General features: G+C 64.7%; 230 protein-coding genes, 1 tRNA gene, 1 other RNA gene, 1 pseudogene and 1 riboswitch. Of the genes and pseudogenes, 98 read left to right on the top strand and 135 right to left on the bottom strand.

Annotated elements, in window-relative coordinates; all coding sequences use genetic code 11:
- Nucleotides 1-119 precede the first annotated feature (119 nt).
- The 4 genes from IQ35_RS09150 (at nt 120) to IQ35_RS09135 (ending at nt 3,419) form a co-directional block, all read left to right on the top strand.
- Nucleotides 120-767, top strand: coding sequence for a PepSY-associated TM helix domain-containing protein (locus tag IQ35_RS09150; protein ID WP_021243245.1), 648 nt, complete (start codon nt 120-122; stop codon nt 765-767).
- 17 nt (nt 768-784) lie between these two features.
- A complete protein-coding gene (locus tag IQ35_RS09145) occupies nt 785-1,318 on the top strand; it encodes a DUF2271 domain-containing protein (protein ID WP_021243246.1) in 534 nt (177 codons plus the stop codon).
- 11 nt (nt 1,319-1,329) lie between these two features.
- A complete protein-coding gene (locus IQ35_RS09140; RefSeq protein WP_021243247.1) occupies nt 1,330-2,190 on the top strand; it encodes a DUF4198 domain-containing protein in 861 nt (286 codons plus the stop codon).
- 368 nt (nt 2,191-2,558) lie between these two features.
- On the top strand, nt 2,559-3,419 hold the full coding sequence (locus IQ35_RS09135) for an FAD:protein FMN transferase (RefSeq protein WP_145072855.1): 861 nt from the start codon (nt 2,559-2,561) through the stop codon (nt 3,417-3,419).
- A 57-nt stretch (nt 3,420-3,476) separates the two neighbouring features.
- Here IQ35_RS09135 and IQ35_RS09130 read toward each other — a convergent pair whose 3' ends face one another.
- From IQ35_RS09130 to IQ35_RS09120, 3 genes are all read right to left on the bottom strand, one after another.
- Complete coding sequence (locus tag IQ35_RS09130; RefSeq protein WP_145072799.1) at nt 3,477-3,860, bottom strand: VOC family protein; 384 nt, start codon at nt 3,858-3,860, stop codon at nt 3,477-3,479.
- A gap of 12 nt (nt 3,861-3,872) precedes the next feature.
- Nucleotides 3,873-4,982 (bottom strand): S-(hydroxymethyl)glutathione dehydrogenase/class III alcohol dehydrogenase, encoded by a 1,110-nt coding sequence (locus IQ35_RS09125; protein ID WP_145072796.1) that lies wholly within the window; start codon nt 4,980-4,982, stop codon nt 3,873-3,875.
- Nucleotides 4,983-5,116: 134 nt separating this feature from the next.
- On the bottom strand, nt 5,117-6,124 hold the full coding sequence (locus IQ35_RS09120; protein ID WP_145072793.1) for a bile acid:sodium symporter family protein: 1,008 nt from the start codon (nt 6,122-6,124) through the stop codon (nt 5,117-5,119).
- A gap of 92 nt (nt 6,125-6,216) precedes the next feature.
- On the opposite strand from IQ35_RS09120, the gene IQ35_RS09115 reads away from it, so the two are divergent.
- Nucleotides 6,217-6,978, top strand: coding sequence for an enoyl-CoA hydratase (locus tag IQ35_RS09115; RefSeq protein WP_145072790.1), 762 nt, complete (start codon nt 6,217-6,219; stop codon nt 6,976-6,978).
- Between the two features lie 37 nt (nt 6,979-7,015).
- On the opposite strand, the gene IQ35_RS09110 is transcribed toward IQ35_RS09115, so the two are convergent.
- A complete protein-coding gene (locus IQ35_RS09110; protein ID WP_021243253.1) occupies nt 7,016-7,327 on the bottom strand; it encodes a hypothetical protein in 312 nt (103 codons plus the stop codon).
- A 74-nt stretch (nt 7,328-7,401) separates the two neighbouring features.
- The gene (locus IQ35_RS09105) at nt 7,402-7,914 is read right to left on the bottom strand and encodes a MarR family winged helix-turn-helix transcriptional regulator (protein WP_145072787.1); all 513 of its coding nucleotides are present in this window, start codon (nt 7,912-7,914) and stop codon (nt 7,402-7,404) included.
- A 125-nt stretch (nt 7,915-8,039) separates the two neighbouring features.
- Here IQ35_RS09105 and IQ35_RS09100 point away from each other — a divergent pair.
- From IQ35_RS09100 to IQ35_RS09085, 5 genes are all read left to right on the top strand, one after another.
- Nucleotides 8,040-8,114 (top strand) — tRNA-Gln (locus IQ35_RS09100).
- Between the two features lie 23 nt (nt 8,115-8,137).
- Entirely contained in the window at nt 8,138-8,473 is a 336-nt protein-coding gene (locus IQ35_RS09095; protein ID WP_021243255.1) for a cupin domain-containing protein, read from the top strand.
- 69 nt (nt 8,474-8,542) lie between these two features.
- Nucleotides 8,543-9,484 (top strand): MFS transporter, encoded by a 942-nt coding sequence (locus IQ35_RS09090; RefSeq protein WP_242003311.1) that lies wholly within the window; start codon nt 8,543-8,545, stop codon nt 9,482-9,484.
- A complete protein-coding gene (locus tag IQ35_RS21455; RefSeq protein ID WP_236614700.1) occupies nt 9,481-9,774 on the top strand; it encodes an MFS transporter in 294 nt (97 codons plus the stop codon). Before IQ35_RS09090 ends, IQ35_RS21455 begins: the two co-directional genes overlap by 4 nt.
- Nucleotides 9,771-10,745 carry a sugar phosphate isomerase/epimerase family protein gene (locus tag IQ35_RS09085; protein WP_145072784.1) on the top strand — a complete coding sequence of 325 codons (975 nt, stop codon included), beginning with the start codon at nt 9,771-9,773 and terminating at the stop codon, nt 10,743-10,745. Before IQ35_RS21455 ends, IQ35_RS09085 begins: the two co-directional genes overlap by 4 nt.
- A gap of 68 nt (nt 10,746-10,813) precedes the next feature.
- Here IQ35_RS09085 and IQ35_RS09080 read toward each other — a convergent pair whose 3' ends face one another.
- Nucleotides 10,814-11,713, bottom strand: coding sequence for a LysR family transcriptional regulator (locus tag IQ35_RS09080; RefSeq protein ID WP_031290352.1), 900 nt, complete (start codon nt 11,711-11,713; stop codon nt 10,814-10,816).
- 154 nt (nt 11,714-11,867) lie between these two features.
- Here IQ35_RS09080 and IQ35_RS09075 point away from each other — a divergent pair, with 154 nt between their 5' ends.
- The 6 genes from IQ35_RS09075 (at nt 11,868) to IQ35_RS09050 (ending at nt 20,816) form a co-directional block, all read left to right on the top strand.
- The gene (locus IQ35_RS09075; protein WP_145072781.1) at nt 11,868-13,403 is read left to right on the top strand and encodes a class I adenylate-forming enzyme family protein; all 1,536 of its coding nucleotides are present in this window, start codon (nt 11,868-11,870) and stop codon (nt 13,401-13,403) included.
- Nucleotides 13,404-13,680: 277 nt separating this feature from the next.
- Nucleotides 13,681-15,780 carry a TonB-dependent receptor gene (locus IQ35_RS09070; RefSeq protein WP_158636631.1) on the top strand — a complete coding sequence of 700 codons (2,100 nt, stop codon included), beginning with the start codon at nt 13,681-13,683 and terminating at the stop codon, nt 15,778-15,780.
- Between the two features lie 72 nt (nt 15,781-15,852).
- On the top strand, nt 15,853-18,051 hold the full coding sequence (locus IQ35_RS09065) for an acyl-CoA dehydrogenase family protein (protein WP_158636629.1): 2,199 nt from the start codon (nt 15,853-15,855) through the stop codon (nt 18,049-18,051).
- A 35-nt stretch (nt 18,052-18,086) separates the two neighbouring features.
- A complete protein-coding gene (locus tag IQ35_RS09060; protein WP_021243263.1) occupies nt 18,087-18,878 on the top strand; it encodes an enoyl-CoA hydratase/isomerase family protein in 792 nt (263 codons plus the stop codon).
- Nucleotides 18,879-18,925: 47 nt separating this feature from the next.
- On the top strand, nt 18,926-20,224 hold the full coding sequence (locus IQ35_RS09055) for an MFS transporter (protein ID WP_158636627.1): 1,299 nt from the start codon (nt 18,926-18,928) through the stop codon (nt 20,222-20,224).
- Nucleotides 20,225-20,312: 88 nt separating this feature from the next.
- Nucleotides 20,313-20,816, top strand: coding sequence for a nuclear transport factor 2 family protein (locus IQ35_RS09050; RefSeq protein ID WP_059140306.1), 504 nt, complete (start codon nt 20,313-20,315; stop codon nt 20,814-20,816).
- 32 nt (nt 20,817-20,848) lie between these two features.
- Here the strand turns inward: IQ35_RS09050 and IQ35_RS09045 are convergent, their stop codons facing one another.
- Nucleotides 20,849-21,514: a TetR/AcrR family transcriptional regulator gene (locus IQ35_RS09045; protein ID WP_021243267.1), complete on the bottom strand. Its 666-nt coding sequence runs from the start codon at nt 21,512-21,514 to the stop codon at nt 20,849-20,851.
- 192 nt (nt 21,515-21,706) lie between these two features.
- Here IQ35_RS09045 and IQ35_RS09040 point away from each other — a divergent pair, with 192 nt between their 5' ends.
- The 6 genes from IQ35_RS09040 to IQ35_RS09015 all read left to right on the top strand — a co-directional run bounded on the left by IQ35_RS09040 (nt 21,707) and on the right by IQ35_RS09015 (nt 27,724).
- Complete coding sequence (locus tag IQ35_RS09040; protein ID WP_021243268.1) at nt 21,707-21,937, top strand: biotin/lipoyl-containing protein; 231 nt, start codon at nt 21,707-21,709, stop codon at nt 21,935-21,937.
- 142 nt (nt 21,938-22,079) lie between these two features.
- The gene (locus IQ35_RS09035; RefSeq protein WP_031290360.1) at nt 22,080-24,278 is read left to right on the top strand and encodes a TonB-dependent receptor; all 2,199 of its coding nucleotides are present in this window, start codon (nt 22,080-22,082) and stop codon (nt 24,276-24,278) included.
- Between the two features lie 36 nt (nt 24,279-24,314).
- Nucleotides 24,315-25,640, top strand: a complete 1,326-nt coding sequence (locus IQ35_RS09030; RefSeq protein WP_158636625.1) for an MFS transporter — start codon at nt 24,315-24,317, stop codon at nt 25,638-25,640.
- Nucleotides 25,637-25,963, top strand: coding sequence for a DUF4286 family protein (locus IQ35_RS09025; protein WP_021243271.1), 327 nt, complete (start codon nt 25,637-25,639; stop codon nt 25,961-25,963). Before IQ35_RS09030 ends, IQ35_RS09025 begins: the two co-directional genes overlap by 4 nt.
- Before the next feature lie 5 nt (nt 25,964-25,968).
- The gene (locus IQ35_RS09020; RefSeq protein ID WP_021243272.1) at nt 25,969-27,378 is read left to right on the top strand and encodes an aromatic ring-hydroxylating oxygenase subunit alpha; all 1,410 of its coding nucleotides are present in this window, start codon (nt 25,969-25,971) and stop codon (nt 27,376-27,378) included.
- Nucleotides 27,356-27,724 (top strand): 2Fe-2S iron-sulfur cluster-binding protein, encoded by a 369-nt coding sequence (locus tag IQ35_RS09015; RefSeq protein ID WP_311768306.1) that lies wholly within the window; start codon nt 27,356-27,358, stop codon nt 27,722-27,724. Before IQ35_RS09020 ends, IQ35_RS09015 begins: the two co-directional genes overlap by 23 nt.
- Before the next feature lie 56 nt (nt 27,725-27,780).
- Here the strand turns inward: IQ35_RS09015 and IQ35_RS09010 are convergent, their stop codons facing one another.
- Entirely contained in the window at nt 27,781-29,142 is a 1,362-nt protein-coding gene (locus tag IQ35_RS09010) for an aromatic ring-hydroxylating oxygenase subunit alpha (RefSeq protein ID WP_021243274.1), read from the bottom strand.
- Nucleotides 29,143-29,357: 215 nt separating this feature from the next.
- On the opposite strand from IQ35_RS09010, the gene IQ35_RS09005 reads away from it, so the two are divergent.
- Genes IQ35_RS09005 through IQ35_RS08990 form a run of 4 tightly spaced genes read left to right on the top strand, consistent with a single transcriptional unit; the run spans nt 29,358 to nt 33,339 of the window.
- Complete coding sequence (locus IQ35_RS09005; protein WP_221442011.1) at nt 29,358-31,058, top strand: FAD-binding protein; 1,701 nt, start codon at nt 29,358-29,360, stop codon at nt 31,056-31,058.
- A 10-nt stretch (nt 31,059-31,068) separates the two neighbouring features.
- Nucleotides 31,069-32,220, top strand: a complete 1,152-nt coding sequence (locus IQ35_RS09000) for an NADH:flavin oxidoreductase (protein ID WP_145072769.1) — start codon at nt 31,069-31,071, stop codon at nt 32,218-32,220.
- A 28-nt stretch (nt 32,221-32,248) separates the two neighbouring features.
- A complete protein-coding gene (locus IQ35_RS08995) occupies nt 32,249-32,707 on the top strand; it encodes a nuclear transport factor 2 family protein (RefSeq protein WP_145072766.1) in 459 nt (152 codons plus the stop codon).
- The gene (locus tag IQ35_RS08990) at nt 32,704-33,339 is read left to right on the top strand and encodes an NAD(P)-dependent oxidoreductase (RefSeq protein WP_145072763.1); all 636 of its coding nucleotides are present in this window, start codon (nt 32,704-32,706) and stop codon (nt 33,337-33,339) included. The genes IQ35_RS08995 and IQ35_RS08990 overlap by 4 nt, the downstream gene beginning before the upstream one ends.
- Before the next feature lie 76 nt (nt 33,340-33,415).
- On the opposite strand, the gene purB is transcribed toward IQ35_RS08990, so the two are convergent.
- Nucleotides 33,416-34,732, bottom strand: a complete 1,317-nt coding sequence (gene purB / locus IQ35_RS08985; RefSeq protein ID WP_145072761.1) for an adenylosuccinate lyase — start codon at nt 34,730-34,732, stop codon at nt 33,416-33,418.
- A 263-nt stretch (nt 34,733-34,995) separates the two neighbouring features.
- Between purB and IQ35_RS08980 the strand changes: the two genes are divergently transcribed.
- Entirely contained in the window at nt 34,996-35,418 is a 423-nt protein-coding gene (locus IQ35_RS08980) for an EF-hand domain-containing protein (RefSeq protein ID WP_021243280.1), read from the top strand.
- A 326-nt stretch (nt 35,419-35,744) separates the two neighbouring features.
- Here IQ35_RS08980 and IQ35_RS08975 read toward each other — a convergent pair whose 3' ends face one another.
- On the bottom strand, nt 35,745-35,942 hold the full coding sequence (locus IQ35_RS08975) for a hypothetical protein (RefSeq protein ID WP_021243281.1): 198 nt from the start codon (nt 35,940-35,942) through the stop codon (nt 35,745-35,747).
- Nucleotides 35,943-36,148: 206 nt separating this feature from the next.
- Here IQ35_RS08975 and IQ35_RS08970 point away from each other — a divergent pair, with 206 nt between their 5' ends.
- Entirely contained in the window at nt 36,149-36,505 is a 357-nt protein-coding gene (locus IQ35_RS08970) for a lipopolysaccharide assembly protein LapA domain-containing protein (protein ID WP_021243282.1), read from the top strand.
- Nucleotides 36,502-37,176: an orotidine-5'-phosphate decarboxylase gene (pyrF, locus tag IQ35_RS08965; protein ID WP_021243283.1), complete on the top strand. Its 675-nt coding sequence runs from the start codon at nt 36,502-36,504 to the stop codon at nt 37,174-37,176. Before IQ35_RS08970 ends, pyrF begins: the two co-directional genes overlap by 4 nt.
- 48 nt (nt 37,177-37,224) lie before the next feature.
- Here the strand turns inward: pyrF and IQ35_RS08960 are convergent, their stop codons facing one another.
- The 5 genes from IQ35_RS08960 to IQ35_RS08940 all read right to left on the bottom strand — a co-directional run bounded on the left by IQ35_RS08960 (nt 37,225) and on the right by IQ35_RS08940 (nt 45,119).
- Nucleotides 37,225-37,878 carry an outer membrane protein gene (locus IQ35_RS08960; RefSeq protein ID WP_021243284.1) on the bottom strand — a complete coding sequence of 218 codons (654 nt, stop codon included), beginning with the start codon at nt 37,876-37,878 and terminating at the stop codon, nt 37,225-37,227.
- 186 nt (nt 37,879-38,064) lie between these two features.
- Nucleotides 38,065-42,249: a translocation/assembly module TamB domain-containing protein gene (locus IQ35_RS08955; RefSeq protein WP_145072759.1), complete on the bottom strand. Its 4,185-nt coding sequence runs from the start codon at nt 42,247-42,249 to the stop codon at nt 38,065-38,067.
- On the bottom strand, nt 42,249-44,294 hold the full coding sequence (locus tag IQ35_RS08950; protein WP_145072757.1) for an autotransporter assembly complex protein TamA: 2,046 nt from the start codon (nt 44,292-44,294) through the stop codon (nt 42,249-42,251). The genes IQ35_RS08955 and IQ35_RS08950 overlap by 1 nt, the downstream gene beginning before the upstream one ends.
- 82 nt (nt 44,295-44,376) lie before the next feature.
- Entirely contained in the window at nt 44,377-44,856 is a 480-nt protein-coding gene (locus IQ35_RS08945) for a DUF1465 family protein (RefSeq protein WP_021243287.1), read from the bottom strand.
- 83 nt (nt 44,857-44,939) lie between these two features.
- Nucleotides 44,940-45,119, bottom strand: a complete 180-nt coding sequence (locus IQ35_RS08940) for a YdcH family protein (protein WP_031290372.1) — start codon at nt 45,117-45,119, stop codon at nt 44,940-44,942.
- 191 nt (nt 45,120-45,310) lie between these two features.
- On the opposite strand from IQ35_RS08940, the gene IQ35_RS08935 reads away from it, so the two are divergent.
- Nucleotides 45,311-45,469: a YdcH family protein gene (locus tag IQ35_RS08935; RefSeq protein WP_081659611.1), complete on the top strand. Its 159-nt coding sequence runs from the start codon at nt 45,311-45,313 to the stop codon at nt 45,467-45,469.
- A gap of 176 nt (nt 45,470-45,645) precedes the next feature.
- On the opposite strand, the gene IQ35_RS08930 is transcribed toward IQ35_RS08935, so the two are convergent.
- From IQ35_RS08930 to IQ35_RS08910, 5 genes are all read right to left on the bottom strand, one after another.
- Complete coding sequence (locus tag IQ35_RS08930; RefSeq protein ID WP_145072755.1) at nt 45,646-46,011, bottom strand: PilZ domain-containing protein; 366 nt, start codon at nt 46,009-46,011, stop codon at nt 45,646-45,648.
- Nucleotides 46,012-46,083: 72 nt separating this feature from the next.
- Nucleotides 46,084-46,548, bottom strand: a complete 465-nt coding sequence (dksA, locus tag IQ35_RS08925) for an RNA polymerase-binding protein DksA (RefSeq protein WP_031290373.1) — start codon at nt 46,546-46,548, stop codon at nt 46,084-46,086.
- A gap of 561 nt (nt 46,549-47,109) precedes the next feature.
- Nucleotides 47,110-47,547 carry a hypothetical protein gene (locus IQ35_RS08920; RefSeq protein WP_145072753.1) on the bottom strand — a complete coding sequence of 146 codons (438 nt, stop codon included), beginning with the start codon at nt 47,545-47,547 and terminating at the stop codon, nt 47,110-47,112.
- Between the two features lie 15 nt (nt 47,548-47,562).
- Entirely contained in the window at nt 47,563-47,889 is a 327-nt protein-coding gene (locus tag IQ35_RS21450; RefSeq protein WP_021243293.1) for a hypothetical protein, read from the bottom strand.
- Between the two features lie 142 nt (nt 47,890-48,031).
- Nucleotides 48,032-48,472 carry a host attachment family protein gene (locus tag IQ35_RS08910; RefSeq protein ID WP_145072751.1) on the bottom strand — a complete coding sequence of 147 codons (441 nt, stop codon included), beginning with the start codon at nt 48,470-48,472 and terminating at the stop codon, nt 48,032-48,034.
- Between the two features lie 87 nt (nt 48,473-48,559).
- On the opposite strand from IQ35_RS08910, the gene serS reads away from it, so the two are divergent.
- Genes serS through rimO form a run of 5 tightly spaced genes read left to right on the top strand, consistent with a single transcriptional unit; the run spans nt 48,560 to nt 54,173 of the window.
- Nucleotides 48,560-49,837 carry a serine--tRNA ligase gene (gene serS, locus IQ35_RS08905; protein ID WP_145072749.1) on the top strand — a complete coding sequence of 426 codons (1,278 nt, stop codon included), beginning with the start codon at nt 48,560-48,562 and terminating at the stop codon, nt 49,835-49,837.
- Between the two features lie 23 nt (nt 49,838-49,860).
- Complete coding sequence (gene surE, locus IQ35_RS08900; protein ID WP_145072748.1) at nt 49,861-50,625, top strand: 5'/3'-nucleotidase SurE; 765 nt, start codon at nt 49,861-49,863, stop codon at nt 50,623-50,625.
- 50 nt (nt 50,626-50,675) lie between these two features.
- A complete protein-coding gene (locus IQ35_RS08895) occupies nt 50,676-51,686 on the top strand; it encodes a M23 family metallopeptidase (RefSeq protein WP_145072746.1) in 1,011 nt (336 codons plus the stop codon).
- Nucleotides 51,683-52,747 (top strand): potassium channel family protein, encoded by a 1,065-nt coding sequence (locus IQ35_RS08890; protein WP_021243298.1) that lies wholly within the window; start codon nt 51,683-51,685, stop codon nt 52,745-52,747. Before IQ35_RS08895 ends, IQ35_RS08890 begins: the two co-directional genes overlap by 4 nt.
- A 31-nt stretch (nt 52,748-52,778) precedes the next feature.
- Complete coding sequence (rimO, locus tag IQ35_RS08885) at nt 52,779-54,173, top strand: 30S ribosomal protein S12 methylthiotransferase RimO (protein WP_184204873.1); 1,395 nt, start codon at nt 52,779-52,781, stop codon at nt 54,171-54,173.
- Nucleotides 54,174-54,199: 26 nt separating this feature from the next.
- Here rimO and IQ35_RS08880 read toward each other — a convergent pair whose 3' ends face one another.
- Together IQ35_RS08880 and IQ35_RS08875 are read right to left on the bottom strand one after the other, a co-directional pair.
- Nucleotides 54,200-55,042, bottom strand: coding sequence for a PdaC/SigV domain-containing protein (locus IQ35_RS08880; RefSeq protein ID WP_145072741.1), 843 nt, complete (start codon nt 55,040-55,042; stop codon nt 54,200-54,202).
- Nucleotides 55,042-55,245, bottom strand: a complete 204-nt coding sequence (locus IQ35_RS08875; protein WP_021243301.1) for a hypothetical protein — start codon at nt 55,243-55,245, stop codon at nt 55,042-55,044. Before IQ35_RS08875 ends, IQ35_RS08880 begins: the two co-directional genes overlap by 1 nt.
- A gap of 135 nt (nt 55,246-55,380) precedes the next feature.
- On the opposite strand from IQ35_RS08875, the gene IQ35_RS08870 reads away from it, so the two are divergent.
- Genes IQ35_RS08870 through argC form a run of 4 tightly spaced genes read left to right on the top strand, consistent with a single transcriptional unit; the run spans nt 55,381 to nt 59,054 of the window.
- Nucleotides 55,381-56,778 carry a leucyl aminopeptidase family protein gene (locus IQ35_RS08870; protein ID WP_021243302.1) on the top strand — a complete coding sequence of 466 codons (1,398 nt, stop codon included), beginning with the start codon at nt 55,381-55,383 and terminating at the stop codon, nt 56,776-56,778.
- Between the two features lie 59 nt (nt 56,779-56,837).
- Nucleotides 56,838-57,245, top strand: a complete 408-nt coding sequence (locus IQ35_RS08865; RefSeq protein WP_031290379.1) for a MarR family winged helix-turn-helix transcriptional regulator — start codon at nt 56,838-56,840, stop codon at nt 57,243-57,245.
- The gene (locus tag IQ35_RS08860; protein WP_021243304.1) at nt 57,205-58,113 is read left to right on the top strand and encodes a C40 family peptidase; all 909 of its coding nucleotides are present in this window, start codon (nt 57,205-57,207) and stop codon (nt 58,111-58,113) included. Before IQ35_RS08865 ends, IQ35_RS08860 begins: the two co-directional genes overlap by 41 nt.
- Nucleotides 58,110-59,054, top strand: coding sequence for an N-acetyl-gamma-glutamyl-phosphate reductase (gene argC / locus IQ35_RS08855; RefSeq protein WP_145072739.1), 945 nt, complete (start codon nt 58,110-58,112; stop codon nt 59,052-59,054). Before IQ35_RS08860 ends, argC begins: the two co-directional genes overlap by 4 nt.
- 16 nt (nt 59,055-59,070) lie before the next feature.
- Here the strand turns inward: argC and IQ35_RS08850 are convergent, their stop codons facing one another.
- The gene (locus IQ35_RS08850; RefSeq protein WP_021243306.1) at nt 59,071-59,280 is read right to left on the bottom strand and encodes a hypothetical protein; all 210 of its coding nucleotides are present in this window, start codon (nt 59,278-59,280) and stop codon (nt 59,071-59,073) included.
- A gap of 226 nt (nt 59,281-59,506) precedes the next feature.
- Here IQ35_RS08850 and IQ35_RS21205 point away from each other — a divergent pair, with 226 nt between their 5' ends.
- Both IQ35_RS21205 and IQ35_RS08845 read left to right on the top strand, forming a co-directional pair.
- Complete coding sequence (locus IQ35_RS21205; protein ID WP_169534383.1) at nt 59,507-59,680, top strand: hypothetical protein; 174 nt, start codon at nt 59,507-59,509, stop codon at nt 59,678-59,680.
- Nucleotides 59,681-59,740: 60 nt separating this feature from the next.
- The gene (locus IQ35_RS08845) at nt 59,741-61,069 is read left to right on the top strand and encodes a PQQ-dependent sugar dehydrogenase (RefSeq protein WP_145072737.1); all 1,329 of its coding nucleotides are present in this window, start codon (nt 59,741-59,743) and stop codon (nt 61,067-61,069) included.
- Between the two features lie 8 nt (nt 61,070-61,077).
- On the opposite strand, the gene IQ35_RS08840 is transcribed toward IQ35_RS08845, so the two are convergent.
- Complete coding sequence (locus IQ35_RS08840) at nt 61,078-61,893, bottom strand: ATP-binding protein (RefSeq protein WP_021243309.1); 816 nt, start codon at nt 61,891-61,893, stop codon at nt 61,078-61,080.
- Nucleotides 61,894-62,002: 109 nt separating this feature from the next.
- Here IQ35_RS08840 and IQ35_RS08835 point away from each other — a divergent pair, with 109 nt between their 5' ends.
- Nucleotides 62,003-62,959 carry an L-threonylcarbamoyladenylate synthase gene (locus tag IQ35_RS08835; protein ID WP_145072735.1) on the top strand — a complete coding sequence of 319 codons (957 nt, stop codon included), beginning with the start codon at nt 62,003-62,005 and terminating at the stop codon, nt 62,957-62,959.
- 3 nt (nt 62,960-62,962) lie between these two features.
- Here IQ35_RS08835 and IQ35_RS08830 read toward each other — a convergent pair whose 3' ends face one another.
- The 7 genes from IQ35_RS08830 to IQ35_RS08800 form a co-directional block, all read right to left on the bottom strand.
- Nucleotides 62,963-63,232 carry a hypothetical protein gene (locus tag IQ35_RS08830; protein WP_021243311.1) on the bottom strand — a complete coding sequence of 90 codons (270 nt, stop codon included), beginning with the start codon at nt 63,230-63,232 and terminating at the stop codon, nt 62,963-62,965.
- A gap of 88 nt (nt 63,233-63,320) precedes the next feature.
- The gene (gene msrA, locus IQ35_RS08825) at nt 63,321-63,854 is read right to left on the bottom strand and encodes a peptide-methionine (S)-S-oxide reductase MsrA (RefSeq protein WP_145072733.1); all 534 of its coding nucleotides are present in this window, start codon (nt 63,852-63,854) and stop codon (nt 63,321-63,323) included.
- A 45-nt stretch (nt 63,855-63,899) separates the two neighbouring features.
- Nucleotides 63,900-65,600, bottom strand: a complete 1,701-nt coding sequence (locus IQ35_RS08820; RefSeq protein ID WP_021243313.1) for a long-chain-fatty-acid--CoA ligase — start codon at nt 65,598-65,600, stop codon at nt 63,900-63,902.
- Nucleotides 65,601-65,736: 136 nt separating this feature from the next.
- Complete coding sequence (locus IQ35_RS08815) at nt 65,737-66,420, bottom strand: DUF1013 domain-containing protein (RefSeq protein WP_021243314.1); 684 nt, start codon at nt 66,418-66,420, stop codon at nt 65,737-65,739.
- Between the two features lie 114 nt (nt 66,421-66,534).
- Nucleotides 66,535-67,563 carry a glycosyltransferase family 4 protein gene (locus IQ35_RS08810; protein WP_145072731.1) on the bottom strand — a complete coding sequence of 343 codons (1,029 nt, stop codon included), beginning with the start codon at nt 67,561-67,563 and terminating at the stop codon, nt 66,535-66,537.
- A gap of 12 nt (nt 67,564-67,575) precedes the next feature.
- Nucleotides 67,576-68,442, bottom strand: coding sequence for a UDP-2,3-diacylglucosamine diphosphatase (locus tag IQ35_RS08805; RefSeq protein WP_021243316.1), 867 nt, complete (start codon nt 68,440-68,442; stop codon nt 67,576-67,578).
- A 103-nt stretch (nt 68,443-68,545) separates the two neighbouring features.
- The gene (locus IQ35_RS08800; RefSeq protein WP_145072729.1) at nt 68,546-69,550 is read right to left on the bottom strand and encodes an NAD(P)H-quinone oxidoreductase; all 1,005 of its coding nucleotides are present in this window, start codon (nt 69,548-69,550) and stop codon (nt 68,546-68,548) included.
- A 96-nt stretch (nt 69,551-69,646) separates the two neighbouring features.
- Here IQ35_RS08800 and IQ35_RS08795 point away from each other — a divergent pair, with 96 nt between their 5' ends.
- Both IQ35_RS08795 and clpA read left to right on the top strand, forming a co-directional pair.
- Nucleotides 69,647-69,844 carry a DUF1192 domain-containing protein gene (locus IQ35_RS08795; RefSeq protein ID WP_031290384.1) on the top strand — a complete coding sequence of 66 codons (198 nt, stop codon included), beginning with the start codon at nt 69,647-69,649 and terminating at the stop codon, nt 69,842-69,844.
- A 156-nt stretch (nt 69,845-70,000) separates the two neighbouring features.
- Nucleotides 70,001-72,319: an ATP-dependent Clp protease ATP-binding subunit ClpA gene (gene clpA, locus IQ35_RS08790; RefSeq protein ID WP_145072727.1), complete on the top strand. Its 2,319-nt coding sequence runs from the start codon at nt 70,001-70,003 to the stop codon at nt 72,317-72,319.
- A gap of 406 nt (nt 72,320-72,725) precedes the next feature.
- On the opposite strand, the gene IQ35_RS08785 is transcribed toward clpA, so the two are convergent.
- On the bottom strand, nt 72,726-73,466 hold the full coding sequence (locus tag IQ35_RS08785; protein ID WP_031290386.1) for a Bax inhibitor-1/YccA family protein: 741 nt from the start codon (nt 73,464-73,466) through the stop codon (nt 72,726-72,728).
- A gap of 110 nt (nt 73,467-73,576) precedes the next feature.
- On the opposite strand from IQ35_RS08785, the pseudogene IQ35_RS21795 reads away from it, so the two are divergent.
- Nucleotides 73,577-73,726 (top strand): annotated as a pseudogene (locus IQ35_RS21795) (RNA 2',3'-cyclic phosphodiesterase); the annotation flags it as partial.
- Nucleotides 73,727-73,770: 44 nt separating this feature from the next.
- Nucleotides 73,771-74,118 (top strand): RNA 2',3'-cyclic phosphodiesterase, encoded by a 348-nt coding sequence (gene thpR, locus IQ35_RS08780; RefSeq protein ID WP_311768307.1) that lies wholly within the window; start codon nt 73,771-73,773, stop codon nt 74,116-74,118.
- Nucleotides 74,119-74,183: 65 nt separating this feature from the next.
- Here thpR and IQ35_RS08775 read toward each other — a convergent pair whose 3' ends face one another.
- The 11 genes from IQ35_RS08775 to IQ35_RS08720 form a co-directional block, all read right to left on the bottom strand.
- Nucleotides 74,184-74,729: a superoxide dismutase family protein gene (locus IQ35_RS08775; RefSeq protein WP_021243322.1), complete on the bottom strand. Its 546-nt coding sequence runs from the start codon at nt 74,727-74,729 to the stop codon at nt 74,184-74,186.
- Between the two features lie 489 nt (nt 74,730-75,218).
- The gene (locus IQ35_RS08765) at nt 75,219-76,271 is read right to left on the bottom strand and encodes an OmpA family protein (RefSeq protein ID WP_021243324.1); all 1,053 of its coding nucleotides are present in this window, start codon (nt 76,269-76,271) and stop codon (nt 75,219-75,221) included.
- Nucleotides 76,272-76,449: 178 nt separating this feature from the next.
- Complete coding sequence (locus tag IQ35_RS08760) at nt 76,450-76,953, bottom strand: DUF2793 domain-containing protein (protein ID WP_031290391.1); 504 nt, start codon at nt 76,951-76,953, stop codon at nt 76,450-76,452.
- 28 nt (nt 76,954-76,981) lie between these two features.
- Nucleotides 76,982-79,189, bottom strand: coding sequence for a phage tail protein (locus IQ35_RS08755; protein ID WP_145072723.1), 2,208 nt, complete (start codon nt 79,187-79,189; stop codon nt 76,982-76,984).
- Nucleotides 79,177-79,590 carry a hypothetical protein gene (locus tag IQ35_RS08750; protein WP_021243327.1) on the bottom strand — a complete coding sequence of 138 codons (414 nt, stop codon included), beginning with the start codon at nt 79,588-79,590 and terminating at the stop codon, nt 79,177-79,179. The genes IQ35_RS08755 and IQ35_RS08750 overlap by 13 nt, the downstream gene beginning before the upstream one ends.
- Nucleotides 79,591-79,601: 11 nt before the next feature.
- A complete protein-coding gene (locus IQ35_RS08745; protein WP_145072721.1) occupies nt 79,602-80,417 on the bottom strand; it encodes a DUF2163 domain-containing protein in 816 nt (271 codons plus the stop codon).
- The gene (locus IQ35_RS08740; protein ID WP_145072719.1) at nt 80,414-82,744 is read right to left on the bottom strand and encodes a DUF2460 domain-containing protein; all 2,331 of its coding nucleotides are present in this window, start codon (nt 82,742-82,744) and stop codon (nt 80,414-80,416) included. The genes IQ35_RS08745 and IQ35_RS08740 overlap by 4 nt, the downstream gene beginning before the upstream one ends.
- Nucleotides 82,741-83,304: a tail tape measure protein gene (locus tag IQ35_RS08735; protein WP_145072717.1), complete on the bottom strand. Its 564-nt coding sequence runs from the start codon at nt 83,302-83,304 to the stop codon at nt 82,741-82,743. Before IQ35_RS08735 ends, IQ35_RS08740 begins: the two co-directional genes overlap by 4 nt.
- 23 nt (nt 83,305-83,327) lie before the next feature.
- Nucleotides 83,328-83,537, bottom strand: coding sequence for a phage tail assembly chaperone (locus IQ35_RS08730; protein ID WP_145072715.1), 210 nt, complete (start codon nt 83,535-83,537; stop codon nt 83,328-83,330).
- Nucleotides 83,534-83,848, bottom strand: a complete 315-nt coding sequence (locus IQ35_RS08725) for a gene transfer agent family protein (RefSeq protein WP_021243332.1) — start codon at nt 83,846-83,848, stop codon at nt 83,534-83,536. Before IQ35_RS08725 ends, IQ35_RS08730 begins: the two co-directional genes overlap by 4 nt.
- On the bottom strand, nt 83,845-84,249 hold the full coding sequence (locus IQ35_RS08720) for a phage tail tube protein (RefSeq protein WP_145072713.1): 405 nt from the start codon (nt 84,247-84,249) through the stop codon (nt 83,845-83,847). Before IQ35_RS08720 ends, IQ35_RS08725 begins: the two co-directional genes overlap by 4 nt.
- Nucleotides 84,250-84,304: 55 nt before the next feature.
- Here IQ35_RS08720 and IQ35_RS08715 point away from each other — a divergent pair, with 55 nt between their 5' ends.
- A complete protein-coding gene (locus IQ35_RS08715) occupies nt 84,305-84,628 on the top strand; it encodes a hypothetical protein (protein ID WP_021243334.1) in 324 nt (107 codons plus the stop codon).
- 111 nt (nt 84,629-84,739) lie between these two features.
- Here IQ35_RS08715 and IQ35_RS08710 read toward each other — a convergent pair whose 3' ends face one another.
- The 8 genes from IQ35_RS08710 to IQ35_RS08675 all read right to left on the bottom strand — a co-directional run bounded on the left by IQ35_RS08710 (nt 84,740) and on the right by IQ35_RS08675 (nt 90,026).
- On the bottom strand, nt 84,740-85,147 hold the full coding sequence (locus tag IQ35_RS08710) for a DUF3168 domain-containing protein (RefSeq protein ID WP_021243335.1): 408 nt from the start codon (nt 85,145-85,147) through the stop codon (nt 84,740-84,742).
- A complete protein-coding gene (locus IQ35_RS08705) occupies nt 85,144-85,326 on the bottom strand; it encodes a hypothetical protein (RefSeq protein WP_021243336.1) in 183 nt (60 codons plus the stop codon). The genes IQ35_RS08710 and IQ35_RS08705 overlap by 4 nt, the downstream gene beginning before the upstream one ends.
- Before the next feature lie 20 nt (nt 85,327-85,346).
- Entirely contained in the window at nt 85,347-85,883 is a 537-nt protein-coding gene (locus tag IQ35_RS08700) for a head-tail connector protein (protein WP_021243337.1), read from the bottom strand.
- The gene (locus IQ35_RS08695) at nt 85,883-86,161 is read right to left on the bottom strand and encodes a phage fiber-tail adaptor protein (RefSeq protein WP_021243338.1); all 279 of its coding nucleotides are present in this window, start codon (nt 86,159-86,161) and stop codon (nt 85,883-85,885) included. Before IQ35_RS08695 ends, IQ35_RS08700 begins: the two co-directional genes overlap by 1 nt.
- 159 nt (nt 86,162-86,320) lie before the next feature.
- Nucleotides 86,321-87,988 carry a tail fiber domain-containing protein gene (locus tag IQ35_RS08690; protein WP_145072709.1) on the bottom strand — a complete coding sequence of 556 codons (1,668 nt, stop codon included), beginning with the start codon at nt 87,986-87,988 and terminating at the stop codon, nt 86,321-86,323.
- A 66-nt stretch (nt 87,989-88,054) separates the two neighbouring features.
- Nucleotides 88,055-89,182: a phage major capsid protein gene (locus IQ35_RS08685; RefSeq protein ID WP_021243340.1), complete on the bottom strand. Its 1,128-nt coding sequence runs from the start codon at nt 89,180-89,182 to the stop codon at nt 88,055-88,057.
- Between the two features lie 101 nt (nt 89,183-89,283).
- A complete protein-coding gene (locus IQ35_RS08680; protein WP_145072707.1) occupies nt 89,284-89,709 on the bottom strand; it encodes an HK97 family phage prohead protease in 426 nt (141 codons plus the stop codon).
- A complete protein-coding gene (locus tag IQ35_RS08675) occupies nt 89,706-90,026 on the bottom strand; it encodes a DUF6127 family protein (protein WP_021243078.1) in 321 nt (106 codons plus the stop codon). The genes IQ35_RS08680 and IQ35_RS08675 overlap by 4 nt, the downstream gene beginning before the upstream one ends.
- Nucleotides 90,027-90,067: 41 nt before the next feature.
- On the opposite strand from IQ35_RS08675, the gene IQ35_RS21200 reads away from it, so the two are divergent.
- Nucleotides 90,068-90,235, top strand: coding sequence for a hypothetical protein (locus tag IQ35_RS21200; RefSeq protein ID WP_184204870.1), 168 nt, complete (start codon nt 90,068-90,070; stop codon nt 90,233-90,235).
- On the opposite strand, the gene IQ35_RS08670 is transcribed toward IQ35_RS21200, so the two are convergent.
- From IQ35_RS08670 to IQ35_RS08610, 13 genes are all read right to left on the bottom strand, one after another.
- On the bottom strand, nt 90,232-91,362 hold the full coding sequence (locus IQ35_RS08670; protein ID WP_021243080.1) for a phage portal protein: 1,131 nt from the start codon (nt 91,360-91,362) through the stop codon (nt 90,232-90,234). The genes IQ35_RS21200 and IQ35_RS08670 overlap by 4 nt on opposite strands.
- A gap of 107 nt (nt 91,363-91,469) precedes the next feature.
- A complete protein-coding gene (locus tag IQ35_RS08665) occupies nt 91,470-91,808 on the bottom strand; it encodes a hypothetical protein (protein WP_059140309.1) in 339 nt (112 codons plus the stop codon).
- Nucleotides 91,809-91,872: 64 nt separating this feature from the next.
- On the bottom strand, nt 91,873-93,207 hold the full coding sequence (locus IQ35_RS08660) for a DNA-packaging protein (protein WP_145072705.1): 1,335 nt from the start codon (nt 93,205-93,207) through the stop codon (nt 91,873-91,875).
- 148 nt (nt 93,208-93,355) lie between these two features.
- On the bottom strand, nt 93,356-93,931 hold the full coding sequence (locus tag IQ35_RS08655; RefSeq protein ID WP_021244335.1) for a hypothetical protein: 576 nt from the start codon (nt 93,929-93,931) through the stop codon (nt 93,356-93,358).
- 155 nt (nt 93,932-94,086) lie between these two features.
- Nucleotides 94,087-94,734 (bottom strand): glutathione S-transferase family protein, encoded by a 648-nt coding sequence (locus tag IQ35_RS08650; protein ID WP_031290804.1) that lies wholly within the window; start codon nt 94,732-94,734, stop codon nt 94,087-94,089.
- A gap of 532 nt (nt 94,735-95,266) precedes the next feature.
- Nucleotides 95,267-96,667, bottom strand: coding sequence for a dihydrolipoyl dehydrogenase (lpdA, locus tag IQ35_RS08645; RefSeq protein ID WP_145072703.1), 1,401 nt, complete (start codon nt 96,665-96,667; stop codon nt 95,267-95,269).
- A 26-nt stretch (nt 96,668-96,693) separates the two neighbouring features.
- On the bottom strand, nt 96,694-97,944 hold the full coding sequence (odhB, locus tag IQ35_RS08640) for a 2-oxoglutarate dehydrogenase complex dihydrolipoyllysine-residue succinyltransferase (RefSeq protein WP_145072701.1): 1,251 nt from the start codon (nt 97,942-97,944) through the stop codon (nt 96,694-96,696).
- Between the two features lie 8 nt (nt 97,945-97,952).
- Nucleotides 97,953-100,748: a 2-oxoglutarate dehydrogenase E1 component gene (locus IQ35_RS08635; protein ID WP_145072699.1), complete on the bottom strand. Its 2,796-nt coding sequence runs from the start codon at nt 100,746-100,748 to the stop codon at nt 97,953-97,955.
- A 79-nt stretch (nt 100,749-100,827) separates the two neighbouring features.
- Nucleotides 100,828-101,712 (bottom strand): succinate--CoA ligase subunit alpha, encoded by an 885-nt coding sequence (gene sucD / locus IQ35_RS08630; protein ID WP_021244330.1) that lies wholly within the window; start codon nt 101,710-101,712, stop codon nt 100,828-100,830.
- A 99-nt stretch (nt 101,713-101,811) separates the two neighbouring features.
- Nucleotides 101,812-102,774 carry a malate dehydrogenase gene (mdh, locus tag IQ35_RS08625; RefSeq protein ID WP_145072697.1) on the bottom strand — a complete coding sequence of 321 codons (963 nt, stop codon included), beginning with the start codon at nt 102,772-102,774 and terminating at the stop codon, nt 101,812-101,814.
- A 279-nt stretch (nt 102,775-103,053) separates the two neighbouring features.
- Nucleotides 103,054-104,166, bottom strand: coding sequence for a cell division protein ZapE (zapE, locus tag IQ35_RS08620; RefSeq protein WP_145072696.1), 1,113 nt, complete (start codon nt 104,164-104,166; stop codon nt 103,054-103,056).
- Entirely contained in the window at nt 104,166-104,354 is a 189-nt protein-coding gene (locus tag IQ35_RS08615; RefSeq protein WP_145072694.1) for a hotdog family protein, read from the bottom strand. Before IQ35_RS08615 ends, zapE begins: the two co-directional genes overlap by 1 nt.
- Before the next feature lie 30 nt (nt 104,355-104,384).
- Nucleotides 104,385-105,173 carry a succinate dehydrogenase iron-sulfur subunit gene (locus tag IQ35_RS08610; protein WP_021244326.1) on the bottom strand — a complete coding sequence of 263 codons (789 nt, stop codon included), beginning with the start codon at nt 105,171-105,173 and terminating at the stop codon, nt 104,385-104,387.
- Between the two features lie 169 nt (nt 105,174-105,342).
- On the opposite strand from IQ35_RS08610, the gene IQ35_RS08605 reads away from it, so the two are divergent.
- Genes IQ35_RS08605 through IQ35_RS08595 form a run of 3 tightly spaced genes read left to right on the top strand, consistent with a single transcriptional unit; the run spans nt 105,343 to nt 108,019 of the window.
- On the top strand, nt 105,343-106,485 hold the full coding sequence (locus tag IQ35_RS08605; protein ID WP_145072692.1) for a CDP-glycerol glycerophosphotransferase family protein: 1,143 nt from the start codon (nt 105,343-105,345) through the stop codon (nt 106,483-106,485).
- Nucleotides 106,482-107,588 carry a CDP-alcohol phosphatidyltransferase family protein gene (locus IQ35_RS08600; protein WP_145072690.1) on the top strand — a complete coding sequence of 369 codons (1,107 nt, stop codon included), beginning with the start codon at nt 106,482-106,484 and terminating at the stop codon, nt 107,586-107,588. Before IQ35_RS08605 ends, IQ35_RS08600 begins: the two co-directional genes overlap by 4 nt.
- Entirely contained in the window at nt 107,585-108,019 is a 435-nt protein-coding gene (locus IQ35_RS08595) for an HIT family protein (protein WP_145072688.1), read from the top strand. The genes IQ35_RS08600 and IQ35_RS08595 overlap by 4 nt, the downstream gene beginning before the upstream one ends.
- A gap of 10 nt (nt 108,020-108,029) precedes the next feature.
- On the opposite strand, the gene IQ35_RS08590 is transcribed toward IQ35_RS08595, so the two are convergent.
- Nucleotides 108,030-108,794: a phosphocholine cytidylyltransferase family protein gene (locus IQ35_RS08590; RefSeq protein WP_021244322.1), complete on the bottom strand. Its 765-nt coding sequence runs from the start codon at nt 108,792-108,794 to the stop codon at nt 108,030-108,032.
- A gap of 225 nt (nt 108,795-109,019) precedes the next feature.
- On the opposite strand from IQ35_RS08590, the gene IQ35_RS08585 reads away from it, so the two are divergent.
- Complete coding sequence (locus tag IQ35_RS08585) at nt 109,020-110,366, top strand: lipopolysaccharide biosynthesis protein (protein ID WP_242003310.1); 1,347 nt, start codon at nt 109,020-109,022, stop codon at nt 110,364-110,366.
- 3 nt (nt 110,367-110,369) lie between these two features.
- Here the strand turns inward: IQ35_RS08585 and IQ35_RS08580 are convergent, their stop codons facing one another.
- Together IQ35_RS08580 and IQ35_RS08575 are read right to left on the bottom strand one after the other, a co-directional pair.
- Nucleotides 110,370-111,167, bottom strand: a complete 798-nt coding sequence (locus tag IQ35_RS08580) for an NTP transferase domain-containing protein (RefSeq protein ID WP_145072685.1) — start codon at nt 111,165-111,167, stop codon at nt 110,370-110,372.
- Between the two features lie 41 nt (nt 111,168-111,208).
- Nucleotides 111,209-112,744: a M23 family metallopeptidase gene (locus tag IQ35_RS08575; RefSeq protein WP_145072683.1), complete on the bottom strand. Its 1,536-nt coding sequence runs from the start codon at nt 112,742-112,744 to the stop codon at nt 111,209-111,211.
- A gap of 237 nt (nt 112,745-112,981) precedes the next feature.
- Between IQ35_RS08575 and IQ35_RS08570 the strand changes: the two genes are divergently transcribed.
- The 4 genes from IQ35_RS08570 to IQ35_RS08555 all read left to right on the top strand — a co-directional run bounded on the left by IQ35_RS08570 (nt 112,982) and on the right by IQ35_RS08555 (nt 117,146).
- Nucleotides 112,982-115,669: a helicase-related protein gene (locus tag IQ35_RS08570; protein WP_145072681.1), complete on the top strand. Its 2,688-nt coding sequence runs from the start codon at nt 112,982-112,984 to the stop codon at nt 115,667-115,669.
- Nucleotides 115,662-115,958: an RNA-binding S4 domain-containing protein gene (locus IQ35_RS08565; protein ID WP_145072679.1), complete on the top strand. Its 297-nt coding sequence runs from the start codon at nt 115,662-115,664 to the stop codon at nt 115,956-115,958. Before IQ35_RS08570 ends, IQ35_RS08565 begins: the two co-directional genes overlap by 8 nt.
- Nucleotides 115,959-116,043: 85 nt before the next feature.
- Entirely contained in the window at nt 116,044-116,382 is a 339-nt protein-coding gene (gene fdxA, locus IQ35_RS08560) for a ferredoxin FdxA (RefSeq protein WP_021244316.1), read from the top strand.
- 236 nt (nt 116,383-116,618) lie between these two features.
- Nucleotides 116,619-117,146: a CarD family transcriptional regulator gene (locus IQ35_RS08555; protein WP_021244315.1), complete on the top strand. Its 528-nt coding sequence runs from the start codon at nt 116,619-116,621 to the stop codon at nt 117,144-117,146.
- Between the two features lie 308 nt (nt 117,147-117,454).
- Here IQ35_RS08555 and IQ35_RS08550 read toward each other — a convergent pair whose 3' ends face one another.
- Together IQ35_RS08550 and gltX are read right to left on the bottom strand one after the other, a co-directional pair.
- The gene (locus IQ35_RS08550) at nt 117,455-118,741 is read right to left on the bottom strand and encodes a citrate synthase (RefSeq protein WP_021244314.1); all 1,287 of its coding nucleotides are present in this window, start codon (nt 118,739-118,741) and stop codon (nt 117,455-117,457) included.
- An 18-nt stretch (nt 118,742-118,759) separates the two neighbouring features.
- Nucleotides 118,760-120,196 carry a glutamate--tRNA ligase gene (gene gltX / locus IQ35_RS08545; protein ID WP_145072846.1) on the bottom strand — a complete coding sequence of 479 codons (1,437 nt, stop codon included), beginning with the start codon at nt 120,194-120,196 and terminating at the stop codon, nt 118,760-118,762.
- 108 nt (nt 120,197-120,304) lie between these two features.
- Here gltX and IQ35_RS08540 point away from each other — a divergent pair, with 108 nt between their 5' ends.
- Nucleotides 120,305-122,455, top strand: coding sequence for a ComEC/Rec2 family competence protein (locus IQ35_RS08540; protein ID WP_242003309.1), 2,151 nt, complete (start codon nt 120,305-120,307; stop codon nt 122,453-122,455).
- A gap of 68 nt (nt 122,456-122,523) precedes the next feature.
- Here IQ35_RS08540 and lexA read toward each other — a convergent pair whose 3' ends face one another.
- On the bottom strand, nt 122,524-123,192 hold the full coding sequence (gene lexA / locus IQ35_RS08535; RefSeq protein WP_145072675.1) for a transcriptional repressor LexA: 669 nt from the start codon (nt 123,190-123,192) through the stop codon (nt 122,524-122,526).
- A gap of 150 nt (nt 123,193-123,342) precedes the next feature.
- Between lexA and IQ35_RS21195 the strand changes: the two genes are divergently transcribed.
- On the top strand, nt 123,343-123,486 hold the full coding sequence (locus IQ35_RS21195) for a hypothetical protein (RefSeq protein WP_169534385.1): 144 nt from the start codon (nt 123,343-123,345) through the stop codon (nt 123,484-123,486).
- 43 nt (nt 123,487-123,529) lie between these two features.
- On the opposite strand, the gene IQ35_RS08530 is transcribed toward IQ35_RS21195, so the two are convergent.
- The 5 genes from IQ35_RS08530 to IQ35_RS08510 form a co-directional block, all read right to left on the bottom strand.
- Nucleotides 123,530-124,714 (bottom strand): molybdopterin molybdotransferase MoeA, encoded by a 1,185-nt coding sequence (locus IQ35_RS08530; RefSeq protein WP_145072672.1) that lies wholly within the window; start codon nt 124,712-124,714, stop codon nt 123,530-123,532.
- The gene (gene moaC / locus IQ35_RS08525; RefSeq protein WP_145072670.1) at nt 124,711-125,184 is read right to left on the bottom strand and encodes a cyclic pyranopterin monophosphate synthase MoaC; all 474 of its coding nucleotides are present in this window, start codon (nt 125,182-125,184) and stop codon (nt 124,711-124,713) included. Before moaC ends, IQ35_RS08530 begins: the two co-directional genes overlap by 4 nt.
- Complete coding sequence (gene trpC / locus IQ35_RS08520; RefSeq protein WP_145072668.1) at nt 125,181-125,972, bottom strand: indole-3-glycerol phosphate synthase TrpC; 792 nt, start codon at nt 125,970-125,972, stop codon at nt 125,181-125,183. The genes moaC and trpC overlap by 4 nt, the downstream gene beginning before the upstream one ends.
- Nucleotides 125,969-126,961: an anthranilate phosphoribosyltransferase gene (gene trpD / locus IQ35_RS08515; protein ID WP_145072666.1), complete on the bottom strand. Its 993-nt coding sequence runs from the start codon at nt 126,959-126,961 to the stop codon at nt 125,969-125,971. Before trpD ends, trpC begins: the two co-directional genes overlap by 4 nt.
- Before the next feature lie 508 nt (nt 126,962-127,469).
- Nucleotides 127,470-128,870, bottom strand: coding sequence for an OprO/OprP family phosphate-selective porin (locus IQ35_RS08510; protein ID WP_242003308.1), 1,401 nt, complete (start codon nt 128,868-128,870; stop codon nt 127,470-127,472).
- A gap of 159 nt (nt 128,871-129,029) precedes the next feature.
- Between IQ35_RS08510 and IQ35_RS08505 the strand changes: the two genes are divergently transcribed.
- Together IQ35_RS08505 and IQ35_RS08500 are read left to right on the top strand one after the other, a co-directional pair.
- Nucleotides 129,030-130,526, top strand: a complete 1,497-nt coding sequence (locus IQ35_RS08505) for an ABC transporter substrate-binding protein (RefSeq protein ID WP_145072664.1) — start codon at nt 129,030-129,032, stop codon at nt 130,524-130,526.
- A 19-nt stretch (nt 130,527-130,545) separates the two neighbouring features.
- Complete coding sequence (locus IQ35_RS08500; RefSeq protein WP_145072662.1) at nt 130,546-130,968, top strand: DUF4112 domain-containing protein; 423 nt, start codon at nt 130,546-130,548, stop codon at nt 130,966-130,968.
- Between the two features lies 1 nt (nt 130,969).
- Here IQ35_RS08500 and IQ35_RS08495 read toward each other — a convergent pair whose 3' ends face one another.
- From IQ35_RS08495 to IQ35_RS08465, 7 genes are read right to left on the bottom strand one after another with little or no spacing between them, the layout of a single operon-like run.
- Complete coding sequence (locus tag IQ35_RS08495) at nt 130,970-131,779, bottom strand: ribonuclease T2 family protein (RefSeq protein WP_145072660.1); 810 nt, start codon at nt 131,777-131,779, stop codon at nt 130,970-130,972.
- A complete protein-coding gene (nadC, locus tag IQ35_RS08490; RefSeq protein WP_145072658.1) occupies nt 131,772-132,626 on the bottom strand; it encodes a carboxylating nicotinate-nucleotide diphosphorylase in 855 nt (284 codons plus the stop codon). The genes IQ35_RS08495 and nadC overlap by 8 nt, the downstream gene beginning before the upstream one ends.
- On the bottom strand, nt 132,623-134,737 hold the full coding sequence (locus IQ35_RS08485; RefSeq protein WP_145072656.1) for a prolyl oligopeptidase family serine peptidase: 2,115 nt from the start codon (nt 134,735-134,737) through the stop codon (nt 132,623-132,625). Before IQ35_RS08485 ends, nadC begins: the two co-directional genes overlap by 4 nt.
- A gap of 50 nt (nt 134,738-134,787) precedes the next feature.
- Complete coding sequence (locus tag IQ35_RS08480) at nt 134,788-136,203, bottom strand: phospholipase D-like domain-containing protein (protein WP_145072654.1); 1,416 nt, start codon at nt 136,201-136,203, stop codon at nt 134,788-134,790.
- 21 nt (nt 136,204-136,224) lie between these two features.
- On the bottom strand, nt 136,225-137,211 hold the full coding sequence (nadA, locus tag IQ35_RS08475) for a quinolinate synthase NadA (protein WP_021244298.1): 987 nt from the start codon (nt 137,209-137,211) through the stop codon (nt 136,225-136,227).
- Nucleotides 137,212-137,246: 35 nt separating this feature from the next.
- Nucleotides 137,247-137,966, bottom strand: coding sequence for a DUF4230 domain-containing protein (locus IQ35_RS08470; RefSeq protein ID WP_145072652.1), 720 nt, complete (start codon nt 137,964-137,966; stop codon nt 137,247-137,249).
- Complete coding sequence (locus IQ35_RS08465; RefSeq protein WP_031290798.1) at nt 137,951-138,829, bottom strand: MBL fold metallo-hydrolase; 879 nt, start codon at nt 138,827-138,829, stop codon at nt 137,951-137,953. The genes IQ35_RS08470 and IQ35_RS08465 overlap by 16 nt, the downstream gene beginning before the upstream one ends.
- An 86-nt stretch (nt 138,830-138,915) precedes the next feature.
- Here IQ35_RS08465 and IQ35_RS08460 point away from each other — a divergent pair, with 86 nt between their 5' ends.
- Nucleotides 138,916-139,812, top strand: coding sequence for a tyrosine recombinase XerC (locus IQ35_RS08460; RefSeq protein WP_145072650.1), 897 nt, complete (start codon nt 138,916-138,918; stop codon nt 139,810-139,812).
- Between the two features lie 13 nt (nt 139,813-139,825).
- Here IQ35_RS08460 and IQ35_RS08455 read toward each other — a convergent pair whose 3' ends face one another.
- Genes IQ35_RS08455 through rsmI form a run of 4 tightly spaced genes read right to left on the bottom strand, consistent with a single transcriptional unit; the run spans nt 139,826 to nt 142,640 of the window.
- A complete protein-coding gene (locus tag IQ35_RS08455; RefSeq protein ID WP_031290797.1) occupies nt 139,826-140,425 on the bottom strand; it encodes a DedA family protein in 600 nt (199 codons plus the stop codon).
- Nucleotides 140,426-140,444: 19 nt separating this feature from the next.
- Complete coding sequence (gene gshB, locus IQ35_RS08450) at nt 140,445-141,419, bottom strand: glutathione synthase (protein WP_062067900.1); 975 nt, start codon at nt 141,417-141,419, stop codon at nt 140,445-140,447.
- Between the two features lie 37 nt (nt 141,420-141,456).
- Nucleotides 141,457-141,810, bottom strand: coding sequence for a YraN family protein (locus tag IQ35_RS08445; RefSeq protein ID WP_021244292.1), 354 nt, complete (start codon nt 141,808-141,810; stop codon nt 141,457-141,459).
- A complete protein-coding gene (gene rsmI / locus IQ35_RS08440) occupies nt 141,807-142,640 on the bottom strand; it encodes a 16S rRNA (cytidine(1402)-2'-O)-methyltransferase (RefSeq protein ID WP_145072648.1) in 834 nt (277 codons plus the stop codon). Before rsmI ends, IQ35_RS08445 begins: the two co-directional genes overlap by 4 nt.
- A gap of 11 nt (nt 142,641-142,651) precedes the next feature.
- Between rsmI and IQ35_RS08435 the strand changes: the two genes are divergently transcribed.
- Nucleotides 142,652-143,851 (top strand): penicillin-binding protein activator, encoded by a 1,200-nt coding sequence (locus tag IQ35_RS08435; RefSeq protein ID WP_021244290.1) that lies wholly within the window; start codon nt 142,652-142,654, stop codon nt 143,849-143,851.
- Nucleotides 143,852-143,856: 5 nt separating this feature from the next.
- Here IQ35_RS08435 and IQ35_RS08430 read toward each other — a convergent pair whose 3' ends face one another.
- Together IQ35_RS08430 and IQ35_RS08425 are read right to left on the bottom strand one after the other, a co-directional pair.
- Nucleotides 143,857-144,630 carry an ABC transporter ATP-binding protein gene (locus tag IQ35_RS08430; protein WP_145072646.1) on the bottom strand — a complete coding sequence of 258 codons (774 nt, stop codon included), beginning with the start codon at nt 144,628-144,630 and terminating at the stop codon, nt 143,857-143,859.
- Entirely contained in the window at nt 144,624-145,622 is a 999-nt protein-coding gene (locus tag IQ35_RS08425; RefSeq protein ID WP_145072644.1) for a FecCD family ABC transporter permease, read from the bottom strand. The genes IQ35_RS08430 and IQ35_RS08425 overlap by 7 nt, the downstream gene beginning before the upstream one ends.
- Nucleotides 145,623-145,669: 47 nt before the next feature.
- Between IQ35_RS08425 and IQ35_RS08420 the strand changes: the two genes are divergently transcribed.
- Nucleotides 145,670-146,482 (top strand): ABC transporter substrate-binding protein, encoded by an 813-nt coding sequence (locus tag IQ35_RS08420; protein ID WP_376699476.1) that lies wholly within the window; start codon nt 145,670-145,672, stop codon nt 146,480-146,482.
- Nucleotides 146,483-146,518: 36 nt separating this feature from the next.
- Here IQ35_RS08420 and IQ35_RS08415 read toward each other — a convergent pair whose 3' ends face one another.
- The 15 genes from IQ35_RS08415 to IQ35_RS08345 form a co-directional block, all read right to left on the bottom strand.
- Nucleotides 146,519-148,375 (bottom strand): TonB-dependent receptor plug domain-containing protein, encoded by a 1,857-nt coding sequence (locus tag IQ35_RS08415; protein WP_145072640.1) that lies wholly within the window; start codon nt 148,373-148,375, stop codon nt 146,519-146,521.
- A 176-nt stretch (nt 148,376-148,551) separates the two neighbouring features.
- A riboswitch (cobalamin riboswitch) is annotated at nt 148,552-148,789 on the bottom strand.
- Between the two features lie 83 nt (nt 148,790-148,872).
- Complete coding sequence (locus tag IQ35_RS08410) at nt 148,873-149,391, bottom strand: tetratricopeptide repeat protein (RefSeq protein ID WP_145072638.1); 519 nt, start codon at nt 149,389-149,391, stop codon at nt 148,873-148,875.
- Nucleotides 149,392-149,468: 77 nt separating this feature from the next.
- Entirely contained in the window at nt 149,469-150,644 is a 1,176-nt protein-coding gene (locus IQ35_RS08405; protein WP_145072636.1) for an RsmB/NOP family class I SAM-dependent RNA methyltransferase, read from the bottom strand.
- Nucleotides 150,645-150,745: 101 nt separating this feature from the next.
- The gene (gene guaB, locus IQ35_RS08400) at nt 150,746-152,203 is read right to left on the bottom strand and encodes an IMP dehydrogenase (protein ID WP_021244283.1); all 1,458 of its coding nucleotides are present in this window, start codon (nt 152,201-152,203) and stop codon (nt 150,746-150,748) included.
- Nucleotides 152,204-152,602: 399 nt separating this feature from the next.
- A complete protein-coding gene (ftsH, locus tag IQ35_RS08395) occupies nt 152,603-154,552 on the bottom strand; it encodes an ATP-dependent zinc metalloprotease FtsH (RefSeq protein WP_021244282.1) in 1,950 nt (649 codons plus the stop codon).
- An 86-nt stretch (nt 154,553-154,638) separates the two neighbouring features.
- A complete protein-coding gene (locus tag IQ35_RS08390) occupies nt 154,639-154,830 on the bottom strand; it encodes a hypothetical protein (RefSeq protein WP_145072634.1) in 192 nt (63 codons plus the stop codon).
- Between the two features lie 125 nt (nt 154,831-154,955).
- Nucleotides 154,956-155,900, bottom strand: a complete 945-nt coding sequence (gene tilS / locus IQ35_RS08385) for a tRNA lysidine(34) synthetase TilS (protein WP_145072632.1) — start codon at nt 155,898-155,900, stop codon at nt 154,956-154,958.
- A 5-nt stretch (nt 155,901-155,905) separates the two neighbouring features.
- Nucleotides 155,906-156,814, bottom strand: coding sequence for a hypothetical protein (locus IQ35_RS08380; protein ID WP_021244279.1), 909 nt, complete (start codon nt 156,812-156,814; stop codon nt 155,906-155,908).
- Nucleotides 156,815-156,905: 91 nt separating this feature from the next.
- Nucleotides 156,906-157,826: a helix-turn-helix domain-containing protein gene (locus tag IQ35_RS08375; protein ID WP_145072630.1), complete on the bottom strand. Its 921-nt coding sequence runs from the start codon at nt 157,824-157,826 to the stop codon at nt 156,906-156,908.
- 75 nt (nt 157,827-157,901) lie between these two features.
- Nucleotides 157,902-160,175, bottom strand: a complete 2,274-nt coding sequence (gene ptsP, locus IQ35_RS08370; RefSeq protein WP_031290793.1) for a phosphoenolpyruvate--protein phosphotransferase — start codon at nt 160,173-160,175, stop codon at nt 157,902-157,904.
- A 91-nt stretch (nt 160,176-160,266) separates the two neighbouring features.
- Nucleotides 160,267-160,734, bottom strand: coding sequence for an SRPBCC domain-containing protein (locus tag IQ35_RS08365; RefSeq protein WP_145072628.1), 468 nt, complete (start codon nt 160,732-160,734; stop codon nt 160,267-160,269).
- A complete protein-coding gene (locus IQ35_RS08360) occupies nt 160,731-161,222 on the bottom strand; it encodes a VOC family protein (RefSeq protein ID WP_145072626.1) in 492 nt (163 codons plus the stop codon). Before IQ35_RS08360 ends, IQ35_RS08365 begins: the two co-directional genes overlap by 4 nt.
- A gap of 12 nt (nt 161,223-161,234) precedes the next feature.
- Entirely contained in the window at nt 161,235-162,026 is a 792-nt protein-coding gene (locus IQ35_RS08355; protein ID WP_145072623.1) for a VOC family protein, read from the bottom strand.
- A 26-nt stretch (nt 162,027-162,052) separates the two neighbouring features.
- Nucleotides 162,053-162,415 carry a DUF1428 domain-containing protein gene (locus IQ35_RS08350; protein ID WP_021244274.1) on the bottom strand — a complete coding sequence of 121 codons (363 nt, stop codon included), beginning with the start codon at nt 162,413-162,415 and terminating at the stop codon, nt 162,053-162,055.
- Nucleotides 162,416-162,446: 31 nt separating this feature from the next.
- A complete protein-coding gene (locus IQ35_RS08345; protein WP_021244273.1) occupies nt 162,447-162,893 on the bottom strand; it encodes a VOC family protein in 447 nt (148 codons plus the stop codon).
- A gap of 141 nt (nt 162,894-163,034) precedes the next feature.
- On the opposite strand from IQ35_RS08345, the gene IQ35_RS08340 reads away from it, so the two are divergent.
- The gene (locus tag IQ35_RS08340) at nt 163,035-163,715 is read left to right on the top strand and encodes a winged helix-turn-helix transcriptional regulator (RefSeq protein WP_021244272.1); all 681 of its coding nucleotides are present in this window, start codon (nt 163,035-163,037) and stop codon (nt 163,713-163,715) included.
- On the opposite strand, the gene sugE is transcribed toward IQ35_RS08340, so the two are convergent.
- The 4 genes from sugE to IQ35_RS08320 all read right to left on the bottom strand — a co-directional run bounded on the left by sugE (nt 163,690) and on the right by IQ35_RS08320 (nt 167,600).
- A complete protein-coding gene (sugE, locus tag IQ35_RS08335) occupies nt 163,690-164,010 on the bottom strand; it encodes a quaternary ammonium compound efflux SMR transporter SugE (protein WP_021244271.1) in 321 nt (106 codons plus the stop codon). The genes IQ35_RS08340 and sugE overlap by 26 nt on opposite strands.
- A gap of 115 nt (nt 164,011-164,125) precedes the next feature.
- On the bottom strand, nt 164,126-165,148 hold the full coding sequence (locus tag IQ35_RS08330) for a hypothetical protein (protein ID WP_242003307.1): 1,023 nt from the start codon (nt 165,146-165,148) through the stop codon (nt 164,126-164,128).
- 52 nt (nt 165,149-165,200) lie between these two features.
- Entirely contained in the window at nt 165,201-166,214 is a 1,014-nt protein-coding gene (locus IQ35_RS08325; protein WP_145072621.1) for an NAD(P)H-dependent flavin oxidoreductase, read from the bottom strand.
- 120 nt (nt 166,215-166,334) lie between these two features.
- Complete coding sequence (locus IQ35_RS08320) at nt 166,335-167,600, bottom strand: aspartate kinase (RefSeq protein ID WP_021244268.1); 1,266 nt, start codon at nt 167,598-167,600, stop codon at nt 166,335-166,337.
- An 84-nt stretch (nt 167,601-167,684) separates the two neighbouring features.
- Between IQ35_RS08320 and ubiG the strand changes: the two genes are divergently transcribed.
- Entirely contained in the window at nt 167,685-168,434 is a 750-nt protein-coding gene (gene ubiG / locus IQ35_RS08315; protein ID WP_021244267.1) for a bifunctional 2-polyprenyl-6-hydroxyphenol methylase/3-demethylubiquinol 3-O-methyltransferase UbiG, read from the top strand.
- Nucleotides 168,435-168,560: 126 nt separating this feature from the next.
- On the opposite strand, the gene IQ35_RS08310 is transcribed toward ubiG, so the two are convergent.
- Entirely contained in the window at nt 168,561-169,379 is an 819-nt protein-coding gene (locus IQ35_RS08310; protein WP_021244266.1) for an HpcH/HpaI aldolase/citrate lyase family protein, read from the bottom strand.
- 111 nt (nt 169,380-169,490) lie between these two features.
- On the opposite strand from IQ35_RS08310, the gene IQ35_RS08305 reads away from it, so the two are divergent.
- Nucleotides 169,491-170,456 carry an SPFH domain-containing protein gene (locus tag IQ35_RS08305; RefSeq protein ID WP_145072619.1) on the top strand — a complete coding sequence of 322 codons (966 nt, stop codon included), beginning with the start codon at nt 169,491-169,493 and terminating at the stop codon, nt 170,454-170,456.
- Nucleotides 170,457-170,471: 15 nt separating this feature from the next.
- Entirely contained in the window at nt 170,472-170,915 is a 444-nt protein-coding gene (locus tag IQ35_RS08300) for an NfeD family protein (protein WP_021244264.1), read from the top strand.
- Nucleotides 170,916-171,302: 387 nt separating this feature from the next.
- Here IQ35_RS08300 and IQ35_RS08295 read toward each other — a convergent pair whose 3' ends face one another.
- The 3 genes from IQ35_RS08295 to IQ35_RS08285 all read right to left on the bottom strand — a co-directional run bounded on the left by IQ35_RS08295 (nt 171,303) and on the right by IQ35_RS08285 (nt 174,318).
- The gene (locus IQ35_RS08295) at nt 171,303-172,118 is read right to left on the bottom strand and encodes a ferredoxin--NADP reductase (RefSeq protein ID WP_021244262.1); all 816 of its coding nucleotides are present in this window, start codon (nt 172,116-172,118) and stop codon (nt 171,303-171,305) included.
- A gap of 162 nt (nt 172,119-172,280) precedes the next feature.
- Entirely contained in the window at nt 172,281-172,598 is a 318-nt protein-coding gene (locus IQ35_RS08290) for a hypothetical protein (RefSeq protein WP_021244261.1), read from the bottom strand.
- Between the two features lie 121 nt (nt 172,599-172,719).
- The gene (locus IQ35_RS08285) at nt 172,720-174,318 is read right to left on the bottom strand and encodes a phosphoenolpyruvate carboxykinase (RefSeq protein WP_145072617.1); all 1,599 of its coding nucleotides are present in this window, start codon (nt 174,316-174,318) and stop codon (nt 172,720-172,722) included.
- A gap of 287 nt (nt 174,319-174,605) precedes the next feature.
- On the opposite strand from IQ35_RS08285, the gene IQ35_RS08280 reads away from it, so the two are divergent.
- The 8 genes from IQ35_RS08280 (at nt 174,606) to IQ35_RS08245 (ending at nt 181,306) form a co-directional block, all read left to right on the top strand.
- Nucleotides 174,606-175,310 (top strand): response regulator, encoded by a 705-nt coding sequence (locus IQ35_RS08280; RefSeq protein WP_021244259.1) that lies wholly within the window; start codon nt 174,606-174,608, stop codon nt 175,308-175,310.
- Nucleotides 175,279-176,871, top strand: a complete 1,593-nt coding sequence (locus IQ35_RS08275) for a sensor histidine kinase (RefSeq protein WP_021244258.1) — start codon at nt 175,279-175,281, stop codon at nt 176,869-176,871. The genes IQ35_RS08280 and IQ35_RS08275 overlap by 32 nt, the downstream gene beginning before the upstream one ends.
- 112 nt (nt 176,872-176,983) lie before the next feature.
- Nucleotides 176,984-177,418, top strand: coding sequence for an HPr kinase/phosphorylase (locus IQ35_RS08270; protein ID WP_021244257.1), 435 nt, complete (start codon nt 176,984-176,986; stop codon nt 177,416-177,418).
- On the top strand, nt 177,415-178,356 hold the full coding sequence (gene rapZ / locus IQ35_RS08265) for an RNase adapter RapZ (RefSeq protein WP_021244256.1): 942 nt from the start codon (nt 177,415-177,417) through the stop codon (nt 178,354-178,356). Before IQ35_RS08270 ends, rapZ begins: the two co-directional genes overlap by 4 nt.
- Nucleotides 178,357-178,378: 22 nt before the next feature.
- Complete coding sequence (locus IQ35_RS08260; protein WP_145072615.1) at nt 178,379-178,783, top strand: PTS sugar transporter subunit IIA; 405 nt, start codon at nt 178,379-178,381, stop codon at nt 178,781-178,783.
- Nucleotides 178,780-179,052, top strand: a complete 273-nt coding sequence (locus IQ35_RS08255) for an HPr family phosphocarrier protein (RefSeq protein ID WP_145072613.1) — start codon at nt 178,780-178,782, stop codon at nt 179,050-179,052. The genes IQ35_RS08260 and IQ35_RS08255 overlap by 4 nt, the downstream gene beginning before the upstream one ends.
- 164 nt (nt 179,053-179,216) lie before the next feature.
- Complete coding sequence (locus IQ35_RS08250) at nt 179,217-180,014, top strand: TrmH family RNA methyltransferase (RefSeq protein ID WP_021244253.1); 798 nt, start codon at nt 179,217-179,219, stop codon at nt 180,012-180,014.
- A gap of 14 nt (nt 180,015-180,028) precedes the next feature.
- Complete coding sequence (locus IQ35_RS08245) at nt 180,029-181,306, top strand: MFS transporter (RefSeq protein ID WP_145072611.1); 1,278 nt, start codon at nt 180,029-180,031, stop codon at nt 181,304-181,306.
- Between the two features lie 203 nt (nt 181,307-181,509).
- Here the strand turns inward: IQ35_RS08245 and dnaJ are convergent, their stop codons facing one another.
- The gene (gene dnaJ / locus IQ35_RS08240; RefSeq protein ID WP_145072609.1) at nt 181,510-182,649 is read right to left on the bottom strand and encodes a molecular chaperone DnaJ; all 1,140 of its coding nucleotides are present in this window, start codon (nt 182,647-182,649) and stop codon (nt 181,510-181,512) included.
- 104 nt (nt 182,650-182,753) lie between these two features.
- On the bottom strand, nt 182,754-184,655 hold the full coding sequence (gene dnaK / locus IQ35_RS08235; protein ID WP_145072607.1) for a molecular chaperone DnaK: 1,902 nt from the start codon (nt 184,653-184,655) through the stop codon (nt 182,754-182,756).
- Between the two features lie 176 nt (nt 184,656-184,831).
- Between dnaK and IQ35_RS08230 the strand changes: the two genes are divergently transcribed.
- The 3 genes from IQ35_RS08230 (at nt 184,832) to IQ35_RS08220 (ending at nt 186,202) form a co-directional block, all read left to right on the top strand.
- The gene (locus IQ35_RS08230) at nt 184,832-185,296 is read left to right on the top strand and encodes a copper chaperone PCu(A)C (RefSeq protein WP_145072605.1); all 465 of its coding nucleotides are present in this window, start codon (nt 184,832-184,834) and stop codon (nt 185,294-185,296) included.
- A complete protein-coding gene (locus IQ35_RS08225) occupies nt 185,293-185,757 on the top strand; it encodes a vgr related protein (protein WP_145072603.1) in 465 nt (154 codons plus the stop codon). Before IQ35_RS08230 ends, IQ35_RS08225 begins: the two co-directional genes overlap by 4 nt.
- Nucleotides 185,758-185,875: 118 nt before the next feature.
- Nucleotides 185,876-186,202: a hypothetical protein gene (locus tag IQ35_RS08220; RefSeq protein WP_184204867.1), complete on the top strand. Its 327-nt coding sequence runs from the start codon at nt 185,876-185,878 to the stop codon at nt 186,200-186,202.
- Nucleotides 186,203-186,345: 143 nt separating this feature from the next.
- On the opposite strand, the gene rplS is transcribed toward IQ35_RS08220, so the two are convergent.
- Genes rplS through ffh form a run of 6 tightly spaced genes read right to left on the bottom strand, consistent with a single transcriptional unit; the run spans nt 186,346 to nt 190,222 of the window.
- Entirely contained in the window at nt 186,346-186,714 is a 369-nt protein-coding gene (rplS, locus tag IQ35_RS08215; RefSeq protein ID WP_021244246.1) for a 50S ribosomal protein L19, read from the bottom strand.
- Between the two features lie 5 nt (nt 186,715-186,719).
- Nucleotides 186,720-187,457 carry a tRNA (guanosine(37)-N1)-methyltransferase TrmD gene (trmD, locus tag IQ35_RS08210; RefSeq protein WP_021244245.1) on the bottom strand — a complete coding sequence of 246 codons (738 nt, stop codon included), beginning with the start codon at nt 187,455-187,457 and terminating at the stop codon, nt 186,720-186,722.
- Complete coding sequence (locus tag IQ35_RS08205) at nt 187,454-187,723, bottom strand: hypothetical protein (RefSeq protein WP_021244244.1); 270 nt, start codon at nt 187,721-187,723, stop codon at nt 187,454-187,456. Before IQ35_RS08205 ends, trmD begins: the two co-directional genes overlap by 4 nt.
- Before the next feature lie 10 nt (nt 187,724-187,733).
- Nucleotides 187,734-188,228 (bottom strand): ribosome maturation factor RimM, encoded by a 495-nt coding sequence (gene rimM, locus IQ35_RS08200; protein ID WP_021244243.1) that lies wholly within the window; start codon nt 188,226-188,228, stop codon nt 187,734-187,736.
- Nucleotides 188,229-188,233: 5 nt separating this feature from the next.
- Nucleotides 188,234-188,707, bottom strand: a complete 474-nt coding sequence (gene rpsP, locus IQ35_RS08195; RefSeq protein WP_021244242.1) for a 30S ribosomal protein S16 — start codon at nt 188,705-188,707, stop codon at nt 188,234-188,236.
- 48 nt (nt 188,708-188,755) lie between these two features.
- Nucleotides 188,756-190,222 carry a signal recognition particle protein gene (ffh, locus tag IQ35_RS08190; protein WP_021244241.1) on the bottom strand — a complete coding sequence of 489 codons (1,467 nt, stop codon included), beginning with the start codon at nt 190,220-190,222 and terminating at the stop codon, nt 188,756-188,758.
- A gap of 265 nt (nt 190,223-190,487) precedes the next feature.
- Here ffh and dapF point away from each other — a divergent pair, with 265 nt between their 5' ends.
- The 5 genes from dapF to IQ35_RS08165 all read left to right on the top strand — a co-directional run bounded on the left by dapF (nt 190,488) and on the right by IQ35_RS08165 (nt 195,020).
- The gene (dapF, locus tag IQ35_RS08185) at nt 190,488-191,288 is read left to right on the top strand and encodes a diaminopimelate epimerase (protein ID WP_145072601.1); all 801 of its coding nucleotides are present in this window, start codon (nt 190,488-190,490) and stop codon (nt 191,286-191,288) included.
- On the top strand, nt 191,288-192,601 hold the full coding sequence (gene mtaB / locus IQ35_RS08180) for a tRNA (N(6)-L-threonylcarbamoyladenosine(37)-C(2))-methylthiotransferase MtaB (RefSeq protein ID WP_059140310.1): 1,314 nt from the start codon (nt 191,288-191,290) through the stop codon (nt 192,599-192,601). The genes dapF and mtaB overlap by 1 nt, the downstream gene beginning before the upstream one ends.
- Complete coding sequence (gene ftsY, locus IQ35_RS08175; protein ID WP_021244238.1) at nt 192,594-193,532, top strand: signal recognition particle-docking protein FtsY; 939 nt, start codon at nt 192,594-192,596, stop codon at nt 193,530-193,532. The genes mtaB and ftsY overlap by 8 nt, the downstream gene beginning before the upstream one ends.
- Before the next feature lie 34 nt (nt 193,533-193,566).
- Entirely contained in the window at nt 193,567-194,214 is a 648-nt protein-coding gene (gene ispZ / locus IQ35_RS08170) for a septation protein IspZ (RefSeq protein WP_021244237.1), read from the top strand.
- 191 nt (nt 194,215-194,405) lie between these two features.
- The gene (locus IQ35_RS08165) at nt 194,406-195,020 is read left to right on the top strand and encodes a superoxide dismutase (protein ID WP_145072599.1); all 615 of its coding nucleotides are present in this window, start codon (nt 194,406-194,408) and stop codon (nt 195,018-195,020) included.
- A gap of 155 nt (nt 195,021-195,175) precedes the next feature.
- Here IQ35_RS08165 and IQ35_RS08160 read toward each other — a convergent pair whose 3' ends face one another.
- From IQ35_RS08160 to mscL, 11 genes are all read right to left on the bottom strand, one after another.
- Complete coding sequence (locus IQ35_RS08160) at nt 195,176-195,523, bottom strand: hypothetical protein (RefSeq protein ID WP_031290779.1); 348 nt, start codon at nt 195,521-195,523, stop codon at nt 195,176-195,178.
- The gene (locus IQ35_RS08155) at nt 195,496-196,044 is read right to left on the bottom strand and encodes a J domain-containing protein (protein ID WP_145072596.1); all 549 of its coding nucleotides are present in this window, start codon (nt 196,042-196,044) and stop codon (nt 195,496-195,498) included. Before IQ35_RS08155 ends, IQ35_RS08160 begins: the two co-directional genes overlap by 28 nt.
- A gap of 51 nt (nt 196,045-196,095) precedes the next feature.
- An RNA gene (gene rnpB / locus IQ35_RS08150) (RNase P RNA component class A) lies at nt 196,096-196,494 on the bottom strand.
- 29 nt (nt 196,495-196,523) lie between these two features.
- Nucleotides 196,524-197,222 (bottom strand): N-acetylmuramoyl-L-alanine amidase, encoded by a 699-nt coding sequence (locus IQ35_RS08145; RefSeq protein WP_145072593.1) that lies wholly within the window; start codon nt 197,220-197,222, stop codon nt 196,524-196,526.
- A 304-nt stretch (nt 197,223-197,526) separates the two neighbouring features.
- Entirely contained in the window at nt 197,527-198,375 is an 849-nt protein-coding gene (locus IQ35_RS08140; protein WP_040602659.1) for a CheR family methyltransferase, read from the bottom strand.
- A 28-nt stretch (nt 198,376-198,403) separates the two neighbouring features.
- Nucleotides 198,404-199,492, bottom strand: a complete 1,089-nt coding sequence (locus IQ35_RS08135) for a chemotaxis protein CheB (protein ID WP_145072591.1) — start codon at nt 199,490-199,492, stop codon at nt 198,404-198,406.
- A gap of 59 nt (nt 199,493-199,551) precedes the next feature.
- Nucleotides 199,552-199,917: a response regulator gene (locus tag IQ35_RS08130; protein ID WP_021244230.1), complete on the bottom strand. Its 366-nt coding sequence runs from the start codon at nt 199,915-199,917 to the stop codon at nt 199,552-199,554.
- A gap of 82 nt (nt 199,918-199,999) precedes the next feature.
- Complete coding sequence (locus IQ35_RS08125; RefSeq protein WP_021244229.1) at nt 200,000-200,437, bottom strand: chemotaxis protein CheW; 438 nt, start codon at nt 200,435-200,437, stop codon at nt 200,000-200,002.
- Nucleotides 200,434-202,797, bottom strand: a complete 2,364-nt coding sequence (locus tag IQ35_RS08120) for a chemotaxis protein CheA (RefSeq protein WP_145072589.1) — start codon at nt 202,795-202,797, stop codon at nt 200,434-200,436. The genes IQ35_RS08125 and IQ35_RS08120 overlap by 4 nt, the downstream gene beginning before the upstream one ends.
- 125 nt (nt 202,798-202,922) lie before the next feature.
- Nucleotides 202,923-203,198 (bottom strand): hypothetical protein, encoded by a 276-nt coding sequence (locus tag IQ35_RS08115; protein WP_021244227.1) that lies wholly within the window; start codon nt 203,196-203,198, stop codon nt 202,923-202,925.
- A 143-nt stretch (nt 203,199-203,341) separates the two neighbouring features.
- A complete protein-coding gene (gene mscL, locus IQ35_RS08110; protein ID WP_021244226.1) occupies nt 203,342-203,770 on the bottom strand; it encodes a large conductance mechanosensitive channel protein MscL in 429 nt (142 codons plus the stop codon).
- Nucleotides 203,771-203,872: 102 nt separating this feature from the next.
- Here mscL and IQ35_RS08105 point away from each other — a divergent pair, with 102 nt between their 5' ends.
- The 4 genes from IQ35_RS08105 to IQ35_RS08090 are packed head-to-tail and all read left to right on the top strand — an operon-like array spanning nt 203,873 to nt 206,487.
- Nucleotides 203,873-204,475 carry a LemA family protein gene (locus IQ35_RS08105; protein ID WP_145072587.1) on the top strand — a complete coding sequence of 201 codons (603 nt, stop codon included), beginning with the start codon at nt 203,873-203,875 and terminating at the stop codon, nt 204,473-204,475.
- Nucleotides 204,476-204,482: 7 nt separating this feature from the next.
- Complete coding sequence (locus IQ35_RS08100) at nt 204,483-205,271, top strand: TPM domain-containing protein (RefSeq protein ID WP_145072585.1); 789 nt, start codon at nt 204,483-204,485, stop codon at nt 205,269-205,271.
- Entirely contained in the window at nt 205,271-205,948 is a 678-nt protein-coding gene (locus IQ35_RS08095) for a TPM domain-containing protein (protein ID WP_145072834.1), read from the top strand. Before IQ35_RS08100 ends, IQ35_RS08095 begins: the two co-directional genes overlap by 1 nt.
- Entirely contained in the window at nt 205,945-206,487 is a 543-nt protein-coding gene (locus tag IQ35_RS08090) for an NUDIX hydrolase (protein ID WP_145072583.1), read from the top strand. The genes IQ35_RS08095 and IQ35_RS08090 overlap by 4 nt, the downstream gene beginning before the upstream one ends.
- A 54-nt stretch (nt 206,488-206,541) precedes the next feature.
- On the opposite strand, the gene IQ35_RS08085 is transcribed toward IQ35_RS08090, so the two are convergent.
- On the bottom strand, nt 206,542-206,997 hold the full coding sequence (locus IQ35_RS08085) for a DUF6456 domain-containing protein (RefSeq protein ID WP_145072581.1): 456 nt from the start codon (nt 206,995-206,997) through the stop codon (nt 206,542-206,544).
- Nucleotides 206,998-207,092: 95 nt separating this feature from the next.
- Here IQ35_RS08085 and IQ35_RS08080 point away from each other — a divergent pair, with 95 nt between their 5' ends.
- Genes IQ35_RS08080 through modA form a run of 3 tightly spaced genes read left to right on the top strand, consistent with a single transcriptional unit; the run spans nt 207,093 to nt 209,669 of the window.
- Nucleotides 207,093-207,656: a helix-turn-helix domain-containing protein gene (locus tag IQ35_RS08080; protein WP_145072579.1), complete on the top strand. Its 564-nt coding sequence runs from the start codon at nt 207,093-207,095 to the stop codon at nt 207,654-207,656.
- Between the two features lie 59 nt (nt 207,657-207,715).
- On the top strand, nt 207,716-208,894 hold the full coding sequence (locus IQ35_RS08075; protein WP_145072577.1) for a glycosyltransferase: 1,179 nt from the start codon (nt 207,716-207,718) through the stop codon (nt 208,892-208,894).
- A gap of 1 nt (nt 208,895) precedes the next feature.
- A complete protein-coding gene (gene modA, locus IQ35_RS08070) occupies nt 208,896-209,669 on the top strand; it encodes a molybdate ABC transporter substrate-binding protein (RefSeq protein ID WP_145072575.1) in 774 nt (257 codons plus the stop codon).
- 9 nt (nt 209,670-209,678) lie between these two features.
- On the opposite strand, the gene IQ35_RS08065 is transcribed toward modA, so the two are convergent.
- Entirely contained in the window at nt 209,679-210,425 is a 747-nt protein-coding gene (locus IQ35_RS08065; protein WP_145072573.1) for an HAD-IIB family hydrolase, read from the bottom strand.
- 129 nt (nt 210,426-210,554) lie between these two features.
- Here IQ35_RS08065 and modB point away from each other — a divergent pair, with 129 nt between their 5' ends.
- From modB to IQ35_RS08025, 8 genes are all read left to right on the top strand, one after another.
- Entirely contained in the window at nt 210,555-211,262 is a 708-nt protein-coding gene (modB, locus tag IQ35_RS08060) for a molybdate ABC transporter permease subunit (protein WP_021244216.1), read from the top strand.
- The gene (locus IQ35_RS08055) at nt 211,252-211,863 is read left to right on the top strand and encodes an ATP-binding cassette domain-containing protein (protein WP_021244215.1); all 612 of its coding nucleotides are present in this window, start codon (nt 211,252-211,254) and stop codon (nt 211,861-211,863) included. Before modB ends, IQ35_RS08055 begins: the two co-directional genes overlap by 11 nt.
- Nucleotides 211,864-212,020: 157 nt before the next feature.
- A complete protein-coding gene (locus tag IQ35_RS08050; RefSeq protein ID WP_021244214.1) occupies nt 212,021-213,118 on the top strand; it encodes a KpsE/RkpR family capsule polysaccharide export protein in 1,098 nt (365 codons plus the stop codon).
- Nucleotides 213,118-213,927 carry an ABC transporter permease gene (locus IQ35_RS08045; protein ID WP_021244213.1) on the top strand — a complete coding sequence of 270 codons (810 nt, stop codon included), beginning with the start codon at nt 213,118-213,120 and terminating at the stop codon, nt 213,925-213,927. The genes IQ35_RS08050 and IQ35_RS08045 overlap by 1 nt, the downstream gene beginning before the upstream one ends.
- Nucleotides 213,927-214,583 carry an ABC transporter ATP-binding protein gene (locus IQ35_RS08040; protein ID WP_021244212.1) on the top strand — a complete coding sequence of 219 codons (657 nt, stop codon included), beginning with the start codon at nt 213,927-213,929 and terminating at the stop codon, nt 214,581-214,583. The genes IQ35_RS08045 and IQ35_RS08040 overlap by 1 nt, the downstream gene beginning before the upstream one ends.
- A 13-nt stretch (nt 214,584-214,596) precedes the next feature.
- Nucleotides 214,597-215,715, top strand: coding sequence for a UDP-galactopyranose mutase (gene glf, locus IQ35_RS08035; RefSeq protein WP_031290767.1), 1,119 nt, complete (start codon nt 214,597-214,599; stop codon nt 215,713-215,715).
- 24 nt (nt 215,716-215,739) lie between these two features.
- On the top strand, nt 215,740-217,641 hold the full coding sequence (locus IQ35_RS08030) for a glycosyltransferase (protein ID WP_145072571.1): 1,902 nt from the start codon (nt 215,740-215,742) through the stop codon (nt 217,639-217,641).
- Nucleotides 217,614-218,783 carry a polysaccharide biosynthesis/export family protein gene (locus tag IQ35_RS08025; RefSeq protein ID WP_021244209.1) on the top strand — a complete coding sequence of 390 codons (1,170 nt, stop codon included), beginning with the start codon at nt 217,614-217,616 and terminating at the stop codon, nt 218,781-218,783. Before IQ35_RS08030 ends, IQ35_RS08025 begins: the two co-directional genes overlap by 28 nt.
- Nucleotides 218,784-218,870: 87 nt before the next feature.
- On the opposite strand, the gene IQ35_RS08020 is transcribed toward IQ35_RS08025, so the two are convergent.
- From IQ35_RS08020 to IQ35_RS08005, 3 genes are all read right to left on the bottom strand, one after another.
- Nucleotides 218,871-220,370: an N-acetylneuraminate synthase family protein gene (locus tag IQ35_RS08020; RefSeq protein ID WP_158636622.1), complete on the bottom strand. Its 1,500-nt coding sequence runs from the start codon at nt 220,368-220,370 to the stop codon at nt 218,871-218,873.
- The gene (locus IQ35_RS08015; protein ID WP_021244207.1) at nt 220,309-221,013 is read right to left on the bottom strand and encodes an inositol monophosphatase family protein; all 705 of its coding nucleotides are present in this window, start codon (nt 221,011-221,013) and stop codon (nt 220,309-220,311) included. Before IQ35_RS08015 ends, IQ35_RS08020 begins: the two co-directional genes overlap by 62 nt.
- Nucleotides 221,014-221,324: 311 nt before the next feature.
- A partial coding sequence (locus IQ35_RS08005; RefSeq protein ID WP_199739929.1) for a transposase occupies nt 221,325-221,481 on the bottom strand: 157 nt, incomplete at its 5' end.

The raw sequence follows: 221,481 nt of genomic DNA, 5'->3' as shown, positions 1-221,481 counted from the left end.
GGGGACGAATAACCCTCTCATACATTTTGTTACAATTTCCCCGCCCCCGCAGGTTTGCAATTGCGAGTCGTTCGCGTTATTCGACCCGTCTCGCGCCACACAGGATTCGCCGCTTCCCAATGCACGCTCCCGCCAGCCTTCAACCCAAAAAGAAGAAGAAAGCGCCCAGGGCTTTCTGGCTGAAGCAGCTTCACACATGGCATTGGATCAGTTCGGCGGTCAGTCTCATCGGCCTGCTGCTGTTCGCCTTCACCGGCATCACGCTCAACCACGCCGCCGATGTGGAAGCCGCCCCGCAAACAGTCGAAAAGGCCGCGACCCTGCCGCGCGCCCTTCTGAAACAGGTCGCGCCCGACGACAAGCCCGATGCCAAGAAACCCCTTCCCGCCGACATCGCCCACTGGGTCGAAAAGGAAGTCGGTCAACGCGGAACGGGCGAAGCGGAATGGTCCGCCGATGAAGTTTATCTTGCCCTGCCCCGCCCCGGCGGCGACGGCTGGGTGTCGATCGACCGGCATAGCGGCGCAGTCACCAGCGAGGCGACCAGCCGGGGCTGGGTCAGCTACCTCAATGACCTGCACAAGGGCCGCAACACCGGCACGGTCTGGAAATGGTTCATCGACATTTTCGCCGTCGCCTGCTTCCTTTTCGCGCTGACCGGCCTGCTGCTACTGCAACTTCACGCGGCCAAGCGGCCCAGCACATGGCCGCTGGTCGCCATCGGCCTTGCCATCCCGGCGATCCTCGCCATCGTCTTCATCCACTGACAGGGAAAAGAACAATCATGCAGATCAGCCACAAACTGCTGCTGACCGGCGGGGCCGCGCTGGGCGCGACTGGCGCTCTCGCCGCGCCCGCGCAGGCGCAGACGCTGAACCTCACCGTCAATATCCCCCGCCTGTCGGTGGCCGAATATCACCGCCCCTATGTCGCCATCTGGGTGGAGAAGGAGGGCGCGGCCCCGCGCACCCTGTCGGTCTGGTACGATTACGACATGAAGAATGGCGAAGGCACCAAATGGCTGCGCGATGTACGCCAATGGTGGCGTGCTTCCGGCCGGACGATGCAGTTCCCGGCCGACGGCATCACCGGCGCCACCCGCGCGCCGGGCGATCAGAAGGTCGCCTTCACCGCCGGAAAGGGTCCGCTGGGCCAGCTTGGTCCCGGCAATTACACGCTGGTCGTGGAGGCCGCGCGCGAAGTCGGCGGTCGTGAAGTCGTCCGCCTGCCCTTCGCCTGGCCGCCTAAGCCGGGCGCGGTGGTGCGGGTCAAAGGTGCAAGTGAATTGGGGGCGGTCAGCCTCAGCTTCGGGAAATGAGGGGAAGTCCAATGAAGGCCAGATTACTGATTGCAGGCGCGCTCGCCGCGCTCACGATGTCGGGTACGGCGCAGGCCCACCGCCAATGGATGCTGCCATCCTCCACCGTGCTTTCGGGCACGGATAACTGGGTAACGGTGGACGCGGCCATATCCAACGACCTCTTCTATTTCGAACATCATCCCATGCGGACCGATTCCATCACAGTGACGCAGCCGGACGGTTCGGCGGGCAAGGTCGAAAATGCGGCAACGGGCAAATATCGCTCCACCTTCGACGTGCATCTGACGCAGCCGGGCACCTATCGCATTGCCAGCGTTTCGGCCGGCCTGATGGGCAGCTACATGCTGAACGGCAAGCGGGAGCGCCTGCCGCGCGGCACCACCAAGGAAACGCTCGCCAAGGCGATCCCCGCCGGGGCGACCGACGTGCAGACCGCTGAAGCCGCCAGCCGGAACGAGATTTTCGTGACGCTCGGCGCGCCGACCGCCAATCTCTTCAAGCCGACCGGCGTTGGCCTGGAAATGGTGCCCGTCACCCATCCCAACGACCTGGTTTCGGGCGAAAGCGCGACCTTCCAGTTCCTGCTGGACGGCAAGCCCGCATCGGGCCTCAAGGTGACGGTGATCCCCGGCGGCATCCGCTACCGGGATGCGCTGGGTCAGATGGACCTTACCACCGGCGCGGATGGCAAGCTCTCCATCACCTGGCCGCAACCGGGCATGTATTGGCTGAACGCCAGCACCGGCGGCGGCGAAGGCGGGCCAGGCGCGGCGCAGGGCGAAGGCGCTCCACAGGCTCCCCAAGAGCCCGCCGGCCCGCCCCAACGCCGCGCCTCCTACGTGTCCACGCTGGAAGTGCTGGCGCCCTGAGCGCCGAGAGGCGATAAACAAACGTCGCGTCCGCCCACCCCCTCCCGCAAGCGGGAGGGGAGCGACGCTTAGCCGCAGCGGGGTGAGCCAGAACAACGGCTGTCTTCCACCCAAATGCGGGCGCCCCTTTAGAAGGGAGATTCCAGCGTTGGCTGACGTCCTATGGATCGCTGGGATGACGGACATCGAATGGCGGGAAACGCCCGAAAACAACCATCCCAGGATCGGGGTTTGCAAGCTGCATAACCGCCTTTAGAAACCCCGAAATGCCGTCCCCCATCCGTATCGCCATTCCGCCCGGACTTACGCCCGACCAGTTCGACGGACGGAGCCGGGCGGGCAAGATCACCGACGTCGGCGGTCCGACCATGGGCACGAGCTGGTCGGCCCGCATCGTCGACGCGCCGCCCGAGTGCGAGGCCGCGATCCAGTCGGTTTTCGCCCGCGTCATCGCTCAGATGAGCAATTGGGAGGCGCACTCCGACATCAGTCGCTTCAACCGCCTGTCCCTTGGCGAATGGATGACGCTCCCCGCTGAGATGATGGCGGTCCTGCGCGCGGGGCTGGCCATGGCGCGCCTCTCGGATGGCGCTTTCGATCCGGCGGTCGGGAATTGGGTCAGCCGCTGGGGCTTCGGCCCCGGAATGGGGACGGCAGGCCCCTCCTCTCCCCCCTGGCAGACTATCGAGGTCGAAGGCCCCCGCGCCCGCCGCCTCGCCGACGTCGCCCTCGACTTCTCCGGCATCGCCAAGGGCTATGCCGTCGATGCCGCCGCGACGGCGCTCGACGCCCAAGGCGCCAAACATTATCTCTTGGAAATCGGCGGGGAACTGACCGGGCGCGGCGTAAAGCCGGACATGCAGCCATGGTGGACCGACACGGAATCTCCACCCGATCTCGCCGTCCCCACGCTCCGCATCGCGCTCTGCGGCCTCTCCGTCGCCACCTCCGGCGACTATCGGCGCTTCCGCATCGAAGACGGCCGCCGCCTCTCCCACAGCATCGACCCGGCGACCGGCGCGCCCATCGCCAATGACGTGGCCGCCGTCACTGTCCTCCACGAAAGCGCCATGCTCGCCGATGCCTGGGCAACGGCGATCACGGTCCTCGGCTCTGATCGCGGCATGACGCTCGCCGCCCGCCACGGCATCGCCGCCCGCCTCATCCTGCGGACAGCCAGCCGGACGCGCGAATATATGACCCCCGCCCTTGCCGCCATGCTGGATTGATGGCGATCCATCGGAACCATGACGGACCGGACGGCCTTGTTTCCCAGGCTGGCCGGCTCAAGCCGTCATGCGGTGCATGGCGCAGAGCTTGTTGCCATAAGGATCGCGCAGATAGGCGAGATACAGATTACCAAACGGGGCCTCGCGCATACCGGGAGGATTTTCGATAGACGTGCCCCCATTGGCGACACCCGCAGCGTGCCAGGCTTCGACCTTTTCAGGGGAATCGCAAGTGAAGCCGATGGTGCCGCCATTGGCATATGACGCTTCCTGACCGTCAATCGGACGGACGATAAGGAAAAGCCCCTTGTCGGAAGGATAGGCGTACCGATCCTCCTTCACCGCCACGCCCGGACCGTAGCCCAGCGAACCCAGAACCGCGTCATAGAATGTCCGGGATTTCTCCAGATCATCGGCGCCTACCGTTATATGGCTGAACATGCCATTCTCTCCTCAATAAACCACGACGGACCGGATGCTTTCCCCCGCGTGCATCAGGTCGAATCCCTTGTTGATCTCTTCCAGGCTGAGCACATGAGTGATCATCGGATCGATCTCGATCTTGCCGTTCATGTACCAATCCACGATTTTCGGCACGTCGGTCCGTCCCTTGGCCCCGCCAAAGGCGCTTCCTTTCCAGACGCGCCCGGTCACGAGCTGGAAGGGACGCGTGGAAATCTCCTTGCCCGCTTCGGCGACGCCGATGATGATGCTTTCGCCCCAGCCGCGATGGCAGGCTTCCAGCGCGGTGCGCATGACGCCGGTATTGCCCGTGCAGTCGAACGTATAGTCCGCGCCGCCGTCGGTCAGTTCGACCAGATGCTGCACGATGTCGCCTCCGACCTTGTTCGGGTTGACGAAATGGGTCATGCCGAAGCGGCGCCCCCATCCTTCCTTACCGTCATTGATGTCCACGCCGACGATCATGTCCGCGCCGACCAGTTTCGCGCCCTGGATGACGTTGAGGCCGATGCCCCCCAATCCAAAGACGATGACGTTGGAGCCGGGCGTCACCTTCGCCGTCTTGACCACCGCGCCCACGCCCGTCGTCACGCCGCAACCGATATAGCAGCTCTTGTCGAAGGGCGCATCCTCCCGGATTTTGGCAACGGCGATTTCCGGCAGCACCGTGAAATTGGAGAAGGTCGAACAGCCCATATAGTGGAAGATCGGCTGCCCCTTATAGGAAAAGCGGCTCGTGCCGTCGGGCATCAACCCCTTGCCCTGCGTGGCGCGGATGGCGGTGCACAGGTTAGTCTTTCCCGACAGGCAGCTTTTGCACTGGCGGCATTCGGGGGTGTAGAGCGGGATGACATGGTCGCCCGGCTTCACCGACGTGACGCCCGCACCGACATCCCGCACGATCCCTGCGCCTTCATGCCCCAGAATGGACGGGAAAATGCCCTCGCTATCGAGTCCGTCGAGCGTGTAGGCGTCCGTGTGGCAGATGCCGGTCGCCATGATTTCCACCAGAACTTCGCCCGCTTTGGGGCCTTCCAGATCGACCTCCACGATTTCGAGAGGCTTTTTCGCCTCGAATGCGACTGCGGCTCTGGTCTTCATGCGCGAACTCCCCGACCGTTATCCAAAGGTTCCATTTAGGGCAAAAGCAAAGGATGGGAACCCGGAACCGCGCATACGGCAATTTGCAAGCCGCAGGTTGCGAAACCTGCCTCCCGGCTCCTTTGGAACGCCGATCACGACGAGGCCTCCGCCGTTTCTGCCGCCCTTTTCCCCATGGCTTGCTCCGCCTCTTCCCCATAATGCCGCGCCAGCAAGGCGCAAGCGATGAGCTGGATCTGATGGAACAGCATCAGCGGCAGGATCAGCGGCCCGACAGCGCCCGCAGGGAACAGCACGCCCGCGATGGGCACGCCGGACGCCAGGCTCTTCTTCGAACCGCAGAATTGCAGCACAATGGCGTCCTGCCGCGAAAAGCCCAATATCCGGCCGAGTCCCCATGTGAAGATCAGCACCGCCAGCAATAGCGCGATGCAGGCGCCCGTCAGCAGCGCCAGTTCCGCGCGCGAAACCTTGTGCCACAATCCCTCGACCACCGCCGCGCTGAAGGCCGAATAGACGATCAGCAGGATCGACGTCCGGTCGATGCGGCCCAGCGCCTGCCGGTGCCGCTCGACGAAGCTTCCGATCCAGGGCCGCATCAAATGCCCAATGACAAACGGCAGCAGCAGTTGCAGCACGATCCCTTCGATCGACTGGAACGAGATCAAGCCCGCCGTTCCCCCGCTCCGCATCAGCAGCGCGACCAGCAGCGGCGTCAGGACTATGCCCAGCAGGTTGGAGAAGGACGCGCTCACCACCGCCGCCGCCACATTGCCGCGCGCAATGGCGGTGAAGGCGATGGACGATTGCACCGTCGAGGGCAGCAACGTCAGGAACAGCAGTCCCGCCCGCATCGTGTCCGGAAGCGCGCCGATCCGCTGCATCGCCAGCCCCAGCAGCGGAAAGGCGGCAAAGGTCGTCCCCAGCGTCGCCAGATGCAGTTTCCATGCCCGCGCGCCGTTCCAGATCGCCTCCCGCGACAGCTTCGCGCCATGAAGGAAAAACAGCAGCACGATGCCGATGTCGGCGGCGATGTTCACCGCCTGCGCGCCCCGGCCATGCGCGGGGAGCAGCGACGCCAGCACAACCATGCCGATCAGCAGCAGTAGGAAGGGGTCCAGGATCAATCTCAGCCGACTCATGCAGCCTATGTGCTGAAAAGACGCGGCAAAGGATAGACGCGGCGGTCATCATCGGCCAACTGTCCATCTTTATCGTCTCAAGGAGCAGGATCGTGAGCGAAGGCATAGTGCTGGTCGAAGATGAAGGCGTCGTCGAAATCCATATCGACCGTCCAGACAAGAAGAATGCGCTGACCGCCGCCATGTATCGCGCCATGACGAGTGCGCTGGCCGACGCCGCGGGCCGGGGCGATGTCGGCGCGGTCCTCATCGCCGGGCGCGGGGACGATTTCTGCGCCGGCAACGACCTCAAGGATTTCATGGAGGGTCCACAGGGCGGCGAGGCGGCTTTCGATTTCATCCGCGCCATCGCATCTTTCGACAAGCCGGTCGTCGCTGCGGTTCAGGGTCTGGCCGTGGGCGTCGGCACCACCATGCTGTTCCATTGCGACCTTGTCTATGCCGCGCCGGACGCCCGCTTCATCATGCCCTTCGTGAATCTGGGGATCGTGCCGGAAGCAGCCTCAAGCCTGCTGGCCCCAGCGACAATGGGATACGCCAAAGCCGCCGCCATGCTTCTGCTGGGCGAGCCCATGGACGTGCAGGCCGCCGATGGATCGGGGCTGGTCAGCGCCGTCGTGGCGAATGACGTCCTGCTCGATCATGCGCGGGAAAAGGCCGCGGCCTTGACGGCGAAACCGCCACTGGCGCTTGCGGCCACCCGCCGTCTGCTGAAAGGGAATCGGGACGACGTTCTCGCGCGGATCGAGGAAGAAGCCGGCCTTTTCACGGAAGCGATGCAATCCGCCGAATCGCGGGAAGCTTTCACAGCTTTTTTTGAAAAGAGGGCGCCGGTCTTCAGCCGTCCATCCTGATCAAGCGTGCCGTCGGCCGCTTGATCGGCGGCGGCCCTCAGTTCTTCAGGTCCGCGCCCGCATTTTCAAGGGATTCTCCGACGTCATGCTTGGCCTTGTCCGCTTCGCGGTCTGCATCGCGGGCGGCGTTCCCGGCGGCCGCGCCGACCTTGTCGGCACCTTTGTCGATAGCCTGTCCCGCCCTGTCGAGGCCGTTATCGATCCGATCGCCGGCGCTTTCCATGGAACCGCTGATGTCGTTGCCGACTGCGGAACCGGCATTTTCGACGCTATCCCGTGCTTTCTCGGAACAGGCCGACAGGCCGGCGGCGGAAAGAATCGCGGCGGTTGCCAGAAAGGATTTTCTCATGGTTGCTCCTCGTTTCAGCCAATAGGCCGGGAATAAGCGCGCCAAGGGGCATAAGGTTGCGTCATCCCAACGGTTCAGCGGCTTCGCAGACCCAGAACCATGGATTTATCCTGATCGGGGATAAGACCTTCCAGCACGCGCCAGAAGCCGGTGACCGACCCCTGCCCCGCCTGCGCATAGGCAGCCGCCATTTTTTCCCGCAGGGCGCGGAACAGTTCCGCTTCCAATGCCGCGCCCGCCGGGCTGAGGCGCAGCAGCTTTTGCCGCCGGTCGTGCGCGCCCTGGCGCGCTTCCACATAGCCATGTTCGATCAGGTCGTTGAGAACGCGTCCAAGGGACTGTTTGGTAATCGCCAGAAGCCGAAGCAGATCCTTGACGGTCAGGTCGGGCTGGCGGGAGATAAAATACAGCGCCCGATGATGCGCGTGCCCCAATCCCTGCGCTCCCAAGCCTTCATCGATGGACCGGGTCAGGGCGGAATAACCGAAATACAGCATTTCGATGCCGCGCCGTATTTCGTCCTCGCGCAGGAAAAGCGGAGATGCGGGGGAAATCTGCGATGCGGTCAAGCTACTGTTTGCGGGCATGGCCAGCGATTTCCCCAAGCTGGTTTGATCCAGCCATATTGCCTTGCAACGATCGCGATGACTAGGCTTTCCTTTCGCGGATCAGCCGCTATATGCGGTCCGCATCAGCCGGTCCGGCAATCTGATGGGGCGTAGCCAAGCGGTAAGGCAGCGGTTTTTGGTACCGCCATGCGCAGGTTCGAATCCTGCCGCCCCAGCCATCCAACGGAACGGCCCCGCATGAGTGCCGGCCGAGCATTTCACTTTCTCGACCATGGTGCTGCCCGCGGGCTGCGAAGGACCGCTTCACCTGCACGATGATGTCGAAGAGGTGTTCTTCATCCTCAAGGGCAACAAGGTGAAATTGATGTGCGAGAGCGAGGGCGAATATTACGAAACCCACATGAAGGAGCGCGATCTGGTGTCCGTGCCCGCCAGCATCTATCGCGGGCTGGTGAACGAGGGCATCGAGGAAGCGTTGATGATCGTGTGTCTGGGCACCAATGTGCCCGAGACGCCGACCTATCCGCCGTCGCATCCGCTCTCGCAGGTCAAGCGCCCCAAGCCCGGCGCGGAATGACCAAGTGACGCAGGCCCGCTATGTCGAACCGCCGTTGAGGCAGGCGCGCGTCGCGGGGCGCGCGCAGGCGTGGCGGGAGCTTGGGTGGGGTTGGTCGTCGCGCTGTTCTTCCTCTGGGGCGGCATCACCAGCCTCAACGATATCCTGATTCCCAAGCTCAAGGAGCTTTTCCAGCTCAGCTATGCGCAGGCGATGCTGACGCAGTTCGCCTTTTTCACGGCCTATGCAATCATTTCCCTGCCCGCCGGAGCGCTCGTCGCGCGGCTCGGTTATGGGCGCGGCATCGTGCTGGGGCTGGGGACGATGGCGACAGGATGCCTGCTCTTCATTCCCGCCGCCGCCAGCGCGACTTTCGGCATGTTCCTGGCCGCGCTCTTCGTATTGGCGGGCGGTGTCACTGTATTGCAGGTTGCCGCAAATCCGCTGATCGCCAATCTGGGATCGCCGCAAAGCGCGCATAGCCGCCTGACCTTCGCGCAGGCGATCAATTCGCTGGGAACGACGGCCGCCCCCCTGATCGGAGCGCATGTCATATTGGGATCGATCGCCGGCACCGATCCCGCGACCTTGTCAGGAGAAGCCTTGCGCCTGTTTCAGGCGCGCGAAGCCGCCGTCATCGGCCACAGCTATCTTGCCCTCGCCATCGTGCTGGCCGTCATCGCCATGATATTCTGGCTATGGCGCAACCGACTGGGCAAAGGGGCCGGCGCGACGCCGATATCGGCAGGTTTCGGGCTGCTTCGCCAGCGGCGATTGGGTCTGGGTGTGGCGGCGATCTTCCTCTATGTCGGGGCCGAGGTCACGATCGGCAGCCTGCTTGTCAATTATCTGATGCAATCCTCCACGCTGGGTCTCGATCAACAATCGGCCGGCGAGCATATCGCCTTCTATTGGGGCGGTGCGATGCTGGGGCGCTTTGTCGGCGGCTCGGTATTGCGGATCCTCGCACCCGGAAAGGCCCTCGCCGCGCGGCCGTCGGGGCACTGTTCCTGGTATCGTTGTCCGCCGTGACAACCGGACAGATCGCGGGCTGGGCGCTGATTGCCGTGGGATTGGCCAATGCCATCATGTTCCCGACCATCTTCAGTCTGGCGATCGAGGGTCTGGGCGGCGATACTCCGCGCGGTTCGGGCCTTTTGTGCATGGCGATCGTCGGCGGCGCAATCGTTCCCCTGTTGGCGGGGGCGACCGCGGATCGTAGTTCGCTCGCGACCGCTCTTGTCATCCCCGCGGCCTGTTATGCGTTCATCGCCCTGTTCGGCGCTTCGGCATCGCGCCCGGTAAAGGCGGATGCATCGTGACGCCGCGCTTGCACAGGTTGACGACCGCCGTGCTGCTGGGGCTTGGAACGCCGGTTGCCGCGTCTGCGGCTGCGCCGGGCGAGCGAGGCTGCACACCCATCCCGTCCGCCAGGATCGGCTTTCAGCTGGCGACGGTGATGAGTGGTTTCATGCCGCCTGGCGCGACGCCGCTCCCCTCCCCCGATCCGGCCCGGATGCGGGCGGGCACGGCCAATCCGCCGATGCCCCGCCTTGCGCCCGATCCGGCGATGTTCCGCCGTTACCTCAAGGATCTTCGCGCGGTCGGTTTCCGCAATATGGAGCGGTTCGGCGGCACGCTCCTGCTGCCGGACGTTCCCTATCGCGCGATCCTGAAAGACGCCGGCATCCGTTCGGTCAGCAGCCATGGATCGCTTGAAGAACCCGAATGGAGCGCGGAACTGGATCGCGCGCAGGCGCTGGGCCAGAATTATGTCGGATCATGGGGCTTTGGCCCGATCGGCCTCGACAGCTATGAGCATGTCCTGGCGACGGCGGCCAATCTCGAACGGCTGGGCCGCGCGGCCGCCGCGCGAGGATTGCGCCTCATGGTCATGGACCATGAGGCGGCGCTGCGCTTTCATTATCCCTATGATCGAAACGGCGATGGACGGACGGAAATGGTTTCCGCCTGGGAGATTGTCGCGGCGCGCACCGATCCGCGCTTCGTCCATTTCGAACTCGACATTCATTGGGCATTGAAGGCGCTGGGCAGCGAGGATGCGCTGGTGGCGTTCCTCAACCGCCATTGGGGCCGGATCGATCTGCTGCATGTAAAGGACATGGCGCCGGACGGGTCGGTGACCGATCTGGGCAAAGGCATCAATGACTGGCCGCGCATCTTCGCGGCCGCTGGCAATCAGGTGCGCTATTATATCTGGGAGTATGAAAGGCCGTCCGATCCGCTTCTTTCGGCCGCGACAGCCTATCGCTATCTTCGCTGCGAAAAGTGATTTCCCCGCCTGCGGGCGGGCGGACGATTCCCGAGTCGTCGGGTGATCCCACCCGACTTGAAAATGCGCTAGAGGGGAGCAATTCGATCTCGATTGGCGCTGATGATCTCATCCAGAAAACGCAGCACGGCAGATATACGAGGCAGGTTGCGCTGATCGGAATGCATGACCAGCCAGTAACTACGGTATACCGCGATCTGATCCTCCAGAATGGGCACAAGCTGCGCATCTGGAGAAACTGCGAAACCATGCAGCAAGCCAATCCCCATGCCGGCAGCGACAGCATTGTGCTGGGCGACCACGGAGCTTGAGCGGAAGACCACATTCGCGCCCGGCACAACCTGTTCAAGGGCACGCAACTGGGGTATTCCCACAAGCTCGTCAATGTAGCTGACAAAGGCATGGCCCGCCAGGTCGGACATCCGCTTTACATGCCCCGCCCTCTCCAGATAACCGGCCGAAGCATAGAGACCAAGCCGGTAGTCCGCGAGCTTCCGGGTATGCAGACGCCCCCGCGGCGGACGGGCGAGCATAACGCCGATATCCGCCTCTCTCCGGGAAAGGCTGACCGCGCGCCCTTCGGGCACCAGTTCAAGGCAAAGCCCGGGATAACGGGCGTGAAGCAGGTGGACGCCGGGCGCAACCAGGAATGACCCGAACGCCTCCGGCGTCGCCAGCCGCACTGTTCCCGTTGGTCCTTCATCCACGCCGCCCAGCTTCAGGTCGGCAGCCTTCGCCTCGGCCTCGATCCGTTCGGCATGGGCGAACAGTTCCATACCGGCCCCGGTCAAGCGAACGCCGGTAGGAAGCCGGTCCGCCAACCGCGCGCCCATCGCTTCCTCCAGACCCGCCAGCCGGCGGACCACGGTACTATGATCGACGCGAAGGCCACGCGCCGCCGCAGCAATCCCGCCCGCTCGTCCAACGGCGAGGAAAAGGCGCAGGTCATCCCAGTTCGTTATCGGCATATTTGCATAGCCCCAGTGCATAGAGGACTGTAGTATCAACACCCATACACATATACCCTGCCAAGGATAAAGGGCGCGGAGACGGCCTTAGCGGCGGGCGAACTCCATCGCAGAGTCAGATAGGACCGGACATGATCCGGCAGGAGGATGAAGCATGTCTGCTGCAAACAGGTTGAGCAGCGTACTTGCCGCGGCGCGGAATGCCGCGCCGGACGGCCCGGCCCTGATTTTTAATGGCGAACATTACAGCTGGCGCTGGATGGCCGATCGCGGCCGCGCCTTGACCGAGGCGTTGAGCGCTGCGGGTGTTCCCGATGATGCGCCCATCGGACTGATTCCTCGCAACCGCCCCCTGTTCGTCGCTACCTTGCTGGAACTGCTGATCACCGGCCGGTCGATCGTCATGATCTATGCCTTCCAGTCCGGTGAGGCGATTGCGCGCGATATCGAGGCGCTGCGCCTGTCTGCCGTGATTGCCGATCGGCAGGACTGGACAGAAGAAGCGCTTGCCGCCGCCCGTTCAGTTGGCACGGCCGCCATCCGCCTCGACCCCAGCGCGCCGGCGGATGCAGGGATCACACGGATAGCGGGTGCACAGCGATGCGGACCCGGTCCTCATCGCGGCCCCTTCCCCGTCGCGGGCATCGAAATGCTGACCAGCGGCACCACGGGCACGCCCAAGCGCCTCGCCATGGACTTCGACCTCATCTTCCGCGCGATGGTGGGGGAGAGCATCGTTCTGGAGAAGCCCGACCCTGGCCAGGCCGTGACGCCCGGCCTGATGATCTATCCGTTCGGCAATATTTCCGGCCTCTACACTTTCCTCCCGCTGGCCGCGGCTGGCCTACCGACTCTGCTGCTCGAAAAGTTCGATGTCGATGGCTGGCTCGCTTATGTGAAACAATATCGGCCCGCCCGCGCAGGTCTGCCGCCCGCCGGTATCCAGATGGTGCTGGACGCCGATATCCCGCCAGAAGATCTTTCCAGTATCGAAGCGCTGCATTCCGGCGCGGCCCGTCTTGACCCTCATGTCCAGGCGCAATTCGAGCAACGCTATGGCATCCCCGTGCTGCTGGCTTATGGCGCGACGGAATTCGGCGGTCCCGTGTCCAACATGACGCTGGAGGATGTCCGCGCTTTCGGCCCCGCGAAATTCGGAAGCGTGGGGCGCGCATGGGCCGGTGCGCGGCTGCGCGTTCTCGATCCTGAAACGCTGGAAGAATTGCCGCCTGGCGCCGAAGGATTGCTGGAGGTCAGCACGCCGAGGATGGGTGATCACTGGATTCGTACCACCGACCTGGCAATGATCGATGAGGACGGATTCCTATTCCATCGCGGCCGGGCCGATGGCGCCATCAGCCGAGGCGGATTCAAGATTCTCCCCGAAGTGGTCGCATCCGCGTTGCAGACGCATCCCAGCGTCGCGGCCGCGGCAGTCGTGGGCATGGCCGACCGTCGACTGGGCCAGGTGCCCGTCGCCGCGATCGAACTGCGTCCCGGTGCTCCGATCCCTTCCACCGCGGAGTTAAGCGCGCACGCACGCCGGACTCTCTACATCACCCATGTCCCCACCCGCTTCGTGATCGTCGACGCGCTTCCGCGTACCCCCTCCCTCAAGATCAGCATACCGGGCGTCGCCGCTCTATTTGAACAGCAGGAAGAGACGCCCGTCCGCGAAACCGGCCAATGAGCCGTCCTTGGCCAGCATCAGTATACAAGGAAAGCAAGGCAATCTTGCATCGATGATAGATGCACAAAAGCATACATATTAAATTCTTTATAATATTGATCAAATACCTCTTGATCAATTCATAATTAATATTTCAATACTCTATCACATAATATTTTTATAATAAATCCTCGAGAGGATATTTATGAATGATTCAAGTCATCCGAAATCCGTTCTGTTTGCCGGCGCGTTCCTTGGTTCCTTGATTCTTGCGGCGCCCACGGCAACAGCGCAGGATATGGCGGGCGCTGGCACGCCGCAGGCTGATGCCGGCGCCAGCCAGGACATCATCGTGACCGCGCAGCGGCGCTCGGAAAAACTCCAGGATGTGCCGATTTCCATCACCGCCATTTCCGGCGAGTCCCTGGCTTCGGCGAACATCGGCGGCATCCAGGGGCTTGAGAAGATCGCCGTGGGCACGCAGCTCAGCCGCACCGGCGTTTACCTGCAACCGACCATCCGCGGCATAACGACCTCCGTTGTCGGCATTGGGCAGGAAAACAACGTCGCCATCTATGTCGATGGCTTCTATCAGCCCAATCAGGTGGGCATCAACCTGGACTTTCTGGCGATCGATCAGGTGCAGGTGCTCAAAGGACCGCAGGGCACGCTGTTCGGCCGTAACGCGACCGGCGGCGCGATCCTGATCTCGACGCTGGAACCGTCCTTCACGCCGACCGGCAAAATTCAGGCCAGTTACGGCCGGTTCGACGACAAGCGCGCGCAATTCTACCTCTCGACCGGACTGTCCGACACGGTCGCCGTGGATGTCGCGGGGCTGTATCGCGACAGCAATGGCTGGATTCGCGATATCGACGGATCACACACCAACGAACAGGGTGCGCGCACCTTGCGCGGCAAGCTGCTGTTCAAGCCCAACAACGAGTTGAAGCTGATCGCGGCCCTTTCCTATGACCAGGTCTATGACCCGACGGGCCTGTCCATCACGCCGGTCGGGCGTGTTCTGGCGACATCGATCGATCCCGCCACGCCGCTTGCGCTCAACCGGACCAACCGGACCTCGCTCAATTTCCCGCCACAGACCAAATCGAACAGCTACACAGCTTCACTGCGCGGCGAATATGCTTTCGAGGGCGGACCGACATTGTCCTCCTACACCTACTATAATCGCGAGCGCGATCACATCGTCTACGATATCGATGCATCCAAGCTCTCCCTGTTCGAGCAGGATCTGATCCAGAAGCAACGGACCTTCTCCCAGGAATTCAATCTGGGCGGTTCGAACGGGGCGCTCGATTGGGTGATCGGCGCTTTCTACTATAATACAAAGCAATATCAGGCGCGCAGCGTCACGCTGACGGCACAGACACGCGGCGAACTGCGCACCCGCGCGATCGCCGCCTATGCCGATGCGACCTATCACCTGACGGACAGGCTGGCGCTGACCGGCGGTATCCGCTGGAGCAAGGAACGGCGGGTCTACGCTTTCGCGTCCGGCCCGGTTGCCGGACCGCTGACGACCAATGTGGACGATGTGCCCAAGAGCTGGAGCAGCGTGACGCCGCGCGCCGTCATCCTGTATGAGGTCGCCCCCAACAGCAATGTCTATGCTTCCTACAGCAAGGGTTTCAAAAGCGGCACGTTCAACACCAACGTCGCCTATGTGAACACCGTCGATCCCGAAAAGGTCGACGCCTATGAAATCGGCTTCAAGACGGCCAATCGCGGCGTCCGCTTCGACCTTGCGGGCTATTATTACGATTACAAGGATTTGCAGGTCGCCGCCCTCCAGATCGTGGACGGGCAGCAGCAGTCCCGCCTGGCGAATGCGGCCAAGGCGGAAATCTATGGCGCGGAAGCCCAGCTCGTGCTGCCGGTCAATGATCGTTTCGACCTGCATGGCGGCATTGCCTACACCCATGCCCGCTACAAGTCCTTCCCCGGCGCGCCGGCGCAGCAGCCCAGCCCGTCCACCGGCTTCAACGAGTCCGTATTCGAAAACTGGAGCGGCCGCCGCATCATCCGCGCGCCCGACTGGACCGCCAATCTCAGCGCCGACTATCGTGTCCCGATCGATTATGGCGCGCTGAAGATCGGCGCGAACATGTCCTATTCCAGCAAGTTCACGCCAACGACCGCCGCTTTCACGGTTCCGGGCGACCCCGATTCGGGATACAAGAACCAGCAGGGTTCCTATGCGACGGTCAATCTGTCGTTGGGCTGGACCGATCCGGACGATCATTGGAACATAACCATCTATGGCCGCAATATCACCGACACCCGCTACAAGATCGTCGACACAAGCAATGCCTTTGCCGACTATCGGGTCTTTGGCGAGCCGGCCACCTACGGCGTGACCATCGGCTACACCTTCTGACCCATGGGGGCGGATCGGCAAACGATGCCGGCCCGCTCCCTTTTCTGTCCTTGCCTGATTGACGGACCTGCCATGAAGATTGAAATCTCGGACGACCAACGACTGCTCAAGGAAAGCTTCGAGCGGTTGTTCAAAGCCGAATCGACGCCCGCGCGCATCCGGGCGGCCGAACCCAGGGGGTTCGATCCGGCGCTGTGGCGGGAGCTGGCCGATATGGGCACGCTGACCATGCGCGCGCCCCAAGCCCATGGCGGGGGCGGCTTCAGCCTGCTCGATGCGCAGATCGTCGTCGAGGAAGCAGGCAAGGCGCTGGTTTCCGCGCCGCTGACGGAAGCGATCGTGACCGGACGGCTGCTGGCATGTCTGGATACCGACGAAGCGCGCGCGCTGTTCGATCGGGTGGCGCGTGACGGGGCCATCGTCACGTTCGCGCTGTTCGACGCGGCCGACAAGCCGGAACAAATCGTCCCGGGCGGCGCGGTTGCCGATGTCGTCCTCGCGCTGCGGGGCGAAACGGTGCTGGCACTCGACAGCGGGCGGCAAGAGGCATTTCTCGAAAATCTGGCCGACCTGCCCATCGCCCGCTGGCAAATGGACGGTGGAGCAACGGTGGCGAGCGGCGCAGCGGCCCGGACGGAATTTCTCGCCGCACTGGAGGAATGGAAGCTGCTGACAGCGGCAGAGCTTAACGGCATGGCGCGGCGATCCGTGGAAATCGCAGCCGCCTATGCATGCGAGCGCATCCAGTTCGGAAAGCCGATCGGCGCCAACCAGGGCATTGCCCATCCGCTGGCCGACCTCATCATGGACATTGACGGTGCTCAACTGCTCAACTGGTGGGCCGCGGCCCGCGTGGCCGAGGGCGCGGCAGATGCGGCCGCAAGCGTTTCCATGAGTTTCTGGTGGGCGGCGAACACATCCGGCCGGGCCGTCGAGCGCGCGCTCCACACCCATGGCGGCTATGGCCTGTCGGTCGAATATGATGTGCAGCTTTACCACCGCCGCGCCAAGGCGCGCGCGCTGTTGCTGGGCGATCCGACCGACGAGCTGCTCAATGTCGGCCGCCGCCTGTGGCTGGGAGACGCGCCGCGCCTGCCCGATGCCGGCGAAATGACACTCGACTTCAGCTTCGGCGCCGAGGCCGAGGCGCTGGCGGCGGAAACCGACGCGTTCTTCCGCGCCAATTTGACGCCGGAACTGGCGGCGCAGGCGCATTTCTCGTTCGAGGGTCATGATTGGGACTTTCACGCCAGGCTGGGGGCCGAGCGCCTGCTGTTCCCGGCATGGCCGAAGGAATATGGCGGCCGGGCTGCCGATCCTTATGCGGCCTCGCGATCGGCGGCCATATGGGACGCTTATGACTGGGGCCGCGTCGGCACTGGCGTCACCGACATGGTCGGCCACATGATCATCTGGTTTGGCCACGCGGACACCAAGGCGGAGGTTCTCCCCCGCCTGGCGAGCGGAAAGGCGATGTGCAGCCTGGGCTATAGCGAGCCTGGCTCGGGCTCCGACGTTTTCGCGGCACGCACGCGCGCCGTGCGCGACGGCGACGAATGGGTCATCAACGGGCAGAAGATGTTCACCAGCGGCGCCGAACTCGCCAGCTATATCTTCCTGCTCTGCCGTACCGATCCCGATGCCCCCAAGCACCAGGGCATCACCATGTTCCTGGTCCCGACCGACATGCCGGGGATCGAGATCCGGCCGATCTTCACCTTTCAGGACGAACGCACCAACACAACCTTCTATACCGACGTGCGCATTCCCGACCGCTATCGCGTGGGTGAGGTCAATGGCGGAACGGCGGTGCTGGGGGCAGCGCTTCGGCTCGAACAGGGCGGCGGTTCCTATGTTCCGGTGCAGGACAAGATGCTGGGCCAGGCCGTCGACTGGGCACGCACGACGACGCGGGGCGATCGTCCCGCCATCGAGGATATGATCGTTCTCTCCCGCCTGTCACGCGTGGCGGTGCATAATGCGATAACCGACCTATTATACCGCCGAAGCCTGTGGACGCGGGCGGAAGGAAAACCCGACCTGGCCTATGGACCTATGTCGAAGGTGTTCGCCGTGGAGAGCTATAATCGGGATTCCACCGATCTACTGGATCTCACCGCCCCGGACTCCATCCTTCGGCGTCCTGGGCTGCCGGGCCTTATCGAACGCGATCATCGCCGTTCGACCGCGAGCACCATCTATGCCGGCGCCAGCGAAGTGCTGCGCAGCATGATCGGTGAAAAGGCCCTGGGACTGCCGCGTAATCGCTGACCGGCGGTCGCATGGGATTGAAGGAAAGGAAGATTATGGCTGAACCCGCGGTGTTGAGATCGGAACGCGAAGGCATTTTGGAACTGGTGCTGAACCGGCCCGAAAAGCTCAATGCCCTCAACCAGGAAACGCTCGACACCATCCGCGCGGCAGTCGAGGACTTGCGCCTGCGCGACGATCTGCGGGTGATGCTCATCCGGGCGACCGGCCGTTATTTCTCCGCCGGCGCCGACCTTACCGCCTTCAACGACAATCCGTCCGGCAAGAGCGGGCTGAAAACGCGTAGCTGGTTCCGCCGCGAAATGGGCGGGATGCAGACGCTCTGGCAGGAAATGGAACTGGTGGAAAAGCCGATCGTGGCCGCGCACCAGGCCATGTGCGTGGGCGGCGGGCTGGAAATGTCGCTATCCTGCGATTTCCGCCTTGCAGCCGCGAGCGCGGGCTACTGGTTTCCTGAAATGAAGATGGCGATGGTGCCTGCCTCCGGCGGCATCAGCCGCCTGACCCGCATTTGCGGCCTGCATTGGGCAAAATGGATGGTGCTGGCCAATCAGAAGGTGGACGCGCAGCGCGCGCTGACCATGGGCCTCGTCCATGAGGTCTATCCCGACGAGACGTTCGAGGAAGAGGTCTGGGCCTTCTGCCGCCTGCTTGCGAGCTACCCGCCGGAAGTGACGGCCATTGCGAAAATGTCGATCGAAATGGCGGCCGACCTCGATTCCGCCAATGCCCGCCAGCTCGAACGGCTCGTCTATTCGAACCTCATGAGCGGCGACGAGCAGGCTGCGATGCGCAAGCAGCACCATCAAAATATCCTCAAATCATAAGAAACGGACAGACGATGCACATGCAAGCGGGCGCAAAGCCCGGAATTATGCCGTCGACAGGCCGCGCCTGGCTCAGCGTCGCCATTCTGCTCCTGATCGCCATTTTCTCCTATCTTGACCGGCTGATCGTCTCGCTGCTGGTGGAACCGATCCGCCTCAGTCTTCATGCCACGGATTTCCAGATGGGCCTGCTTCAGGGCATTGCCTTCGGCCTGTTCTACGCCCTTTTCGGCATTCCCATCGGCTGGCTGGTCGACCGCTATTCGCGGCGGGGGATCATCTATGTGGGCATGACGCTCTGGTCCTTCGCCGCCGCCATGTGCGGCATGGCGCAAACCTACGGCCATCTGCTGATCGCCCGCTTTGGCGTGGGCGTGGGCGAAGCGTCGCTCTCGCCGGCGGCCTACTCCATCATTTCCGATCTCTTCCCGCCGCGCAGGCTGGCCCTGGCGCTCGGTGTTTTTGCCACCGGGGCGGCGCTGGGAGGCGCTCTTGCCTATATTGTGGGCGGCGCCGTGATCCAGTATTTCGAAAATATCGGGACCATCGCCTTCCCCGTCGTAGGGCAGTTGGAGCCTTGGCAGATGGTCTTCGTCGTCACCGGCCTCCCCGGCATCTTCGTGGCCATGCTGGTCTTTTTCGTGCCGGAACCGGTGCGGCGGCAGTCGCCCGTGCTGGCGCCCGGCGCGGACGCGGGTGTCATACCTTTCCTGCTCGCCAATCGCCGCTATTTCATATGTCATTTCCTTGCCTTCGGTCTGATCGCCGTGGTGGCCTACGGCACCGCCGCCTGGATGCCCGCGATGCTGATGCGCCGTTATGGCATGGGCCCCGCCGAAGTCGGCATACTCCTTGGCCTCGTCAATATAGGCGCCGGAATCCCCGGCTTCATATTGCCGGGCTGGATCGTCGATCGCTGGTTCGCCGCAGGCACGCGCGATGCCCATTTGCGCTACTTTGTCTTTGCGACGTTGCTGGCCGCCGCGCTGGCCGTCGTCGCCTTCCAGATCGCGGACTCGCTTTGGCTGCTGGTGCCGGCGTTGGCGGGCATCCATTTCCTGCATCCCTTTACCGGACCGTCCGTCGCGCATCTGCAACTGGCGACGCCGAACCGCTTCAGGGGCCGGGTGTCGGCCTTGTTCGTGCTGATCTTCAACCTCATGGGCATGTGCCTGGGGCCGCCATCGGTAGCGTTCCTCACGGACTTCGTCTTCCACGATCCGATGCGGGTGAACACGTCCATCATGATGGTGTCGGTCGTGGCGCTGTGCCTGTCGTCGGTCTTGCTGATGATTGGCCTCGCGCCTGCCCGGCGGATCGTTCAGGCTACGGAGATTGCGGCATGAACGGGGATTGGGCGGGCAGATTCCGGGACGTGCCCGGCGCCGTCACGGGCAAGGCCGGCGATCCGCAGCCGGAAAGAAGGAAATGAAGATGACTCCCATCGAACGCCGACTGCTTGACGAACTCCAAATCCAGAAGCTGGCGGCCTCCTACAGCCATGCGACGCTAAAGCTCGATGGCGCGGCGGCGGCGGCCGTCTATACCGAGGACGGCATTCTCTCAGCCTTCTACTATCCCGATATCGTCGGACGCGCCGCCATTGCCGAGGCATTGACCAAGACCCTCGCTCCACTGCAATTCCTTGTCCAGAATTGCGGCGCCGGCATGATCGACATCGAAGGCGACACGGCACGGGCCAGTTGGTCCGTAACCGAGTTGCTGCGATACAAGGACAGCGAGGCCGTGTCCTGCTGCTTTGGCACCTATGAAGATCAATTGGTCAGGACCGGCGAAGGCTGGCGCTTTGCCCGCCGCAGCTTCATCCCCTTCTATCGGGGCAGCATGGCATCGACCGGCAAACTGTATCGCGACCCTGAATTTGCAAACGCCTTTTCGCCCTGGCCCTTTCTGGGGCGTCCGCTCGATCCCGCCTGATTCCGTCCTCTCCTGTCGTCATGCGGGCGAGGTCATTTGATCGGCCCGGGATTACGCAGGACGAGGACCAGCATGTTCGCAAATTCGTCGAACAGCTTTTCCTTTGTCCGCTTGTCCCGCGTGCCCATCGTTACCTGCGTCGCGCGGTCCAGCAGCGGGATCAGCAGCGCGAGCCGCAACTCGATCGATTCCCGATCCAAAGGCGCGAACCGGTCCAAGAACCTGCCCAGTTCCGATACCGTGATCAGCGATGATGGGATGACGTCCGCGGCCAAGTCGCTATCGAGTTCGGTCGCCTCCCAATAGGCAACGCACAGCTTGTGCACACGCATCCACATGCGCGCGTAAACGTCCAGCCACGCGCGCATGGTTGGAAAATCCACCGTCTCGACGTCGTTGAGGCTGCCGACAGCTCCCCTTACCTCAAGCGTCAGCTGCTCCTGGAGCGGCTTAAGCAGTTCATTCTTGCTTGAAAAATGGCGATAAAATGTCGGGGCCGTCGTGCCCGCCATTTCCACGATGCGCTCCACGGTCGTGGCGCGAAAACCATCCGCGGCAAATGAATCCAGCGCTGCCGCGACCAATTTCTCCCGCGTGAATCGCTTGAGTTCGCCGCGCAGTCCGCCAGCGCTGCCTTTCCGGCTGGCAGGCCGTTTTGAATTCGCGTCCTTCCCAACAATTTCCGCGCTTGCCTTCATTCGATCACCTCTGTGATGTTAGTATCATTAACGCAAAGATACCGATTGACCCTATTGGGACATGAGGATTAATTTAGACGCCAAATCATCGCCCTGTCCATGGTCAGTTGGCAGGCAGACGGTGAAAGAACGACGGCAAACAAGAGGAAACCGCCCCTTTCGACGCGGCCGGATAGCACAAGGAGAAGATGAATGGCGACTGAGGTGCTTCTTCCAAAGCTTGGTTTCTCCATGGTGGAAGGGGAACTGGCCGAATGGCTGGTAGCCGACGGGGCGACGGTCGAAGCAGGCGCGCCGCTGTTCACGATGGAAAGCGACAAGTCCACCAACGAGATCGAAAGCCCGGCAAGCGGCACGCTGCGCATCCTGATCAACGCGGGCGAGACCCATCCGGTCGGCACCGTGCTGGGCGTTATCGGCTGACCGGCATGACGCCCTTCAAAGGCGTCCAAAGACAGAGCGGCATGAACCGTCTTCCGGCCATGACCGCGCATGAAAAGAAATAATAAGTCCGATTTCAACGAGAGCTTCCAAACGATGGAAGAAAAAAGGAGGGGTGAGAGATATGCGTGGAGGCAAAATGTTGCTGGCCGCTTCGGCCATGGTCAACGTCATGACGTTCGCCGGGGCCGCCTGGGCCCAGGATAGCACGGCATCGGCGAACGTCGGGCCGCAAGATGCTTCGGTCAATGCCGACATCGTCGTGACGGCGCAGCGCCGATCGGAACTGGCGCGGGATGTTCCCTTGTCGCTGACGGCCCTGAGCGGAGACGCGCTGCGTTCGGCGGGCGTCACGGACACCTATTCCCTTCAAAACCTGACCCCCGGCCTGAAGATGGACCGCGTCGGCAATTTCACATTGCCAGCCATTCGCGGCATCACGACGACGATCACCGGCCCGGCCGCCGATGCGAATGTCGCGATCTATCTCGACGGGGTCTATCAGCCCGCGACCGTCGCCAATACGTTCGACCTTCCCGACGTGGAGCGGGTGGAAGTGCTGAAAGGCCCGCAAGGCACGCTGTTCGGCCGCAACGCGACGGGCGGCGCGATCCAGGTCTTCACCAAGGAACCGTCCTATGAACTGACCGGCGCGGGGACGGTCAGCTACGGCAATTATGACGATTTCATCGCCAAGGGATTCATCAGCGCGCCGCTCGTGGCCGACAAGCTGGCGGTCAGCCTGTCCGGTTTCTATCACAGCAACGACAGCTATTATCACGATATCCGTCCCGATGGCCCGGGGTTGAGCGGCGCCAAAGCCTGGCTGGTCCGGGGCAAGCTGCGCATGGACCTTACCGAACGGCTGAAGGTCATATTGTCCGGCAGCTATTCCGACCGCAGGGAATCGGTCGCCATCTACGGATCGCCGCTCAACGGCAACACCGTCGCCAAGTTGCTCGACCCCAATGCGATCATTCCCACCCGTCCGCTGGACGTCGCCCTCAATGACGACAGCAGGCCGCAGCATGTGAAAGCCTATGAATTGTCGGGCAAGATACAGTGGGAAGGCGATGGCGGGACTCTTACGTCCATCACGGCCTACAACAAGTTCAAGCTGCGCAACGTTCTCGACGCTGACTATGCCTATACGCCCAATGGCGTGGGCGTGAACTATCATGTCAACAGCTATGACAGATATTTCTCCCAGGAACTCAACTACGCGTCGGATCTGGACGGCCCTTTCAACTTTGTCCTGGGCTTCTACTATACCGATGGCGAGGGCGCCTGGTATCCCCTCGGTGTCCAGACGCCTAGCTACGGCGTTTCGATCTATGGACGGCAGGAGGTGAAATCCTATGCCGGCTTCGGCGAACTCTACTACAACATCACCGACAAGCTCTCGGTCATTGGCGGTCTTCGCTATAGCTGGGAAAAGCGTTCGCAGTCCGGCGACCAGTTCCTGGGTTCGGTCAGCGCCCCGGTGCCGGCTCACTTGACCTTCATCGATTCGAAGAAATGGGACAGCTTCACGCCGCGCGCGTCCATCCGCTATGCAATCACGCCGCGCAGCAATGTCTATTTCACTTATAGCCAAGGCTTCAAGAGCGGCGTTTACAACACCAGCAACGTAGCCCAGGCGGATCTCGCCAACCCGGAGAAGGTCAAGGCTTTCGAGGTGGGCTATAAGGGACGCCTCAGCAGCGCGCTGACGATCGATGCGGCGGCGTTCTATTATAAATATGACGATCTTCAGGCGAATATCTTCACCAGCGTCAACGGCGTGCCGCTTTCCTTCGTCCGCAACGCCGCCAACGCCCGCATCTACGGCGCCGAAGTCGATGCGCAATATGTGTTCAGCCCCGCCTTCGACCTTCGCGCGGCCTTGTCCTATCTCGATCCCAAATATCAGGACTTCACCAATGCATCGGTGAACGTGCCCAATGCCCTCAATGCCGGCAACGACACGATCGCCTATGACGCAAGCGGTCAGCAGATGATCCGCGCGCCCAGCTTCACGGCATCGGTGACCGCGAACGGCCATGCCGACGTCGCGGGCGGCAAGCTGGATCTGATGGCGAGCCTTTATTACACCACAAAGGTCTATTTCACCTTCGACCATCGCATCCAACAACCGGGCTATGCCACGGTCGATGCGCGGGCGGCCTGGACGCCGGCGAATAGCGGCCTCACCGTTTCCGTCTACGGCAAGAACCTGACCGACAAGGTCACGCTCGGCGGTACGTTCGTTACCGAAGTGGCGGATGGTGTTTCCTACACCCAGCCGCGTACCTACGGCGTCCAACTCGACTACAGGTTCTAGAGGGAATTACCGATGGCGGCGGGGCGATCATCATCCATGGCGCGGCGAGCGCTGGCGGCAATGATGATCGCCTCCGTCATTTCCCTGCTCGACCGGCAGATCCTCAGCCTGTTGCTGATCCCGATCCGTGCGGATCTCGACATTTCCGACACGCAGGTCTCGCTGCTTCATGGCCTTGCCTTTGCAGCCGTCTATGCCATTGCGGGACTGCCCATCGGTTATGCGGCCGATCGGCTGAATCGCCGCAATATCATCATCATCGGCATCGTCATGTGGAGCCTGATGACGGCTCTTTGCGGCTTTGCCAACAGCTTCTGGGCGCTATTCCTGGCGCGCGTGGGCGTGGGCCTGGGCGAAGCCTGCCTCCACCCGGCCGCCTATTCGTTGATCAGCGACTATTTCCCGAAGGAACGGCGCGGCCGCGCCTATGGCATGTTCGGCGCCGCGGCGACGGTCGGCATCTCCGTATCGCTCTTTGCCGGAGCGGCAGTGATCGGCCTTCTGGGCCAGGACGGCGTGACATTGTGGCCATTGGGCCGTCTTCCCATGTGGAAGGCCGCCTTCCTGATCGCCAGCCTGCCCGGCTTCATCGTTGCCCTGATGCTGTTTTTCATTCGGGAGCCGGAACGGCGGGAAATCGCCGCAGCCCATCACGCCCCCACGGGGCTGGGAGCATTTCTACGGCAGCGGCGCGGCGTCATCGCCCTGGTTTTCGCCGCCTATGGACTGATCAATTTCGCAGGCTATGGCGTTCTGGCCTGGATGGCCACAGCCTATGTGCGTGTTTATGGACTTTCGCTGGCTTCTGCGGGGTTCATGGTCGGTGTCGTCATGCTGTTCGCGTCGATCATCGGCGCTTTCCTCGGCGGCACGCTCGCTGACCGGTGGAATGCGCGCGGCATTGCCGGCGGCCGTTTTCGAGTGGTGGTGCTCAGCGGCGTTGTCGGCGCGTTCGCCTTTGCTGCCTGGTGGGCGATCGACAGCTTCGCCCTTTCGTTCCTATTCGGTGTCATCGCCTTCACCATGCAAGTCGCGTCGACCTCAACCGCGCCCTCGGTGATCGCGGATCTTGCGCCCAACCAGTTCCGCGGACAGCTCTCCGCCCTGTATCTGCTCGTCACGGGCCTGGGCGGCATCGCGGCCGGACCGACAGCCATCGCATTTGTCAGCGACATGGCGTTCGGCTATGATGACGGCCTACGCTGGGCTATCATCATCGTGACCGTGCCCGCGCTGCTCCTCGCCGCCTTGCTGGCCTGGATTTTCCGCGGATATTATTCACGCGCGGTCGCACAGCCGCCGGCCGAAATCCTGAATACAGAACAGATTGGGCTATTTCCGGGAAAGAGGATGAACATATGAAGGACTATTGCTTCGTCGTATTCACGAAACCCGTGGCCGGTCAGGATGCGGAATATAACCGCTGGTACGATACACGCCATGTCCCGGATGTGCTGGCCGTGCCCGGCTTTGTCAGTGCGCGCCGCTATGCGGCGGATGTCGAGGGCGGGCGCCAATATCTCGCGCTGTACGGAATGAAGGCGGATGATCCCGAAGCCGTGCTCGCAGACCTGAGCGCGCGCGCGGGAACAGAGCGTATGCCGATGTCGCCCGCGCTCGACAATGAATCCATCAGCGCCGTCCTCTATGAAGCGCTGGAGCCCCTGGAAGCCGCGAGCGAGTAAATGACATGACCGACAATTTTTCCGGCGATACCAAAACCCATTTCGATCCGGCACAGCCGCCCGAACAGCACGACGCACCCGCGATCGTCCCGCGCATCGTGCTGCCCAAGGACGAAATCCCGCCGCCCCGTACCCTGGTCGACGATGCGTCTGACTGGGTTCCGGCCGTGAAGCCGATCGACATCAAACGCTATACCAGTCCCGAATTTCATCAGGCCGAAATCGAGAAGATGTGGAGCCGGACCTGGCAGTTCGGGGTCTGGAGCGGCGACATCCCCAATGCGGGCGACATTTACGTGTATCGCAATGTCGGCCAATCGGTGATCATCGTGCGCCAGCGTGACGGATCGGTAAAGGCATTCCGCAACAGCTGCCTGCATCGCGGGCGCGAGCTGTGCACCGAAAAGACTCATCAGGAACAGTTGCGCTGTCCCTATCACGCCTTCACCTGGAGCCTGGAGGGCGACCTCAAATGGATTCCGGCCCAGTGGGATTTCCCGCAGATCGACCGTGCCGGCTTCAGCCTGCCCGAAGTGCGCGTGGAAGAATGGAACGGCTTCTTCTTCATCAACATGGATAAGAATGCGCCCAGCCTGCACAGCTATCTGGGCAAGATGGTGGATCAATGGAAGGACTGGGACTGGTCGGACCGCTACCGCTCCGTCACGGTAGAGCGCAAGCTCAACTGCAACTGGAAGGCGGCGATGGACGCCTTCATCGAAACGCTGCACGTCTATTCGTCGCATCCGGAGGCGGCCTTGCTGACGCCGGACACCGCCACGCAATATGACATGTATCCCGACGAACCGCATTTCAGCCGCTTCCATTCCATCGTCGGCTGGGCTTCGGCTAATCTCTCGCCGGAACCCAGCCAGCAGGAGGTGCTGGATTCCTACACATCGGTCTATCTGCCCGAAATGTTCGGCACGCCCGAGGGCGACCTTTCCGAAGGCGAAAGCGCGCGCGAGGCGCTGCGCCGCATCGCCGTGCAGGTCTATCGCGACAGGATGGGCCTCGATGTCAGCCAGATGCCGAATTCCGAACTGCTCGACGGCACGGAATATCTCATCTTCCCGCATTTTCTGATCTGGCCTTCAACGTCGAACCCGCTGGTCTATCGCTTCCGGCCCGGCGAAACGCCCGATAGCTGCCTGTGGGAAACATCCCTCTACCTGAAATATGAAGGGGAGCAGCCCGCCCCCGGCCCGATCGTCAAGCTGGACGTTGGCGAGCCGATGCGGGACATTCCCGAACTGGGCTATGTCGGACCGATCCTGCAACAGGACTGCGACAATCTGGAATTCATCCAGAACGGCATGAAAGCCAGCGGCACCGGCGTCCTGGAAGTCGCGCGCTATCAGGAGGCGCGCATCCGACATTATCACGAGACGATTGATCGCTACCTTGCCAATTGAGGAGAGAGAGGAGGAAGGGTCTTGCGCGGCCATCGTCGTTCGGGTCGAACCCGCTGGAGTGGATATCCCGGTGCCAGCCGGGAAAGCACTGATGGCGTCCGCCCAGAGCGTCGGTATCCGCTGGCCCAATGTCTGCGGCGGTCAGGCGCAGTGCGGCGTGTGCGCGGTGGAGGTTCTGGAGTCGGACATGCCCCTGCCCGTCCCCAGCTTGCGCGAACAACAGATGCTGGATCGGCTGTCGGTCAAGCCCAGGCATGGCGGCACGATGCGCCTGGCCTGCCAGCTTGTCGTTCCGGCATCCGCGCGCGTCAGCAAACCCGGCGTGCGAAAACCGGCCGTCTCCTGAAGCGCGCGGCGTCGGATCTGACGCAATTTCCGGCGCCCGCTTTTGCGCGGGATGCTTTAGGCGCACGAGCCGCCGCCCTCCCCTTCCGACATGAACTCCCTCAACGCCCGGTGGAAGTTGCTGACCGCCTTTTCCTGAACGGGGTTGGTCAGCGCCCCCTTGAAGGCCCGCGACTTCATGCCGCGCTGCACTTCCTTGAGATTGGCGAAGTCCTGTTCGAGCACGCGCCCCCATTTCACCTCGCGATAGTCGGAATAATATTCCCGCTTGAGGCGCGGTTCCTTCCCCGGCGCATAGCGGACCAGCGACCAGACGTCGAAAATGCACTTGTCTGGATCGCGCCCATTGGGACGCGCCCGGTAACAGAGCACGCCATCGACCGAACTGTGGAGATAGACAAGGTTCGGAAAGACATGCCAGTCCTGGAACGAACGCATGATATATTCGGCGTCGATCTTCGGCCAGCCGGCGCCATCCTCCACCGCCGCCGCGATCTGAAATTCACGCAATTTCGCCAGGACCTCGCCCGAAGGCGCACCATCCGGCACTTCAGTCAGCAGCCGTTGCGCCGCTTCATAGGTGCGCGGCGTCACCATGGCGCCCAGTTCCTCATGCATCTCCTTCTGATAGGCGAGGACATATTTGCGCGTATCGGGATCGGCGGGCTTGCTCAGGCGCGAGGAAACCGTGAAGCGCGAGCGCCCGTCGGGCAGCGGCGGATACCAGAAGGCGCTGTGCGGCCCGAAGGCGCCGCTGTTCGAATAATCCTCCAGAAACTCCAGGAATTGGGGATGAGTCTGCTGGACGTGATAGGCTTCGGTAAAGCCCTCCAGCATCACCTTCCAGTTGGTGGGGAATTCCACGGAGCGATACCAGCGGAAACGCAAATTCTCGAACTCGAATCCATCACAGCGTTCGATCACCGGCGCGAGGAAGGTTTCCAGCGGTTCGCAATCGGCATCCATGTTGATGAATACAAAGCCGCCCCAGGTCGCCACCTTGACCGCCTGAAGGCCGATCTCCTCATCGCTGATGCACCCCTGCCAATCATGCCGGTCGACCACCTTGCTATTGCTGCCGTCGAGGTTCCAGCGCCAGCCATGATAGCCGCAGACAAATTCGCGCGCGGTGCCCGACCGGCCGACCAGGCGGCGTCCGCGATGGGGGCAGACATTATGGAAGGCGCGGATTTCACCGTCCTGTCCGCGCGTGACGATAATGCTGTCGTCCACGATGTCGTAGGCGATGTAATTGCCCGCGGCGGGGATTTCCTCTTCCCGGCATGCCACCTGCCATACGCGCGGCCAGAGATACGCCGCTTCGGCGTCGGCAAAGGCCTGGCCAAGATAATGCGCCTTATCGACCACCCCTTCGCGCCTATAGACTTTCGGGTCCAGATCGTCGGGTTCCCGGCTCATGACAATCCCTCTCATATTGGAATTCATTGCTTATGATAAATAGATACTAAAAATTATCCACTTTACAATTGACGCCATTATATATCGGATACATGCTTTGTATTATTATATACTTTGCATGATGATTTATTTCGTGCTTATTTTTAATTCCTACATATGAGATTATTTTCATTCAATTTGCAATATCGGATGCATTGTTCCGCCAAGGACTGCATTTGAAACTATCGAACAGGGCGGAAAGCGTCCGGATTCAGGAGAATGATGTGGCGGGCGACGAGGATTTCGATTTCATCATCATCGGCAGCGGTGCGGCGTCGATCACGGCGGCCCTGGTCGCGAAGGAAGCCGGCGCGCGGCCGCTGATCCTGGAAAAGACGGACAAGGTCGGCGGGTCGACGGCCATGTCGGGCGGCGTCGCCTGGATGCCGGCCAATCCTCTGCAACAGGCTGCCGGCATCGCCGACAGTTATGAGAAGGCGAGAGCCTATCTGGATGCGTGCGCCGGCGACGTCGGCCCCGCATCGTCGCCCGAACGCCGGCACGCCTTTCTCGTCGAGGCGCCCAGGGTCGTCCAGTTCCTCCAGGATCGCGGTATGCAATTCGTCCATGCGGAAGGCTATTCCGACTATCATGAAGGGCAGAAGCCCGGCGGCGTCGCGCGCAGCCGTTCGCTGGTAGGGCAAATCTATGACGCGAGACGCCTGGGCGCATGGCGCGACCGCCTGCGTCGCAACGCCGGCACGCCGCCCATCCTGATGCATGAAGCCGGCGCCCTTGGGCATAATGGCCGCACCTGGAAAAGCCGCCGGACGTTCGTGAAGGTCGGCCTGCGCCTGTTGCGCAACAAGCTGGGCGCCGATCTGGTGGGCAATGGCATGGCCATTCAGGGCCGTCTGCTGGAAATCGCGCTGAACGCCGGCATCCCGATTTGGCTCAACGCCGCGGTCAGGGGCTTCCTGATCGAAGACCGACGCGTCGTGGGAGTGGAGGCCCTAGTCGACGGCGCGCCGCGACGCCTGCGCGCTGAAAAGGGCGTACTGATCAATGCCGGCGGATTCTCGCACAATCTGGAGATGCGCAACGCATATCAGCAGCAACCCATCGGGACCGACTGGACCAACGCCAATCCCGGCGACACCGGGGAGGTGCAGCAGGCGGCGATCGATCTGGGCGCCGACGTCGCGCTGATGGAGCAAAGCTGGTGGGTGTCGGTTTCGATCGCGCCCGATGGCAGCAAGCTCATCCATCCCTTCGACATGTCGAAACCCTATTCGATGCTCGTCGACACGGGCGGCGAACGCTACGTCAACGAATCCACCTCCTATATGGAGGTCGGCATCCAGATGTATGCGCGCGACAAGGTCGTTCCGGCTGTTCCCAGTTGGCTGATCTCCGACAGCCGCCACCGCAACCGCTATATGTGGGCGGGGCGGCCCGCCGGCGAGCCGCCCAGGGAGTGGATCGACAGCGGCTATATGGTCCGCGCCGACACGATTGAGGAACTGGCCTCCAAATGCGGGATTCCGGCGGACAGGCTCAGGCAAACGGTCGATCGTTTCAACGGTTTTGCGGCAAGCGGCTTGGACGAGGATTTCCACCGGGGCGAAAGCGCCTACGACCGCTTTGCCGGCGATCCGACCGTCAAGCCCAATCCCAATCTTGGCCCGATCGAAAAGCCGCCCTTCTACGCGGTGCGGCTCTATCCCGGCGACGTGGGCACCTGCGGCGGCCTGATGACGGACGAGTTTGCGCGCGTCCTGCGCCCGGACGGGTCGGTGATCGAGGGATTATATGCGACCGGCAATTCGACCGCCTCGGTCATGGGCCGTTCCTATCCCGGCGCGGGCGCCAGCATCGGCGCCTCCATGACCTTCGGTTTCATCGCCGCGCGACATGCGACCGGCGCAAATGTCTAGGAGAGAAAAAATGACAACCCTTGCTCCTACGCCCACGGGCCTCGCGAAGCTGTTTTCGCCCATCCGCATCGGCACGCTCAATCTCGCCAACCGCGTGGTCATGGCGCCCATGACCCGCCACTTCGCGCCCGGCGGCGTGGTGACACCGGACGTGGCCGCTTATTATCGCCGCCGCGCGGAGGCTGATGTCGGCCTGATCGTGACCGAAGGCGCCTGGGTCGAGCATCCCGGCGCGTCCAACGACCCCAATATCCCGCGCTTTTATGGCGACGACGCGCTGGCGGGATGGAAGATGGTGCTGGACGAAGTCCATGCGACCGGGGGCAAAATCATCCCCCAGCTCTGGCATATCGGCCTGTACACGGCGGCCCCGGTAGCGGGCATCGAAAAACCGCTTGAGCCGCTGCGCGACGATCAGGTCGGGCCGTCAGGCTATTCGGGCACTATCGGCGTCATGCCGACGCTCCAGGGCAGGCCGATGACCCAGCGGGATGTCGACGACGTCATCGAAGCCTTTGCCAGGGGCGCCAAATCCGCCTTCGACATGGGGTTCGACGGCATCGCGATCCATGGCGCGCACGGTTATCTGATCGATCAGTTCTTCTGGGACGAGACGAACCGGCGCGAAGACAGTTATGGCGGCGACCTGGCCGCGCGCACAGCCTTCGCGACCGAGATGGTCTCGGAGATGCGGCGGCGGACCGCCCCGGACTTCCCTATCATGTTCCGCTTCTCTCAATGGAAGCTACAGAATTACGGGGCCAGGCTCGCCCAGACACCCGAAGCGCTGGAGGCCTTCCTCACGCCGCTTGCCGATGCCGGCATCGACATTTTCGACTGCTCGCAGCGCCGCTTCTGGGAACCGGAGTTCGAGGGCAGCGACCTCAACCTTGCCGGCTGGACAAAGAAGCTGACGGGCAAGCCCACTTCCACCGTCGGCTCGGTCGGTCTGGATCAGGACCTGATGGAAGCGCTGGCCGGCGCGAGCGGAAAACCCGCCAGCATCGAAAAGCTGTTCGACCGCCTGGATCGCGACGAATTCGATCTTGTCGGCGTCGGCCGGGCGCTGCTGGTCGATCCGCAGTGGGCGAGCAAGGCGAAGGCCGACCGGATCGATACCGCCCTGCCCTACACGCCCGGCGCGCTCGGCAAGCTGTATTGAACATAACCACATATATGGGAGACTGAAAATGGCTACTATCCTGGAAACGTCGGTTGAAGCCGACATCCGCGCCATCAGCCGGATCAAGGGCTTGTATTGCGACACCATCGACCGGATCATCCGCGACAAGCAACCGGGCGATGAGGATATCCTCCGCTCGCTGTTCACCGAGGATGCGGTGATCGACTTCACCCTGCTGGACGGCAACGTCCATTCGGGCCGCGATGCGATCATGACGCTGTTTTGCGAAACCATGCCGTCCGTCACGGGGTGGATGTGGCACACCGTCGGCGCCGAGGTGATCGATGTGGAGGGCGACACGGCCAAGGGGCGCTGGACGCTTTACGCCATGGCGCTGCGCCGGACCGACATGAGCAGCCCGCCCTTCATTACTTATGGCCGGTATATGGACGAATTTCGCCGCGAAAATGGCGTGTGGCGGCAAAGCCGGCTGTTCTTCCTGAACGAAACCAAGGCAGCGGCATGAGCGACAAGCGCAACATCCTGCTGATCGGCGCCAGCGGCATGATCGGGTCGCGGATCGCGGTCGAGGCCGCGGCGCGCGGACACGATGTCGTTGGCGTCGCCCGCAATCCGGATCGCGTCCCCGGCGCCGGCACGATCATCCCGGTAAAGGGCGATGTGTACGACGGCGCCGCCCTGGCCGCGCTGGCGAGGGACGCCGATGTGATCGTGAGCGCCGTCAGCCCTAGAGGAGAGGGCGATCCGATGGCACAGGCGCGCTCCACCGCCATGGCTCTGGTCGAAGCCGCCAGCGCATCGGGCAAACGCCTGATCATGGTCGGCGGCGCGGGCAGCCTGTCCCTGCCCGATGGATCTGCACTCATCGACCAACTGCCCGATACCCTGCTGGAGCCGCGCGCCATGCTGGCGGCGCTCGACATCCTGCGCCGCAGCGATGTGGACTGGACCTTCTTCAGCCCTGCGGCGACGATCGAACCGGGCGAGCGCACGACGCATTACCGTCTGGGAACGACCACGCTGATCAGCGATGCCGAAGGGCAAAGCCGGATAAGCGCGGAGGATTATGCTCACGCCTTGGTCGATGAAATCGAAGAGCCGCGCCACATCAGGGCGCAGATGACGATCGGCTACTGATTCGTTCGGGCGGCGGCAACGCTCGGTTCCGAAGGGAAGAGGGTGCCCGGTGCCACCCTCTTTTCGTTGAGGATTTTCAGGCTTCGCCGAACACCCGCTTGAAGATCGTGTCGACCCGGCGGAAGTGGTAGCCAAGGTCGAACTTCTCCTCGATCTGCTCCGCGGTCAGCGCCGCGGATACGTCCGGATCAGCCTTCAGCAATTCCATCAGAGAAAGCCGGCCGTCCGATTCCCACACCTTCATCGCATTGCGCTGGACGTAACGATAGCTGTCCTCGCGGCTCACCCCCGCCTGCGTCAGCGCCAGCAGCACCCGCTGCGAATGGACAAGCCCGCCCATCTTGTCGAGATTCTTCATCATCCGCTCAGGGTAGACGAGCAGTTTGTCGATCACCCCGGTCAGGCGGCCCAACGCGAAATCCAGCGTGATGGTCGCATCCGGCCCGATATAGCGTTCCACCGACGAATGGCTGATGTCCCGCTCGTGCCAGAGCGCCACATTCTCCATCGCGGGCATGGCGTAGCTGCGGACCATGCGGGCAAGGCCGGTCAGGTTCTCCGTCAGCACCGGGTTGCGCTTGTGCGGCATGGCGCTGCTGCCCTTCTGCCCCGGCGAGAAATATTCCTCCGCCTCCAGCACTTCGGTCCGCTGGAGGTGGCGCACTTCCACCGCCAGCCGCTCGATGGACGAAGCGATGACGCCCAGCGTCGCGAAGAACATCGCGTGACGGTCGCGCGGGATGACCTGCGTGGAGACCGGCTCGATAGCAAGGCCCAGCTTCGCCGCGACATGCTCTTCCACGCGCGGATCGATATTGGCGAAGGTGCCGACCGCGCCCGAAATGGCGCAGGTGGCGACTTCTTCCCGCGCCGCGATCAGCCGCGCCTTGCAGCGGGAGAACTCCGCATAGGCTTCCGCCATCTTGAGACCGAAAGTCACAGGCTCCGCATGGATGCCATGGCTGCGGCCGATGGTCGGGGTCAGCTTATGTTCGAAGGCGCGGCGCTTGACGACCTCCAGCAGCTTGTCGAGATCGTCGATCAAAATATCCGCCGCCCGCGAAAGCTGCACCGCAAGGCAGGTGTCCAGCACGTCGCTCGACGTCATTCCCTGGTGCATGAAGCGCGCTTCGTCGCCCACCTGCTCCGCGACCCAGGTGAGGAAGGCGATGACGTCATGCTTGGTGACGGCCTCGATCGCGTCGATCGCGGGCACGTCGATGGCGGGGTTGATCGCCCACCAGTCCCACAGCGCCTTGGCCGCCGATTTGGGCACCACGCCAAGGTCGCCCAGCGCTTCGGTAGCGTGCGCCTCGATCTCGAACCAGATGCGGAAGCGGGCTTCCGGTTCCCAGAGAGCGGTCATGTGCGGGCGGGCGTAGCGAGGGACCATGGCGAATCCTGCATGATGGATGAAGGGTTGCCGCGCCGCCTAGCAGCGTCCGTTTCCAAGAGCAAATCGGCAGACGGCGGATCGAAATCCGCATCCATTCACCGCAATTACGATAGAATTTACAGCCGAAATGACCAGCTTGCAAAGACAGATGGAAGATCATGAACGACCATTCAGGAACCTAGTCGAGTATTGGGATATTACTCGGTCAAACCCTCGATGAGAACGAATTCATCGAGAGAATGATAATTCAGGAGACCAATATGCTACGTACACTTCTTTTCTCGACCGCTCTCGCCATTACCGCCCCTGCGGTCGCGCAGGAAGCCACGGCGCCCCAGCAGGGCACGACGCCGGCCGCTCCCCAAGCGGCGACCCCCGCCCAGCCCGGCGCGGCCGCGCAACCGGAAGCCGCGCCTTCCGGCCAGGCGAACACGGTCGCATCCATCGTGGAAAGCGAATTTCCCGCCTATGACACCAACAAGGACGGGCAGCTCGACAAGGCGGAATTTTCCAAGTGGATGGTCGCGCTGAAGGATCAGGAAATGAAAGCGACCGGAAAGACGCTGGCGCCCGCGGAGGTGACGGCCTGGGCTGACGGCGCCTTCACCACCGCGGATACGGACAAGAGCGCATCGGTCAGCAAGCCGGAACTCGTCGCCTTCCTCAGCGGCAGCGCGGGCTGACCCGACCGACAGGCAGTCCTGTCACGAAGCAGGAACGAAATTCCCAAGGGTCGCATCGAGGCGGCGCGAGCGAAAGGCCGCGCCGCTTTTTTTTGCGATTATGGAGCTTGCAGACCTCGTTGTGCGATGGCGGCCAGGAGCGGACGTTCAATGCCCGGCATCCCAGCGAAAGCTGGGATCTCCCTTGAGCTGGGTCGTGCCTACGAAGAGAGACGCCAGCTTTCGCTGGCATGACGAGTGGGGAATGGCAGCAAACCACCCATTGCCGCCATCCGGCAAGGTTTGAAAATCACCCAATCGCCCTTTCCTACCGGAAGCCGGAAAGGTCAGGTCCGCTTCTTGTTCGCATAGAGCAGCGCCGCGACGATCGCGGCTGAGCCTATGCCTGCGGCGGTTCCCACCCAGACACCCTTGCCGCCACCCTTGCGCGGCGGCGCCTTTCCGGCGGGAGGATTGATTGACGCGCCTTTCTCCTCAACGGCTTGGGGCGCAGTTTCTGGCGAATTGTCCTGGGTCTTGCTCATGATGCCCCCATGCTAAGCAACAAAGGCATCGGGGGGAAGAGGTCAAAACGTCCGACATGGGGCGATGCCGCCGTAATTTGGCGGCATCCGCGCAAAAGCGCAACCATGCCTCCGGCGTAACGATGCCGCTTTACCGGACGAGACGCTTCCGCCTTCCGACAAAATCGCCTAAGCTGAGCCCCGGATCAGCAGCCAAAGGACCGCCGATGCAATTTCTACGCACCGCCTTCTGGGTCGTCGTCGCCGTCACCCTCGCCTTCTTCTGCATGGCGAATTATGTGCCGGTCACGGTCCGGCTGTGGGGTGATCTGGTGATGGAAACCAAATTGCCCGTATTGCTGATCGGCGCATTCCTGCTGGGGGCGGGGCCTTTCTGGATCATGGCGCGTGCGACCCGCTGGCGCATGAAGCGCAGGCTGGAAAGCACGGAACGCGCGCTCGCGGCCGTCACCGCCGCCGCCACACCGACATCTTCCCCGGCTTCTCCCCTGCCCGCGCCGCAGACCGATGAGGCGGCGCTGTCCGCAGCCCCTTCTCCCCTCCATACAACAGGAACAGCATGAGCAGCCCGATCTATGTCGCCATCGACACGCCCAACCTTGAAAAGGCGCAGGCATTAGCGGGGCAGGTGCGCCATCATGTCGGCGGATTGAAGCTGGGGCTGGAATTCTTCTGCGCCAACGGCCATCACGGCGTGCATGAGATGATGAAATTCGGCCTGCCGATCTTCCTCGACCTGAAATTGCACGACATTCCCAATACCGTGGCGAAGGCCGTCCAGGCGCTGCATATGCTGGAGCCGGCGATCCTCACGGTTCATGCGGCCGGCGGCCGGGCCATGCTGGAAGACGCCAAGGCAGCGGCCGGCGTCAACACCAGGGTCGTGGCCGTCACGGTCCTGACCAGCCTCGACGACGGCGACCTGCTCGACATCGGCGTGGGCGGCAAGACGGAGGATCAGGTGGCGCGCCTCGCCGATCTGGCGCGCAGCGCGGGCCTCGACGGCATCGTTTGTTCAGGCGCGGAAGTGGCCCTTGCCAAGCAGGCATGGCCCGAAGGCTTTTTCGTGGTGCCCGGCGTCAGGCCCGCCGGGGGAGCGATGGGCGATCAGAAGCGCGCCGTCACGCCCCGCGAAGCATTGGATCGCGGCGCATCGATCCTCGTCGTGGGCCGCCCGATCAGCCTTGCCGAAGATCCGGACATGGCCGCGCGGGAAATCGAAGCGACGCTGTAAGGAACCGCCGGTGGAGGGGACGGAAACCACCCGCCCCCTCCCCGTTCGTCAGAAGCGGTAGCCGACGCTGGCGACAACCTGATGACGATCTGTGTCGACATCGAAATTGCGACTGGTCGCGCCGTCATCGAAGCGAATCCGGCCCTTATTATAGTTGGAATAGCGATATTCCACCTTGGCGAAGGTGTTGGTGTTGATGGCGCGCTCCACGCCCGCGCCGATGCGCCAGCCGTCCAGCTTGAACGCGGTATTGGTGGTCTCGTCGGTGTCGCCCGCCAGCACCTTGAGCTTGCTGTTGGTATAACCGCCCTTCACATAAACCAGCGTCGCCGGGTCCGCCAGGATACCGGCGCGCGCACCGATATAAAGGTCGCGGCCCTGCTTGACTCGGCCGAAGCCGAAGTCATCGGTGAAGTCGTAGCGGCTGCTCTTGGCGGTGGAATTCGTGAATTCGCCTTCCACGCCGACCACGGCGCTGCCGAGGTTCACGTCATAACCCGCGCCCACACCGTAAAGCAGGCCGTCGATCGACTGGTCGTTGCGGCCATTGTCATTGTCGACGTCGCTGCCCGCGCCGACATGGTCATAGCCCAGGATCGCTTCGACGCGCGGGCCGGTGAAGGTCGGGCCGACGTCCTGCGCGAGAGCCGGGGAGGCGACTGCGCCGCCGGCGAGAAGGGTTGCGACGATTATCTTTCGCATAAAAATACTCCGTTTTCCTTATTCTTTCCGCCCGAAGGCGGTGAGAGTGTGAAAGCGGAGCAACGCCGTTGGTTGCATGAACCTAAGATAAACAACAACTTATGTGACCCATATGCCACAGTTGGGGACAGCCTGTCGTGGAACCGTTCCGTAATCGGGATCAGGCGAACCGGGCGGATGCGCCTGTCAATAATCCTTCGACACGCGCACATTCGCGCTTTCGCGGCCCAGCGTGGAGATCGCCCCCAGCAACGACAGCCACCGCGTCACCTGATATTCGATGCGTGTGGCGGAATAGCCCTGCCCATCGGTAATCAGTTCCACATAGGTCTTGCGCGTCAGATATTTGCCCGCCGCGATGGACGTCCCCTGTCCCTGCGTCGGATCGGCGGCCAAGATACGCAAGCGATCCAACCCCGCCGCCCTGCGCACCGCATTGATGGGGTCAAGCCCGCCCCCGCCCTGCAGCGACCCCACCGCCGAAGCGAGCTGCAACGCTTCGGGCGCGGACAGGTTGGTGATCGACGTGCCGAACAGGATGCGGGACAGCAGTTCATCCTGCGGCAGGGCGGGAACGCTGGTGAAGCCGATGTCCGGCGACAGGCCGGTCCCGCCGACATGGATCGTCGCGCTGAGGTCCGCCACATCCGCCTCCGCCGTGATGTCGAGCGTGGGATTGACAGGCGTGCGGCCGTCGAACTGGATCAGCCCTTCGCGAAGCTCGAACCGGCGGCCCGCAAATTCATAGCCGCCGCGCACCAGTTGCGCCGTCCCGGCGATGGCGGGATTCGTCACCGTGCCGCCCAGGTCCAGATTGGCCCGCCATTCGCTGTCGAGACCAAGGCCGGTCACCATCAGGCGATTGCGCGCCTGCGCCTTGACCGCCAGCGTCCAGGGCGCATCGTTGCGCGGACGCTCGATCTCCTCGCCCCGGCGGTTGATCTCCACCACCTTGAGTTGCGGAAGCTGCGCCACCGCAGCCGCCCGGCCCAGCGTGAAGCGGCTCTTGATCAGCTTGAGGTTGCCGCCAATCGTGCCGCCCGAACCGTCCGACCGCAGCGTGATCGGTCCCGTCACCGTCGCGCCCAGATCGTCGCGATCGAGCAGCGTGGCATTGTCCGCCTGCAAGTTGAGGTCCATGCCGACGCCCGCCGTGCCCTTGAAGGTGAAGCTGCCGGTCCCCACCACCGATCCGCCGTTGCGCGCCGCCGCGGCGAAGCTGGAGATGACGAGCCGGTCCCCCGAAAAGCGGCCCCGCGCCTTGACCCCGCTCAGCCGCATTCCCGTGACGGGACTGTTGATCGCGACATTGTCGGTGGACAGCGTCCCCGCGATCGCCGGCTGGCCCAGCGTGCCCCTGACGTCGGCGGCCACGCTCACCGGCCCCGCTATGTCGACGATCTCCACGCCCGTCAGCCGCCAGAGCGTATCGGCCGCGCCGGCATAGCGAAGCTGCGCGAACAGGGGCGCGCGGTTCAGCCGCTCGGCGAGGCTGCCCTCGCGTCCCAGCGGAGCCAGCAACGCCTGCGCCCGGCCGATGGTGCGCCCGTCCGACACGAAGATCATGCGCGTCGCCAGCCGATCCTGATCGAGCACGCCGTTGACGCCCACATCGACCGGACGGGAACTGAGCGACAGGCCGGAACGCGACAGCCCGCGGACGCGCAATTCGACCTTGCCCGTGGACATGCCGCCGCGCGGCTTGGCATAGCTGAGCGTGCCGGTCGCCACGCCGCCAAGGCCCAGATTGTCATAGGCGATGTCCAGCAAGGACAGCGGCAGCGTCTGCATCCGCGCCTCTATGGCGACCATCTCGCCGCCCAGGTCGCCGGCAAGCTGCAACGATCCCCCGGCATAACGGATGGTGGCGGGCGACAGATGCCAGCCCCCCTCCGCCCGCGTCAGCAGGGCCGCGCGGGCCAGCCGGATCGGCTTGCGGTCGATGGTCCCGCTGGCGGACAGGCCGATCCGGTCCGGTTCCACCTGCGCTTCGCCTTGCAGATCGAACAGGCGTCCGCGTTGCCCCGAAAGACTGCCGCGCACCGTGCCCCTGCCGTCCACCAGCTTCGCCGTGCCCGCCATGCGGCCCAGCAATATTCCGCCCATGCGCAAGCCCTGCGCCTGCACCGTCGCGTCGATGGACGTGCCGTCCGGGTCGAGCAATATGGCCGCATCCAGCTTGCCCCGCCCTACCGCGATAGCGGTCGGCCCGTCGAAGCTCGCGCGGTTGGCGGCAAGGTGCAGCAGCAACTGCTGGACTCCGTTCACGGGCCGGAAGCCGACCGTGCCCGTCACCGGCCCCGCCACCACAAGCTGTCCGTCCAGCCCGCCGGTTACGGGGCGGATATCGCCGCCGGCCGTCGCGCCCGAAACGGCGAGCCGGGCCACGCGCACGACCGCCTGCCCATTCGGAGGTAGCAGGATCGCGCCGTTGCCGGTGAACGGTCCCAGCGTCGATCCGCCTTCCGCCGTGAAGGCATAGCCCGTCTCGTCGGGATCGAAGCGCGCCTTCACCTCCCGCAGGCCCAGCGCATCCATGGGACGATGCAGCAGCAGGTCCACCGCCGGCCGGTCGATCTTGCCATCCAGCACGAGATCGAGCGGCCCATATTGGCCGTGCCGCCCGCCTCCTTCAAAATGGAACGTCCCGTTGCGGCGGCGATAGCCGTCGGCATTCAGCGTCAGCAGCGGCGATTCCAGGCGCAACGCGCTGAAACGCAACTGCCCGTCCGGTCCCAGCGCGAGCGCGCTCCGGACCGTCGGCAGGCCGCCGCCCAGCGTGCGAAGAAAGCTGTTGTCCAGCCGCCGCATCCGCGCCAGCGCATGACCGCCGAGGCTGAAGGCGCCCTTCGGTCCCGGCACGGCGCGCAGCTTCGACGTCAGGTCGATCAGCCCCAGCCCACGGATCAGCAGCCCGTTGATCTGCCCGTCCAGCCCGAAATCGTAACGCCCGCTCTTGAGGTCCGCCACCATCACCAGCCGCCCGCGCAGCCGGTCGGAGCGGATCTGCATGGGATTGCTGACGATCTGCTGCCCCTTCAATTGCAGCACGCCGTCCAGCGCGAAGTTGCGGAAGATGCCTTCGACCAGTTCCCCCTGCCCGTCCAGCCGCCGCGCCCGCAGGCGCACGGGGATCAGCGCCGGCCCCTTCGCCGCCTTGCGCCCCTTCCCATCGGCGCGCAGGTCGCTGATGACGGTCTTGTCAAACGCCAACTGCCGCGCCGTCAGCAGATATTCATAGCCGGGAGTGGCGAAGGGACCGTCCAGACGGATGCGCGCCGCCACGTCGCGTCCCCGCATGTTCCGCAGCAGCGCTTCGGGCCGCGCCAGCTTCATGTCCACCAGCATATTGTCGAGCGCGTTGTTCCGCAGATCGATGGCGCCGTCCGCATGGAGGTCGATGGCGGCGGAGCGCAACGACAGCGTGCCGTCGATCACCCGATCCTCCATGCTGCCGTCCGCCTTCACCGCAAGGCGCGGGGTGGCCAATCTTTCGAACAGGCCGTTGCCCGCCAGCGCAGGCCCCTGGATGGAGCCGGTCGCGCCATAGCGCCCCTTGCGCGCCGTCAAGGCAAGGTCGATCACCGGCTGGCCGTCCAGCGTTCCGGCAAGCTGCCCGTCCCAGCGCGTCCAGCTTCCCTTGCCGTGAACGCGCAGATTGGCGTCCTGCTTCAAGCCCGCCATCGCCGCCAGCACGCCGCCCCTGGGCGCGTTCATCGTGACTTCCAGGTCGAACCTGTCGTCGTCCGGGCGGCTGTCGAGCGCGACGTTGAGCGCATCGTCCCCGTTCAGCACGCGCGCGGACAGGTCGATGACCGCGCGCCCGCCGCGAATGTCCGCGTCGCCGTTCAGCGTCGCTTCCTGCGCCCGGCCCGTGATGGAGGGGTCTATCGCCAATCGGCCGACCGACAACTGCATCAGGCGGATGTCGAAGCCCGGCAATATCGGCCCCTCGCGCTTGCCGGGGTTGAGCCTGGGCAATTTGTGCAGCGTGGCACGCGGAATCGCCAGCCGGTCGATATCCAGCCGGTTTGAGAGCCAGGCGAAGGGCCACCAGTCCAACTCCACGCGGGGCGCATCGAAGAAGCGTCCCTTGGGGTCGGAAAGCTCCAACCCGTGCAGCACCGCCCGGCGATAGATGCTGCCGTCGATCCGCTCGACCCGGATGCGCAGGCCCGAAGGCGGGCTGATGGCGGCGATACGCGACACGAGGAAACGATGCCCCGAAGACGTGTCCAGCCACGCCAGCGCACCCACGACGATCAGCAGCAGCGCCGCGAGGATGGCGGTCGCCCAGCGCTGCCACCGTCCGTCCCACGCCCGGCGGGGCCGGGGCGGCGGGATTGCTTCCTCGGGCTGATCGTCGGCCATCAGAAGGCCTGCCCCAGCGACACATAGACCGCGATCTTCGGATCGCCGCTCTGCGGGTTGATCGGCGTGCCGACGTCGACGCGGATCGGCCCGAAGCTGCTGTAGTAGCGCACGCCCATGCCCGCCCCGATCCGCAGGTCGCGGAAGCGCGGCACGAAACTGGTCGAGATATTGCCCGCGTCGATAAAGGGGACGACCCCGAAATTGCCGAAGCGCACCCGCGCCTCCAACGAGAATTCAGCGAGGCTCTTGCCGCCCACCGGATCGTCGTCCGGGCCATAGCGCGGCCCGATCTTCTGATAGCCATAACCGCGCACCGACGCGCCCCCGCCCGCATAGAAACGCCGCGACGGCGCGATCCGGTCCACCGTCGATCCCAATATGGTGCCCAGCCGCGTCCGTGCCGCCAGCACCACCCGCTCGCCGACCGGCTGATAGGCGCTGCCGTCCAGCTGTACCCGCGCATAACCGAAGGTGCCGCTCTGGAAGGACAGTTCCGGGCTGAACCGGCCCCCCAGCCGGAAGCCCTTGGTCGGGTTCAGCAGGTCGTCGCTGCCGTCATAGGTGAGGCTCAATGGCACCGCCCCGATGAAGAAGGTGCGCCGGTCCCCGCCGCTGAAGAAATCCGCCTCATCCGACGCGATGATTTCCGCGCCGATGCGCCACACCCACTTCTTCTGGAACAGGATGTTCGTCTGCCGCTCCAGCCCGCCCGCCACGGTGATGGTGCGCGCATCATAGGCGTCGCGCTTGATGTTGCTGACCGACAGCAGCCCGGTGAGCACATTGTCCCGGCGATGGAAATTGTTGCGGCGATAGAGCACGCTCGCCGTCTGCTCCTGCGTGCCGACGACGCCCCGCAGCGTCACCGCGCCTTCGGGTGGAAACAGGTTGCGATGCTGCCAGCTCACCTCTGCGCGATAGCCTTCGCCCGTGCCGTAGCCCAGTTCGCCCGCAACGGTGCGGAGCGGTGCGGGACGCACCTGCACGTCCAGGTCGACATGCTCGCCATCGCCCGCTTCCTTTGGGGTCAGCGTCACGGTGGAGACAAGGCCCGTCGCCACGATGGCGCGGCGCAGATCCTCCACGTCCGACGCCATATAGATGTCGTCCCGGTCGAACCGCGCGATTTCATAGAGATGCGGGGCCTTGAACAGCGTGTTGTCGTTGAGGATGATATTGCCGAAGGTGCGATAGCCGCCCGGGGTCACGACGATGTCCAGTTCGCCCTTGCGCTCCTCATGGTCGATCCGCACTTCCGGCTCGTCGACCTTGGCGAAGGGGAAGCCGCTTTCGGCCAGCGCCGTGGACAGCGAATCACGCCCCGCCAATATCCGGTCCGCGTCCACCGGATCGCCCGCCTTCACCGGAAAAGCCTCCCGCAGCCTGGGTTCGCGCGGTCCCGTCTCCGCCAAACCGATGAGGTCGACGGAGGACAGCAGATATTGCGTCCCCGGCACGACATCGAACCGCACCTGAAGGCGGTCGGTTCCGGCGGGCGGCGGCGACACGGACCCGCGGATGTGCGCGGCATAATAGCCCTTGGCGCGCAGCAACTGGTCCAGAAGCTCGCCATCCTCCTTCACCCGCCGGTTGATCTGCGCCAGGTTGGCGCGACGGCGTTCGCCCTGCGACAGGGTGGACAATTCCTTGAAGCGCATGTCGAACTGCTCGTCGGCGATGCCGTCCAGGCCGCTCAGCGACACCTTGTAGCGCCGCTCCTCGCCCGCGTCGGTGAAGACGGGATTCTGCTCGGCGGCATCTTCCGCCTCCGGCGCTTCGACCATGGCGTCCCCTTCCGGAACGGCGGCGTCGGCGCGGGGATCGGCAGGCAGAGGCTCGACCGTATCGGGCTGTCCCATGTCGGGCCAGTCGATGCCGATATCAGGCATGGGATCAAGCGCGGGCGCCTCCTCCTGCACGGGCGGAGGCGCGCTTTGCGCGTGAACGGCGCAAGGCGCGACCAGCAGCAGCGGCGCGAGGGCAAGCCGTGCGGCGTGCGGGCAACCTGAATGGCGGCGACGGGTCCGCAAGCCGTTGGTCATGCGCCTGATCTAGACCAGATGCGGTGCACAATGCCAGCCAAGAAGCGCGCCGGAAACATCGTTCATCGCAGCCGCGCACCTTTCAGAAAGACGTGCTGAGCCGTTCCATCAGCGCGCGCGCGGGACTTTCCCGTTCCCCGCCGTCCAGACGCAGCATCAGGTCGATCCGTTCCTGAAGCCGCGCCACGCGGTCATAGAGTTCCTGGCTCGCATCGACCAGCGACCGCGCCGCGAACGGAAAGGCGGCGGACAGGTCCGCGTCGCTTTGCGCCGCCACGCCCAGACGATATTTCTCCTCCCCCAGCTCTCCATCGCCGATCTCGCCCCGCTGCCACGCCCGCTGGCTCAGCAGCCAGGCGATGATGTGCATCAGGCGCGTCGTCACCTTGAGCGACTCACAGGCGAAAGCCACGCGCTGCAACGGATCGTCCGTCAGGTCTTCAGGCAATGCGCTGGAATCGAAATAGGAACGCGCCTCATCCGCCATCACCATGGCTTCCAGATAGAGGCCGTCCACCAGACGCCGGTGCAATCCCCGATCAAGCGATGCTGCTTTTCCCATATCGCCTAGCTGGCATAGTCTTCGCGCTTTGTCAGGCCCGCGCGCGCGCCGTGGAACCGCTGTCCCATTCAGGGGCGGTCGGTTCAGGCGATGATATCCGGCACCAGCGCATCTTCCAGCAGCGTCATTTCATCGCGCAGCCGCAGCTTGCGCTTCTTCAGCCGGGCGACCTGCATCTGATCGCCCGCCCCCGAATCGACCAGTGCGGAAATCGCGCTGTCGAGATCGCGATGCTCGACGCGAAGGATTTCCAATCGACGCATGATGTCTTCCCGGCTCACCGCACCCGCTTTCCCGAACCCCTTCCGCAACAGCCGCCCGTTGATAGCCTGCCGCGCCCATGCGGGCCATCGCAAATTTTCGCGCGTCCCATCGCAAAGCCTCGATACCCCCGAGACAAGCGGGGCGATTCATGATCTACTTCGTCATCCATCACCCTCGTCAGGAGAATGTCATGGAAAACAGCCACGTTTCCGCTCTTTCAGCCAAGCATGCCGGTCTTGAAGCACGAATCAAGGCCGAGACGAGTCGCCCCATGCCGGACAGTTCGCTCGTCGCTTCGCTCAAGAAGCAGAAATTACGGTTGAAGGAGGAGATGGCGGCGCAACACTGAGCGCAGCCGTCGATCATGGCGGGCTTCATCGGATGGAGATGAAGCCCGGCCAGATAAAGCCCCGTTCGCACGGGGCTTTTTATTTGCATTATGCGGCTTGCGCACCTGCGCTGATGGGCAGGTAAGGGTGGAAAGCAGCCGCCGACAGACCGAAGGCCTTAAAAGCCAACCGCGTCTCAGCGGGCGCGCATGGGATAGCTGCGCAGATAATCGGGGATCACATGCCTTTCGCCATTGGACACCGGCCGCCGGACCAGATGGGGATCGATCGGCTTGTCGAAAGCGATGCCGATTCTTTCGCCATGGGACCAGGCGACCTGCCCGGCCACGCGGCCCAGGCCCCGCAATTCCAGGATCAGGCGGGTTTCCGCCGCAACCCGCCGTTCGCACTCGGCCATCAGCCCGGTGGCAGACAGGTTGCGGACCCGCGCCTGGCAAAGCGGCACGCCATCGTCCCTGACAAGATTCGTCAGCAGAAAAAGGCTGTCGCGCGGCGACGTCCTGGCCGGGCCGCGCTCCAAACCGTCCTGATCCCTGTCCATCGACCGATCCGCCACATATATCCGTTGAGGGGCCGGATCATTGCCAGCGGCACATGGACAAAGCGTTAATCGTCAGTCGTCGCGCGAAATCTTTTCCTGCCGCTCATGGCGTTCCTGCGCTTCCACCGTCATGGTCGCGATCGGTCGGGCCTCCAGACGGCCCAGCGAGATCGGCTCGCCGGTCACTTCGCAATAGCCATATTCGCCCTCGTCGATACGGCGCAGCGCGGCGTCGATCTTGGAAATGAGCTTGCGCTGGCGGTCGCGGGTGCGCAGTTCGATCGACCAGTCCGTCTCGCTCGACGCGCGGTCGTTGAGGTCCGGTTCGCGCAGCGGCTCATTCTGGAGAACGGCGAGCGTTCCTTCCGCCTCCGTGAGGATCTGCTTCTTCCAGTCCCACAGGCGCTGCCGGAAATATTCCAGTTGCAGCGGGTTCATGAAGTCCTCGTCCGGGGAAGGACGATAGTCGGGGGGGAGTGTTACAGCCGATTTCGGCGGCTTGTCGCCGTCTTTATCGGAATTCAAAACCGATGCCATCTGGCTCTCCGACTCGATTGGCCCCGGCGCTGAAAGGACCGGGCGGCCATTCCTTATGATTGGGCGCCCTAATAACCATCGGCGTCAGGCGACACAAGCGAACATTCTCCGTTCCTTACCGCCCTTCGCCTGTCCATTTCCCCGCGGGGAAAAAGGATGCGCCGAGTCTCGCGGAGACCAGGACGGGAACCCTGGATTAATTTCACGCCGTCGTCCTGTTCCATAGTGGGACGTTAACCATATCCGCCCATGCAAATGCGTAAATCTCCTCGACTCCAGGACGACAATCAGGGTTAACGGCGTTGCAGTTAACGCTTTATTTTGCGTTCCTGCCCATAGGGGAAACCCCGCCGCGCCCTTCACTGGGCCATGCCAGCGACGGGGGGACCAGGGGATAAAGGAAAAGAGCAAACCTATGTCGGTACGGATGGCATTGGCAAAATTATGCGCCTGCACTTGCGGCGGAGCGATCATTGGCGGGGGAGCCGTCCATGTCGCGGAAAGCGCGCGTCCAGCGGTGGTGCACAGCACCAAGAGCGTCAAAGCCGCGCCCAAGAAACGCTATGCGGTCCGCACGGTGAAGCGCAAGGTCGTGAAGACCGTGACCGCCTGTGCGCCCTCGACCGTCACGGTGACGACGCAGGCCGCGCCCATCCCCCTGCCCGCCCCCATGCCGCCGGCTGAAATGCCGATGATCTCGGGCGGTTCGGCCGTTCCGGTCGTCATGGGCGGCGGCTTCGGCGGATTTGGCGGCGGCGGTTTCATCGGCGGCTTCTTTGGCGGCGGCGGCAGCGGCGGCGGCGGTTCCGTCGTCATTTCCTCCACCACCAGCTCGACCGGCGGGCCGGTCACATCCACAAGCACATCAACGGGCGGCCCGATCACATCGACCAGCACCTCGACCGGCGGCCCGATTATCAGCACGTCATCATCGTCGTCGTCCTCTTCATCCTCTTCGTCGTCATCTTCCAGCTCATCGAGCAGTTCGAGCGGCGGCAAGGGATCGAGCGGAGGTCACCACCATGGTTCGAACGGCGGATCGTCCAGCTCCTCCAGTTCCTCCTCCAGTTCATCGAGCAGCAGCTCCTCATCGAGCTTCGGCACCAACAGCAGCGGCAGTTCAAGTTCCTCCAGTTCCTCGTCGAGCAGTTCGTCCTCCTCCTCCAGCAGTTCGGGCGGCAGCTCCGGCAGCACCGGAGGCACGGACGTTCCCGCGCCGCCGATGATCCTGCTGTTCGGCGCGGGCGCGGTGGCGCTGGTGGCGCGCCGCCGCTTCGCCGACCGGAAGGCGAAGGCCGCGGCCTGATCATGCAATGATCGCTTGCGGCCATTTTCCGCCATTCCATATCCGTCATCGGGGGGAATGACCGCAAACCGCCAATAACCACCGTTCGGCGCAGAGGTTTGCGACCTGCGCAATCGCCCAAAGAAAGGCCAGAGCCGGTCGACAGCCCGCCCTTTCCCTGTTTTGCGCGATAACGGATCAGCTTTCGGAGATGATCCTTTCGATCTCCGGCACGGGATGGTTGGACAGGTCTTTTGCGATCTCTCCGGCCAGGCGGCTCTGGACCTCCTTGTGATAATGTTTCCGCATTTCGCCCAAGGCGGTGGGCGGCGCGACCACGATCAGCTTCTGATATTCATTGGCCAGCGCACGGCGCTTGAGCATATCGGCCGCTTCCGCCGCGAAACGGCTTTCCTCCAGATCGTGAAAATCCGTCTGCTCCATGGCGCTGCGATGGCCGCCGACGGAATTGAAGGCCCGCCCCGGCGCGTCCGAAGCCTGATCGCGGTCGGCGGGATTGTCCTGTTCCTTCACCACCTCTGTTTCCAGATGGGGGAAATCGCCATCCCCCTTGTTACGAAACAACAATATCTTCCGCCCGTCCGCCACGAGCACCATCGCGTCATGATCGATCCGCATCGCCATCTCCTCTTACCGATTCCTGTCACCAACGGATGGCGGCGCCCAGGGTTGCGCGGCTGATCGCGGAACGGCATAGGCGGTCCCATGCACGACATCCGCTTCATCCGCGAAAACCCCGCCGCCTTCGACGCCGCGCTCGCCCGCCGGGGCCTCGATCCGCTCTCCGCCGGGATACTGGCGGTCGATGAGCGCAGCCGGGCGATCAAGACCGAATTGCAGCAGGGCCAGGCCCGCCGCAACGAAGCGAGCAAGGCCATCGGTCAGGCCATGGCCGCCAAGGACGTGGACAAGGCCGAAAGCCTGAAGGCCGAGGTTGCCGCGCTCAAGGACCGGATGCCCGCTCTGGAGGCGGAGGACCGGGAAACCGGCGAGGCGCTTCAGGCAATGCTGGCCGCCATCCCCAACCTTCCCGCCAACGACGTGCCGGATGGGGACGATGAAGCGTGCAATGTGGAAATCGGCCGCTGGGGCGAGCCGCGCCACTTCCCCTTCACCCCGCAGGACCATGCCGATTTCGGCCCAGCGCTGGGGCTGGATTTCGAGGGCGCGGCGGCATTGTCGGGCGCCCGTTTCGCCGCGCTGCGCGGCCAGATGGCGCGGCTGCACCGGGCGCTGGCGCAATTCATGCTCGACCGCCAGTCGGGCGAAAATGGCTATGAGGAAGTGAACCCGCCGCTGCTGGTCCGCGACGAAGCGCTGTTCGGCACGGGGCAGCTTCCCAAGTTCGCCGAAGACCTGTTCCGCACCACCGACGGCCGCTGGCTGATCCCCACGGCGGAGGTCAGCCTGACCAATCTCGTGCGCGAGCAGATCGTGGCGGCGGAAAGCCTGCCGATGCGCCTCACCGCGCTCACCCCCTGCTTCCGCTCCGAAGCGGGATCGGCGGGCCGCGACACGCGCGGCTTCATCCGCCAGCACCAGTTCGAGAAGGTGGAGTTGGTCGCGATCTGCAAGCCCGAAGACTCCGGCGCCGAACATGAACGCATGTGCGCGGCGGCGGAGGGCATATTGCAGGCGCTGAACCTGCCTTATCGCAAGATGCTGCTGTGCACCGGCGACATGGGCTTTTCCGCGCGCAAGACCTATGACCTTGAAGTCTGGCTGCCCAGCCAGCAGACCTATCGCGAGATCAGTTCCGTATCGAACTGCGGCGATTTCCAGGCGCGGCGCATGAACGCCCGCTTCAAGCCGGAGGGGGAGAAGCAGACTCGCTTCCTCCACACGCTGAACGGATCGGGGCTGGCGGTCGGCCGCACGCTGGTTGCCGTGCTGGAAAATTACCAGCAGGAGGACGGCAGCGTCATCGTGCCGGAAACGCTCGCGCCCTATATGGGCGGCATCACCCGGCTGCGGCCGAGATGAGGATTTGAAGCGGTAGATAGTCGATGCGTATCCTGCTCACCAACGACGATGGCGTTCATGCTCCGGGCCTCAAGGTGCTGGAGGAGATCGCGCGCACGCTGTCCGACGACATCTGGATCGTCGCCCCGCATGAGGAACAGTCGGGCGCGGGCCACAGCCTGACGCTCACCCGCCCCTTGCGCATCCGCAAGCATGGCGAGAGGCATTACAGCGTCACCGGCACGCCCACCGACGCCGTGATGCTGGCGGTCGGCCATCTGATGAAGGACTGCAAACCCGATCTGGTGCTGTCGGGCGTCAATCGCGGCGCCAACCTGGCCGAGGACGTGACCTATTCGGGCACCGTCTCCGCCGCGATGGAAGGGGCGATTTCCGGCATCCGCTCCATCGCGCTCAGTCAGGTCTATTCGCGCGAGGGCATGGGCGACGCGGTCCCCTTCGCCACCGCGCGCGCCTGGGGGGAAAAGGTGCTGCGGCCGCTGATCGCCCTGCCCGCCTCTCCCCGGATGCTGTTCAACGTCAACTTCCCCGCAATCGGGCCGGAAGAGGTCAAGGGCATCCGCGTGGTGCGGCAGGGCTTCCACGATGTAGACCGCACAGCCATCGTCGAAGGCGTCGATCCGCGCGGCTATCGCTATTACTGGTTCGGGCTTGGCACCAGCGACGCCGTGCCCGAAGGCACCGACCTTGCGGCCATCGCGGAGGGGTATGTGACGGTGACGCCGCTGCATTACGACCTGACGCAGGACAGCGCCATGGCCGCCGCCGCCGAAGCCTTTGCGGGCTGATCGTCCGGCGGGGATGACAAGGCGGCGGCGGCACGGCTAGAAAGAAAGCGATGCCGCGCACGCCGATGCTCCTTCCCTGTGGCTTTTTCCTGGCGGCGGGCCTTGCGGCCACGGCGGCCGCGCGCGAAACAGGCGAAGCGCCCGTCCGCCTGATCGAAAGCCAGCCCGTGTGGAAAGCGCAGCAGGTGCTGCCCGACGCCGTGACGGTCGCGCCGTCCACCTATGTCGTGAAAGCGGGGGAAACGCTGCGCGGAATCGGCCATCGCAGCGGCGCGGGATCGGAAAGCATCGCGCGCGCCAATGGCCTGCGCTATCCCTATGTCATCCGCGAGGGGCAGAGGCTCGCCATTCCGGGCGGGCGCTATCATCGGGTGTCGGAAGGGGAAACCGGCATCGCCATCGCCGCCGCCTATGGCGTGGCATGGGGCCGGATCGTGGAGATGAATGCGCTGGCGGAACCCTTTATGCTGCGGAACGGACAGCGCCTGCTGCTGCCCGACGATGGCCCGCACGAGCCGCGCACGATGGAGGAACGTGCCGCCGCCTTCCGCATCGACATCGACGATGTGCTGACCGGCGGCCAGCCCGCGAGCGGCAAGGACAAGCCGCCGCCTGCGTCAAGCCAGCCGCGCCCCCTGCCCTCCAACATGCCGATCGCGGAGCCGGCGCGCTTTTCCGGCGGCTTTGCGTGGCCGGTTCGGGGGACTTTGCTGTCGCGCTTCGGACCGGGTGCGGGCGGCGCGCGCAACAACGGGATCGATATCGCCATTCCCGCCGGCACGCCGATCCGGGCGGCCGCCGATGGCGTGGTCGCCTATGCGGGGGACAAGGTGGCGGTGTTCGGCGGCCTGATGCTCGTCAACCATGGCGGCGGCTGGGTCAGCGCCTATGGCCATGCCAGCCGGGTCGACGTGGTGCGCGGGCAGAAGGTGCGCAAAGGCCAGATCATCGGCCTGACCGGCGACAGCGGCTATGCCAGCCATCCGAAACTCCATTTCGAATTGCGTAAGGACAGGATACCGGTCAATCCCGTCGATCATCTGCCGGGACAAGAGCCATGAGGATCAAGCCCCTCCCCTCGCGGTCGCCCACGGCCGGATTCCTGCGGCGGCGCTCGTCCATGCCCGTCTGGGCGGATCTGGCGTGGCGGGTGGCGCTGGTATTCGGGCTGATCGGGCTGGTGCTGCTGATCCACTGGATCGGGCGCGACGGGCTGAGGGACAGTCTGGACAATAATATCAGTTTTGTGGACGTGCTCTATTTCACCACCGTCACGATGATGACGGTGGGCTATGGCGATATCGTTCCGGTCAGTCCGGAAGCCCGGCTGTTCGAAGCGATACTGGTCACGCCGCTCCGATTGTTCGTATGGCTGATCTTCCTGGGAACAGCCTATCATCTCTTTTTCCGCAACATCCTCTACAGGTGGCGCATGGCACGCATTCAGGCCGATCTACGCAACCATATCGTCGTCGCCGGATTTGGCACATCGGGCAGCGAAGCCGTGCGCGAGCTGTTGGCGCGGGGAACCGACGCGCGCGAGATCGTGGTGATCGATCCGTCCGAACGGGCGCTGGCCGAAGCGGAGGATATGGGCTGCAACGTGATGTGCGGCGATTCCACGCGGGACAGGACCCTGAAGGACGTCGCGATCCATCGCGCGCGCAGCATGATCGTTTCGGCGGGGCGGGACGATACGTCGATCCTCATCACGCTGACGGCCCGGCATCTGGCGCCGCGCCTGCCGATCAGCATCGTGGTGCGGAACGAGGATAATGAACTGCCCGCGCGGCAGGCGGGGGCCACCACCGTCATCAATCCGGTGAGCTTTGCCGGGCTGCTGCTGGCAGGGAGCACCAGCGGGCGGCATATCGCGGATTATATGGCTGATCTGGCGGCGTCGGGCGGGCGGGTGAAGCTGAACGAGCGATTCGTGCTGCCCGAGGAGATCGGCAAGCCGCTGTCGGCGATCGCCACGGGCCTGGGCGTGCGGATTTATCGCGGGGATCGGCCCATCGGTTCCGGGGAAGAGGCCGCGCAGCAGCTCCAGACCGGCGACATGATCATCGAAATCGTCGGCAACGTCGGCGAAGAAGAAAGCCCCGATTCGACTCCATTTTAAGCAGGCCGTGACATTTGGCGCAAAAATCCCTATGTGCGCGCCGATCATGGCAACCAAAATCCCCTCGCCGCCCAAGGTCGGCATGGTTTCGCTCGGCTGTCCCAAGGCATTGGTGGACAGCGAGCGCATCCTGACGAAGCTGCGTTCCGACGGCTATCAGATGTCCGCCGACTATTCCGGCGCGGACGTCGTGCTGGTCAATACCTGCGGCTTTCTCGATTCGGCGAAGGAGGAGTCGCTGGAGGCCATCGGCGAAGCCATCGCGGAAAACGGCCGCGTCATCGTCACCGGCTGCATGGGCAATGAGGCGGACCTGATCCGCGCGAAATTCCCGCAGGTGCTGGCCGTCACCGGCGCGCATCAATATGAGGCGGTGGTGAACGCGGTCCACGACGCATCGCCGCCCGTGCCCAATGCCTTCGTAGACCTGGTGCCCGAAGGCGGGCTGAAGCTGACGCCGCGCCATTACAGCTATGTGAAGATCAGCGAGGGGTGCAATCATCGCTGCTCCTTCTGCATCATTCCGTCCCTGCGCGGCGATCTGGCGAGCCGCCGCGTGGACGCTGTGCTGCGCGAGGCGGAAAAGCTGGTTGCGGCGGGCACGAAGGAACTGCTCATCATCAGTCAGGACACGTCGGCCTATGGCGTCGACACCCGGCATGAAACGCGCCAGTGGAAGGGCCGCGAAGTGCGCGCGCACATGACCGATCTGGCCCGCGAACTGGGCCAGCTTCGCACCGGGGACGGCACGCCGCCATGGGTGCGGCTGCACTATGTCTATCCCTATCCCCATGTGGATCAGGTGATCCCGCTGATGGCCGACGGGCTGCTGACCCCCTATCTGGACATTCCGTTCCAGCACGCGTCGCCCAATGTGCTGAAAGCCATGAAGCGCCCGGCCAATGAGGCCAAGGTGCTGGACCGCATCCGCAATTGGCGCGACATCTGCCCGGATATCGCGATCCGTTCGTCCTTCGTCATCGGCTTCCCCGGCGAGACGGAGGCCGACTTCCAATATCTGCTGGACTGGCTGGACGAGGCGCAACTCGACCGCGTGGGCGCTTTCCGGTTCGAGCCTGTCGAAGGCGCGGCGGCCAATGCCCTGCCCGGCGCCGTGCCCGAAGAGGTGAAGGAAGAACGCTACCAGCGGATCATGGAGCGGACCGCCGCCATTTCCGCCCAGAAGCTGGCGGGCAAGGTCGGGCGCGCGATGCCCGTCATCATCGACGAGGTCGGCGAGCCGGACGAGGACGGCTCCATCGGCGCGACCGCGCGCAGCCAGGCGGATGCGCCGGAGATCGACGGCAATGTCTTCCTGCGCGATGTGGGCGAAGGGCGGCAGGCCGGCGATGTGCTGACCGCGCTGATCGAGGATGCGGACGAACATGACCTGTATGGCGTGCCGCGCGATTCGGCGTCTATCTGAAGTGCAGCGCGTCCAAATGCATGGGTTCAAGCCGGGATGAAGGCGTCCTGATACTCCGTCTTGATGGCCTTGCGAATCGCAGCGTCGACCGGAATCGCTACCTCATAGGTGCCCTCCGCATAGGGTCCGGCGCTGTAGGGGCCGACCACGACCGTCACGCTGTCGATCAGCTTGCCGTCTTTCGACGTCAGTGCCAGCACTTCCTTCATCGGATCGATGCATTTGGTGAAGTCGTCATCGCCCCGCACGACGGACGCGCCGCGCTTTTTCGCGCGCTGCCGGTCGAGTTCCTTGCAGAAGCCGTCATGAATCGCCGCCGCGAACGCCGTGGGAGACGTCATCATCGCGGCAAGGCTCGTTTCCCTCTTGCGGCGACGATCCCAGAACAGGGTATCGTAGCCCGTCATGCCGTGCGCGCCGCCGGTGAAGATGTAGGTCTGCGATTGCAGCGCCAGAAGCCGGGGCGTGTCGGCCGTCACCGTCCAGCGCGTTTCCAGGCTGTGCGGACGGAAGGGATAGCCCGCCTCGCGGGCCGATTTCTGATCCTCCCGCGCCATTTTGAGCGCATTGGCCTTTGCCTCCGTCATGCCCTTGCCGAGTTTCGACACCAAAGCGGGAACCGCCGCCGCCTGCCCCGGATAGGCATAGACAAATTCCAGCAGATCCGTCTTTTCCGAAAGCGCGAAGGGTTTGCCCTCCGGAACCGGCGGTTCTTCGCCCGCCATGCGGTTGACGAAGCTGGCGGCTTCCGCATCCGTCACGCGATTGGCGGCCGCGCTATTGTCGTGCGCAGAGGGTGAACAGGCGGGCACGAAAAGGGCCGCCGTCGCCAGCGACCCTATCGTCACGCAAAAGCGGGCATAACGCATCAATGGACTTTTGCCGCAGCCATGCAACGCTCGCTGATCGCCTTGCGCATGTAATCGCTCTGGAAGGCCCGTCCGGCATTGGACCAGCCTTCCGCGATCAGCGCCTGCTGAATGGCATGAGCGCCATCGAACCGGCCGCTTTCCGCCAATTTGTAGGCGCGGGCGCGAATGGCCTGAAGGCTGCTGTCGTCAGCGTGGAACATCCTTACTCTCCTTCATCGTTCCCATGGGTCGAAACCAGGCCGGCGCATCGTCGTGCCAAAGGACGAGGGGGCGCATCGAATGGAAGCAAAAAATGCGCTTTCCATCCCCGCCGCCTTTCCCCTACATCCTGCCGGATGACCGACTTTTCCGACCTGTTCAAAGCCGACAACGATCAGCCGGCCCGTTCGATCCACCTTTTAGACAGCAATGAATTTGAAGCCTGGCTGAACGGACAGCCGGAACGGATTCGAACGCTCGTCGGGGCGCAGAAATTCCGGGGCAAGGCGAATGAACATGCCGTCCTGCCCGCGCAGGGGGACGATGACTGGTCCGTGGTCGCCGGGGTCGCCGATCGGGAGAAACTGGGCACATGGTGCCTCGCGAAACTGGCCGAAGTCCTGCCCGAAGGCCATTACCGGCTGAGCGAGGGATCTCCCGGCGCGGCTGCGCTGGGCTGGATGGCGGCGCAATATCGATTCGGCCGCTATCGCAAGGAGGATAACCCGGTCGGCGCCCGCATATTGCTGACGAAGGACGTGGCGCGCATCGACGCCATGGTGCACCTGGCGCAAGCCGTGGCGCTCGTCCGCGATCTGGTCAACACGCCTGCCGCCGACATGGGACCGCCTCAACTCGAAAACGCGGCGAGCGAGGTCGCCGAGCGCTTCGGCGCCGCCTTTACGGTCACGAAGGGCGACGAACTGGAACAGGGCTATCCGATGATCCACGCGGTCGGGAAGGCGGCTGACAAGAGCTTCGCCCCGCGCCTGATCGAACTGCACTGGGGCGATCCGAAAAATCCCCGCATCGCCATCGTCGGCAAGGGCATCTGCTTCGACAGCGGCGGGCTGGACATCAAACCCGCCTCGGCGATGGCCTGGATGAAAAAGGATATGGGCGGCGCCGCCCATGCCCTTGCGCTGGCGCAGCTTGTGATGGGCGCACGATTGCCGGTGCGGCTGCATTTGCTGATACCGGCGGCGGAAAATGCGGTGGGCGGCAATGCCTTCCGCCCCGGCGACATCCTGAAAAGCCGCAAGGGGATAAGCGTCGAAATCGGCAATACCGACGCGGAGGGCAGGCTCGTGCTGGGCGATGCGCTGACCCGAGCGGGCGAGGACAAGCCGGAACTCATCATCGATTATGCGACCTTGACGGGTGCGGCGCGGGTGGCGGTCGGCCCGGATCTGCCCGCCCTTTTCACCAATGACGACGATCTTGCGGCAGCCGTGAGCGCGGCGGGCGCAAAAGTCGACGATCCAAGCTGGCGCCTGCCGCTGTGGGACGGTTATGCGGACATGCTGAAATCCGATGTGGCCGACATCAACAATGCGGGCGAGGGCGGCTTTGCCGGCGCCATCACGGCGGCGCTTTTCCTGCGGCGGTTCGTGCCGGACGACACGTCCTGGCTGCATCTCGACACTTTCGCCTGGAGGCCGTCAGCCCGGCCGGGACGGCCCAAGGGGGGTGAAGCGCTTGGATTGCGGGCGATTTTCAGGGTATTGCAACAGCGCTACGGACGGCCGGATTAAAGCCGGCAATCCTTTCCATCCGTTACGCAACCGGATTGGCTATCGTGCGTTAGGAGCAGATGGATGCCTCTACTGCAAAAGAATCGGTGGTGCAAAACCAGCGTCCCGGCATCGGCCAGCTTGGCCAATGGATGCAGACGCTGGTCGACTATGTCCGATCGGGAAAGCCGGATCTGACCAATCGGCAAATGGCGCTGATGATGACCGTCTATATCGATTCCGGGCCGCATACGGTGCGCGGATTGGCGGAAGTGCTCAATGTTTCCAAGCCGGTTATCACCCGCGCGCTCAACAAGCTTTCCTCGCTTGGCTATGTGCGGCGGGAGCGCGACGCTGCCGACCGACGCAATATTTTCATAGCGCGCACCCCTAAAGGGGCGGAATTTCTTGACGCCTTTCACCATTTCATCGCAGGAACCGCGCGCGATGAACCTGATAAACACCCCCGCGCCGACCGCTCCGCCTGAAAGAATCCGATTCAAGCTCGAAGGCCGATCGGCCGCTCTGGACAGCCGCACCCATGCGGCGCGTGGCGACTTGGCCGACGTTTCGCTGGCGGGCGTGCTGTTTTCGGCCCATTATGCGCGCGCGGTCAAATTGACCTGCGTGACGGCAGGCGCTCCCTTGCTGGCAGCGCCTGCCGTCACGGCGCAGGCCGTCAGCGCGTTGCTGCGGGGCGAAGTTTTCCATGCCCTCGACGTCACGACGGACTGGGCCTGGGGCTTTTGCGGACATGACGGCTATGTCGGATATGTCCGGCGGGAAGCACTCGATGTCCTGGAAGAACCGACCCATCGGATCGTGGCAGGGTGCGCGCCCCTGTTCAGCGCCGCCGACATCAAGGCGCCCGTCACCGACTATTGGCCGCGCGGCGCCTGCTTCGCGGGCGAGGAAAACGGCGCCTTCATCGCAACAGGCGAAGGCTTTATCCACAGCCGCCATGCGAAGTCGGTCGGCGAGACGGAAACCGACTGGACAGCGGTGGCGCAAGCCTATCTGGGCCAACCCTATGTCTGGGGCGGGCGCGGCCATCGCGGGATCGACTGTTCAGGCCTGGTGCAGGTCGCGTTGGGGCAGTGCGGCATCAGCGCGCCGCGCGACACGGACCTTCAACGCGAAGGCATCGGATCGCCCCTGCCGGACGATGCGCCGCTGCGCCGGGGCGATTTCGTCTTTTTTCCGGGCCATGTAGGCATCATGACCGACGCGTGCACGCTGCTGCACGCCAACGCGCATTGGATGGCCGTGGCGGCCGAGCCGCTGACGGATGTCGTGGCGCGGTTGCAGCCGGATCATGATGCGCCCATCATCGCGCGGCGGAGAATAAGCGCATGACGACACATATCTTTATCGACGGCGGCGTCGGCACCACGGGCCTTGAAATCCGCGAGCGGCTGGCCGGGCGTCCGGAACTGACGCTCCTCACCCTGGACGAGAAGGACCGGAAGGATTCGAGGGCGCGGCGCGATGCGCTGAACGACGCCGACATCGTGATCCTGTGCCTGCCCGACGACGCGGCGCGCGAAGCGGTGGCGCTGATCGACAATGGCCGGACACGCGTCATCGATGCATCGACGGCGCACCGCGTGGCCGATGGCTGGACTTACGGCTTTCCCGAACTGGAGCCGGGCCATCGCGAGAAGCTGGCGCAATCGCGCTTCGTCGCCAATCCGGGCTGCTGGCCCACCGGTTTTCTGGCGCTGGTGCGGCCCCTGACGCTTGCCGGGCTTTTACCGCGGGATTGGCCCGTCGCCATGTCCGGCACATCGGGCTATTCGGGCGGCGGCAAGTCCATGATCGCGGAATTCGAGGGGGCCGAAGGCGCGCCCACAGCGTTCCGGGCCTATGGCCTCGATCTGGCGCACAAGCATATTCCGGAAATGACGCGCTATTCCGGTCTTGCGCACCCTCCGATCTTCGCCCCCGCCGTCGCCAATGTGCATCGCGGCATGGTGGTGGAGGTGCCGCTGCAACTGCGCGCCATGCCGGGCAGGCCATCGGTCGCCGCAATGCACGCGGCCCTGACGGCCGCTTATGCAGGCTCGCCGATCGTCACGGTCGTGCCGCTGGCGGAAAGCGCTGCCATGACCCATCTGCGCGTCGAACATGTGGGCGCGACCGACCGCCTGACGCTGTTCGTTTTCGGCAATGAGGAGAGCGGGCAGGTGCGCCTGGCCGCCGCGCTCGACAATCTGGGCAAGGGCGCCGCCGGCGCGGCGGTCCAGAACCTGAATATTCTTGCCGGATTGCCGGAGACTTCGGGACTGCGCCTCTGAGCGGTCTTTCCCCGGTTCAGTGAATGGTGCCGAGCGGCTGGTCGTAGGAAAGCAGGACGATCAGCCGTTCGATCTGCCGCCAGCGGCAGAAGTGAATGTGATTACCCAGATCGCGGCTGCGGTCGGCGCGCGCGGCGGCTTCATATCCGGCATTGTCGCCGAACAGGCTGATGAGTTCGGCCGCTTCCTCATAGCTTTTGCGATCCGAAAGATATGGCAAGTGCATCGATCCCCCCATCCGACAAGCCCCCACGGCTTCCATGCCACCCTCAAATAGCGTGCCATTTTCAGGTTTCGAGGGGATAGGCGGGACAGAAGGGTGTACCGTCCGTTAGCCACGTCCCGATCCGGGACGAAAATCCCATCAAGGGACATTCCGTCCGGAAACGAGGCATGGACGATTGCGATAAAAGCGGCTGGTCTTGGCGTTCGGCGCATGGCAATGGCCGGACATGACGACAGGAAAGAACAACCCTACCGGCGCAGGCGCGATCATCGCCCTGCTGATCCTGGGCGGCGCGATCGTGGGCGGAATGATGGGACAGCCCAGCGCGGGCCTTTTGATCGGCGCCGCAGCGGGCATGGGAATTGCATTGCTGCTGTGGCTTCGCGAGCGCGGAAAATAGCTGTCCGCGACACCATCCTGCGCCTTGCCGGAAGAGCGAGGGCGGCATAGATGTGACGCCATGAAAAAGCATATCCTCGCGCTCGCCCTTATCGCGCTGCTCATTGTCGGCGGCGCGTTCTTCTATTTCGCGCGCGGCGACACCGCTCGACTGGCTTACGGGGCCGATGTCGGCAAGGAACCCGCTTTCACAACGCCCCGCAATGAGCTGATCCCCACCGTCAACATTGCCGAGGTGACGGGTTGGAAAGCGGGGGAAACGCCAATTGCCGCGAAAGGTCTTTCAGTCAGCCGCTTCGTCGACGGACTGACTCACCCCCGCTCCCTGCTCCGCCTGCCCAATGGCGACATATTGGTGGCCGAAACCAACAGCCCGCCGCGCCCGCAAGGCGGCGTCGTCCACCGCGTAATGAATTATATGATGGACAAGGCGGGCGCGGGCGTCCCCTCCCCCAACCGCATCACATTACTGCGCGACACGGACGGAGATGGGCGGGCGGACACGAAAACGGCTTTCCTCACCGGCCTCAACTCGCCCTATGGCATGGCGCTCATCCGCGATACGCTCTATGTCGCCAATACCGACGCGCTGCTGGCCTTTCCCTATAAGGAAGGCGAAACCCGCATTGCGGACAAGGGGCGCAAGATCCTGAGCCTGCCGGCGCAGGCGCCCAATCTTCACTGGACGAAAAGCCTCACCGCCAGCCCGGAGGGGCTGCTGTATGTCGGCGTCGGATCGAACAGCAACATCGCCGAGGACGGCCTCGACAACGAGGCCAATCGCGCCGCCGTGCTGGAAGTCGATCCGAAGACGGGCAGCTACCGCATTTTCGCGTCCGGCCTGCGTAATCCGACCGGTCTCGCCTTTGAACCCGCCAGCGGTGCTCTTTGGGGCGTGGTCAACGAGCGCGACATGCTGGGCAGCGATCTGGTGCCCGATTTCCTGACGCGTGTGGAGTTCGGCGCTTTCTATGGATGGCCTTGGAATTATTGGGGTGGCTATGAGGACCGCCGCGTCCAGCCGCAGCGGCCGGAAGTTCGCGAATATACCAAGCGTCCCGATTATGCGCTGGGCAATCATGTCGCGCCGCTGGGCCTGTCCTTCGCCAGGGACATGAAATTGGGCGCGCCCTTCGCCAACGGCGCCTTTGTCGGGCTGCACGGCAGTTGGAACCGCAAGCCCGCAGCCGGTTACAAGGTTGTGTTCGTGCCGTTCCAGAATAATGGCGAAGTCGCCGCCGCCAAGCCGGTCGATGTGCTGACGGGCTTTCTCGGCAAGGATGGGAAAGCCCATGGCCGCCCTGTGGATGTGACCAGCGACGGCCAGGGCGCGCTGCTGGTCAGCGACGATGTGGGCGGCGTGATCTGGCGGGTCGTGAAGGCGGACTGAGCCTTCGCTCAGAGCGCCAGGCCGTTCCGCCCCGCCAGTTCGACGACATATTGCCAGGCGACGCGGCCCGACCGGCTGCCGCGCTGCGTCGCCCATTGGATCGCCTCCAGCGGATCGAAGCTGAGGCCCAGGCTGTCCGCATAGCCCGAGACGATGTCGACATAGGCCTGCTGGTCGATCGCATGAAAACCAAGGCTGAGGCCGAAGCGATCCGATAGCGCCATCTTGTCGTCCACCACATCGCGCGGATTGACGGGATCATCCTGCTCCGAAAGATGGCGAGGCACGATGTGGCGGCGGTTGGACGTCACATAGAGCCGCACATTGGCCGGCCGCGCCGCCGTGCCCCCTTGCAGCAGGGAACGAAGCGAGCGCGCGTTGCCGATGCCTTCATCGAAGCCCAGATCGTCGAGGAAGAGGATGAAAGGCCGCTCCGTCCCGCGCAACAGCGAGAAGAGGCGGGGCAGGCTCGCCAATTCCTCTATCGCGCATTGCAGCAAGGCGACATCCTGTCCTTCCCGCTGAAGCTTGCGGACGACGGCCGCCACGGTCGCCGACTTGCCGGTTCCCCGCGCGCCCCACAGCAGCACGTCATGGGCGGCATGCCCCACTGCATGGCGGCGGGTATTTTCCAATAACACGTTCTTCTGGCCATCGATGCCCGACAGAAGGTCGAAATCGACCGGATCGAAGGCTTCCACCTGCACGATGGCGTTCCCGTCCCATACATAGGCAGGCGCGCCCGTCAGGTCGGCAGACAAAGCGGGAACCGGGGCGAGCCGCTCCAGCGCCTCGGCGATGCGGGTAAGAAGTGCGTCGTTCATCCCCCGCGCTTAATCGCCCGCCCGACGGACGGCAAGCCGCGCGGGGCTGTCATCCTTCTTTCGCATTGGCCTTTTACTGGTTTGCGGAGATGTTTATAGCGCGGGAACCGTGACTATCGCACATTCAGCCTTTTCCACGAAAATCCGCCGCTATGATGCGGAATCCCTGCGTGAAGCCGCCTTGCTGATCCGGGCCGGGGAGCCGGTGGCGGCACCGACGGAAACGGTCTACGGCCTCGCCGCCGATGCGACCGACAGCAATGCCGTGGCGGCGATCTACAGCGCCAAGGGCCGCCCCAGCTTCAACCCGCTGATCGTCCATGTGGCCGATCATGCGATGGCCGAAAAGCTGGCGCATTTCTGCCCGCAGGCCGAAAGGCTGGCGGAACGCTTCTGGCCCGGCGCGCTTACGCTGGTGCTGCCGGTGCGGCAGGACAGCGGTCTTTCGCCGCTCGTCATGGCCGGTTTGCCGACGGTCGCCATCCGGCTGCCCGCCCATCCGGCAATGCGCGCGCTCATCCGGGAAAGCGGCCGGCCGCTCGCCGCTCCCTCCGCCAATCGCAGCGGCGCGATCAGCCCGACCAGGGCCGAACATGTGCTGGCGAGCCTCAACGGCAAGATCCGCATGATCCTGGACGCCGGCCCCACCAGCGAGGGCGTGGAATCGACGATCGCCGCTCCGCAAGCGGACTGCATCCGCCTGTTGCGCCCCGGTCCCGTCACCGCGGCCATGCTGGAAGAAGCAGGCGGATTGCCCGTCATGACGGGCAAGACCGGCGCGAAAATCGAAGCACCCGGCCAGCAGGAAAGCCATTACGCGCCGTCGAAGCCGGTTCGCCTGGAGGTCATGAATGCGGAAAAGGAGGAATTCCTGATCGGCTTTGGACTGATGCCTTGCAACGTCAACCTCAGTCCCGACGCGGACCTGCGGGAAGCGGCGGCAAACCTGTTCGCGGCCCTCCATCTTGCCGATGCGAGCGCCGCCAGCGCCATTGCCGTGGCGCCCGTCCCCAACGAAGGCATCGGGGTCGCGATCAACGACCGCCTGCGCCGCGCCGCCGCCTGACCTTCAGGGACAATTGCCATAACCGGCGCGGACGCATTCGCGCCTGCGTTGCTTCTCCGCCTTTTGCCGCTCCCTGGCTTCGCGCGCTTCCTGCTTGCGCATCTTGCGGCCATAGTTCCGGTCGGCTTCCTCCCGGCTGGTCGTCGACCAGTCGACAGCCTGCGAACCGGCCCGCACCGGCAGCGTGGCGACATCGAGCGCGGTTTTCGCCACGCAGCCCGGCGCCAGCAGCAACAGGGCGGGCAGCGCGATCCAGGGCCGTCTTGCGTTCATCTTTTTTCCTCGCGATCCAGCCGCCAGCATAGCAGGTGAAGCCACCCGCCTGTCACGGAAAATACGGACGGGACCGGGCAGGCGGAAATCAACCCTCGATGCGTTCGGCGAAACCCTTGCGCAGCTTCGCCAGCTTGGGCGGAATGACGGCCATGCAATAGGGGTTGCGGTCGCCGACCCGGTCCCAATATTTCTGATGATACTCTTCCGCCGGATACCAGGGCGCGTCGGGTTCGATGGCCGTGACGATGGGATTGACGTGGTCGGATTGCGCCCGCTCGATCCCGGCCTTCGCCTCCGCCTCCTGTTCGGGCGAATGGGGGAAGATGGCGGAACGATATTGCGTGCCGATATCGTTGCCCTGCCTGTTGAGCGTCGTCGGATCATGCGTCGCAAAGAAGATATCAAGCAGGTCGGCGTAGGAAATCACGGCCGGATCGAAAACGATGCGGATCGCTTCGGCATGGCCCGTCGCACCGGAGCAGACCTGCTCATAGCTGGGGTCGGGCACCGTGCCGCCGATATAGCCGCTCTCGACCGATTTCACGCCTTTCAGATTCTGATACACGGCTTCCGTGCACCAGAAACACCCGCCTGCCAGCGTCGCGACTTCATCGGCCATGTCTTGCGTCCTTGTCTTAGGCGTTGGACGCACAGATAGGGAATGTCAGACGGCGGTTCCAGCCTTTAGCGCCTCGGCCTTCGCCTTTTCCTCGGCCACCAGTTCCTTGCGGGAAAGCTTGCCCACCAGCGTCTTGGGCAGGCTGGCGCGCACTTCCACGGCGCAGACCCGCTCATGCTTGCCCAGTTGCGGATTGAGCCAGTCCTTCAACGCCTCGCCGTTGATCTTCGCGCCTTCCTGCAAGGACACGAACGCCTTGGGGCATTCGCCGTGATAGGCATCGGGAATGCCGATCACCAGCGCTTCCTTCACCGCCGGATGATGATAAAGGACCGCCTCGACCTGGCTGGGAAACACCTTGAAGCCGCCGACGGCGATCATGTCCTTCAGCCGGTCGACGATCTTCACATAGCCATCGTCATCGATCAGCCCCACGTCTCCCGTCCGCAGCCATTGCCCGATGAAGACTTCCCTGTCGGCATCGGGACGCCGCCAATAGCCTTTCATGATCTGCGGTCCGGCGAAGGTCAGTTCGCCCGGAACGCCCGGAGGCGCTTCCTTGGCGGGATCCTCGCGGTCCACGATGCGCACGCGGGTGCCCGGCACCGGCTGCCCCACGGTCCCGCTCTTGTTCAGTCCCTCATAGGGATTGACGCAAACGACCGGACTGCTTTCGGTGAGGCCATATCCCTCGACGACCTTGGCGCCGGTCATCGCCTCGAACCGTTCCTTGATCTCCAGCGGCAGCGGCGCGCCGCCGGAAATGCAAAGGCGGAGCGAGGAGAAGTCGATGTTCGGCGTTGCCGGATTGTCCAGTAGCGCCTGATACATGGTGGGCACGCCGGGGAGCGACGTCGCCTTTGTCCGCTGGATCGCGGCCAGAACCTGCGCCGCGTCGAAACGGGGCAGCATCACGATCTCCCCGCCGTTCAGCACCGTGCGATTGAGCGCGCAGGTATTGGCAAAGACATGGAAAAAGGGCAGCACCCCGATGATCCGGTCCACCGATCCAGGCGCCGGGTCGATCATCTGCACCTGTCGCGCATTGGCTGTCAGGTTCTGATGCGTCAGCATCGCGCCCTTGGGCTGGCCCGTCGTCCCGCCGGTATATTGCAGCAGCGCGATATCCTGCTCCGGGTCGATCGGCGGGGCGGGATGGTCCCCGTCATTGTCGATCAGGCTTGAAAAGGCCATGACGCGCGGATCATTGGGGCGGGCCACGGTCTCCTTGCGCTTGAAGAGGCGGAAGAGGAAGGATTTGACGGGCGGAAGCGCCCCCGCCACCGATCCCACCACCAGCCGTTGCAAGCTGCTGTTGTCGAGCACCTCCAGCGCGGTGGGCAGGAGAGCGCTGGCGGACAGGGTGAAGAGGATCGTCGTGCCGCTGTCCTCGACCTGATGCTCCAGTTCGGCGGCGGTATAGAGCGGCGAATAATTCACCACGGTCGCGCCCGCCATCATGATTCCGTAATAGGCGGCGACATAATGCGGGACATTGGGCAGATAGAGGCCGACCCGATCCCCCTTCCCGATGCCCAGCCGCATCAGCCCGCGGGCAACCCGCCGCGCGCCGTCACGCACTTCACCATAGGAATAGATGCGGCCGTAAAAATCGATGAGCGGCGCATCGGGTTGGGCCTGCGCGCTCTGTTCAAACATCTCGACCATCGACATGGGCGCGAATTGCTGATCCCACGGAGTCGGATGATTGTAACGCTCTCTCCAGATGGTTTCATATTTATCCATTGGAAAGAATGTATGGGGCACGATTGCTTTACGCAAGCGTAAAGCCACGAAAAGGGCCGCGCCACCATGTGGCGCAGCCCTCGATTCCAAGCCTTTCAGGCGAACATGCGTTCGCGAAGGGAATGACGCTACGGCATCATACATGACCCTTGTTGTCGCTGAACGGATCGAGCACCTTCGCGACATCGGAAATCAGGTCGGCCTGGCCGTTCAAGGCCTCTTCCGCGCGGCGCGCGGCGTCGTCGCGTTCGCGGCGCAATTCTTCGATCAAAGCCTCGCGGTCGCCGTCCAGACGCGAATCGGTGGGGGCTTCGATGCCCGCCTTCTTGGCCGCCTTGGCGACCAGCGCGTCCAGTTCCCGCTGGGAGCAGAGGCCCAGCGTCACCGGGTCCTTGGGCACGATGTTCGAGATGTTCCAGTGCGTCCGATCGCGGATCGCGGCGATGGTGGTCCGCGTGGTGCCGATCAGCTTGCCGATGGCGCCGTCCGAAATTTCGGGATGGTTCCGCAGAATCCAGGCGATGCCGTCGGGCTTGTCCTGACGCTTCGAAACGGGCGTGTAGCGCGGCCCCTTGGTCCGGCGCACAGGTTCCGGCCCTTTCAGCATCTTGAGGCGGTAATCCGGGTTCGCTTCGCCCTTGTGGATTTCCTCCATGGTGATTTCATGCGCGCGAACGGGATCGCGGCCGGTATATTTGGTGCCAGCGGTATCGTCGGCGATGGCCTGCACTTCCAGGATATGAAGCCCGCAGAATTCCGCGATCTGATCGAAACTCAGCGCCGTATTGTCTACAAGCCAGCTAGCGGTCGCGTGGGGCATGAGAGGCTGGGACACGGGAATTTTCTCCACGTAAAAACAATAAGGGCCGCCCAAGCAGGGCGGCCATGACGGCGCAGGGATACTGCATGAAAGCGCGGGGAGCAAGGAAAAGCGTCAGGCTGCGCTGTCCATCCTCTCCCGGCCGATGGCGTGAAGGCCCGACAGGAAATCCCGCGCGCTGCTTTCCCAGGTGAAGGTCCGGCCATAGGCGGCGCATGCCGCCCGGTCGCACAGCAGGGCGGCGGCGATCGCCTCGTCCAGATTCTCCGCCAGCGCGCCTGTTTCGGGGGTGACGATGTCGACCGGCCCGGTCACCGGATAGGCCGCGACCGGCGTGCCGCAAGCCAGCGCCTCTATCATGACAAGGCCGAAGGTGTCGGTCCGGCTGGGAAAGACGAAGACGTCCGCTCCGGCATAGGCTCCCGCAAGCGCCTCGCCGAACATCGCGCCGGGAAAATGGGCGTCGGGATAGGCGCGCTCCAGCGCGGCCCGCGCGGGGCCGTCGCCGACGACGACCTTGCTGCCGGGACGGCGGCTGGACAGGAACGCCTCCAGGTTCTTCTCGATGGCGACACGGCCCACATAGAGCTGGATCGGGCGCGGCAGATCCGCGAGGAAGGTGGGCGGAACCGCTTGGGGGGTGAAGGCGGCAAGGTCCACGCCCCTGCCCCATGCCCTGACCTGCGCTATGCCATGCGCGCGCAATTGCTGCCGCACCGAACGGGTGGAGACGAGCACCGCGCTCGCGGGTCCATGGAACCAGCGGATATAGCGCCAGAACCATGAAGCGGGCAGCCCCGTGCGGCGCGCGACATAATCGGGAAAATGGGTGTGATAGGCCGTCGTGAACGGCAGGCCGGACCGCAGGCACCAGCGGCGCGCGGCCAGGCACAGCGGCCCTTCCGTCGCCAGATGCACGGCATCGGGCCGGAAACCGGCAATTTCTGCCCCCACGGCGCCCGGCCGCACCAGCGCCAGACGGATTTCGGGATAAGTGGGGCACGGGATCGAACCATAGAGGTCAGGCGAGATCAGCTTGACCGCATGGCCTGTCTTCTCCAGTTCCGCCTGCATCTTCTGGAGCGTGCGGACGACGCCGTTCACCTGCGGCAGCCAGGCGTCGGTGACGATGGCGATACGCATGAGCGCGCTCCCTCAGGCCGCGATGCGCGCCGGTTCGCGGGCGTCGCGCACCGCGATTTCCTCGGTCCAGTGAAGCACCTCCATGCGACCGTCGAAATGCTCGACCAGCGCGGTGCACCCTTCCACCCAATCGCCGTCATTATAATATTGGATGCCGGCGATTTCCCGCATTTCGGCATTGTGGATGTGGCCGCATACCACGCCATCCACGCCCCGCGCGCCCGCTTCGTGCGCGACCACTTCCTCAAAACGGGAGATGAAGGCGACGGCGTTCTTGACCTTGTGCTTCGCCATCTTCGACAGCGACCAATAGGGCAGGCCCATGCGCTGCCGCACCGCGTTCACGGCAACGTTGAGGCGCATGAGCATGGCGTAGGCGGCATCGCCCACGAAGGCGAGCCAGCGATGCGCCAGCATGATCGTGTCGAACTCGTCGCCATGCAGCACCAGCAGCTTGCGACCGTCGGCCGTCTCGTGGATGGCCTTGCGCCGGATTTCCACACCGCCGAAGCTGAGACCCGTGAATTGCCGGAACATCTCGTCATGATTGCCGGGGATGTAGACGACGCGGGTGCCGCGCCTGGCCCGCTTCATAACCCGCCAGATCACGTCATTATGGCTCGCGGGCCAATAGAAACGCTTCTTCAAGCGCCAGCCGTCGATGATGTCGCCCACCAGATACATGGTGTCGCTGTCGACGCTGTCGAGGAAATCGATCAGCATCTTCGCATTGCAGCCGCGCGTGCCCAGATGGATGTCGGAAATCCATATGGTGCGATAACGGCGGCGCTTATTGTCCGGCCGTTCGGGAAAATGCGGCTCCCGTGCCAGACCATCGTCGAGGTCCGCAAGGAAAGGCAGGCGCGTCACGGCGTCCATCACAGTCTGTCCCCAAGGCTGTTGTCCTTGAGGCAAGAGCCTTAGCATCCCAATGTTACAAATCCGCGCCGAATGTTACGGAAATGCGACTGTTGCGCCAGAATCAGACGGTCAGGACGATCTTTCCGAAATGCTCGCCGGCATCCATCCGCGCATGGGCTTTCGCCGCATCCGCCAGGGGAAAGCGCTCGTCCATGGCCGGGCGCAGCCTGCCCTCTTCGACCAGCGGCCAGACGACCCGCATCAGTTCCTCCGCCACCAGCGTCTTGAAGGATGCCGGACGGCCGCGAAGCGTCGATCCGGTCAGGGTCAACCGCCTGCTCATGATCGTGGGGATGAAGACGGCCGCCCTGGGACCGCCCAGCACGGCGATGGACACATGCCGCCCGTCTTCCGCCATGCATTCGATATTGCGGGGCACATAGTCGCCGCCCACCATGTCGAGCACGGCCTGCACGCCCTGCCCGCTGGTGATGCGCCTGACCTCCGCGACGAAATCCTGCGCGCGGTAATTGATCGCGTGATGCGCGCCCCATTGCCGCGCCTGATCGCATTTCCCGTCGCTGCCGCAGGTCACGATGATGGTGATGTCGAACAGGCGGCACAGCGTGATCGCCATGGTGCCGATGCCGCTCGTTCCGCCGTGCACCAGAACCGTATCGCCCGCTGCGACATAGGCGCGCTCGAAAAGATTGGTCCACACGGTGAAGAGCGTTTCCGGCAAGGCCGCCGCTTCGATCAGGTCGTAACCATCGGGCACCGGCAGGCATTGGCCCACGGGCGCCACGGCATATTCGGCATAGCCTCCGCCCGGCAGCAGGGCGCAGACCCGTTGTCCGATCCGGTCCCGCACATCCGATCCCGCCGCCATGATCGTGCCCGATACTTCCAGCCCCGGAATATCGGAAGCGCCCGGCGGCGGCGGATATTTGCCCATGCGTTGCAGCACATCGGGGCGGTTGACGCCCGCCGCGGCGACACGGATCAGCACTTCGCCATCGCCGGGCGCCGGCACCGGCCGCCGTTCGGGCACCAGCGCTTCCGGCCCACCGGGCGTCGGAATGCCGACCGCCAGCATATCGTCGGGCACTATGCTCTCAATAGCCATGGTCCGTTATCCCCATTGCATCGCACCCTCCAGAAATCGCATGTGGCGTATGCGCCCTTATTGACAGACCGCCCCGCAGGGTCAACATTGGCCTTCATGGACTTGGACGACGATCTGCCGCGCAGGGCCGATAATCCGCTGGCCCAGTTGATCCGGCAGGATCTGGGTCCCTTGTCCCTTGCCGAACTGGAAGCGCGCATCGCCGCGCTGGAGGGCGAAATAGCCCGAATCCGATCAAAGATTGAAAGCGTCGTTAATCATAAGGCAACCGCCGAGGCGTTATTCAAGCGATGAACCCGCGCCTCGCCCCTTGCGGCCCCAGGATGGTCTGCACCGGGCACGGGCAGTCTGGCAATTCCGGCGACAAGGGGCCGCACCTTGATCCGCCATGGAGCAATGCCGACATATGGTTCAAGACCGCCCCTCTCCGGGGCCAGGAGTAGAACAGACATGCCATCTTTCGCACCCGCTCTTGAGACTACGCTGCACAATGCGCTGACTCATGCGTCCGAACGTCATCATGAATATGCGACGCTGGAGCATCTCCTGCTCGCGCTCGTCGACGACGAACATGCGGCAAAGGTGATGCAGGCTTGCGGCGTGGAGCTTGGCGAGCTGGCGGACGCCGTCACCCAATATCTCGACCATGAACTCGACAGCCTGAAGGTGGAGGGCCAGTCCGACCCCTCCCCCACCAGCGGTTTCCAGCGCGTCGTCCAGCGCGCGATCCTGCACGTCCAGTCGTCCGGCAAGGATGAGGTGACGGGCGCCAACGTCCTCGTCGCGCTCTTTTCGGAACGGGAGAGCTATGCCGTCTATTTCCTCCAGCAGCAGGATATGAGCCGCCTCGATGCGGTCAGCTATATCAGCCACGGCGTCGGCAAGGGCACATCCGCGCCCGAAGCCCGCGAAGCCAAAGGCCCGCAGGAAGAGGAAAAGAAGGCGCAGGACAGCAAGGGCAAGAAGGACAGCGCCTTGGAGCAGTTCACCGTCAACCTCAATGAGAAGGCGGAGCGGGGCAAGGTCGATCCGCTGATCGGCCGCGCCGCCGAAGTCGACCGGACGATCCAGATTCTCTGCCGCCGCTCCAAGAACAACCCGCTCTATGTGGGCGATCCGGGCGTCGGCAAGACCGCCATTGCCGAAGGGCTGGCACGCAAGATCGTGGAAGGCGACGTTCCCGACGTGCTCAGGGAAGCGGTGATCTACTCGCTCGACATGGGCGCGCTGCTCGCCGGCACCCGCTATCGCGGCGATTTCGAGGAGCGGCTGAAAGCGGTCGTCACCGAGCTGGAGAAAATGCCCCACGCGGTGCTCTTCATCGACGAAATCCACACCGTCATCGGCGCGGGCGCAACCAGCGGCGGCGCAATGGATGCGTCGAACCTGCTGAAACCGGCCCTGTCGGGCGGCACGATCCGCTGCATCGGCTCGACCACCTACAAGGAATTCCGCAACCATTTCGAAAAGGACCGCGCCCTGCTGCGACGGTTCCAGAAGATCGACGTCAACGAACCGACGGTCGAGGACACGATCAAGATCCTGGCGGGCCTGCGGAGCGCCTTCGAGGAGCATCACAACGTCAAATACACGTCCGACGCGATCAAGTCGGCCGTGGAGCTTTCGGCGCGCTATATCAACGACCGCAAGCTGCCCGACAAGGCCATCGACGTGATCGACGAAGTGGGCGCGATGCAGATGCTGGTCGTGCCGAGCAAGCGCAAGAAGACGATCACGCCCAAGGAGATCGAAGCGGTCATCGCCACCATGGCGCGCATCCCGCCCAAGACGGTGTCGAGCGACGACAAGACGGTGCTGGGCGCGCTGGACACCGATCTCAAGCGCGTGGTTTTCGGCCAGGACAAGGCGATCGAGGTGCTCAGTTCCGCGATCAAACTGTCGCGCGCCGGCCTGCGCGATCCGGACAAGCCGATCGGCAACTATCTTTTCTCCGGCCCCACCGGCGTCGGCAAGACGGAGGTGGCGCGTCAGCTCGCCCATCTGCTCGGCATCCCGCTCCAGCGTTTCGACATGTCGGAATATATGGAACGGCACTCGGTCAGCCGCCTGATCGGCGCGCCTCCGGGTTATGTCGGTTATGACCAGGGCGGCCTGCTGACCGACGCGGTGGACCAGAATCCGCACAGCGTCCTGCTGCTGGACGAGATCGAGAAGGCGCATCCCGACCTGTTCAACATCCTGTTGCAGGTCATGGACAATGGCCGCCTGACCGATCACCACGGCAAGACGGTGGATTTCCGCAACACCATCCTCATCATGACCACCAATGCCGGTGCGTCGGACATGGAGAAGGAAAGCATCGGCTTTGGGTCCATCACCCGCGACGATGTGCAGGAAGACGCGGTGAAGAAGCTCTTCACCCCCGAATTCCGCAACCGTCTCGATGCGGTGGTTCCCTTCGGCTATCTGCCGCCGGAAATCGTCGCGCGCGTCATCGACAAGTTCGTGCTCCAGCTCGAACTGCAACTGGCCGACCGCGACGTCCACATCACGCTGGACGACGATGCGAAGGCATGGCTGACGGCACGCGGCTATGACAAGCTCTACGGCGCGCGACCGATGGGCCGTCTGATGCAGGAGAAGATCAAGCAGCCGCTGGCCGAGGAACTGCTGTTCGGCAAGCTCGTCCATGGCGGCGAGGTCCATGTTCGGCTGAAGGACGACGCCCTCGCCTTCGAGATCACCCCCGCCGCTCCCAAGAAGGGCAGGAAGGGCGGCAAATCGAAAGCGGCCGAACAGGCGAAATAAACGCTTCCTCAGGCATACGCAAAGGAAAGGGCGGTCCATCGGGCCGCCCTTTTTCTCTTGAGCATCATGCAGCCTGCAAATCCCTTCTCTCCAAAAAGGAGAGGGAGCAGCAGCACTGATAGACGAAAGGGAGCTACGGATCTTGCAAACCATCGTCGTGCAATGGCTGTGTTCGGCCATGAAGCGGACATTCAATATCCGTCATCCCAGCGAAAGCTGGGATCTCCCTTGGGCTGGGTCGTGCCTACGAAGAGAGATGCCAGCTTTCGCCGGCATGACGAATAGCTATGTCCGTTCACCACCCATAACCGCCATTCGGCAAACGGATCTGCAAGCTGCATGATTCCCAAACGAAAAGACCCGGCGGAACGAACCGCCGGGCCTTTCCGATAAAAGCGATCCGCGATCAGTCCCGGCTGCTGCCCATGAAGCGCAGCAGGAAAAGGAACATATTGATGAAGTCGAGATAGAGGTTCAGCGCGCCCATCACGACCGACTTGCCCATCATGTCCGTTCCCGCGACATGAGCGTAGATGCTCTTGATCTTCTGCGTGTCATAGGCCGTCAGTCCGGCGAACAGCAGAACGCCGATGACGCTGATGACCAGGTCCATCGCGCTCGACCGCAGGAACAGGTTGATGAGGCTCGCCACCAGCAGGCCCACCAATCCCATGATGAGGAAAGTGCCGAAGCCGGACAGGTCCTTCTTCGTGGTATAGCCCCACAGGCTCAACCCGGCGAAAGCGGCCGCAGTGGCAAAGAATGTCTGCGCGATCGACGTGCCGGTATAGACCAGGAAGATCGACGCCAGCGACAGGCCCATCACCGCGGCATAGGCCCAGAACATCGCCTGCATCGCAAAGGTGGAAAGCCGGTTCATGCCAAAGCTCATCACCATGACGAAGATCAGCGGCGCGAACATGATGACATATTTCAGGATGCCGGGGCCTGCCAGGATTTGCAGCGCCAGACCGCTGGACGCGAACAGCATGGCGACCACGCCCGTCAGCAGGACGCCGCTCGCCATATAGTTGTAAACCGACAGCATATAGGCACGCAGACCGGCGTCGAACGCCTCGCCGCGCGCCACAGTGGCGCCGCCGCCAAAGCCCGCTATGTCGGAACGGGGATCGGACCAGTTGGCCATGAGTAACTTCTCCTTCGCCGGCATGCATCCGCCGGTCCTTCCATTATCGACTGTTCGGGCGCTTAATTCAAGCCGCCTGACAGCATGACGAATCCCGGCCTGAAACCTATATGGGGGCGATGCACCGATTGTTCATTGCCGTTCGCCCACCCCTCTTCATACGATCCCGCCTGATGGCACTCATGGAGGGAATTGCAGGCGCGCGCTGGCAAAGTGACGACCAGCTTCATCTTACCCTCCGGTTCGTCGGCGCAATGGACCAGCATGGCGCCAATGATCTGGCCGACCTGTTGGGGCGACTTCGATTCCACGCCTTCCGGTCGAACTGGCCGGCGTCGGGCGCTTCGAACAGAATGGCCGGACCAGCAGCCTGTGGGTTGGCGTGCAGCCTCATGAAAAGCTCTTCGCCCTGCACCGCAAGATCGGCCATCTTTGCGTCAGTCTTGGCCTCGCGCAGGAACGGCGCGCCTATCTGCCGCATATCACCCTTGCCCGATGCGGACGCTCTACCGGGACGCTCGATTCCTTCATTGCCCGCAATGCCGGCCTCGCAAGCGCGCCGTTCGAAGTGGACCACTTCTCCTTATATGAGAGCCATCTGGGGCGGGAAGGAGCAACCTATAAGGAAATCGCCCATTACGGCCTGCTCTGATCAGGCGAAATCGCGCCCCTGCAACCCGAAGGACGGCGCAGGAGCGTGATTTTCCGGAAGATTATTCAGCCAGCGGCCAGCACGCCGCACGCCGCGCGTCCACCCGCATTGCCGGCAGGATCGGTCTTATTGTCATCGGCTTGCGCATGGATGACGATAGCGGCTCCGTCCGCATCCAGCAGCGGCATCGCCCCGGAACTGACTAGACCGCCGGGAATGACATATTCCATCTCGCCCGTTCCATCGGAACCGGCCAGCATATTGGGCATATCGCCCATATGCATGCCATGGGGATTATCCTTGCCATGCTGGCGGTCGGTGGGATTCCAGTGCCCGCCCGCGCTGACGAAATCGGGCGGGGTGCAAGTGCCTGTGGTATGGACATGCACGGCATGGAGGCCGGGCGTCAGCCCTTCCGCCCGCACAAGGACATGCAGGCCGTCCGCCGCCTGCGTCACTTTCGCCTCTCCTCGCGCCGTCCCATCGCCCGCCAGCAGTTTCGCATATGCCACGGGCGCCTCGCCGGCCGATGCCGATTCCTCGGGAACCGTCGCGCAAGCTGCGACGGTGGTGAACAAGGGCAAGGCCCAGGCCATCGAAACAAATTTCATGAAGCCAACTCCTGGATGCAGACAAAAAAGCGAACGTTGCAGACGATGATTTGTTGCATGTTCGAATCAAATTGTCATCGGCTCCATCAGGGGGGGGCGGCTTTAGGCCGGATCGACATTCAGGCATCGTGCAGGGCAGCCAACGGATCCGGCTGATTCACGCGGAGACGAAGAGCAAGGCTGCGTCGAAAGGCGCCTGTGCATTTCTGGCCGATCCTGCGTGCGTCGATGTGGCTGCACGCGTCGCCGATTTCCCGGATACTCCGCGTTTCTACGTGAAAAGTCGCTCGATCGCATGGATGCGAACAAGATTGCGACTTGGCCGCTGACTCCTCATCGGCAGGTTCTGAGGCGTTCCGCTCCTGCATCTCATCGCTTTCCGGGTCGATCCGCTCAGCGGCGGAAAGAGGAAAGGGATAAGCGATCAAACGAAAAAGGGCCGATCTTGCGACCGGCCCTCTCCATCTTTTCCCCAAAAGGGAAAGTCGATTACTGACCCGAACCCGGGCCGTAGGTGATTTCCACGCGACGGTTCTGCAGTTCGCGAACACCGTCGGCGGTTTCGACGCGGGGGTTCGCTTCACCGAACGCCTGGGTCGTCATCACGCCGTCAGGGATACCCTTCGAAGCCATGTAGCCCTTGACCGCGTCAGCACGACGCTGCGACAGGCCGACGTTGTACGAAGCCGAACCCGAACGGTCCGCATAGCCCGCCAGCATGACCTGGGCGCTGCCGCAGTTGCTGTAGGCCGAAACCGCGTTGTCCAGAATGGTGGCGGCGTCAGGCGTGATGTCCGACTTGTCCCATTCGAAGAACACGATGTACGGTCCGGGGCTGCATTCCACAACCGGCGGAGGCGGCGGCGGGGGCGGCGGGGGCGGCGGGGGCGGCGGGGGAGGCGGCGGCGGAGCAGCCGGCTCACCGAAGTTGTAGGTCAGACCAAGCAGGATGCTGTGCGTACGCAGCTTGCTCCGGACATCCGCGCCCGCCGGGCCGTAATCACCCGTATAATCGTTGACCAGCTTGATCTTGTCCTGGTTGAAGAAGCGATACTTCAACGAGACGTCGACATTGCTGCTCAGCGGATAGCGAACGCCCGCGATCGCCTGCCAGGCGAAACCGGTGTCCGTGTCGTTCACTTCGTCATTGGCGAGCTTGCCGCGCGAAACGCCGACACCGCCGCCGACGAAGCCCTGAAGGCCGTCATCGGGACCGAAGTCCAGCAAGCCGTTCAGCATGAACGAAAGGGCCGACGCCGAACCACCGAAGCCGCTCTTGTCCAGATCGACCTTCGCGCGCTTGTACGCCGCTTCGGCCTCAAGACGGAAGCCGCCGAAATCGTAGCCGATATTGGCGTCGAAATCGTAGCCCTTGTGGTAATCGACGTCCGGAGCGGTGAGTCCGGGGTTAAACCTGATATCCTGATCTTCGACCAGCAGCACGCCGGCGTCGACGCCAACATACCAGCTATTGTCACGCGCTAAAGCCGGAGTGGCCAGGGCGCTAGTCGCAAGCGCAGCCGCGAGGGCAAGCTTCCGCATTTGGATTCCCCTTTCAAAAGTGTCACGAAGGACTGCTGAAACCCTGTATCTGCAAGAAAGTTTCATGGCAAGTCCACAATTAGCGAAACTGTTGCAAAAAAGACGCAACACGAAGGGTTTAGCACCTTAGCCGCTCTAATGGGAACCCGATCAATCCATGCTGGACCTATTGGCACAGTCATGCGGCGATTAGCCCATGCGTCCGCAATATATCAAGAATCGCGTCTATCGCCGCGCGGGCCTGGCTATCGACTGTCGAACCGCCGGAAGGATTGCCGACAGCCCCCAGACGTTCGCCGACAATGCGGACATCATTCACATACAGGCCATCGGCACGGCAGGCGCCGGAACGCCATGCCGTGCCGTCATGCCGCATCGCATGGCCCCGGTCCGCTACCCAGAGCGCCAGTCCGGCCAATGCCTGCGCAAATCGCCATCCACCTTCCGTCCAGCAGGCGACGGCGCCCTCTTGTCCCGCCCATTCGCCGGATGCACCCCCGCCCACGATCCAGCATTCGCCAATCGCGGGATCGGCGGGCGGTTCCGCCAGATCGGCGCTCCGCGCCTGTCCGTGCAACAGCATGTCGATGCGGGTCAGCGCTTCATTGTGAAACAGTTCCTTCTGCGCCTGCCCCGCAAAAAGCAGCGGCAGCCCCCAGCGCGGCGTCATATCCATCGTCATTGACAATTCTCCCAAACGGCAGGCGGCTTCAGGCCGGAAGCGCGAGGCGGGCGGGCCGCCCCATGGCCCGCGAGCCGATCTGCCGGATTTCCAGAATACAGCCCTCCCCGCCCGATCCCGCCATGTCTTGAGCGATCATCGCGGCGCCATAGAGCCAGGCCGGCTCGCCCGTTTCGACGCGGCGCTTCACGTCGGCGCCGCGCAAGATCCGCACGTCATAGCGTTCGCTCTCCTCTCCCAAAGGCACGTCCCCGCCGCTGCTCCATCGCCATCCGTCGCGGCTGCGCCGCGTCCAGCCGACGCGCCAGCCCCCCGCTCCATCGGGAACGAGCCGGACATGGACGGGAGCGGGCGGCTTCAACGCCTCGCCCCTGATGCTCAGCGCCGCATCGGCCGGCTCGACATCGCCTGCCCCGATCGCGCTTATCCGCAGCATCGCGCCCTCCTCTCCTTCCGCGCCCAGGGCGGCGAGAGGTTCAGCCAGCCGATCCTCCTCCAGCAGCAGGAACCCCTCGCCGGGCGCATGACCGGCCATGGCCCATTCCGTCCCGCGCAACCCGCGCCGCAGGCCCGAAAGGCGGTAGCTGGAAGAGCCGGTCCGAACCGCCCGGCTGAACTGGATCAGCTCCTCCCCGACGAGGCACAGATTGCTTCCCTGCGCCAGGGCCAGCTCATTGGCGTCCGTCAATTCCATATCCGGGGCCAGCAGGGTGACGAGCAGCCCATTATGTTCGTCGACCAGCGTGGCGCTGCCCTCCGGCAATGCCGCATCGGCCCGTCCCATCGTGGCGCGCGCCGCCGTCCTGCCCGCAGGAACGGCTTCCCCCAGTTCATTCATCACGAACAGGGCCGCCCCGCGCCAGCCCGCGCTTCCGCCCGCCGCCGCCACGAGGATCGGCGCGCTGGCCGTCCCGTCCTTCAAATTGGGCAAATCCGCCAGCATCAGCGCCGTCGGTCCCTGCGGCGCATCGATCTCCCGCACGATCGCGCCTGACGATGCGCCCGGCGGCAGGTTTCCTCCCGATCCCGGCACCCGGCGCAACGACAGGCGAACCGCCATCGCTTCCCATTCCCGTTCCTCGATCCGCCAGAGGCCCGCTTCGCCTTCGACGGTGACGACCGATCCGGGCTGGTGGCATAGCGCTTCCCACCCGCACCGCAGCGTCAGGCCGCCGCGCCCTGTCCATCTCGACCCCAGCCGTTGCGCCGCCAGGCCGCGCGCCGCGTCGCCGCTCAGCACGGCGGGCAGTTCCAGCCCCTGCTCCAGCCGCCCCGGTCCGGGCCGGGTGACGCGCTGCACCCCCGCCTGATAATCCCGCGCGGCGTCATAATGCCGCACCGACAGCGCCACCGGAACGCTATCGGCCGCCGCGCCGGACCGCTCCAGATTGTCCAGCGCCTTCCCGTTCACGCGTCCGCATCGGCTAGACGCGGGAATTTCGTGCGAGGGCGTGCGCCATTCCGGCGCGATGCCAAGCCCTTCTTCCCCCGCCGTCAGGGCCAGCCCGAACGCGTCGACCAGCGGAGCCATCGCCTCCTCCAGGTCGGCGCCGCCCGCCGCATAGCCGTCCACGCTCCCCAGCCCCGCGCCGCCGATCCGCCCTTCGCCCAGCGCCGCGCCGATGGCGTCGATGGAAATCGGCGTCTCGTCGGCTTCCACTTCGAAGGTGAGGGACGGGATGCGATTGCCATAATCGGCCAGCGACAGATCCTCGAAAACGGCATAGGCGATTCCGCGATGCGCGGAGGTTTCCGGTTCCCCCTGCCTCGAAGCGATCAGCGGATCGACCGGCTGATCCTCCCGCCCCGGATAGAGCCGGAAATCGCCCAGCGCGGTCTTGAAGTCGCCGGACATGCCGCGCAGCAGATTGCCGTCGGCCCAGATGCGCTTCACCGAACGCACCGCCCGCGCGGACAGGGCCACGGCAAAGCTCGCCGAATAATCGTAGGTGGTGACGCTCGGCCTTCCTTTCCCGCCGCCGCTTTTCTTCTTCGTCTCGCGCAGGTCCGTGGCCCAGATGACCGTGCCGGCCACGCGCATCTGCCCGAACAGTTTCGGGATCTGCGTGCCATAGGTCGATGTCTGGACATGCAGGTCCTGCAATCGCGCGCCTTGCGCGCCCTTCGGCCTGAACAGCACGCCATGGTCGAAGACATTGCCGATCAGCCCCCCTATGGCCGCGCCGATGGGACCGCCCAAAGCCGTTCCCACGGCGGTCAGAACTACCGTCGCCATCCTTCATTCTCCTCGACCGCCCGCCACTGGCCGATGACCGGCCAGGGCGATTCCCCCGGCATCTCGACAACCTGCCGCAACCCCGCATGGGCATGGACGAAGCCGCCCGGAACCTGGATCATCAGATGCAGGTGGAGCGGCCCCGGCCGCACCAGCGCCAGATCGCCGGGCGCTCCCCTTTCCACTTTTCGCAGCCCGGCCTGATCGATCCATGTCTCGATCCGCCCCGCATCGCTGGACCGCAGCGCGTAACCGCCGGGCACGATGCCGCGATGTCCCGCCCGGCCAAAGGCAACGGCCGCCAGCCCCACGCAGTCCAGCCCCAGCTCCGCGCTGCGTCCGTGCAGGCGAAAGGGCGCGCCCACCAGCGCCCGCGCCTCGGCGACGATCCGCGCCGCCATGCCGTCCCCGCTCATGCGCCGGGATAGCGGGTCAGCAGGTCCGTGCCCGGCAGATACGGCTCCCCGCGGAAATTGACGGCATTGCCGAAGCGCGCGCGGCATGTCCCCAATTGCCGGTCGCATCCTTCGGTCAGCACTGCCAGCGTTCCCGGCTCCACCGCAAAGGGCGGCGGATCGGCCAGCATCACCTCGTCGGTCCCATTGTCGATCACCGCCTGAACGATGCCGCCATTGGCCCCGGTCAGCCAGCGCAGCGTGCCAAAGGCATAGACGCCCGCCGCCAGCCCCGCGACATGCGCCACCCCGTCCTCCACCGCCGCGACCGGCACAGCGCGCCTGCGTCCGGCCATGTCGACCCGGCATTGCCTGTCGCCCAGCCGCGCCCGGCAGTCCGGCGATGTCGAAGGAGCGACCGCGCCGCGCAGCACATGCGCCGCGCCGATCAGCTCGGCCGTGAACGCGCCGCCCTTGCGCCCGACCGCGCCGATCGTCCCCCGCGCCAGCAACAGCCACAGCGCGCCCGGCGCCTCCCATTCCGTAAGCCGCACCTCCAGCGCCGCGCCGTCCCAGCGCCCGGCCATCAGGTCCGCCTCGCTGATGGCGTCGGACGTCAGCGCGCCTTCGATATCCATGTCCGCGCCCTCGGCGGTGATGCCGCTGCGAATGGCGGACGGCATCATGCCCGGCGCGGCGCGATAGCGGACATGGCCGATCGTCATGTCCCGGTCATGGCTGGTCAGGCCGATGGTCACGCCGTCCCGCCGCTCCAGCCGCCAACAGAAAGCCAGCGTGCACAGCGGCTTGCCCAAACTCTCCGCCGCGCTCATTCCCGGATCTCCACCAGCGGCACCGACGGCGCTTCCCCGGCGGCAAAGGTCGCCCGGTTGATGTCCAGCCGGTCCTCGGCAAAGCGCACCGGCACGTCGAAGCGGAAACCGGCGGTCAGCACCGCGCCCTCCTGCGGCGCGGCGTCAAAGGCGATGACGCCCAACCCCGCATGGCTCCAGCCGGAAAGCTGCTCGACGCCATCCACGGCGACCCGGACAGACCCCGCCACCGGCCGGGTGATGGTCCGCGCCTGCGCCTCCTCGCCCTCGCCATAGAAGCGCATGAGCTGGAACTCCGCCCTTATGCCGTCGCCCACGCCCAATCGCTGATCCATCGGGTCCGGCGTTCCGCCCGCCGCGCAACTGCGGTCGTCGAACGGATCGGTGAAACGGAACCCCCGCGCCGCGCCCCGCCGCGCCCGGAAGAACGCGATCAGCTCCGCGATATCCGCTTCCGACCGCACGCCCGGCCCCGCATCGAAGGACAGGCGCGCATCGGCCCAGTCGCTCGTCCTGCGCTCATGGCCGGATGGGCTTTCCACGATCTGCGTCGAAAAGGCGGGGGACAGGCTGGCCTCCCGCCCCACGCTCAAAGGAAAGACAATATCGTCAAAGGCCTGCATATCTTCTTCCCCATCCAGTCTGAAGCAGGTGAAGCCATCGCGCGCGACCTGCGGCAGTGCCCAGATGAACGTCGCCGCCGTGCCCCGCCGGACGGCGGCGTCCGCTTCCCCGGCGATCTCCCGCCATTGGGCGGCGTCCTCCGGCGCCAGCACGAAGCCGGAAAGATAATGCTGCCGCTCGATCGGATAGCCCAGCCGCGCCGTCGCCTCTTCGACCCCGCGCGCGGTCAGCCGCCTGCGGCCCTGCGTCACCCAGTCATAATCTTCCAGTTGCAGCACATCGAAGGCCGGTTCCGCCCAGTCCACCGGCATATTCGCCCGCTTGGCCTCCGGCGCGAGCGGATCGAGCACGGTCGGCAGATAGGCCAGCAGATGCGTCACGGCCCCCGGCGCCTGGCCTTTCACCGCCGCGCAGAGCGACGCCGTCGACGCCGCCAATATCGCCCCCGCCGCGTCCAGCAGCGCTTTCTGCCCGGCCGAAAGCGTCCCCCGCACATCCGGGATGGACACGGGACTTCCGCCCAGCGCCGCCCGCGCCGCATCGTCATACAGGCAGATGCTGCCATCGGCGGGCATCACCCACCACCATGGCTCGCCAACCTGAAACTTGACGGCAATATCTTCGGACAAAGCCATGGTAACAAAGGAAGAAGCGACCGCCTGTAAATAGCTCATCGCACCGGCATGGGCCGGGGACAGCAATGTCGAAGGCGGCGTCCAGCCCGTCAGCGCCGGATCGCCATTCTCCGCCCGCTGCTTCCATGCCTCCGGGCAATGTGCGTCGAACAGTTCATAGGACAGCGACCAGATCACCCCCAGCCCCATGGTCTTCGCCCGCCGCGCGAAATCGGCGTGCCATGCCGCGCAGGGCGTATTCAGCGCCCCGCCTTCCAGGGTGACAACATGCCCTCCCCCAACAGGCAAGAGCCGGAAATAATGGCTCATGCCGACATAATGATTGATGTCGCCGCGATAACCGAGCGCATGGATCGCCCCCACGATCCGCTCCGGCGTCTGATTGAGGCAATCGTCATAGCCCGTCGCCATCGACAGCCCATGTTCCGGCACCACCACATCGCCCACCGCCAGCACCGATCCTGCGCCATCGCACTTGATGCCGGACAACTCCGCCCAGCCTTCCACGCCCGTCGCAAAGACCGTATCGCCCGCATCGTAATCGGGCGGCGCCAGCGAAATGAACATCCGGTCGATATCGCCCGCCCACACCGGATCGCTCTCCTCCGGCAGAAGGAATCCGCCTTCCACGCTGGAAAAATCCAGAACGATCTCGGCATCTTCCGCATCGCCATTGGCATAGTTCCACAACCGCACATACCAGGACCGCGCATGCCCTTCCGCATCGCGTCCCTCGATGGTCAGCGTCGGCCCATGCGTCTGGTCCAGCCGCCTGAGGCCACCGCTCCGCCAGCGAAAGCGCAGCACGCAATCGCGGAAATCCCGCGCCGTCTCATAGGCCAGCAGCTTATGGCTCCATTTGTCCTCCGCTTCCCAGATCAGCCCGGCCAGATCACCCGATCCATAAAAAACGGCATCCACCCGCAGGGCATCGGGCGCGGTGGTCACTACGCCCGCCATCATCGGCCGCGGGAAATTCACCGTCCAATGCGTCGGCGCGAACCGCTTCATGAAGCGCGTTTCCTGCCCGCCCCGCTCTTTCGCCAGCCAATAGCCGATCCCGCTCATCCGTTCAGCGCTCCCCTCACCGCCCGGGCCACCTGCCGCGCGCTGCGCGCCAGCAGCCGGGGATTGTCCTGCCCGTCGCCCCGTCCCTGCACCGCAATGCTCACCCGCACGTCGCGCGCGCCGCCGCCAGGGGCGATGACCTGCCCGCTCGCCGTGGGCACGAACAGTTCCGGTCCCCGCTCACCCACCATATAGGCGCGCCCCGGCCCCACCGGCCCGCCGGTCGCCCGCCCCGGCAGGCCCAGGGCCGACCCGATCAGCGAAGCCCCCACATTCAGCAACCCGCCGCCGCCTCCACCGCCAATCGACCCCATCGCCGATCGCAAAGCGCCACGGGCAATATCGTCCAGCACCGACAGCGCCATGCGCCGCAAATCCTCGAAGCCGAACTTGCCCGTCCGCGCCGCCCTCAGCAGCCCCTGTTCGATCCGCCGCCCCGCCCGTTCGGCGCCCGCCGCCAGCGGCCCTTCCATCCCGGCGCGCATCGCTTCCACATCGCGCGCCAGCCCTTGCGTGTCGGCGCGCACGCGCACGACCAGCGTCTCGACTTCCTCTTCCATCGGATTTCCCCTGTTGCCCGGCCTCAGCGATCCGGCATCATCGCGCGCAGCCGCTCCAGCTCGCCCGCGTCGACGCCCGCCTCCGGCCCGTCCTCGCCCCGCGCCGCCTTCAGCACGGCCGCCAGTTCCGCGGGCGTCGCGCGCCAGAACTCGTCGGGCCGCCAGCCCAGCAGCCAGCCCGCAATCCCCGCCAGCCGCGCGGCGCGCTCCGCGAACCGCGTCGCCGCGCTCATTTGCCCGCCAATATCTGCTGCAATATGGTCCGCAGCACCGGCGTCACCTTCGCCAGCCCCAGCGCCAGGATCGCCTCGCCCAGCGCCTCGCGCGTCAGCCCGCCGCCGCGATCCGTCAGGCAATGCCAGAACAGCGCCGCCATATCGCCCAGCGACAGCTTCCCGTCCGCCGCCCGTTCCACCAGGTCGAACAGCGGCCCTACCTCCTCCTCCGCCGCCACCAGCGCGGCAAAGCTGGGGCGCAGCGTCAGCACCTGCCCGCCCAGTTCCAGCGCGGCCTCGCCCCGCGCCGCGTTCGCCGCCGCGCTCATTGCGACACCGGGCCGGAGCTTTCCAGGCTCAGCGCGTAATTGCGCTCGCCATTATAATCGCCCGCATAGTCGAGCCGCGTGACCAGGAATCGCCCCCGCATCCGCTCGCCGCTTTCAAAGCTCAACTCATATTCTTCGATGGTGCCCGACAGGGCATGATTGCGGATACGCACCTCCGCCGCAGATCCGGTGAAGATGCCCGCCGCCGACACGCTGACCGACCGCACGCCCGCGCCGGAAAGCAACTCGCGCCAGCCCCCGCTATCCTTGCTGGTGACGTTCACCGCCTCGCCATTGACGGATAATTGCGTGGTCCGCATCCCCGCTACCGTTGCGTAGCTTGCCGGGCTGCCGCCATCGCCGACCTTGAGTAGAAACGCACTTCCTTTTTCGACGCCCATGGCGCATTCTCCTTTTCGTTAACCCGTGCCAGAATCAGGCTGTGGAGAGGTTCCGATGTTTGTTGCAGTTCCCCTGGTGATGATGCTTGCCGCCGCGCCTGCGGCCGACCCCGTCGGCGCGGGACGCAAGGCTTATTCCCAATGCCTTTCGGCCCAGATACAGCCCTCCCTCGAAAAGAAGCTGGCGCTGGGCGATTTCCAGTCCGCGCTGAAGGCGAAATGCGGCGACAAGGAAGCCGCCTTCCGCGCCGCCATCGTGGCGGACGACAAGTCCAGCGGCATGTCGGAGCAGGAAGCCCAATCCGACGCCAACGATCAGGTGTCGGAATATATGGACAAGATCACCGCCGAATATGAGGACTATCTCAGCCCGGCCTGACGCGATCGATCGCCGCCGAGTCCTCTTTCCTCCGTCATCCCGGCGAAAGCTGGGATGACGGAGGTTGGATGACCGCAACCGGCCGAAAACCATCACCGCATCGGGACTCCCTCACCCCGCCTCCCGCACCACGCGCAGCCGATAGTCCGCGATTGCGCGCCAGCCGCGCTCCCGCCCCGCCTGCCGGGCGATGCGGGACCGCAGCAGTTGCGCGGTGACGATCCGCAAGCCGCCCCCCGCCTCCGCCATCCCGCTCACGACAGCGTCGACCCGCGCGAGCAGCGGCGCGATGCGCGCGGGCGTCTCGCCCATGTCATGCAGGCTGATCGACAGCCGCACCTCGCGTCCCTCGATCCCCTTGGCGCCCCAATCCGCGCCCTGGCATTCCTCCACCACGGCATAGGGAGCCGCCGCCCGATCAGGCGCGCCGTCGAACAGGCCGTTCAGCCCGTCCATCAGCGCCATATCCCCCTTCAACGCCGCGATCATGGCGGCGCGCGCCGCTATTTCCGCGCTCATGCCCTGCCCCTCCCCGCTTCGCGCAGCGCCGGATCATCCATCCAGCGCGCCATCAGCCCGCGTCCCGACGCCCGGACGATCTCGCCGTCCACCCGCACCGACGCCACGCCCGCCTCGCCCATCGCCTCGACGACCGCGCCCCGCCTCCGCGCCGCGCCCGCTTCCGCCAGGGCGGTCATGCGCCTTTGCAACGCCCCCTTCATGCCAGCCGCATCCGCCGCCATGGCCGCCAGAGCGCGCTCACCACCGCCGGCGGCGCCGCGCCTTCTCCGCTGCGCGCCGCATAATGGTCCGCCGCCAGCCGCACGATCCCCTGCCGGATCGCCTCGGGCAGGCCGTTCATGTCCTCCGCCATGCCCGCCCGGTAACGCACCCAAAGCCGCCGCCCGTCGCTCACGGCCCTCGTCCGCACCCAGGCTTCGCCCGATGCGTCGATGTCGATCGCATAGCGCTCCGGCGGCAACGCCTCCTCCCCTCCCGCCCCATCGACCGCCCGAACATCCAATATGGCCGCCACCGGCCGCGCCGACAGGCGTTGCCAGCGGCCATCGCCGGAAACCGTCTCACGCGCTTCCCGCACGATCAGCCATTGCCCGATAAACCCTTCGCACAGCGCCGCCGCGCTCCGCAGCAGCCCGGCCAGCACCGCATCCTCATCGCTCATCGCTATCCGCAGATAGGCTTTGAGTTCCGCCAGCGAAGCCGCCAGCGCGCCCGCTTCCCCTTGCGCCGTCATCATCGTTCCTCCACCCGGACATGGATCGACCGTTCATCCTCCTGCCCGTCGGACAAGGTGACGCGGTTGGTCACGCAATAGAGCCGCCCCACCACGCCGCCGCTCAGCCGCACGCTGGTCCTCCGCTCCTCGAAGGCGTCCGCCTCCACTGCTATGCCGCCCGCCTCGCCGGGGCCGACATGCCATGCGCTGGCGATCACATGCTGACCGGCCAGATAGGCCGACCAGTCGATTTCATGGTCGATCCGCGCCTGCGGATCCTTGAGATAGAGGTTCATCTTATCCTGTTCCCTCCCGCCGCTTCGGGTCTTGTGGCGCCTGCCCTGCCATCCATGCGTTGCGTCTGGCCGGGCCGCGTTCCCGCCAGCCAGCTCCCCGGCCATGCCAATGGCGCGCGCGCCGCGCCCGGATCGCCGATCGGCAACGCGCCCAGCGCCTCACCCTCCATCGCCGCCGCCTCCGCTCAGTTGGGCGAGCGCCGCCTCGATCCCCGCGATCCGCCTGCGCTGCCACGCCGCTTCCAGCGCCAGGCATTCCTCGTAACGCAGCCCCCATCGGTCCCCGGCGTCCCGGCCGGGGCGAAGGATATTCCCTTCCTCGTCGCGTTCCTCCGCCTCGGCCTCCCAGCTATCGAAGCAGACCAGCCCCAGACGCACGGCCTCCCCTTCGCCCATGCGCGCGTCGATCGCGTCGCGGACCTGCTGCGCGATCAGGCCGACATGCCAGCGCGCATCCTCTCCCTTCTGCGCGAAGGCATCGGCAAAGCGGAACCGCCGCCATGCCACATCGCCCCATGCGTCGATCAGCGCGTCGGGGATGTCCTGCGCATCCTGTTTCTCCCGCGCGTCGGACGTGTTGATCGCGCCGGTGCCGGCATAGACCACGGACCAGCGGTTGGTGGCGGAACCCAGCGTGTAGCTATTGTTGGCGGCGGGGCGGAAGCCATCGTCCCCCACCCGCACCCGCACGCTTCGATTGGTCGCGCCCATGGCGGTGGTGGCCAGGGCGATCTCGGTGCCAAAGCCGCCGCTGGAATAATCCTCCGTCGCATAGGCATAGATCGCCGCGGCGCCGCCGGTGAACCCGTTCGTCACGGACTGATATCCGCCAAGATAAATCCCGCCCAATACGTCGGAAGCGTTGACATGGGCGGGCGCTCCGCTCGTGCCGCGCGCCCGGCGCATGAGGACCCCGGCGCCGCTGCCCGCCGTGGCGGAATGGCGGTGGAAATAGGGGTCGCCCGTCGTCACCACGCCAAAGCTGTCGAAAACCGCGCTCCCGCCGCCGATCGCCACCGCGCCCGCATCCTGCGTCGCCATGCTGCCCAGCCCCAGATTGGCCCGCGCCTGCGCGGCGGTGGAAGCGCCCGTCCCGCCATCCGCAACGGCCAGATCGTCTATGCCGCTGATCCTTCCGCCGCCGATCCGCGCATCATCGCTGACGATGGAGGCCGCATGAAGCGCCGACCAGCGCCGCGACGGACCGCCCAGCGTCCGCGCCCCATCCTCGTCCGGCAGCATGTCCCCGCCGACCGTCCAGCCGCCGTCCGCGTTCTGCACGCCCAGCGTGACCCGCGCCGCCGCCGCGTCGGCATCATCCAGCAGCGACCGGGCAAAGGCCGTGCAGGCGACAGCCTCCACGCTGTCCGGGCCGGTAAAGCAGGCCAGCCGGTCCGCCCCGGCCTCCACGCCCGCCAGCGCGTCCAACACCGCGCTCGCCGCCTGCTTCCCCGCCAGCGCCGCCTCGATAGCGCTCAGGTCCGGCGGCGCATGATCATGCGCCTCCACCGCCCGCGCCCATGCCGCGTGCAGCGCCAGCGCGACCCGCTTCTCCCCCGCAGCGAAATCCACCGCCGCGCCGCCCGCCGACGAAGCACCGACCGTCCGCGCCAGCCGCCCCTCGCCGTCCAGCATCCCGCTGCCCGCTTCCCACTGGCTCGCATCCGTCACGCCCACGATCACATAGGGAAAGCGCGCGCCCGTCCCCACCGCATCGGCAAAGGCGCGATAGCCCGCCATCGCGCCGCCCAGCGCCAGCGGCCCCGTCCCGACATCGTAACAGACCTCCCGCACCAGATCGGCCATTTCCCAATCCGTGATCGCCACGCCCGTCTCCCGCACAAAAAAGGGGGACGCGAACGCCCCCCAAAGGTAATCCGCCTTCACCCCGCATCAGGAAGCGGCGAACTTCATCAGCTTGATCGCCTCGCTGTTCGCCACCGCGCCGCCGATCCGCTTGACGGCATAGAAGTGGACGAAGGGCTTGTTGCTGAACGGATCGCGCAGGATGCTCGTCTCGCTGCGTTCCGCGATCACATAGCCCGCATGGAAATTGCCGAACGCGATCGACAGGCTGTTCGCGCCGATGTCCGGCATGTCCTCGGCCTCCACCACCGGATAGCCCAGCAGCGTCGCAGGCTGCCCCGCGCTCAGCGAAGGCTGCCAGAGGAACGCGCCGTCGCTGGTCTTCATCTTGCGGATGGCCGCCAGGGTCGCCGAATTCATCACGAACGACGCACCCTGCCGATAGGGCGCGCGCAGGCTCTGCACCAGATCGATCAGCCTGTCCTGCGGATTGGACGCCGCAAAACCGCCCGCCGCGCCCGAAGCCACATATTGCAGCGACCCGAAGGCCCGCACCCCGTCCGCCTCGTTGGTGGTCGTATAGGTCAGGAACCCCTTGGGCTTGTTCGTGCCATTGCCGTTGACGAAGGCTGCGCCCTCCGCTGCCGCGAACTCGCGGGAAATCTCCCCGGCCAGCCAGCCCTCGACATCGAACTGCGCGTCGTCCAGCATCGCCTGAGACGCCGCCGGATTGGCGTAAAGCTCGCCCGAAGGCGGCGCGATCTCGTTGAAGCTGGGCGTCCCCGTCTCGGCCCGCGCGCCCGTCTCGCTGGCCCAGCCCGACACGATGCCGCCCGCGCTCACCAGCTTGCGATAGCCCGCGCTCCCCGTCCGCACCACATGGGCGATGGAACGGATCGGCGAAATCGCCTTCAGCGTGCTGTCGATCACCGCATCGATCTCCCGCGGCACCGCATAGCCGCCCGCAGCCCCGCTCGCGCCCGAAAAGCTCTTCAGCTCCACGCCCGCCTCAAGCCCCTGCCGCAAATAGCGATCCACGAAGGCCGCCCGCGCCGGATCGACCGCACCGCCCTTCACGCCATCCAGCGCCGGGCGCTGCCCGGAGAGAAAAGCGCCGTCCACCCGACCTTTCAGCGCAGCAAGATCACCTTCCAGAGCCGCGATCCTTTCCCCCTGAAGCACCGCGTCAAAGCTGTTCTCCAACATATCCGTCATCGACTTCTCCTTGCCACAAAACAAAAAAGGCGGCCCCACAGGACCGCCCCAAACCTTCTCCCCACCGGGGAGAAGGATACAAAGCCTTGCCAGCCTGCTGGCTAGGCGAAGTTGGATGAGGGGGAATCTTCCACTGCAATCACCCGCGCCAGAGGCTGCATCGGATGGGTGACGATGCTCACCTCCACCAGGTCCAGTCCCAGCAATTCCCGCGGCCCCGCGCCCCGCGCCTCCCGCACCCGGTAGCCGAAGGACAGCCCGTCCACCGCCTTCTCCCGCAGCATCCGCGCCGCCTGCCGCCCCGCCGCCGTCCTTGCCGACACGCGCCCGATCACGCGCAGCCCGCGCGCATCCTCCTCCAGCCGCTCGACCGTCCCGATCACGTCGCCGGTCCCGTGCTGCCAGAGCAGCGGCACGCCCGCCGCCCGCGCGCTGCCGAAAGCCCCGGCCCGCACCACGTCGCCGCCCCGGTCCACCCGGTCGAACACCGCCGCATAACCGGCAAAGCGCACATCGCCCCCGCTCATCCGCGCGCCAGCCCCAGCAGGCCCAACTTCACCGCCAGCCCCAGCAGCACCAGAGCCATGGCGATCCGCACCGCCCAGCCGACGACAGCGCCCCGCGCCGCCTTCTTCGCGTCACGCCATGCCGACAGCAATTCGCGCAACTCCCGCATGTCGCCCTCCGCCCGCCGGTCCGCCAGCCCCAGCCGCTCCAGCGCCCGCCCCGCGCCCAGTTCGCTCGCTTCCTCGATCAGCGCGCGGATCATCACCATGTCCATGCCGACCGGCTGAGCCTCCGCCTGCGCGACCAGCCGCGCCAGCATCTCGCCGTCATATTTCATCGCCCTTGCTCCTCATCCGCCCCATGCCTATGTCCCCGCCCATGAAGCGCGCGCACCGGAAATGGCTGATCGTCCTCGTCCTCCTCGCCCTGGGCGCCGTCGCCTGGTGGGCGGGCCTTTTCACCGTGGGCGATTGCCTGATGCAGGGCGGGCGCTGGAACTGGAGCGGGCATTTCTGCCGCCTCGATTCCCTCGCCCGGCCGTTTTAGGCGATCCCCAGCATCGCCTTCTTCTCTTCCGCCGTCAGGAAGTCCGCCGCCGCCACGCGGTCCCACAGCGCCGTGCGCTCCTCCGCCAGGACGGACACGGCGTCCAGATCGGCCGTGATCCTCACCCCCGGCCACCATCCGCAAAGCCCCTGCGACAGTCCCGCGCCGATCTTCGCCACCAGCGGCAGCACGGTCTGCCGCCACAAGGCCCGGTTCGCCTCGCGGTAATTGGCGTAGCTGTTGTCGCCCGGCAGTCCCAGCAGCATGGGCGGCACGCCGAAGGCCAGCGCGATTTCCCGCGCCGCCGCTGCCTTCAGCCCCACAAAATCCATCTCCGCCGGCGTCAGGCTCAACGCCTTCCAGTCCAGCCCGCCCTCCAGCAGCATCGGCCGCCCCGCATTGGCCGCGCCGGCAAAAGCGGCCTCCATCTCCTGCTTCACCCGCTCGAACTGCTCGGGCGACATCACCGACCCGTCGCCCGGATCATAGACCATCGCCCCGCTCGGCCGCGCCGCATTGTCCAGCAACGCCTTGTTCCACACCGTCGCGGCGTTGTGGATCGCCACCGCGCCCGCCGCCGCGCCGACGCAGCCCAGCCCGTAATGGTCGTCCAGCGGATGCAGCGCCTTCATGTGGATGATGCTGGTGCGCCCCGCGCCGTCCTCGGGCGTCAGGCGGGTTACGCTATCGCCCACGCGATAGAGATAGGCGGCGGGCCATCCCCGCGCATCGGCCTCCACGCTCACCCGTTCGGGGCGCAACGCATACAGCTCTACGGGCGTCCCATCCGCGCCCGCCACGATCTGTACATAACCGTTGCCGTGCAGCAGCAGATGGCTCGCCAGCGTCTCGACCAGCGCCTGCCCGGACGAACAGCAGTTGACCAGCGCCAGCACCCGCGCCGCCCCCTCTCCTTGCGCGCCGTCCGCCTTCAGCGCCGTCCCGCCCGCCGCTTCGCAGACCAGCCGCATCGCCCTCTGCGCCACGGGATTGCCGATCACCCCGGCCCGTATCTGCGCTTCATAGGAGGCGGGCCATTCGCCCAGGGCCACAGCACCCGAACCCCACGCCCGCGCCAGCACCGGCCGCGCGCCCTCCCGCGCCGCTTTCGTCCCGAACCACTTCATGCCCAAACCCCGCGCAAAAAATCCCCGCTTCCAGATGGGAAGCGAGGATGATGAAATTCGTGGCGAAGGGACCGGACGGCCCCTTCGCCCTGTCTTACGGATTGTGCTTACGGATTGCGCGCCAGCACCCGGTCGCATGTCGCATTGGTGCCTTCGCTCTTGCCGATCACCCGGCCCGCGACGGCGCCGGCCGCGCCCGCCAGCAGCGATTCGCCCAGATTGCCGCCCGCGACCGCACCGACGCCCGCGCCGCCGGCGGCGCCGATGACGGTGCCCTTGTCCCGGCCTTTCTTCGCCTGCAACAGGCAATAGCGCACATCGTCGCGGTCCCGTGGATGGGCGCGTTCGACCCGCGCCCTTTCCTTGCCGTTCAGCGATGCCGCAAGGGCTGGCGATGCCATCAGCGACACGCCGGCCAGGGTCGCCATGACCTTGCCCATATTCATCACACATACTCCATTCGATCAGCGATATATCCCGTGAAAACGAGTCGCGGCGGCGAAGGGTTCCTCATCCCACCGCCCTGATCCGCGCCTCGCCGCGCCGGCCCAGCATCAACTCGGTGAGCGCCCATACCAGCGCGTCCGCGCGGTCGGGCGAGCGTCCCGGCCCTTCATAGCCGCCCCCGGCGATCAGCCCGCACATCTCATCCTCCAGCATCGGGAAAGCCCCGCGATGCGCGACGCGCCCGGCCTCGTAGAGCGCCGCCACAGGCTCCGCCCGCGCCGCCTTGCCCCGGCTGGCGTGGACCAGCTTCACCGGCAGTCCGGCTTCCGCCGCGCGCAGCACGCTTTCCACCATCGCCCCGCCATTATTCGCTTCGGCGACGACGCGATCCGCGCCATGGGCCGCGGCCGCCACGGCCACCGCCCGCGCCCAGCCCTCCGGCCGCATCCTCTCGACGCTCGCATCGGCCAATATATAAGCGCGCCCATCCGCGCCCAGCCCCGCCACGACGATCCCGCAGGCGTCGCCATGCGCGGACGCGGGCGGATCGACCGCCACCACTACGCGCCTCAGCAGCGCCCCGTCCCTCTCATCGCCCGGCACATGCCGCACCCGGCACCGCTCCAGCAGGTCGCGGGTCCACAGCGCGCCCTCGACCTCCTCGATCAGTTCGCCGTCCAGTTCCTGCCGCCCCAGCCGTGTGCCGCCATAGCTGTCCTGCATCGCCGCGATGAAACCGTCCGCCAGGTTCGCCGCATTGTCCGCCGTCCGCCCCCGCGTCACCACCAGATCGACGCCTTCGCGCGCCACCAGCCGCCGCACCAGCGGCACGGGCCTGGGCGTCGTCGTCGCCAGCACGCGCGGCCGCATCCCCGATCGCATCCCCAGCATCAGATTGTCCCACGCCGCTTCGCCGCAGGCCCATTTGGCGATCTCGTCCGCCCAACCATGGCTGAACTGCGGCCCGCGCAGCCCCTCCGCATCCGCCGCGCCGAACAGCGTCGCCACCGCCCCATTGGGCCACATCAGCTTTCGCAAGGCGGGCGCATAAGCGGGCCTGCACCACCATGGCGCGATGGAGAGCAGACCCGAAGGCCCCTCCACCATCACGCTGCGCGCCTCGCCCAGCGTCGCCCCCACCAGCGCGATCCGCGCTCCGGGATCATTCTCCGCGATCCCGCGCACCCATTCGGCCCCGGCCCGCGTCTTGCCGAAGCCGCGCCCCGCCATCATCAGCCAGATGCGCCAGTCACCCTCCGGCGCGACCTGCTCCGCCCGCGCCGTCCAACGCCACTCATGCGCCAGCCGCTCCGCCGCCGCGCCGTCCAGATGCGCCAGCACCCGCTCCCGCACGGCCCCGTCCTGCCCGGCGAGCCATTCCATATCCGAAATCCGCATCGCCCGTTCCCATGATTTGACCCGAACAGCGGAGCCGCGCTCCCACCTTCGTTCGCGCGGAGACGCGGCGCGAAAAACCGATGCCCTCGCCTCCGCGCCTCCGCGCGAACCCTCCGGCAACCTGTCCCCGGTCACAAACCCCGCCGCGTCACTCCCCTGCCGCCTCGCGCCGGCGCCGCACATCGTCCAGAAGCGCGCGCATCTTCGCGACGGCATCTTCCCCTTCCGGGCTGCCCTGCACTTCTTCCGCCCGGATTTTCTCCACCGCCCCGCGATGGGCGAGCAGCAACCGCACCGCCACGACATGCGGATGCCCCCGCTTCATCTTCCGGCTCTTGACCTCACCCTCGCCGTCCAGCGTCACTTCCTCCTGCTCGACGCCGAACAGCGACTGGCGCAGCAGCAGCGCCTCCAGTTCCGCATAGCCGACGTTCAGCGCCCGGCTCCATTCCCGCGCAAAGCCCGGATCGCGCCGCCGCTGATTATAGGCGCTGGCCAGGTTCTTGCCCGCCGTGCGCGCCGCCTCGCTGACATTGCAGGTGGCCGCCAGCGTTTCGAAGAATGCCTTGCGCTTCGCGGGCGTCCACCCGTCCTTGCGCACCGCCCGCAATTGCGGCCCCGCGCCCAGCCCGCCGCGCTGGCCGCGCTGCACGGTCAACGCTTCCGCCTTGTCCCCCACCCGGCCGTCAAAGCGCGGCCTCGCCTTCTCCCGCTCCCCCGTCATCGCTCCGCCTTTCGCCGCCCTTGCGCAAAGCAAAAGGGGCCGGCCCGTCAGGACCAGCCCCTTGCATCGCACCCCGGCGACTCACAATTTTCCAGTGTCGGCCCTTATGCCGGAACAGCGTGACGATGTCAACAGAAATGTTCCAAATAGGTAAATTAATTTCCCATCATCCGGCTGATTGCCTTCGCCTCGACCGCCAGCGCGTCGGCAAAGCTCGGCCTGCCGCGCACCGCGTCCAGCCACCTGTTCAGCTTGGGCCAGCGCGCATCGTCCTGCCCCTTGCTGCAATAGCCGATGTTGATGAGCGGACAGGCCACCGCGATATCCGCCAGCGTGAAGCGATCCTCCACCAGCCATCCGCTATCGGGCAAGGCTTTCTCGATATAATCATACATGCCCGGCAGCTCCTCCGCCTCCGCCCGGTCCGCCGCCGCCGGGTCGCTCGGCAATCCCATGAAGGGCGCGACCGCGCGGTTGAAGAAGACCTGCGCGCCCACCGGCTGAAGGATCGTGTCGGCGAATTCCTCATACCAGATCGCGCGCGCCCGCGCCTTCGCCTCGGCCGGGATCAGGCGCGGTTCGGGATGCAGCGTATCCAGATAGGTTATGATGGCCGTGCTGTCGCTGACAAGGAAATCGCCATCCTGAAAGGCCGGCATCTTACCGAAGGGCGAAGCCTGCGCGAACACGTCCCCGCCCTGTCCGAAACCGCCGGGCTGCACATCCAGCGCGATTCCCTTCTCGGCGGCGAAGACGATAACCTTGCGGACAAAAGGCGAAGGCCGCGCACCATAGACGATCATCTGTTCCTCCATCTCCCGTGAGTCGGGTAGCCAGCACAGTGCCATCGCGGCTCTGGAACGCAACCATTTACACAGGCGGCCCGCCAGCGCATCCCCACGCAAACCATGCGCCCGCAAAGGCAGGAGTGCCAAGCGGATCGACCTTCAAATCTTTCAGGGATTGGATAGCTTGCCATCCGCGTTCAATGGGGGGGTGGGTGGATTTCGGCCATAAGTTTATCCCTCGCCCCTTGGGGGAGAGGGTTGCGAAGACTTGGCAGCTTGCTGCTTAGTCGTAGCTGGGAGAGGGGTATGCGATCCATAGGATCGCCGCTCTGTAACCTCTCCCCCTCATCCAACTGCGCCTAGCCTCTCTTCGTTCGGCAAGGCTGCGTATGCTTCTCCCCCAGGGGAGAAGGGAAGAACGAGCGTCCGCTTCTGGCCGGAAGCTGCCAAAATCTGTCCCATAGGACAGCCCCGCAATCCCCAGATGAAAAGCGGGGCGCCGCCATCCACCGCGTCGCCCCTGCTACAAATGCGGCCGCCCCGCCGATCACATATGGATCGGCTTGCCCGTCACGGCCATCGCCGCCTCCTTGATCGCCTCGCTGTGTGTCGGGTGCGCGTGGCAGGTGTAAGCGATGTCCTCGCTCGATGCGCCGAACTCCATCGCCTGCGCCGCCTGCGCGATCATCGTGCCCGCGACGCTGGCGATGATCCACACGCCCAGCACCTTGTCGGTTTCCGCGTCGGCGATGACCTTCACGAAACCGTCCGGCTCATGGTTGGTCTTGGCCCGGCTGTTCGCCAGCATCGGGAACTTGCCGACCTTGACCGCGCCGCGCTCCTTGGCGGCTTCCTCCGTCAGGCCTACGCCCGCGATTTCAGGGCTGGTGTAGACCACCGAAGGGATCACGTCATGGTTCACGATGCCGGTGAGGCCCGCGATATTCTCCGCAACGGCGATGCCTTCATCCTCGGCCTTGTGCGCGAGCATCGGGCCGGGGATCACGTCGCCGATGGCCCATACGCCCGGAACCTTGGTCGCAAAGTCATGATCGGTTTCGATCTGCCCGCGCCCGTTCAGCTCCAGACCGATCTTGTCGAGGCCCAGCCCCTCGGTATTCGGGCGGCGGCCGATGGACACCAGCACGACGTCGGCTTCAATCGTTTCCGCCTCGCCGCCGGCTGCGGGTTCGACCGTCAGGGTCACGCCCTTCTTGCCCGCCTGCGCGCCCGTGACCTTCGTGCCGAGTCTGTATTCGAAGCCTTGCTTCTTGAATATCTTATTCGCTTCCTTGCGGACTTCGCCGTCCATTCCGGGCAGGATCTGGTCGAGATATTCGACCACCGTGACCTTCGCGCCCAGACGCCGCCACACGCTGCCCAGTTCCAGGCCGATGACGCCGCCGCCGATGACGACGAGATGATCGGGCACCTTCTCCAGCTCCAGCGCGCCGGTGGAATCGACGATCAGGCCCTTCCTGTTGTCGACTTCGACACCGGGAAGCGGCATCACCGACGATCCGGTGGCGATGACGATATTCTTCGCCGTCACGGCCTTGCCCGCGACCTCGACCGTATTCGCGCCGGTGAAGCTGGCAAGACCCTTGAGCCAGTCGACCTTGTTCTTCTTGAACAGGAACCCGATGCCGCCGGTCAGGCCCTTGACCGCATCCTTGCGCTGGCCCTGCATGGTGTCGAGGTCCAGGCTCATCTTGTCGATCCTGACGCCCAGCTTCGCGAGCGCGCCGCCAGCCGCTTCCTCATAAAGCTCCGAAGCGTGCAGCAGCGCCTTGGACGGGATGCAGCCGACATTGAGGCAGGTGCCGCCCAGCGTCTCCCGGCTTTCGGCGCAGGCGGTCTTGAGGCCAAGCTGCGCCGCGCGGATCGCCGCGACATAGCCGCCCGGCCCCGCGCCGATCACCAGAACGTCATAATCGAATTCAGCCATCGTCTTTGGTCCTCTGGCGTGATGTCTTACAGGTCGATCAGCAGGCGGGTCGGGTCCTCGATCGCGTTCTTGACCGCAACGAGGAAAGTGACCGCCTCACGGCCATCGATCAAGCGATGGTCGTAGCTGAGCGCCAGATACATCATCGGGCGGACGACGACCTGACCATTGCGAACGACGGGGCGGTCCTCGATCCGGTGGAGGCCCAGCACCGCCGACTGCGGGGGATTGATGATCGGGGTCGACATCAGCGAGCCGAAGACACCGCCATTGGAGATGGTGAAGGTGCCGCCCTTCATATCTTCCATGGTCAGCGCGCCTTCCTTGGCGCGCTTGCCGAAGTCGCCGATGGTCTTCTCGATCTGCGCGACGCTCATGCTTTCGGCATTGCGGATGACCGGCACGACCAGCCCGTTGGGCGCGGATACGGCGACCGAAATGTCGGCGAAATCATTATAAACGATCTCGTCACCCTCAATCTGGCCGTTGACGCCCGGCACATCCTTGAGCGCCATGCAGACCGCCTTGGTGAAGAAGCCCATGAAGCCCAGACGAACGCCATGCTTCTTCTCGAACAGGTCCTTGTACTTGCCGCGCGCTTCGATGACGGCGGACATGTCGACATCGTTGAAGGTGGTGAGCAGCGCGGCATTGTTCTGCGCTTCCTTGAGGCGCTTGGCGACCGTCTGACGCAGGCGGGTCATCTTGACGCGTTCCTGCTTACGGCTCGGCCCGGCGGCGGATGCATCGGCAGCGGGAGCAGCGGCGGAAGGCGCCGAAGCAGCGGCCTTGGCGGTGCCCGCTGCGGCGGCGGCCACCACGTCGTCCTTGGTCAGGCGGCCATCCTTGCCGGTGCCCCTGATCTTGCTCGGATCAAGACCATGCTCCAGCACCAGGCGGCGCACGGCGGGCGAAAGCGTCAGGTTGCCAGCATCGCCTTCCTCATCCGCCGGAGCCGAAGCGGCAGGCGCGAGCGCGGCGGCTTCCGCCTTGGCGGCAGGGGCCGGGGTGGGCGCGGCAGGCGCAGCGGTAGCCGCCGCGCCTTCATTGATCGTAGCCAGTAGCGCGCCGACTTCGACTGTATCGCCTTCCTTGGCAATGATGTCGCCCAGCGTCCCGGCGACCGGCGCGGGCACATCGACCGCGACCTTGTCCGTTTCCAGGGACACGATCGGCTCGTCCGCCTTCACGGCTTCGCCGGGCTTCTTGAGCCATTGGCCAACGGTTGCTTCGGTAACGGATTCGCCCAGGGTCGGGACTTTGACTTCGGTTGCCATGAGCTTCTTCAGCCTTTCTTCTGGCGGCGGATTTCTTCACGGACGCTGTGGCCCAGCGCATCGGCGACGAGCGCGCCCTGCTCGGCGACATGGCGCTTGGCGAGGCCCGTGGCGGGCGAGGCCGATGCCTTGCGGCCGGCATAGCGGGCGCGCATCGGCGCCTTGTCGGCCAAAGCCAGCGCTTCCTCGATATAGGGCTCGACGAAGAACCAGCCGCCATTGTTGCGCGGTTCTTCCTGACACCAGATCACTTCCTCAAGGCTCGTCATGCGCTTGACGCGCGTGGCAAGCGCTTCGGTCGGGAAGGGATAGAGCTGCTCGATGCGGACGATCTGGGTGTTCTCGTCACCCGCCGCGTCGCGCGCCTCGATCAGGTCGTAGGCGACCTTGCCCGAACAGAGCACCAGGCGCTTCGTATCCTTGTCGGGCGCGGGGTTGGTGTCCGACAGGATTCGCATGAAATGCGTTTCGCCCTGGAAATCCTCCGTCTTGCTGACGGCCAGCTTGTGCCGCAGCAGCGATTTGGGCGTCATCAGGATGAGCGGCTTGCGGAACGGCCGCAGCATCTGGCGGCGCAGGATGTGGAAATAGTTGGCCGGCGTGGTGCAGTTGGCGACCTGGATATTCCCTTCGGCGCAAAGCTGGAGATAGCGTTCCAGACGCGCCGAACTGTGCTCCGGCCCCTGCCCTTCATAGCCGTGCGGCAACAGGCAGACGAGGCCGTTCGCGCGCAGCCACTTGCTTTCCGATGAAGCGATATACTGGTCGAAGATGATCTGCGCGCCGTTGGCGAAGTCGCCGAACTGCGCTTCCCACATCACCAGGCTCTTGGGGTCTGCGAGCGCATAGCCATATTCGAAGCCCAGCACGCCATATTCGGAAAGCGGGCTGTCCAGCACCTCGAACCGGCCGTGCGGCACGGTCGAAAGCGGGATATATTTGTTTTCGGTGTCCTGATCGACCCAGACCGAGTGACGCTGGCTGAACGTGCCGCGACCGGAGTCCTGCCCCGACAGGCGCACGCCATAGCCTTCCGACAGCAGCGATCCGAAGGCCAGCGCCTCGCCGGTCGCCCAGTCGAAATTCGCGCCCGTCTTGAACATCTCCGCCTTGGCATCAATCACACGGCGCAGCGTCTTGTGGACGTTGACGCCCTCGGGAACCGTAGTCAGCGTCTTGCCCAGGCTGTCGAACAGCTTCTGGCTGATCCCGCTTTCCACATTCTGACGGGTCGTTTCCGCATCGGCGGGCTTGTGCAGACCCGACCAGCGGCCGGTGAACCAGTCGGCCTTGTTGGGCTTGTAGCTCTTGGCCGCCTCGAACTCCTCCTCCAGATGATTGACGAAATCGCCGGTCACCTGTTGGACATAATCGTCGTCGACCACGCCTTCGGTCTTGAGGCGCGCCGAATAGACATCGCTCACCGGCGGATGCTGACGGATTTTCGCGTACATCAACGGCTGGGTGAAACTCGGCTCGTCGCCTTCATTGTGGCCGAAGCGGCGATAGCACCACATGTCGATCACGATGTCGCGGTGGAAGGTCTGGCGATATTCGATCGCCAGCTTGCAGGCGAAGGTGACGGCTTCCGGATCGTCGCCGTTGACGTGCAGGATCGGCGCCTGAACGCCCTTCGCAACGTCGCTCGGATAGGGCGAGGAGCGCGCGAATTGGGGCGATGTGGTGAAACCCACCTGATTGTTGACGACGAAGTGAATGCAGCCGCCGGTATTGTAGCCGCGGATGCCGGAGAAACCGAAACACTCCCAGACAATCCCCTGCCCCGCGAAAGCCGCGTCGCCATGGATCAGCACAGGCAGGACTTGCTCATGCCTTTCAAGGTCGTCGCGGAACACCTGCTGCGCACGGACCTTGCCCAGCACCACCGGATCGACGGTTTCCAGGTGCGACGGGTTGGGCACCAGGCTCATATGCACCTTGATGCCGTCGAACTCGCGGTCGGTGGAGGTGCCGAGGTGATATTTGACGTCGCCCGAACCGCCGACATCTTCGGGATTGGCGGTGCCCCCCGAAAATTCGTGGAAGATGACGCGGAAACCCTTGGCCATCACATTGGCCAGCACGTTCAGGCGGCCGCGATGCGCCATGCCGAACACGATCTCGCGCATGCCCGACGCACCGCCATGCTTGATGATGGCTTCCAGCGCGGGGATCATGGATTCGCCGCCATCCAGGCCGAAGCGCTTGGTGCCGACATATTTGCGGCCCAGGAACTTTTCATATTGTTCGGCCTGAATGACCTTCGACAGGATCGCCCGCTTACCCTCCGGGGTGAAGTGGATCTCCTTGTCCTTGCCTTCCATCCGGTCCTGAAGGAACACGCGTTCCTCCACATCGGCGATATGCATATATTCCAGGCCGACATTGCCGCAGTAATTCTGCCGCAGGATTGCGACGATCTCTTCGACCGTCGCATAGTCGAGGCCCAGCGTGCCGCCGAGATAGATCTTCTTTTTGGGATCGTTCAGGCCATGATATTCCGGCGTCAGGTCGGCCGGAAGCTGGCGCTGCGTCAGGCCGAGCGGGTCGAGATTGGCCGCCAGATGGCCGCGCACGCGATAGGTGCGGATCAGCATCTGGGCGCGAATCGCGTCCTCCGCCGCTTCAGCGACTTCGGCTTCGCCCGCCATCTTGCCCACGGATTTCGCTGCGGCCTTGATCGCCACCTGCATCTGCGTGGGGTCCAGCGCCCCGGTCAGATCGTCGGTATCGATCGGCGGCCAGTTGGTGCGCGCCCAGCTCGGCCCGCGCTCAACCTCGAAATCCTGATTCTCGTAACCCATCGTCGTTGTCCCATCACTGCCGCGCGCATCGCGGAACGGGAAAGGCAGCCGGGGTGCAGCCCGGCTGCCTGTCTTCCGGTCAGCCCTTCAGCACGTCCAGCAGGGTCGTGCCGAGTTCGGAGGGGCTGGCCGCAACCTTGATGCCGGCGGCTTCCATCGCCGCAATCTTGCTTTCCGCATCGCCCTTGCCGCCCGACACGATCGCGCCGGCATGGCCCATGCGGCGGCCCGGAGGCGCCGTGCGGCCCGCGATGAAGCCGGCCATCGGCTTCTTGCGACCCTTCTTCGCTTCGTCGATCAGGAACTGGGCAGCCTGCTCCTCCGCGTCTCCGCCGATTTCGCCGATCATGATGATCGATTCGGTCGCGTCGTCGGCCAGGAACAGTTCCAGCACGTCGATGAAGTTGGTGCCGTTGACCGGATCGCCACCAATGCCGACAGCGGTGGTCTGGCCAAGGCCCGCGTTCGAGGTCTGGAACACCGCCTCATAGGTCAGCGTGCCGGAGCGCGAGACGACGCCGACGCTGCCCTGCTTGAAGATGCTGCCCGGCATGATACCGATCTTGCACTGGTTCGGGGTCAGGACACCGGGGCAGTTCGGGCCGATCAGGCGCGACTTGCTGCCCGACAAAGCGCGCTTCACCTTGACCATGTCCAGCACCGGAATGCCTTCGGTGATGCAGACGATCAGCGGGATTTCCGCGTCGATGGCTTCCAGGATCGAATCGGCCGCGAATGGCGGCGGAACGTAGATGACCGAAGCGTCCGCGCCGGTCTTCGCCTTCGCTTCGGCGACCGTGTCGTACATGGGCAGGCCGATATGGGTCGTGCCGCCCTTGCCGGGGGTAACGCCCGCGACCATCTGCGTGCCGTAGGCCAGCGCCTGTTCGGTGTGGAAGGTGCCGGTGGCACCGGTCATTCCCTGGGTGATGACCTTGGTGTTCTTGTTCACCAGAATGGACATGAAAGCCCCTTCATTGTCTCAATGGCGTGGCATTTTGGGTGGGCGGCCCGTTTCAGGATGCCGACTTGCCTGAAACGGGCCGATGCAGTTCTTAGGCTGTCAGGCCAGCGTGGAATCGATGCCCTTGCAGGCTTCCAGCAGTTCCTTGACGGCGTCGACCGACACCTGGAGATTGGCCTTGGCCTCCGCGTCCAGATCGATCTCGATGACCTGCTCGACACCATCCTTGCCGATGATGACGGGCACGCCGACATAGAGATTGTCGACGCCATATTGGCCGGTCAGGTTCGCGGCGCAGGGCAACAGGCGCTTCTGGTCGAACAGATAGGCTTCGGCCATCGCGATGCCGCTGGTCGCGGGTGCATAGAAGGCAGAGCCGGTCTTGAGCAGGCCGACGATTTCACCGCCGCCCGAACGGGTGCGCTGGACGATCGCGTCGATGCGCTCCTTGGTGGAACGACCCATCTTGATGAGGTCGGGGATCGGGATGCCCGCGACGGTCGAATATTCCACGACCGGAACCATGGTGTCGCCATGGCCGCCCAGCACGAAGCTGTTCACTTCCTTCACCGACACCTGGAACTCTTCGGCCAGGAAGTGGCTGAAGCGCGCGGAATCGAGCACGCCCGCCATGCCGACCACCTTGTTGTGCGGCAGGCCGGAAAATTCGCGCAGCGCCCACACCATCGCGTCGAGCGGGTTGGTGATGCAGATGACGAAGGCGTTCGGCGCGTTGTTCTTGATGCCCTCGCCCACGGCCTTCATGACCTTGAGGTTGATGCCCAGCAGGTCGTCGCGGCTCATGCCCGGCTTGCGGGCGACGCCGGCGGTGACGATGATGACGTCGGCGTCCTTGATGTCGGCATAATCGTTGGTGCCGGTGATCTTCGCATCGAAGCCTTCGACCGGGCCGCATTGCGATAGGTCGAGCGCCTTGCCCTGCGGCACGCCTTCGACCACGTCGAACAGGACGATATCGCCCAGCCCCTTGAGGGCCGCCAGATGCGCGAGCGTGCCGCCGATATTGCCAGCGCCGATGAGCGCGATCTTCTTACGGGCCATATGCAATCATCCTCCAAGCTCGAAATATTGGAATTGCCCGCCCGCTTAGGCCGATCTCGCCTTTGATTCAACCTGCCAGAGGGCTAAGGTGAAATTTATCTTTGCAATTAATTCGCAATTGCATTAGTGATCGATCCGCCTTTGTTGCTCACGCGCTCCTACCCTGGCGTCTGACCTTCTTCCCGCAAAGGCCGCCTGCCGGATGCCTCCCGTGTTGGGAGGCATCCGGGCTATTTTCATGACAATAGCGATAAAAAGCCCCCGCAAGGAGCCGGGCGGTTATCTGGAGCCGTGGCCCAGCGCGAGATAATCGTCGGACTGCATTTCCATCAGGCGCGAGACGGTCCGCTCGAATTCGAAGGCGCCGTCCCCTTCGGGATAAAGCCGCGCGGGTTCGGCATCGGCGGAGGCCAGCAGCTTCACCTTATATTCGTAGAGCGAGTCGATCAGCGTCACGAACCGCGCCGCCTCATTACGGTTCTCGGGGCCGAGCACGGGAATGCCGACCAGGATGACGGTGTGATATTTGCGCGCGATGGCGAGATAATCAGGAGCGCCGCGCGCCTCCGCGCAGAGCCGCTTGAAGGAAAAGACGGCGACGCCCTTGAGGCTCTTGGGCACATGCAGCAGGCGGCCTCCCTGCACCGGGATATCGTCGGACGGCACATGGGCGCGGTCTTCCGGCGGATAGTCGGTCAGGCGGAAGAATGCCTCGCTGAGTGCCGCTGTCGCCTCCGGTCCGTTAGGGGAATGCCACAAGGTCGCATCCCCCAGCCGGTCGAGCCGATAGTCGGTCGGCCCGTTCAGCGTCATGACGTCCAGCCGTTCCTTGATAAGATCGATGAACGGCAGGAAGAGCTGACGATTGAGGCCGTTCTTGTAGAGATCGTCCGGCGCGCGGTTCGACGTGGTGACGATGGTGACGCGCTTGTCCAGCAGGCCGGTGAACAACCGCGACATGATCGCCGCGTCCGCCATATTGTTGACGACCATCTCGTCGAAGCAGAGCAGCCGCGCTTCCTCCGTCAGCGAATCGACCACGGGTGGGATCGGATCGCCCGTTTCGGACTTGCGCGCTTGCGCCAGCCGGGCGTGGACGTCCAGCATGAACTCGTGGAAATGGGCGCGTTTCTTGCGCTTTACCTGGACCGCGTCGAAGAACAGGTCCATCAGCATCGACTTGCCGCGCCCGACGCCTCCCCACATGTAAAGTCCCCGCGGCGGCTCCGGCGCTTTCCGCAGCAATTTCCAGAGCGTCGACCCGCGCGGCGGGGCGGCCTCCAGTTCCTTCTGCAACTGGTCGAGACGGCGCGCAGCGGCTTCCTGATCCGGGTCTGCGCGCAGTTCGCCCGCCGCGACCAGCGCCCTGTAGCGGTCGATGACGCCGGTCATTACGGCAAGGCCGCCTTTCGGATGGTCGCGGTGGAGGCGGCGATCAGATTATCCTCCTGCCCGATGGTCAGCCGCATGAAGGGCAGCCGCCCGGTTTTACGAAGGGTCTCGGCCTCCGCCAGGACATGGGGGCCGACCGTGCCTGAACCGCAATATTGCATGGAAAGATCAACGGTGATGGCCGACACTTGTTCCAGCTACCCCTGTCCGTCACCGCATCAGATCTGCCGTTCGACGATCATCTTCTTGGTTTCCGCGATCGCCTTGGCGGGGCTGAGGCCCTTGGGGCAGACGTTCGCGCAGTTCATGATGGTGTGGCAGCGATAGAGGCGGAAGGGATCTTCCAGTTCGTCCAGACGCTCGCCGGTATATTCGTCGCGGCTGTCGGCCAGCCAGCGATAGGCCTGGAGCAGGATCGCCGGGCCAAGGAACCTGTCGCTGTTCCACCAGTAGCTGGGGCAGCTTGTCGAGCAGCAGGCGCACAGGATGCACTCGTAAAGGCCGTCCAGCTTCTCGCGGTCGGCGGGCGACTGGAGCCGTTCCTTGCCGCTGGGCGGGGGGCTGACGGTTTGCAGCCACGGCTTGATCGAATTGTACTGGGCGTAGAAATGCGTGAAGTCGGGGACGAGGTCCTTGATGACGTCCATATGCGGCAACGGCGTCACCCGCACTTCCTTGCCCGCGCATTCGTCGATCGCGGTGGTGCAGGCCAGGCCGTTCCTGCCGTTCATGTTCATCGAGCAGGAACCGCAAATGCCTTCGCGGCAGGAGCGGCGGAAGGTCAGCGACGAATCATATTCGTTCTTGATCTTCAGCAGCGCGTCCAGAACCATCGGGCCGCAATTGTCGAGGTCGATCTCGAACGTGTCGTAATGGGGATTTTCGCCCGAATCCGGATCGTAGCGATAGACCTTGAAGCTCTTGACGTTGGTCGCGCCTTCCGGCGCGCGATACACTGCGCCCTTGCCTGTGATCCTGCTGTTCTTGGGCAACGCAAATTCGGCCATCGCTGTATCAGTCCTGCTATTCCCGGTTCCCCGCCCCTCAACAATATAGGGGCCGCTTAGTCAAGCCGCCTGATGGGATAGAATGTCGGGTGGGCGGGATCGCACATGCGTCTGGCCTTCGCCGCCCGCCCGTGCCAAGAGGCTTCATCCCCCTGAAAGCGGGCGCTTCATGCATATCCTCTTCCTGTTCATCGGCGAACCCCATCAGCTCCTTCACGCCCTGCCCATCGCCGCTGAATTGGCGGATATGGGCGTGATGCCGCAGGTCGCCGTCGCCAGCGCGGCGCATCTGCGGATGGTGGAGAAGGTGACAAGCGCCTATCCCGGCTTTTGCCCGCCGGTGACGCTGCTGGGACGGCGCGGCCCGGCGCAATGGCTGCGGGCCCTGCATGTCAGCCGCAATCCGCGCCTGCCGACGCTGCTGGGCGCCCTGCCCTGGCTGCGGCGGTTCGATGCCATCGTCGTTCCGGAACGGACCACAACCGCCATCCGCCATTTCCTGCCGCGCAGGACGCGCCTCATTTTCACGCCCCACGGCGCAGGGGACCGGGCGATCATGCTGGACCCGCGCGACCGGCATTTCGATTTCGTCCTGGTGGCCGGGGAAAAGAGCGAACAACGCTTGCTGGAAGCCGGAACGATCCGGGCCGGTCATTATGCCGTCAACGGCTATGTGAAGCTGGACCTCATGGCGCGGATGCAGAAAACGCGCGCGCCGTTGTTCGACAATGATCGGCCCACGGTTCTTTACGCGCCGCATTTCCGCCGGTCGCTGTCGTCATGGGACAGGTTCGGGCGGGACGTCATCGCGTGGTTCGCCGCGCAGGATCGCTATAATCTGGTGGTCGCGCCGCATGTCCGGCTGTTCGCCGACGCTTCCCAAGGCGAGATCGATGCGGCGATGCGGCTGGCGGTGCCGGGCAAGATCCTGATCGACCTGCAATCCGACCGGCTGTTCGACATGAGCTATACCGCAGGCGCCGACATCTATCTGGGCGATGTCAGCAGTCAGGTCTACGAATTCCTTGCGACGCCGCGCCCCTGCCTGTTCCTGAACGCGCATGGGGTCGAATGGCGGGGCGATCCCGACTATCTGTTCTGGACCTTGGGCGATGTGCTTAACGACCTGACGGGATTGCCCGGCGCGCTCGATCATGCGGAAGAACGGCACCCGCTATATGCCGAGGCGCAGAGGCAGAGGCTGGCCGAATCCATTGGGGGCGATCCAACGGGCGCGGCCCGGCGCGGGGCCGAGGCGATCCTGCGCTTCCTTGCAAAGACCGGCCCAGACGATAAGAGCTGCGGATCATGAACGACACGCCTTCCCTTCCCGCCCTTGCGCTGATCGGCGACAATTCCACGCATCTATGGGGCATGACCAATGCAGAGCGCCTGCGCCGTCTCGCGCGGGCGGAAGGATTGCCCGACGATACGCCGCAGACCGGAGCGCGGCTCTACGTCAATCTCGATTATGTGTTCGATCCCGTGTGGCTGCGCCATATCATGACGCGGCCCGGAACGGTGGTGACGGACGGCAACGCTCTGGTGATGGCGCATTTAACCGGAAATATCGCGCCCGATAATCTGGAGCGCCATCGCGGCGAACTGGCGTTCATCGATTATCGCGACAATCCGCAGATCTACAACCGGCAGCTTCGCAAGCTGGATTGCCCCTTCATCCAACGGCTGACCCCAGCGACCCGGCGGCAGATCGAGCGGAAGAGCTATTTCGGCGCTTACAAGGGCGTCACCGACCTGCTGACCAAATATCTCTGGCCGGAACTGGCGTTGTGGCTGACGCGGCTGGCGGCGTCCGTGGGCATGACGCCGAACATGGTGACGGCCATCGGCGCGGCGCTGTGCGTGCTCGCCACCTACCTCTTTTCGCAGGGGCTTTACTGGAGCGGGATGCTGGCGGGTTTCGTGTTCATGGTGCTGGACACGGTGGACGGGAAGCTGGCGCGCTGCACCATCACATCCTCGAAATGGGGCAATGTGTTCGACCATGGCATCGACCTCGTCCATCCGCCCTTCTGGTGGTATTTCTGGGGCGTGGGGTTGAGCGCATGGGGACTGGCGCTCACGCCGGCGAGCTTCGCGCTGGTGATGGCGGCGGTGATCGCGGGCTATGTGCTGCAGCGGTTGATCGAAGGGATGTTCCTCAAGGATTTCGGCATGGACATCCATGTCTGGCGGCCCTTCGACAGCCGGTTCCGCCTGATCACGGCGCGGCGCAATCCGAACATGGTGATCCTGTTCGTGGCGACGCTGTTCGGACGGCCGGATATCGGGCTGATCGCGCTGGCCTGGTGGACGGTGATCTCGCTCGTCGTCCATGCGGTGCGGCTGGCGCAAGCCTATGGCGTGAAGCGGTCGGGGCGGGCGATTGTGAGCTGGATGGAAGCGAAATCATGAATGAAACCGTCAGGAGATTCGGTTTTCCGCAGACGCTTGTAGGAGATTTCCAACATTGGGTCGTGCTGCTGCGGCCCGCGCAGCCGACGCTGGGATCGCTGGTGCTGGCGGCGAAGAGCGAGGCGACGGCTTTTGGCGATCTGCCTGCGGAGGCCCATGCGGAACTGGCGTCGGTGACGAAGGCCATTGAGAGCGCGCTGACGCAGGCGGTGGGCTATGCGAAGATCAATTACCTCATGCTGATGATGGTGGACCCCCATGTGCATTTCCATGTCATCCCACGTTATGAGGGTGAGCGTGATCATGCGGGCATCAGCATTGCCGACGCCGGGTGGCCGGGCCAGCCGGACCTGGGAAGCGCGGCGAAATTGACCCCGGAGCAGCGGGACGCGCTCGTGGGATGGTTGAAGGGATATTTCGACGCCTCGTGAGCGTCAGGCTTCATTTCGCATAGCGCCCCTCCGCCATCCAGCGGGCAGTCAGGGCATCGGCGGCGTCCACATCCTGCGGGAAGTCCACTTCCTGCCAGTCCAGCCCCTCGATCGAGACGGTGCCCACGCGGTTGCCCTTGGCGATGATGTCGATGGCGCGCAGATACCAGCGCTCGACCCCTTCGGGCGTGCGCATCATCTGGTCGATCTGGTTGCGGAAAATCGCCGGGCCTTCTCCGGTGAAGGCCAGCATCCCGATGGATTCGGCGTTCGTGTCGGGCGGCAGCAGACGCTTGCCTATGGCGCGGAGACGGCCGCTTGCGTCGCGGTTCACCTTCATGTCGTCATCGTCATAGTCGGACTTCACGTCGACGGTCACGGTGATCGCATCCCGCGCGCCCGCGATCAACCGGCCCACGATCTCATCCGACACGATGGTGTCGCCGTTGAGGATGATGAAGTCGCGGTCCATCTCCTCCCGCGCGATCCAGCAGGTGCCCAGATTGTCCGCAACCTGGAAGAAGGGATTGAACAGCGTCCGCACCCGCACGCCGGTATCGCGGTAGAGTTGAAGCGCGTGATCCTCCACCCGCTCGGTGCGGAAGCCGGTGACGACCACGATGTCGCTGACGCCGTTCGCGGCCAGGGCCGCCACCTGCCAGCTTATGAGGGTGCGGCCGTTGAAGTCGATCATGCATTTGGGAATGTCGCGGGTCAGGGGAAGAAGGCGCGAACCTTGCCCGGCGGATAGGATAATGGCTTTGCTGATGCTCATGGGCGCTGCTGTAGAACATCGGGCGGGGACGTGGGAACGGCTTTTTGCGGAAGTGGCGAAAAGTCGGTTTGACGACGAGCGGCCATTTCCAGCCATTCAACATCCGTCATCCCGGCATGACGGAAAAGGACATGAGCCATATGCGCTCCCATTTGCCCAATGCCGCCCGACCCCCTAGATAGGCGCGCATCGAGGAACGACGCTTCAGTGAAAGGCCGGGCACGGGTGAAGAGGAAAAGCGGATCGGGCGGGGCTAGCGACGGCTTTGCGCGCATCCTGGCGAATACCGGCTGGCTGCTGGGCGGCAAGGGCGTGGGCGCGGTGCTCAGCCTCGCCTATCTCGCCATCGTCACGCGCACGCTGGGAGTCGCTGATTTCGGCCGCTTCGCGCTGGTGCTGAGCGCCGCCAACGTCATCAAGACGCTGGTCAGTTTCGATAGCTGGCAGATCGTCGTGCGTTACGGCCAGCCGCATCTGGCGGCGGGAAAAGGCGATGCTCTCAATCGCGTGCTGCGTTTCTGCATCCTGATCGACCTTGGCTCCGCGCTGGCCGGAGGGGTGATCGCGGGCGCGATCATCATCCTGTTCGGCAATCTGATGGAGCTGTCGGCGGACATGGGATGGCAGGCATGGCTGTTCTGCATGGTGATGATGATGACGATCCGGTCCAGCCCCATGGGCATATTGCGCCTGTTCGACCGTTTCGATGCCAGCGCGCTTGCCGAAACCATGATCCCGGTAGGGCGGATGATCGGCGCGGGGATCGCGCTGGCGCTGATGCCGACCATCACCGGCTTTCTGATCGCCTGGGCGGCGGCGGAACTGCTGTGCGCGGCGGTCTACTGGATATTGGCGCTGCGCGAGGGGGGCGAGCGGATCGGACGCTGGAACGCGGGCCGGGCGCTGGACGCGCGGCATGAAAATCCCGGCATCGTCGGCTTCCTGACCGCGACCAACCTGCAAACCACGCTGTCGTCGGTGGGGCAGCAGGTGGCGGTGCTGATCGTCGGCCTGTTCGTGGGGCCGGCGGGCGCGGGCCTTTATCGCCTGGCCAACCAGCTCGCCAATTCGCTGACGAAAATCTCCAGCCTGCTGTCGCGCAGCATCTTCGTGGAACTGACGCGCACCCACAGCAGCCATGGCGCGGATGCGTTGCGGACGCTGTTCCGGCGGACCAACCGGCTGGCGCTGATCGCGGGGGCGGTCATCATCGCGCTGATCCTGACGATCGGCCATCCGCTGCTGGGCCTGATCGCGGGCAAGGCATTTTTGCCCGCCTATCCGCTGCTGCTGCTGCTGGGCGTTTCTGCCTGCATCGATCTGGTGGGGGTGAGCTACCGCCCGTTGCTGATGGCGACGGACCGGGCGAGCCTGTCATTGCGGATCACCTTCATCGCGACAGCGCTGCTGCTGGGGCTGCAGGCGGCGCTGCTGCCGATCTATGGCACGATGGGCGCTGCCGCCGCGAACATCATCGCCGCCACCGTGGGATTCCTGATGATGGGGCTGGCGAGCCGCCGGGCCCTGGATGTGCACGCGGCCGCCGAACAAACGCGCGAAGGCGGCGCCTGAACATCAAGCCCGGCTGGCGAGGATGGATTCGATCAGCGCCACATCCTCCGCCTTGTCCGCGTCGATGCAGGCTTCGGCCTTGTCCATGGCGACGAGTCGCGCGACGAGGCCGAAACGGCGGCCTATGCGCGCGATGCCGCCGCGCAGGGTGAGCAGCCGCAACGCCGCACCGATCAGAGCGAAGGGACCGAAGGCAGCGAGGATCTTCCAGCCCTTTTTCCGGTCCTGCTCCACATCCTGCCACAGGGCGATGACCGGGCGCGCCTTCGCGCTGCCGAACCAGAAGATGTTCGCGCCCGACCACCAGCCGTCCCGGAATTTAAGCCATGTGCGGCGCGAGGCGGGATAGCGGGCGAGCAGCGTGTCGCGCTCCACCATGGCGACGGCGATGTCCGCACCGATCGCCTGCGCGATGAACTGGTCGAGCATGGCGCTGTCCAGCAGCACATGGTCGGCGGTGGTCAGCAGCAGCGGGAACGGCAGGTCCGCCCGGTCCATCAGCGCCAGCAGCGAAGAGGCTATGCCCGCGCCGCTCGTCTCAAACGCGACCTTGGGATGGTCGGCGAGCCAGGCGGTGGCGGGGGTGCCGGTAAAGAGATCGGGCGACTGGGTCAGGATGAGGACGCGGGCAATGGCCGGATGCGCCACCAGCGCGCGGGCCGGATAGTCGATCATCGCGATGCCCGCGACGGGGACGAGGGGCTTGGCGGCGACGCCTGCCGCCTGCGCCAGCGGATCGGGAACGGGACGCGACCCGGCGAGCAGGATGGCGGTGACGGTCGGGGCAGCCGGATCGGTCATGCCGGTGCGTTAGACCAAGCCAGCCGCCTGCGCCAAGCGGCTTATATGCCGGCGGCGGCGGGCGCAGCGGATGCCGTCTGCGCGAAACTTTCGCGCAAGCCGGGCCGAAGTCCCTTGAGTTGCGCCAGGCGGGCGCGGAAATTGGCGAGGTCGCGGCCCGCAAGCTGGGAGGTGGTCGTGAAGGTGACGGACAGCGGATTGACCGTGCGGCCATTGCGATACAGTTCATAGTGCAGATGCGGGCCGGTCGACAGGCCCGTCGATCCAACATAGCCGATCACTTGCCCGCGCCGCACGCGCTGGCCCGACACGGCGGCGATGCGGCTCATATGCCCATAGCCGGTGGCAAGACCGCCGCCATGCTCCAGCCGCACATAATTGCCATGCCCGCCATGCCGCCCGGCAAAGGATACCCTGCCGTCCGTCACCGCATAGATGGGCGATCCGTAACGCGCGGCGAAATCCACGCCCGCATGCATCCGCGTATAGCCCAGGATCGGATGGCGGCGCTGGCCGTAGCCGGAGGAGATGCGACCAGCCACTGGCTGCGTGAGCACGCCGCGCCGTTCTCCCACGCCCGACGCTTCGAACCATTCGGTGCGGCCGCCCGTCGTCCATTTGAGCATGTCGATGGATTTGCCCCGCGACCGGCGCAATCCCGCATAGAGCAGGTCGCCCACTTCCACGTCCCCGGTTTCGGCGCGGCGATATTCGGTGACGATGTCGTAACGGTCGCCCGCATGGATGGAGCCGAGGTCCATCTGCTGCGCGATGACGCGCAGGAACGCCTGCACTGCCTTGGGCGGCGCGCCGGCCGCGCGGGCGCTGTTATAGACGCTGTCGCCCACCACGCCCTGGATGCGGAGCGGCGTGTCGTCGACGCGGATCGGGATGCGCTTCACCTGAAGCACACCGCCGACGCGGTTGATCTCCACCCCAAGGTCAAGGCGGGCGCGGAAAGCGAGATGGTCGAGCAGACGGGGCCGGTCGCGGCTGGCGCGGCGGCCCAGCACGATGTCGAGCCGCGTGCCCGCCTTCGCGCCGCCGCTCATGTCGCCACCGACCAGCGCATTGACGGTCGCCACGTCATTGGCGCTGACCCCGGCGCGCGACAAGGCGCGGGGCAGCGTGTCGCTGCTGCCGATCTGGGCGTTGAGTTCGATCTGGGGACGTTCGGGCGTCTGGCGCAGCGGCTGGACCGCATCGGTCGATCCCATGCGATGCCCGCTGTCCGCGCCCATGGCGAGCGGCGTTATCATCTGGCTGCGCACTTCGTCGAACTGCGCCTGTTCCATCAGCGGTTCGGGCGCGCCGGGCACGGGCTGGAAACCGGGGGAGAGGTAGAGCGCGGTGGCGCACAGGCCCAAACAGGTGGCAAGGCCGCGGAACCATGTGAGGCTGCCGACGCGCTGGCCAAGGTCGGGGACAAGATCCACATCCTCGGCCCAGTCCTTGAGCCGGGCGCGCCAGTCGAGCGGGCGGTCCACGGTGCGTGACGGGTTTTTCAGGGCGTCGGCGAGCCATAGGGAAGCGGTCGCTCCCCCCTGCTGCGTTCCGAACTGGTTTTCCTGAAACAAGCCGCGTCCCCCCCGGGACAGTTCATCGCATCGCCATAAGGCAACGGCCCCCGCGCCGCGCCGAGGCCGCACTGTTGTGAACGCATAGGGTTAAAGTCAATTTAAGACGCCGGAATGACAGCCGCCCATGCGATGAGCCGTGCGTCAGGCCCGACAGGCGATTGGAAACAGGGCCGAAGTTTTCGCGGCCGAAGCAAAGTCCCTTGCCCTGCCCCCTTTCATGCCCGACATATGGGCATGGCCCAATTCGCCCGATCGCCCGTCACTGCCGTGCTTGGGCCTACCAATACCGGCAAGACGCATCTGGCCGTGGAACGCATGTGCGGCCATTCCAGCGGCATGATGGGCTTTCCGCTGCGCCTGCTGGCGCGCGAGGTCTATGACCGGGTCGTCGCGATCAAGGGCGCGCCGCAGGTCGCTCTCATCACCGGCGAGGAAAAGATCGTGCCGCCGGGCGCGCGCTATTTCCTGTGTACGGCGGAATCCATGCCGATCGGCGCAGGCCGGCAGGCCGGAGGCGCAGACAAGACCGCAGGCCGGCAGGCCGGAAGCCCCGGCGACGGACTGGACGATTATGCCTTCGTCGCGCTGGACGAGGCGCAACTGGGCGCGGACCCGGAGCGCGGGCATGTCTTTACCGACCGGCTGCTGCGCGCACGGGGGCGGGAGGAGACGATGATCCTCGGCTCCGCCAGCATCGCCCGAGTGGTCAAGGCGCTGGTGCCCGATGTGGAGATCATCGGGCGGCCGCGCTTTTCGACGCTCAGCTATGCGGGCGCGAAAAAGCTGTCCCGCCTGCCCAAACGGTCCGCCATCGTCGCCTTTTCCGCCGAGGAGGTCTATGCCGTGGCGGAAATGCTGCGGCGTTTTCGCGGCGGCGCGGCGGTGGTGATGGGCGCGCTTTCCCCCCGCACCCGCAACGCGCAGGTGCAGATGTTCCTGAACGGCGAGGTCGATTATCTGGTCGCGACCGACGCCATCGGCATGGGCCTCAATCTGGACGTGGCGCATGTCGCCTTCGCCTCGCTCCGCAAGTTCGACGGGCGGCGGACACGGCGGCTGACCGTCAGCGAAATGGCGCAGATCGCCGGGCGCGCGGGGCGGCATCACCAGGACGGCACCTTCGGCAGCCTGGGCAGCGAGGATGGCGACGCCGCCTTCACGCCCGAGGAGATCGAGGCGATAGAGGCGCACCGCTTTCCCCGCGTGGAGCAACTTTTCTGGCGCGACGGCACGCCCCGGCTGGACAGTCTGGCAACGCTGATCGCCGATCTGGAGGAACGGCCCGACCGGCCCGAGCTGCGCGCCGCGCCCGAAGCGGTGGATCTGGCGGTGCTGAAAAAACTGGCCGATGACCCATTGGTTATCGAACGAGTGAAGGGCAAGCGCGCCGTGGCGCGGCTGTGGGACGCCTGCGGCCTGCCCGATTTCCAGAAGCTGGGCGCGGAACATCACGCCCGCACGGTGAACCGCATCTGGCGCTTCCTGTCCGAAGGTCAGGGGCACATCCCCCGCGACTGGTTCGCCCAAGCCGTGGCGCGACTCGATTCGGTGCAGGGCGATATCGATACGCTTTCGGGGCGGATCGCGGCGGCGCGGACATGGTCCTATATCGCGCACCGGCCCGACTGGCTGGCGCATCCCGCCGAAATGGCCGAGCGCACGCGCGCGCTGGAGGAGAAGCTGTCCGACGCGCTGCACGCGGCCCTGACGCAGCGTTTCGTGGACCGGCGCACCGCCGTCCTGCTGCGCGACATCGGGCAGGATGTGGACAGCCTGCCCGTCACCGTGGAGCAGGATGGGACGGTCTGCGTCGATGGCGAGACGATCGGGCGACTTGACGGATTTCGTTTCTCGGTCGATCCCGCTACGCGTCATCAGGACAGGAAGATGCTGCTGGCGGCGGCCGAGCGCCGCCTTGGGAGGATATTGCGAGTGAAGGCTGAAGAATTGTTGGGCGCGGTGGATACGGATTTCGCGCTCATGGACGCGGCAGGGGACATGCCCGGCATAAGCTGGCAGGGCAATCCGGTCGCGGCACTGCTGGCCGGGCCGACGCTGCTGACACCTGAAATACGGCTGGATCGCGCGCTTTCCGCCCTGGGGCAGGATGTGCAGAAGCAGATCGCAGCCCGCCTTGCCACATGGTTCGAAGGTCAGAAGGAAAAGCATCTGTTGCCGCTCGTGAAAATGACGGCGAGCGCATCAGAGGCCGAAGTCCCCGCCGTGGTGCGCGCGGTGTTCGCGCAGCTTGCCGATGCGGGCGGCGTCATCGCGCGGACGGAACTCGATTCGGCGCTCGCGCATCTGGACAAGGAGCAGCGCCACCTGCTGCGCAAGGCGGGGATCGATATCGGCGTGCTCGACATCTATCATCCGGGGTTGCTGAAACCCGGCGCGGCGCGCTGGCGTTCGGCCCTGCTGGCGGCGCGGCTGGGCAAGCCTTGCCTCCCCTTGCCGCAGCCGGGCCTGACGCTGATCCCGGCGGGCGAACGGGAGGAACAGATGGGCGCGCGGATCGCCGGTTTCCGGGGCTTTGGCGAGCAGATGCTGCGGATCGACATGGCCGAACGCATGGCCCGCGCCGCGCATGAAGCCATCGCCAAGGGCGAAGCCTTTACCGCGCAAAGCCCGCAGATCGTGTCGCTGGGCCTGTCCGAAGCCTCCTTCCTGCAACTGATGAAGCTGGCGGGATTCCGCGCGGTGGAAGCGCCGGAGGGAAGCGGCCCGAACTGGGTGTTCCGGGGCCGGCAGAAGGCGCGGCCACCGCAACGGCAGCGGCCCGCGCGCGATGGAGACGATCGCGGCCGGGGCAAGCGGGACGCACCGCAACGGCGCGAGAGCACGGCCGCCGGCGCCGGACCGAAGCCCGCCGCCGCCAATGCCTTTGCCGGGCTGGCCGAATTGCTGGGGCGCAATGGCTGACGCAGGGAATGGCGTGCCGCACGGCCCTGCCCTGCGGATCGACAAGTTCCTGTGGTTCACGCGACTCGCCAAGAGCCGGTCGGTCGCGCAGAAAATGGCGGAGGACGGCCATATCCGCGTCAACGGCCGCCGCATCGAGCGCGCCCATGCGCCGGTGCGGTCGGGCGACCTCATCACCTTCCCCCATCCCGCCGGCGTGCGCGTGGTGCGGGTCGTGCAGTTGCCGGGGCGGCGCGGGTCCGCGCCCGAAGCGCAATCCTGCTATGAGGAACTGAAGCTGGGGCATTGAGGGCACAATAATATCCTCATTGACCTTCACGCCCGCCGCGCATAGCAGGGGCGCGCTTTTCAGCCATTCAAAGAGTGCTCTGACAATGACCTATGTCGTGACCGACAACTGCATCCGCTGCAAATATATGGATTGCGTCGAGGTCTGTCCCGTGGACTGTTTCTACGAGGGCGAGAACATGCTGGTCATCAATCCCAGCGAGTGTATCGATTGCGGCGTGTGCGAACCGGAATGCCCGGCCGAAGCGATCCTGCCCGATACCGAGAACGGCCTTGAAAAGTGGCTGGAATTGAATGCGAAATTCTCCGCCGAATGGCCCAACATCACGGTCAAGGGCGAAGCGCCCGCCGATGCCGATGAAATGAAGGGCGTGGAGAACAAGCTGGAGCAATTCTTCTCGCCCGAACCCGGCTCGGGCGACTGATCGCCCGGCCCGTTCCGGCAGGCGATTTGCGGCATGGCCACCGGATATTGTGTCCGGGGGTGGCAATTTTGTTACGAATCTGCTAAATAGCCTTTCAACGGCAGGCTTGGTCGCGCCTGCTCAGGAGAAATAGTCTCATGTCCTAACGGCGGCGCCGCGGTCTTCCCGGCATGTTTCGACTTGCATGTGCTTCGCGACGGCCCCGTCCCCCTCCCGTTGAATTGGAAAGGTTTCAAATGGCTGCCAAGGCGCTGTCCTTTGACGTCGGTGATTATGTCGTTTACCCCAAGCATGGCGTTGGCCGTGTGGTCGAACTGCAAAAAGAGCAGATCGCCGGCATGGAACTGGAACTTTACGTGCTCCGCTTCGAAAAGGAACGGATGACGCTCCGCGTGCCCACCAACAAGGCCGAAGGCGTCGGCATGCGCAAGCTCTCCTCCAACAAGACGCTGGAGGAAGCGATGGAAACCCTGAAGGGCAAGCCCAAGGTGAAGCGCACCATGTGGTCGCGCCGCGCACAGGAATATGAAGCAAAGATCAATTCGGGCGACCTGGTGTCGATCGCCGAAGTGACCCGCGACCTGTTCCGCGCCGACGACCAGCCCGAACAGAGCTATTCCGAACGCCAGATTTTCGAGGCCGCATCCAGCCGCCTCGCCCGCGAACTGGCGGCGATGGAAGAGACGGATGAGCCAAGCGCGCTCAAGAAAATCCTGCGCATCCTCAACGAAGCCGCGCCCCGGCATGTGAAGACCGAAGGCTGACGGATTTTCCGGCCGAGCCGACAACGGCAGGCTGGAACAGGAAAGGGCGTCCTGCGGGGCGCCTTTTTTTGTGGGGGATTGGGAGCCTGCAAACCTGCGCGCTGGACGACGGGTTTGGGTGGTGAACGGGCATAGCTATTCATGCCGGCGGAAGCTGGCATCTCTCTTCTTAGGCACGACCCAGCCTAAGGGAGATTCCAGCTTTCGCTGGGATGACGGATATTGAATGGCGGAAATAGCCGTCTCCCGTCCCGCAAAAGAAAACGGCGCCCGAACCGGACGCCGTCTTTCCTCATATCTGATGCCGGTCAGCGCTTGTCGACCGGAACATAGTCGCGCTGCGTCGGGCCGGTGTAGAGCTGGCGCGGGCGGCCGATCTTCTGCGCGGGGTCGGAGATCATCTCGTTCCACTGCGCGACCCATCCGACGGTCCGGGCGAGCGCGAAGAGAACGGTGAACATCTCGGTCGGGAAACCGATGGCCGACAGGATCACGCCCGAATAGAAGTCCACATTGGGATAGAGCTTCTTTTCGATGAAATAGGGGTCGTTGAGCGCGATGTGCTCCAGTTCCTTCGCCACGTCGAAGATCGGATCGTCGACGCCCAGCTTCGCCAGCACGTCCTTCGCGGTCTTCTGCATGACGGTCGCGCGCGGATCGTAATTCTTGTAGACGCGGTGGCCGAAGCCCATCAGGCGGAACGGATCGTCCTTGTTCTTCGCGCGGGCGATATATTCGGGGATGCGGTCCACGGTCCCGATTTCGCGCAGCATGTTGAGCGCGGCTTCGTTCGCGCCGCCATGCGCCGGCCCCCACAGGCACGCGATGCCCGCCGCGATGCATGCGAAAGGATTGGCGCCCGAAGACCCTGCCAGACGCACGGTCGAGGTCGACGCGTTCTGCTCATGGTCGGCGTGGAGGATGAAGATCTTGTCCATCGCGTCGACGATGACCGGGTCCGGTTCATATTCCTCCGCCGGGACCGAGAAGGTCATGCGGAGGAAGTTGGCGGTGTAGCTCAGGTCGTTGCGCGGATAGACGAAGGGCTGGCCCACCGAATATTTATACGCCATCGCGGCGATCGTCGGCATCTTGGCGATCAGGCGGTGGCTGGCGATCTTGCGCTGCTCAGGATCGTTGATGTCGGTCGAATCGTGATAGAAGGCCGACAGCGCGCCTACGACGCCGCACATGATGGCCATGGGGTGCGCGTCGCGGCGGAAACCGCGATAGAAGGTGGTGAGCTGTTCGTGCACCATCGTATGACGGGTGATGGTGCGGGTGAAGTCGTCCAGTTCCTGCTTGGAGGGCAATTCGCCGTTCAGCAGCAGGTAGCTGACTTCCATGAAGCTTGACTGTTCGGCAAGCTGGCCGATGGGATAGCCGCGGTGCAGCAGCACGCCTTCGTCGCCGTCGATATAGGTCAGGCCCGAATCGCAACTCGCGGTGGAGGTGAAGCCGGGGTCGTAGGTGAACATGCCGGTGTCGGCGTAGAGCTTACGCACGTCGATGACCTGCGGGCCGACGGTGCCGTCCATGACGGCATAATCCTTCGTCTCTCCCCCGACCGTCAAAGTGGCATTTTTATCGGACATTCATGTTCTCCTTAACTGTCAGCCGACCGATGCGTGCCCCACATCCGTTAACCGACCCAAGCTTTCCTCTTTTCCCAGCAGGAAAAAGACATCGAAAATTCCGGGCGAAACCGTCCGGCCGGTGAGTGCCGCCCTCAAGGGCTGCGCTACCTTGCCGAGGCCCAGGCCCGCATCCTCTGCCACGCGGCGTATGACGTCTTCGATCGCTTCGACCGTCCAGGATTGAACGGCAGAGAGAGCGTCGGCTGTACTTGCCAGCAACGCGCGCGCCGAGTCGTCTAGCAGAGCGAGGGCCTTTTCGTCAAAATCCAGCGGGCAATTTTTGAACAGGAACTCCGCGCCTTCCGCAATTTCGTTAAGCGTTTTGGCGCGGGGCTTGAGCGAAGGCATCGCCCGCGTCAACAAAGCTTCCCCATCGGCGGGAAGCGGATGGCCCAGGCGGGCCGCCACGCGGGGGGCGACAAGGGCCGCGAGCCGGGCATCGTCGGCTTCGCGCAGATAGTGGCCGTTGAGATTCTCCAGCTTCTTGATGTCGAAGCGGGAGGGCGAGCGGCCCACGCCCGAAATATCGAACAGCTCTATGGCCCGTTGGATGGAGATGATTTCCTCGTCGCCATGCCCCCAGCCCAGCCGCAGCAGATAGTTGAGCACGGCTTCGGGGAGCATCCCCATCTCGTCGCGATAGGCATCGACCCCCAGCGCGCCGTGGCGCTTGGAAAGCTTCGCCCCGTCCGACCCGTGGATCAGCGGGATATGGGCATAGACCGGCTCTTCCCAGCCCCCCTCGATCTGGGCCATCGCCTTGATGATGCCCAGTTGGCGGAAGGCATTGTTCAGGTGATCGTCGCCGCGGATGACATGGGTGACGCCCATGTCGTGATCGTCCACGACCACGGCCAGCATATAGGTGGGCGTGCCGTCGGAACGGAGCAGGATCATGTCGTCCAGTTCCGCATTCTGGACGACGACGCGGCCCTGCACCGCGTCCTCGATGACGGTTTCGCCTTCGCGGCGCGCTTTCAGGCGGATGACGAAGGGCGCGCCTTCGGGCGCTTCTTCGGACGAGCGGTCCCGCCAGCGGCCGTCATAGCGCATCGGCAGCTTCGCGGCACGCTGTTGCTCGCGCAGTGCCGCCAGTTCTTCGGGCGTCGCATAGCATCGATAGGCGTGGCCGCTCGCCAGCAACCGATTGGCGACCTCCGCATGGCGGGCGGAGCGCTCGAACTGGAAGACGGCGGGTTCGTCGCCGCCAAGGCCCAGCCATTCCAGACCGTCGAAGATCGCGGCGACCGCTTCCTCGGTGGAACGGGCGCGATCCGTATCCTCGATCCGGAGCAGGAACTTGCCGCCATGGTGCCGCGCGAACAGCCAGTTGAACAGCGCCGTGCGCGCGCCGCCGATGTGAAGGAACCCTGTCGGAGATGGCGCAAAACGGGTCACGACCTGCTTGTTCATTCCCGTTGCACTCACCGAAGAATTCCCTGACATTCGTTTCGCCTATTCATGAACGCGACGCCCCCTAGCATGGCTTTTGAGTCTCCACAAACTTCCGTTCGGGAGAAGATGAAGGCGTGGCGTCAGGCATCGGGTTTCTCGCCGGAACAATGGCTGGAGAAGGAAAGAGAGCAGATTCCCCTATGGGTTCCGGTGGGATTGGGGATCGGAATCGCGGCCTGGTTCGTCCTCCCGCATCGCTGGTCATGGCTGGCTTTCTGCTGCGCCGCGCTGGCCCTTGCCTGCGCGGCCGCCTTGCTGCCGACGGGAGGGCGCGGGAGAAGGATCGCCATTTCCGCAGGGATACTCGCCTGCCTTGGCTGTCTGCTCATCTGGGGCAAGGCGGTGCTGGTGGAGGAGCCGCAGTTGCAGCGCGCGACCTTCGTGACGGTCACGGGCAAGGTTCAATCGGTAAATCCCGTTCCGGCAAAGCACATGGTCCGCCTGCTGCTGCGCCCGATGGACGCACCGGCGCTTCCCTCCCTGATCCGGGTGAACGTCCGGGAATCGGACATGTCTCCGGCCATCGGAAGGGATGCGATCATACGGTTCCGCATTCGATTGATGCCGCCCGCGCCGCCCACCCTGCCCGGAGGCTATGATTTTGCCGCGCGGGCCTATTTCGCGGGCATAGGCGCGACCGGGCGCGCCTTGCCGCCTGTCGCCATAATCAAGCCGGCAACCGCCGATCCGGGCATAAGGGAACGCCTGTTCAGCCATATCCTCGACCGGGTTGAAGGACCGGCGGGAAGCATTGCCGCCGCCCTCGCCACCGGGGACCAGGGCGCGATCGTGGAACAGGATGCCGAAGCGATGCGGCGCAGCGGTCTTGCGCATCTGCTTTCCATCAGCGGCCTGCATGTGACGGCCCTGGTGGGTGCGGTCATCTTTCTGCTGATGCGGGCGATGGCGCTCAGCCGCCGGGCGGCGCTGGACTGGCCGCTGATGCTGATCGCGGCGGGAGGCGGGGCGCTGGCGGGGATCGGTTACACGCTGTTGACCGGCTCTGAAGTGCCGACCATACGCTCCTGTATTGCCGCCCTGCTTGTCCTGGGCGGTCTGGCGCTGGGGCGGGAGGCGATCACCTTGCGGCTCGTGGCGACGGGTGCGCTGATCGTTCTGTGCTTCTGGCCCGAAGCCCTGACCGGACCCAGCTTTCAGATGAGTTTCGGCGCGGTGGTCGCGATCGTCGCCCTGTCCGAGCATCCGCGATTTCGGGCATTCGCCGCGGCGCGCGACGAGAATGGCTGGCGGAAGTTCGGGCGGGCCATTGCGGTCCTGTTGCTGACGGGTCTTGCCGTGGAACTGGTCCTCGCGCCGATCGCCTTCTATCATTTCCACAAGGCGGGGATGCTCGGTGCGTTCGCCAACATCGTCGCGATACCCCTGACGACCTTTGTGGTGATGCCTTTCGAGGCGATGGCGCTCTTGCTCGATCTGTTCGGCCTGGGCGCGCCGGCATGGTGGATAACCGGCAAGGCGCTGGAATTGCTGCTGTTCATCGCCCACGGCGTTGGGGGAAGCCCAATGGCTGTAGCTTTGGGGCCGGCCTTGCCGCCCTGGGTGTTCGGCGTGATGGTGATGGGGGGCCTGTGGTGCCTTCTCTGGCGAAGCGTCTGGCGCTGGCTGGGCCTGGCGCCGGTGGGGATCGGGTTCATTGCCATATTGTTGAATCCCTCCCCTGACATATTGGTCACAAGCGATGGGCGTCATGTCGCGATACGCGCGGAGGGGACGGGCATGGCTTTGTTGCGGGACAAGGCGGGTGACTATGTGCGAAGCGCCTTGGCCGAAAGCGCCGGTTACGATGGTGTTCTGGAGTCCTTGGCCGATCTGCCGCAGGCGCGATGCTCGGCCGATCTGTGTTCGGTCCTGCTGGACAAGGCGGGCAGATCCTGGCGGCTGCTCGTCACCCGCAGCGGCATGTTCATCGAAAAGGAAGCCTTCAGACGCGATTGCCAACGGGCCGACATCGTTATCAGCGACCGCCGCCTGCCCGGATGGTGCAAGCCGAAATGGCTGAAGGTGGACCGGTCCATGCTTGCGGCGACGGGCGGGCTGGCGATCAATCTGGACAGGATGACGGTCCGGACCGTCCATGCCCCAAATGACGCCCACCCCTGGATACCGCGCCGCCGAATGCGCACCGATCAGAGCATTTTCCAATCAGGCAGCGCCGCAGCCCAACGCAGTCCATCACCTGTCGCCTCCAAACCATAGGATAGAGCAACTAAAATGCGGGAAAAGGGATTGGAGCATGATCCGATCCAAACCGATCTGATCGCGCTCTAATTATAACGGCGCAGCAATCCCGCCAGCTTGCCCTGGATGCGGACCTGTCCGGCGTCATATGTTTGAGGTTCATAGGCGCTGTTGGCCGGGTCAAGCCGCACGCTCTTGCCTTCCCGGCGGAAATATTTGAGCGTCGCTTCATTCTCATCGATGAGAGCAACTACGATCTGTCCCTCCCGCGCTACATCCGTCTTCTGGATCAACGCGAAGTCGCCGTCGAGAATGCCGGCCTCGATCATGGAATCGCCCGAGACTTCAAGGGCATAATGATCGCCCGCGCCCAGAAGGGCGGCGGGAACGGAAAGCATGTTATGCCCTTCCAGCGCCTCGATCGGGACGCCCGCCGCGATCCGCCCGTGGAGCGGGATTTCGAGAATGTCGTTCGCGGCGATCGGCAGGCGCGCGGGCGCGGCTTTGGGCACCGGAATTTCCTTGGGCAGGCGGTGCATGGCATCCGGAAGCTTCAGCACCTCCAGCGCGCGGGCGCGATTGGGCAGGCGGCGGATGAAACCGCGCTCCTCCAGCGCGTTGATGAGGCGGTGGATGCCGGACTTGGACCGCAGGTCCAGCGCGTCCTTCATTTCCTCGAAAGAAGGGGACACGCCGCATTCCTCCAGACGTGTCTGGATGAAGCTCAACAACTGCTGCTGTTTGGGTGTCAACATGCGGGCGATCCCTTTATGGAACGGATGGAGAACGCATAGGAAACGGAAGGGGGCAAGTCAAGCGCCTAACCGTTGATCGCATTTGCGGGAACGCCCCGGGGGGCCGGGCCGTTATCGTTCCGCCCCGCAAGCAGGGGCTAGGAGAGTGACATGGCCAATCAGAACGATCAGGACAAACAGCAACAGCAGCGGCGCGATCAGCAGGGCGGCCGCCAGCAGCAGCAGGAAAACAAGCAGGGTCAGATGGGCGATGAAGGTCGCAAGGATTCTCAACCCGGCAAACAGCAGCGTTAAGGCGCTCACTGCACGGAAAAGGGGCCGCGATCCGGCCCCTTTTCTATTGAGGGAAAGGAAGAATCGTCACCGCGTCGCCCGCACGGGCCGCATCGGATGAAGCAGGGCGCCATATCAGGCAATCCGCCAGCGCCATGGCGGCGGTCGCCGCACTGTCCTGCGATGTCACCGACACGATGCCTTCTTCCGCGCGATAGGCGCGCAGAAAGTCGTCTCTTGCCCCCGTTGCCGGCAGCGGCGCCGCAAGCCGGGCGTTGAGGCGGAGGGGGAGCGGGGAAGCCGCTCCGCCCATATGGCGGACCAGGGGCAGCAGGAACAGCATCGCCGTCACGAAGGCGGAAACGGGATTGCCCGGCAGGCCGAGGAAGATCGACGCTCCCAGCTTCCCGGCCATCAGCGGCTTGCCGGGGCGCATCCTGATCTTCCAGAAATCGAGCGAACCGCCCGCGCCGGTGAAGGCGGGGCGGACGAGATCATGGTCGCCCACCGACGCGCCGCCGGTCGATAGGATGATGTCGGCCTGGCCCGCCCTGGCGAAAGCCTGGATCAGGGCATCCAGATCGTCTGCGACGATACCGAGGTCGACGATCTCGCAAGGCACGGTCCGGAGGAGCGCGGCCAGCATCGGCGCGTTGGACGAGGGAAGCGTGCCGGGCGGGGCAGGTGCGCCGGGCGGCACCAGTTCGTTGCCGGTCGAAAGGATCGCGACGGTGGGACGCTTCCTGACGGGCAGCGCGCCGTGGCCGGCGAGCACGGCCAGCGCGATCCGGGCGGCGCTGAGCTGCGCGCCGGCGGCGAGAAGGGTTTCGCTGGAGCGGAAATCCGATGCCATGGCGCGCACATGCAATCCCGGTGTCAGGGGCTTGTCGAGGCCGCTTAGCTGGCCGTCCGTCAGGGCGGCGTTTTCCTGAATGAGCACGGCGTCGGCCCCGGTTGGCAGGGGCGCGCCGGTGAAGATGCGGCAGGCTTCGCCTGCGCTGAGCGGGGCGGGGATGGCGCCGCCCGCGGTGCTGGCCCCGCTCACGCGCCAGGGACCGGGCCACTCGGCGGCGCGCACCGCATAGCCGTCCATGGCGGAAAGATCGGCCCAGGGCTGGTCGCGGCGGGCGGCGATGTCCAGGGCAAGCCAGCGTCCGGCGCAGGATGTGACGGGGGCTTCCTCCACCGGGAGCGGCTGGGCGAGGGCGAGCAGCCGCGCCTGCGCTTCCGATACGGGAAGGAGGCTCACGACGCGCGCCAATCGCCGGACTTGCCGCCCGTCTTGGCGAGCAGGCGGACATTGCCGATGACCATCGCCTTGTCCAGCGCCTTTGCCATGTCGTAGATGGTGAGCAGGGCGGCCGAGGCTCCGGTCAGCGCTTCCATCTCCACGCCGGTCTGGCCGGCGGTGCGGGCAGTGACGGTGACGGTGACGCCTTCCTCATCGAGGGCGAGGTCGACCGCCACGGAACTGAGCGGCAGGGGGTGGCAGAGCGGGATGAGATCGGAGGTCCGCTTGGCCGCCATGATCCCGGCGACGCGGGCGACGGCGAGCACGTCGCCCTTCTTCACCTGACCGGCGGCGATCGCGGCGGCGGCTTCGCGGCTCATGGCGATGCGGCCGGCGGCGACGGCTTCGCGGACGGTGACGGCCTTGCCCGACACGTCGACCATGCGGGCGGAGCCGTCCTCGTCCAGATGGGTGAGGCCGCCGGTCATTCGCCGAACAGCAGATTGTGGGTCGCCGTTTCCACATCGGCCTGGCGCATCAGCGATTCCCCGACGAGGAAGCAGCGCACGCCATGTTCGGCCATGGCGGTGAGGTCCGCGTGATTGCCCAGGCCGCTTTCCGCGACGAAGGTGCAATCTTGAGGGGCCTTGTCCACCAGCTCGTAAGTCCGGGCGAAGTCGACCGAGAAATCGCGCAGGTCGCGATTGTTGACGCCGATGAGGCGGGAGCGTAGATTCATCGCGCGTTCGAGTTCATGGGCGTCATGGACTTCGATCAGGGCGTCCATGCCGAGACCGAGCGCCGCGTCCTCGATCTCCGCCATCTGGCCGTCTTCCAGCGCGGCGACGATGATGAGGATGGCGTCCGCGCCGATGGAGCGGCTTTCCAGAACCTGCCACGGATCGACGAGGAAATCCTTGCGCAAGACGGGCAGGGCGCAGGCCGAACGCGCCGCCATCAGGAAATCCTCATGCCCCTGGAAATAGGGCTGGTCGGTCAGGACCGAAAGGCAGGCCGCGCCGCCCGCCGCATAAGCCTGGGCATGGGCGGGGGGATCGAAATCGGCGCGGATCAGGCCCTTGGAGGGACTGGCCTTCTTGATCTCCGCGATCAGGCCGAAGCCGGAACGGGCAGCGTCGTCCAGCGCCTTGCGGAAGCCGCGCGGCGGGGTCTGTTCGGCGGCGCGGGCATGGAGCGTGGATACGGTCATCGCGGCCTTGCGGGCGGCGACTTCCTGACGCTTTGTCTCGCAAATCTCGATCAGCTTGTTGGTCATCTATAGGCTATCCAGCAATGGAGGAGCGCGTTGGCAAGGCCCCGGTCGATGGTTTCAGCGGCTTCCTCGACGCCTTCCCTCACATCGGCGGCGGTTCCCGCGACGACAAGGGCGGCTGCGGCGTTCAGGAGCACCGCGTCGCGATAAGGCCCCGGCTCGCCCTGTAGCAAGGCGCGCAGGGCGGCGGCGTTGTGCTCCGGCGATCCGCCGCGAATGGCGTCGACCGGATGGGCGGGCAAGCCGGCGTCGGCGGCGGAGAGGCGGCGCATGGCGACGATGCCGTTGCCGGTGACTTCGGCCACATCGTTGCCCCCGGCGAGCGAGAGTTCGTCCAGCCCTTCGTCGCCCGAGACGATCATGGCGCGGTCGACGCCGATCTGGGCCAGCGCCTGGGCATAGATGGGGACATAGGCGGGCCGCGCGATGCCGACGAGCTGGCGGCGGACATTGGCCGGATTGGCGAGCGGACCCATCAGGTTGAAGATGGTGCGGCGGCCGATGGACTTGCGGATGGGACCGAGCCGCTTGAGCGCCGGATGATGCTTCTGCGCGAAGAGGAAGCAGATGCCGAGGTCGGCGAGGGTGGCTTGCGCGCTTTCGGCGATCCGGTCCAGGTCGAGGCCGAGCGCTTCGAGCGTGTCGGCGGCGCCCGCCTTGGACGAGGCGGCGCGGTTGCCGTGCTTGGCGACCGGCACGCCCGCCGCCGCGACGACCAGGCTGACGGCGGTGGAGACGTTGAGCGTGTGGTGCCCGTCGCCGCCCGTGCCGCACACGTCTATGGCGCCCGCGGGCGCTTCGATGGGGATCATGCGGGCGCGCATGGCGCGGGCGGCGGCGGCGATCTCCGTCGCGGTTTCGCCGCGTTCGGCCATGGCGATCAGGAAGGCGGCGATCTCCGCTTCGGGGAGATCGGCGTCGAACAGCAAGGCGAAGGCGCGGGCGGCTTCCTCTGCGTTCAGGGGCATGGCGGGATCGGGCAGGCTGGTCATCGCTGGCCGCCTTAATCGCCCGATGCCCTTCGAGTCGAGGGTGTGTTGCGCTTTCCCGACATCCTTGCGGCTTTCGGCTGGCGGATAAGGGCTTCGTTGAATTCCCGCCGGGGATGGATTGGGGACGTCTGCTCTCCTCCATTCTCCGTTCGCCCTGAGTAGGGGCTGAGCGAAGTCGAAGAGGCTACTCAGGACGAACGATTATATATCAGAGCATGACTGCTTCTGGCCGAAACCAACCATCGCACGACGATAGTTGCAAGCTGGATAATCCCCATATCTTGGACCAGTCGACACTCAGCAAACGATAGGCGATCCTGTCCACATTCCTGTGATCGAACCATTTTCCACGCGGAGGCGCGGAGTGTCCGGGAAGGCAATGATGCGCATTCCTTCCCATCACGGCCGGAAACGCAAGAAGCCGCCTTTCGCGCACCTTGTTCTCCGCGTCTCCGCGTGAATCGATCAGAGCAGCCGGCTCGGGATGATGCCTGAATGTCGATCCGCCCTAGAAATCCAGTTCCGCGCGCCAGCCCAGCACGTCGACGCCATAGTTGGAACGGCTGCCCGCGAGAATGGCGGCGTCGGTATAGGCGATATGCGCGTAGTTGAGGTTGAAGCGCAGATATTCGATCGGCGTCCAGACCAGCGCCGCGATATACGCCTTTTGCGTTCCGCCGACGATGTCGCGGTCGTTCATGTCGAGATAGTCGTAACGCAGCCCCACTTGCCACGCGCCCAACCCGCCGCTGCCGACCGGATTTGCCGGCTTCACGCCGCCGAATATCCCGTTCCCGTAGCCGCGGGTTTCCCCGGTCAGGACATAGCCGACCTCGCCATAGCCGCCGAAGAAAGTCGGGTCGCCGAGCGCGGGACGTTTGACCGTCAGCCAGTGCGCTTCCCCCGCCCACCAGAGCGGTCCGCGCGTGCCCGCCAGTTCGATGCCATAATGGCTCTCGCCGGTCGCCGGAATATCCCCGCTGCTCAGGAATCGGCTGTTGACGGTATGAAGATAGGGGCGCTGACGGTAGCGCCGTGGATTTTCCGATAGCCGCTGAAAGTCGCGCCAATGGCCCGACAGGCCGAAATGCCACTGGATATCGCCCCATCTGGGCGCCAGCACGAGGCGGCCGTCGATGCCATAGCTGTTATTTTCATCGCCGCCGTCGGGACCGTCCGCATCGTTGACAAGGGAATCGATGCTGTCGGAGAAGATTCCCGCCTGCGCCAGCACGATGCCGGAGCGATATTGCGCGGAGAGGCCCAATCGCCGTTCGAAACCGAAGGCGTCGGTGAAGGCGGCGCGCTCCATCGTCGTTCCGGTCGTATCGCCGATCAGTTCGTCCAGCGACTGAAACTGATTCTGGTTGCCCAGCATGATGAGCCATTTCTTGTGCTCATAGCTGATATAGGTGTCGACCGTGTCGATGCTGTTGTCGGACAGTTCGACTTCCAGCTTGTACCCGAAACCGCCGCCAAGCCGCCCCTCCCCGCCCAGGCGCAGGCGGCGCAGTTCGTTGGAATAGCCCTTCGCCCGGTCGGTCACGCTGCCGGGCGTCATCACCAGGCCCGCATCATATTGGATGCGGCCCTTCGCCTTGAAGCTGGCCGCGCCCCTGGTGAAGACCGGACTGCCCTTCCAGCCGATGTCCGTTTCGGAGGACGGCTTTTCGGCGGCGGATGCCTGCGCCAGTTGCCCGGCGGTCTGGTCGGGTGCGGGCTGCTCCTGCCGCGCCGCCGCCACGCCGTCGAGACGCGATTCGAGTTGCTGGACCTGCGTCTTGAGAGCGGCGATCTGCGCGCGCAGTTCCGCGGCCTCCGACGCGCTGATGGTCTGCGCCGCCAGCGGGCAGGGCGCCATTGCCAGTGCCAGGGCCGTGCCGATCCGAAGGGAAATCTTGCCGCTCATCTACGTTCCTTTATGGAGTGGCGATGCGGATATGAAGTTTCTGTTTCATTTGCGTGCACAATTTATGTCGCTTTTATGACATCGGGCGGCAATGCTTTTGCATTTCCTTCCGCCATCCCGGTTGCGCGTGGGCGCGGGCAGGCTACACTTCATCCGCCCATGCGTTTCGTGCCGTTCTTTCCCCGTCTTGTCCGGTCCGCCCTGACGGCTGGCCTTTTGTGCGCGGGCGCCCTCGCGACCGGCTGTTCGGACCGGAGCAGCGGGCCGGTGGCGGTGAGCGTAGTCGGCGTTCGCGACGATTTCGCGAAACCGCTGGAGCGATTGCCCGATCCGGGCGCGAAGCTGATCCTGGAGGCGACCGCGCAGGGGCTGGTGGCCTTTGACGCGGGGGGAGAAATCCTGCCTGCCCTCGCCCAGCGATGGATCGTGCAGGATGACGGCAGAAGCTATATCTTCCGCCTTCGCCGCGCCTTCTGGCCCAATGGCGAACGGGTGACGGCGGGGGATGTCGCGCGGCTCCTGTCCGCGCGCATCGACAGCTTGCGGCGGCTCGACCCGGACGGGCCGCTCGATGCGGTGGACGCGGTGGTGCCGATGACGGGCGAAGTCGTGGAGATTCGCCTGACCGCCGCTCGCCCCTTCGTGTTGCAGATGCTCGCGCAGCCGCAGATGGCGATCCTGTCGAGCGCCGGCGGCACCGGACCCTATCGCAGCGAGAAACGGGGCAAGGCGCTGTATCTGAAGCCGGTGGACAAGACGGAAGAGGCCGAGGAAGCCGCGGGCGCGCTGCCCGCCTGGCAGAACCGGATTGTGCGGGCCGAGCGGGCGGCGCTGGCGATCGTGCGCTTTCGGGAGGGCGCGGCGGACCTGGTGCTGGGCGGGCGTTATGCCGACCTGCCGCTGCTGGTGCCGTCCGGCGTGGATCGGGACGCGGTGCGCGTCGATCCGGTGCAGGGCCTGCTGGGACTCGCCATAACGGGCAAGGGCGCCTTGCTGGACGACGGCGATATCCGCCGCGCCATCAATATGAGCATCGACCGGAGCCAGTTGCCCGCCATGTTCCCGCTGGGGGGCTGGGCGACGAGCGAGCAGTTGCTGCCCGCGCAGTTCGAATTGCCCGCCCCCGCCCCTGCGCCCGACTGGTCCGCGCTTCCGATCGAGGAGCGGCGGGCGCGGGGCCGGGCGGCGGTCGGCCGCTGGCGCGCGGAGAGGCAGGAACCGCCCCCGCCGCTGCGCATCGCCCTGCCCGACGGGCCGGGATCGACGATGCTGTTCGCGTTGGTGGCCCAGGGCCTGCGCGCCATCGGCCTTTCAGCGCACAGGGTCGCGGTGAAGCAGGACGCCGACCTGCGGCTGATCGACGAAGTGGCCGCCTATGACAGCGCGCTCTGGTATCTGGGCCGGGTCGGCTGCGCGCGGGGCGTGCATTGCAGCCGGGAAGCCGGAGACATGCTGCAATCGGCCAGCCTTGCCGCGACGGCTGAAGAACGCGCCGCCCGGATCGCGCAGGCGGTGGCGCTGACGCAGGCGCATGACGGCTATATTCCGCTGGGCACGCCGGTCCGCTGGGCGCTGGCCGCGCGGCGGCTGAGCGGCTTCATGCCATCCCCCCGCGCGCGCCACCCGTTGAATCATCTGTTCCGCGCCACCAATTAGGGCGGCAGGAGGATAATCGATGGCCATTCCGCAGGATCAGTTCGACCGCATCGCGCGCGACATGCCCGGCTTTGGCCGCGATCCCGCTTCGGTCCGCCGCCGGATCGAGGCGATGGAAGCCCTATTGGAAGGATTGTTCGTCCTGCCGGGGACAAACCGCCGTGTCGGGCTGGACAGCCTGGTGGGCCTGATCCCGGTGGTCGGCGATTTCGCGACCGCCGCCATGGGCGCGTGGATCGTCTGGGAAGCGCGCAACCTGGGCATGTCCAAATGGCAGTTGACGCGCATGGCGGCCAATGTCGGCGTCGACACGCTGATCGGCGCGATCCCCTTTGCCGGCGATGTGTTCGACTTCCTCTACAAATCGAACACGAAGAATCTGCGCATCGTGCGGCGGCATCTGGACCGGCATCATCCTTCGACGGTCGTTATCGACGCATAGGTCAGCCGCCGCCCTCCTTCGGCACTTGGGCATGGGGATCGAGATCGAGGATGAGGCCGGGCCCGCGCGCGGGCGTGACTGGCGCGGGTCGGGGCCGGGGCATGGCCGGACCCGGCTCTATCCGGAGATAGGCGCTGCTTTTCGCGCCGTCCTTGCCGGCGGGGCAGCGGGCGAATTCCAGGGCCTTGTCCATGCAGATCCACAGTTCCGACAGCCAGTTGCCGCGTGTCGTCCCGACCCGGATCATGTCGGGCCGCAGACGGCGGTTCGCGCGGACGAAGGCGTCGGTGAACTGCCCCACGGTCAAACGGTCGCGCCGCGCCAGCGCCGCCATGTCGGGAAAGCGCATGGTCTGGTAGAAGGCGCGGGCGAGATCGAAATAAAGCTCCGGCCTGCTCGCCATGCAGGTGCCATGTTTGGCCCATTCATGCTGAAGAAGCTGGGCCGAAGGCGTCATGCACAGATTCTGCCGGATGACTTCGCGCGGCAGCAGATCGGCCTTGCGGCAAAATTGCGGCCATGATCCGCCCGCTCCGTCCGGCCACAAGCCATGCAGCACGAAGCCGAAACGGCCGTTGCGGCCATTGCACTGGAAAGCGCTGTCGCCGCCCCGCGCGGTGGAGCAATATTGCGGCGACCAGGACAAGGCGAGCGTATAGCCGCCGATCGGCACGATGCGGCCAAGCTGGCCCGCATCCGGCTGCACCGGGCGCGGACGCGGCATTTGCGCGGGCAGACTGCACTGGACGGCCTGCGCCGATGCCGCACATGGCATGGTGAGCGCAAGCAGCGCCAGCGCGCCTCTAAGCATAGGCGAAGTCGAGGCCGATGTCCGCCGCCGGGGCCGATTGGGTCAGGCGGCCGACGCTGATATAGGTGACGCCCGTTTCCGCCTTCGCCCGGATGGTGTCGAGCGTGACGCCGCCCGACGCTTCGGTCGGCACGCGGCCGCCCACCAGAGTCACCGCGCCGCGCAGGGTCGGCGCATCCATATTGTCGAGCAGCAGATGCGTCGCCCCGGCGGCGAGCGCGGGTTCGATCTGGTCGACGCGGTCGACCTCCACGATGATCCGTTCGATGCCCGCGGCGGCGGCGCGGCGCACGGCTTCCTCCACCGATCCGGCGACGGCGACATGATTGTCCTTTATCATCGCCGCATCCCATAGGCCCATGCGGTGATTGGTCGCGCCGCCCATGCGAGTCGCATATTTCTCCAGCACGCGCAGGCCCGGGATGGTCTTGCGCGTGTCGAGCAGGGCCGCGCCCGTGCCCATGATCCTGTCCACATAGGCGCGGGTCATGGTGGCTATGCCGGTCAGGTGCTGAACGGTGTTGAGCGCGGACCGCTCCGCCGTCAGCATGGCGCGCGCCTTGCCCTTCATCCGCATGATGTCGGTCCCGGCGGGCACCCGGTCGCCATCCCGCGCCAAAAATTCGATCTCCACATCCGGGTCGAGATGGCGGAAGAAGGCGGCGGCGATGGGAAGCCCGGCCAGCGTCACCGCGTCGCGGCTGTCCATCATCCCTTCAAAGATCGCGTCGGCGGGGATCACCGCTTCGCTCGTCACGTCGCGGGCGTCGGGGCCCAGGTCTTCGGCCAGCGTGGCGCGGACGAAGGCGTCGAGGGCGAAGCCTGGAAGGTCGAAAATTCCGCTCATTTCTTTTCCCCGCCGATCTCGCGCTTCAGGAAGGCATGGAGCAGGGCGGCGCGCACGGCGTCCTCCGCATGGTCCGCGCCGACCGAATGGCCGCCTTCGCGATATTCGTGATAGTAGACGCTGTTGCCATAGTCCTTCAGCTTCGCCGCCATCTTGCGCGCGTGGCCGGGATGGACGCGGTCGTCCCTGGTCGAGAGATAGAAGAAGGCGGGCGGATATTTCACGCCCTCGCGCACATTCTGATAGGGCGACCATGTCTGCATGAAGGCCCAGTCCCCCGGCTTGTCGGGATCGCCATATTCCGCGACCCAGGACGCGCCCGCCAAGAGGTGGGAATAGCGCTTCATGTCCTCCAGTGGCGAGCCTGCGATCACCGCGCCATAGAGGTCGGGGCGCTGCGTCATCGCCGCGCCGACCAGAACGCCGCCGTTGGAACGGCCGGAAATGGCGATGCGGCCCTTTACGCCGACGCCGGTTGTTATGAGGTCTTCGGCCACGGCGGCGAGGTCGTCTAAGGCGTTCTGCCGTTTTTCGCGCAAAGCCGCCGCGTGCCATGCGGGGCCATATTCGCCGCCGCCCCGGATGTTGGCGAGGACATAGGCATTGCCGTCCTCCACCCAGAACAGGCCAAGCGGCCCGGCGCGATAAGGTTCGGTGGTGAGATAGGTCGGCGTCTGCGCCGCGCGGAAGCCGCCATAAGCGTGGATCAACGCCGGGACCGGGCCGGTCACGCCCTTCTTGCGGGCGAGGAAATAGGGGATATGCGTGCCGTCCTTCGACGTGGCGAAGCGCTGTTCGACGGTGAACCGGCTGGCGTCGAAGCGGGCGCCGAGTTGCTGGACGGTGCGGGCCGCGCCATCGGGACCTGCGGCCACCAGGCTGGGCGGGGTCAGCATCCCTTCGACCGAGGCGAAGACAATGTCCTGGCGGTCCGCCGCGCCGACCAGATGCACCGTCGCCTTGTCGGCGAGAGGCACGGCGCGGCGGGTCCACCGGCCCGTCGCGGCGTCGCGGGTGAGCGCGAGGAGCGCGCCGGACACATCCTCAAGCTGCTTGACCCAGAGGATATGATCGGTGGCGCGGACATCCTCGACCACGGCGCGCGCGGCGGGTTCGAGCACGATTTCCGGCGCGCCCGCCTTCCCCGCCGCCACATCGGCGAGCGGCCAGGCGATCAGCGATCCGGCGGGAATGTCGCCCATCGGGTCGTTCAGATAGACGATCATCCGTCCGCCGATCACCGTGCGAAGCTCGGCGGTTTGCGGCATCGGCGTCCTGACGAGGCGGCCGCCCTCCCCCTCCAGCCACAATTCGGCGGTGTAGAAGGTGAGCGCGCGGTTGATGAAGGCCCAGCGCCTGTCGCCGTCCTGCTCGACGCGCGGCGCAACGATCATGTCGCCGGCCGCGCCCTCCATCACCGGCGTCGCGGAGGCAAGCGGCGTGCCGCGCCTCCAGCGCTTGACGATGCGGGGATAGCCCGACGCGGTGAGCGTGCCCGCGCCATAGTCGGTCGCGACCAGCAGCGTGTCCTTGTCCGCCCAGGCGACATCGCTCTTGGCTTCGGGCAGGGTGAAGCCGCCGTCCACGAAGCTGCCCGTCGAAAGGTCGAATTCGCGCACCACATCGGCGTCCGTGCCGCCGGGGCTGAGCGAGACGAGGCAGCGCTTGTAATCGGGCGCGAGGCAGTCGGCTTCGTGCCAGACCCAGCTTTTGCCCTCCGCCTTGCCCAGCGCGTCCACATCGATCACGGTGGTCCATTCGGGCTTGCCCGCCAGATAGGATGCGAGGTCGGTGGAACGCCACAGACCGCGCGGGTTCTTCGCATCGCGCCACAGGTTCATGACGCGGTCGCCCAATATCCGATCGGGGAACGCGATCTGGCTTTCATCGTCGAGGATCGCCCTGGCGCGGGCGCGGTCCTGTTCGAAGGACGGATCGGCGCGCAGCAGCCGTTCCGTTTCGGCGTTCCATTTTTCAACCTGCGCTATGGCCTTCGGGCCTTCGATCTCCTCCAGCCAGAGATAGGGATCGTCCTGCGCGGCGGCGGGAGAAAGGGCGGCGACAGCCAGCGGCAGGGCGCTCGAACGAAGAATAGCGGGCAGCTTTTTCATGGGCCAAGGCGATAAGCGATCCCGCCGCCCGATGCCAGCGTAGAGCATCGCTAAAGCAGCGATCCGACCATGCGGGCGATATTCTCCGCGATCTTGCGGGGGAAGGGGCGCGCGCTCCATACGGTGCGGTCGATCTCGTCGCTGTAGGCCAGCCAGTCGCGCTGCACCGCTTCCACCTGGGCGACCGAGACCGGGTCGAGCAGGAGCAGGCTCGCTTCCTCGTTCAACTGGAAGGAGCGCAGGTCCACATTGCTGGACCCGATCAGGGCGAGGCCGCCGTCGATGCTGACCGTCTTGGCATGGAGCAGATAGCGGCGATAGGCGTGGATATGCACGCCCGCCGCCAGCAGCTCCGCATAATAGGAGCTTTGGGCGAGGCGGACGAGCCATTGGTCCACCGCCGCCGACACGACGATGTCGATCCGCACACCGCGCAGCGCCGCCGTCCGCATCGCATCGACCAGATCGTCGTCGGGGATGAAATAGGGGGTAACGATAATGGCGTGGCTGCGCGCCTGATGCAGTTGCCAGACGAGCAGCGTCTTGAACCCCTCGAGCGGATATTCCGCGCCGCTGGGCAGAAGCTGCGCCACGGCCTTTCCGGCAGGCGGCGGCACAGCGACGGGGGCGGAGGGCACTTCATGCGTTTCCAGATACCAGTCGGCGCGGATCAGCGCCTCCATCTCCGCCACCACGGGGCCGGTGACGCGGGCGACGAGTTCGCGGTTGACGATGCCGGGCTTGAAGTCCTTCGCGACGATGTTCTGCGATCCGACATGGCCGATTGCGCCGTCTATGACGAACAGCTTGCGATGGTTCCGCATGTCGCGGCGCGTGCGTCCGCGCAGCCAGCGGAAGGGCAAAGCCTCGCGATGGGGGACGTTCGCCGCCTCCAGCATGGCCAGCGTGCCGCGCCGCCATGGGCGCGATCCGACGGGATCGAACATCACCTGCACGTCCACGCCCCGGATGACGGCACGGCCGAGCGCATCGGCAACGCGCTGTCCGACAGGATCGTTGGCGAGGATGTAGACGAGGATGCGGACATGGCTGCGCGCGCCGTCTATGTCGGCGACCAGCCGGTCTATCGCCGCGTCATAATCCGCGATCAGATCGACGGCGTTGCCGGTCGTCGCGGGCATCTTGCCGAGCGCGCCGGTGAGCGCGACGATGGCGTCCCGGTCCGGGTCCGGCGGCGGCGCATGGGCGGCAAGGCGGGAACCCAGGATGTGGAACCAGCCGTCCAGCTCGCGGAACCGCTCCCGCCGCCATTCGGGAAAGCGCGGGGAACCGATCGCCCAGAACAGCAGCAATCCCGGCACCGGCAGAAAGAAGATCAGCAGCAGCCAGGCCCGCGTCGCGGCGGGCGAACGGCGGAAGGGAATGGCGAGCAGCGCGCCGATGCGGATCGCCCATTCGAGGACATAGAAGGCGATCCCCACCTCGCTGTCGGGAAGGCCGAACATCGCGCGTCCCCGCCGAACCGCCTAGCGCCTGCCCAGATCGCCCTGCCCCACCGTGCCGCTCGCCATTTCGAGCATCCGGTCGAGGCTCCTTTTGGCGCCCAGGCGCAGTTCCTCGTCCATTTCGATGCGCGGTTGCAGGTCGCGCAGGGCAAGATACAGCTTTTCCAGCGTATTGAGCGCCATATAGGGGCAGATGTTGCAATTGCAGTTGCCGTCCGCTCCGGGCGCGCCGATGAAGGTCTTGTGCGGCATCGCCTTTTGCATCTGATGGATGATGTGCGGTTCGGTGGCGACGATCAGCGTGTCCCCATCCATCGATTTGGCATAGTCGAGAATGCCGCTGGTCGACCCCACATAGTCGGCGAGATCGACGATATGGCCGGGGCATTCGGGATGCGCGGCGACAGGCGCGCCGGGGTGCTGGAGCTTGAGCTTCTGAAGTTCGGTTTCGCTGAAGGCTTCATGCACGATGCACACGCCCGGCCACAGCAGCATGTCGCGGCCCAGCTTGCGCTTCAGATAGCCGCCCAGATGCTTGTCGGGACCGAAAATGATCTTCTGGTCCTTTGGAATCTGGGCAAGGATTTTCTCCGCCGAGGAAGACGTGACGATGATGTCCGACAGCGCCTTCACCTCCGCCGAACAGTTGATGTAGCTCAAGGCGATATGGTCGGGATGGGCTTCGCGGAACGCCTTGAACTGGGCGGGCGGGCAGGAATCTTCCAGTGAACAGCCCGCGTCCATGTCGGGCAGGACGACGATCTTTTCAGGGCTGAGGATCTTGGCCGTTTCCGCCATGAAGCGCACGCCGCAGAACGCGATGACGTCGGCGTCGGTTTCCGCCGCGCGGCGCGACAGCTCCAGGGAATCGCCGACGAAATCGGACAGGTCCTGGATTTCCGGCTTCTGGTAATAATGGCCGAGGATGACGGCGTTGCGTTCCTTGCGCAGCCGGTCGATTTCCGCGCGCAGATCCACGCCCTGCGGGATTCCGGTGATCGCGTTCATGTCCTCAAAACTCCTCGAATACCCTTGTCACGGCCCTAGCGAGCCTGTGGCCTGTTTGCCAGCACCTCGTTGATGGGCGTGGTAACGTCCCATTGTTCCTTGTTCGCACCGCGTCTTTCCGGCGGGAAAGTCACGATCACCCGGGCGTCGCCATATCCCATCGCGCCCATGGGCGCACCCAGCAGCTTGCCCAGAGCGGCGCGGCCATAATCGCGGGCCTGCGCCATGCGTTCGGGCGAGCGGGCTTCCTTTTCGGCGCGGCCCTGCGCGTGGGCGGAGGTGCGGCGGCTCAGTTCCTCCGCCGCCTTGCGCGTGACGAACATGCCGTTGGTGCGGACCAGCGTGCGGGCGGCTTCATCGACATTGGGACGCGCGGGCTTCACGTCCGGGGCGTTGACGATAAGCGTGCGGGTCCTTTCGTTCCATTCCAGGTCGTCGGGACCGATGTGACTCACATCTATGAAATAATCGACCGAGAAAGGCATCTTCACGACCTGATCGGATTTCAGCCAGCCGAAGCCGCGCACATCGCGCGCCGTGCTCTGGATCGTGCCGGAGAGTTCGGACACCTTGAGGCTGCTCGCGCCCGCGAAGCGCTGGGCGACGAGCTGCGTGACGGCGGACCCGTCCTCCTCCACCGTCACGACATAATCGCGATTATAACGCTGCCACCCCGCCAGCATCACAGCGCCGACAATCAGCAACAGCAACGCCGCGCCCAGCGGCGCGCCATAGCGTTTCAGCAAAGCCGCCATCGGCCGTCATCCAGCGGAGCGGCCATGCCGCGCTGGTCCAGATCGATGAGGTGCGCAAGGACCGAGCGTCCCGCCGCGCCATGCAGGCGCGGGTCCACGCCCTTGTACATTTCCGCCACCATGTCGGGGATGGGCGACGCGCCCTTGCGTTCGAGGAAACGGAGTATCTGCCCCTCGCGCTGCTTGCGATGGCCCATCATCCCGCGCACAAGCCGCTGGGGGTGGGCCACCGGTTCGCCATGGGCGGGGTAGTAGACCGCATCGTCCCGGTCCAGCAGCCGCTGCATCGAGCGCATATAGTCGGTCATGTCCCCATCGGGCGGGGAAATGACGCTCGTGGACCAGCCCATGACATGATCGCCGGTGAAAAGGGCGTTCTCCTCCAGCAGGGCGAAGCAGAGATGGTTGGACGTGTGGCCGGGCGTGGCGACGGCTTCAAGCGTCCAGCCTTCGCCCGACACCTGCTCGCCATCGGCCAGCACGCGGTCGGGGCGGTAGGAGGCGTCGAACGCGGCGTCGGCGCGGGGACCGTCATCCTCCATGGTGAGCGGCGCGCAGCCGATGACCGGCGCGCCGACAACCGCCGCCAGCGGTGCCGCCGCCGGGCTGTGGTCGCGATGGGTGTGGGTGCACAGGATCGCGCGGACCGGGCGGCCCGCGATGGCTGCGACGACCGCCGCGATATGGTCGGCATCGTCCGGGCCGGGATCGATCACCGCCACGTCGCGGCCGCCCACGACATAGGACTGCGTCCCCGTATAGGTGAAGGGCGAAGGATTCGGAGCCAGCACGCGCCCCACTAGCGGGGACAGCGACATGAGGATGCCGGTCGGCAGGTCGGCCGGATCGAAGGGGGCGTTCATATGTCCCATGTGCCCATTTCGAGGACTTTTTCAAGGGCGCTGCTCAGGGGATTCCGTTTGGCGGCGCGTTGCCCTAATGTCGCGGGATGACCGCATCCGCAGCCCTCGTCGAGAATTGGCGGCGTCATCTGGCGCTCGACCGGCGGCGCTCGGTGCATACGGTGCTCGCCTATGTGGCGACGGCGGAGCGGCTGATCGCCTTCCTGGAGGCGCATCGCGGCGAAGCGGTGACGCAAGCGATGCTGGCGCGGCTGGAGCAGGCGGATGTGCGCGCTTTCCTGACGGCGCGGCGGATGGACGGGATCGGCAACCTGTCCGCCGCGCGGGAATTGTCGGCGGTGCGGGGATTCCTGAAATTCGCGGGCGGCGAGGAGGGCCGCGTGCCGGCGCTCAAGGGACCAAGGGTGAAGCGCGGGCTGCCCCGGCCGATCTCCCCGGACGAGGTCGTGGCGCTGGCGGACGATATAGCCGAAACGGCGCGCGACGGATGGATCGGCGCGCGGGACTGGGCGGTGCTGATGCTGCTTTACGGCGCGGGGCTTCGCATCGGGGAGGCGGTGGGACTGAGCGGCGATGTGCTGCCCCTGGGCGATACGCTGCGCGTCACGGGCAAGCGGAACAAGACGCGAGTGGTGCCGCTGCTGCCGCAGGTGCGGCAGGCGATAGAGCATTATGTCGCGCTTTGCCCCCATGCGATGGAGCGACAAGCGCCGCTGTTCCGGGGCGCGCGGGGCGGGCCGCTCTCCCCGGCCCTCATCCGGCGCGCGGTGCAGGGCGCGCGGGGACGGCTGGGCCTGTCGGAACGGACGACGCCCCATGCGCTGCGGCACAGTTTCGCCACCCATCTGCTGGGACGCGGCGCGGACTTGCGGTCGTTGCAGGAATTGCTGGGCCATGCCAGCCTGTCCTCCACGCAGGTCTATACGCAGGTGGACGCGGCGCATCTGCTGGACGTCTATCGCAACGCCCATCCCCGCGCCTGATTCAGCCTCTGATTCAGGCGCGCGGCTTCCAGGTGGCCAGCCGCCAGAGGTAGATCACCACCGCGCCGATCACGCAGGCCGTGGCGACGGGGCCGACATATTTGTCGATGTCGCGGAAATTCTGCCCCAGCAGGAAACCGGCATAGGCAAGGACGACGTTCCAGATGAACGCGCCGCCCGTTGTCCAAAGCAGAAAGCGCACATGCCCCATGCGGAACAGCCCCGCGGGCAGGGAGATCATCGTGCGGAAGGCGGGCATGAAGCGGAAGACGAAGACGACGATCTGCCCATATTTGCCGAACAGGCGGTCCAGCGCCTCCACATCCTTCCATTCCAGCGTGGCCCAGCGGCCATAACGATCCACCAGCGGTTTCAGCCTGCCGAAGCCAAGGATATGGCCGACCAGATACCAGAAATAATTGCCGACCGTGGTGCCGATCGTGCCTGCGAGCAGCAGCCATTCCATCTCCATCCGCCCCTGCCCGACGCGGATGCCGCCTATCCCCATGATGAGTTCGGAGGGGACAGGCGGAAAGACATTTTCCAGCACCATCAGCAGGAAAATGCCCCAATAGCCGCCCGCGTCGATCAGGCGCAGGACGAAATCGGTCATGCCTTAAAGCGCCGTTCCGTCATGCCGCCACCCGCGCGGCAAGGCGCGCGTCGATCGCGTCCCAGATCATGGCGCCGGTGTCCGTGCCGTTGAAGGCGTCGATGGACACGATGCCGGTGGGCGAGGTTACATTGATCTCCGTCAGCCACTCTCCGCCGATCACGTCGATGCCGACGAACAGCAATCCCCGGCGCTTCAATTCCGGGCCGAGCGCGGCGCAGATTTCCTCTTCCTTCTCGGTAAGCTGCGTCTTCGCTGCCGACCCGCCCACGGCAAGGTTGGAGCGGATCTCGCCCGCGCCGGGGATGCGGTTGACCGCGCCGGCGACTTCGCCGTCGACCAGCACGATGCGCTTGTCGCCCTTCGCCACGCCGGGGATGAAAGCCTGAACCATGAAGGGTTCGACCCATGAGGATTTGAACAGTTCCACCAGCGCCGACAGATTCGCGCCCGACTGCCCCACATGGAAGACGGCGTTGCCCGCATTGCCGTAAAGCGGCTTCACGACAATTTCGCCATGTTCGGCAAGGAAGCTTTTCACCTCGTCCAGATCGCGGGTGATCATGGTGGGCGGCATGAAACGCGCATAATCCAGCACGAACAGCTTTTCGGGCGCGTCGCGGACGGCGGCGGGATCGTTCACCACCAGCGTTTCGGCCTGCACCCGCTCCAGCAGATGGGTGGCGGTGATGTAGCTGAGGTCGAAGGGCGGGTCTTGCCGCATCAGCACGACATCGACGTCGCGGCCAAGGTCCAGCACTTCCGGCTCGCCGAAGATGAAATGATCGCCCGCGACCTTCTGCACGCGCACGGGCCGCGCCTTCGCCAGCACGCGGCCTTCGCGATAGGTGAGGTCGGGGGCGAGATAGTGATAGAGCCTGTGTCCCCTCTCGCGCGCGGCGAGCATGATGTGGAAGGTCGAATCCCCCGCGATATTGATCCCTTCCATCGGGTCCATCTGCACGGCGACGGTGAGCGGGTTCAACTGGGTCATGATCGTCCTTCTTTCTGCGCGCGGTCGGGAAGCGCAGTCAGCCCCCGTGCCAGACATTCGCCAGATGGCGCGGCGGACGCCCCGGCGCAAGGAGCATCACGTCGATTCGCATGTCGTCTCCGGGCTTTGCAAGGTCATGGAACAGGATTTCCGCCGCCGCCGCGACGCGGGAGAGGCGGCGTTCGTCTATGGCGAGGTCGAGATCGGCGGCGGTGGCGCGGGCCTTCACCTCCACAAAGGCGATCATGCCGCCGCGCCTTGCGACAAGGTCGACTTCGCCAGCGGGAGTCCGCGCGCGGCGGGCGAGAATCTGCCAGCCCTTGAGGCGCAGCCACCAGGCCGCGATGCGTTCGGCCTGCCGCCCGCGCTTTTCCGCCGCCTGTTTCCTCACGCCTTGAGTTCCATGGCGCGGGCGTAAAGGCCGCGGCGGTCGAGGCCGAATTTCTTCGCTACTTCCCCCGCTGCCTTGGAGACGGGGAGCCGCTCCATCGCTTCCAGCAGGGCGGCGTCGGCATCCTCCGCGCTGGCGGGCGGGACTTCGCCGGGCGGGCCGACGATGACGACGATCTCGCCCTTGGGCGGCGCGTCGGCGTAGCGGGCGGAAAGGTCCGTGAGGGTGCCGGTCGCGGTTTCCTCGAACGTCTTGCTGATTTCGCGGCTGACGGCGGCTTCGCGGTCGCCCAGCCCCTCCGCCATGGCGGCGAGGCTGTCGGAGAGGCGCGGGCCGCTTTCGTAGAAAATGAGCGTGGCGCGCAAGGCGGCGACTTCGGCCAGAGTGTCGGCCCGCGCCTTCGCCTTGGCGGGGAGGAAGCCCATGAACAGGAAACGGTCGGTCGGCAGGCCCGACAGGGTGAGCGCCGCGATGGCCGCGCTGGGACCGGGCAGCGTCGTGATCCGCCGCCCCGCCGCGCGCGCATCGCGCACCAGCTTATATCCGGGATCGGAGATGAGCGGCGTCCCCGCATCCGACAGCAGCGCCACCGATTCGCTCGCCATCCGCTCGACCAGGCGGGCGCGCACGCCCTCCGCGCTGTGGTCGTGATAGGGCAGCATCGGGCGATCCGACCCCGCATGGCGCAGCAAACGCGCGCTGACCCGTGTATCTTCCACGGCGATCACATCGGCGCGGCGCAATATCTCCGCAGCGCGCGGCGTCAGGTCTCCAAGGTTGCCGATGGGACCGGCGACGATATAAAGACCGGGTTCAAGTTGAGTTTCCATAAGGACCCCAGATGACAGAGACGGATGCCCCCCGGCAAGCGGACATATGGACCGCCACGAAGCGCGGCGCGCGCATTCTCTTTGCGGTCAGCGCTTTGCTGGTCGCCGCCTGTCAGTCGATCGTGCCCAAGGGGGAAGGCCCGTCGCCCACCGGTCCGAAACCCACGGGGCCGGACGTGACGCAGGGTCTGCCGACCGATACGGAGCGGCATCGCGTCGCCCTGCTGGTGCCGATGAGCGGGACCAATGCGGGGGTGGGCCAGTCCATCGCCAATGCGACGACGCTGGCGCTGCTGGATACCAAGGCCGACAAGGTCCGCATCACCACCTATGACACGAATCTGGGCGCGGCGGCGGCGGTCAACAAGGCGTTGGCGGACGGCAACCGCCTGATCCTTGGCCCGCTGCTGGCCGATGACGCGCGGGTCGTGGGGCCGATCGCCGCGCGGGCGGGCGTGCCGGTCATCAGCTTTTCCAACGATGTGAGCGTCGCGGGCAAGGGCGTCTACATATTGGGTTACAATCCCAACCAGTCCATCGAGCGCGTCGTCGGCTTCGCGCGGGAAAAGGGGCTGTCGAACTTCGCGGGGCTGGTTCCCAAAGGCGTCTATGGCGAGCGCGCGGGCACGGCGCTGCTGCGGGCCGTCGAGCAGGCTGGCGGCACTGTCGTATCGCTCCAGACCTTCGACCGTTCGGCCGGATCGATCACGGCGGCGGTCAAGAAATTGCAGGCTTCGTCCAGCTATGACGCGCTGCTGATCGCGGACAGCGGGCGCGTGGCGTTGCAGATCGCACCGGTCGTGCGGAAAAATGGCGGCGCCAATGCGCGGCTGCTGGGCACGGAATTGTGGAACACCGACAATGCGCTGTCGTCCAGCCCGGTGCTGCGCGGGGCGTGGTTCGCCAGCGTTTCGGACGGGCTTTATCGCCAGCTCGCGAGCAAATATCGCGCGCGGTACGGCAATGCGCCTTTCCGCCTTTCGGCGCTGGGTTATGACGCGGTGCTGCTGACGGTGCGGATCTCGCGCGACTGGAAGGTGGGCGCGCCCTTCCCTGCCGCGCGGCTGCGCGATTCGAGCGGGTTCGCGGGGATCGACGGCGCGTTCCGCTTCAACCGCGACGGCGTGGCGGAACGGGCGCTGGAAGTGTCCGAAGTGGGTGCGGGCGCCTTCACCGTGGTGGACGCCGCGCCGCGCGGCTTCGCGGACTGAAGCGATCAGACGCGGCTGAGCGGCAGGATCACAGGCCGCCCCGCCTCCTCGCCGATCCAGGCGTCTATGCCGTAGACATGGGCAAGGTTGGCGCGCGTCAGCACCGCCGCGGGCGGGCCGTCCGCGACCGCCTCGCCCCGGTCCATCAGGATCAGCCGGTCGCAATAACGCGCCGCCATGCCCAGGTCGTGGAGGACCGTCGCGACCAGCGCGGCGGAACGGGCCTGCGCCCTCAGCAAGTCCATCACGTCGATCTGATGTCCCGGATCGAGCGCGGCGAGCGGCTCGTCCGCGATCAGCGCGGGTGCCCCTACCGCCAGCGCGCGGGCGAGCAGGACGCGGGCGCGCTCCCCGCCGGAGAGTTCCGTCGCGATCCGTCCCTTCAAATGCAGCACATCGGCGCGGGTCAGCGCAGCGTCGACCATTGCCTCGTCTGCCGCCGTCAGGCGCGAAAGCGGTCCCAGATGCGGCAGGCGGCCGAGCGCCACCAGCCGCTCGACCGAAAGCGGCCAGTGCAGCGTCTGCCCCTGCGGCAGATAGGCGACCTGCCTGGCGACGTCGCGGCGGGTGAGGCGTGAAATGTCGCTGCCGTCGATCGACACCGCTCCGCCGCTGAGCGGCACGAGGCCCAGCATCGCGCGGATCAGCGAGGACTTGCCCGCGCCATTGGGACCGATGATGCCGACAAGCTGGCCGGGGTAAAGGTCCAGCGAGACCCCGCGCACGGCAGGATGGCGGCCAAGCTCCACGACGATATGCTGCGCGCGGATCGTCACCATAACCGCCTCTCCCGCATCAGGTGGACAAGGAAGACCGGCACGCCCAGAAGGGAGGTCAGCACGCCCAGCTTCAGCTCATTGGTCGTCGGGATCAGCCGCACGCCAATGTCGGCGAACGTCAGCAACGCCGCTCCGCCCAGCATCGAGGGCACCAATATGGCCGAGGGGGAACGGTCCGTCAGCGGGCGGATCAGATGCGGCACGATCAGGCCGACAAACCCGATGGAGCCGGACACCGCCACCGCTCCGCCCACGCCGATGGCGACGCCCAGCATCAGGCGCAGTCGCGCGCGCCGAAGGTCGATGCCCAGCGCCTGCGCCCCATCCTCGCCCAGCGTCAGCGCGTCCAGCGTCCGTCCGTCCGCAATCAGCAGCGCCGCGCCGATCAGAACGCAGGGCAGCGCCGTCAACACATGCGCATAGCTGCGGTTTTCAAGGCTTCCCATCAGCCAGCTCATGATCTCCATCGCGGCGAAGGGATTGGGCGAGAGGTTCAGCGACAGGCTGATCCCCGCCCCCGCCAGCGTCGCGATGGCTATCCCCGCGAGGATCAGCGTCAGCGGGCTTTCCGATGGCCCGGCGAGCAGGAAAAGGCCGCCTATGGCGATCAGTGCGACGAGGATGGCCAGCAGCGGCAATGCCAGCACATGCATCTGTGCCAACCCGAAATAGAGCGCGCATACCGCGCCCAGCGCCGCCGCGTTGGACGCCCCCAGCACCGAAGGTTCCGCCAGCGGATTGCGCAGATAGCCCTGCAACACCGCACCCGACAGGCCCAGCATTCCCCCCACCAGCAGGCCCAGCGCCATGCGCGGCAGGCGCAGGTCGATCACGATGGCGCGGGCCACGTCATCCCCGCCGCCGGTCATGACGGCAAGCAGGCGCGACGGCGCGATCGGCACCGCGCCCAAAGTGACGGAGCCGCAGGCTGCCAGCACAAGCAGCAGGAGCAACAGGGGAAGCAGCAGCGGATGGCGGCGGCGCGCACTCATGCCTTGCGCCTCCGCCGCGCGCTGCTAGGGGCGGGGATATGGATCGGATGAAACTCCTGGGAACCGTCGCGGCGCTTGGCCTGATCGGCGCGGCCCCTGCTCCGGGCACGCCGCGCAGGATCGTGTCGCTCAACGTCTGCACCGATCAATATGTGCTGGCGCTCGCCGATCCGGGCCAGATCGCCGCTCTCAGCAGCAATGCGCATAATGCGGAATTGTCGGCGGCGGCGCGGCAGGCGCGTCCCTTCCGCAGCCTGCGCCGTCCCTCCGAAGAGGTGACGGCGATCGGGCCGGACCTGCTGCTGGGCTTTCCCATGGGGGACGGCGCCGTCGCGGGCGCGCCGCCGGGCCAGTGGCGGACGCTGGGGCTTTCGATCGCCGACAGCTATTCCATGGTGACGGCTCAAATCCGGCAGGTGGCAAAGGCCGTGGGCCATCCCGAACGCGGCGAGGCGCTGATCGCGCGCATGAATCGCGATCTTGCCGCCCTGCCCAGGCCGAATCGCGGAGGCGTCGCCGCCTATTATCAGCGGCGCGGCTATATGACCGGCACCGGCACGCTGGTCGATGACCTGATGCGGCGCGCGGGCCTCACCAACCTTGCCGCGAAGCTGGGGAAGCCTGCCCTGGCGCAGATTCCGCTGGAGGAGATGATCGCCGCGCGCCCCGATTGGCTGATCGTCGAAAGCGGCAGCGAGCAGGTGGTCGATCAGGGGACGGAGATGCTGCACCATCCGATCCTGAAGGATATTCCGCGCATCCGCGTGCCGCAGGCGTGGACGGTGTGCGGCGGCCCCGCCTATGGGCTGGCCGCGCACAGCATCGTGGCGCAGATCAACGCCGCGCCACGCCGCCGCTAGGGGGCGGACGTTCACGCCCGCCCCTTTGCCGCACGATCAGAAGCGGACACGCACGCCGCCATAGGCCGACCGGCCATAGACCCCATAACCATAGGCCGTGGCGTATTCCTGATCCGAAAGATTGTCGATCCGGCCATAGATTTCCAGATGCTCGCCGATCGGGAAGGAGGCGCGCAGGCCGATGATCGCATAGCCATCGAGACGGCGCGTATTGGCCGGATCGTCAAAGCTGTCGCCCACCATCGTCACGGTCGCGCCAGTGCTGAGGCCGAAGGGCCAGACATAGTCCGCCGAAACGCTGACCGCGTCGGCAGCCCGGCGCGCCAAGCGATTGCCTTGATACAAGCTGCCGGGCGAGCGGTCCTTCGCGTCGATATAGCTGTAGGAGCCAGTGACAATCAAGGCATCCACCGGCTTCAGCGTCACGCTCGCTTCCACGCCCTTGGCGCGGGTACGGTCCAGATTGTTGTAGGTGGAGGTCGTGAAGTCATAATTGATCTGGCTGCGCGTATCGCGCTGGAAAGCCGTGATCGACAGGGTCGCGCGGCCGTCGTCCAGGCTCTGGTCGAAGCCGATATCATAGCTTTTCGACCGTTCGGGACGCAGGTTCGCATTGCCCGACCAGCTATCGTAAAGCTGATAGAGGGATGGCGCCCGGAATCCTTCGCCATAGCTCAGGCGGATATTGGTAGCGCCGTGGTTGGGCGAATAGTTAGCGTTGGCGCCAAAGGTCGTCGCGCCGCCGAACTGGCTGTGATCGTCATGGCGCACGCCACCCGTGAGCGAAAGCCCGGCCGCCGGCTGCACGATGGCGAGCGCATAGACGCTGTCGGTATTGATCTTCGCGCGCGTCGTGCCGAAGGCGTCGTAATAATCATAGTCCGGCCGCTCATGCTCATAGCCGAACAGGATCTTCGCCTGATCCACCGGCGCGTAGACGCCTTCATATTCGAAGCGCAGGTTCTTGCCCGTAAAGCCGTAATCGGCATCTTCGCCGCGCGCCATATAGTGATCGCGATCATGGCGGAACCACGTCACGGCCACCCTGTTCGTCAGCTTTCCATCGAACAGGGCGAGATTGACGCCCGCATAGCCCACATATTGATCGGACTTCGATACTTCCAGCGTATCGGCAAGCCCATATGTCGGCGGCGGAAAACCGTCGATATCCAGATCGGCATGGATGTAATAACCACGCAGGTCGAGGCTGAGCGTCTCGGTGAAGTTGAGTTTCAGCTTCGCATTGGTGACGATGTTCTTGTAACCGTCCTTTTCCACGCCGCCGACGGAACGACCTGCGGAGGAAATGCCGTCCGTGTTGAAATAGGCGACGCCGATGCCGCCCGAAGCGATACCGCTGCTGCCGGAAATATCGGCCTTTGCGTTCAACGTGTCACTATAGCCATAATCGACCGACGCATTGGCGGCATAGCCTCCTGCCGGAGCGCCCGTCATGATGTTGACCACGCCGCCTATCGCCTGGCTGCCATAGACGACCGAGTTGGAGCCGCGCAGCACTTCGATCCGGCGGATGTTGCCGACCAGCAGGTTGCCGAAGTCGAAACGGTCGGCATCGCTGCTGGGATCGTTCACCTTGACGCCGTCGATCAGCACCAGCGTCTGCGACGTTTCCGCACCGCGCAAGGATATCCCGGTCAAGGAACCCGCAGTGCCGTTGCTGTTGAACCGGACCCCCGGCGTCGTCATCAGCAGATCGGTCACGGCGACCGCCTGCCGCGTGCGGATGGTGTCGGCGTCGATCACGCTGATCGCCTGCCCCACCTCGTCCCGCGATTGTTCGATGCCCGATGCGGTGACCACAATGTCGTCATCCTGCGCCAACGCAGGCATGGCCGCCAACAGCGCCACGAGCGACAATCCCGATTTCAACATTTTCCGTTTCTTCCCTGAGCGTATTTACGACTTTCAGGGCCAGGGACTCCGCCTGCGCGGCCGGTATGCGCGGCAGGCCAACGCCCCTTCCCGCCACGCGCACCGATGCGGCCCCGGCCGCTTGGCAGCGTCGCTCAGACGGAAAACCGTGCCATGGCCTATCCCTGGACCGGGGCAAGAGCGACCAGACGCAGGCAGGTCTCCTGGCTCGCGGGTCACAGCAGCGATGCGTCAGCCTTCCCGGACTTGCGTCCAGTGGCCGGTCCCTTCCCACCCCCTCGTGGCTGAAAAGGACCTTCTACGCATCGCGCTCACCGCTTACAGTTGCAGGGACAGCCGCGGAATAAGAGGGCGAACCCTCCGCACCGCGTTCCCTTTTAAGCCCCGTGGGGCACCAGCGCGATCATGCCCGGGACGCCGAAACGTCCCGGACGACGCCGCCCATAGGGCAAGCCGCCGCCCATGCCAAGCGGGTTGCATATTTTTTCAGGAAAGGATCAGGGCGTTTCGGTCGGCGCGGCCTTTGGCGCGGTTATCTCTTCCTTGACGCTCAGCACCGTGGGGGGCGGTCCCTTTTCGATCGCGGCGGCAAGCTGGCCCACGCCCCCGCAATCGGCGCGGCATAATTTCTGCGCCTGCGCCAGATTGTCCTTCGCCTTGGCGATGGCTCCCTTCTCTACCATCGCTTCGCCCTGCCCCACCAGCGCGCCCACATCCGCCGGGTCCAGCAGCAGCGCTTCATTATAAAGGCGGATGGCCTTGCCCTGAAGGCCTTGCGCCCGCGCCACCACGGCCAGTTCGATATAAGCGGCGCGGTTGCGCGGATCGATGGCGAGCGCGCTTTCCAGCGCATCGTTCGCACCCTCCAGATTGCCCGACTTGCGCGCGGCCTCGCCCGCATGTTGCCATTCGATCGAGCGCGGGTCGATCTGGGCATCGGGGCGCTGCGTCAGACCCGCGCTGGACACCGTCGTCAGCACGGCGGCAAGGGCGATCGAAGCAGGGGTAAAACGCATCACAGTCTCCAGCCATGTTTCAGGCGTTGATTCCGGCCAAGTCTCGCGATTTTGCGGGCGCTTGTCCATGGACTCTTTCATGCGGGCCGACGCAGTCGGGCGAAATAGAAGCCGTCCGTCCCGTCATGCCCCGGCGTCAGCAGCCAGCCCGCGCCATGCGCCCGGCCAAGCGGCAGGCTCAGCATGTCGACGCTCCAACCGCCGTGCCGCCGCAAGAAAGCATCCACCTGATCCCGCCCCTCCCTGTCCGTCAGCGCACAGGTGGCATAGACCAGCACGCCGCCAGGCGCCAGCAGCGGCGCGGCGAAGTCGAGGATGCGGGCCTGTTCCCGGACGAGCCGGTCGAGCCGCGCCTCCGTCAGCCGCCAGCGCGCCTCCGGATTGCGCCGCCATGTGCCCGTCCCGGAACAGGGCGCATCGACCAGCACGGCATCGGCCCGGCCATGCAGGCTTTCAAGCCCGCGCCGTTCATGCCCCTGATCGAGAAGCAGCGTCTGGATGAAACCCGCTCCAGCCCGCTCGGCGCGCGGGGACAGACGGGCGAGGCGGGTGCGGATGGTGTCGGCGGCGATCAGCGCGCCCTTGCCGTCCATGGCGGCGGCCAGCGCCAGCGTCTTGCCGCCCGCGCCGGCGCACAGGTCAATGACGGTCTGTCCGGGCCGGGCTTCGCAGGCGGCGGCTATGAGTTGGCTTCCAGCGTCCTGCACTTCGACCAGGCCCCGCTGCCACGCATCACTCTTTTCGACAGGCGCGCCTTCGGGCAGGCGCAGTGCGTCAGGCGCGCCGGGGACCGGCTTCGCATCGGGCAGGAGCGGCAGGGCATCTTCCATCGCACCCTTGAGACGGTTGACGCGCAGGTCGACGGGGGCGCGGCCCAGCAGCACAGCCTGCTCCACCGGCGAGGCCAGCAAGGGCGCGATCCAGCCGGGAACCGTGCCCGCCTGCGCACCCGGTTCCTCTCCAGCGATGGGCGCTGGACCATGGGCGGACGCGTCGAAGAGCGCCGCGAGTTCGGGACGCTCGCGGGCCAGCCCCACCATGGCGGCGCGGCCGCTGTCCGGGCGGTCGGCGGCGCGGCGGATCGCATCATAGACATGGTCGCGCACCGCCCGCCGATCGCGCGATCCGGCATAGCGACGTTCCTTGAAATAGCGGGCGATGAGCGTGTCCGCCGCCGGGCCGCCGTCGCGCGCGGAGGCGATGATGGCATCGAGCAGTTCGATGGCGGCCTGAATGCGGGCGGCTGGAGTCATGCGAATCTCCCTCCTCCCGCCAGCGGGAGGGGCCGGGGAGGCTCGCTATGCTCGCCGCCTTCCCCTGCCCCCTCTCCTGAAGGGAGGGGAATTATATGGGTCTAGCGCGTCGGGTAATTGGGGGCTTCCCGCGTGATCGTCACATCATGCACGTGACTTTCGGACAGGCCCGCATTGGTGATCTGAACGAAGCGCGCGCGCTCTTGCAGATCCTTGATCGTGCGGCTGCCGGTATAGCCCATCGCCGCCTTCACGCCGCCTACGAGCTGGTGGATCACATCCTTGGCCGGGCCTTTGAACGGCACCTGGCCCTCAATACCTTCGGGCACCAGCTTCATCTGGTCCTTGATATCCGCCTGGAAATAGCGATCCGCGCTGCCGCGGGCCATCGCGCCGACACTGCCCATGCCGCGATAGCTCTTATAGGCGCGGCCCTGATAAAGGAAGGTTTCGCCCGGTGCTTCGGCCGTTCCGGCCAGCAGCGATCCCACCATGACGCAGCCCGCGCCCGCCGCCAACGCCTTCGCCACGTCGCCGGATGTGCGAAGGCCGCCGTCGGCGATGACCGGCACGCCATGCTTCGCGGCGGCTTCGGCGGAGTCCATGATGGCGGTGAGCTGCGGCACGCCCACACCCGCGACGACGCGCGTGGTGCAGATGGAGCCGGGGCCGATGCCGACCTTCACGCAGTCCGCGCCTGCACCGATCAGAGCGCGGGTGGCTTCGGCGGTGGCGACATTGCCCGCGACGACTTGAACATGGTTGGACATTTTCTTGACCGCCTCCACGGCGACCGCGACCTGTTTGCTGTGGCCGTGGGCAGTGTCGATGACGATCAGATCGCATTCCGCGTCGATCAGGGCCTCGGTGCGTTCCAGTCCCTTGTCGCCCACGGTGGTCGCGGCGGCCACGCGCAAGCGGCCGGATGCGTCCTTGGTCGCCTGCGGATAGGTGACAGCCTTTTCGATATCCTTGACAGTGATGAGGCCCACGCAACGATAGGCATCGTCCACCACCAGCAGCTTTTCGATGCGGCGCTGGTGCAACAGCCGCATCGCCTCGTCCTGACCGACGCCAGCCTTTACGGTGGCGAGATTTTCGCGAGTCATCAGTTCGCTGACCGGCTGGGCGGGATTTTCCGCGAAACGGGTGTCGCGGTGGGTGAGGATGCCGACCAGCTTGCCCGAAGCCTCCACCACGGGGATGCCGCTGATCTTGTGGCGCTCCATCAGCATCTGCGCGTCGGCCAGCGTGGCGTTAGGCGTGATGGTGATGGGATTGACCACCATGCCGCTTTCGAAGCGCTTGACCGCGCGGACCGCCGCTGCCTGCTCCTCGATCGAGAGGTTGCGGTGCAGCACGCCAATCCCGCCAAGCTGCGCCATGACGATCGCCATGTCCGCTTCCGTTACCGTGTCCATGGCGGAGGACAGGATCGGGATGTTGAGCCTTATTTCCCGAGTGACCTGCGTACTCGTATCGGCCTGGCTGGGCAACACGTCGGATTCGCCGGGCTGAAGGAGCACGTCGTCGAAGGTGAGGCCAAGGCGGATATCCATGTGAACTGCCACTTTCTGCTGCGGGACCGGCGGCTGGCCCCTCTGGGGAATCGTGGCGGCCCATGTAACCATTTCCCCCCGAAACGACCAGTCCCCTGATGCATATTTTATTGCGCACTGCGGCAAGGATGTTGGCGGTGCCGTAGGACGCCATGTGTATGAGGGTGGGGAGCGGACGTTGCGTAGGCCCTTTCTTCCGTCATCCCAGTGAAAGCTGGGATCTCACTTAGGTTTAGCCGTACCCTAAGAAAGAGAGGTTTCAGCTTTTGCTGGGATGACGAGGTCGAATGGCGAAAAATAGCCGAAAACGGATGTCCCACGACCGTCGATCCGCACCCGCACAATCGCAAGAAGAAAGGCGCGGAAAACCGCGCCTTTCTTTCATCAATCCGCCGAACGTCACACCCCGACGGGAGACGGATCGCCGAACGGCCCCTTGCGCTTGCGCGTCTTGGGAATGGAGGAGCCTGCCGCCGGAATGGCCGACGGCTTGATCGTCGTGCCATCGTCACGGGTGATCTCGCCCTTGTCGAGCAATGTCTTGATCTCCTCGCCGGAGAGCGTCTCATATTCCAGCATCGCATTGGCGAGCAGGTGCAGCTGATCCTCATGGGTTTGCAGCACCTCCTGCGCCCGGGCATAGCCCTGCTCGACCAACCCGCGGATTTCCTTGTCGATCAGCTTGGCCGTCTCGTCCGACATATGGACGCGCTGGCTCTGCGAATAACCGAGGAAGGTTTCGCCCTGCTGCTCTTCATATTGCAGCGGCCCCAGCTTGTCGGACATGCCCCATTGCGTGACCATGTCACGCGCGAGTTTGGTGGCATATTGGATATCGCCCGAAGCGCCCGACGACACCTTATCATAGCCGAAGATGATCTCTTCGGCGACGCGGCCGCCCATGGCGACGGCCATGTTCGCGTGCATCTTGTCGCGGTGATAGCTGTAGCTGTCCCGCTCCGGCAGGCGCATCACCATGCCCAGCGCGCGGCCGCGCGGGATGATCGTCGCCTTGTGGATCGGATCGGACGCCGGTTCATGGACCGCGACGATGGCATGGCCCGCCTCATGATAGGCGGTCATCTTCTTCTCGTCCTCGGTCATGACCATGGAGCGGCGTTCGCTGCCCATCATGACCTTGTCCTTCGCCGCCTCGAACTCGTCCATGGCGACGAGGCGCTTGCCCCGGCGCGCCGCCATCAGCGCGGCTTCGTTGACGAGGTTGGCGAGGTCCGCGCCGGAAAAGCCCGGCGTGCCGCGCGCGATGACGCGGGGGTTGACGTCAGGAGCCAGCGGCACCTTCTTCATGTGGACAGCGAGAATCTTCTCGCGGCCTTCGATGTCGGGGCGCGGCACCACGACCTGCCGGTCGAAACGGCCTGGACGCAGCAGCGCGGGGTCGAGCACGTCGGGACGGTTGGTCGCCGCGACGATGATGATGCCCTCGTTCGATTCGAAGCCGTCCATTTCGACCAGAAGCTGGTTCAGCGTCTGCTCACGCTCGTCATTGCCGTTGCCGAGGCCCGCGCCGCGATGACGGCCGACCGCGTCGATCTCGTCGATGAAGACGATGCAGGGCGCGTTCTTCTTCGCTTGCTCGAACATGTCGCGCACGCGGCTGGCGCCGACGCCGACGAACATCTCCACGAAGTCCGAGCCCGAGATAGTGAAGAAGGGCACACCCGCCTCCCCCGCGATGGCGCGGGCCAGCAGCGTCTTGCCGGTGCCGGGCGATCCGACCAGCAGCGCGCCCTTGGGAATCTTGCCTCCCAGACGCGCGAACTTGGTGGGGTCTTTCAGGAATTCGACGATTTCCTGCAATTCCTCACGCGCTTCGTCGATGCCCGCGACGTCATCGAACGTCACCTTGCCATGTTTTTCGGTGAGCAGCTTGGCCTTCGACTTGCCAAAACCCATCGCGCCGCCCGCACCGCCGCCTTTCTGCATCTGGCGCAGCACGAAGAAGGCTATCCCCAGGATCAGCAGGAACGGCAGCGACTGATAGACGAGGATCAGCCAGAAACTGGGCTGTTCCTCCGGCTGGCCGGAATATTTGACATTATAGTCGTCCAGCAGGCCGGTAAGGCCCGGATCGTTGACGGGGACGGTATTGAACCGTTGCCCGCTCGACAGGGTGCCGGATATGCGGTCGGGTGCGATGGCGACATCCTTGACCTGCCCTTCCTGCACCTTGGAGCGGAATTCGGAATAGGCGATGCCGGTGCCCGCGGTCGATGCCGTGCGGCTATCGAACATGGAGACGAAAAGCAGCAGGGCGATGATCACCCCCGCCCAAATCATGGCGCTCTTGATCCAGGGATTGCCCTGCGGGTCTTTATCGTCGTTCATCGATACTCACTTTCCCTTCGCAAGATAGGGCGCGCGGGCAAAATCGCAAGCGGATCGGAAAAGGAAGCCGCAAAGCCTCCCGCGCGTCAGCCTCCCGCGAACAGGGTGAGCGCGACATAGGCCAGCACCAGCACGATGCCCGCCGACACGCCGCAGAGCAGGTAGCCCAGGTAAAGCAGCAGCGGCGGATGAGGACGCGCCAATTTCCGGTTGCGTTGCGCCGCCGAAAGGATGACGCTGGCCAATAAGCCGTAGGTCAGCGCCGCGAACTCCATCATGTCCCGATAATCCTCCTCGTGAAGTCGGCGGGATTAACCATGGCGGCCGTTAAGAAAAGATCGTTGCACCGCACCAAAGCGACAGAGCGTGGAAGAGACGCGCCGATCCGTGGAACTTTGTTCCCCTATCGGCGCGGCGGCGCCGGAAGGAGGGACCATCCAGAGCCGCCGACGAGCAGCCAGCCGCCCAGACTCGCCTTTTTGCCCATTGCGGCCATGGCAATGGCGCGATCCACCGAGTCGCCTCTGGGCGGGCGCGCGCTTCCCGTGGCCAGCGCCCACATGGTAAGCAGCAGGCGGCGCTGCAATTCGCGGGGGAAGTCGGTGCGATCCAGACGCCAGCCTTCCCCTTCCCTCCGCAGATGGCGCGCCGCCAGTCGGTCGACGGTCCATTGCAGCGCCTGCTCGACCTCCGCCAGGGCCGATGCGCTGCGCACCGCCGCCTGGGGGTCCAGCCAGTCCGCATCCGCCAGAGCGCTTCGCAGGACGGAACGGTCGAAGCGGGGATCGGCGTTGGAAGGGTCCTGCACATGCGGCAGCGCTTCTATGTCTGCGAGCGCCTGAAGCCGCGCCTTCCTGACAGCGAGCAGCGGACGCAGCACATGCCCGGCGCGCGGCCTGATCCCCGCGAGGCCGCTGACGCCCGCGCCACGGTTAAGGCGCATGAGCATGGTTTCGAGCTGGTCGTCGGCATGATGCGCGGTGAAGATCCAGTCCAGCCCGCGCTCCTCGCGCCACGCCTCCAGCCGCGCATAGCGCTTAGCGCGCGCCCAATCGTGCAGATTGCCGGTGCGCGGGGCGGCGGGATGCAGGACGGCATGGGCGATGCCGTGGGCGGCGCACCATGCAGCGACCATGCGCGCCTCCGCCGCCGATTCCGGCCGAAGGCCATGATCGACGGTCGCGGCCTCCACCCGGCCCGGAAAGGCGCGGACGGCAAGGAAGAGCAGCGCCATGCTGTCCGGCCCGCCCGACACCGCGATTCCAAAACGCGCCTGCCCGGCTCCATCCCCGGCCAGCCCTTCGACCGCATCGCGCAGATGCGCCTCCAGCGCGGCCGTTTCCTTCATGCCGGTCAGCTACATTTGGCCCTGACGCGGCCCTTTTCCATCATGCCGCGCAGGCCCGCCGACAGGCTCGCGCCATAGACCTGCTCCAGTTCCGCATAGACCTTGCAGGCGTCGGCGGGCTTCTTGAGCTGGATCAGCGCTTCGCCCAGATAGGTGAGGCTGTCGGGCGCGCGCTCGCCGCGTGGGCGCTTCTGGTAGTTTTCGTAGAAGGCGACCGACGCGAGCGCTGGCTTGCCGTCGTCCAGATAGGCGCGGCCCAGCAGGTTCTGCGCGCGGCTGCCGACGGAACTGTCGCCATATTTCTCCACCGTGGCCTTCAGCTGCGTCTGCGCTTCGGGATAGAATTTGGCGTCCCACAGGCGGAAACCATAAGTATAGGCATCGCCCGCCGAATCTCCCGTATCGGGCCGTTCGATGGCTGCGACCGCCGTCTTGCGCGCATCGTTCGCCTCAGCCGGTGCGGCGGTCCGGGGAGAGGGCGCCGCACCGGTCGAGGGTGCGGACGCGGTGGGCCTGACTGCCGGAGGGGTGGAGGATACAACGGCGCTGCCCTGCTCCGCCTTATATTTGTTGAAGGCGTCCTCAAGCTGTTTGAGCTTGTAGCTGTTCTCCTCGACCTGCCCCGTAATCGAAGCAAGCTGCGATTCCAGCGCGCCCACTCGCGCGGTCAGATCCGCGATCGGGGCGGAGGATGGGCTTCCGGGCGGGGGCGTGGTGGTGGCAGGCCGCGTGATTTCCGGCTCCACCGGCGTGCCGGCGGGAAAGACCTTGCGCTGCACGGCGCGCAATTCCTTTTCGATCCGGTCGACCCGCGTGTCGAGCGGCACTGTCTGGCCGACGGCCGGCATGGCGAACAGCAAAGAAGCCGACACCCCCAAAGCCATTGCGGAGGGCGCAAGAAAGGCGTGACGCATGATTATCCCCGACTGAATCCTTCGCCTTAACCATAAGGCGATATTCTGCGCCGTAAAGCGCGACTTTCATCCCGCAACCGGCCCCCCCCGGCTAGTTGGCGGGCGCTCCTTCCGCCGGCGGCGCGGCAGGCGATGCGGCGGCAGCGCTCCCGTCCCCGGAGGGTAAAGCCGCAGCCGGACGCTGTGCGGGCGCAGCTGCCGATGGCGACACTGCCTGACCGGCGGGCGTGGCGCGCGACAGCAGCGCCTCCGCCCCGACCGGCACATCGGCGATGGTGCGGTCGGCGGCGCCCAGCGGCGGAACGGGCTTTCCGCCCACCGTGACATCCAGCGCCTGCGGCCGTCCCGTCAGGATCATCGGATTGCGGGCGTTGGCAGGCAGGGTGAAGCTCTCACCCTTCTTCATCAGCCCGTCCTTCAAACGCTCACCCGCTTCGTCATAGATGCGCAGCCAGACATCGTCGTTCGCCGTGAAGACCACCGGCTGATTGGCGGGAGAAACGGGCGCGGCGTTGGCAGGGCGCTGCTGCGCCGTTGGCGCGGCGTCCTTCTGCTGGGCGATTTCCTCGGTCGTGGGCGGCGTCAGCAACTGCGAACGCCAGAGCGCGAAGCCGGCAATCACGACGATGGCGATGGCGGCCGCCGTCCATGCCAGCGCGCGGGACGGCACACGGGCCGGATCGGCCGGTTCGAACACTTCATAGCGGTTTGCGCCCAGTTCGGAATTATGGACGGCATCGCGCACCTCGGCGGCGATCGCCACCTCGTCCATGTCCACCGCGCGGGCATAGGCGCGCGCGAAACCCACGGCATAGGGGATGCCGGGCAGTGCGGTATAATCATCCTTTTCAATGGCTTCGAGCTGGCGCTGCGCGATTCGCGTACGGGTCGCCACATCCTGGATCGAAAGCCCCCGCGCTTCCCGCGCGGCGCGCAGCCTGGCGCCGGGGGTGGAGGGCTGGCTATCCTGCGCGTCGACCGCGCCGGTTTCGATTTCCGGTTCTTCTGCCATGTTGCTCCGCGACCCCTGGGATGGGTCGCCTTGTCTCATTGTGGGACGGGGATTGTCAACGCCGGGAAATATGCTTCAACTCAGTTCGACGCCCTTGTCCGCCGCCCATTGGCTGAGGCTGCCCCGGATATCGACGACGCGGCCATCCAGCATGTCGCGCATGAACACCTGCAAAGCCGTGACGTCTACGGACCGGATCATCGCTTTCACCGGCCCGACCGAGGCCGGGGTGATCGACAATCGCCGCACGCCCAGGCCGATCAGGGCCATCGCCTCCAGCGTTCGACCGCCCATTTCGCCGCACACGCCGACCGGCACCTTATGCGCTTCGCAGGCGCGCACGACCCGGTCGAGGAAGCGAACGATGGCGATGCTGAGCCAGTCGTAACGCTCCGCAAGACGCGGATGCGCGCGATCCGCCGCGAACAGGAACTGCGTCAGGTCATTGGTGCCGATGGACAGGAAATCGACGCGCGGCAACAGAATGTCCAGCACCTCGGCCAGCGCGGGCACTTCCAGCATGGCGCCATATTTGACCGCGATCGGCACCTTCTTGCGCTGCTTCACCAGCCATTCGCGCTGATGTTCCACCAGGGCGCGGGCTTCCTCATATTCCCAGGGTTCCGACACCATCGGGAACATGATGTGCAGCACCTTGCCCGCCGCCGCCTCCAGCAGGGCGCGGGCCTGCGCCTTCATCAGCGCATCGCGGTCCAGCGCCAGCCGCAGGGCGCGCCAGCCCATCGCCGGATTGTCCTCCAACTCCTCATTCTCGCGCTGCATGTAGGGCAGCGCCTTGTCGCCGCCGATATCGACGGTGCGAAAGATGACGGGCCGGTCGCCCGCCGCGTCCAGAACGTCCTTGTAGAGCCGCTGCTGCTTTTCCCGCTGCGGCAGGGTGGAGGACACCAGGAACTGAAATTCGGTGCGAAACAGGCCGATGCCGTCCGCGCCCACGACGTCGAGCGCCTGCGCGTCATCGCGCAAACCCGCATTGACCATCAGCTCGATCCGCGCCCCGTCCTGCGTGACGGACGGCAGATCGCGCATGGCGGCAAATTCGGCGCGGCGCTTCTGCGTGATGTGCAGCTTGTTCTCGAACGCCTCGTCCATGTCGGCGGTCGGGCGGATGAGCAGCGAATTGGCGCCTACATCCATAAGGAGCAGGTCGCCTTCGTTCACCTGGTGCCGAATGTCGCGCACGCGGCCCAGCACCGGCACGCCCATGGCGCGCGCGACGATGGTGACATGGGCGGTCAGCGATCCTTCCTCCAGGATCACGCCTTTGAGCCGCCGCCGGTCATATTCCAGCAGCTCGGCGGGGCCAAGGTTGCGGGCGATCAGGATCGCGTCCTGCCGCAAGCCAAGCTGCGCCGCCGTGCCAAGCTGCCCCGACACGGTGCGCAGCAGGCGGTTGGACAGATCCTCCAGATCGTGCATCCGGTCCTGCAACAACGGATCGTCGATCTGGCGCATCCGCATCCGCGTGCGCTGCTGCACCCGTTCGATAGCGGCTTCGGCGGTCAGGCCGCTGTCAATGGCTTCGTTGATGCGGCGGATCCAGCCTTCGTCATAGGCGAACATCTTGTAGGTTTCGAGAACCTCCTGATGCTCGCCCTCCATGCCGAAATCGATCGATCCGGTCATGCGGTCGACCTGCTCGCGCATCTTCGCGAAGGCGGAGAGGAGGCGCTGGCGCTCCGCCTCCACATCCTCCGCGACAGTGTGTTCGATATGGACGCGGGGCTGATGGAAGACCGCATGGCCGCGCGCCATGCCCATCACCAGTTGCAGGCCATGGAGGACGACGGTGCCGGTTTCCTGCTCGCGCTGGTCGACGGGGCCGTCATCGGCCAGTTCGGCATTGGCGATCAGTTCGGCCAGCACCATGGCGACGGTCTGGAGCGCCTCTATCTCCACTTCTTCATAACGGCGCGGCTCGACATGCTGCACGCAGAGCACGCCGATGGCCCGCTCCCGCCGGACGATGGGCACACCCGCGAAGCTGTGGAACAATTCCTCGCCCGTTTCGGGGCGATAGGCATAATCGGGATGCGACGCCGCCTCATCCAGGTTCAGCGTTTCGACATTGGTGGCGATCAGGCCGACCAGCCCCTCCCCCATCGCCATGCGGGTGACATGGACCGCTTCCTGCTTAAGGCCGCGCGTGGCGAAGAGTTCGAGCACGCCTTCACGCACGAGGTAGATGGAGCACACTTCGCTCGACAGCGACTGGCCGATGATGTCGACCACCTTGTTGAGCTTGGCCTGCGCGCTCGTTCGCGCCGCCATGACCTCCTGCAAGCTGGTGAGGATCAGGCGGGCGGCGGCGGCTGGCGTGCTGGGCATGTCCATGCGCTATCAGATCAACAGGCCGCGTCCAATGCGATTTCGTATCGAAACCGATAAAGCCCGCAGCCGCCGCCGACCCGCCGTCTCGTCAGGCGCTGGCGGCGGACGTTTCACAAAGCGCCTTGAACTGATCCGCCATCTGGTCCCAGCCGGGGTCGAAGCCCATTTCCAGATGCTTTTCAAGCGTTTCCGCGTCCCAATGGCGCGCTGCTGCGGTGAAGCGCGTGCCCTCCCCTTCATCGGCGAAGCTCCACACCGCGGTCATGAAGGGAGGCTGCGGCACCCAGCCAACGGCATAGGCGTCGGTGGAAACGACGCGCTCACGCGGCACCACCTCCAGGAAAATGCCCTCCATCGGACCCGTGTCCTCGCCATCGGGACCATACATGCGGACTGCGCTGCGGCCGCCGGGGCGCAGATCCTCCTCGATCACCTCGGCCCGCCAGGGCTTGGGGCAGAACCATTCGTCCTTGAGGTCGGTCCACACTTTCCATGCGATCTCGCGAGGCGCGTCGATATGGCGCGTCACCGACAACTCAAATTCCGTGCCGCTCATACTGGTTCCCCCTCGAAAGCCGCTTTCAGCGCGGCGATATCCAGCTTTCCCATGGTCATGAGCGCGCTCATCATCCGGCCGACCGCCTGCGCGTCGCCGCTCTTTTGCAGGGCGAGTATCTCTTCGGGCACTATCTGCCATGACAGGCCATATTTGTCCTTGAGCCAGCCGCACGGCCCCGGCTCCCCGCCGTCGGCTGTCAGCGCGTCATGCCAGCGGTCCACTTCCGCCTGATCCTTGCAGGATACAGACAGCGACACCGCTTCGTTGAAGGCGAAATGCGGGCCCCCGTTCAGCGCCTGGTAGCTCTGACCGAACAGGGTGAACTCCGCCACCAGCACATCCCCCTCCTTGAACGGGGACGGAGAAGACGTGCCAGGCGGATAGGTGCTGACGCCGTCCACCGATCCGCCAAAAACGGAAACGTAGAAGCGCGCCGCCTCCTCGGCCTGTCCGTCGAACCACAGGCAGGGGGAAATCTTCGACATGACGCCTCTCCTTCAGCTTGAGCGCATGCCGACCAGCGCGAACATCGCGCCCTGCGGGTCGGTCGCCTGGATGATCCATGCGCCGCCGGGCACCTCCATCGGGCCGTTGAGCACGGTCCCGCCGCCCGCTTTCACCTTGTCCACCGCCGCATCGATGTCGCCCACCACGAAATAGAACAGCCAGAGCGGCTGCGGCATTTCGGCGGGCTTCTTCATCATGCCGCCCGACATGCTGTTGAAATCCGTGCCGCCGCTCAGGGAAAAAAGCTGGTAGCTGCCCATCTCCCCCATATCCATGGCGTCGCCTTTCCCCCAACCGAATTGCGATATGTAAAAGGCAAGGTCTGCGTCGAAATCGCCGGAATAGAGTTCATGCCAGCCGACATGGCCCTTCGCCATGGGCGAAGCGGCGTCCATCCCTTCGGAGCTGGAGCCGTTGAGCAGCAGGAAGGTCGCGCCGCCCGGATCGCCCATCACCGCAAAGCGTCCCACGCCCGGAATATCTTCCGGCGCGCGTTGCACCCTGGCGCCCGCTGCGGAAAGGCGTTTCACATCGGCATCGACGTCCGCCGACCCGATATAACCGCCCCACCAGGGACTCATGCCGCACGCCCCGGCCTCCGCCGGGATCGCCATGATCCCGCCCAGCGGCCCGGCGCTGCCCGAAATCACATGATAGCTGTGATCGCCGCCTTCGAACGCCTGCGCGCTCCACCCAACCACGTCGCCGTAAAAGGCAAGGGCCGCCTGCGGATCGCTGGTCATCAGTTCATACCAGAAGAATTTGCCAGTCAGATCGGTCATCGTCCGTCTCCCTGATTGCCGGCCGTTCAGGCGCGCTCGTCCAGCAGCACCGAAAAGCCGCCGTAAACCATCCGCGCGCCGGAAAAGGGCATGTCCTGCCCTTCCTGCGGCTTCATGCGTTCATCGGCCATCACCTTGGCCATGCCCGCGTCGCGAACGTCCTTTGAAGGCCATTCGATCCAGGAAAAGACGACTTCCTCGTCCTCCTCCGCGATGACGCAGGTGCGGAAATCGTTGATCTTCCCTTCCTTGATGTCATCGCCCCAGCATTCGACCACGCGGATCGCGCCATGTTCGATGAAGATCGGCGCGGCATAGGCCGCCGCCTCCTTGTAAGCCTGCTTCTTGCCCTTGGGCACAGGCACCACGAAACCGTCCATATAGCTCATGATCGCTCTCCTAATGTCCCGGTCCGGATTTTCAGGCAGCCGCAGGCTCCCCCTGTCCGGCGGTCAAAGCCGCCTCCACATCCATCCACATCACTTCCCAGATATGGCCATCGAGATCCGCGAAATTGCGGCCATACATGAAACCATGATCCTGTTTGGGATTAGGCTCCGTCCCGCCCGCCGCCAGCGCCTTTTCCACGGTCGCGTCGACATCCGCACGACCCACTTCGCTAAGCGCCAGCAGCACCTGCGCGGTTTCATGGGCATCGGGAATCCGGCGCGGGGTGAAGCCGCTGAACCGCTCATGCGTCAGCAGCATGGCGTGGATCGTGTCGGAAAAGCTTATCATCTGCGCGCTGTCATCGGCGAAATCATTGTTCCGCACCGCGCCGACCGCCTCATAAAAGGCTATCGAGGCAGGCAGATCCTTCACAGGCAGGTTCACGAAAATCATCTTCGGAGCAGGGGCATTCGACATCACACATCTCCTTGGGATTATCTGGTCCGGCATCGCATCGGATTGGATTGGAGCGGGCGAATCGCCGACTTGAACTTTGTGCACCAATCACTTATTTTATGCAATAATTAAGTTATAAAAGATAACTATGGACTCTCAAACGTGAAGAAACGAGCCTATCTGGATGGATGCGCGGTTGCCCATGCGCTCGACATCATCGGGGATCGCTGGGCCATGCCCATCATGCGGGAATTGATGCTGGGGCCGAAGCGCTTTACCGATCTGCGCGCCAGCCTGCCCGGAATCAGCGCCAATGTGCTGACGCAGCGGCTGGAGGAGCTGGAGGCGGCCAGCATATTGATCCGCCGCCGCCTGCCCCCGCCCGCCGCCAGCCAGATTTACGAGCTGACCGACTGGGGCCGCGAGTCGGAAATATTGTTCCAGGTGCTGGGCCGCTGGGCCTGTCGCTCCCCCACGATGCAGCCAGGCCAGCCTATGAGCAATGTGTCGGTGATCCTGTCGATGCGCACGATGATCGACCGCAGCCGGATCGGCGACATGGACGCCACCATCGGGATGCGCTTTGGCGAGGAGACGTTCCGCGCGACGTTAAGGGATGGCGATTTCACCGTCGGCCGGGGCGAGGCGGATGGCGCGGACGCGATCTTTTCGGGCGACCAGAATGCGCTCGCCGCCATCGTCTATGGCGGAGCGCGGTTCGAGGATGTGGCGGGAGCGCTGACGGTCGAGGGCGACCGGGCGCTGGCCGAACGCTTCGTGCGGCTGTTCCCCCTGCCTCCCAAGGCGCCCTCCACGGTCATGCCGGAGACGACAGCTTCATGAGCAGCAGACCGCCAAGGATCAGCGCGGCGGCCAGCAAGCGCATCGCTGAGGCTCCCTCCCCCAGGAAGACGACGCCGGCCAGAAACGCGCCGACCGCGCCGATGCCGGTCCAGATCGTATAGGCCGTGCCCAGCGGCAGGCTCCGCATCGACAATGAAAGCAGCGCGAAGCTGCCGATCATCGCGACCAGGGTGACGATCGTGGGCGTCAGGCGTGAAAAGCCCTGCGACTGCTTCATCGCGAATGCCCACACGATTTCCAGCAGACCGGCGATAATCAGATAGATCCAGGCCATGCGGCCCCCTTTCGCAAAGAGAGCCGGGCCGTCCCGGACTTATGCCCGCATCAGGCGGGGGAGGACGTGGCCTCGCTTGCCGCCCAGATAGTTGGCGCGCTCCCGACAGGCAAGGTCAGCGCTGCGCGGGCGGCAGCGTCGGCACGACGGGCACAGGCGGCGTCGCGACAGGCGGCGCTGGAGCGGGTTGCATCACTGGCGCGGACTGCGGCGCTGCGGGCAGGCTCGGCCTGAAGCCCGGAGGCGGCGCTTCGCCCGGCGGCACTGGCGGGGGCGGCAACGGCGTGGGGGACACGACCACCGTCACGCTCGCGCCGAAGCGGGCCTGCCATTCGGCCAGCCGCCGCAGATAGTCGGCATAGGCGTCGTAGAAATCCTGGAACGGCTTTTCCAATGCCGTCAGCGCTTCGGGCGCATAGGCCAGCAGCGAAGCGGAAGGCATCGACAGCATCTTCGCCCCGACCTCTATGGCAGCCTTGCAGAAGGTCGGCTGCACCGGCGGCAGCGAGAAGAAATTATAGACGACGGTGTTGAGCTGTTCGCGCCGGGCGATCCCGGTACTGCCATATTCGAACTGGTAGTTCCGGTCGACGGCGGCGTTCGCCGCGCCCAGGACCGCCTTATGGACATGCAGCATCTGATTATATTGCAGCCGCGCCAGATCGCCCGCTTCATGACAGGACAGCGCGGCGACGTTCAGCGCCATGCGGACATGCCACAGTGCCGTGTTCGACGTGACGCCGCGATTGGGCGTCAGCCGCTTCCCGTCCGCGCCGACATCCGGAACGCTCATGCCCTCCACTGCGCCCATGGGCGGAACGGGCCTTATGGTTTCAATGACCGGCGGCGGGGCCACGACCTCCTTCTTCGGCGTGGAGCAACCCGCGATCAGCGCGAGCGTCGTTATGGACGCCACTGAACGGAAGCGACGAAATGCGGTACGCGGCGGCACCTGTATCCCCTTTTTCCATATATTATCCGGACAGCAGAAACTCATGCCAAAAGCGGGGGTTCCTGACGACTGCACCGGACTCGCTTCGTCCAGAAAGGGATTCGGTTCGCCGGGTTTCGGCTTGGCGATGACGGGCGCCGCAAGCTCAAAGTCGTGCGACAGCCGGTTTCGGCCAGTTGCGGCCATCCAACCTCCGTGGCGGGAATCCACCCAAAACCGCCATCCGATCCCGGTGCTCTCAGGCCGCGCGGCGTTCGAGCGCGGACGCGGCTTCGGCCATCAGTTGGGCGATGATCTCGGCGACCGGCTCTTCCTTGCTCACCATGCCGACGGACTGGCCCGCCATCAGCGATCCGCCCTCCACATCGCCGTCGATCACCGCGCGGCGGAGCGCCCCCGCCCAATAATGCTCGATCTGCAACTGCGCCTCGTTCATGTCGACCGCGCCGCTGTCCAGCAGGTTGGCGACTTCGCGCTGCTTGGCGGTGAAAGCTTCGGTGCCCATATTCTTGAGCGCGCGGACGGGGATGACCGGCAGGCGCGGGTCGATCTGGACGCTGGCGATGGCGTCGCGGGCCGACGCGCGGAAGAACGCCTTCTTGAACGCGGGATGGGCGATGCTTTCGGCGGCGCAGGCGAAGCGGGTGCCAAGCTGCACGCCCGCCGCCCCCATTTCCAGATAGCCCGCGATCGCTTCGCCCCGGCCGATGCCCCCCGCGACGAAGACGGGAAGCTGGGGCGACATTTCCGGCAATATCTCCTGCGCCAGCACGCTGGTCGCGACGGGACCGATATGGCCGCCCGCCTCCATCCCCTCGATGATGAGCGCGTCGACGCCCGACCGCGCGAGCTTCTTCGCCAGGCTAAGCGCGGGAGCAAAGCAGAGCAGCTTCGCGCCTCTGGCCTTGATCGCCGCGATGCTACCCTTGGGCGGCAGGCCGCCAGCCAGCACGACATGCCCCACATCATGCTTCGAACAGACCTCGATCAGCTCGAAAAGCTGGGGATGCATGGTGATGAGATTGACGCCGAAGGGCTTGTCCGTCAGCGCTTTGGTCGCCGCGATTTCCGTATCGAGCAGGTCGGGCGTCATCGCGCCGCAGGCGATCACGCCGAAACCGCCCGCATTGGAAATGGCCGAGACGAGATGGCGTTCGGACACCCAGCTCATCGCCCCGCACAGGATCGCCGTTTCGCAGCCCAGGAAATCAGTGCCGCGAGCCATCAGGGAAACGAGTTTGGCGCTGGTCATCTCAATAGTCCCGTCATCCCCGCGAAGGCGGTATCCATCTCCAAAGCCATCCCCAGGCGCCACCGCCCGGAGATGGATTCCCGCCTTCGCGGGAATGACGTCATGTGTAAAGCGTTTGGTTCAAGCCGCCGGCGCGTCCAGGCCGTAGGCCGTGTGCAGCACGCGCACCGCCAGTTCCGTCTCGTCCTCGTCGATCAGCACCGAAACCTTGATCTCGCTGGTGGAAATCGCCTCGATATTGATGCCGCGGTCGGCCAGCGTCTTGAACATGGTCGCGGCGATGCCCGCATGACTGCGCATACCCACGCCCACGACGCTGATCTTGGCGACTTCCGTGTCTGTGATGATGCGGCGGAAGCCGATCTCCTCCTTGCGCGCCTCCAGGATGTCGACGCTGCGGGCCAGGTCCGCGCGCGGGACGGTGAAGGTGACGTCCGTCTCTTCATTGTCCTTGGAGTCGTTCTGGATGATCATGTCGACGTTGATCGCCGCATCGGCCAGCGGGCCGAAGATGTGCGCCACCGCGCCCGGCTTGTCGGGCACGCGGGTCACGATGATCTTCGCCTCATTCTTGTCGTGGGCGATGCCGGTGATGAGCTGACGTTCCATCTTGGTTTCCTTGAGCTTGGCCTCCAGTTCCTCGTCGCTCACGATCAGCGTGCCGGGGAGGTCTTCCTGAGTGGGATCATCGAAGGAGGAAAGCACCTGGACGACCACGCCTTCCTTCATGGCAAGACCGACCGAGCGGGTCTGGAGCACCTTGGCGCCGACCGAGGCCAGTTCCAGCATCTCCTCATAGGTGACGAGGTCGAGCTTGCGCGCACGGGCCACGATGCGCGGGTCGGTGGTATAGACGCCGTCCACATCGGTATAGATGTCGCAGCGGTCCGCCTTCACCGCCGCCGCCACCGCCACCGCCGACGTGTCGGACCCGCCGCGGCCCAAGGTCGAGATGCGCCCGTCCTCCATCATGCCCTGGAAGCCGGGGATGACCGCGACCGTGCCCGACTGCATGGAAGCGATCAGGTCGGCGGTGTCGATCCGCCCGATGCGCGCCTTGGCATGGGCCTGGTTGGTGCGGATGGGAAGCTGCCAGCCTAGCCAGCTCCGCGCGTTCACGCCCATGGCCTTGAGCGTCATGGCGAGCAGGCCGCTCGTCACCTGCTCGCCGCTGGCGACGACCACGTCATATTCCGCCGGATCGTAAAGCGGCGAGGCTTCCTTGCAGAAGCCGACGAGTCGATCCGTCTCGCCCGCCATGGCGGACACGACAACGGCGACTTCATGCCCCTGATCCACCACATGTTTGACTCGCGCGGCCACATTGCGAATCCGCTCCATCCCCGCCATGGAGGTGCCGCCGAATTTCATCACGATGCGCGCCATTTGCTTGTCGAGCCTGCCTGCTGGTAAGAAAGAAAATGTCCCAAAAGGGCTGAAACGGCGCTCCTCTTAGCAGCGGATACGGATATGGCAAGCAACGCAAGCGCAACGACGACCGGCACCATCGATCCGCGCGAGGCGGCGCATTTCGGCGCGATGGCCGCGCAATGGTGGGACCCCGATGGCAGCAGCGCCATGCTGCACAAGCTGAACCCGGTGCGGTTGCGCTATATACGAGAGGCGATAGATTGCCGCTGGCCGGGAAAGGATAGCTCTTTTCAGCCACTTGAGGGCAGGCGCGCGCTGGACGTGGGCTGCGGCGCGGGATTGCTCGCCGAACCGCTGGCGCGCATGGGCGCTGCGGTGACGGCGCTCGACGCGGCGGAGGAAAATATCGCGGCGGCAAAGGTCCATGCACAGCCGCAGGGCCTCTCCATCGACTATCGCGCGACTCCGGTGGAGCAATTGGCGGAGGACGGATTCGATCTCGTCACCTCCATGGAAGTGATCGAGCATGTGGCCGATCCCGCCGCGTTCGTGGCGGCGCTGGCGGACAAGCTGGCGCCGGAGGGGCTGATGATCCTCTCGACACCCAACCGCACCCCCCTTTCCCGCGCCGCGATGATCTCCATCGGGGAAAGCGTGGGCGGCATTCCCAAGGGGACGCACGACTGGAACAGGTTCATCACGCCGGATGAACTGACCGCGCTGCTGGAGGACGCCGGGCTGGAGGTGATCGGGTCGAGCGGCCTTGGCTTCGATCCGCGCAAAGGTTTCGTGCTGTCGACCAACAAGGCGATCAACTATCTGCTGACCGTCCGCCATCGTCGGGAATAAGGCGACCGCAGGGGCTGGCCCTCCGCGACATCGCGCGGACGGAAGCGGCGACCGGCGACCTGCAAGAACAGCTCGACGCGGAGAGCAAGGCACGGGACGGCGAAAAGCCCTGATGGTGCGGGCCCGTCAGCCCTGCCCCACAGCCTCGGCGCGGGCGACGAGGGCCTTCGCAGCCTCCACATGCATGGATTCGATCATGCGGCCCTCGAACCGTTCCGCCCCGCCGGTCGCGGCCTCGATCAGGCGGCGGGCGTCCGCCAGCGCCTGCGCGTCCGGGCCGAAGACCTGGTTGGCGACCGGCACCTGGCTGGGGTGAATCAATGTCTTGCCGTCGAAGCCAAGCGCATGGCCCGCCACGCACTCCGCCTCGAATCCCGCTTCGTCGTCCAGTCGGTTGAACACGCCGTCGAACACCGCGATGCCCGCGGCGCGCGCGGCCAGGATCACGGCCTGAAGCGCCATCGCCAGCCCGTCGCGCCCGGCGATGGCGGGAATGCCGATGTCCTGTCGCAGGTCGTTGGTTCCCATAAACAGCGCCGCCGCGCCCTCGCCCGCCGCGATTTCCGGCGCGGCCAGCACGCCTCGGGCGCTTTCGATCATGGCGATGACCGGTTTTTGCGTGACGCTGAACACGTCCTTCACCTGTTTGGGACTTTCCACCTTGGGCAGCACCACATAGTCGGCGGCGGACTGTTTGGCGGCGATCATCTCAACGCCGTGCCAGGGAGTGCCCTCGACATTGATGCGGAGCGCCGTCAGCCGGTTCCCGAATCCTTCCGCCAGAGCCTCCAGAGCACCCGTGCGGGCATCCTCCTTCCTCTCGTCCGGCACGGCGTCCTCCAGATCGAGGATCACAAGGTCGCAGGGCAGCGTGCGGACCTTGGCGATGGCACGGGCATTGGACGCGGGCAGGAACAGCAGCGAGCGGGCGTGGCGAAGCAGCATGACGGCAATCGACTCCTTGGAAGAACGGTTCTTGTGACGGGTTTAGCCGGATTGCCTTTCCCCGTTAATCTTTTCACGGCATAGTCGGTCCTGTTCGGGTTGGGAGGACCTATGGTGACGACTTTCGCGCTTACGGTGACTTTGCTGGTGCTGTTCTACCTCGCGGTCAGCGTGAAGGTCGTGCGGCAGGGCTATCAATATACGATCGAGCGGTTCGGCCGCTTTACGGAAGTGGCGAAGCCCGGCCTCAATTTCTACCCCGCCTTTTTTTATGGAGTCGGGCGCAAGATCAACATGATGGAGCAGGTCGTCGACATTCCGGGACAGGATATCATCACCAAGGACAATGCCATGGTGTCGGTCGACGGCGTGGTGTTCTTCCAGGTGCTCGACGCGGCGAAGGCCGCCTATGAAGTGTCGGAACTCTATGTCGCGATCATGCAGCTTGCGACCACCAATTTGCGGACGGTCATGGGTTCGATGGACCTCGACGAAACCCTCTCCAAGCGCGACGAGATCAATGCGCGGCTGCTTTCCGTGGTCGATCACGCCACCAACGCGTGGGGCATCAAGATCACCCGCGTCGAACTGAAGGACATCCGCCCGCCCGCCGATATCGTCAACGCCATGGGCCGGCAGATGAAGGCCGAGCGTGAGAAGCGCGCCCTGATCCTCGAATCGGAAGGTCTGCGCGCATCGGAGATTCTCAAAGCCGAAGGCCAGAAGCAAAGCCAGATCCTGGAAGCCGAAGGCCGCCGCGAAGCCGCCTTCCGCGACGCCGAGGCCCGCGAGCGCGAGGCGGAGGCGGAGGCCAAGGCGACGCAAATGGTTTCCGAAGCCATCGCCAATGGCAATGCGCAGGCGATCAACTATTTCATCGCCCAGAAATATGTGGAGGCAGTGCAGCAGTTCGCGACCTCCCCCAATGCCAAGACGATCCTGTTCCCGGTGGAGGCGACCCAGTTGATCGGCACGCTGGGCGGCATCGGCGAACTGGCGCGGGAGGCGCTGGGCGGTGACAAGCCCTCGCCGCCTCCCCCGCCCGCCGCGCCGCCGCGCCGCGGTCCGTTCGCATAAGGGGACAGCCGGCCAATGGACATGCTCGCCATGCTGGAAGATCATTGGTGGTGGCTGATCCTTGCCGCCCTGCTGGGCATCGGCGAAGTGCTGATGCCCGGCGTGTTCCTGATCTGGGTCGCCATAGCGGCGGCGGTGACGGGACTGGCGGCGATGGCGCTGCCGGTCGGGATATCGTTGCAGTTCCTGATCTTCGCCATGCTCTGCCTGATCGCGGTATGGGGCGGGCGGCGCTGGTATGCGGCCAATCCAGTTTCGTCGGAAGACCCGCTGCTCAACGACCGCACCGCCCGGCTGATCGGGGAGGTCGTGACCGTGACCGAGGCTATCGAGAACGGGCGCGGGCGCGTGAAGGTGGGCGACGGCGTCTGGTCCTGCCATGGCCCCGAAGCGCCCGTGGGAGCACGGGTACGAATCGTGGGCGCGGAGGCTTCGATCCTGCGGGTGGAGCCAGTCTGACCGGACGGCGTCGATCCCATTCGACTTTCGGATGAAGGGGAAGGCAGGCTATACGAAAGAGCCGGAGGGCGCAGGCCGGGAAAGCGAAGCTGGCGCAGGTCGTCCGCGAAGCCGGGTTTGGGGAGCACGCGGCGGAAGGGGCCGTTCAATGGGGTGCTGGCAGCGCGGTAGGATGGGTTTTGGTCAGTTGCGGCCACACAACATTCGTCATCCCAGCGAAAGCTGGGATCTCTCTTTCTTAGGGCGCAACCGAGCCTAAATGAGATCCCAGCTTTCGCTGGGATGGCGATATTTATGTCCGTCTTCCACCCACAACCGCCATTCAAGCAACCGCCACAAAAAGGGCCGCATGGAGCAGCCCTTCCTTGCATCCTTCGCGGCAACCGATCACCCCACGAAAGCGCGTTCGATCACATAGGCGCCGGGCGCAGCGTTGGAACCTTCGGCGAAGCCGTTCTCCTCGAACCAGGCGCCGAACTGCTTGATCATCTCCATGCTGCCGCACATCATGATCCGGTCGGTCTCCGGATCGAATTTCGGCGCGCCGGGGATGCCTTCGAACAGCTTGCCATTCTCGATCAGCGCATCGATGCGGACATTGTTGCGGAAAGGTTCGCGCGTGACGGTCGGGACATAGTGGAACTGCCTGTCCGCCTGTTCGGCGACCAGCGGGTCTTCCGCCAGCTTGCCCGTCAGTTCGTCATGGAAGGCAAGGTCACTGACCCGGCGGACCGAGTGGACGATCACGACTTCCTCGTAAAACTCGTAAACGTCCGGGTCGCGCGACAGGCTGAGGAAGGGCGCGAGGCCCGTGCCAGTCGACAGCATAAACAACCGCTTGCCCGGCAGCAGCGCGTCGGTGACGAGCGTGCCGGTCGGCTTGCGGCCGAGATAGATCTGGTCGCCCGGCTGGATGAGCTGGAGCCGGGACGTAAGCGGCCCGTCCTGCACCTTGATCGACAGGAATTCCAGTTCCTCGTCCCAGGACGGGCTGGCGACCGAATAGGCGCGCAGCAGCGGCTTTCCATTGTCGCCCTGGAGGCCGATCATCACGAATTCGCCCGAACGGAAACGGAAGCTGGCGGGCCGCGTGATGCGAAAGCTGAAAAGATGTTCGTTCCAGTGCCGCACCGACAGCACCGTTTCCACGCTGAGCGCACCCGTTGGTTCCAGCACCGGCTTTTCGATCGTCACTTCGCTCAAGACCTTTATCCTTGCCAATTCATGCGAGGGACCGGCGCCTCGATGACGCTAGTTGCATATCGTTCGCAATAAATGATGCGTCCGCGAAATGGCGCGTGTGCAGCGCGATGGCAAGGCCAAAAAAACTTGTCGGGCCAAAAGCTGACCCGTCTTCGCCTGTCTTCAGCCGAACAGCCCCTTGGCGATGTTGCCCAGTTCGTTCAGCGGATTGCCGTCGCCGTCGCGGTCGAACAGGCTACCCAGCTTGCCCAGGATCGCTTCGGGACCGCCGAACTGGCCGAGCAGTTCCTGGAGCTTGTCCGCCGACACGCCATGTTCCGCCGCCGTTTCGGCGAGCGCGGACACGCTGGTTTCGCCGCCGCCGATCTTGCCGCCGATCTCGCTCATCAGCGCCTGCATCTGTTCAGGCGACACGCCGATTTTCGCGGCGATCGCTTCCAGCCCGCCCGCATTGCCCAGAAGATCATCAAACATGCCCATGTGCGACTCCCGCTATAGATCAAATCCAGATTAGCATCTCTATGGGACCGCAGAAAGCGAAAGAGCCGGGGAAGGCCCTTTCCCCTCCCCCGGCTCTTTCGCGAATCGGTCGCGGATGCCGTCAGACGGCGGCGGTCAGCGCCGCGCCGCGCACGGAGGCGTCCACATGTTCCTCGAACTGGGCGAAGTTGTCGACGAACTGCTTGACCAGCTTGCCCGCCGTTTCGTCATAGGCCACCTTGTCGTCCCACGTCGCGCGCGGATCGAGGATCGCGCTTTCCACGCCCGGCACCGCCACCGGCACCTCAAAGCCGAAATTCGGATCGGTGCGGAATTCCGCATTGTTGAGGCTGCCGTCGAGCGCGGCGTTGAGCAGCGCGCGCGTGACCTTGATCGGCATCCGCTTGCCCACGCCATATTTGCCGCCGGTCCAGCCGGTGTTGACCAGCCAGCAGGTGACGCCCCCTTTGTTGATCCGCTCTTTCAAGAGGTTGCCGTAGACCGACGGATGGCGCGGCATGAAGGGCGCGCCGAAGCAGGTCGAGAAGGTCGCGCTCGGCTCCGTCACACCGATTTCCGTGCCCGCGACGCGCGCGGTGTAGCCGGACAGGAAGTGATACATCGCCTGATCCGGGGTCAGCCGCGCGATCGGGGGCAGCACGCCATAAGCATCGGCGGTGAGGAAGATGATGTTCTTCGGCACCGGACCCAGATTGTCCGCGCTTGCATTGGGGATGAAGTCGATGGGATAGGAACCGCGGCTGTTTTCCGCGAGGCTGTTGTCGTCGAGGTCGATGACGCGGGTTTCCTCGTCGATCACGACATTTTCCAGCACCGTGCCGAACCGCTTGGTGGTGGCGAAGATTTCCGGCTCGGCCTCGGCCGACAGATTGATCATCTTGGCATAGCAGCCGCCCTCGAAATTGAAGACGGCGGTGTCCGACCAGCCATGCTCGTCATCGCCGATCAGCGTGCGGCTGGCGTCGGCGGACAGGGTGGTCTTGCCCGTGCCCGACAGGCCGAAGAAGACGGCCGTGTCGCCATTGGGACCGATATTGGCCGAACAGTGCATCGGCATCACGCCCCTGACGGGGAGCAGATAGTTGAGGATGCCGAAGACCGACTTCTTCATTTCGCCCGCATAGGCGGTGCCGCCGATCAGGATCAGCTTTTCGGTGAAGTTGACCGCGATCACCGTTTCGCTGCGGCTGCCGTGACGGGCCGGATCGGCGCGGAAGGTCGGCAGGTCGATGATGGTGTATTCAGGCTGGAAACCGGTCAGTTCCTCCGGCGTGGGGCGGACGAGCAGGGTGCGGATGAAGAGGTTATGCCATGCGCGTTCGTTGATGACGCGGACGTTGACGCGATGTTCGGGCTGCGACCCGCCAAAGAGGTCGGCGACATAAAGCTTGTCCTTTTCGCCCAGCGCCTTGAAGAAATCGGCCTTGAGCGCCGCGAAATGCTCCGGTGTCATGGGGACGTTGGTCTTGCCCCACCAGACCGTGTTTTCGGTTTCCGTATCCTTGACAATGAACTTGTCGCTTGCGCTGCGGCCGGTGTGCTTGCCGGTCTTGACGACCAGCGGGCCGTCCTTCGACAATATGCCTTCGCCATTGCGGATGGCGGCCTCCACCAGCGGCGCGGTGCCGAGGTTCCAGAACTGCGTCGCGTTGGTTGAGATACCCTGTTTGTCCAGGGTGATAGCGGATTTGGCCTGCACGCCTTTGCTCCTGAATAATGTAGTCCGCACCGCCGGCATTCTCGCCGGGACGGCCGATCCTCCCCACAGGCGCCCCGGTCCATTGCCGGCAAGCGTCCCTATAGCGGTGGATGGAGTCGGCATTAGGCGGTCGGACGGAAACCGTCAAATCCCCGAAAGGCTGAGTTTGTCGTGAAAATCGACGGTCGTGCCGCATATTCATTCCCGATAGCGACTTCCTTGCAGCGCGGACGGCCATGGTCTAACTGAGGGGCCGATCGCCCTTAGCGCCATTACCGGGATGATGCATGACAGCCACCATCGCCCTTGTGGATGATGACAAGAATATCCTGACCTCCGTGTCGATCGCGCTTCAGGCCGAAGGCTTCGTGACGCGCATCTATTCCGACCCGGACGGCGCGCTCAAGGCTCTGCTCGACAATCCGGCGGACCTGGCGGTGTTCGACATCAAGATGCCGCAGATGGACGGGCTGGAGCTGCTGCGGCGGCTTCGGGAAAAGAGCCAGATGCCCGTCATCTTCCTGACGTCCAAGGTGGACGAGCTGGACGAGGCGCTGGGCCTCGCCATGGGTGCGGACGATTATATCGCCAAGCCCTTCTCGCAGCGCCTGCTGATCGCGCGCATCCGCGCCATATTGCGCCGCGCCGAAGCCAGCCGCACTCCCGCCGCCGCCGATGAGCCGGTGATCGATCCGATCGTGCGGGGGCGGTTGGAGATGGACCCGGCGCGCCATCGGGTGAAGTGGGACGGGAAGGACGTGACGCTGACCGTCACGGAGTTCCTGATCCTGGAAACGCTTGCCGCGCGGCCCGGCGTGGTCAAGAACCGCAACCAACTGATGGACGCGGCCTATCAGGACGATGTCTATGTCGACGACCGCACCATAGACAGTCATATCAAGCGGCTGCGGCGCAAGTTCCGTGAGGTGGATTCCGATTTCAACGCAATCGATACGCTCTATGGCGCCGGATACCGATTCTCGGAGGAATGACGCGCCGCTGGCGGTGCGGTGGTCGGGCCGCATCAGCCTGACGCTGCGCATCCTGGCGGTGAACGTCTTCGCGCTGGCTTTGCTGGCGGGGGGCTTCTTTTATCTCGACAGCTATCGCTCGCGCATCGTCGACGACCGGCTGGAACAGTCCGCGCGCGAATTGAAGCTGCTGGCCATCGGCCTTGAAAATGCCCCGCCCGACCTGCACGAACGGTTGATCGCGGCCTATGCGCGGCAGACCGACGACCGCGTGCGCCGCTATGCCCCTGACGGGCGGCTGATTGCGGACAGCTTCACCATGAATGCGCCGCGCTATCGCTTGCGCCTGCCGTCCGAGGAGGAATTGAAGCGGCATATCGCCCGTTTCCTCGACAAGGCGATGGACCGCATCGTCTTCGCGGACCGACCGCCCAATTTCGAGGAACCGACAGTCGATCGGGCGCAGGCATGGCCGGAAATCATGCTGGCGGACCAGACCGGCAAGCCCCAGGCGACCAATCGCTACGCGCCCGACCGGACCTTCATGATTTCGGCGGCCGTGAAGATGAAGGACGGCACCAGCCTCCTGTCCACCGAAAATGCCCGTGACATCACGCGCGTCGTGCGGGCCGAACGATTGCGGCTGGGGATCGTGCTGGCCGCCGCCGCGCTGGCGTCGGTGCTGTTGTCGCTGTTCCTGGCGCGCACCATCGTCCAGCCGATCCAGAGCCTCGCCCGCGCTGCGGTGCGCGTGCGGCTGGGCCGGGCGCGGGAGGTGACGGTGCCGCGCCTGCCCGAACGGCGCGACGAGATCGGGATGCTGGCCCGTGCCTTGTCCGACATGAGCCATGCGCTGCGTCAGCGGATCGACGCCACCGACGCCTTCGCCGCCGATGTGAGCCATGAACTCAAGAATCCCATCGCCTCGCTCCGCTCCGCGCTCGACGCGCTCGACCGGGTGGAGCAGCCGGAATTGCGGACGCAGCTCATGGACATCTGCAAGGAGGATGTGCGGCGGCTCGACCGGCTGGTGACGGATATCGCCGAAGCCTCGCGCATCGACGCGCAGCTTTCGCGCACGCGCTTCGAACCCATCGACCTGGGGCTGCTGATCGAAAAGATGGTGATCGCCCGCGAGGCGCGCGGCGTGCCGAGGGGCGTGCGCCTCGCCTTCGCGCGGCCGCGCAAGGATGTGGCCGTCGTGCTGGGCGAGGAACAGCGGTTGATCCGCGTGCTCGACAACCTGATCGACAACGCCGTTTCCTTCTCGCCCGATGGCGGGCTGGTGCAGATCATCGCGACCGTGGCCGACAATGAAGTGCTGGTCAGCGTGGAGGATGAAGGGCCTGGCGTGCCGGAATCCGAACGCGAGCATGTGTTCCGCCGTTTCCATAGCGTCCGCCCGGAAAATGAAACGTTCGGCAAACATTCCGGCCTGGGCCTCGCCATCGCCCGCTCCATCGTGGAGGGGCATCAGGGCAAGGTCAGCATCGCCGACCGGCAGGACGCACAGAGCGGCGCCTGCTTCATCGTGCGCCTGCCCATGGCGGTGGAGCGCGATCCGGGAATGGTGTCGGAATAGCGCGGCCGCTTCACGGGACCGTCCCGCGCCGGGACAGTTTTCGCGGTTCCGGCGTCTCTCCTGCGCAATTCGATTTCTTCCCCGCGCGACTGGGGCTAGAAGGGACCAGATCATGACGGGCGCGGCTTCACATCAGACACTTCATGCGACCAGCGTAGCCATCGGCGGACGCGCCGTGTTGCTCCACGGGCCGAGCGGAGCTGGCAAATCCGACCTGGCGCTGCGCCTGATAGATCGGGGCGCGGTGCTGGTGAGCGACGACTATACGATCCTGACGGCGCGCGACGGGCAACTGATCGCTGCCGCTCCCGCCGAAATAGCCGGAAGGATGGAGGTGCGCGGCATCGGCCTTGCCGACATGCCGCATCGGGACGGCGTGCCGGTCGCGCTGATCGTGCATCTGGGCGAAGTGGCCGAGCGGTTGCCGGCGGACGGCGCGCGCCGCCGGATCGCGGGCATCGACATCCCCCTCGTGCGGCTCGCCGGGCTGGAGGCGTCCGCGCCGATCAAGGTGGAACTGGCGCTCAGGGAAATGGGTCGGGCATGACGGCCTCCCCCGCGCCCAAGACGATCCTGCTGGTGTCGGGCCTGTCCGGCGCGGGCAAGACGACCGCGCTCAAGACGCTGGAGGACATGGGCTGGGAAGCGGTGGACAATCTGCCGCTGGTCTTGCTCGACCGGCTGCTCGATACGCCGCTGCCCGCCGGGCACAGCGATGCGGACGACCGGCCGCTCGCCATCGGCATCGACGCGCGCACGCGCGGTTTCGACGCCAATGCCATCGTCCGCCGCATCAAGGCGCTGCGCGAACACCATGGCCATGATGTCGAGACCCTGTTCCTCGATTGTTCGGGCAGCGAGCTGGAGCGGCGCTTCGCCGAAACGCGGCGGCGGCATCCGCTTGCCGCCGACCGGCCCGCCGCCGACGGCATTGCGCGGGAAAGGGAGCTGACCGAGCCGCTACGGCGATGGGCCGCGCAGGTCATCGACACGACAGCCTATAGCAGCAATGCGCTACAGCAGGAGATCCGCAACCGCTATGCGCGCGAGCGGCTGTCCGATCCGGTGCTGACGATATTGTCCTTCGGCTATTCGCGCGGCGTGCCCCGCAACGCCGACCTTGTGTTCGACATGCGCTACCTGCGCAATCCGCATTGGGACGATGCGTTGCGGCCCAAGACCGGGCTTCAGCCGGACGTTGCCGCCTATATCGCGCAGGACCCGGCCTATGAGGACACGGTGGGCCGGATCGAGGCGCTGCTCGCGATACTGCTGCCTCGTTATGCGGAGGGCGGAAAGACATATATCACCGTGGCTTTCGGCTGCACCGGCGGACGGCACAGGTCGGTGCATGTGGCCGAGCGCGTCGCCAGATACTTGCAAGATGCCGGCTTTTCGCCCACGGTCAGCCACAGAAACATGGAATCAGCGCCTCAGGACGCCCTGGAGAAGCGCAGACCGGGAGGCCCGAAAGCACAATCATGAAACAGATGGGCCGTTAGCGCAGATGATTGGACTCTTACTCGTCACCCACGGATCGTTGGCGACGGAATTCGTTGTCGCGATGGAGCACGTCGTGGGGCCGCAGCAGCAGATCGAGACGATCTGCATCGGGCCGGAGGACGACATGGAACTGCGCCGCGCGGACATCTCCGCCGCGGTCGATCGCGTGAACGACGGGTCGGGCGTGATCTTGCTGACGGACCTGTTCGGGGGCACCCCGTCGAACCTTGCCATATCCCTGCTGCGCGCGGGCGAGATCGAGGTGATCGCCGGCATCAACCTGCCCATGCTCATCCGCCTGGAAAGCGCCCGCAAGGTGATGGACGTGCGATCCGCCGTCGCCGCCGCGCGTGAGGCGGGCCAGAAATATATCAGCGTAGCGTCGGAACTGTTGGGTAGCACTCCATGAACGAAATCAGCCAGGAAGTCCGGATCAGCAACAAGCGCGGCCTCCACGCCCGCGCCAGCGCCAAATTCGTCACCCTGGCCAGCGGCCTTCCTTCGCAGATCACGGTGCGCAAGGACGGCAATGAAGTGACCGGCACGTCGATCATGGGCCTGATGATGCTGGGCGCGGCGCTGGGCGATTCGATCGTCATAAGCGCCGCCGGACCGGAAGCGGAGGATTCGCTGATCCAGTTGGTGACGCTGGTGGAAGACAAGTTCGGGGAAGAATAGGGACGACCGGCTGTGGGTCGATGATCCGCGATCCTCTCCAGGTAGCGGTTTGGGGTGGATTCCTGCCACCTCCCCCTTCCGGAGCATCAACGCACCCCCTACCCTTTTCGACCCATGCCCTATAGAGAGGCCGCTTCATCCGCTTTCGAAGAACAGGCACAGGCGTGGCACGCGAGATCACCGGATTTTCCAACCCTCTGGTCAAGCGCGTCCGGTCCCTGCGCGAAAAGAAGTTCCGCAAGGCCGAAGGTCTGTTCCTGGCCGAAGGGCTTCGCATCCTGACCGAAGCGCGCGAGGAAGGCGTGCTGCCCGAAATGCTGTTCCACGCCGGGTCCGCGCATCCGCTTGCCGCCGACCTCATCGCGGCGATGGAAGCGGCGGGCGGCGACGTTATCGAAACCTCGCCGGACATCCTCGCGAAGATTTCCGGCAAGGACAATCCGCAGGCAGTGGTCGGCGTTTATCGCGACCGCCTCACCCCGCTGGCGAAGCTCGACCGGGCGAAGGCCGATATCTGGATCGTCGCGCAATCGCTGCGCGATCCGGGCAATCTGGGCACGATCCTGCGGACGGGCGACGCGGTGGGCGCGGGCGGGCTGATCCTGATCGACGATTGCGTCGATCCCTTTTCGGTCGAATCGGTGCGGGCGAGCATGGGCGCGCTCTTCACCCAGTCGATCACGCAGGCGCGTTGGGGCGAGTTCACGGCATGGCTGCGCGCCGGTCCCGGCGAACTCATCGGCACCAGCCTGAAAGCCGCGCAGGACTATCAGGAGCCGCGCTATCATGGTCCGTCCTTCCTGCTGGTCGGAAACGAAGCGCAGGGCCTGCCGGAAACCTATGAGGCCGAATGCGACCTGCTTGTGAAAATGCCGATGATGGGCAAGGCGGACAGCCTGAACGCCGCCGTCGCCTGTGCGGTGATGGCCTATGAATTGCTGAACCAGCAGCGGAAAAGATAATCGGGGGAAACGGGATGGGGAATGACAGCGGCATGGGCGCGATGTGGCGTCATCGGCGGGTGCTGGGGGCGAGCCTGATCGGCACGGCGGTCGAATTCTACGACTTCTACATCTATGCGACGGCCGCCAGCCTGATCTTTCCCGCGCTGTTCTTCCCGGCATCCTCCCCCACCGCGCAGTTGATGGCGTCCTATGGCAGCCTGTCGCTCGCCTTCTTTGCCCGGCCCTTGGGCGCGGCGGTGTTCGGCCATTATGGCGACCGCGTGGGGCGGAAGGTGACGCTGGTCATTTCGCTGATGCTGATGGGCGGCTCCACGCTCGCCATCGGGTTCCTGCCGACTTACCAGACGATCGGCTGGTGGGCGCCGCTGATCCTGTGCATCCTGCGATTCGGACAGGGCCTGGGCCTTGGCGGGGAATGGGGCGGCGCGGCGCTGCTGGCGGTGGAGAATGCGCCGCCGGGATGGCGCGCGCGCTTCGGGATGTTCCCGCAATTGGGCGCGCCGGTCGGCTTTCTGGCTGCCAACGGCATGTTCCTGGCTCTCGGATTGTGGCTGAGCGACGAGGCGTTTTTCGCCTGGGGCTGGCGCCTGCCTTTCCTGGGCAGCGCGGTGCTGGTGTTCCTCGGCCTGTGGGTCCGCCTGAAGCTCACCGAAACGCCCGAATTCGCGGCCGCGCAAGCCGAAGCGCCGCCGCCCGCCGTACCGCTCGCCACACTGTTCCAAAGCCATCTGGGCGCGGCGATCGCGGGCACCTTCGCCGTGGTGGCCTGCTTCGCCATCTATTATATCGCGACCGCTTTTGCGCTGGGATATGGCACGACCATATTGAAGATCGACCGCGAAATCTTCCTCGCGGCCCAGTTGGGCGCGATCCTGTTCATGGCACTCAGTATCATCCTGGCCGGATGGTGGGCTGACAGGAGCAGCCCGACGCGCGTACTGGTCATTGGATGCGTCGGCACGGTGCTCATGGGCATCGCCTTCGGTCCGGCCATGGGCACGGGCGCGCTGTTGCCGATCTTCCTGATCCTGAGCCTCGCTCTGTTCATGATGGGCTTTGTCTACGGGCCGCTGGGCGCCTATCTGCCCGCGCTGTTCCCGGTGCAATTGCGCTATACCGGCGCATCCTTCTCCTTCAATCTGGGCGGGATCATCGGCGGCGCGCTGGCCCCCATCGTCGCGACATGGCTGATCGCGGCACAGGGTATTGAACTGGTGGGGCTTTATATGTCGGCGGCGGCAGCGATCAGTCTCGCCGGACTGTGGTGGACCAGCCGGCATGGGCACTGACCCGGTTGGACAGTCAGGCGGGGGCATGACATGACGGGGTGGTGAGACCAAGCTCAAGGGAGATCCCGGCTTTCGCTGGGATGACGGACATTGAATATCGGAAAATGGTCGTAAGCCGTCACCGAACATCTATACGCAAAGAAAAAAAGCCGGAAACAGGGGAAGACTGTTTCCGGCTTCAAAATTTTGCCTTGGCGAGGGTATCAGTCGCCCCAGAGTTCCTTGAGCTTGCTGAAGAAGCCGGTGGATTGGGGACACTCCTCTCCCGTTTCCGTTTCGCGGAAGGCTTCGAGCAGTTCGCGCTGGCGGGCACTGAGCTTGGTCGGGGTTTCGACGTCGACCTGGATGACCAGATCGCCCTGCCCGCGTCCGTTCAGCACCGGCATGCCCACGCCGCGCTGGCGGATCTGCTTGCCGGACTGGATGCCGCTCGGAATCTTGATTTCATGCCGGCTGCCGTCGAGGCCGGGCACTTCGATCGTGCCGCCCAGCGACGCCGTGGTGAAGCTGACCGGGGCGCGGCAGAACAGCGTCGTGCCGTCGCGCTCGAAGATCGGGTGCCGCTTCACATGCAGGAAGATGTAGAGATCGCCCGGAGGCGCGCCGCGCGCGCCGCACTCACCTTCGCCGGTCAGGCGGATGCGGGTTCCTTCGTCGACGCCGGCCGGAATATTGACCGACAACGTCTTGGGTCTGTCCACCCTTCCTTCGCCCCGGCAGGAACGGCAGGGATTTTCGATGACCTGACCCGCGCCATGGCAGGACGGGCAGGTGCGCTCCACCACGAAGAAGCCCTGCTGCGCCCGGACCTGTCCATGACCGCCGCAAGTGCCACAGCTCTTGACGCCCGTGCCCGGCTGCGCGCCCGATCCCTCGCAGGCGTCGCAGGGCGCGGACACTTCGATCTGGATTTCGCTTTGCTTGCCGTGATAGGCTTCGTCGAGCGTGATCTCCATGTCGTAACGCAGATCGGCGCCGCGCCGCTGGGCCTGACGTCCCCCGCCGCCGCCGAAACCGGCCTGGCCGAAGATCGTCTCGAAAATATCGCCCAGATCGGAAAAACCGCCCGCGCCGCGCCCGCCATTGAAACCGCCACCGCCGCCATTCTGGGCATTGGTATAGGCGGCATGACCGTAACGGTCATAGGCCGCGCGTTTCTGCGGGTCCTTCAGGCACTCATAGGCTTCGGACACGGCCTTGAACCGGGCCTCGCCGTCGGTGCATCCCCCGGTCTTGTCCGGGTGATATTTCATCGCCAGCTTGCGATAGGCGCTCTTGATGGTCGTGGCGTCCGCCGTGCGTTCCACCTCGAGCAGCGAATAATAGTCGATTTCGGTAGTCATCTCGCCCCCGGCGCGCACATTCCCCGGCTCCGCCCCGAACGATCACGCTGGTCAGATACCATGCCGTCCGCGCGGGGCGAAGTCGAGAAGCGTTTCATCGGGCCTTATGCCTTGTTGTTCTCGTCCACTTCCGAAAATTCGGCATCGACGACATCGTCCTCCGCCTTCGGCGCTTCGGCGTCTGGAGAAGCAGCCGCAGCCTGTTCCTTCTCATAGATCGCCTGGCCGAGCTTCATGGCGACCGTGGCAAGTTCCTGCGCCTTGGTCTTCATGTCTTCGGCGTCCCCGCCCTCGATCGCGGACTTGGTCGCGGCAATCGCGGTTTCGATCTCGGACTTGAGGGCCGCGTCCACCTTGTCGCCATGCTCGGAAAGCTGCTGTTCGGTGGTATGGACCAGGCTTTCGGCGTTGTTCTTCGCCTCGGCCGACTCGCGGCGCTTCTTGTCCTCTTCGGCGAAGCGTTCGGCGTCCTTCACCATCTGATCGATGTCGGCGTCGGACAGGCCGCCCGAAGCCTGGATGCGGATCTGCTGCTCCTTGCCAGTGCCCTTGTCCTTGGCGCTGACGTTGACGAGGCCGTTGGCGTCGATGTCGAACGTCACCTCGATCTGCGGCACGCCGCGCGGCGCGGGCGGGATGCCGACCAGGTCGAACTGACCCAGCAGCTTGTTGTCCGCCGCCATTTCACGCTCGCCCTGGAACACGCGGATCGTCACCGCCTGCTGATTGTCGTCAGCGGTGGAATAGACCTGCGACTTCTTGGCCGGGATCGTGGTGTTGCGGTCGATCATGCGGGTGAACACGCCGCCCAGCGTTTCGATGCCGAGGCTCAGCGGGGTCACGTCGAGCAGCAGCACGTCCTTGACGTCGCCCTGCAGCACGCCCGCCTGAATCGCCGCGCCCATGGCGACGACTTCGTCCGGATTCACGCCGGTGTGCGGTTCCTTGCCGAAAAATTCCTTCACGGCCTCGCGCACCTTGGGCATGCGGGTCATGCCGCCCACGAGAACGACTTCGCTGATCTCGGCGGCCGAAACGCCTGCATCGGCCAGCGCCTTCTTGCAGGGTTCCATGGTCCGCTTGATGAGGTCGGCCACCAGCCGTTCCAAATCGGCGCGGGTGATATTCTTCACCAGATGCTTGGGACCATTCTGGTCGGCGGTGATGAAGGGCAGGTTCACTTCGGTCGACTGGGCCGAGGACAGCTCAATCTTCGCCTTTTCGGCGGCTTCCTTCAGCCGCTGGAGCGCCAGCTTGTCCTTGGTGAGGTCGATGCCTTCTTCCTTCTTGAAGTCGGCGGCCAGATATTCCACCAGCTTGGCGTCGAAATCCTCGCCCCCCAGGAACGTGTCGCCATTGGTGGACTTCACTTCGAACACGCCATCGCCGATTTCCAGGATGGAAATGTCGAAGGTGCCGCCGCCAAGGTCATAGACCGCGATGGTCTTGCCGTCCTGCTTCTCAAGCCCGTAGGCAAGCGCGGCCGCTGTCGGCTCGTTGATGATCCGCAGCACTTCCAGGCCCGCAATCTGCCCCGCGTCCTTGGTCGCCTGACGCTGGGCGTCGTTGAAATAGGCCGGAACGGTGATAACCGCCTGCGTGACCGTCTCGCCCAGATAGCTCTCGGCGGTTTCCTTCATCTTCTGGAGCGTGAAGGCGGAGATTTGCGACGGGCTGTAATCCTTGCCACCCGCGTTGACCCATGCGTCGCCATTCGGTCCCTTCACGATCGAATAAGGGACCAGTTCCATGTCCTTCTTCGTCGTGGGATCGTCGAAACGGCGGCCGATCAGGCGCTTCACCGCGAAAATCGTGTTGTCCGGATTGGTCACGGCCTGACGCTTGGCGGGCTGGCCGATCAGCCGCTCGCCGTCCTTGGCGAAGGCGACGATGGAGGGCGTGGTGCGCGCGCCTTCCGCATTTTCAATGACCTTGGGCTTGTTGCCGTCCATCACGGCCACGCAGCTGTTGGTGGTGCCCAGATCGATACCGATTACTTTTGCCATCTTTTCCTCTTTGAACCCCAAATCATATTCAGCGGTTGACGGCCCCATACCTCACGAAAGCGCCAAGGCAAGACCGTTTGCATGCGGGATATAGGCGCGCTTTTTCTTGGCACAAGAAGCCGCGGCGATTAGCTAGAGAACCGACCGGAAACGAGACAGTCCCGAAAGGCCATTCCATGCGCGCGATTCTTCCCTTCATCATCCTTGCCGCGCCGCTGGCCCTGAGCGCGTGCGGCGATCCAGCGCCGACCTATATCGACCAGGCATGGGTGCGCCTCAGTCCCAACAAGGACACGCCGTCAGCCGGTTATTTCGTGGCCCATGGCGGGGCGAGCGACGTGCAATTGCGCGGCGTACTGACCGATTATGCGCTGAAGGTGGAGATGCATGAGAGCGTCAGCGAAAACGGCGTTATGACGATGAAACCGCTCTCCAGCGTCGACATCCCGGCCAAGAGCACCGTGACCTTTGCGCCGGGCGGAAAGCACCTAATGCTGTGGGGAGTGAATGACACCGCGATCAGCCGGGGCAAGATGCAGTTCACCTTTCTGCTTTCCAACGGCGACCGCCTGCTGGTGGACGCGGTGATCAGGAAGCCGGGCGAGCCGGCGGCCAAGACGAACGAGCATAAGGAACATTGACCAGCCGCGCCCTGACGCCGGGTGAGATCGCGCTTGCCCGGTCGGTCTTCGGTGAGAGCATCGCCTATGACCGGGTGGGGGTGCATAATCGCAAATGGTGGCCCTTCCAGCCCCGGCGCGTGACGATGGCCCCGGACGGCGACTTGTGGTTCCATCCCGCAAGCAACCTGTTCTGCGTCGATTTCTGCGGCGGCCCGCTTCATCTGCAGGGGCTGTTCATTCATGAGATGACCCATGTGTGGCAGGCCCAGCGCGGCGGAAAATGGTATCTGCCGCTAATGCGCCATCCTTTCTGCCGCTACGGTTATGATATCGCGCCGGGCAAGCCCTTCCGCCACTATGGGCTGGAGCAGCAGGCGGAGATCGTCCGCCATGCCTTCCTGATGCGGCGCGGCGCAGCGGTGGAGGGCAAGCCGGGCCTGGCAGTGTATGAAAGGCTGTTGCCGTTCGGGGAGGTTTGACGACCGCGTTCGGGAACCGATCGCCGCATCCGGCAGTTCGCCTCCTTGACGGAGGACTGGATTGTCTCGCTCAACGGTTGCATGATGCGATACCATATAGCCGGGGAGGAACTCAGAAATGACGATGGATTTTGACAAGCACAAGAAACTGCATTTCGACCTGACGAATGTCGGTTTGCGCGCACAGGCTACGGCGACGGGCCTACTGCAACTCTGCACCGAATTACGACGCGCCAATGTGCTCGACGATGCCGCAATGGAGCGGATCAAGGTCGCCATAGCGCATGAAATCGAAATATCCGCTCCACGGGCGATCGTTTCGGAAAACTACCGGCAGGACATCCGGAACCGATTGGACCAGCTATTTTCGGGCGAACGAAACATAGGCGGCGCCGAAGCGCTCGCCTTTAACGGGTCCGAAGAGCAGGCCGACTCCGCAAACTAAACCATTTTCATGATGCGCGTCGGCTGTTCCACGGCTTATCGCAAGGCGCGAACATATACACTCCACGCCCCCAATGAAAACAGGCGGCGCTCCAAGGAGCGCCGCCTGTTTCATGTCACGGCTTTCGTCAACCGCGCGGAGGATCAATCCTCGCTGCGGACGTCGCGGCGTTCGGCGATGCGGGCGCGCTTGCCGGTGCGGCCGCGCAGATAATAGAGCTTCGCGCGGCGTACGACGCCACGACGGACCACGGTGATCGAATCGAGATTGGGCGAATAGAGCGGGAATACACGCTCCACGCCTTCGCCGAACGAGATCTTGCGAACGGTGAAGTTGGAACCCATGCCCTTGTTCGAGCGGGCGATGCACACGCCTTCATAATTCTGGACGCGGCTGCGGTCGCCTTCGACGACCTTCACGCCGACGCGCAGCGTGTCGCCCGGACGGAAATCGGGAATATCCTTAGCTAGGGCCGCGATGTTTTCGGCCTCGATCTGCTGGATCAAGTTCATTTAACTCAGTCCTTATCTTCGCGTTGCGCACCAGAGGGCGACTGGTCCCGAACGCCGATATGGCGTTCCCAAAGGTCCGGCCGCCTTAGCCGTGTGTCATCTTCCGCCCTTCGTTTCCGCCAGGCGGCGATCTTCGCATGATCCCCCGATCGCAACACTTGCGGGATCGTGCGCCCTTCCCACTCAGCGGGCCGGGTATAGTGCGGATATTCAAGAAGGCCCCTTTCAAAGCTTTCCTCGTCCCCGCTGGAAGCCGCGCCCATTACACCGGGAAGCAACCGAACGCAAGCATCCAGCAGCATCAGCGCGCCCATCTCTCCACCCGACAGGATGATGTCACCCATGGAGAGCTGCTCGACCGGGCGGCCTTCGAAAATGCGCTCGTCAAACCCTTCGAACCGACCGCAGAGGATCGTGGCGCCCGGCCCCACTGCGAGGCTTCGCACGCGTCCCTGCGTGACCGGCGCGCCGCGCGGCGTCATGGCGACGACCGGCAAATCCGGACGCTTCTCCAGCGCATGATCCACGGCCTTTGCGAGGATGTCGACGCGCAGCACCATGCCCGCGCCGCCGCCTGCGGGCGTGTCGTCCACGGTGCGATGCCGGTCAGTCGCGAAGTCGCGGATATGGATGGGATCACAGAACCATCTGCCCTCCGCCAGCGCCCGGCCCGCGAGCGAGTAACCCAACGGTCCCGGGAACATCTCGGGGTAAAGGGTCAATATCTGCGCGGTAAAGCTCATCGCGCCCTCATGCAGCAACGCAGGCCGATACCCGCGAGGCAGGCGATCCCGCCCACGCCCAGCACCAGCCAGCCAATGGCGCGCGCCAGATCGTCAAAGCCCTGCGGCGCCCCGCTGAGGGTCGGCAGGATGAAGAAGGCGGGCGCTATCGCCACGATGAGCAACGCCGCCAACAGCCGCGCCGCCCAGTGGGAACGCGTCCCCCAGATCGCCCAGCCGATTGCCGCCAGCACCACCGGATAGAGGATAGCCAGAAATGTCTGCATAAGGATCGGTTCAGGCCGCGAAGGCCGCTTCGATCACGGCTTGGCCATCGGCCAGCGTAACGGCGTGCATCGGGGCCATGAAGCGTTTACCGCCCTTCCCTTCCACGCCGGGCCGTTCGATCTCGATAATGTCGCCCGCGCCGAAATTCTCGACCGCGACGATCGCGCCCAGCGCCTCGCCCTCGCTGGACACGCAGGGCAGGCCGATCAGATCGACATGATAATATTCGCCCTCGTCCAGCGCGGGAAGGGCGGAGCGCGGGATGGTGAGTTCCGTGCCGCGCAAGGATTCCGCGTCGCTGCGATTGCCGATCTCGGCAAAGCGCGCCACCGCGCCATTGGGGCCGGGGCGCACCGACTTGAGCGTCAGCACGCGCCCTCCGACGTCGAAGCTCTTATAGCCCTTGAGCGTTTCCGCACCCTCGCCAAAGAGCTTCAGACGGACTTCGCCCGCCACACCATGCGCACCGATGATGACGGCCAGGGTGACGGGCTTGTCGGTCAAAGCGTTCAGCCTTCGGCCTGCTCTTCAGCGGGCGCTTCGGGAGCAGCATCCGGAGCGGCTTCGGGCGTCGCTTCGTCCAGCGCTTCCGCGACCACTTCCACGGTTTCGGCTTCGGCGGCGGCCTTCGCGGCTTCCTCGGCCTCGGCAGCCTTGGTGGCGCGATCTTCAGCGCGATCCTTGGCCTTCTGGCCCGGTTCCGCCTTCTGCGGGTTATTGCGGGCGGCGCGTTCCTTCACGCCCGCGGCGTCGAGGAAGCGGGCCACGCGGTCGGTCGGCTGCGCGCCGGCGGCAACCCAGTGCTTCGCCCGCTCGACGTCCAGGACAACGCGCTTTTCGTCGCCCTTGGGCAGGACGGGGTTGTAGCTGCCGATGCGCTCGATGAACTTGCCGTCACGCGGGGCGCGGCTGTCGGCCACGACGATGCGATAATAGGGACGCTTCTTGGAACCGCCGCGCGAAAGACGAATGGACGTTGCCATGGATAACCAACCTTACCTTTCTGATCTAATATAAATTATTGAAAACACTTATTTCTTCATGAAATTCTGAAAACCGGGCGGGAGTTTGGGCATATTGCCGCCAAGCCCGCCAAGCCCAGACAGATCCGGCGCGCCGGCCCCGCTGTCGGGACCGCCCAGCATTCCGCCCAGCCCGCCTCCGCCGAACAGCTTGCCCAGCCCCTTGAGACCGCCCATCTTGCGGATCTTCTTCATCGCCGTTTCCATTTCCTGATGCATTTTCAGGAGGCGATTGACTTCCTGCACCGTCGTCCCGCTGCCCTTGGCGATGCGGATCTTGCGCTTGGCGTTGATGAGGGCGGGCTTCTCCCGCTCCTTGGGCGTCATGGAACCGATCATGGCGTCCAGATGCAGCAGCGTCTTGTCGTTCGCGCCGCTGCCGGCCATCGCCGCCTGCGCCTTCTTGAGGCCGGGAATCATCCCGGCAAGCGCGCCAAGGCCGCCCATGCGGCGCATCTGGTTGAGCTGGGCGCGCAGATCGTTCATGTCGAACTGACCCTTGGCCATCTTCTTGGCGAGCTTGTCGGCTTCCTCGGCATCGATCGTCTCGGCGGCTTTTTCGACCAGCGACACCACATCGCCCATGCCAAGGATGCGCTGCGCGACGCGCTGCGGGTGGAAAGGTTCGATGGCATCGAGCTTTTCGCCGGTGCCCGCGAACTTGATCGGGCGCCCGGTGACGGCGCGCATCGAAAGCGCCGCGCCGCCGCGCGCGTCGCCATCCATGCGGGTGAGGACCACGCCGGTCAGCGGCACCTGAGCCGTGAAGCTCTGCGCGACATTCACCGCATCCTGACCTGTCAGCGAATCGACCACCAGCAGGATTTCGGCCGGATCGCTCGCATCGGCGACCGCCTTCATCTCGTCCATCAGCGCCTGATCGACGTGGAGGCGACCGGCGGTGTCGAGCATGACCACATCGAAGCCCTGGAGCTTCGCCGACTGAAGCGCGCGCCTCGCGATCTCGACCGGCTGCTGGCCCGGAACGATGGGCAGCGTCGCCACATCGGCCTGCGTGCCGAGCACGGCAAGCTGTTCCTGCGCGGCGGGGCGCTGCACGTCGAGCGACGCCATCAGCACCTTCTTGCGCTCCTTGTCCTTGAGGCGCTTGGCAATCTTCGCGGTGGAGGTGGTCTTACCCGACCCCTGAAGGCCGACCATCATGATGACGGCGGGCGGGGTCACGTCGATCAGCAGTTCGGAGGTTTCAGACCCCAGCACGGCGGCCAGCGCGTCGCTGACGATCTTCACCACCTGCTGGCCCGGCGTCACCGAGCGCAGCACATTCTGGCCGACGGCCTGTTCAGTCACGTCGTCCACGAACTGGCGCACGACCGGCAACGCCACGTCGGCTTCCAGCAGCGCGATTCGCACCTCGCGCATGGCTGCGCGGACATCGTCCTCCGTGAGCGCGCCACGCCCCCGAAGCTTGTCGAATACCCCGCCCAGACGATCGCTTAGCGAATCGAACATCATCACCTCAATGGGCCGTATGGCCCGCAAAACCGTGCATACCCGTCAAACGACAAAATCGCCGGCGGGCGAAACCTCGCCGGCCAGCGTCCATATAAAGCGCTACCTGCGCCCCATGGATGTGTCAGGGTATCGGGCCATCGAAATCGCCCGATTGCGAGCGCGTCTTAGCGCACCCCCGGCCAAAGCGCAAGCCGACCCCCGTAAACCGTCGTGCCGCTTGCGCCCACTGGCCTTTTGCCCCCCCTTCCCCTACATGCGCTCCCATATGGGACGCTTTTCGAAGATGCATGGCCTGGGCAACGACTTCGTCGTGATCGACGCGCGGGACGGCGCGGTCGAGATGACGGCCGCGCGCGCGCAAGCCATCGCCGACCGTCATGCGGGCATCGGCTGCGACCAGCTCATCCTCATCGGCGCATCCGACCGGGCCGATGTATCGATGCGGATATTCAACGCGGACGGCAGCGAAGTGGAAGCCTGCGGCAACGCGACCCGCTGCGTGCCCTTGTTCATGGGCCGCGACGTGCTGATCGAAACGAAGGCGGGTCTGCTCGATGCCAAGGAGGTAGAGGGCGGCGTGAGTGTCGACATGGGCCGGCCCCGCTTCGACTGGGACGCGATCCCGCTTGCTTATGCCATGGACACCCTCACCATGCAGGCAAGCTGGGAAGACCTTCCCGCGCCCGCCGCCGTCAATGTCGGCAACCCGCATGTCATCTTCTTCTGCGACGATCTGGACGCGGTGGACATTCCGCGCCTTGGCCCGATCATCGAGAATGATCCGCTCTTTCCCGAGCGCGTGAACGTCAATTTCGCGCAGGTCGCGGGCGACAATCATCTGCGCCTTATCGTCTGGGAGCGGGGCGCGGGCCTGACGCGCGCCTGCGGCACCGGGGCCTGCGCCACTGCGGTAGCCGCGATCCGGCGCAAACTGATGATTGGTCCCATGACGGTCAGCCTGCCCGGCGGTGATCTGGTGATCGGCTGGACGCCCGGCGGCACGATCCGCATGACCGGCCCGGCCACTCATGTCTTCGACGGCGAGGCTGACTGGTCGCGCTTCTGATGGGCGGACCGGAAATCATCACGCTCGGCTGCCGCCTCAATATCGCGGAGAGCGAGGCGATCCGGGAAATGGCGGCGGGTCAGGACGACCTGATTGTCGTCAATAGCTGCGCCGTGACCACCGAAGCCGTGCGGCAAGCCCGTCAAGCGATCCGCCGTGCCCGCCGCGAGCGCCCAGGCGCGCGGATCATGGTGACGGGCTGCGCGGCGCAGACCGAGCCGCAGACCTTCGCCGCCATGCCGGAAGTGGACGCGGTGCTGGGCAACCGGGAGAAGATGGAGGCCGGTTCCTATCGCCCGCTCGTGTCGAGCGCAGTCGAGACGCGGGCGCGCGAAGGTTTCTCGACTGCGCTCGACACGAGCGGCGTTGGCGCCAAGCTCCATGTCTCCGACATCATGGCCGTGCGCGACACCGCGCCGCACATGGCGAGCGCCTTCTCCGAACATGCCCGCGCTTTCCTGGAAGTGCAGAATGGCTGCGATCATCGCTGCACCTTCTGCATCATCCCCTATGGCCGGGGGAACAGCCGCTCCGTCCCGGCGGGCGCGGTCATCGAAAAGGCGAAGCAACTGGTGGATGCGGGCTATCAGGAAATCGTCCTCACCGGCGTCGATGTCACCAGCTACGGTCCGGACCTCCCCGGCAGCCCCTCGCTCGGTCTCCTCGTCGAACGCATGTTAAAGGGCGTGCCGGACCTCCCGCGCCTGCGCCTCTCCTCCCTCGACAGCGTGGAGATCGACGAGCGCCTGTTCGATCTGCTCGCCCACGAACCGCGGATGATGCCGCATTTGCATCTGTCGCTGCAATCGGGCGACGACATGATATTGAAGCGCATGAAGCGCCGCCACGCCCGCGCCGACGCCGTCCGCATCGTCGAACGCCTGAAAAGCGCCCGGCCAGAGATCAGCATCGGCGCGGACATCATCGCGGGCTTCCCGACCGAGGACGAAGCGATGTTCGAAAACAGCCTCCGCCTGATAAGGGAGTGCCAAATCGTCCACGGCCACATCTTCCCCTATTCGCCGCGTGCGGGCACGCCCGCCGCCCGGATGCCGCAGGTCGACCGCGCAACGATCAAGGCCCGTGCCGCCCGGTTGCGCGCGGCTTGCGCTGAGGAACGGCAGCGCTGGCTTCAAAGCCTTGTCGACACGACCCAATCCGTGCTGGTCGAACGCAACGGCGCCAGCGGCCATGCCGAAAATTTCGCGCCCGTCCGCTTCGCGGCGCCGCAGCTCCCCTCCTCCATCGTCCGCGCGCGTATCACGGGGCTTGAGAAGGACGCGCTGATCGCGCAAGAGGCGCTGGATGACTGAATCCGGCAATAGCTGGCGCGACCGCCTGTTCGGCGGTCTCAAGCGCACATCCGACAAGCTCGGCGAGAACCTGACCGGCCTTTTCACCAAGGCCGCGCTGGACGAACAGACGCTGGACGAGATCGAGGAAGCGCTGATCGTCAGCGACCTTGGTCCCGCCATGGCCGCGCGCGTGCGCGACCGCCTGTCCGAAGGGCGTTACAACCGCGAACTGACCGAGGAATATCTGCGCGAGATCATCGCGGAGGAGATCGAGAAGGTGCTGACCCCCGTGGCCCGCCCGCTGGAGATCGAAGCCTTCCCGCGTCCGCAGGTGATCCTCGTCATCGGCGTCAACGGCTCCGGCAAGACCACCACCATCGCCAAGCTCGCCAACCTGTTCCTGGAGCAGGATTATGGCGTGATGCTGGCGGCGGGCGACACCTTCCGCGCGGCGGCGATCGGGCAACTCAAGGTCTGGGCCGACCGGCTCGGCATCCCCATCGTGGCGGGCAAGGAAGGCGGCGACGCGGCGGGCATCGTCTTCGACGCGGTGAAGCAGGCGACGGCGACCGGCATCGACGTGCTGATCGTCGACACGGCAGGACGCCTTCAGAACAAGACCGAGCTGATGGACGAGCTGGCGAAGATACGCCGCGTGCTCGGCCGGTTGAACCCGGCGGCGCCCCATGACGTCGTGCTGGTGCTGGACGCCACCACGGGACAGAATGCATTGAGCCAGATCGAGGTGTTCAAGGAAGTGGCGCAGGTCACGGGCCTCGTCATGACCAAGCTGGACGGCACCGCGCGCGGCGGCGTGCTGGTCGCGGCGGCGGACAAATACCGCCTGCCCATCCACGCCATCGGCGTGGGCGAGAAGATAGAGGATCTGCATCCCTTCGACCCCACCGATATGGCGAAGGCGATTGCGGGGACGGCTTATGCGCGGTGAGCCAGGCTCAGCCCGAACGGAAGTAGAAAGACTTATGGCTGATACCAAATCCCCCCACAATGGCACGCTCAGCCTCATGCTCGATTTCGGGCCGCTGCTGGTCTTCTTCCTCACCTACAAGGGCGCGGGCTGGATCTGGGGTCCGGGCAATCCCATCACGGCGATGACCTTCAGCACCGCCGCTTTCATGCTGTCCATCGTGATCGCGGTCATCGTTTCGAAGGTGAAGCTGGGCCGCGTATCGCCGATGTTGTGGCTCTCGGCGCTGTTGATCCTCTTTTTCGGCGGCCTGACCATCTATTTCCACGACCAGCGCTTCATTCAGATCAAGCCGACCATCATCTACGCCTTCTTCGCTCTGATGCTGTTCGCGGGGTTGGTGCGGGGCAAGCCGCTGCTCAAATATCTTCTCCAGGCGGCTTATGACGGCCTGACGCACGAAGGCTGGCTCAAGCTTTCCCGCAACTGGGCGCTGTTCTTCGTCGCCATGGCGGTGGCGAACGAAGTCATGCGCCGCTCGATGAGCTTCGATGCGTGGCTGGCGGTCAAGGTGTGGGGCGTCACCATCGTCTCGGTCGTCTTTGCGGTTGCCAACATCCCGATGCTGATGCGCCACGGCCTGTCGCTGGGCGAAGAACCCGCCGCGGACGAAATCGGCGAAACCACCCCGCCGCAGGGGTAAAGGCGCGAATAGCCCTGATCGCTGCGACGCAACCGATCCGCATCATGCCGATGTTCACATGAATATTTTTCACGGGGCCTGGCAACAAAAAATCGTCTTTCCCGTGTGCCTTTCCCTGCTAGGGAACAGGCGGAGCCTTCGGGCGCGCCAGCCGTTATGTGGCCGTCCACCAAAAACCGAGGAGAAAAACCATGGCCTTTGTTCTGCCTGACCTGCCCTATGCCAAGGATGCGTTCGGCGACATCCTGTCCGCCGAAACCTTCGACTATCACCATGGCAAGCATCACAATGCCTATGTGGTGAAGGCGAACGACCTGATCGCCGCCGATTCCGCGCAGCAGGGCAAGTCGCTGGTCGAATTGATCAAATCGTCGAAAGGCGGCTTGTTCAACCAGGTCGGCCAGATCTGGAACCACACCTTCTACTGGCAGTCGCTCTCGCCCACGAAGACCGCGCCCGCTGGCAAGCTGCTCGACCTCATCAACGAGGGTTTCGGCTCGGTCGACGCACTCGTCGAAAAGCTGAAGGCCGAAGCGGTCGGCCATTTCGCGAGCGGCTGGGCCGCTCTGATCCTCAAGGACGGCAAGCTGGAAGTGACCAGCTATCACGACGCCGACACGCCGGTCGCGCATGATGGTCATGCGCCGCTGCTGATCCTCGATGTGTGGGAACATGCCTATTATATCGACTATCGCAACGCGCGCCCCAACTATGCCGACCGGGTGCTCAAGGAAGCGATCAACTGGGACTTCGCCGCCCAGAATCTGGACGGTCAGGGCGTGAGCCGCGCCGACCAGCCGGCCTGATCCCGATCCGCCCGCCGCTGGGACAGCGGCGGGCGGTCAAACCATGCGGGCTGAAAAGCAAATTTCGCCTGGAAATATGTTGCGCTCCTGCCCAAGACAGGAGCCTGGTTCCTTCCTCTGCTCCGGACTCCTGCCTTCGCAGGAGCATGATTCCCTTAACCCGGAGGATGGACTTCTCCAGCCAGCAGATCCAGTTTGCGCGCCAGGTCGTCCAGATCCGCGCAGGGCCGGACCAGCAGCCATTCACGGCTTTGCGCGCCGTTGATCACCGTGACCGCGCCCTTGGGACAGATGCCCAGGCAATTGACCTCGACGATGCCCGCCGCCGCCTTGCGCCCCTTCTTGAGCTTCAGATGTCGGCGCAGCGCTTTCGCCAGCCGCTCATCCCCATCGGGACCAAAGCCGCCTTCCACCTTCTTCGAACATTTGCGGCATACCAGAATCGCGCTGGACCAGTTCGACTGGACATGATCCTTCAATCCGCCGCCTCCCGCGGCTTCCAGGTCCGCCTTTCCTCGGCGGCGCGCAGCACTTCATAGGCGGCCTGGATCGTCTGAAAACGGACGGCGGCTTGCGCGTCCCCCGGCTTCACATCGGGATGATATTCCTTCGCCAGCCGCCGCCAGCTTTTCTTCACCGCCTCGAAATCCGCATGGTCTTCCAGCTCCAGTGCTTTCAAGGCATGAAGCTCGTCCCGCGAACGGCTGCCGTCGCCGGGGCCGCCCCAGCCATGATAGGCGCTCGACTGGAATCCGTTCGCTTCCCGCTGCTCGGCCCGTTCGCGCTGCTCGCGCTCTTCTTGATCGAGACCCTGAAAATAGTCCCAGTTGCGGTTATATTCCCCCGCGTGATCGGCACAGAAATACCAGCGTTCGCGGCTGTTGGGCGATTTGGGCGCTGGGCAGTCGCCGGGCCTGTCGCAGCCATGCCGGTCGCACAGCCGCACGGTCTGCGCCTCACGCGTCGCGCCGTAGCTGCGCCAGCGGGGAAAGCCCCAGTCATTCGATCGCCCGTTTCGTGCCATGTCACCAAATTAAGAAAGCGCGGCAGGAAACGCCACCCCGCAGAAGATCAAAATGCCAGAGGGCCTGTAAGCCGGGTTCTGTCCACCCCTTGCGGGGATAGGCGACCATTCCTCTAGAGGACGGATTACTCCGCCCCTCAAGCAACCAACCCGGGCGGTCTCGGCCGAAACAGGCCTAGCAGTCAAGCTGCGCGCCGCCCCTATTCGGTCTTGCTCCCGGTGGGGTTTACCGTGCCGTCCGCCGTTACCGGGAACGCGGTGCGCTCTTACCGCACCCTTTCAATTTCGCCTGCCCGAAAGCTTAGTCTGGAAGACTGGGCGACCTGCTTTCTGTTGCACTGTCCCTTGGATCACTCCAGCCGGCCGTTAGCCGGCACCGTCATTTCGTGGAGCCCGGACTTTCCTCGCCGTGGAAGTACCCCTCCACGCCGCGGCCGCCCGGCCCTCTGGCGGGGCGGCCTATACAGGCAAATGGCGCGTCAGTCATCCCCCATCGGCTTGGGCAGCAATAATGCCAGCAGGATGGCGCGGCATTCCCCGTCGATGATCCCGTCGATCAGTTCGGGCCGGAAGCGCCGCTGAAACGCGACGACCGCCGCCTGCGGCTCGGCAATGTCATAGCCGAATCGCTCCAGCGCCAGCATGAAGCCGCCCTCCGACCAGTGCGGGTCCATCAGGTTCTTCGTGGGGCGCGGCAGGGCCAGGCGCAGGCGGGCGAGCTGCCCCCAGGGAAAAAGCTCGCCTGGATCGCGCTTGCGCGCAGGCGCTATATCGCTGTGTCCGACGATATTGCCGCGCGTGATTTTCCGCCGCTGGACAATATCGTGGATGAGGGGGACGAGCGCGCTCATCTGGGTTTCGGGGAACGGACGGTATCCCCATTCATGGCCCGGATTGACGATCTCTATCCCGATGCTGGCGGAGTTCACATCGTCGATCCCGCGCCAGTGGGATCGGCCCGCGTGCCAGGCGCGTTTCTCCTCGTCCACCATGTGGATAATCTGCCCGTCCTCGGTCACGACGTAATGCGCTGAAACCTTCGATTCCGGATTGGCGAGCCAGTTGATCGCACTCGCCGCATCCGGCATCCCGGTATAGTGCAGCACCAGCAGGGAAATGGGCAGGCTGCGCTCATCGAAATTGGGCGATGGCGTATCGATCATCGGCATGTCTGTCATCGGGAAAGGCCAGTCACCACACAGTCTCGATCATCGCGCCCTTTCCGGGCCGCTTTTGCATGAAGCGGCGCTCGGATGAAGACAATGGCGGAGAGCGGCCCCGCAATCAAGCGCGGTGAAAGGAACGGGCGTTACGGAACATGCAAACCCGCGCTGACTGGCAGCTATGGGTGGTTGGCGGACGTCGCAGAGCCCTCTTCCGTCATGCCAGCGAAAGCTGGCATCTCTCTTCTTAGACACGACCCAGCCCAATGATATCCCAGTTTCCGTTGGGACGACGGATGTTAAACGTCCGCTCCGCCGATCAGACCGCCGGACCCATCGGTCCGTCCACGTAGAGCGGCTGGACCGGCGGGCGGCGATAGGCGCCTCTGAACTCGGGATGAGCGACAAAGGGATCGCCATGTCCCATCGCCGTTTCCCCCGCGCCCAGCAACAGGACGGAATGATCGTGACTGTGCCGCGCCAGCAGGTCGAACACCTTCTGCCGCCGCTCCTGCGTGAAATAGAGCATCACATTGCGGCAGAGCAGGAGATCGTAGCCGCCGCCGGGCGCACGGGGATTGAACAGATTGTCCTGCCGGAAATCGATCATCGCGCGCAATTGCGCGCTGGCGCGCCAGCCGTCGGCGACCGGCTCGAACCATTTGAGCAGGTCGTTGATGGACAGCCCTCTCTGGACGTCGATCTGGGGAAATATCCCGTCGCGCGCGCGTGCGATCGCCGTCGCCGAAATATCGGTCGCCAATATCTCCACACGCCAGCGGTCCCAGACCTCGACGTCGTTGCAAAGCTGAATAGCGAGCGAATAGGCCTCCTGCCCGGTGGAGCAGCCCGCGCTCCAGACGCGCAGGCGGCGATCCTGCTTGCGCGCGCGGATGTGCGGCAGAATCTGCTGCCGGATCATTTCGAAGATCTGGGGATCGCGAAAGAAGCTGCTTTCATTGTTCAAAAGCGCGTCCACGACCTCTATCTCAAGGCGCGGATCGCGGTAACGCGTCAGATGCGCCGCCAGAATCCCGATATCCTGCAAACCGTGCGCGCGCAGGATGGGCTTGAGCGCGGTTTCCACCCGCCAGCCACGCTCGGGCGACAGGACCTGCCCGGTCCGGGCTTCCAGCAAAGCGGAAAGAACCCGAATGCCGCGCTGCATCACGGACGCCCCGGAGACGGAATGATGTTCAAGAGCGCGCCTTTCCGTGCCGCGCGACAAAAGCCATGATCGCTTGCGGTTCAAGCACCGCGCAACTCAGTCCCGCCGCGGCAACCGCTCCGGGCATACCCCACACGACACTGCTGGCTTCATCCTGCGCGACGACCCAGCCGCCCGCGGCCACGATATCCCGCGCGCCGGCCGTTCCGTCACGCCCCATGCCGGTGAGGACGACCCCCGCGCCGGCTGCGCCATAGGTTTCCGCTATGCTGGAAAACATGGGATCGACACCCGGCAGATTGCCCGACGGGGTGCGTTCGGACGTGAGATGGACGCATACCCGCCCCCGCAAATTACGCCGCAGCCGCAGATTGGCGTCGCCCGGAGCCACAAAGACCGTATCAGGCTCCAGCACATCGCCCTGCTCCGCGACCCTGACCTTGAGGCTGGTCATCAACGCCAGTTGCTGCGCGAAATAAAAGGTGAAACTCGCGGGAAGATGCTGGGTCAGCAATATCGGCACGCCCAAGGGCGCGGAAAGGCCGCCGAACAGCAGGCCGAGCGCATGGATGCCGCCCGTCGACGCGCCGATCCCCAGACAGGCCAGGGGAAGATGCGCCGAAGCCGTATCCATCGGGGGCGGAGGCGATTGCGCTTCCGGTACTGGCGGCGGCGGATCACCATGCAGCAACCGTTTGAGCCGTTCGATCAGCGCCTGGGGGAATTGCTGGCCGAAACTGCCGCTGCACGGCTTGGACAGGATATCGCTCGCGCCCAGGGCAAGGGCCTGGACGGCGACGGCGCTTCCCGCCTCGCAATTGCCCGAAAGGATAGCCACCCTGACGCGCGGACAGGCCTGAAGGATGGCCGGCAGCGCCGCCAGTCCGCTCTGGCCGGGAAGCTCCAGGTCCAGCAGCACCAGATCGACCGGAGACTTGGCGAGATAGTGCAGCGCCTGTTCCGCATTGTTGATCTTGCGCACTACCCTGAAGGCTGGATCGCTGTTCAATATCCGCTCGATAACGGTGCGGACGACCACCGAATCGTCGACCACGAGCACGCGCGCGGCCGAAGCGGCGGCGCGCGTGCTGTGGAGGATGGGAACGATGGCATTCATGGGACGAAGAAGACTTTCCGGACAAGAAGAAGAACGCGGCTTAAACCTCGGTCGACGCTCTAGATCACGCCGACGATGGCGAGCTTGCTTTCAAGCGTTTCGCGATCGAAAGGCTTCATCACATATTCGTCGGCGCCCGCCTCCACCGCTGCCTTGATGTGGCCGATGCCGTTTTCGGTGGTGCAGAATATGACCTTGGGCCGCGTCTCGATCCTGGCGCTGGACAGGGCCTGAAGAAACTCCATGCCGCTCATCACTGGCATGTTCCAGTCCAGCAGGACCACATCGGGGGACGATTCCTCACATTGAATCAGGGCGTCCTGCCCGTCCACCGCCTCGCGGACCGACAGGTCGAGCGATTCGAGTATGTGGCGGGCGACCTTGCGGATGACCTTGGAGTCATCGACCACCAGGCAGTTCTTCATGATGCGTCCCTTGCATTTTTTCTTGTCGAGCGGGCGAACTTAGATTCGAAGACCAAGCAAATCGTAAACATGGATATCCCCCTCATGCGGCCTGATCCGCGATCCCGTTTTCCAGAAAGCCCGAAGGCGAAACCAGCAGCCAGGGCACGGCTTCATGCTCCACGATAGCGCGGGCATAGGGCATCCAGACCGGATCGAGCCGGCCGCGCAAGGGCAGCGCCCCCTCGGGCACCCAGCAGATGTCCGACACCTCGTCCACCATCAGGCCATAGCTGTGTCCGCCGATATCGGCGATGATCGCCAGTTCCCTTCTTTCGGCGGGTGTGGCCGCGCCATGGATCAGCGCCGCAACGTCTATGACGGTCAGGACGCGGCTGCGCAGGGCGGACAGTCCGGCCACATGGCGGCCGAGGCCAGGCACGGGCGCGATGTCGGTCAGCCTGACCACGGCCTCGACTTCCTCCGCCGCGATCGCCACCCGCGCCCCGGCAAGGGTCGCAAAAAGATAGAGCTGCTTCATTGCCCCGCTCCCGCGATGGCTGCCATCAAGGCGCGCCGATCATAGCGATAGATGCTGGCGTCCTGTGGTCCCGAGGGCTGCGGGGCGGCACGCAGCTGAACGGTCCGGCAGCCCAGAACGTCTGCCGCCTGCATGGCGTCCGAGGTGGTGCAAAGCACGATGTCGCTCGGATCGACGGCCGCGCCCTCGGGCAGACCGATCAGGACTTCATGCCCCGCCTGACGAAGCAGAGGCGCCAATATTTCCCGCGCCCAGCCGTCCTCCGCGTCCGCCAGCAGGCAACGGCCAGGATGTTTGCGTTCCGCCGGTTCGTCCGGCAGCGACGCGAACAGGGCAAAGGGGTTGAGAACTTCCAGATGCTCTCCCTCCACGACGCATACGCCGCTCAGATTGCCGTGCATGGCCACCATGTCGGGCACGGCGGGCATCTGAACGATATCGAGCACCGCCGCGACCGCATAATAGGCTTCCCGCCGGTCGTCGCGCAGGCGAAGGGCCGACACGGTTTCCCGCGCAAAGCCTTGACAACCATTGACGACGGGGACAAGCCTGTCCTTCAGCCGCACGAAGGCGCGATCGCCCGAATGGCCGAAAAGATCGGCTTCCAGTTCCTCCACCCTTTCGATCAGGGATAGCTGAAGCAGGCGGCGCTCTCCCGACAATTCCTCGAACCGCAGGGCCGCGACCATCTCCGTCCCCTCCTTCGCGTCCGTCCTTTCCCCAGCCGTCCTCACGGCGTCGGCGTGCTCGGCGATTTCGGACAGGTCGGCCTTTCGGGCGAGGCCGCCGGTGTCCAGCAGCAGCATCGGCTTGCCATTGTCGGGCAGCGTCATCCCGGCATAGATGCCGCTGGCCATCACGATGGGCGAGGCAGGACGGATAACCAGTTCCTCATGATTCTCGACCGCCGACACGCCCAGCGCGAAGGGAAGGCCGCTGGCCGAACGGACGACCATGACGGTGCGCGGTCCCGGCTCGGCGGGGATATCGAGGCCCAGCACATCCTCCAGGTCGATCATCGAATGGCGGACGTCGCGGATCGTGGCGATCCTGGCGCCGCCCACTTCGCCGATGCGCAGCATGGCGTTGTTATCGTGGAGGATTTCGACGACGGCCGCTCTCGGAATAGCGAAATGAAGGCCGCCCGCGCGCAGGACGAGGCCTGGGATGATCGTCAGGGTCAGCGGGACGCTCAGGGTGATGCGCAAACCTCGTCCCGGATGATTATCCAGCCCGATCGTCCCGCCGATGCGTTCCACATTCGCCCGGACCACATCCATGCCCACGCCGCGCCCGGAAACGGCGGTCACGGCGGAGGCGGTCGAAAGCCCGGCCTGGAAAATGAGATCCAGTCTTTCCGCCTCGTTCATGCGGGCGGCCGCATCCGGCGTCAGGCGGCCGGCGGCAATGGCCTTTTCGACGAGACGGGCGGTGTCGATGCCTGCGCCGTCATCGCTGATCTCGATGACGATCTGGTTGCCGGACTGGCGCGCTTCCAGCCGTAGCTGGCCGGTTTCCGGCTTGCCCAGCGCCCGGCGGCGCTCGGGCGTTTCTATCCCGTGATCGATGCTGTTGCGGACGATATGGATGAGCGGGTCGACCACCATTTCGACCATTTCCCGGTCCATCTCCACATCCCCGCCTTCAAGGCTGAGTTCGATCCGCTTGCCCAGGTCTCGGCCCAGGTCGCGGACAGTGCGGGGAATGGCGGCGAACAGCCGGTCGATCCGCTGCATCCGCGTGCGGGAAATCGCATCGCGCATTTCGGCGACGCAGCCTGACAGACGTTCGAACGCCCCTTCCAGCGCGGGATCGCCGGCCCGGTCGCGCAACTGGCGCGCCAGTTCGTTGCGGGCAAGCACCATGTCCGACACGCCGTTCATCAACTGATCGATCAAGGCGAGCGGCAAGCGGATGGTGCGGGGCGCGGCCTGGGCCGAGCCATGGCGCGGCACCGGGGCGGGCGCGTCGGACTCGGCTTCGGATTCGGATTCGTGCACGGCAAGGGCGGCGACGAGATATTCGTCATCCTCCTGCGCCAGCGGCGCGCCGACCGCGACGGCCTGCGTAAGTTCGGCAATCCGGTCCATGATGCCCAGAACGGCGTTGACCGTCGCCGCGTCGGGATGGCGCTTGCCGGAACGGATGTCCGACAGCACGTCCTCCGCCGCATGGCTGAGACGCTCGAAGCGAGGGAGATGCAGGAATCCGCAGCTGCCCTTCACGGTGTGGAAGAATCGGAAAATGGCGTCCAGACGGCCGCGATCAGATGGGTCCGCTTCCCACGCGATTATCTCTCCGGCAAGAGCCTCCAGGGATTCTTGCGTTTCCGATATGAATTCCTGAAGGAGTTCGTCCATTCCCACGGCCCCATGAATGCGTGCGTTACCATGGTGATGCGTGGTTAAAGGGGCGTTAAAGGCCATAAAAATAGGGCGCCGCTTTCTATCGCGACGCCCCTGCGCGGCTATAGCCGCCGTAGAAATTACTTCTTTTCGTTCTTTTCGACCGTGTCGGCTGCCGCTTCCCCGGCCTCGCGGGTCGCGTCGGCCTTGTTCTCCAGCGCGTCGGCAGCGTTTTCCGCGGCATTTTCGGCAGTCCCGGAAAGGTTATCCGCCGCCGCTTCCATGTTCGCCGCCTGATTATCGAGTGTATCCGCCTGGTTCTCGTATGCGTTCTCGACCTTGTTCTCCTGCTTGGAATCGCAAGCTGCAAGCGCGACCATGCTGGCAAGGCCAAGGACTGTAACGATGGTTTTCACGGCGTTTTCTCCTGTTGCGCCCCCTTGGGCTGACGTCATCGATCGGGCAGGACCGACGCCAAGCCGTCCCCAACCCTGACCGCGATCAACCGGTCGAGCGGCAGATGGTTCCCCTTATTCGCTCGATTCATCGCATTCCTAGCTTATTTTTTGAGCGAATCCCGGATTTCGCGCAGCAGCAGAACGTCTTCAGAAGGCCCGGCGGGGGCTTCTTCCGGCTTGGCTATCATGCGGTTGACGGCCTTCATCAGCAGGAAGATGATGAACGCCAGGATGAGGAAATTGACCAGCACGGTCAGGAACTCGCCCCAGCCGAACATGGCGACGCCCGCCGCTTTCAGATCCGCATAGCTATCCGGGTTGCCCTTGAACCCCGCGGGGAGATCGCCCAGCCGGATGAAGTAGCCGGAAAAGTCCGCGCCACCGAACAGATAGCCCACGACCGGCATGATGAGGTCGTCGGTCAGCGATTTGGTGATGGTGGCGAATGCGCCGCCGATGATGACGCCGACCGCCAGATCCATCACATTGCCGCGATTGATGAAAGCCTTGAATTCGGAAATAAGACCCATGATGAACCCCTTGTTCTCCCTTCGATAAAGCCAACATGCGCCGTTGCGCCCGATCGGACAACAGCCTATTTCCATGCAGCGAAACACAGCAGAGGATGCTCCATGCCACGCTTCTCCCGCCTCCGTGCCATTTTCCTGCTCTTGATCGGCGCGCTGGCGCTGTCGGCCTGCGGGATCAACAGCGTGCCCGCCGCCGAGGAAGTGGCAAAGGCCAAATGGGCCGATGTGCAGGCGCAATATCAGCGCCGCTCCAACCTGATCGGCAACCTGGTCGCCACGGTGAAGGCCGCGGGCAAGCAGGAGCAGGACACGCTGGTCCGGGTGACGGAAGCCCGCGCCAGGGCGACTTCGGTGCAGGTCAGCGCCGGAGACCTGTCCGATCCCGCCAAGGTCGCGCAGTTCCAGCAGGCGCAGGCGCAGCTCAGCCAGGGCCTCGGCCGCCTGCTCGCTTCGGTGGAGGCATATCCCGATCTCAAGACCAATCAGAATTTCCTCGACCTGCAATCGCAACTGGAAGGAACGGAGAACCGCATCGCCGTCGCCATCCGCGATTATAACGAGGCCGTGCGCGCCTATAATACGCGCATCCGCACCTTCCCCGACGCGATCGGCGCGAAAATCATCCATGGCGCAAAGCCCATGACCCCGTTCCAGGCGACCACGCCGGGCGCGGAGGAAGCGCCGAAGGTCGATTTCGGCACTTGATCCTCTGATGCTCCGCCGCCTTCTCCTGATCCTGATGCTGCTGGCCTTCGCGCCGGCGGCGCAGGCGCAGACCTTTCCCAAGCTGACGGGACGGGTGGTGGACGACGCAGGGCTGCTCGCTCCCGCGCAGGAGCAGGCGCTCGACCAGCGGCTCGCCGCGCTGGAGCAGCAGAGCGGGCGGCAGGTCGTGGTCGCGACCATCCCCGACCTGCAAGGCTATGATATTTCCGACTATGGCTATCGGCTGGGCCGGGAATGGGGGATCGGCGACAAGGAGAAGAATGACGGCGCGCTGCTAATCGTCGCGCCCAATGAGCGGCGCGTTCGCATCGAGGTCGGCTATGGGCTGGAGGGCATAATGACCGACGCCCTTTCATCGCAGATCATCCGCAACGCGATCACCCCACGCTTCAAGTCGGGCGACATGGCGGGCGGCATCGCGGCGGGCGCGGAGGAGATCGGCGCGCTGCTGGCCCTGCCGCCTGAAGAGGCAAAGGCGCGCGCGCAGGCCGCCGCCGCGCAGGAACGGCAGGGCGGCGGGAATGGCGGCACGGTGATGGCGATCTTCTGGATCATCGTGCTCGGCATCATCTTCATCGCCATGATTGCCGGACGGGGACGGGGCGGACGCCGCTATCGGGGCGGCGCGGGACCGATCATCCTGTGGGGTCCTTCCGATTCCGGCTGGCATGACAGCGGCTCCGGCTGGGGCAGCGGAGGCGGCTGGGGCAGCGGAGGCGGATTTTCCGGCGGCGGCGGCGGCTTCGGCGGCGGCGGCGCGTCGGGGGGATGGTGATGCGCCTTCACCTCAGCGAAGCCGACCATGATCGCGTCACGGCAGCCGTGGCGGCGGCGGAGAAGGAAACCGACGGCGAAATCGTCACCATCGTCGCGCGCCGGTCCGACGCCTATCACGATGCGGGGCTGCATTGGGCCATCGGGGCGGTCTTCCTCGGCCTCTCGCTGGCGGCGGCTTTTCCGGGCCATGCGCGCGCGCTATGCTCCCGGCTCCTGAACAATTGGGATCATGACCTCCCCGACTGGCAGATGCTGACGGTGCTGCTCGGTTTCCTCATCCTCCTCTTTCTGGCGGTGCGCTATGCGCTGGCGTGGATGCCCCTGCGGATGGCTCTTACGCCCGCCGCGACCAAGACGCGCCGGGTGCATCGACGCGCGATGGCGCTGTTCCGCGCCGTGGCGCAGGGCCGGACGCGGGGAGGGACCGGCGTGCTCATCTACCTCTCGCTGGACGAGCATCGCGCGGAGATCGTCGCCGACAGCGCCATAAACGAGAAGGTGAGCGCGGTAACATGGGGCGCCGCCATGGCCGCCCTGATCGACGCAGTGCGCGACGGGCGGCCGGGGGAAGGCATGGCGGCGGCCGTGGCGCAGGTCGGCGCGGTCCTCGCCGCGCATTTCCCCAAGAGCCAGGACAATCCCAATGAACTGCCCGACAGGCTGATCGAATTATGAGCGAACAGGATATGGCGACGGCCGAAGAGACGATGTGGGCCGGACGCTTCATCACCGCCAAGAAGCGGGGAAGATGGGAATATGTCAGCCGCGCCCGCAATATCCGCGCTGCCGTGATCCTTGCGATCGACGAGGATACGCAGGGACGCCACGTCCTTCTGGTCGATCAGTTCCGGGTGCCGCTGGGTCGGCGGTGCATCGAATTGCCCGCCGGACTGGTAGGGGACAAGGATGCGGGAGAAGATGCTGTCGACGCAGCAGCCCGCGAGTTGGAAGAAGAGACGGGCTATCACGCGGGCCGGATGGAATCGCTGGGGGAATATTATAGCTCACCAGGTATGATCTCCGAAAGCTTCACGCTGTTCCGAGCGCATGATCTGCAAAAGACGGGGGAAGGTGGCGGCGTCGATGGGGAGGATATTCACGTCCATCGCCTGCCCCTCGACACTCTGGCCGCGCAAATCGGCGCATGGCGCGCGGAAGGCTATGCCATCGACGTGAAGCTGTTGCTGCTCTTGGGCGCGGGGATGATCGGTTAGACGATTGCTTGTAGTGGCTACCTTCGGCCAGTTGCGGCTATTTCCCCAAATCCGTCATCCCGGCACGCGATACCAGTCCGCCACCCGGTCCAGCGCCAGCGTCAGCACCAGCTTCCCCGCGCGGCTTGGCCAGCCCAAAGCGCGTTCGGCCGCGGTGATCCCTTCTCCCGCGCAGGCGACCCGCCACAATATGTCGGCCAGCCCCGGCCCCGCCGCGCGGATTGCGCCGTCGAAGCGTTCCCGCGCCGAAAGCTGCGCCAGCGACGGATCGGGCCGCCCCCTGCCCCCGCGCCCTTGCGGCGGCGCGCCGTCCCAGCGCATCGTGACGCGCGGCCCCAGTCCCGCCTTTTCCCAATCGGCGCGCAGCATGTCCCCCGCGACATAATGCCGTTCCTTCAGATGCCCCCGCGCGTGAAGCCAGCTCAGCGGCGATTCGCCGAGATTGACCGTCACCTGCTGCAGGCGGCCTGCGGGGTCTTCTATCGTCTGCTCCACATGAATCGCGGTCATGGCTGTCCTCCTTTGGCTGACGGGAAAAGACGGCTTGCCACGACGGATGGAATGTAGGAAAGAGAAAAACCAAATAGGTAAAATATGGGGACCAGATGATTACGCGCATCCGTGCCGTCCGCAAGGCGAAGGGGCTGACGCTGGAACAGGTGGGAGCGCTTTGCGATCCGCCGACCACGGCGCAGACCATCGGGCGGCTGGAAACCGGCACGCGCACCGTTTCGGTGAAATGGCTGAACCGGATCGCCAGGGCGCTGGACGTCAGCACCGCCGAACTGGTCGCCCTGCCGGGGCAGAGCGTGGGACCCGTCGCCGCGCTCCTGGGACCGGAAGGCGCGCGCGCGCCTACCCGCGCCATGACGCTCCCCCCGCCGCTCGCGACCGAAGAGCTGCTCGGCATCCATGTCAGTGCCAGCATCGGCGATTATCGCAACGGCGACGCCATCTGGTGTCGCCGGATCGCGCCAGACGCCTTCGCCGGCGCGCTCAACCGCGACATATTGCTGCCCCGCCCGGCGGGACGCTTCCTGTTCGGGCGGCTGATCGGGCGCGAAGGGGGCCGGCTGCACATCCTGCCGCTCGGCGTGAACGCGCGGCAACTGGTGCTGACCGACCCGCCCTGGGGCGCGGTGGCGGTGCAACTTGTTCGACAACTATAGGCAAGCGCGCATTTTCCCCCTAACCATCCCGTAACCATGGACATGCTAGGAAAAAGGTCATGACGCTGAACGTCCTCATGCTGTCCACCCTTTTCCCGGACATGAGTCGGCCTAATTTCGGCGTCTTCGTCGAGCGGCAGGCGCGCGAACTGGCGAGCCGACCGGACGCGCATGTCACCGTCGTCGCGCCCGTCGGAATGCCGCCCTGGCCGCTGTCGAATGCCGCGCGCTATGCCCCCCTGCGCGCCCTGCCGCGCAAGGAGCGGTGGAAGGACATGACGGTCTATCGGCCCATATTCCGCATCATCCCGAAATTCGGCGGGCGCACCAATGTCGGCAGCATGACCCGCGCCATCCTGCCGCTGATCCGGCGGCTTCACGCCGAACGCCCCTTCGACGTGATCGACGCCAGCTTCTTCTTCCCCGACGGCCCGGTCGCGCAGCGTCTGTCGCGGGCGCTGGGCATTCCCTATTCGGTCAAGGCGCGGGGCGCGGACATCCATTATTGGGGCGCGCGCCGCGGCACCCGCAGCATGGTGAGGCGCGCGGCGGACGGCGCGGCGGGGCTGCTGGCCGTATCGGGCGCGATGAAGCGCTCGATGGCGAAAATGGGCATCGATGACGACAAGATCCGCGTCCATTATACCGGCGTCGACCTCGACCGCTTCGAGATAGCCGACCGCCCGGCGGCCAAGGCGGCTTTGGGTTTCGAGGGGCCGGTCGTCCTGTGCGTCGGCGCGTTGATTCCGCGCAAGGGGCAGGACTTGCTCGTCCGGGCGCTGCCACTCCTGCCCGACGTCACATTGCTGATGGCCGGACAGGGGCAATATCGGCGCACGCTGGAAAAGCTGGCAGAAGAGCTGGGCGTGGACCGGCGCATCGGCTTTCTCGGCTCGGTGCCGCATGACCGGTTGCCGCGCGTCTATGCGGCGGCCGACGTCATGGCGCTGGTGTCCTCGTCCGAAGGACTGGCCAATGCCTGGGTGGAAGCGCTGGCCTGCGGCACGCCCATCGTCGTCAGCGACGTAGGCGGCGCGCGCGAACTGGTGGACCGCCGCGAAGCGGGACGCATCGTGGAACGGGAGCCGGAAGCGATCGCCGCCGCCATAAGCGACATTTTGAACAATCCGCCGGACCAGGCGGCGGTGCGCGAGACCGCGCTGCGCTTTACCTGGCAGGCTAACGGCGATGCCCTGCTCGATCATTTGCAGGGCATCGCGGGCAACGGCGCGGATTGATATGCGGAAAGGGAAACTGCTCCTCGCCCTCGGCTGGCTGGCGTTGCTGCTCGCCGCCTTCCCCGCCATGGCGGCATCGAAGCGGGGGCCGCTGATCCTCGCCGCCGCCAGCCTTCAGGAATCGATGAATGCCGCCGCCGATGCCTGGGCAGCGAGAGGCCATCCGCGTCCCGTCCTGTCCTTCGCCGGGTCTTCCGCGCTGGCGCGGCAGATCAAGGCGGGGGCGCCTGCGGACCTCTTCCTGTCGGCCGATGAGGACTGGATGGACGATGTGGAGCGGGCAGGCTTCCTGCAAAGGGGCACCCGCGCCGATCTGGCGGGCAACCGGCTGGTGCTGGTCGCGCCAGCGGGGCAGCGGGTGGCACTGCGGATCGGACGCGGGATGCCCATAGCGCGGGCGCTGGGCAATTCCCGGCTTGCCATGGCCAACCCCGACAGCGTGCCCGCCGGGAAATATGGGAAAGCCGCGCTGACGGCACTCGGCGTCTGGCCCTCCGTCTCCGCCAAGGTCGCCCGCGCGGACAATGTGCGCGGCGCTCTGGCGCTGGTGGAGCGCGGCGCGGCGAAGCTGGGCGTGGTCTATGCGACCGACGCCCGCGCGTCGAAACTGGTGCAAGTGGTCGGCGTGTTTCCGGCGGACAGCCACGCGCCGATCCGCTATCCGCTTGCGCGCCTCAAAGCCAGCACGCACAGGGATGCGGAGGGTTTCCGCCGCTTCCTGCTATCCGGAACGGGACGGGCGATCCTTGGGCGATATGGTTTTACCGCTTTCTGAGAACAGCGGCTATTTCTGGCAGGCGACGATCGCATCGATCACCGACAGCGTCTCCTGCGGATCGCGAACGCGGACCGTGTCGAGTCCCAGTTCCTTCGCCGGATAATCATTGCCGCCGGGGAAGATCGCGTCGCCGATGAACAGCATGGCGTCCAGTGCAATCCCGCTCGCGTCGCGCAGCTTCTTGATGCCATAGCCCTTGTCCACCCCCTCGCGCGTGATGTCGATGGAGGTCGCTCCGCCCATATTGATGGAAAGCCCCGGCAGCCGCCGGCGCAGGTCCGCCTGGATGATCTTGCGCTTGGCGAAATCCGGGTCCCATATCTCCTTGGCATGGATCGGGGCCTGCTGCCCCAGTGCGGAGAAGGTGATCTGGCTTCCGCGATCCTCGATCCGCTCGCCCCATGTCTGCTCAGGCACGAAGCCGGCCGCTTCCAACGCGGCGTCGAAAGCGGTCAGTATCTCCTGTTTCCGCGTCTCGTCGAACAGTTCGGCATAGACCGGCGACCATGCGCCATCCTGGTGGGTATAGAGCTTCGTCCCCGTCGTCGGCATCAGCCACAGCCGCGACAGATCGGCGGGGGCGGGCAGGCGGCTTGCCACCTGCTTGTCGAACTGCGGCCAGTCTCCCCCCGAAATCACCGCGACATGCGCCACGGCGAGCAGCCGGGCAAGCGCCTGCGCCATCGCATCGCTCAAAGGCTGCTTGCTTTCCGCCAAGGTGCCGTCAAGGTCGAACGCGATCAGTTCTTTCATGTCCGGAAGGCTCCAACAAAGGCCATGGAGAAGATTGCCCTTTTGCTTATGATGGGCCGCGATGCCGATAGAGCCGCGAGGCGCTATCGGCAATCCTTTCGCATATTTCCTTAAAGGTTTTTCCGGTTCGTGACAGATTGGAACATCAGTCCTGAGGAATGGACCGTCATCGGCCTGTCGCTCAAGGTCAGCGTGGCGGCCGTGGCGCTGATGCTGCCCATTTCCTTCGCCTTTGCCTGGATATTGGCGCGGTGGCGTTTTCCCGGCAAATTGCTGCTGGATACCGCCGTGCACCTGCCTCTGGTCGTCCCCCCCGTGGTCACGGGATGGCTGCTGCTGCTGCTTTTCGGGGCCAATGGCCCGATAGGGCGCTGGCTGCTCGACTGGTTCGGCGTGACTTTGCTCTTTCGCTGGACGGGCGCGGCGCTGGCGGCGGGGATCATGGCCCTGCCCCTGATGACGCGCGCGATCCGCCTGTCCATCGAAGCCGTCGACCGCAGGCTGGAGGACGCGGCGCGGACATTGGGCGCGGGACGGTTCAGGGTGTTCCGTACCATCGCCCTCCCCCTTTCGCTGCCCGGCATATTGGCCGGCGCGGTATTGGGTTTCGCCCGCGCGATCGGCGAGTTCGGGGCGACGATCACCTTCGTGTCGGACATACCCGGCGAAACGCGGACGCTGCCGATAGCCATTTATTCCGCCTTGCAAATGCCCGGCGCGGAGGCTGCCGTCAGCCGCCTTGCGATCATATCGGTGATTTTGTCGCTGGGCGCGCTGCTCATTTCCGAACTGCTCGCCCGAAGAGCCGCAACGGGTGTCAACAGCCATGTCCTTTGATATCGACGTGACCAGGCAGCATGGAAAGCGGCGGATCGCCCTGTACCATCGGACGCAGGCGCGGATCGTGGCGCTGATCGGTCCGTCAGGCGCCGGCAAGACGAGCATCCTTAGCATGGTCGCGGGATTGCTGAGGCCCGATCACGGCCATGTGAGCGTTGCGGGAGAAACGCTTTTCGACAGTGATCGCCGCTTCGCCCTGCCGCCGGCGCGGCGACGGCTCGGCTATGTCTTTCAGGATCGCCGCCTCTTTCCGCACATGCGCGTGCGCAACAATCTGCTTTATGGATACACGCCCTCTTCTCCGCACTCGCTGGACGATCTCGCAGGTTTCCTAGGCATCGGGCATCTGCTGGACCGTTGGCCGGGCACGCTGTCGGGCGGCGAGGCGCAACGGGTCGCGATCGGCCGCGCGCTTATGTCCGATCCGCGCGCGCTGTTGATGGACGAACCGCTTTCGTCTGTCGATCCGCGTCGCAAAGCGGAAATATTGGACATGATTCGCCACATACCCGACATAAGCCAGGTGCCTATCCTCTATGTTACGCACGACCTTGGCGAAGCCCATCGATTGGGAGCGGAAATCGTTATGATGACGTAGCGATCTGCTCCTTAGGCCGGACGGCGTGAAGAACGAGCGGCCGCGCCGCGTTCCGCTCCATTCCGGGGGCATGCCCCGGAAAAATCGGTGGACATGCCCAAAGGGCCGCTTTAGGTGCAGGGTCTTATTCACCGCCGCTGCAAGCTAGTGGAACATTATGACAAAGATCTTTCGCAAGAAAAGCAATCTATTTCTTGCGGTGGTTATTTTCCCGACGCTGTTGTCCATCCTCTACTTCGGAATATTTGCGTCGGACGTATATATATCCGAATCCCGGTTCGTCGTGAAGGCGCCCAAGCAGGCCGCCAGCGACGGAGTGGGACTGCTGTTGCAATCGGCCGGTTTCAACAATGCCAATGACGAGGTTTTCGCGTCGGCCGACTATATCCTTTCGCGCACCGCCCTTCAGCAATTGAACAAGGACGGCGCCGTCACGGCGGCCTATACCCATCCGAACATTTCCATTTTCGACCGCTTCAATCCGCTCGGCCTGAACGGATCGTTCGAGAAGCTGTTCAAATATTACAATCAACGCGTCCATGTGACAGCGGACGCCCGTTCCGCGATCAGCACGCTGGTGGTGCGCGCCTATAGCAGCGAAGATGCCTACAAGCTGAATTCCCGCCTGCTGGAACTGGCGGAAGAGATGGTCAATCGACTCAACACCCGGGGACGGGACGATCTCATCAGATACGCCACGGCGGAAGTGGAGCAGGCCAAGAAGCAGTCCCGCACGGCATCCCTGGCACTTGCGGCCTATCGCAACCAGGAGGGCGTCGTCGATCCGCAGCAGCAGGCCGCGCTCCAGCTTCAGATGGTATCGAAGCTCCAGGACGAACTGATCACGGTCAAGAGCCAGTTGATCCAGCTTCGCGCATTCACGCCGCAAAACCCCCAGATTCCCGTGCTGGAGAAACGCGCCGGGATTCTGGGCACGGAAATCTATGAACAGGCGGGCCGTGTAGCGGGCGGCAACAAGTCGCTCGCCGCGACGGCGGTGGAATATCAGCGCCTGCAACTCGAAAACGGTTTTGCCGAACGCCAACTCGCCGGGGCGATGGCTTCCTTGCAGGAAGCGCAGAACGAAGCACGGCGCAAGCAGGTCTATGTGGAGCGCATCGTCAATCCGAACCGCCCGGACAGCGCGCTGGAGCCAAGGCGCCTGCGCGGCATCTTCGCGACATTCGTGGTCGGCATGATCGCCTGGGGCATATTGTCGCTGCTGATCGCGGGCATCAGGGAGCATCAGAGCTGATGACCAGACCGGCGCCGCCGGGACTGGGCGGCAATTTCCTCGAGCAATGGCTGGTTCAGCGCCGTGTCATCGGCGCGCTGCTGATGCGGGAAATGCTGACCCGCTACGGGCGGCGCAACATCGGTTTCCTCTGGCTGTTCATCGAACCCATGATGGTGACGCTGACCGTCGCGGCCATCTGGACGGCGCGCGGTTTCCATCAGATTTCAGACATTCCCATCATATCCTTCGTGATTACGGGCTATTCCGGCATCCAGCTCTGGCGCAACATGTCGCGGCGATGCATCAACGCCATCGAACCCAACCAGGCACTGCTCCGGCACCGGCCCGTGAAGATGCTGGACATCTATCTGGCGCGGATGCTGTTGGAAGTGGCGGGCACGACCACATCCTTCACATTGCTTTGCGTGGTCTTCCTGGTCTTCTCGGACCAGATTTCGCCGCCCGAGGACATTCTGAAATTGGTGTTCGCCTGGTTCCTGCTGGCCTGGTTCGCGATGGGCATGTCCATCACCCTGGGCGCGCTGTCCGAGCTTACTCCGCTGGTGAGCAAGTTCTGGCCGCCCATGATCTACATTCTCTATCCCCTGTCCGGCGCGATGTTCCTGGTGGACCCGTTGCCCTATGGAATGCGGGAGGTCGTCCTGTATATTCCCATAGTCCATGCCAATGAAATGTTGCGCGACGGCTTTTTCGGATCGCATTTCCAGGCCCATTACGACCTGTCCTATCTCATCGGATGGTGCATGGGCCTCTGCATTGTGGGACTGGGTATAAGCCGCCTGACGGTGGAACACAGGCTGAGCTGATGATCGTTCTTGAACAGGTGACCAAAAGATACCCATCGCTCCGGGGCCCCATCCAGGTGCTCAAGGGTATCGACATGACCATCGCCATGGGGGAAAAAGTCGGCATCATCGGACGCAACGGCGCCGGCAAATCCACCCTGATCCGCATGATCGGCGGCGGCGAGAAGCCGACCACCGGCACGGTCACCAGGACCATGAGCATTTCCTGGCCGATCGCCTTCTCGGGCGGCTTTCAATCCGGCCTGACGGGCAGGGACAATCTGCGCTTCATCTGCCGCATCTATGGTCAGGACCCGGCGGAAAAGCTGCCCTTCGTCCAGGAGTTTTCCGAACTGGGCGACTTCCTCGACCAACCGATCAAAATCTATTCGTCCGGCATGAAGGCGCGTCTGGCCTTCGCCATTTCCATGGCGATCGATTTCGATTGCCTGCTCATCGACGAGGTGATGGCCGTGGGCGACGCGAAATTCAACGCAAAGAGCAAGGAAGAATTGTTCGAGAAGCGCGCGCACAAGGCGATGATCATCGTTTCGCACAATATGAAATATATCAAGAGCAACTGCAATCGCCTCTATCTGATGCATGACGGCCGCGTGCAGCATTTCGAGGATGTGGAAGAGGGTATTGCCGCCCATCAGACGATGATGGCGAGCTGAACGGAGAGCAGGATTGTCGAGAATATGCATCGTGGGGGCCGGCTTTACCGGCGCCGTCATCGGGCGTGAACTGGCGGAGGCGGGAATCGCCTCGCTGATCGTCGATGAACGCGCGCATGTCGCAGGCAACTGCCACACGGAGCGCGATGCGGAATCGGGCGTGATGGTGCACCGATACGGCCCGCACATCTTCCACACCGATAGCGAGCGGGTGTGGAATTACGTGCGCCGTTTCGGCACGTTCGAACCCTATGTGAACCGGGTCAAGACGACGGTGGGCGGCAAGGTCTATTCCATGCCGGTCAACCTGCACACCATCAACCAGTTCTTCGGCACGGCCATGTCGCCCGACGAGGCGCGCGCCTTCGTGGCTTCCAAGTCCCGCACCGACATCGAAGATCCCCAGACCTTCGAAGAGCAGGCCATGAAATTCGTCGGCGAGGAACTCTATGAGGCGTTCTTCGCCGGCTACACGCGCAAGCAATGGGGACTGGAGCCTTCCATGCTGCCCGCTTCCATCCTCAAGCGCCTGCCGTTGCGCTTCAACTATGACGACAATTATTTCAATCATCGCTTCCAGGGGATGCCGCGCAACGGTTACACGCCGATCGTGGCGGCGATCCTCGATCACCCGCTGATCGAACTGCGCACCGGATGCCGTCATGAGGATCTGACCGAGGATTTCGATCATCTCTTCTATTCCGGCCCCATCGACCGCTATTTCAACTACGATCTGGGGCGCCTCAGCTATCGCACGCTGGATTTCGAGATGATACGGGCCGAGGGCGATTATCAGGGAACGGCGGTCATGAACTATCCGGACAGCGACATTCCCTTCACTCGCATTGCCGAACACAAGCATTTCGCGCCGTGGGAAGCCGGGCAGTTGGAGAAGACCGTCGCTTTCCGCGAATATAGCCGAGCCTGCGGACCGGACGACATTCCCTATTATCCGATCAATCTGGTCGGCGGCATGGACATGCTCCAATCCTATCAGGACCGCGCCGCGCTGGAACGGAATGTCACCTTCGCGGGACGTCTTGGCACCTATCAATATCTCGACATGGACGTGACCATCGATCGCGCGCTGGATGTCGCGGCGGCCTATCTTCAGCAACGTGCCGCGGCGTGAAGCCTGCAAGATGTTCGGGGACCGATGACCGGATCGCCAACACAGCATAGCCGTTTCGCCTTCCCCCTTTTCGCTCTGCTGGAGGGGCTGGAACAGTTCAGCGGCGCCATGCCCTGCGATGCGGCGGCGTTCGGCCCCGGACGGATCGAAACCCAAGGCGCGCTGACGGTGCGGCTCGACCGGCTGTTCGACATTTTCTTCGAAAGCTATTGGCGGCGTCATGCGGGATTGACCGAAATTGCGCTGCGCTTTCGCCTGTCGGGCACGGCGCGGGTCGACATCCTGCGACGATGGGCGGATCGCGGCGAAGAGGAAACCGTTGCGACCGCGACGTTTCAGGGCGCGGGCGAAACCGCCGAAATGGCCGTTCCCCTGAACCTTTGCCAGGACGGAGAGAGCGGCGCGAGCTACCTCATCGCCGTCCTTCACCTGTCGGAAGGCGCGCAGGCGCATGATCTTGCCTGGTGCGCCGCGGCTGCACCTTTGCGGGACGTGCGGCTGGCCGGGGTCATCTGCACCTTCGAGCGGGAAGATATGCTTGCGCGCAATCTGGCGCGCTTCACGGAGATGGACGGCCTTTTCCATCGGCTGTTCGTTATCAATCAGGGAAAGCCCGGCATCGGTAAGCGGATGGAAGCGCATATCGGCGCCCCTCCTTCCCTTACGATGCTCGATCAATCCAATTTGGGGGGCGCGGGGGGATTTACTCGCGGCATCATGGAAAGCCTCGACCATCCGGACATCACGCATATCCTGCTGATGGACGACGATATCGACGCGCATCCCCGCCTGCTGGCGCGCATCGCCACGATCCTTGCCTATGCAGGCGCGCAGGACTGCATAGGCGGCGCGATGCTCGATCTTTACGATCCGGGCAAGCTCTTCACCTGCGGCGACCGGCTCGATCCCGCGCGCCCCGCCATCCTCAACATCGTTCCCGACGAACCGTGCGACGTGACCACCGACGCCGGACGCGACTTCATCGCGCGGCACCATGCGCCCGATTTCAACGGCTGGTGGTGTTTCGCCTTTCCCGTCGCCGCCGTCCGGCAGTGCGGACTGCCGCTGCCGCTTTTCATCCGGGGCGACGATGTGGAGTTCGGCTATCGCCTCTCCCGCGCCGGTTTCCGCACGCTTGGCTGGGCGGGCGTCGCGGTGTGGCACATGCCCTTCCGCCTGAAGGCAAGGCCGTGGCACGCCTTCTATGACCGCCGCAACATGCTGTTCCTGTGCGAAGCGCATGGGCTGTTTTCCAGATGGCGGCTGGCGCGGTCCGCCTGGGGCAGCTTCCTCAACGCCATCGTGACCTATGACTATGCCCGCGCGGCCGCCACGGTCGAGGGGATAAGCGCGTTCAACAAGGGCGCGGAGCATCTTCTGAGCTGGACCGGCGAGGACCATGCCGCATTGCTCCGGCGCACCCGCAATCCGTCGCTGCCCGAACGCCCGGCCGACGCGTCCGTCCCGGCAGGCGACCCGCCTTCCCCCGACCGCGCGATCACCTTCAAACGCTTTCTGCGCGACCTCCTCCTTCCCGTCGGTCGATCGGCACGCGTCCACGCGGTCGACGCGCGGGAATGGCATCCCGCCATCCGCCATCGCCCCGCGCGGGTCCTGATCCGCGAGCAGCCCGATGGGCCGGGCATCCATCGCGGCTACCGCTGGAGGAGCGTCGCCCTTCTTTCGGCGCGGGCGCTGGGCGCCATCGGCATCCTGCGCTGGCGCCGGCGCCTGGAACCCGAACAGATAGGGCAACTCGCCAGTCTCGCCTCCTGGCGGCACTATCTTTCGCGGCCCGAACGCGACGATAACGGCCAGCCATGCGATAAAGCCTTTGCAAGCCCGCCCGATGACGGCATTGCTCACTCCCAACAGTCAAAAGCGACGAGTCCAGAATCATGCGATCCCACATTGCCCAAGCCCTGATCCCCGCGTCGTCGCTGCTGCTCCTGCTGCCGGGCTGCACGGGCTTCGATACGTCCGTCGGCCCCAGCAAGGGGCAGGTTACAAAAGCATCGGTCGATGAAACGATGCAGGGCGTGCGGATCATCACCGTCACCGATCAGATCGCACGGCAGATCCAGGCGCAGGAAACCCACGCCAGCTTCGCGGATGCCCTGCCCCCCGCGCAACCCAGCGGCCAGGTGATCGGCAAGGGCGACATCCTTTCCGTCATCATATGGGAAGCGCCACCCGCCGCGCTGTTCGGGGGCGCGGGCGCCGGCCTGGGGCGGATGACGGCTCTGGACACCGCGACCGCCACCCCGCTGCCGGAAATGCAGGTCGGTCCGATGGGCGATATCGCCGTGCCCTATGCGGGCCATATCCGGGCGGAAGGCCGCACCCTGCCGGAAGTGGAACGGGACATCGTGGCGCGCCTGTCAGGCAAGGCCCATCTGCCGCAGGTCTCCGTGCGCCTTGCCCAGAATGCGGCTTCGCAGGTTACGGTCGTCGGGGAAGTCACCACCAGTTCGCGTATGCCGCTCTCTCCCAAAGGGGAAAGACTGCTGGACGCCCTGGCCGCGGCCGGCGGCACGAAGCAGCCGGTCGACAAGATGACGGTCCAGATCACGCGGGGCGATCAGGTGGAAAGGATGGCGCTGTCGGACGTCATCGCCAACCCGCGTGAGAATATCATCCTGCGTTCCGGCGATGTCGTGACCGCCCTGTTCCAGCCCTACAGCTTCACTGTCCTGGGGGCCGCCGGCCGCAATGAGGAAGTCAATTTCGAGGCGCGCGGCATCAGCCTGGCGCAGGCGTTGGGCCGCATGGCGGGCCTGGAGGACCGACGCGCCGATCCCAAGGGCGTGTTCCTGTTCCGCTGGGAAGACCCCGACGCCATCCCGGGGGGACCGAGGGATGCGGCGCGGGATGACAAGGGCCGTGTTCCCGTCATCTACCGGATCAACATGAAAGATCCGGCCACCTATTTCGCCATGCAAAGCTTCGCGATGAAGAACCGCGACGTCGTCTACATCTCCAATTCTCCGGTCGCGGAATTCCAGCGCTTCTTCGGCATCATCGCCTCCACCGTCCTGCCTGCCGTCGCGGTCAGCCGGGCGTTCTGAGCCGACTCCTCCATGCCGCCCGCATGGGATGGGCAACGCCTTCTCCCCTTCCCGTCCCAAAGGAAGGGGTGAGACCGTCGCGCCTGCTCATTTGCGATATTTGTGGTGCTCGCTGTCGTTGATCTGCTTCTGATCCGAACCCAGGATCAGTTCGGTTTCCCGAATATGGTCGACATATTCCCGGAAATCAGGCGTCGTCAGATCGACCGCCACCGCATCGAAATGCGCCCATTCGGTGTTGCCCAGCTTCACGTGCTTTTCAAGCATCCGCGCACCGGCCGCTACCGCCAAGGCCGAAGCCTTCCAACCATGATCGTGGCTGGAATAGCCCGGAACGATACGCGGATTTTGCTTTGACAGGTTATGATAGTGGCGGACCACGCCGATATTGCAGTGTTCCAAAGGCGTCGGATAGGCCGAATTGCACTGCAACAAATAGATCCGTTCACAGCCCGAAAAGGCTTCCGTCACGAAACGCTCATAGCTTTCGTCCGTCATGCCCGTCGAAAGCACCACTGAACCTTTATAATTTTCCGCCACGAACTTCAGATAGCTTTTATGCTCGGAAATCGTGGAAGGCAGCTTCACCATCGGCACGCCGATATCCATCATGAAATGGAAGGACGGCTCATCCAGCACGGAAGCGAACCAGCCGATCGAAAGATCGCGGCACAGCGCATCCACGAACGCAAAATCGTCCTTGCTGAGTTCGAGCTGGCGCCGATAGTCCTCGAACGTCTTGCCGAAGGGGGAGCTATAGGGGGAGGATAGCTGTTCGCGGCTGTAGAAGCTGTCCACGTCCCGCTTTTGCAGCTTGATGTAATTGGCGCCCGCCGCCTTGCTTGCGCGGATCATCTTTTCCAGACGGAATCGGTCGCCGAAATGATTGGTGGTGAGTTCCGCCACGATGTCCACGCCATATTCGGCCGCCGCGCGATCCTGCGCCCCATGGCCGTTCAATTCCTCCGGCGTTATCGCGCTGAAAGAGCGATTGCCGACATGGCGAATGTCCAGCGGGCTGTCGCGCAACGCATAGAGGGCGTTGATGAAATAGAATTCCTGCGCGGAAATCTTGAGCGAGCGTTCGTCCGCGCTGCCTTCGGTATAGTCACGAGCGAACGACCTGCTGTAGCCTTTCTCGGCGGCGAAATCGAAACCGAGCATGTAGACGGTTTGCGGCCGGCCACGAATGGCCGCGATCTGACGCGACAGCTTGAGGGCCGTGACGAACAGCACCTCCTCGACCTCCAGACTGTCCGTCATCATCCGCTGCATCAGCAGTTCGGAGGTTTCCTGATTCAAATGAACGAGCGGCGCTTCCACGACCGGCTTGTCGCCCGCCTTGAAACCGGACTGCGCGGTCAGATAGAGGCGGGAGCGATAGCCGGATTCCTTCAATCCGCTTTCGACCCAGGCATCGTAGAAAATGGTGATATCGGCAGGAGCGATCCGCTCGGCATCATTGAGGCCGATGACGAGCGAATTGGCGTAAACATGCGGATCGACCAGATCGACCGACGGCCCCTTACCCAGGATGTAGATTGTGTCGGTTGCGTATGTCGACGCGATATTTCCGATCAGGCTCAAGAAATTGCCCGTGATAGTCTGCATCATTCACCCTAACCAAACAGCCATGTTCGAGCGCCAGCATGACGCCGGGCAGGAGATCCCAGGCATAGGCGCCCTTCGGATTGATGAAACGCGCGAAGCTGCCTCGAACGACATTATAGATGTTATAGACCGCGCAGCCGGTAACGCGATATTCGATTGCGTCCCGGATGCCGGCGGCAATATCGTCATGATAGGAAGAGGAAAAGCCGGTGATGCGGGAGCGCAGGCCCGGAGCGGGATCGCCAGTCATGAGATGTTCGCCCAACTCGGGCATCATGAGCAGGCTTCCCTGATGGACGCCGTCCTTCCAGATACCCAGTGAAACGCCCCATTCCTTGAGGCCCGAACAGAAATTTTCCGTACCGTCTATGGGGTCCAGCAAGACGAAATAACCGTCCTGCCCGCCCGCCTGGAAATCATAGCTTTCCTCACCGACAAAGCGAAGATCGGGAAGACGATTCCGCAGCAGATCGTGCAATTTCCCTTCGATGAACCGATCCGCTTCCGTAACGGGACTTGAATCAGGCTTGTATTCGATCCGATAGCGCCGTTCCATGATTTGCGGCATCATCGATTCTATCGCGGCCAGGCACTCCTTGAGCAGCGCATTGATATCCATAATTTGCTCTTTTCCGGTTCGTGCCGACTTGCAAGATTGCCTACTCACTAGCATTCAGAGGGTCAACCCGAGTTGCGCGCCCTTGCTGGCAACCCTCTGCGGACATCAGAAAATCTATATCCAACGCGGTTTCAACCCTCTAACCTCTCTTATTCACGACGCTCGGTTTCGGGTCCGCTCTGGGCATTTGCTGCGGCTGGCTGTATTGCGCGGACGACCGGCATCGCTGGCGTTTGTTTCACCGCATTCGGATTGATGGGCTTTTCGGGTTGAAGGGCTGGGCTCGGAGTTCTGCGGCGCTGCCGCATGGGCTACGTCGGCGCAGGCTTCAGCCGGAGAACGAGGGCGCGGAACAGGTCGGCATCCGGACAGGCGGAAGCGAAGGCAATGCGGATGCGGCTAGCACTTTCTACGACGCGCGCAGCGACCTTGAGCAGCCGCAGGCGCAAGGTGGTAAACTCCGCGCTT

It is taken from the genome of Sphingobium wenxiniae (assembly GCF_007830065.1).
Classification (GTDB): Bacteria; Pseudomonadota; Alphaproteobacteria; order Sphingomonadales; family Sphingomonadaceae; genus Sphingobium; species Sphingobium wenxiniae.
Note: the sequence above shows the minus strand (reverse complement) of the source record. Positions and strands in the feature narration are given on the sequence as shown.

Bases quoted from the DNA above. Each gene is read 5' to 3' on its own strand.
- IQ35_RS09150 (WP_021243245.1), top strand. From the start codon at position 120: ATGCACGCTCCCGCCAGCCTTCAACCCAAAAAGAAGAAGAAAGCGCCC.
- IQ35_RS09145 (WP_021243246.1), top strand. From the start codon at position 785: ATGCAGATCAGCCACAAACTGCTGCTGACCGGCGGGGCCGCGCTGGGC.
- IQ35_RS09140 (WP_021243247.1), top strand. From the start codon at position 1,330: ATGAAGGCCAGATTACTGATTGCAGGCGCGCTCGCCGCGCTCACGATG.
- IQ35_RS09135 (WP_145072855.1), top strand. From the start codon at position 2,559: ATGGGCACGAGCTGGTCGGCCCGCATCGTCGACGCGCCGCCCGAGTGC.
- IQ35_RS09130 (WP_145072799.1), bottom strand. From the start codon at position 3,860: ATGTTCAGCCATATAACGGTAGGCGCCGATGATCTGGAGAAATCCCGG.
- IQ35_RS09125 (WP_145072796.1), bottom strand. From the start codon at position 4,982: ATGAAGACCAGAGCCGCAGTCGCATTCGAGGCGAAAAAGCCTCTCGAA.
- IQ35_RS09120 (WP_145072793.1), bottom strand. From the start codon at position 6,124: ATGAGTCGGCTGAGATTGATCCTGGACCCCTTCCTACTGCTGCTGATC.
- IQ35_RS09110 (WP_021243253.1), bottom strand. From the start codon at position 7,327: ATGAGAAAATCCTTTCTGGCAACCGCCGCGATTCTTTCCGCCGCCGGC.
- IQ35_RS09105 (WP_145072787.1), bottom strand. From the start codon at position 7,914: ATGCCCGCAAACAGTAGCTTGACCGCATCGCAGATTTCCCCCGCATCT.
- IQ35_RS09080 (WP_031290352.1), bottom strand. From the start codon at position 11,713: ATGCCGATAACGAACTGGGATGACCTGCGCCTTTTCCTCGCCGTTGGA.
- IQ35_RS09075 (WP_145072781.1), top strand. From the start codon at position 11,868: ATGTCTGCTGCAAACAGGTTGAGCAGCGTACTTGCCGCGGCGCGGAAT.
- IQ35_RS09070 (WP_158636631.1), top strand. From the start codon at position 13,681: ATGGCGGGCGCTGGCACGCCGCAGGCTGATGCCGGCGCCAGCCAGGAC.
- IQ35_RS09065 (WP_158636629.1), top strand. From the start codon at position 15,853: ATGAAGATTGAAATCTCGGACGACCAACGACTGCTCAAGGAAAGCTTC.
- IQ35_RS09060 (WP_021243263.1), top strand. From the start codon at position 18,087: ATGGCTGAACCCGCGGTGTTGAGATCGGAACGCGAAGGCATTTTGGAA.
- IQ35_RS09055 (WP_158636627.1), top strand. From the start codon at position 18,926: ATGCCGTCGACAGGCCGCGCCTGGCTCAGCGTCGCCATTCTGCTCCTG.
- IQ35_RS09050 (WP_059140306.1), top strand. From the start codon at position 20,313: ATGACTCCCATCGAACGCCGACTGCTTGACGAACTCCAAATCCAGAAG.
- IQ35_RS09045 (WP_021243267.1), bottom strand. From the start codon at position 21,514: ATGAAGGCAAGCGCGGAAATTGTTGGGAAGGACGCGAATTCAAAACGG.
- IQ35_RS09040 (WP_021243268.1), top strand. From the start codon at position 21,707: ATGGCGACTGAGGTGCTTCTTCCAAAGCTTGGTTTCTCCATGGTGGAA.
- IQ35_RS09035 (WP_031290360.1), top strand. From the start codon at position 22,080: ATGCGTGGAGGCAAAATGTTGCTGGCCGCTTCGGCCATGGTCAACGTC.
- IQ35_RS09030 (WP_158636625.1), top strand. From the start codon at position 24,315: ATGGCGCGGCGAGCGCTGGCGGCAATGATGATCGCCTCCGTCATTTCC.
- IQ35_RS09025 (WP_021243271.1), top strand. From the start codon at position 25,637: ATGAAGGACTATTGCTTCGTCGTATTCACGAAACCCGTGGCCGGTCAG.
- IQ35_RS09020 (WP_021243272.1), top strand. From the start codon at position 25,969: ATGACCGACAATTTTTCCGGCGATACCAAAACCCATTTCGATCCGGCA.
- IQ35_RS09010 (WP_021243274.1), bottom strand. From the start codon at position 29,142: ATGAGCCGGGAACCCGACGATCTGGACCCGAAAGTCTATAGGCGCGAA.
- IQ35_RS09000 (WP_145072769.1), top strand. From the start codon at position 31,069: ATGACAACCCTTGCTCCTACGCCCACGGGCCTCGCGAAGCTGTTTTCG.
- IQ35_RS08995 (WP_145072766.1), top strand. From the start codon at position 32,249: ATGGCTACTATCCTGGAAACGTCGGTTGAAGCCGACATCCGCGCCATC.
- IQ35_RS08990 (WP_145072763.1), top strand. From the start codon at position 32,704: ATGAGCGACAAGCGCAACATCCTGCTGATCGGCGCCAGCGGCATGATC.
- purB (WP_145072761.1), bottom strand. From the start codon at position 34,732: ATGGTCCCTCGCTACGCCCGCCCGCACATGACCGCTCTCTGGGAACCG.
- IQ35_RS08980 (WP_021243280.1), top strand. From the start codon at position 34,996: ATGCTACGTACACTTCTTTTCTCGACCGCTCTCGCCATTACCGCCCCT.
- IQ35_RS08975 (WP_021243281.1), bottom strand. From the start codon at position 35,942: ATGAGCAAGACCCAGGACAATTCGCCAGAAACTGCGCCCCAAGCCGTT.
- IQ35_RS08970 (WP_021243282.1), top strand. From the start codon at position 36,149: ATGCAATTTCTACGCACCGCCTTCTGGGTCGTCGTCGCCGTCACCCTC.
- pyrF (WP_021243283.1), top strand. From the start codon at position 36,502: ATGAGCAGCCCGATCTATGTCGCCATCGACACGCCCAACCTTGAAAAG.
- IQ35_RS08960 (WP_021243284.1), bottom strand. From the start codon at position 37,878: ATGCGAAAGATAATCGTCGCAACCCTTCTCGCCGGCGGCGCAGTCGCC.
- IQ35_RS08955 (WP_145072759.1), bottom strand. From the start codon at position 42,249: ATGGCCGACGATCAGCCCGAGGAAGCAATCCCGCCGCCCCGGCCCCGC.
- IQ35_RS08950 (WP_145072757.1), bottom strand. From the start codon at position 44,294: ATGACCAACGGCTTGCGGACCCGTCGCCGCCATTCAGGTTGCCCGCAC.
- IQ35_RS08945 (WP_021243287.1), bottom strand. From the start codon at position 44,856: ATGGGAAAAGCAGCATCGCTTGATCGGGGATTGCACCGGCGTCTGGTG.
- IQ35_RS08940 (WP_031290372.1), bottom strand. From the start codon at position 45,119: ATGCGTCGATTGGAAATCCTTCGCGTCGAGCATCGCGATCTCGACAGC.
- IQ35_RS08935 (WP_081659611.1), top strand. From the start codon at position 45,311: ATGGAAAACAGCCACGTTTCCGCTCTTTCAGCCAAGCATGCCGGTCTT.
- IQ35_RS08930 (WP_145072755.1), bottom strand. From the start codon at position 46,011: ATGGACAGGGATCAGGACGGTTTGGAGCGCGGCCCGGCCAGGACGTCG.
- dksA (WP_031290373.1), bottom strand. From the start codon at position 46,548: ATGGCATCGGTTTTGAATTCCGATAAAGACGGCGACAAGCCGCCGAAA.
- IQ35_RS21450 (WP_021243293.1), bottom strand. From the start codon at position 47,889: ATGGCGGAAAATGGCCGCAAGCGATCATTGCATGATCAGGCCGCGGCC.
- IQ35_RS08910 (WP_145072751.1), bottom strand. From the start codon at position 48,472: ATGCGGATCGATCATGACGCGATGGTGCTCGTGGCGGACGGGCGGAAG.
- serS (WP_145072749.1), top strand. From the start codon at position 48,560: ATGCACGACATCCGCTTCATCCGCGAAAACCCCGCCGCCTTCGACGCC.
- surE (WP_145072748.1), top strand. From the start codon at position 49,861: ATGCGTATCCTGCTCACCAACGACGATGGCGTTCATGCTCCGGGCCTC.
- IQ35_RS08895 (WP_145072746.1), top strand. From the start codon at position 50,676: ATGCCGCGCACGCCGATGCTCCTTCCCTGTGGCTTTTTCCTGGCGGCG.
- IQ35_RS08890 (WP_021243298.1), top strand. From the start codon at position 51,683: ATGAGGATCAAGCCCCTCCCCTCGCGGTCGCCCACGGCCGGATTCCTG.
- rimO (WP_184204873.1), top strand. From the start codon at position 52,779: ATGTGCGCGCCGATCATGGCAACCAAAATCCCCTCGCCGCCCAAGGTC.
- IQ35_RS08880 (WP_145072741.1), bottom strand. From the start codon at position 55,042: ATGCGTTATGCCCGCTTTTGCGTGACGATAGGGTCGCTGGCGACGGCG.
- IQ35_RS08875 (WP_021243301.1), bottom strand. From the start codon at position 55,245: ATGTTCCACGCTGACGACAGCAGCCTTCAGGCCATTCGCGCCCGCGCC.
- IQ35_RS08870 (WP_021243302.1), top strand. From the start codon at position 55,381: ATGACCGACTTTTCCGACCTGTTCAAAGCCGACAACGATCAGCCGGCC.
- IQ35_RS08865 (WP_031290379.1), top strand. From the start codon at position 56,838: ATGGATGCCTCTACTGCAAAAGAATCGGTGGTGCAAAACCAGCGTCCC.
- IQ35_RS08860 (WP_021243304.1), top strand. From the start codon at position 57,205: ATGAACCTGATAAACACCCCCGCGCCGACCGCTCCGCCTGAAAGAATC.
- argC (WP_145072739.1), top strand. From the start codon at position 58,110: ATGACGACACATATCTTTATCGACGGCGGCGTCGGCACCACGGGCCTT.
- IQ35_RS08850 (WP_021243306.1), bottom strand. From the start codon at position 59,280: ATGCACTTGCCATATCTTTCGGATCGCAAAAGCTATGAGGAAGCGGCC.
- IQ35_RS21205 (WP_169534383.1), top strand. From the start codon at position 59,507: ATGACGACAGGAAAGAACAACCCTACCGGCGCAGGCGCGATCATCGCC.
- IQ35_RS08845 (WP_145072737.1), top strand. From the start codon at position 59,741: ATGAAAAAGCATATCCTCGCGCTCGCCCTTATCGCGCTGCTCATTGTC.
- IQ35_RS08840 (WP_021243309.1), bottom strand. From the start codon at position 61,893: ATGAACGACGCACTTCTTACCCGCATCGCCGAGGCGCTGGAGCGGCTC.
- IQ35_RS08830 (WP_021243311.1), bottom strand. From the start codon at position 63,232: ATGAACGCAAGACGGCCCTGGATCGCGCTGCCCGCCCTGTTGCTGCTG.
- msrA (WP_145072733.1), bottom strand. From the start codon at position 63,854: ATGGCCGATGAAGTCGCGACGCTGGCAGGCGGGTGTTTCTGGTGCACG.
- IQ35_RS08820 (WP_021243313.1), bottom strand. From the start codon at position 65,600: ATGGATAAATATGAAACCATCTGGAGAGAGCGTTACAATCATCCGACT.
- IQ35_RS08815 (WP_021243314.1), bottom strand. From the start codon at position 66,420: ATGCCCCACGCGACCGCTAGCTGGCTTGTAGACAATACGGCGCTGAGT.
- IQ35_RS08810 (WP_145072731.1), bottom strand. From the start codon at position 67,563: ATGCGTATCGCCATCGTCACCGACGCCTGGCTGCCGCAGGTGAACGGC.
- IQ35_RS08805 (WP_021243316.1), bottom strand. From the start codon at position 68,442: ATGGACGCCGTGACGCGCCTGCCTTTCCTTGCGGACCTCGACGATGGT.
- IQ35_RS08800 (WP_145072729.1), bottom strand. From the start codon at position 69,550: ATGGCTATTGAGAGCATAGTGCCCGACGATATGCTGGCGGTCGGCATT.
- IQ35_RS08795 (WP_031290384.1), top strand. From the start codon at position 69,647: ATGGACTTGGACGACGATCTGCCGCGCAGGGCCGATAATCCGCTGGCC.
- clpA (WP_145072727.1), top strand. From the start codon at position 70,001: ATGCCATCTTTCGCACCCGCTCTTGAGACTACGCTGCACAATGCGCTG.
- IQ35_RS08785 (WP_031290386.1), bottom strand. From the start codon at position 73,466: ATGGCCAACTGGTCCGATCCCCGTTCCGACATAGCGGGCTTTGGCGGC.
- IQ35_RS08775 (WP_021243322.1), bottom strand. From the start codon at position 74,729: ATGAAATTTGTTTCGATGGCCTGGGCCTTGCCCTTGTTCACCACCGTC.
- IQ35_RS08765 (WP_021243324.1), bottom strand. From the start codon at position 76,271: ATGCGGAAGCTTGCCCTCGCGGCTGCGCTTGCGACTAGCGCCCTGGCC.
- IQ35_RS08760 (WP_031290391.1), bottom strand. From the start codon at position 76,953: ATGACGATGGATATGACGCCGCGCTGGGGGCTGCCGCTGCTTTTTGCG.
- IQ35_RS08755 (WP_145072723.1), bottom strand. From the start codon at position 79,189: ATGGCGACGGTAGTTCTGACCGCCGTGGGAACGGCTTTGGGCGGTCCC.
- IQ35_RS08750 (WP_021243327.1), bottom strand. From the start codon at position 79,590: ATGGCGGCGCGGATCGTCGCCGAGGCGCGGGCGCTGGTGGGCGCGCCC.
- IQ35_RS08745 (WP_145072721.1), bottom strand. From the start codon at position 80,417: ATGAGCGCGGCGGAGAGTTTGGGCAAGCCGCTGTGCACGCTGGCTTTC.
- IQ35_RS08740 (WP_145072719.1), bottom strand. From the start codon at position 82,744: ATGAGCGGGATCGGCTATTGGCTGGCGAAAGAGCGGGGCGGGCAGGAA.
- IQ35_RS08735 (WP_145072717.1), bottom strand. From the start codon at position 83,304: ATGGAAGAGGAAGTCGAGACGCTGGTCGTGCGCGTGCGCGCCGACACG.
- IQ35_RS08730 (WP_145072715.1), bottom strand. From the start codon at position 83,537: ATGAGCGCGGCGACGCGGTTCGCGGAGCGCGCCGCGCGGCTGGCGGGG.
- IQ35_RS08725 (WP_021243332.1), bottom strand. From the start codon at position 83,848: ATGAGCGCGGCGGCGAACGCGGCGCGGGGCGAGGCCGCGCTGGAACTG.
- IQ35_RS08720 (WP_145072713.1), bottom strand. From the start codon at position 84,249: ATGGGCGTCGAAAAAGGAAGTGCGTTTCTACTCAAGGTCGGCGATGGC.
- IQ35_RS08715 (WP_021243334.1), top strand. From the start codon at position 84,305: ATGTTTGTTGCAGTTCCCCTGGTGATGATGCTTGCCGCCGCGCCTGCG.
- IQ35_RS08710 (WP_021243335.1), bottom strand. From the start codon at position 85,147: ATGAGCGCGGAAATAGCGGCGCGCGCCGCCATGATCGCGGCGTTGAAG.
- IQ35_RS08705 (WP_021243336.1), bottom strand. From the start codon at position 85,326: ATGACCGCCCTGGCGGAAGCGGGCGCGGCGCGGAGGCGGGGCGCGGTC.
- IQ35_RS08700 (WP_021243337.1), bottom strand. From the start codon at position 85,883: ATGACGGCGCAAGGGGAAGCGGGCGCGCTGGCGGCTTCGCTGGCGGAA.
- IQ35_RS08695 (WP_021243338.1), bottom strand. From the start codon at position 86,161: ATGAACCTCTATCTCAAGGATCCGCAGGCGCGGATCGACCATGAAATC.
- IQ35_RS08685 (WP_021243340.1), bottom strand. From the start codon at position 89,182: ATGACGGATATGTTGGAGAACAGCTTTGACGCGGTGCTTCAGGGGGAA.
- IQ35_RS08680 (WP_145072707.1), bottom strand. From the start codon at position 89,709: ATGAGCGGGGGCGATGTGCGCTTTGCCGGTTATGCGGCGGTGTTCGAC.
- IQ35_RS08675 (WP_021243078.1), bottom strand. From the start codon at position 90,026: ATGAAATATGACGGCGAGATGCTGGCGCGGCTGGTCGCGCAGGCGGAG.
- IQ35_RS21200 (WP_184204870.1), top strand. From the start codon at position 90,068: ATGAAGCGCGCGCACCGGAAATGGCTGATCGTCCTCGTCCTCCTCGCC.
- IQ35_RS08670 (WP_021243080.1), bottom strand. From the start codon at position 91,362: ATGAAGTGGTTCGGGACGAAAGCGGCGCGGGAGGGCGCGCGGCCGGTG.
- IQ35_RS08665 (WP_059140309.1), bottom strand. From the start codon at position 91,808: ATGAATATGGGCAAGGTCATGGCGACCCTGGCCGGCGTGTCGCTGATG.
- IQ35_RS08660 (WP_145072705.1), bottom strand. From the start codon at position 93,207: ATGCGGATTTCGGATATGGAATGGCTCGCCGGGCAGGACGGGGCCGTG.
- IQ35_RS08655 (WP_021244335.1), bottom strand. From the start codon at position 93,931: ATGACGGGGGAGCGGGAGAAGGCGAGGCCGCGCTTTGACGGCCGGGTG.
- IQ35_RS08650 (WP_031290804.1), bottom strand. From the start codon at position 94,734: ATGATCGTCTATGGTGCGCGGCCTTCGCCTTTTGTCCGCAAGGTTATC.
- lpdA (WP_145072703.1), bottom strand. From the start codon at position 96,667: ATGGCTGAATTCGATTATGACGTTCTGGTGATCGGCGCGGGGCCGGGC.
- odhB (WP_145072701.1), bottom strand. From the start codon at position 97,944: ATGGCAACCGAAGTCAAAGTCCCGACCCTGGGCGAATCCGTTACCGAA.
- IQ35_RS08635 (WP_145072699.1), bottom strand. From the start codon at position 100,748: ATGGGTTACGAGAATCAGGATTTCGAGGTTGAGCGCGGGCCGAGCTGG.
- sucD (WP_021244330.1), bottom strand. From the start codon at position 101,712: ATGTCCATTCTGGTGAACAAGAACACCAAGGTCATCACCCAGGGAATG.
- mdh (WP_145072697.1), bottom strand. From the start codon at position 102,774: ATGGCCCGTAAGAAGATCGCGCTCATCGGCGCTGGCAATATCGGCGGC.
- zapE (WP_145072696.1), bottom strand. From the start codon at position 104,166: ATGACCGGCGTCATCGACCGCTACAGGGCGCTGGTCGCGGCGGGCGAA.
- IQ35_RS08610 (WP_021244326.1), bottom strand. From the start codon at position 105,173: ATGGCCGAATTTGCGTTGCCCAAGAACAGCAGGATCACAGGCAAGGGC.
- IQ35_RS08605 (WP_145072692.1), top strand. From the start codon at position 105,343: ATGCATATCCTCTTCCTGTTCATCGGCGAACCCCATCAGCTCCTTCAC.
- IQ35_RS08600 (WP_145072690.1), top strand. From the start codon at position 106,482: ATGAACGACACGCCTTCCCTTCCCGCCCTTGCGCTGATCGGCGACAAT.
- IQ35_RS08595 (WP_145072688.1), top strand. From the start codon at position 107,585: ATGAATGAAACCGTCAGGAGATTCGGTTTTCCGCAGACGCTTGTAGGA.
- IQ35_RS08590 (WP_021244322.1), bottom strand. From the start codon at position 108,794: ATGAGCATCAGCAAAGCCATTATCCTATCCGCCGGGCAAGGTTCGCGC.
- IQ35_RS08580 (WP_145072685.1), bottom strand. From the start codon at position 111,167: ATGACCGATCCGGCTGCCCCGACCGTCACCGCCATCCTGCTCGCCGGG.
- IQ35_RS08570 (WP_145072681.1), top strand. From the start codon at position 112,982: ATGGCCCAATTCGCCCGATCGCCCGTCACTGCCGTGCTTGGGCCTACC.
- IQ35_RS08565 (WP_145072679.1), top strand. From the start codon at position 115,662: ATGGCTGACGCAGGGAATGGCGTGCCGCACGGCCCTGCCCTGCGGATC.
- fdxA (WP_021244316.1), top strand. From the start codon at position 116,044: ATGACCTATGTCGTGACCGACAACTGCATCCGCTGCAAATATATGGAT.
- IQ35_RS08555 (WP_021244315.1), top strand. From the start codon at position 116,619: ATGGCTGCCAAGGCGCTGTCCTTTGACGTCGGTGATTATGTCGTTTAC.
- IQ35_RS08550 (WP_021244314.1), bottom strand. From the start codon at position 118,741: ATGTCCGATAAAAATGCCACTTTGACGGTCGGGGGAGAGACGAAGGAT.
- gltX (WP_145072846.1), bottom strand. From the start codon at position 120,196: ATGAACAAGCAGGTCGTGACCCGTTTTGCGCCATCTCCGACAGGGTTC.
- IQ35_RS08540 (WP_242003309.1), top strand. From the start codon at position 120,305: ATGAAGGCGTGGCGTCAGGCATCGGGTTTCTCGCCGGAACAATGGCTG.
- lexA (WP_145072675.1), bottom strand. From the start codon at position 123,192: ATGTTGACACCCAAACAGCAGCAGTTGTTGAGCTTCATCCAGACACGT.
- IQ35_RS21195 (WP_169534385.1), top strand. From the start codon at position 123,343: ATGGCCAATCAGAACGATCAGGACAAACAGCAACAGCAGCGGCGCGAT.
- moaC (WP_145072670.1), bottom strand. From the start codon at position 125,184: ATGACCGGCGGCCTCACCCATCTGGACGAGGACGGCTCCGCCCGCATG.
- trpC (WP_145072668.1), bottom strand. From the start codon at position 125,972: ATGACCAACAAGCTGATCGAGATTTGCGAGACAAAGCGTCAGGAAGTC.
- trpD (WP_145072666.1), bottom strand. From the start codon at position 126,961: ATGACCAGCCTGCCCGATCCCGCCATGCCCCTGAACGCAGAGGAAGCC.
- IQ35_RS08510 (WP_242003308.1), bottom strand. From the start codon at position 128,870: ATGAGCGGCAAGATTTCCCTTCGGATCGGCACGGCCCTGGCACTGGCA.
- IQ35_RS08505 (WP_145072664.1), top strand. From the start codon at position 129,030: ATGCGTTTCGTGCCGTTCTTTCCCCGTCTTGTCCGGTCCGCCCTGACG.
- IQ35_RS08500 (WP_145072662.1), top strand. From the start codon at position 130,546: ATGGCCATTCCGCAGGATCAGTTCGACCGCATCGCGCGCGACATGCCC.
- IQ35_RS08495 (WP_145072660.1), bottom strand. From the start codon at position 131,779: ATGCTTAGAGGCGCGCTGGCGCTGCTTGCGCTCACCATGCCATGTGCG.
- nadC (WP_145072658.1), bottom strand. From the start codon at position 132,626: ATGAGCGGAATTTTCGACCTTCCAGGCTTCGCCCTCGACGCCTTCGTC.
- IQ35_RS08485 (WP_145072656.1), bottom strand. From the start codon at position 134,737: ATGAAAAAGCTGCCCGCTATTCTTCGTTCGAGCGCCCTGCCGCTGGCT.
- IQ35_RS08480 (WP_145072654.1), bottom strand. From the start codon at position 136,203: ATGTTCGGCCTTCCCGACAGCGAGGTGGGGATCGCCTTCTATGTCCTC.
- nadA (WP_021244298.1), bottom strand. From the start codon at position 137,211: ATGAACGCGATCACCGGAATCCCGCAGGGCGTGGATCTGCGCGCGGAA.
- IQ35_RS08470 (WP_145072652.1), bottom strand. From the start codon at position 137,966: ATGGCGGCTTTGCTGAAACGCTATGGCGCGCCGCTGGGCGCGGCGTTG.
- IQ35_RS08465 (WP_031290798.1), bottom strand. From the start codon at position 138,829: ATGAACGCCCCCTTCGATCCGGCCGACCTGCCGACCGGCATCCTCATG.
- IQ35_RS08460 (WP_145072650.1), top strand. From the start codon at position 138,916: ATGACCGCATCCGCAGCCCTCGTCGAGAATTGGCGGCGTCATCTGGCG.
- IQ35_RS08455 (WP_031290797.1), bottom strand. From the start codon at position 140,425: ATGACCGATTTCGTCCTGCGCCTGATCGACGCGGGCGGCTATTGGGGC.
- gshB (WP_062067900.1), bottom strand. From the start codon at position 141,419: ATGACCCAGTTGAACCCGCTCACCGTCGCCGTGCAGATGGACCCGATG.
- rsmI (WP_145072648.1), bottom strand. From the start codon at position 142,640: ATGGAAACTCAACTTGAACCCGGTCTTTATATCGTCGCCGGTCCCATC.
- IQ35_RS08435 (WP_021244290.1), top strand. From the start codon at position 142,652: ATGACAGAGACGGATGCCCCCCGGCAAGCGGACATATGGACCGCCACG.
- IQ35_RS08430 (WP_145072646.1), bottom strand. From the start codon at position 144,630: ATGGTGACGATCCGCGCGCAGCATATCGTCGTGGAGCTTGGCCGCCAT.
- IQ35_RS08425 (WP_145072644.1), bottom strand. From the start codon at position 145,622: ATGAGTGCGCGCCGCCGCCATCCGCTGCTGCTTCCCCTGTTGCTCCTG.
- IQ35_RS08420 (WP_376699476.1), top strand. From the start codon at position 145,670: ATGAAACTCCTGGGAACCGTCGCGGCGCTTGGCCTGATCGGCGCGGCC.
- IQ35_RS08415 (WP_145072640.1), bottom strand. From the start codon at position 148,375: ATGTTGAAATCGGGATTGTCGCTCGTGGCGCTGTTGGCGGCCATGCCT.
- IQ35_RS08410 (WP_145072638.1), bottom strand. From the start codon at position 149,391: ATGCGTTTTACCCCTGCTTCGATCGCCCTTGCCGCCGTGCTGACGACG.
- IQ35_RS08405 (WP_145072636.1), bottom strand. From the start codon at position 150,644: ATGACTCCAGCCGCCCGCATTCAGGCCGCCATCGAACTGCTCGATGCC.
- guaB (WP_021244283.1), bottom strand. From the start codon at position 152,203: ATGGATATCCGCCTTGGCCTCACCTTCGACGACGTGCTCCTTCAGCCC.
- ftsH (WP_021244282.1), bottom strand. From the start codon at position 154,552: ATGAACGACGATAAAGACCCGCAGGGCAATCCCTGGATCAAGAGCGCC.
- IQ35_RS08390 (WP_145072634.1), bottom strand. From the start codon at position 154,830: ATGATGGAGTTCGCGGCGCTGACCTACGGCTTATTGGCCAGCGTCATC.
- tilS (WP_145072632.1), bottom strand. From the start codon at position 155,900: ATGAAGGAAACGGCCGCGCTGGAGGCGCATCTGCGCGATGCGGTCGAA.
- IQ35_RS08380 (WP_021244279.1), bottom strand. From the start codon at position 156,814: ATGCGTCACGCCTTTCTTGCGCCCTCCGCAATGGCTTTGGGGGTGTCG.
- IQ35_RS08375 (WP_145072630.1), bottom strand. From the start codon at position 157,826: ATGGCAGAAGAACCGGAAATCGAAACCGGCGCGGTCGACGCGCAGGAT.
- ptsP (WP_031290793.1), bottom strand. From the start codon at position 160,175: ATGCCCAGCACGCCAGCCGCCGCCGCCCGCCTGATCCTCACCAGCTTG.
- IQ35_RS08365 (WP_145072628.1), bottom strand. From the start codon at position 160,734: ATGAGCGGCACGGAATTTGAGTTGTCGGTGACGCGCCATATCGACGCG.
- IQ35_RS08360 (WP_145072626.1), bottom strand. From the start codon at position 161,222: ATGTCGAAGATTTCCCCCTGCCTGTGGTTCGACGGACAGGCCGAGGAG.
- IQ35_RS08355 (WP_145072623.1), bottom strand. From the start codon at position 162,026: ATGACCGATCTGACTGGCAAATTCTTCTGGTATGAACTGATGACCAGC.
- IQ35_RS08350 (WP_021244274.1), bottom strand. From the start codon at position 162,415: ATGAGCTATATGGACGGTTTCGTGGTGCCTGTGCCCAAGGGCAAGAAG.
- IQ35_RS08345 (WP_021244273.1), bottom strand. From the start codon at position 162,893: ATGTCGAATGCCCCTGCTCCGAAGATGATTTTCGTGAACCTGCCTGTG.
- sugE (WP_021244271.1), bottom strand. From the start codon at position 164,010: ATGGCCTGGATCTATCTGATTATCGCCGGTCTGCTGGAAATCGTGTGG.
- IQ35_RS08330 (WP_242003307.1), bottom strand. From the start codon at position 165,148: ATGGCCGCAACTGGCCGAAACCGGCTGTCGCACGACTTTGAGCTTGCG.
- IQ35_RS08325 (WP_145072621.1), bottom strand. From the start codon at position 166,214: ATGACCAGCGCCAAACTCGTTTCCCTGATGGCTCGCGGCACTGATTTC.
- IQ35_RS08320 (WP_021244268.1), bottom strand. From the start codon at position 167,600: ATGGCGCGCATCGTGATGAAATTCGGCGGCACCTCCATGGCGGGGATG.
- ubiG (WP_021244267.1), top strand. From the start codon at position 167,685: ATGGCAAGCAACGCAAGCGCAACGACGACCGGCACCATCGATCCGCGC.
- IQ35_RS08310 (WP_021244266.1), bottom strand. From the start codon at position 169,379: ATGCTGCTTCGCCACGCCCGCTCGCTGCTGTTCCTGCCCGCGTCCAAT.
- IQ35_RS08305 (WP_145072619.1), top strand. From the start codon at position 169,491: ATGGTGACGACTTTCGCGCTTACGGTGACTTTGCTGGTGCTGTTCTAC.
- IQ35_RS08300 (WP_021244264.1), top strand. From the start codon at position 170,472: ATGGACATGCTCGCCATGCTGGAAGATCATTGGTGGTGGCTGATCCTT.
- IQ35_RS08290 (WP_021244261.1), bottom strand. From the start codon at position 172,598: ATGGGCATGTTTGATGATCTTCTGGGCAATGCGGGCGGGCTGGAAGCG.
- IQ35_RS08280 (WP_021244259.1), top strand. From the start codon at position 174,606: ATGACAGCCACCATCGCCCTTGTGGATGATGACAAGAATATCCTGACC.
- IQ35_RS08275 (WP_021244258.1), top strand. From the start codon at position 175,279: ATGGCGCCGGATACCGATTCTCGGAGGAATGACGCGCCGCTGGCGGTG.
- IQ35_RS08270 (WP_021244257.1), top strand. From the start codon at position 176,984: ATGACGGGCGCGGCTTCACATCAGACACTTCATGCGACCAGCGTAGCC.
- rapZ (WP_021244256.1), top strand. From the start codon at position 177,415: ATGACGGCCTCCCCCGCGCCCAAGACGATCCTGCTGGTGTCGGGCCTG.
- IQ35_RS08260 (WP_145072615.1), top strand. From the start codon at position 178,379: ATGATTGGACTCTTACTCGTCACCCACGGATCGTTGGCGACGGAATTC.
- IQ35_RS08255 (WP_145072613.1), top strand. From the start codon at position 178,780: ATGAACGAAATCAGCCAGGAAGTCCGGATCAGCAACAAGCGCGGCCTC.
- IQ35_RS08245 (WP_145072611.1), top strand. From the start codon at position 180,029: ATGGGGAATGACAGCGGCATGGGCGCGATGTGGCGTCATCGGCGGGTG.
- dnaJ (WP_145072609.1), bottom strand. From the start codon at position 182,649: ATGACTACCGAAATCGACTATTATTCGCTGCTCGAGGTGGAACGCACG.
- dnaK (WP_145072607.1), bottom strand. From the start codon at position 184,655: ATGGCAAAAGTAATCGGTATCGATCTGGGCACCACCAACAGCTGCGTG.
- IQ35_RS08230 (WP_145072605.1), top strand. From the start codon at position 184,832: ATGCGCGCGATTCTTCCCTTCATCATCCTTGCCGCGCCGCTGGCCCTG.
- IQ35_RS08220 (WP_184204867.1), top strand. From the start codon at position 185,876: ATGACGATGGATTTTGACAAGCACAAGAAACTGCATTTCGACCTGACG.
- rplS (WP_021244246.1), bottom strand. From the start codon at position 186,714: ATGAACTTGATCCAGCAGATCGAGGCCGAAAACATCGCGGCCCTAGCT.
- trmD (WP_021244245.1), bottom strand. From the start codon at position 187,457: ATGAGCTTTACCGCGCAGATATTGACCCTTTACCCCGAGATGTTCCCG.
- IQ35_RS08205 (WP_021244244.1), bottom strand. From the start codon at position 187,723: ATGCAGACATTTCTGGCTATCCTCTATCCGGTGGTGCTGGCGGCAATC.
- rpsP (WP_021244242.1), bottom strand. From the start codon at position 188,707: ATGGCAACGTCCATTCGTCTTTCGCGCGGCGGTTCCAAGAAGCGTCCC.
- ffh (WP_021244241.1), bottom strand. From the start codon at position 190,222: ATGATGTTCGATTCGCTAAGCGATCGTCTGGGCGGGGTATTCGACAAG.
- dapF (WP_145072601.1), top strand. From the start codon at position 190,488: ATGGGACGCTTTTCGAAGATGCATGGCCTGGGCAACGACTTCGTCGTG.
- mtaB (WP_059140310.1), top strand. From the start codon at position 191,288: ATGGGCGGACCGGAAATCATCACGCTCGGCTGCCGCCTCAATATCGCG.
- ftsY (WP_021244238.1), top strand. From the start codon at position 192,594: ATGACTGAATCCGGCAATAGCTGGCGCGACCGCCTGTTCGGCGGTCTC.
- ispZ (WP_021244237.1), top strand. From the start codon at position 193,567: ATGGCTGATACCAAATCCCCCCACAATGGCACGCTCAGCCTCATGCTC.
- IQ35_RS08165 (WP_145072599.1), top strand. From the start codon at position 194,406: ATGGCCTTTGTTCTGCCTGACCTGCCCTATGCCAAGGATGCGTTCGGC.
- IQ35_RS08155 (WP_145072596.1), bottom strand. From the start codon at position 196,044: ATGGCACGAAACGGGCGATCGAATGACTGGGGCTTTCCCCGCTGGCGC.
- IQ35_RS08145 (WP_145072593.1), bottom strand. From the start codon at position 197,222: ATGACAGACATGCCGATGATCGATACGCCATCGCCCAATTTCGATGAG.
- IQ35_RS08140 (WP_040602659.1), bottom strand. From the start codon at position 198,375: ATGCAGCGCGGCATTCGGGTTCTTTCCGCTTTGCTGGAAGCCCGGACC.
- IQ35_RS08135 (WP_145072591.1), bottom strand. From the start codon at position 199,492: ATGAATGCCATCGTTCCCATCCTCCACAGCACGCGCGCCGCCGCTTCG.
- IQ35_RS08130 (WP_021244230.1), bottom strand. From the start codon at position 199,917: ATGAAGAACTGCCTGGTGGTCGATGACTCCAAGGTCATCCGCAAGGTC.
- IQ35_RS08125 (WP_021244229.1), bottom strand. From the start codon at position 200,437: ATGAAGCAGCTCTATCTTTTTGCGACCCTTGCCGGGGCGCGGGTGGCG.
- IQ35_RS08120 (WP_145072589.1), bottom strand. From the start codon at position 202,797: ATGGACGAACTCCTTCAGGAATTCATATCGGAAACGCAAGAATCCCTG.
- mscL (WP_021244226.1), bottom strand. From the start codon at position 203,770: ATGGGTCTTATTTCCGAATTCAAGGCTTTCATCAATCGCGGCAATGTG.
- IQ35_RS08105 (WP_145072587.1), top strand. From the start codon at position 203,873: ATGCCACGCTTCTCCCGCCTCCGTGCCATTTTCCTGCTCTTGATCGGC.
- IQ35_RS08100 (WP_145072585.1), top strand. From the start codon at position 204,483: ATGCTCCGCCGCCTTCTCCTGATCCTGATGCTGCTGGCCTTCGCGCCG.
- IQ35_RS08095 (WP_145072834.1), top strand. From the start codon at position 205,271: ATGCGCCTTCACCTCAGCGAAGCCGACCATGATCGCGTCACGGCAGCC.
- IQ35_RS08090 (WP_145072583.1), top strand. From the start codon at position 205,945: ATGAGCGAACAGGATATGGCGACGGCCGAAGAGACGATGTGGGCCGGA.
- IQ35_RS08085 (WP_145072581.1), bottom strand. From the start codon at position 206,997: ATGACCGCGATTCATGTGGAGCAGACGATAGAAGACCCCGCAGGCCGC.
- IQ35_RS08080 (WP_145072579.1), top strand. From the start codon at position 207,093: ATGATTACGCGCATCCGTGCCGTCCGCAAGGCGAAGGGGCTGACGCTG.
- IQ35_RS08075 (WP_145072577.1), top strand. From the start codon at position 207,716: ATGACGCTGAACGTCCTCATGCTGTCCACCCTTTTCCCGGACATGAGT.
- modA (WP_145072575.1), top strand. From the start codon at position 208,896: ATGCGGAAAGGGAAACTGCTCCTCGCCCTCGGCTGGCTGGCGTTGCTG.
- IQ35_RS08065 (WP_145072573.1), bottom strand. From the start codon at position 210,425: ATGAAAGAACTGATCGCGTTCGACCTTGACGGCACCTTGGCGGAAAGC.
- IQ35_RS08055 (WP_021244215.1), top strand. From the start codon at position 211,252: ATGTCCTTTGATATCGACGTGACCAGGCAGCATGGAAAGCGGCGGATC.
- IQ35_RS08050 (WP_021244214.1), top strand. From the start codon at position 212,021: ATGACAAAGATCTTTCGCAAGAAAAGCAATCTATTTCTTGCGGTGGTT.
- IQ35_RS08045 (WP_021244213.1), top strand. From the start codon at position 213,118: ATGACCAGACCGGCGCCGCCGGGACTGGGCGGCAATTTCCTCGAGCAA.
- IQ35_RS08040 (WP_021244212.1), top strand. From the start codon at position 213,927: ATGATCGTTCTTGAACAGGTGACCAAAAGATACCCATCGCTCCGGGGC.
- IQ35_RS08030 (WP_145072571.1), top strand. From the start codon at position 215,740: ATGACCGGATCGCCAACACAGCATAGCCGTTTCGCCTTCCCCCTTTTC.
- IQ35_RS08025 (WP_021244209.1), top strand. From the start codon at position 217,614: ATGCGATCCCACATTGCCCAAGCCCTGATCCCCGCGTCGTCGCTGCTG.
- IQ35_RS08015 (WP_021244207.1), bottom strand. From the start codon at position 221,013: ATGGATATCAATGCGCTGCTCAAGGAGTGCCTGGCCGCGATAGAATCG.